Source organism: Polaribacter sp. HaHaR_3_91 (assembly GCF_019278525.1).
GTDB lineage: Bacteria > Bacteroidota > Bacteroidia > Flavobacteriales > Flavobacteriaceae > Polaribacter.
This window is the reverse complement of record NZ_CP058986.1, coordinates 807,399-1,038,084: the sequence shown is the minus strand read 5'-3', so window position 1 is coordinate 1,038,084 and position 230,686 is coordinate 807,399. Positions and strand designations below refer to the sequence as shown.

Annotated in this window: 181 protein-coding genes and 4 tRNA genes (2 of these 185 only partly in view); 73 read left to right on the top strand and 112 right to left on the bottom strand. The window is 31.0% G+C overall.

What is annotated here, in order from left to right; genetic code table 11:
- On the top strand, positions 1 to 1,173 hold the 3' portion of the coding sequence (locus H0I27_RS04210) for a voltage-gated chloride channel family protein (RefSeq protein ID WP_218732646.1). The gene continues 129 nt to the left of window position 1, outside the view; 1,173 of the gene's 1,302 nt are visible here — the last part of the coding sequence; its start codon lies off the left edge, out of view; it ends in the stop codon at positions 1,171 to 1,173.
- 21 nt (positions 1,174 to 1,194) lie between these two features.
- On the opposite strand, the gene H0I27_RS04205 is transcribed toward H0I27_RS04210, so the two are convergent.
- Both H0I27_RS04205 and H0I27_RS04200 read right to left on the bottom strand, forming a co-directional pair.
- Positions 1,195 to 2,157 (bottom strand): DoxX family protein, encoded by a 963-nt coding sequence (locus H0I27_RS04205; protein WP_218732645.1) that lies wholly within the window; start codon positions 2,155 to 2,157, stop codon positions 1,195 to 1,197.
- Between the two features lie 139 nt (positions 2,158 to 2,296).
- Positions 2,297 to 2,833, bottom strand: a complete 537-nt coding sequence (locus tag H0I27_RS04200; protein ID WP_218732644.1) for a DUF1599 domain-containing protein — start codon at positions 2,831 to 2,833, stop codon at positions 2,297 to 2,299.
- An 89-nt stretch (positions 2,834 to 2,922) separates the two neighbouring features.
- On the opposite strand from H0I27_RS04200, the gene H0I27_RS04195 reads away from it, so the two are divergent.
- The 4 genes from H0I27_RS04195 to cdaA all read left to right on the top strand — a co-directional run bounded on the left by H0I27_RS04195 (position 2,923) and on the right by cdaA (position 6,110).
- Complete coding sequence (locus tag H0I27_RS04195; protein ID WP_218732643.1) at positions 2,923 to 3,504, top strand: TIGR00730 family Rossman fold protein; 582 nt, start codon at positions 2,923 to 2,925, stop codon at positions 3,502 to 3,504.
- A gap of 1 nt (position 3,505) precedes the next feature.
- Positions 3,506 to 4,330 (top strand): dihydropteroate synthase, encoded by an 825-nt coding sequence (gene folP / locus H0I27_RS04190; protein ID WP_218732642.1) that lies wholly within the window; start codon positions 3,506 to 3,508, stop codon positions 4,328 to 4,330.
- Positions 4,331 to 4,675: 345 nt separating this feature from the next.
- Entirely contained in the window at positions 4,676 to 5,281 is a 606-nt protein-coding gene (locus H0I27_RS04185; protein WP_218732641.1) for a biopolymer transporter ExbD, read from the top strand.
- 52 nt (positions 5,282 to 5,333) lie between these two features.
- Positions 5,334 to 6,110 (top strand): diadenylate cyclase CdaA, encoded by a 777-nt coding sequence (gene cdaA / locus H0I27_RS04180; RefSeq protein ID WP_218732640.1) that lies wholly within the window; start codon positions 5,334 to 5,336, stop codon positions 6,108 to 6,110.
- Between the two features lie 79 nt (positions 6,111 to 6,189).
- Here cdaA and H0I27_RS04175 read toward each other — a convergent pair whose 3' ends face one another.
- The 3 genes from H0I27_RS04175 to truA are packed head-to-tail and all read right to left on the bottom strand — an operon-like array spanning position 6,190 to position 9,335.
- Entirely contained in the window at positions 6,190 to 6,789 is a 600-nt protein-coding gene (locus tag H0I27_RS04175) for a hypothetical protein (RefSeq protein WP_218732639.1), read from the bottom strand.
- Positions 6,790 to 6,839: 50 nt separating this feature from the next.
- Entirely contained in the window at positions 6,840 to 8,606 is a 1,767-nt protein-coding gene (locus H0I27_RS04170) for an ABC transporter ATP-binding protein (RefSeq protein ID WP_218732638.1), read from the bottom strand.
- Positions 8,607 to 8,609: 3 nt separating this feature from the next.
- Complete coding sequence (gene truA, locus H0I27_RS04165) at positions 8,610 to 9,335, bottom strand: tRNA pseudouridine(38-40) synthase TruA (RefSeq protein ID WP_218732637.1); 726 nt, start codon at positions 9,333 to 9,335, stop codon at positions 8,610 to 8,612.
- A 100-nt stretch (positions 9,336 to 9,435) separates the two neighbouring features.
- Here truA and H0I27_RS04160 point away from each other — a divergent pair, with 100 nt between their 5' ends.
- Entirely contained in the window at positions 9,436 to 9,933 is a 498-nt protein-coding gene (locus tag H0I27_RS04160) for a metallophosphoesterase (RefSeq protein WP_218732636.1), read from the top strand.
- Here the strand turns inward: H0I27_RS04160 and H0I27_RS04155 are convergent.
- The 4 genes from H0I27_RS04155 to H0I27_RS04140 all read right to left on the bottom strand — a co-directional run bounded on the left by H0I27_RS04155 (position 9,920) and on the right by H0I27_RS04140 (position 13,999).
- A complete protein-coding gene (locus H0I27_RS04155; RefSeq protein ID WP_218732635.1) occupies positions 9,920 to 11,743 on the bottom strand; it encodes a tetratricopeptide repeat-containing sensor histidine kinase in 1,824 nt (607 codons plus the stop codon). The genes H0I27_RS04160 and H0I27_RS04155 overlap by 14 nt on opposite strands.
- An 11-nt stretch (positions 11,744 to 11,754) precedes the next feature.
- A complete protein-coding gene (locus H0I27_RS04150) occupies positions 11,755 to 12,444 on the bottom strand; it encodes a hypothetical protein (RefSeq protein WP_218732634.1) in 690 nt (229 codons plus the stop codon).
- 168 nt (positions 12,445 to 12,612) lie between these two features.
- On the bottom strand, positions 12,613 to 13,278 hold the full coding sequence (locus H0I27_RS04145; protein ID WP_165733098.1) for a response regulator transcription factor: 666 nt from the start codon (positions 13,276 to 13,278) through the stop codon (positions 12,613 to 12,615).
- Between the two features lie 289 nt (positions 13,279 to 13,567).
- On the bottom strand, positions 13,568 to 13,999 hold the full coding sequence (locus H0I27_RS04140) for a DUF4293 domain-containing protein (protein WP_218732633.1): 432 nt from the start codon (positions 13,997 to 13,999) through the stop codon (positions 13,568 to 13,570).
- A gap of 196 nt (positions 14,000 to 14,195) precedes the next feature.
- Here H0I27_RS04140 and rho point away from each other — a divergent pair, with 196 nt between their 5' ends.
- Positions 14,196 to 15,905, top strand: coding sequence for a transcription termination factor Rho (gene rho, locus H0I27_RS04135; protein ID WP_218732632.1), 1,710 nt, complete (start codon positions 14,196 to 14,198; stop codon positions 15,903 to 15,905).
- A gap of 320 nt (positions 15,906 to 16,225) precedes the next feature.
- Here rho and H0I27_RS04130 read toward each other — a convergent pair whose 3' ends face one another.
- The 7 genes from H0I27_RS04130 to H0I27_RS04100 all read right to left on the bottom strand — a co-directional run bounded on the left by H0I27_RS04130 (position 16,226) and on the right by H0I27_RS04100 (position 23,842).
- Complete coding sequence (locus H0I27_RS04130) at positions 16,226 to 18,316, bottom strand: peptidylprolyl isomerase (protein WP_218732631.1); 2,091 nt, start codon at positions 18,314 to 18,316, stop codon at positions 16,226 to 16,228.
- A 122-nt stretch (positions 18,317 to 18,438) separates the two neighbouring features.
- On the bottom strand, positions 18,439 to 19,704 hold the full coding sequence (locus H0I27_RS04125) for a hemolysin family protein (RefSeq protein ID WP_218732630.1): 1,266 nt from the start codon (positions 19,702 to 19,704) through the stop codon (positions 18,439 to 18,441).
- A gap of 15 nt (positions 19,705 to 19,719) precedes the next feature.
- On the bottom strand, positions 19,720 to 19,917 hold the full coding sequence (locus H0I27_RS04120; protein WP_218732629.1) for a hypothetical protein: 198 nt from the start codon (positions 19,915 to 19,917) through the stop codon (positions 19,720 to 19,722).
- A gap of 1 nt (position 19,918) precedes the next feature.
- On the bottom strand, positions 19,919 to 20,482 hold the full coding sequence (gene lptC / locus H0I27_RS04115) for an LPS export ABC transporter periplasmic protein LptC (protein ID WP_218732628.1): 564 nt from the start codon (positions 20,480 to 20,482) through the stop codon (positions 19,919 to 19,921).
- A 4-nt stretch (positions 20,483 to 20,486) separates the two neighbouring features.
- Complete coding sequence (locus H0I27_RS04110) at positions 20,487 to 21,809, bottom strand: lipopolysaccharide assembly protein LapB (protein WP_218732627.1); 1,323 nt, start codon at positions 21,807 to 21,809, stop codon at positions 20,487 to 20,489.
- A gap of 15 nt (positions 21,810 to 21,824) precedes the next feature.
- A complete protein-coding gene (locus H0I27_RS04105; RefSeq protein WP_218732626.1) occupies positions 21,825 to 23,114 on the bottom strand; it encodes a hypothetical protein in 1,290 nt (429 codons plus the stop codon).
- Positions 23,111 to 23,842 carry a type III pantothenate kinase gene (locus H0I27_RS04100; RefSeq protein WP_368407324.1) on the bottom strand — a complete coding sequence of 244 codons (732 nt, stop codon included), beginning with the start codon at positions 23,840 to 23,842 and terminating at the stop codon, positions 23,111 to 23,113. The genes H0I27_RS04105 and H0I27_RS04100 overlap by 4 nt, the downstream gene beginning before the upstream one ends.
- A 122-nt stretch (positions 23,843 to 23,964) precedes the next feature.
- On the opposite strand from H0I27_RS04100, the gene H0I27_RS04095 reads away from it, so the two are divergent.
- Positions 23,965 to 24,037: transfer RNA gene (locus H0I27_RS04095), tRNA-Phe, on the top strand.
- A 160-nt stretch (positions 24,038 to 24,197) separates the two neighbouring features.
- Here the strand turns inward: H0I27_RS04095 and H0I27_RS04090 are convergent.
- From H0I27_RS04090 to pdxA, 10 genes are all read right to left on the bottom strand, one after another.
- Complete coding sequence (locus tag H0I27_RS04090; protein ID WP_218732625.1) at positions 24,198 to 24,905, bottom strand: LytTR family DNA-binding domain-containing protein; 708 nt, start codon at positions 24,903 to 24,905, stop codon at positions 24,198 to 24,200.
- A 14-nt stretch (positions 24,906 to 24,919) separates the two neighbouring features.
- A complete protein-coding gene (locus H0I27_RS04085; protein WP_218732624.1) occupies positions 24,920 to 25,237 on the bottom strand; it encodes an Hpt domain-containing protein in 318 nt (105 codons plus the stop codon).
- 15 nt (positions 25,238 to 25,252) lie between these two features.
- On the bottom strand, positions 25,253 to 25,663 hold the full coding sequence (locus H0I27_RS04080) for a response regulator (protein WP_218732623.1): 411 nt from the start codon (positions 25,661 to 25,663) through the stop codon (positions 25,253 to 25,255).
- Between the two features lie 123 nt (positions 25,664 to 25,786).
- A complete protein-coding gene (locus H0I27_RS04075; RefSeq protein ID WP_218732622.1) occupies positions 25,787 to 26,236 on the bottom strand; it encodes an Lrp/AsnC family transcriptional regulator in 450 nt (149 codons plus the stop codon).
- Positions 26,237 to 26,326: 90 nt separating this feature from the next.
- The gene (accC, locus tag H0I27_RS04070) at positions 26,327 to 27,664 is read right to left on the bottom strand and encodes an acetyl-CoA carboxylase biotin carboxylase subunit (RefSeq protein WP_218732621.1); all 1,338 of its coding nucleotides are present in this window, start codon (positions 27,662 to 27,664) and stop codon (positions 26,327 to 26,329) included.
- 81 nt (positions 27,665 to 27,745) lie between these two features.
- Positions 27,746 to 28,216 carry an acetyl-CoA carboxylase biotin carboxyl carrier protein gene (gene accB, locus H0I27_RS04065; protein ID WP_208890249.1) on the bottom strand — a complete coding sequence of 157 codons (471 nt, stop codon included), beginning with the start codon at positions 28,214 to 28,216 and terminating at the stop codon, positions 27,746 to 27,748.
- Positions 28,217 to 28,241: 25 nt separating this feature from the next.
- Complete coding sequence (locus tag H0I27_RS04060) at positions 28,242 to 29,237, bottom strand: beta-ketoacyl-ACP synthase III (protein ID WP_218732620.1); 996 nt, start codon at positions 29,235 to 29,237, stop codon at positions 28,242 to 28,244.
- Between the two features lie 154 nt (positions 29,238 to 29,391).
- Positions 29,392 to 29,589, bottom strand: a complete 198-nt coding sequence (gene rpmF, locus H0I27_RS04055; RefSeq protein WP_165733114.1) for a 50S ribosomal protein L32 — start codon at positions 29,587 to 29,589, stop codon at positions 29,392 to 29,394.
- Position 29,590: 1 nt separating this feature from the next.
- On the bottom strand, positions 29,591 to 30,127 hold the full coding sequence (locus H0I27_RS04050) for a DUF177 domain-containing protein (protein WP_218732619.1): 537 nt from the start codon (positions 30,125 to 30,127) through the stop codon (positions 29,591 to 29,593).
- Between the two features lie 71 nt (positions 30,128 to 30,198).
- Positions 30,199 to 31,233 (bottom strand): 4-hydroxythreonine-4-phosphate dehydrogenase PdxA, encoded by a 1,035-nt coding sequence (gene pdxA / locus H0I27_RS04045; RefSeq protein ID WP_218732618.1) that lies wholly within the window; start codon positions 31,231 to 31,233, stop codon positions 30,199 to 30,201.
- Between the two features lie 59 nt (positions 31,234 to 31,292).
- Here pdxA and H0I27_RS04040 point away from each other — a divergent pair, with 59 nt between their 5' ends.
- Positions 31,293 to 31,877: a riboflavin synthase gene (locus H0I27_RS04040; protein WP_218732617.1), complete on the top strand. Its 585-nt coding sequence runs from the start codon at positions 31,293 to 31,295 to the stop codon at positions 31,875 to 31,877.
- Here the strand turns inward: H0I27_RS04040 and H0I27_RS04035 are convergent.
- Complete coding sequence (locus H0I27_RS04035; protein ID WP_218732616.1) at positions 31,867 to 32,046, bottom strand: PID-CTERM protein-sorting domain-containing protein; 180 nt, start codon at positions 32,044 to 32,046, stop codon at positions 31,867 to 31,869. The genes H0I27_RS04040 and H0I27_RS04035 overlap by 11 nt on opposite strands.
- A gap of 1,032 nt (positions 32,047 to 33,078) precedes the next feature.
- On the opposite strand from H0I27_RS04035, the gene H0I27_RS04030 reads away from it, so the two are divergent.
- The 16 genes from H0I27_RS04030 to H0I27_RS03955 all read left to right on the top strand — a co-directional run bounded on the left by H0I27_RS04030 (position 33,079) and on the right by H0I27_RS03955 (position 49,791).
- The gene (locus H0I27_RS04030) at positions 33,079 to 34,377 is read left to right on the top strand and encodes a phage integrase SAM-like domain-containing protein (RefSeq protein ID WP_218732615.1); all 1,299 of its coding nucleotides are present in this window, start codon (positions 33,079 to 33,081) and stop codon (positions 34,375 to 34,377) included.
- A gap of 5 nt (positions 34,378 to 34,382) precedes the next feature.
- Complete coding sequence (locus H0I27_RS04025) at positions 34,383 to 35,648, top strand: hypothetical protein (RefSeq protein WP_218732614.1); 1,266 nt, start codon at positions 34,383 to 34,385, stop codon at positions 35,646 to 35,648.
- Between the two features lie 80 nt (positions 35,649 to 35,728).
- Positions 35,729 to 36,019 carry a hypothetical protein gene (locus tag H0I27_RS04020; RefSeq protein WP_218732613.1) on the top strand — a complete coding sequence of 97 codons (291 nt, stop codon included), beginning with the start codon at positions 35,729 to 35,731 and terminating at the stop codon, positions 36,017 to 36,019.
- A gap of 96 nt (positions 36,020 to 36,115) precedes the next feature.
- Positions 36,116 to 37,321, top strand: a complete 1,206-nt coding sequence (locus H0I27_RS04015) for a primase-helicase family protein (RefSeq protein WP_218732612.1) — start codon at positions 36,116 to 36,118, stop codon at positions 37,319 to 37,321.
- 222 nt (positions 37,322 to 37,543) lie between these two features.
- Positions 37,544 to 38,383, top strand: a complete 840-nt coding sequence (locus H0I27_RS04010; RefSeq protein WP_218732611.1) for a toprim domain-containing protein — start codon at positions 37,544 to 37,546, stop codon at positions 38,381 to 38,383.
- 117 nt (positions 38,384 to 38,500) lie between these two features.
- Positions 38,501 to 38,839 (top strand): plasmid mobilization relaxosome protein MobC, encoded by a 339-nt coding sequence (gene mobC, locus H0I27_RS04005; RefSeq protein ID WP_092852172.1) that lies wholly within the window; start codon positions 38,501 to 38,503, stop codon positions 38,837 to 38,839.
- 1 nt (position 38,840) lies between these two features.
- Entirely contained in the window at positions 38,841 to 39,455 is a 615-nt protein-coding gene (locus H0I27_RS04000) for a hypothetical protein (protein WP_218732610.1), read from the top strand.
- Entirely contained in the window at positions 39,452 to 40,201 is a 750-nt protein-coding gene (locus H0I27_RS03995) for a hypothetical protein (protein WP_218732609.1), read from the top strand. The genes H0I27_RS04000 and H0I27_RS03995 overlap by 4 nt, the downstream gene beginning before the upstream one ends.
- 431 nt (positions 40,202 to 40,632) lie before the next feature.
- Positions 40,633 to 41,202 carry a restriction endonuclease subunit S gene (locus tag H0I27_RS03990; RefSeq protein WP_218732608.1) on the top strand — a complete coding sequence of 190 codons (570 nt, stop codon included), beginning with the start codon at positions 40,633 to 40,635 and terminating at the stop codon, positions 41,200 to 41,202.
- Between the two features lie 210 nt (positions 41,203 to 41,412).
- Entirely contained in the window at positions 41,413 to 41,637 is a 225-nt protein-coding gene (locus H0I27_RS03985; protein WP_218732607.1) for a DUF2188 domain-containing protein, read from the top strand.
- Positions 41,638 to 41,688: 51 nt separating this feature from the next.
- On the top strand, positions 41,689 to 43,173 hold the full coding sequence (locus tag H0I27_RS03980) for a type I restriction-modification system subunit M (RefSeq protein ID WP_218732606.1): 1,485 nt from the start codon (positions 41,689 to 41,691) through the stop codon (positions 43,171 to 43,173).
- A 1-nt stretch (position 43,174) separates the two neighbouring features.
- A complete protein-coding gene (locus H0I27_RS03975; protein WP_218732605.1) occupies positions 43,175 to 44,407 on the top strand; it encodes a restriction endonuclease subunit S in 1,233 nt (410 codons plus the stop codon).
- A 1-nt stretch (position 44,408) separates the two neighbouring features.
- Entirely contained in the window at positions 44,409 to 45,146 is a 738-nt protein-coding gene (locus H0I27_RS03970) for a DUF3800 domain-containing protein (protein WP_218732604.1), read from the top strand.
- Entirely contained in the window at positions 45,146 to 45,658 is a 513-nt protein-coding gene (locus H0I27_RS03965) for a hypothetical protein (protein WP_254713141.1), read from the top strand. The genes H0I27_RS03970 and H0I27_RS03965 overlap by 1 nt, the downstream gene beginning before the upstream one ends.
- Positions 45,659 to 45,825: 167 nt before the next feature.
- Positions 45,826 to 49,080 (top strand): type I restriction endonuclease subunit R, encoded by a 3,255-nt coding sequence (locus H0I27_RS03960; RefSeq protein ID WP_218732603.1) that lies wholly within the window; start codon positions 45,826 to 45,828, stop codon positions 49,078 to 49,080.
- Positions 49,081 to 49,083: 3 nt separating this feature from the next.
- Entirely contained in the window at positions 49,084 to 49,791 is a 708-nt protein-coding gene (locus tag H0I27_RS03955) for a M48 family metallopeptidase (protein ID WP_218732602.1), read from the top strand.
- Positions 49,792 to 50,030: 239 nt separating this feature from the next.
- Here H0I27_RS03955 and H0I27_RS03950 read toward each other — a convergent pair.
- Together H0I27_RS03950 and H0I27_RS03945 are read right to left on the bottom strand one after the other, a co-directional pair.
- Positions 50,031 to 50,104: transfer RNA gene (locus H0I27_RS03950), tRNA-Ile, on the bottom strand.
- Positions 50,105 to 50,168: 64 nt separating this feature from the next.
- Positions 50,169 to 51,140, bottom strand: a complete 972-nt coding sequence (locus H0I27_RS03945; RefSeq protein WP_218732601.1) for a polyprenyl synthetase family protein — start codon at positions 51,138 to 51,140, stop codon at positions 50,169 to 50,171.
- A gap of 128 nt (positions 51,141 to 51,268) precedes the next feature.
- Here H0I27_RS03945 and H0I27_RS03940 point away from each other — a divergent pair, with 128 nt between their 5' ends.
- From H0I27_RS03940 to H0I27_RS03920, 5 genes are all read left to right on the top strand, one after another.
- Positions 51,269 to 51,868: a TetR/AcrR family transcriptional regulator gene (locus H0I27_RS03940; RefSeq protein ID WP_218732600.1), complete on the top strand. Its 600-nt coding sequence runs from the start codon at positions 51,269 to 51,271 to the stop codon at positions 51,866 to 51,868.
- A 7-nt stretch (positions 51,869 to 51,875) separates the two neighbouring features.
- On the top strand, positions 51,876 to 53,210 hold the full coding sequence (locus H0I27_RS03935) for a TolC family protein (RefSeq protein WP_218732599.1): 1,335 nt from the start codon (positions 51,876 to 51,878) through the stop codon (positions 53,208 to 53,210).
- A gap of 6 nt (positions 53,211 to 53,216) precedes the next feature.
- The gene (locus H0I27_RS03930; RefSeq protein WP_218732598.1) at positions 53,217 to 54,389 is read left to right on the top strand and encodes an efflux RND transporter periplasmic adaptor subunit; all 1,173 of its coding nucleotides are present in this window, start codon (positions 53,217 to 53,219) and stop codon (positions 54,387 to 54,389) included.
- A gap of 11 nt (positions 54,390 to 54,400) precedes the next feature.
- Positions 54,401 to 57,934 carry an efflux RND transporter permease subunit gene (locus H0I27_RS03925; protein WP_218732597.1) on the top strand — a complete coding sequence of 1,178 codons (3,534 nt, stop codon included), beginning with the start codon at positions 54,401 to 54,403 and terminating at the stop codon, positions 57,932 to 57,934.
- A gap of 74 nt (positions 57,935 to 58,008) precedes the next feature.
- Positions 58,009 to 58,482 carry a regulatory protein RecX gene (locus tag H0I27_RS03920; protein WP_254713140.1) on the top strand — a complete coding sequence of 158 codons (474 nt, stop codon included), beginning with the start codon at positions 58,009 to 58,011 and terminating at the stop codon, positions 58,480 to 58,482.
- 167 nt (positions 58,483 to 58,649) lie between these two features.
- On the opposite strand, the gene H0I27_RS03915 is transcribed toward H0I27_RS03920, so the two are convergent.
- Entirely contained in the window at positions 58,650 to 59,171 is a 522-nt protein-coding gene (locus tag H0I27_RS03915; protein ID WP_218732596.1) for a nuclear transport factor 2 family protein, read from the bottom strand.
- Positions 59,172 to 59,174: 3 nt separating this feature from the next.
- Positions 59,175 to 59,843 (bottom strand): hypothetical protein, encoded by a 669-nt coding sequence (locus H0I27_RS03910; RefSeq protein WP_218732595.1) that lies wholly within the window; start codon positions 59,841 to 59,843, stop codon positions 59,175 to 59,177.
- A 215-nt stretch (positions 59,844 to 60,058) separates the two neighbouring features.
- On the opposite strand from H0I27_RS03910, the gene H0I27_RS03905 reads away from it, so the two are divergent.
- Together H0I27_RS03905 and H0I27_RS03900 are read left to right on the top strand one after the other, a co-directional pair.
- Entirely contained in the window at positions 60,059 to 60,670 is a 612-nt protein-coding gene (locus tag H0I27_RS03905; protein WP_218732594.1) for a thioredoxin family protein, read from the top strand.
- Between the two features lie 90 nt (positions 60,671 to 60,760).
- Positions 60,761 to 61,243, top strand: a complete 483-nt coding sequence (locus H0I27_RS03900; protein WP_218732593.1) for an ABC transporter ATPase — start codon at positions 60,761 to 60,763, stop codon at positions 61,241 to 61,243.
- 141 nt (positions 61,244 to 61,384) lie between these two features.
- Here the strand turns inward: H0I27_RS03900 and H0I27_RS03895 are convergent, their stop codons facing one another.
- Positions 61,385 to 61,768 carry a nucleoside triphosphate pyrophosphohydrolase family protein gene (locus tag H0I27_RS03895; RefSeq protein WP_218732592.1) on the bottom strand — a complete coding sequence of 128 codons (384 nt, stop codon included), beginning with the start codon at positions 61,766 to 61,768 and terminating at the stop codon, positions 61,385 to 61,387.
- 214 nt (positions 61,769 to 61,982) lie between these two features.
- On the opposite strand from H0I27_RS03895, the gene H0I27_RS03890 reads away from it, so the two are divergent.
- The 3 genes from H0I27_RS03890 (at position 61,983) to H0I27_RS03880 (ending at position 68,592) form a co-directional block, all read left to right on the top strand.
- Positions 61,983 to 62,189, top strand: coding sequence for a hypothetical protein (locus H0I27_RS03890; protein WP_218732591.1), 207 nt, complete (start codon positions 61,983 to 61,985; stop codon positions 62,187 to 62,189).
- Positions 62,190 to 62,929: 740 nt separating this feature from the next.
- Positions 62,930 to 67,639 carry a cadherin-like domain-containing protein gene (locus H0I27_RS03885; RefSeq protein ID WP_218732590.1) on the top strand — a complete coding sequence of 1,570 codons (4,710 nt, stop codon included), beginning with the start codon at positions 62,930 to 62,932 and terminating at the stop codon, positions 67,637 to 67,639.
- Positions 67,636 to 68,592: a type IX secretion system membrane protein PorP/SprF gene (locus tag H0I27_RS03880; protein ID WP_218732589.1), complete on the top strand. Its 957-nt coding sequence runs from the start codon at positions 67,636 to 67,638 to the stop codon at positions 68,590 to 68,592. Before H0I27_RS03885 ends, H0I27_RS03880 begins: the two co-directional genes overlap by 4 nt.
- A 151-nt stretch (positions 68,593 to 68,743) precedes the next feature.
- On the opposite strand, the gene H0I27_RS03875 is transcribed toward H0I27_RS03880, so the two are convergent.
- From H0I27_RS03875 to H0I27_RS03865, 3 genes are read right to left on the bottom strand one after another with little or no spacing between them, the layout of a single operon-like run.
- Complete coding sequence (locus tag H0I27_RS03875; RefSeq protein ID WP_218732588.1) at positions 68,744 to 70,783, bottom strand: dipeptidyl peptidase 3; 2,040 nt, start codon at positions 70,781 to 70,783, stop codon at positions 68,744 to 68,746.
- A 38-nt stretch (positions 70,784 to 70,821) separates the two neighbouring features.
- Positions 70,822 to 71,583, bottom strand: coding sequence for a hypothetical protein (locus H0I27_RS03870; protein WP_218732587.1), 762 nt, complete (start codon positions 71,581 to 71,583; stop codon positions 70,822 to 70,824).
- On the bottom strand, positions 71,580 to 72,140 hold the full coding sequence (locus H0I27_RS03865) for a DNA-3-methyladenine glycosylase I (protein ID WP_218732586.1): 561 nt from the start codon (positions 72,138 to 72,140) through the stop codon (positions 71,580 to 71,582). The genes H0I27_RS03870 and H0I27_RS03865 overlap by 4 nt, the downstream gene beginning before the upstream one ends.
- A 98-nt stretch (positions 72,141 to 72,238) precedes the next feature.
- Here H0I27_RS03865 and H0I27_RS03860 point away from each other — a divergent pair, with 98 nt between their 5' ends.
- Complete coding sequence (locus H0I27_RS03860; RefSeq protein WP_218732585.1) at positions 72,239 to 72,670, top strand: DUF6146 family protein; 432 nt, start codon at positions 72,239 to 72,241, stop codon at positions 72,668 to 72,670.
- Here the strand turns inward: H0I27_RS03860 and H0I27_RS03855 are convergent.
- Complete coding sequence (locus tag H0I27_RS03855; RefSeq protein WP_218732584.1) at positions 72,663 to 73,157, bottom strand: dihydrofolate reductase; 495 nt, start codon at positions 73,155 to 73,157, stop codon at positions 72,663 to 72,665. The two genes, H0I27_RS03860 and H0I27_RS03855, sit on opposite strands and share 8 nt — an antisense overlap.
- Positions 73,158 to 73,459: 302 nt before the next feature.
- Between H0I27_RS03855 and H0I27_RS03850 the strand changes: the two genes are divergently transcribed.
- Complete coding sequence (locus H0I27_RS03850) at positions 73,460 to 73,756, top strand: isoamylase early set domain-containing protein (protein WP_218733771.1); 297 nt, start codon at positions 73,460 to 73,462, stop codon at positions 73,754 to 73,756.
- 85 nt (positions 73,757 to 73,841) lie between these two features.
- On the opposite strand, the gene H0I27_RS03845 is transcribed toward H0I27_RS03850, so the two are convergent.
- From H0I27_RS03845 to H0I27_RS03825, 5 genes are all read right to left on the bottom strand, one after another.
- Positions 73,842 to 74,666: a thymidylate synthase gene (locus H0I27_RS03845; RefSeq protein ID WP_218732583.1), complete on the bottom strand. Its 825-nt coding sequence runs from the start codon at positions 74,664 to 74,666 to the stop codon at positions 73,842 to 73,844.
- A gap of 165 nt (positions 74,667 to 74,831) precedes the next feature.
- Positions 74,832 to 76,277 (bottom strand): NupC/NupG family nucleoside CNT transporter, encoded by a 1,446-nt coding sequence (locus H0I27_RS03840; RefSeq protein ID WP_218732582.1) that lies wholly within the window; start codon positions 76,275 to 76,277, stop codon positions 74,832 to 74,834.
- 17 nt (positions 76,278 to 76,294) lie between these two features.
- A complete protein-coding gene (locus H0I27_RS03835) occupies positions 76,295 to 76,906 on the bottom strand; it encodes a bifunctional nuclease family protein (protein ID WP_218732581.1) in 612 nt (203 codons plus the stop codon).
- Between the two features lie 389 nt (positions 76,907 to 77,295).
- Positions 77,296 to 78,252 carry an electron transfer flavoprotein subunit alpha/FixB family protein gene (locus H0I27_RS03830; RefSeq protein ID WP_218732580.1) on the bottom strand — a complete coding sequence of 319 codons (957 nt, stop codon included), beginning with the start codon at positions 78,250 to 78,252 and terminating at the stop codon, positions 77,296 to 77,298.
- A gap of 107 nt (positions 78,253 to 78,359) precedes the next feature.
- Positions 78,360 to 79,106 carry an electron transfer flavoprotein subunit beta/FixA family protein gene (locus H0I27_RS03825; protein WP_218732579.1) on the bottom strand — a complete coding sequence of 249 codons (747 nt, stop codon included), beginning with the start codon at positions 79,104 to 79,106 and terminating at the stop codon, positions 78,360 to 78,362.
- Between the two features lie 196 nt (positions 79,107 to 79,302).
- Here H0I27_RS03825 and H0I27_RS17745 point away from each other — a divergent pair, with 196 nt between their 5' ends.
- The 6 genes from H0I27_RS17745 (at position 79,303) to H0I27_RS03800 (ending at position 87,473) form a co-directional block, all read left to right on the top strand.
- Positions 79,303 to 79,449 (top strand): acyltransferase family protein, encoded by a 147-nt coding sequence (locus H0I27_RS17745; RefSeq protein ID WP_368384475.1) that lies wholly within the window; start codon positions 79,303 to 79,305, stop codon positions 79,447 to 79,449.
- Complete coding sequence (locus H0I27_RS17740; protein ID WP_218733769.1) at positions 79,437 to 80,087, top strand: acyltransferase family protein; 651 nt, start codon at positions 79,437 to 79,439, stop codon at positions 80,085 to 80,087. The genes H0I27_RS17745 and H0I27_RS17740 overlap by 13 nt, the downstream gene beginning before the upstream one ends.
- Positions 80,088 to 80,435: 348 nt before the next feature.
- Positions 80,436 to 81,416: a pyruvate dehydrogenase complex E1 component subunit beta gene (locus H0I27_RS03815; protein ID WP_218732578.1), complete on the top strand. Its 981-nt coding sequence runs from the start codon at positions 80,436 to 80,438 to the stop codon at positions 81,414 to 81,416.
- Positions 81,417 to 81,666: 250 nt separating this feature from the next.
- Positions 81,667 to 84,177: a DUF5686 family protein gene (locus H0I27_RS03810; RefSeq protein WP_218732577.1), complete on the top strand. Its 2,511-nt coding sequence runs from the start codon at positions 81,667 to 81,669 to the stop codon at positions 84,175 to 84,177.
- Positions 84,178 to 84,306: 129 nt separating this feature from the next.
- The gene (locus tag H0I27_RS03805; RefSeq protein ID WP_068448985.1) at positions 84,307 to 84,840 is read left to right on the top strand and encodes an inorganic diphosphatase; all 534 of its coding nucleotides are present in this window, start codon (positions 84,307 to 84,309) and stop codon (positions 84,838 to 84,840) included.
- Between the two features lie 284 nt (positions 84,841 to 85,124).
- On the top strand, positions 85,125 to 87,473 hold the full coding sequence (locus H0I27_RS03800; protein ID WP_218732576.1) for a sodium-translocating pyrophosphatase: 2,349 nt from the start codon (positions 85,125 to 85,127) through the stop codon (positions 87,471 to 87,473).
- A gap of 122 nt (positions 87,474 to 87,595) precedes the next feature.
- On the opposite strand, the gene H0I27_RS03795 is transcribed toward H0I27_RS03800, so the two are convergent.
- Entirely contained in the window at positions 87,596 to 87,757 is a 162-nt protein-coding gene (locus H0I27_RS03795) for a DUF1328 domain-containing protein (RefSeq protein WP_165732137.1), read from the bottom strand.
- Between the two features lie 327 nt (positions 87,758 to 88,084).
- On the opposite strand from H0I27_RS03795, the gene H0I27_RS03790 reads away from it, so the two are divergent.
- Positions 88,085 to 89,110: an AraC family transcriptional regulator gene (locus H0I27_RS03790; protein ID WP_218732575.1), complete on the top strand. Its 1,026-nt coding sequence runs from the start codon at positions 88,085 to 88,087 to the stop codon at positions 89,108 to 89,110.
- Between the two features lie 19 nt (positions 89,111 to 89,129).
- Here H0I27_RS03790 and H0I27_RS03785 read toward each other — a convergent pair whose 3' ends face one another.
- From H0I27_RS03785 to H0I27_RS03765, 5 genes are all read right to left on the bottom strand, one after another.
- Positions 89,130 to 89,330, bottom strand: a complete 201-nt coding sequence (locus H0I27_RS03785; RefSeq protein ID WP_218732574.1) for a DUF6327 family protein — start codon at positions 89,328 to 89,330, stop codon at positions 89,130 to 89,132.
- A gap of 24 nt (positions 89,331 to 89,354) precedes the next feature.
- Positions 89,355 to 89,702: a hypothetical protein gene (locus tag H0I27_RS03780; protein ID WP_218732573.1), complete on the bottom strand. Its 348-nt coding sequence runs from the start codon at positions 89,700 to 89,702 to the stop codon at positions 89,355 to 89,357.
- Positions 89,703 to 89,705: 3 nt separating this feature from the next.
- Positions 89,706 to 90,038 carry a YtxH domain-containing protein gene (locus tag H0I27_RS03775; RefSeq protein ID WP_218732572.1) on the bottom strand — a complete coding sequence of 111 codons (333 nt, stop codon included), beginning with the start codon at positions 90,036 to 90,038 and terminating at the stop codon, positions 89,706 to 89,708.
- Positions 90,039 to 90,193: 155 nt separating this feature from the next.
- Positions 90,194 to 91,804 (bottom strand): phosphoenolpyruvate carboxykinase (ATP), encoded by a 1,611-nt coding sequence (gene pckA, locus H0I27_RS03770; protein WP_218732571.1) that lies wholly within the window; start codon positions 91,802 to 91,804, stop codon positions 90,194 to 90,196.
- A 90-nt stretch (positions 91,805 to 91,894) separates the two neighbouring features.
- Complete coding sequence (locus H0I27_RS03765) at positions 91,895 to 92,278, bottom strand: DUF423 domain-containing protein (protein WP_218732570.1); 384 nt, start codon at positions 92,276 to 92,278, stop codon at positions 91,895 to 91,897.
- Between the two features lie 70 nt (positions 92,279 to 92,348).
- Here H0I27_RS03765 and H0I27_RS03760 point away from each other — a divergent pair, with 70 nt between their 5' ends.
- Positions 92,349 to 93,716, top strand: a complete 1,368-nt coding sequence (locus H0I27_RS03760) for a saccharopine dehydrogenase family protein (protein ID WP_218732569.1) — start codon at positions 92,349 to 92,351, stop codon at positions 93,714 to 93,716.
- 77 nt (positions 93,717 to 93,793) lie between these two features.
- Here H0I27_RS03760 and H0I27_RS03755 read toward each other — a convergent pair whose 3' ends face one another.
- The 13 genes from H0I27_RS03755 to H0I27_RS03695 form a co-directional block, all read right to left on the bottom strand.
- The gene (locus H0I27_RS03755) at positions 93,794 to 94,513 is read right to left on the bottom strand and encodes a tRNA1(Val) (adenine(37)-N6)-methyltransferase (protein WP_218732568.1); all 720 of its coding nucleotides are present in this window, start codon (positions 94,511 to 94,513) and stop codon (positions 93,794 to 93,796) included.
- A gap of 141 nt (positions 94,514 to 94,654) precedes the next feature.
- Positions 94,655 to 95,605: an MBL fold metallo-hydrolase gene (locus H0I27_RS03750; RefSeq protein ID WP_218732567.1), complete on the bottom strand. Its 951-nt coding sequence runs from the start codon at positions 95,603 to 95,605 to the stop codon at positions 94,655 to 94,657.
- 16 nt (positions 95,606 to 95,621) lie between these two features.
- Positions 95,622 to 96,170, bottom strand: a complete 549-nt coding sequence (locus H0I27_RS03745) for a RidA family protein (RefSeq protein ID WP_218732566.1) — start codon at positions 96,168 to 96,170, stop codon at positions 95,622 to 95,624.
- A 51-nt stretch (positions 96,171 to 96,221) separates the two neighbouring features.
- Entirely contained in the window at positions 96,222 to 98,285 is a 2,064-nt protein-coding gene (locus tag H0I27_RS03740) for an amidohydrolase family protein (protein ID WP_218732565.1), read from the bottom strand.
- 42 nt (positions 98,286 to 98,327) lie between these two features.
- Complete coding sequence (locus tag H0I27_RS03735; protein ID WP_218732564.1) at positions 98,328 to 99,449, bottom strand: VCBS repeat-containing protein; 1,122 nt, start codon at positions 99,447 to 99,449, stop codon at positions 98,328 to 98,330.
- A 79-nt stretch (positions 99,450 to 99,528) separates the two neighbouring features.
- Positions 99,529 to 100,683 (bottom strand): dipeptidase, encoded by a 1,155-nt coding sequence (locus H0I27_RS03730; protein WP_218732563.1) that lies wholly within the window; start codon positions 100,681 to 100,683, stop codon positions 99,529 to 99,531.
- Positions 100,684 to 100,842: 159 nt separating this feature from the next.
- Positions 100,843 to 102,252 (bottom strand): RagB/SusD family nutrient uptake outer membrane protein, encoded by a 1,410-nt coding sequence (locus tag H0I27_RS03725; RefSeq protein ID WP_218732562.1) that lies wholly within the window; start codon positions 102,250 to 102,252, stop codon positions 100,843 to 100,845.
- 15 nt (positions 102,253 to 102,267) lie between these two features.
- The gene (locus tag H0I27_RS03720; protein WP_218732561.1) at positions 102,268 to 105,564 is read right to left on the bottom strand and encodes a TonB-dependent receptor; all 3,297 of its coding nucleotides are present in this window, start codon (positions 105,562 to 105,564) and stop codon (positions 102,268 to 102,270) included.
- A 167-nt stretch (positions 105,565 to 105,731) separates the two neighbouring features.
- Positions 105,732 to 106,796 carry a FecR family protein gene (locus H0I27_RS03715; protein ID WP_218732560.1) on the bottom strand — a complete coding sequence of 355 codons (1,065 nt, stop codon included), beginning with the start codon at positions 106,794 to 106,796 and terminating at the stop codon, positions 105,732 to 105,734.
- Positions 106,797 to 106,896: 100 nt separating this feature from the next.
- Complete coding sequence (locus H0I27_RS03710) at positions 106,897 to 107,592, bottom strand: RNA polymerase sigma factor (RefSeq protein ID WP_218732559.1); 696 nt, start codon at positions 107,590 to 107,592, stop codon at positions 106,897 to 106,899.
- 303 nt (positions 107,593 to 107,895) lie between these two features.
- Positions 107,896 to 107,982 (bottom strand) — tRNA-Ser (locus tag H0I27_RS03705).
- 5 nt (positions 107,983 to 107,987) lie between these two features.
- Entirely contained in the window at positions 107,988 to 108,515 is a 528-nt protein-coding gene (rimM, locus tag H0I27_RS03700; RefSeq protein ID WP_218732558.1) for a ribosome maturation factor RimM, read from the bottom strand.
- 19 nt (positions 108,516 to 108,534) lie between these two features.
- Positions 108,535 to 109,071 (bottom strand): 30S ribosomal protein S16, encoded by a 537-nt coding sequence (locus tag H0I27_RS03695; protein WP_218732557.1) that lies wholly within the window; start codon positions 109,069 to 109,071, stop codon positions 108,535 to 108,537.
- Positions 109,072 to 109,423: 352 nt separating this feature from the next.
- Here H0I27_RS03695 and H0I27_RS03690 point away from each other — a divergent pair, with 352 nt between their 5' ends.
- Positions 109,424 to 110,053: a Crp/Fnr family transcriptional regulator gene (locus H0I27_RS03690; protein WP_218732556.1), complete on the top strand. Its 630-nt coding sequence runs from the start codon at positions 109,424 to 109,426 to the stop codon at positions 110,051 to 110,053.
- A gap of 107 nt (positions 110,054 to 110,160) precedes the next feature.
- On the opposite strand, the gene H0I27_RS03685 is transcribed toward H0I27_RS03690, so the two are convergent.
- The 3 genes from H0I27_RS03685 to H0I27_RS03675 all read right to left on the bottom strand — a co-directional run bounded on the left by H0I27_RS03685 (position 110,161) and on the right by H0I27_RS03675 (position 115,458).
- The gene (locus tag H0I27_RS03685; protein WP_218732555.1) at positions 110,161 to 111,195 is read right to left on the bottom strand and encodes an alkaline phosphatase D family protein; all 1,035 of its coding nucleotides are present in this window, start codon (positions 111,193 to 111,195) and stop codon (positions 110,161 to 110,163) included.
- Between the two features lie 13 nt (positions 111,196 to 111,208).
- Positions 111,209 to 112,210, bottom strand: a complete 1,002-nt coding sequence (locus H0I27_RS03680) for an endonuclease/exonuclease/phosphatase family protein (RefSeq protein WP_254713139.1) — start codon at positions 112,208 to 112,210, stop codon at positions 111,209 to 111,211.
- A 74-nt stretch (positions 112,211 to 112,284) separates the two neighbouring features.
- Positions 112,285 to 115,458 (bottom strand): carboxypeptidase regulatory-like domain-containing protein, encoded by a 3,174-nt coding sequence (locus H0I27_RS03675; protein ID WP_218732554.1) that lies wholly within the window; start codon positions 115,456 to 115,458, stop codon positions 112,285 to 112,287.
- A gap of 355 nt (positions 115,459 to 115,813) precedes the next feature.
- Between H0I27_RS03675 and H0I27_RS03670 the strand changes: the two genes are divergently transcribed.
- From H0I27_RS03670 to H0I27_RS03650, 5 genes are all read left to right on the top strand, one after another.
- A complete protein-coding gene (locus tag H0I27_RS03670) occupies positions 115,814 to 116,260 on the top strand; it encodes a PA2169 family four-helix-bundle protein (protein WP_218732553.1) in 447 nt (148 codons plus the stop codon).
- A 613-nt stretch (positions 116,261 to 116,873) separates the two neighbouring features.
- On the top strand, positions 116,874 to 121,214 hold the full coding sequence (dnaE, locus tag H0I27_RS03665) for a DNA polymerase III subunit alpha (protein WP_218732552.1): 4,341 nt from the start codon (positions 116,874 to 116,876) through the stop codon (positions 121,212 to 121,214).
- Between the two features lies 1 nt (position 121,215).
- The gene (locus tag H0I27_RS03660; protein WP_218732551.1) at positions 121,216 to 121,695 is read left to right on the top strand and encodes a hypothetical protein; all 480 of its coding nucleotides are present in this window, start codon (positions 121,216 to 121,218) and stop codon (positions 121,693 to 121,695) included.
- A gap of 93 nt (positions 121,696 to 121,788) precedes the next feature.
- Positions 121,789 to 123,102, top strand: coding sequence for a D-arabinono-1,4-lactone oxidase (locus H0I27_RS03655; protein ID WP_218732550.1), 1,314 nt, complete (start codon positions 121,789 to 121,791; stop codon positions 123,100 to 123,102).
- Positions 123,102 to 123,752, top strand: coding sequence for an HAD family phosphatase (locus H0I27_RS03650; protein WP_254713138.1), 651 nt, complete (start codon positions 123,102 to 123,104; stop codon positions 123,750 to 123,752). The genes H0I27_RS03655 and H0I27_RS03650 overlap by 1 nt, the downstream gene beginning before the upstream one ends.
- 173 nt (positions 123,753 to 123,925) lie before the next feature.
- Here H0I27_RS03650 and gldA read toward each other — a convergent pair whose 3' ends face one another.
- The 5 genes from gldA to H0I27_RS03625 all read right to left on the bottom strand — a co-directional run bounded on the left by gldA (position 123,926) and on the right by H0I27_RS03625 (position 130,504).
- Complete coding sequence (gldA, locus tag H0I27_RS03645) at positions 123,926 to 124,819, bottom strand: gliding motility-associated ABC transporter ATP-binding subunit GldA (RefSeq protein ID WP_218732549.1); 894 nt, start codon at positions 124,817 to 124,819, stop codon at positions 123,926 to 123,928.
- A 48-nt stretch (positions 124,820 to 124,867) separates the two neighbouring features.
- Positions 124,868 to 125,638: a hypothetical protein gene (locus tag H0I27_RS03640; RefSeq protein WP_218732548.1), complete on the bottom strand. Its 771-nt coding sequence runs from the start codon at positions 125,636 to 125,638 to the stop codon at positions 124,868 to 124,870.
- A gap of 4 nt (positions 125,639 to 125,642) precedes the next feature.
- Positions 125,643 to 126,782, bottom strand: coding sequence for a geranylgeranyl reductase family protein (locus tag H0I27_RS03635; RefSeq protein ID WP_218732547.1), 1,140 nt, complete (start codon positions 126,780 to 126,782; stop codon positions 125,643 to 125,645).
- 101 nt (positions 126,783 to 126,883) lie between these two features.
- A complete protein-coding gene (locus tag H0I27_RS03630; RefSeq protein WP_218732546.1) occupies positions 126,884 to 129,616 on the bottom strand; it encodes an outer membrane beta-barrel protein in 2,733 nt (910 codons plus the stop codon).
- Between the two features lie 36 nt (positions 129,617 to 129,652).
- On the bottom strand, positions 129,653 to 130,504 hold the full coding sequence (locus H0I27_RS03625; protein WP_218732545.1) for a GLPGLI family protein: 852 nt from the start codon (positions 130,502 to 130,504) through the stop codon (positions 129,653 to 129,655).
- A gap of 228 nt (positions 130,505 to 130,732) precedes the next feature.
- On the opposite strand from H0I27_RS03625, the gene H0I27_RS03620 reads away from it, so the two are divergent.
- Positions 130,733 to 131,347: a deoxynucleoside kinase gene (locus H0I27_RS03620; RefSeq protein WP_165732055.1), complete on the top strand. Its 615-nt coding sequence runs from the start codon at positions 130,733 to 130,735 to the stop codon at positions 131,345 to 131,347.
- A gap of 175 nt (positions 131,348 to 131,522) precedes the next feature.
- Here the strand turns inward: H0I27_RS03620 and H0I27_RS03615 are convergent, their stop codons facing one another.
- Together H0I27_RS03615 and H0I27_RS03610 are read right to left on the bottom strand one after the other, a co-directional pair.
- A complete protein-coding gene (locus H0I27_RS03615) occupies positions 131,523 to 132,356 on the bottom strand; it encodes a small-conductance mechanosensitive channel (RefSeq protein WP_218732544.1) in 834 nt (277 codons plus the stop codon).
- Positions 132,357 to 132,549: 193 nt separating this feature from the next.
- Entirely contained in the window at positions 132,550 to 133,119 is a 570-nt protein-coding gene (locus tag H0I27_RS03610) for an RNA polymerase sigma factor (protein WP_165732051.1), read from the bottom strand.
- Between the two features lie 201 nt (positions 133,120 to 133,320).
- On the opposite strand from H0I27_RS03610, the gene H0I27_RS03605 reads away from it, so the two are divergent.
- The 3 genes from H0I27_RS03605 to H0I27_RS03595 all read left to right on the top strand — a co-directional run bounded on the left by H0I27_RS03605 (position 133,321) and on the right by H0I27_RS03595 (position 137,952).
- Positions 133,321 to 134,184: an RNA polymerase sigma factor RpoD/SigA gene (locus H0I27_RS03605; protein WP_015482077.1), complete on the top strand. Its 864-nt coding sequence runs from the start codon at positions 133,321 to 133,323 to the stop codon at positions 134,182 to 134,184.
- A 1,734-nt stretch (positions 134,185 to 135,918) separates the two neighbouring features.
- On the top strand, positions 135,919 to 136,575 hold the full coding sequence (gene rpe / locus H0I27_RS03600; RefSeq protein ID WP_218732543.1) for a ribulose-phosphate 3-epimerase: 657 nt from the start codon (positions 135,919 to 135,921) through the stop codon (positions 136,573 to 136,575).
- On the top strand, positions 136,576 to 137,952 hold the full coding sequence (locus H0I27_RS03595) for an exonuclease domain-containing protein (protein ID WP_218732542.1): 1,377 nt from the start codon (positions 136,576 to 136,578) through the stop codon (positions 137,950 to 137,952).
- Positions 137,953 to 138,000: 48 nt separating this feature from the next.
- Here H0I27_RS03595 and H0I27_RS03590 read toward each other — a convergent pair whose 3' ends face one another.
- Both H0I27_RS03590 and H0I27_RS03585 read right to left on the bottom strand, forming a co-directional pair.
- Positions 138,001 to 139,131, bottom strand: coding sequence for a PepSY domain-containing protein (locus H0I27_RS03590; RefSeq protein WP_218732541.1), 1,131 nt, complete (start codon positions 139,129 to 139,131; stop codon positions 138,001 to 138,003).
- A 225-nt stretch (positions 139,132 to 139,356) separates the two neighbouring features.
- Positions 139,357 to 139,773 (bottom strand): CBS domain-containing protein, encoded by a 417-nt coding sequence (locus tag H0I27_RS03585; protein WP_025562381.1) that lies wholly within the window; start codon positions 139,771 to 139,773, stop codon positions 139,357 to 139,359.
- 299 nt (positions 139,774 to 140,072) lie between these two features.
- On the opposite strand from H0I27_RS03585, the gene H0I27_RS03580 reads away from it, so the two are divergent.
- The 5 genes from H0I27_RS03580 to H0I27_RS03560 all read left to right on the top strand — a co-directional run bounded on the left by H0I27_RS03580 (position 140,073) and on the right by H0I27_RS03560 (position 170,596).
- Positions 140,073 to 153,377 carry an Ig-like domain-containing protein gene (locus H0I27_RS03580; protein WP_218732540.1) on the top strand — a complete coding sequence of 4,435 codons (13,305 nt, stop codon included), beginning with the start codon at positions 140,073 to 140,075 and terminating at the stop codon, positions 153,375 to 153,377.
- A 430-nt stretch (positions 153,378 to 153,807) separates the two neighbouring features.
- Positions 153,808 to 158,964, top strand: coding sequence for a PA14 domain-containing protein (locus H0I27_RS03575; protein WP_218732539.1), 5,157 nt, complete (start codon positions 153,808 to 153,810; stop codon positions 158,962 to 158,964).
- Positions 158,965 to 159,585: 621 nt separating this feature from the next.
- Positions 159,586 to 159,807 (top strand): hypothetical protein, encoded by a 222-nt coding sequence (locus H0I27_RS03570; RefSeq protein ID WP_218732538.1) that lies wholly within the window; start codon positions 159,586 to 159,588, stop codon positions 159,805 to 159,807.
- 180 nt (positions 159,808 to 159,987) lie between these two features.
- A complete protein-coding gene (locus H0I27_RS03565) occupies positions 159,988 to 169,185 on the top strand; it encodes a T9SS type A sorting domain-containing protein (protein ID WP_218732537.1) in 9,198 nt (3,065 codons plus the stop codon).
- A 451-nt stretch (positions 169,186 to 169,636) separates the two neighbouring features.
- The gene (locus tag H0I27_RS03560) at positions 169,637 to 170,596 is read left to right on the top strand and encodes a T9SS type A sorting domain-containing protein (RefSeq protein ID WP_218732536.1); all 960 of its coding nucleotides are present in this window, start codon (positions 169,637 to 169,639) and stop codon (positions 170,594 to 170,596) included.
- A 67-nt stretch (positions 170,597 to 170,663) separates the two neighbouring features.
- Here H0I27_RS03560 and H0I27_RS03555 read toward each other — a convergent pair.
- From H0I27_RS03555 to H0I27_RS03540, 4 genes are all read right to left on the bottom strand, one after another.
- Positions 170,664 to 170,737 (bottom strand) — tRNA-Arg (locus H0I27_RS03555).
- Positions 170,738 to 170,771: 34 nt separating this feature from the next.
- A complete protein-coding gene (locus H0I27_RS03550; RefSeq protein WP_218732535.1) occupies positions 170,772 to 171,221 on the bottom strand; it encodes a GatB/YqeY domain-containing protein in 450 nt (149 codons plus the stop codon).
- A 20-nt stretch (positions 171,222 to 171,241) separates the two neighbouring features.
- On the bottom strand, positions 171,242 to 171,691 hold the full coding sequence (locus tag H0I27_RS03545) for a retropepsin-like aspartic protease (protein ID WP_218732534.1): 450 nt from the start codon (positions 171,689 to 171,691) through the stop codon (positions 171,242 to 171,244).
- 52 nt (positions 171,692 to 171,743) lie between these two features.
- Positions 171,744 to 172,535: an alpha/beta hydrolase gene (locus H0I27_RS03540; RefSeq protein ID WP_218732533.1), complete on the bottom strand. Its 792-nt coding sequence runs from the start codon at positions 172,533 to 172,535 to the stop codon at positions 171,744 to 171,746.
- Between the two features lie 232 nt (positions 172,536 to 172,767).
- On the opposite strand from H0I27_RS03540, the gene H0I27_RS03535 reads away from it, so the two are divergent.
- Complete coding sequence (locus tag H0I27_RS03535) at positions 172,768 to 172,947, top strand: hypothetical protein (protein ID WP_218732532.1); 180 nt, start codon at positions 172,768 to 172,770, stop codon at positions 172,945 to 172,947.
- 299 nt (positions 172,948 to 173,246) lie between these two features.
- Here the strand turns inward: H0I27_RS03535 and H0I27_RS03530 are convergent, their stop codons facing one another.
- The 12 genes from H0I27_RS03530 to H0I27_RS03475 form a co-directional block, all read right to left on the bottom strand.
- A complete protein-coding gene (locus H0I27_RS03530; protein ID WP_218732531.1) occupies positions 173,247 to 173,993 on the bottom strand; it encodes a LytTR family DNA-binding domain-containing protein in 747 nt (248 codons plus the stop codon).
- On the bottom strand, positions 173,980 to 174,675 hold the full coding sequence (locus H0I27_RS03525; RefSeq protein WP_254713137.1) for a sensor histidine kinase: 696 nt from the start codon (positions 174,673 to 174,675) through the stop codon (positions 173,980 to 173,982). Before H0I27_RS03525 ends, H0I27_RS03530 begins: the two co-directional genes overlap by 14 nt.
- 83 nt (positions 174,676 to 174,758) lie before the next feature.
- Positions 174,759 to 175,421, bottom strand: coding sequence for a hypothetical protein (locus H0I27_RS03520; RefSeq protein WP_218732529.1), 663 nt, complete (start codon positions 175,419 to 175,421; stop codon positions 174,759 to 174,761).
- A gap of 34 nt (positions 175,422 to 175,455) precedes the next feature.
- On the bottom strand, positions 175,456 to 176,148 hold the full coding sequence (locus H0I27_RS03515; protein ID WP_218732528.1) for a hypothetical protein: 693 nt from the start codon (positions 176,146 to 176,148) through the stop codon (positions 175,456 to 175,458).
- 163 nt (positions 176,149 to 176,311) lie between these two features.
- Positions 176,312 to 177,166: a hypothetical protein gene (locus H0I27_RS03510; protein WP_218732527.1), complete on the bottom strand. Its 855-nt coding sequence runs from the start codon at positions 177,164 to 177,166 to the stop codon at positions 176,312 to 176,314.
- 89 nt (positions 177,167 to 177,255) lie between these two features.
- On the bottom strand, positions 177,256 to 178,980 hold the full coding sequence (locus tag H0I27_RS03505) for an OmpA family protein (protein ID WP_218732526.1): 1,725 nt from the start codon (positions 178,978 to 178,980) through the stop codon (positions 177,256 to 177,258).
- 241 nt (positions 178,981 to 179,221) lie between these two features.
- The gene (gene nqrF / locus H0I27_RS03500) at positions 179,222 to 180,532 is read right to left on the bottom strand and encodes an NADH:ubiquinone reductase (Na(+)-transporting) subunit F (protein WP_218732525.1); all 1,311 of its coding nucleotides are present in this window, start codon (positions 180,530 to 180,532) and stop codon (positions 179,222 to 179,224) included.
- 2 nt (positions 180,533 to 180,534) lie between these two features.
- A complete protein-coding gene (gene nqrE / locus H0I27_RS03495; RefSeq protein WP_218732524.1) occupies positions 180,535 to 181,263 on the bottom strand; it encodes an NADH:ubiquinone reductase (Na(+)-transporting) subunit E in 729 nt (242 codons plus the stop codon).
- 79 nt (positions 181,264 to 181,342) lie between these two features.
- Positions 181,343 to 181,990, bottom strand: coding sequence for an NADH:ubiquinone reductase (Na(+)-transporting) subunit D (locus H0I27_RS03490; protein WP_218732523.1), 648 nt, complete (start codon positions 181,988 to 181,990; stop codon positions 181,343 to 181,345).
- Between the two features lie 3 nt (positions 181,991 to 181,993).
- Complete coding sequence (locus H0I27_RS03485; protein WP_218732522.1) at positions 181,994 to 182,740, bottom strand: Na(+)-translocating NADH-quinone reductase subunit C; 747 nt, start codon at positions 182,738 to 182,740, stop codon at positions 181,994 to 181,996.
- A 2-nt stretch (positions 182,741 to 182,742) separates the two neighbouring features.
- The gene (locus H0I27_RS03480; protein WP_218732521.1) at positions 182,743 to 183,942 is read right to left on the bottom strand and encodes an NADH:ubiquinone reductase (Na(+)-transporting) subunit B; all 1,200 of its coding nucleotides are present in this window, start codon (positions 183,940 to 183,942) and stop codon (positions 182,743 to 182,745) included.
- A gap of 4 nt (positions 183,943 to 183,946) precedes the next feature.
- Positions 183,947 to 185,296, bottom strand: coding sequence for a Na(+)-translocating NADH-quinone reductase subunit A (locus tag H0I27_RS03475; RefSeq protein WP_218732520.1), 1,350 nt, complete (start codon positions 185,294 to 185,296; stop codon positions 183,947 to 183,949).
- Between the two features lie 204 nt (positions 185,297 to 185,500).
- Between H0I27_RS03475 and H0I27_RS03470 the strand changes: the two genes are divergently transcribed.
- The gene (locus tag H0I27_RS03470) at positions 185,501 to 186,718 is read left to right on the top strand and encodes a DUF5103 domain-containing protein (RefSeq protein WP_218732519.1); all 1,218 of its coding nucleotides are present in this window, start codon (positions 185,501 to 185,503) and stop codon (positions 186,716 to 186,718) included.
- Between the two features lie 65 nt (positions 186,719 to 186,783).
- Positions 186,784 to 189,213, top strand: coding sequence for an ATP-binding protein (locus H0I27_RS03465; protein WP_218732518.1), 2,430 nt, complete (start codon positions 186,784 to 186,786; stop codon positions 189,211 to 189,213).
- Here the strand turns inward: H0I27_RS03465 and H0I27_RS03460 are convergent.
- The 8 genes from H0I27_RS03460 to H0I27_RS03425 all read right to left on the bottom strand — a co-directional run bounded on the left by H0I27_RS03460 (position 189,206) and on the right by H0I27_RS03425 (position 193,571).
- Entirely contained in the window at positions 189,206 to 190,564 is a 1,359-nt protein-coding gene (locus tag H0I27_RS03460) for a sigma-54 dependent transcriptional regulator (protein WP_218732517.1), read from the bottom strand. The two genes, H0I27_RS03465 and H0I27_RS03460, sit on opposite strands and share 8 nt — an antisense overlap.
- A 125-nt stretch (positions 190,565 to 190,689) precedes the next feature.
- Positions 190,690 to 191,052 carry a hypothetical protein gene (locus H0I27_RS03455; RefSeq protein ID WP_165731914.1) on the bottom strand — a complete coding sequence of 121 codons (363 nt, stop codon included), beginning with the start codon at positions 191,050 to 191,052 and terminating at the stop codon, positions 190,690 to 190,692.
- Between the two features lie 96 nt (positions 191,053 to 191,148).
- Positions 191,149 to 191,478, bottom strand: coding sequence for a hypothetical protein (locus H0I27_RS03450; protein WP_218732516.1), 330 nt, complete (start codon positions 191,476 to 191,478; stop codon positions 191,149 to 191,151).
- A 104-nt stretch (positions 191,479 to 191,582) separates the two neighbouring features.
- Entirely contained in the window at positions 191,583 to 191,912 is a 330-nt protein-coding gene (locus H0I27_RS03445; RefSeq protein ID WP_218732515.1) for a hypothetical protein, read from the bottom strand.
- Between the two features lie 97 nt (positions 191,913 to 192,009).
- Complete coding sequence (locus H0I27_RS03440; RefSeq protein ID WP_218732514.1) at positions 192,010 to 192,339, bottom strand: hypothetical protein; 330 nt, start codon at positions 192,337 to 192,339, stop codon at positions 192,010 to 192,012.
- Positions 192,340 to 192,440: 101 nt separating this feature from the next.
- Entirely contained in the window at positions 192,441 to 192,770 is a 330-nt protein-coding gene (locus H0I27_RS03435) for a hypothetical protein (protein WP_218732513.1), read from the bottom strand.
- 90 nt (positions 192,771 to 192,860) lie between these two features.
- Positions 192,861 to 193,181: a hypothetical protein gene (locus tag H0I27_RS03430; protein ID WP_218732512.1), complete on the bottom strand. Its 321-nt coding sequence runs from the start codon at positions 193,179 to 193,181 to the stop codon at positions 192,861 to 192,863.
- A gap of 54 nt (positions 193,182 to 193,235) precedes the next feature.
- Complete coding sequence (locus tag H0I27_RS03425) at positions 193,236 to 193,571, bottom strand: hypothetical protein (RefSeq protein WP_218732511.1); 336 nt, start codon at positions 193,569 to 193,571, stop codon at positions 193,236 to 193,238.
- 402 nt (positions 193,572 to 193,973) lie between these two features.
- Between H0I27_RS03425 and apaG the strand changes: the two genes are divergently transcribed.
- From apaG to H0I27_RS03410, 3 genes are all read left to right on the top strand, one after another.
- Positions 193,974 to 194,360 (top strand): Co2+/Mg2+ efflux protein ApaG, encoded by a 387-nt coding sequence (gene apaG / locus H0I27_RS03420; protein WP_218732510.1) that lies wholly within the window; start codon positions 193,974 to 193,976, stop codon positions 194,358 to 194,360.
- 158 nt (positions 194,361 to 194,518) lie between these two features.
- The gene (locus tag H0I27_RS03415) at positions 194,519 to 195,424 is read left to right on the top strand and encodes a DUF3667 domain-containing protein (RefSeq protein ID WP_218732509.1); all 906 of its coding nucleotides are present in this window, start codon (positions 194,519 to 194,521) and stop codon (positions 195,422 to 195,424) included.
- 203 nt (positions 195,425 to 195,627) lie between these two features.
- Positions 195,628 to 198,288, top strand: coding sequence for a chondroitinase-B domain-containing protein (locus H0I27_RS03410; RefSeq protein WP_218732508.1), 2,661 nt, complete (start codon positions 195,628 to 195,630; stop codon positions 198,286 to 198,288).
- 64 nt (positions 198,289 to 198,352) lie between these two features.
- Here the strand turns inward: H0I27_RS03410 and H0I27_RS03405 are convergent, their stop codons facing one another.
- On the bottom strand, positions 198,353 to 199,054 hold the full coding sequence (locus H0I27_RS03405; RefSeq protein WP_218732507.1) for an NRDE family protein: 702 nt from the start codon (positions 199,052 to 199,054) through the stop codon (positions 198,353 to 198,355).
- Between the two features lie 153 nt (positions 199,055 to 199,207).
- Between H0I27_RS03405 and pruA the strand changes: the two genes are divergently transcribed.
- Together pruA and H0I27_RS03395 are read left to right on the top strand one after the other, a co-directional pair.
- On the top strand, positions 199,208 to 200,833 hold the full coding sequence (gene pruA / locus H0I27_RS03400; RefSeq protein WP_218732506.1) for an L-glutamate gamma-semialdehyde dehydrogenase: 1,626 nt from the start codon (positions 199,208 to 199,210) through the stop codon (positions 200,831 to 200,833).
- 76 nt (positions 200,834 to 200,909) lie between these two features.
- Entirely contained in the window at positions 200,910 to 201,296 is a 387-nt protein-coding gene (locus H0I27_RS03395) for a DUF2306 domain-containing protein (RefSeq protein ID WP_218732505.1), read from the top strand.
- 13 nt (positions 201,297 to 201,309) lie between these two features.
- On the opposite strand, the gene H0I27_RS03390 is transcribed toward H0I27_RS03395, so the two are convergent.
- Complete coding sequence (locus H0I27_RS03390) at positions 201,310 to 201,990, bottom strand: hypothetical protein (protein ID WP_218732504.1); 681 nt, start codon at positions 201,988 to 201,990, stop codon at positions 201,310 to 201,312.
- Positions 201,987 to 205,709: a reprolysin-like metallopeptidase gene (locus tag H0I27_RS03385; RefSeq protein WP_218732503.1), complete on the bottom strand. Its 3,723-nt coding sequence runs from the start codon at positions 205,707 to 205,709 to the stop codon at positions 201,987 to 201,989. Before H0I27_RS03385 ends, H0I27_RS03390 begins: the two co-directional genes overlap by 4 nt.
- 63 nt (positions 205,710 to 205,772) lie before the next feature.
- On the opposite strand from H0I27_RS03385, the gene lipB reads away from it, so the two are divergent.
- Complete coding sequence (gene lipB, locus H0I27_RS03380) at positions 205,773 to 206,477, top strand: lipoyl(octanoyl) transferase LipB (protein ID WP_218733764.1); 705 nt, start codon at positions 205,773 to 205,775, stop codon at positions 206,475 to 206,477.
- Positions 206,478 to 206,542: 65 nt separating this feature from the next.
- Here lipB and H0I27_RS03375 read toward each other — a convergent pair whose 3' ends face one another.
- Positions 206,543 to 207,595, bottom strand: coding sequence for a nucleoid-associated protein (locus H0I27_RS03375; RefSeq protein ID WP_218732502.1), 1,053 nt, complete (start codon positions 207,593 to 207,595; stop codon positions 206,543 to 206,545).
- Positions 207,596 to 207,813: 218 nt separating this feature from the next.
- Entirely contained in the window at positions 207,814 to 208,413 is a 600-nt protein-coding gene (locus H0I27_RS03370) for a ribonuclease HII (RefSeq protein ID WP_218732501.1), read from the bottom strand.
- A 175-nt stretch (positions 208,414 to 208,588) separates the two neighbouring features.
- Between H0I27_RS03370 and H0I27_RS03365 the strand changes: the two genes are divergently transcribed.
- Both H0I27_RS03365 and H0I27_RS03360 read left to right on the top strand, forming a co-directional pair.
- Entirely contained in the window at positions 208,589 to 210,559 is a 1,971-nt protein-coding gene (locus H0I27_RS03365; RefSeq protein ID WP_218732500.1) for a putative porin, read from the top strand.
- Positions 210,560 to 210,610: 51 nt separating this feature from the next.
- Positions 210,611 to 210,865 carry a hypothetical protein gene (locus H0I27_RS03360; RefSeq protein WP_218732499.1) on the top strand — a complete coding sequence of 85 codons (255 nt, stop codon included), beginning with the start codon at positions 210,611 to 210,613 and terminating at the stop codon, positions 210,863 to 210,865.
- Here the strand turns inward: H0I27_RS03360 and H0I27_RS03355 are convergent.
- The 7 genes from H0I27_RS03355 to rsgA all read right to left on the bottom strand — a co-directional run bounded on the left by H0I27_RS03355 (position 210,816) and on the right by rsgA (position 219,294).
- Entirely contained in the window at positions 210,816 to 211,268 is a 453-nt protein-coding gene (locus H0I27_RS03355) for a GNAT family N-acetyltransferase (protein ID WP_218732498.1), read from the bottom strand. The two genes, H0I27_RS03360 and H0I27_RS03355, sit on opposite strands and share 50 nt — an antisense overlap.
- A 1-nt stretch (position 211,269) precedes the next feature.
- Positions 211,270 to 212,754, bottom strand: a complete 1,485-nt coding sequence (nhaC, locus tag H0I27_RS03350) for a Na+/H+ antiporter NhaC (protein ID WP_218732497.1) — start codon at positions 212,752 to 212,754, stop codon at positions 211,270 to 211,272.
- Between the two features lie 327 nt (positions 212,755 to 213,081).
- Positions 213,082 to 215,100, bottom strand: a complete 2,019-nt coding sequence (locus H0I27_RS03345; protein WP_218732496.1) for a transglutaminase domain-containing protein — start codon at positions 215,098 to 215,100, stop codon at positions 213,082 to 213,084.
- Between the two features lie 5 nt (positions 215,101 to 215,105).
- The gene (locus tag H0I27_RS03340) at positions 215,106 to 216,935 is read right to left on the bottom strand and encodes a DUF3857 domain-containing protein (RefSeq protein WP_254713136.1); all 1,830 of its coding nucleotides are present in this window, start codon (positions 216,933 to 216,935) and stop codon (positions 215,106 to 215,108) included.
- 185 nt (positions 216,936 to 217,120) lie between these two features.
- Entirely contained in the window at positions 217,121 to 217,762 is a 642-nt protein-coding gene (locus H0I27_RS03335; RefSeq protein WP_218732494.1) for a YceI family protein, read from the bottom strand.
- Between the two features lie 104 nt (positions 217,763 to 217,866).
- Positions 217,867 to 218,319, bottom strand: coding sequence for a D-aminoacyl-tRNA deacylase (gene dtd, locus H0I27_RS03330; protein ID WP_218732493.1), 453 nt, complete (start codon positions 218,317 to 218,319; stop codon positions 217,867 to 217,869).
- A 6-nt stretch (positions 218,320 to 218,325) separates the two neighbouring features.
- The gene (rsgA, locus tag H0I27_RS03325; RefSeq protein ID WP_218732492.1) at positions 218,326 to 219,294 is read right to left on the bottom strand and encodes a ribosome small subunit-dependent GTPase A; all 969 of its coding nucleotides are present in this window, start codon (positions 219,292 to 219,294) and stop codon (positions 218,326 to 218,328) included.
- Between the two features lie 150 nt (positions 219,295 to 219,444).
- Here rsgA and H0I27_RS03320 point away from each other — a divergent pair, with 150 nt between their 5' ends.
- Positions 219,445 to 220,086, top strand: a complete 642-nt coding sequence (locus H0I27_RS03320) for a hypothetical protein (protein ID WP_218732491.1) — start codon at positions 219,445 to 219,447, stop codon at positions 220,084 to 220,086.
- Between the two features lie 427 nt (positions 220,087 to 220,513).
- Here H0I27_RS03320 and H0I27_RS03315 read toward each other — a convergent pair whose 3' ends face one another.
- The 4 genes from H0I27_RS03315 to H0I27_RS03300 form a co-directional block, all read right to left on the bottom strand.
- Entirely contained in the window at positions 220,514 to 221,596 is a 1,083-nt protein-coding gene (locus H0I27_RS03315) for a bifunctional 3-deoxy-7-phosphoheptulonate synthase/chorismate mutase type II (RefSeq protein ID WP_218732490.1), read from the bottom strand.
- Between the two features lie 21 nt (positions 221,597 to 221,617).
- Complete coding sequence (locus H0I27_RS03310; RefSeq protein WP_218732489.1) at positions 221,618 to 222,469, bottom strand: prephenate dehydrogenase; 852 nt, start codon at positions 222,467 to 222,469, stop codon at positions 221,618 to 221,620.
- 128 nt (positions 222,470 to 222,597) lie between these two features.
- Positions 222,598 to 223,746, bottom strand: coding sequence for a pyridoxal phosphate-dependent aminotransferase (locus tag H0I27_RS03305; RefSeq protein ID WP_218732488.1), 1,149 nt, complete (start codon positions 223,744 to 223,746; stop codon positions 222,598 to 222,600).
- Between the two features lie 7 nt (positions 223,747 to 223,753).
- Positions 223,754 to 224,578, bottom strand: coding sequence for a prephenate dehydratase (locus H0I27_RS03300; protein WP_218732487.1), 825 nt, complete (start codon positions 224,576 to 224,578; stop codon positions 223,754 to 223,756).
- Between the two features lie 772 nt (positions 224,579 to 225,350).
- Between H0I27_RS03300 and H0I27_RS03295 the strand changes: the two genes are divergently transcribed.
- Positions 225,351 to 230,686, top strand: partial view of a T9SS type A sorting domain-containing protein gene (locus H0I27_RS03295; RefSeq protein WP_218732486.1) — the 5' portion only. It continues 3,187 nt past the right edge of the window; 5,336 of the gene's 8,523 nt are visible here — the first part of the coding sequence; the start codon lies at positions 225,351 to 225,353; the stop codon falls past the right edge of the window.

The following is a 230,686-nucleotide window of genomic DNA, read 5'->3' as shown; positions in this document are numbered from 1 at the left end:
ACTTTAGAATGGGCTACAAATTATAGAGAAGCAAACCAATGGATTATTTGGCTGTTACCTGTGGCGGGTTTTGTAATTGGTTTATCCTATCATTATTATGGAGAGAGTGTTGTAAAAGGAAACAATTTATTATTAGAAGAGTTCCACAATCCTAAAAAAGTAATTCCTTTTAAAATGGCTCCTTTAGTCTTTTTAGGCACTATTCTTACGCATTTGTTTGGAGGTTCTGCAGGACGTGAGGGAACTGCTGTGCAAGTTGGTGGTGCTATTGCAGATCAGTTTACAAAACTTTTTAAATTAAATAACTTAGACAGAAAAATTATATTAATTGCAGGTATTAGCGCAGGTTTTGCTTCTGTTTTTGGAACACCTTTAGCTGGTGCAATTTTTGCTCTTGAAGTAATGGTAATCGGTAGAATTAAGTTTGATGCAATCATTCCGAGTTTTCTTGCGGCTGTTTTTGCAACCTACTTTTGCGATGTTTGGCAAATTTCTCATCACACACATTACACCATTTCTACCATTACAGCATTAACGCCAACGAGTATTTTATGGGCTTTGCTAGCAGGTATTATTTTTGGATTGGCAAGTATGCTATTTTCTAAATCTACACACTTTTGGGGTGTACTCTTTAAAAAACAAGTTAAATATGCGCCATTTCGACCTGTAATTGGTGGTATCGTTATAGCCGTAATTGTATATCTTATGGGAACGACAAAATACATAGGACTTGGTGTACCCACTATTGTAGATGCTTTTAATATCGATTTAAATTCTTATGATTTTATCTTAAAAATCTTATTCACTTCTTTTACTTTGGGAGCAGGATTTAAAGGAGGAGAAGTAACTCCTTTATTTTACATTGGTGCAACTTTGGGTAACGCCTTGGTGTGGTTTATTCCTTTGCCAATGGGTTTATTAGCAGGTATGGGATTTGTGGCTGTTTTTGCAGGAGCAACAAATACACCAATTGCTTGTACCATTATGGGAATTGAATTATTTGGTATTGAATCTGGTGTTTTTATTGCCTTGGCTTGTATTACTTCTTATTTATTTTCTGGGCATACTGGTATTTATACTGCTCAGGTTATTGGAAGTCCAAAACACTTATTTTCTAAAATTGAAAGAGGATTAACACTTACTGAAATTGATAATCAACACAGTAAAAGTTAATCCTTTGAATATTTAGTTATTCTATAATTCTATTTCATCAACATCTACCCAATTTTTCTTTTCTACAACAGTTCCTTTATCTAAAATAACAACACCCGGATTTCCTCTAATAATAGTTTTAAGGGTTGTTTCATCACAGAATAAAAAGTCGAAAGGCAAGTCATACTTTTCTTTTGCAAGAATTAAATCATCAGAAAAAGAAGCCGAAACTCCATAAACTGTATATCCTTTTGCTTTCGCTTTTGTTGCAATGTCTTTAATTGCCGGAAAACCGTTTTCATCAGCTTTGTCTAAGTTATAAACAATTACTAACATTACTTTTTCCTTCTTTAATAATTCTGGAGCTAAATCTGCTTGTTCATCCTCTAACATAAAATCATGTACTGGCGGAATACTACCATCTTTAGGATACACCATTCCTTCCGGAATATTCTTACCAATTGCATACGCTCTAAAATCTATAATAGGTAAATGTGTTAACACATGTTGCACAATAAATAAAAATGCTGCCAATGATAAAAACGTAATTACCTTCGGAATTTTACCTCCAAAAATAGGCTTCACATGTTTTACACCTAATACTAAAACTAACACTAGTGCTATTAAAATAACGTTTTTATAGAAAGTTCCCCAAGTAGATAATTTTACAGCATCTCCAAAACAACCGCAATCGGTTACTTTATCATAATATGCAGAATACCAAGTTAAAAACAAGAAAACAAGTGTTAGTAAAAACAAACTCCAAACAGTTAATTTAGATTTGTAACCAATCAAAACCATGACTCCCAGTAATATTTCTGCTACAATTAATACAATTGAAAAAGGCAATGCATACGGAATTAAAAACTCCATATTTAATACACTTTCCGAAAAATACTCTTCAAATTTATATTGAGAACCTATTGGGTCTACCAATTTTACAAAGCCAGAAAATATGAATAAGGCTCCTACTATAATTCTTGCTAATTGTACTAATATTTTCATTTATTCTATTTTTAACTTTTCTATAAAAATTATTTTATTTTTAATTTCTTGTTCCTACAAACAGATTGCTTCGTTCCTCGCAATGACGGAAACGCTGTTGCTTTCTGTCTTTGTAACTTCTAAAATTTGAAATTAAAACTTATTCCGCCAAATGAATCATTGCAAAAATGGCATAATTAATCATGTCTTGGTAATTGGCATCAATTCCTTCAGAAACCAATGTTTCCCCCTTATTATCTTCTATTTGCTTAACGCGTAATAATTTTTGTAAAATTAAATCTGTTAAACTAGAAACACGCATATCTCTCCAAGCTTCACCGTAATCATGATTTTTATTCATCATTAATTCTTTAGTAATTTTAGCATGTTTGTCATACAAAACAGTTGCTTGTTCAGTATTCAAATCTGGGTTTGCTACCACGCCATTTTCTAACTGAATTAACGCCATTATAGAATAATTGATGATTCCAATAAACTCAGACTTTTCTCCTTCATCCACTTTTCTAACGTCATTCTCTTGTAATTGACGAATTCTTTGTGCCTTAATAAATATTTGATCGGTTAACGATGGTAAACGTAAAATTCGCCATGCAGAACCATAATCACTCATTTTTTTTATAAATAAACTTCTGCATTCTTCAATTACAGCATCATATTGTTTAGATGTATCTTGCATTCTATCTTGTTAAAAAGTATTTGTTCAAAAATACTAAATACTAGATGCTTTTCATTTATTTTTACGAAAGAATTTTAAAACTCATAAAATTGAAAAAAGTTGTTGTTTTTTGTGGCTCAAGCTTAGGTTTTAATCCTATTTATAAAGAAGCTGCTGTAGCATTAGGAAATCATTTTGTAACTCACAAAATTGGTTTAGTTTATGGTGGTGGTAAAATAGGGATGATGGGCACTCTTGCCGATACAATTCTAGCACATAATGGCGAAGTTATTGGTGTAATTCCTCAATTATTAGAAAAAGAAGAAGTTGTACATGCTGGTGTAGAAGAAATGATTGTGTGTAAAACAATGAGCGAGCGTAAAGTAATTATGAGCCAATTAGTAGATGGTTATATTACACTTCCTGGAGGTTTTGGAACCTTAGATGAATTGTTTGAAGCACTTACTCTAGGTCAACTTTTTATTGAGCAAAAACCGGTAGGACTTTTAAATATTAACGGCTTTTTTGATGCTGTATTATTGCAATTAGACAAAATGATTGAAGAAGGTTTCTTAAAACAAACCAATAGAGATATGCTAATTGTTGGCACTTCTGTAGAAGATTTAATGCAAAAAATGAATGCCTACAAAGTTCCAAACATTACAGGCGTAATTAATAAAGTAGTAAGTTAGAATGACCATAAATTGCAAAGGTACTTTAGTCGATTTAGCATCACCAAAAGTGATGGGAATATTAAACATTACTCCCGATTCTTTTTTTGACGGCGGTAAATATAAAAATGAATCAGACATTCTTTCTCAAGTAGAAAAAATGCTTTTAGATGGCGCAACATTTATAGATGTTGGTGCTTATTCTTCCAGACCTGGTGCAAAACATATTTCAGAAGAAGAAGAGTTGCAAAGAATTGTGCCTGTTATCAATTTATTGGAGCAAAACTTCCCTGAAATTATTATTTCTGTAGATACTTTTAGAAGTAAAGTTGCGCAAGAAACTATCAATGCTGGAGCTGCAATTATAAACGATATTTCTGGCGGACAAATGGACAATAATATGTTTACAACCGTTGCCAACTTACAAGTTCCTTATATTTTAATGCATATGTTAGGTACTCCACAAAACATGCAGAAAAATCCCGTTTATACGGATGTAACTCAAGAAATTATTTCTTTTTTCGCTGCACAAATACACAAATTACATCAACTAAAGTTAAACGATATTATTATTGACGTTGGTTTTGGTTTTGGAAAAACCAATGTTCATAATTTTGAAATCTTAAAGAATTTATCACTTTTTAAAAGTTTAGACACACCTATTTTAGCCGGAATTTCCCGTAAATCCATGCTGTATAAAACCTTAGATATTTCTGCTCAAGAAGCTTTAAATGCTACTACTTCTGCAAACACAATTGCGCTGTTAAATGGCGCAAATATTTTACGTGTTCACGATGTTAAAGAAGCTGTAGAAGCTGTAAAAATTGTAAATCAAATCTCTTTTTAGAAGCTATTTCCTGCTTTCTGCTATATCTTTTTTACTTCTGTTCTCGATACATTTTTTCTTCCTACGTCAAAAAAACACTCGAACTGACAGTAAAAAAGGATGCCGCTTCAATCAGGGCTAAACTTGTTTGCAAAATTTTGCCATTTCGAAATGAGCGCTTTTTAGAGATTGAGAAATCTCAGATTGCTTCGTCATACTTCCTCGCAATGACAATACTAAAATATTTGGCATTCTTTTTGTTAAAGAAATGTTAACTTCAAATAACTACCTAGTCAAACTTTAAAATAGCTTCCGATTATTTTAATCGAGAAGAAATCATTTTATAAACTTTAAAAACTAGGAATTATGAGTAGAAAAGAGTCTCCAGAAATTAATGCTGGTTCGATGGCAGACATTGCATTTTTATTATTAATCTTTTTTTTGGTAACCACAACGATGAGTGTTGATGCCGGAATTTCCAAAAAAATCCCACAAAAACAAGAAAACCCCACAGATATTGACATCAATGAAAGAAATATCCTTGAGGTAAACATCAACAAAAACAATAAACTATTTGTAGATGGAAAAACGATTGAATTAAAGGAACTGAAACAGATTGCGATCAACTTTATAGACAATGGTGGTGGTTTAGACATTAACAAAAATAGTTGTAATTGGTGTAATGGAAGCAAAAACCCATCCTCTTCAGACCATCCCACAAAAGCAATTATAGCTATAAAAACAGATCGATTAACTACTTATGAAACCTATATTTCTACGTTAGATATTTTAAATTCTGCCTATACACATTTACGAAACAAACTGTCTGTAAAATTATACAATCAGAATTATGTGAGTTTGTTAGATACCTATAAAAATTCTAATAATAGCGATAAAAACATTCAAGAAAAAATAAAATTAATCCGAGAAAAATACCCATTATTAGTATCAGACATAGAATTTGATAATTGATATTGCTGTCAGCAAATTTATTAGTAATTTAGCCTAAAATCAGTCAATTTTCATGTTCGATTTTATTGAATTTTCTTTACTAGATGCTTTAGACATTGTATTAGTTGCCACACTACTCTATTACATTTACAAGCTATTAAAAGGTACAGTTGCTATTAATATTGTAATTGGAATTGCTTTTATTTTCTTAATTTGGAAAATAACACAAGCTCTAAAAATGGAAATGCTGAGTGGTATTTTGGGTTATCTACTTTCTGGTGGTGTTATTGCATTAATCATTGTTTTTCAGCAAGAAATAAGAAAATTCTTATTAATGATTGGTACGACAAATTTCACCAATAAACGAAGTTTTTTAAAACAGCTAAAATTTTTACATACAGAAATAGGTACTGAAATTGATACAGAAATAATTTTAGATGCATGTAAAAACATGGCTAAAACTAAAACTGGTGCTCTAATTGTTATTGAACGTACCAATGCTTTAGATTTTTTAATAAATACAGGAGATAGTATGAATGCTTTGGTAAATGTGGCTATTTTAGAAAGTGTATTCTATAAAAATAGTCCGTTACATGATGGTGCTTTAATTATTAGAGACAATTATATTGTGGCAACAAGAGTTATTTTACCTGTTTCCGACAGTACTAAAATCCCTTCTAGATTTGGATTAAGACATAGAGCAGCAATTGGTGTTTCAGAAAAAACAGATGCAGTTTGTTTATTAGTATCAGAAGAAACTGGGGAAATTTCTTACATTAAAGACGGTGGGTTCGAGTTGTATTCTGATTTTAACGAACTGGATGAAAAACTAAAAAAAGATTTAATGTAAACTCATTAAACATTAGAAAAATACATAAAAAAAGGTTCTCTAAATTGAGAACCTTTTTCCATTTATAATAATTATTTTTCTAGTTAGCTGCTGCCATTTTTGATTGAATAGAAGATAATACACTTTTGTATTTAGCTAATTCACTAGCATCTAATTTAGAAGCTAATTCTTTTCCTTTTGCTAATAAAGCAGCTCCTTTAGGTGCTAATGCAGAAATCTTTGTTAAACTACCATCAGCAGCAATATAATCTTTTGCATAAGCAGCATATTTAGTTAAATTTTCTGTTACAGCTTCATTAGAGAAACTAGGAATAGTAACTCCTGATAATGCAGAATCTTTTGCTCCAGAAACAGTTTCTTTAACTCCTTCTACAGCACTTTCAGCACCTTCAACAACAGCATTTGCAGCATCAGTTGCTCCTTCTACAACTGTAGTAGCAGCATCTTTTGCACCATCAACAACAGTGTTTGTTGCGTCAGTAGCTCCTTCTACAACAGCACCTGCTGCTTCTTTTGCCTCATTTGCTACTGTACCAGCAGCTTCTGTTGTAGCGTCTGCAGCTTTACCAGCTGTTTCTACTGTTGCATCCTTTAAATCTGATGCTCCTTTTTTTGCTTCTTTACAAGACGTTGCTAATAAAGAACCTGCAATTAATACAGATAATACGATTTTTTTCATTTTTTTGATTTGTTTGTTTGAACTACAAATGTAAATCAAAAAAAATGATTTTAAGAAGCTTTCTGTATGCTAAATTGCTTGTCATATAGGTTTTTATAATATCCTTTCTCCTTCTCTAACAGCTCATTATGAGTTCCTTCTTCCACAATTAACCCATTATCCATAACAATAATTTTATCCGCTTGCTTTATGGTTGCTAATCGATGTGCAATTACAATTGAAGTCCTACCTTTTGTGATGGTTTCAGTTGCATATTGAATCATTTGCTCTGCATGAGAATCAACAGAAGAAGTAGCTTCATCTAAAATTAAAATACTAGGCTTACTTACATAAGCACGTAAAAAAGCAATTAATTGTCGCTGACCTGAAGATAACATAGCACCACGTTCTTTTACATTGTATTGATAACCTCCTGGAAGTGTCATAATAAAATCATGAATTCCAATTTGTTTAGCCGCTTTTTCTACTTCTTCTAAGGTTATATTTTTATCTTTTAGAGTTATATTATTCATAATTGAATCTGAAAACAAGAATACATCTTGCAAAACGATAGCAACTTGATTTCTTAAACTGTCTAATGTATATTGATCTATAGAAACATCATCAACACAAATAGTACCACTATCTATTTCATAAAAACGGTTTATTAAGTTGATGATAGTAGATTTCCCTGCTCCTGTTGCTCCAACAATAGCTACTGTCTGTCCACTTTTCACATCCAAAGAAATTCCTTTTAATACTTCCTCTCCTTTTATATAACTGAATCTAACATCTTTTAAATTGATATTTCCTTTCAAGTTTCCAGCTGTAATTGTTCCGTTTTTAACAATACTACTATGGGTGTCTAAAACCTTAAAGACACGTTCTCCAGAAACAATTCCCATTTGTAACTGGTTAAATTTATCTGCAATTTGACGTAAAGGCCTAAATAACATTTGCGCCATTTGCACAAAAGCCATCACAGTACCAGGACCTGGCACAGCACCTCCAATAATTTGTTTACTTCCAAACCAAACAATTAAACCAATACCAATAGATGATAAAATTTCTGCAATAGGAAAGAAAATTGAAAAGTACCAAATAGTTTTTACGTATGCTTCTTTATGTTTATTATTGATATCATTAAAATTCTTATACTCAATTTTTTCTCTATTAAAGAGCTGCACAATCTTCATTCCGGTAACTCGCTCTTGCACAAATCCATTTAAATTTGCTACCTGATTTCTTACCTCTTGAAAAGTAGCTTTTATGGCTTTCTGAAAAACACTAGTAGCATAAATTAAAATGGGTAAAACAGCTAAAGCTATTAAAGCTAGTTTCCAATTAAAATAAAACATTAACGCAGCTACAGCAAACATTTGTAACACATCACTAACTATAGTAAAAACACCACTACTAAAAAAAGCGGCAATAGTCTCTATATCAGAAACGACTCTTGTAACCAATTTACCCACAGAATTCTTATCGAAATAAGACATTTTAAACTGTAAGATGTGTCTAAAAGTTTTTGCTCTAATATCTCTAATTATATGCTGACCAACCCAATTTGCAAAATAAATAAAAGTAAAACGCAGCAATACTTCTACAAGCACAACTACAAACATTAATATGATATTATTTATAAGGCCTTGTGCGTCTTTTTCTGTGATGTACTTGTCTACCGTTTCTTTTATTAAATATGGATTTAACAACGCAACAAACGACAATAAAATTGTAGAAAAAACGGCTATAAAAAAGTTTAATTTATAGCGTTTTGCAAAAGACATTAGCCTTAAAAAGATTTGTAAATCAAATGCATTTCCTGTTTTACCTGCCAAAACTTAGTATTTTATATTTGTTAAAAACAATCCTTTTGCAGGAACTGATAAACCTGCGTTGCTTCTATTTTTACTTTCAATGATTTTTCTAAATTCTTCTTTTGATATTTTTTCGAGACCAACATCAACCAAAGTACCTACAATGGCTCTCACCATATTTCTTAAAAAACGATTTGCTGTTATATAAAACACCAATTCTTTTCCGTTTTGTTTCCAAACAGCTTCTGTAACATCACAATTATAGGTATACACATCTGTTTTCACTTTAGAAAAAGTCTGAAAATCTGTATATTCTAACAATAGTTTTGCGGCATCATTCATCAAATCTAAATTTAAATCTTGTGAATGTATTTGCCACGAAAAATCTAATAAAAAAGGATTTCTACCCATCCATATTTTATATTCATAACTTCTGCTAAGTGCTCCAAAGCGCGCATGTTTTTCATCATCAACGGCAAACACATTATAAACTACAATATCCATAGGAAGTAATGAGTTTAACTTGTGTGGAATATCTCCTTTTAGTGTTTTTTCTATATCAAAATGAGCAAACATTTGCGAGGCATGCACTCCGGTATCTGTTCTACCTGCTCCTACTACTTCAATCTTTTCTTGAAATATAATACTAACTGCTTTGTTTAATTTTTCTTGTACAGAGATTACATCTGGCTGAATTTGCCAACCATGATAATTTTTTCCGTTATAAGAAAGTTCTATAAAATACCTCAAGAAAGTCCGTTTTTGTAGCCATCAAAATTACGGAATTTATTTTGTTATGATTACATTTGAAGCCAATAGAGACGTTAAACTTTTCTAACTATTTCTTTTTATGAAGAAAATCTTATTATTATCTGATACTCATAGTTTTATTGATGCACAAATATTAAAGTTTGTAAAACAGGCAGATGAAGTTTGGCATGCTGGAGATATCGGAAATTTGGAAGTTACCGATACTATAAAAAAATTAAAACCTTTACGAGCTGTTTTTGGTAATATTGATGGAGCTGATGCTAGATCTGAATTTCCTTTAGACACAAAGTTTGAAGTTGAAAATGTTTCTGTTTGGATTACACATATTGGAGGGTATCCTAATAGATATGACCAGAGAATTCGTGAAGAAATAAAAGTAAATCCTCCAAAAATTTTTATCTCAGGACATTCTCATATTTTAAAAGTACAATATGATAAAAAACTGAATTTATTGCATTTAAATCCAGGTGCTGCAGGAAATCATGGTTTTCATAAAGTAAGAACCATGTTGCGTTTTACCTTAGAAAAAGGAAACGTACAAGATCTGGAAATTATAGAATTAGCTAAACGAGGTTAATTTTCTTTTTTTCTAAAATTGGCAGAATAACTTTAATTACAGTACCATTCTTAGGCGCAGTATCTATATGGAATTCTCCTTGCATCATTTGTATTCTAGCATCAATTTGATTTAACCCGAGTCCTTCTTTTTTTATTATCTTCTTTTTATCAAATCCAACACCGTCATCAGAAATTCTTAAATACAATTTACCATCCGATTCATCTAACTTAATCATTGCCTTTTCAGCCTTACTATGCTTTAAAATATTATTAATAAATTCTTGAATAATATTATATACTTTTATTTCAAAATTTTGTTCATATCTCCTTGTTTCACCTACTCTTGTATCAATCTTAATTTGAGAATTAGAATATTTATCTGCCATATCTTTTAAGGCATATTTTAAACCAAATTTTAACAATACAGAAGAAACTAGGGTATGAGATAAATCTCTTATAGTTTGAGATGCCTCCTTAATAATGTGTTGGCTCTTATCTATTTCTATAGGAATATCTCCTTTAAACAAACCTCTTGCAGCTTGTAAATGAAGGTTTGCAGATGATAAAAGAGCACTTACACTATCGTGTAAAGTTTCTGCTATTTGTTTTCGCTCAGATTCTTTACCATCTATAGTCGCATTTAGAATTCTTACTTGAGCATCTGATTTTATCTTTTCTAAATTTTGATACTGAACTAACTGTGTTTGTGTTAACTCTAAGCGTAAATTTTTCTGGCGAAGTTTATAGAAATTTAATACATATAATAATGTAATAATTATTATTAAACCACCTATACCAAGCATCCAAAATGTTCTTTGATTTTTTAGGCGTTTATTTTCTTCTTCTTTTAAAACTAATTTTTTAACTGTATCAACGTCGTATTCTGCCTTAATTGTTTTTACAATTCCTCTAATTTCAGTATCCCTTAGTTCATCTTTTATACCGTAAGATATTTCTTGAAATTCATATGCTTTGTAATCTTTTAACTTATACATAGCCCAAGATAAATTAGCATACAAACTAGCTTTAAACCTTACGGCTTTCGCACTATTATCATTCTTAATTAACTCTAAACCCTCTAAATAGATTTTTTTAGCTAAGTTAAAGTCTTCTTTAATTAAATAAATACTTGCTAGGTTACCTAAAGCAGCAGCTTGATTTATTTTATTATTATTCAATTTATGAATTTCTATAGATTTATTAGCATATTTAGTAGCTAAATCATACAAAGAATCATTTATATAGAAAGCGGATAAATTACTATATGCTTTGGCTTTAGTATCTAAATATGTTTTATTCAGATCATTAAAATCTAAAACTTTATAATAATAAAATAAGGTGCTATCCCTATACTTATTTAACTTATCTGTACCTTCTAAATAATCTCTTTCTTTAAGTTTGTGATAAGAACTACCTAAACGAAGATAATTTTGAATTAATAATAATTTTGCCTCTAAAATTTTATCATTATTATCTAATAATAGAGAGTCTTTTAACATGCTATCTACATTAATTCTAAAATACTTAATACCATCTTTAAAACTTAGTGTTTCATAAAAAATATTACCTATTATAAAGTTTGTTTTGTAAAATATACTGTTATTCCTATACTTAGAGCTATCTAATAAGATAAATGCGTTTTTTAAAGCTAAATCAAATTTTTTATCTTTATATAACTGATCTACACTTTTAAAACTTTTTATTAAGGTACTATCATTTAACTGCATAGAAAAAGAAGCTGTACTACTTACAGCTTCTTTTTCTATGGGTAATGCTTTAAAAACAACTCCAAAAAACAAAAATAAAAATACTTTATTTAAACCTTTCAATTATTATATATTTAATCTATAATTACTTCTGGTCTTCTTTCTTTAAAATAGGTATACCCAGCTTCACTTGATGATTTAGCCGAAGTATTATCTTCACGAATATGATTTACAAAATCAATCTTTAAAGCTTCACCTTCTATTTTTTCAAAAACCTTAGAAAAAACTGATTCATCAGACTTTCCTTCTTCTAAATGAACTTCATAAATATTTAATTCTTCATTAAAAACAAAATCTACTTTTACCTTATTCTTTACACTAAAATTTAAAGTATATGTTCCATTTTCGTTTCCAGAAATGCTATACTCAGATAACATGTCTTCGCTTTCAGTTTTAAAAAACTTAGCATCTTCATCTTTAATAGTAATTTGAGATTTCTTACTAGAATTAGTATCTACAAAACCTATCTTAAGCTGATTACCATCAATGGTAAAATCTTGAGTAACCTTACTGCTAAGTTTATTCTCTGATGGATATAAATAAATATAATTTGTATTCGTAGACTCATCTATAACATTTTCAATTGCTGCATTTGCATTTAAACTATAATCTAAAGAATATGTTCCATCAACATCTCTTTTAATTGTATGTGTTTTTAATAAATCTGTAGATTGTTCTTCCGGCAATACTGTTTCATTGAATGAGCAAGAAGTAAAAACTAATGTTAGCAAAACTAATACTGCAAATAAGTTAAAGTTTTTCATAAGGGAGATAATTAATATTATATTTAATTAGGGTTAACTATTCATATTTTTTGTAAGCTAGAATGTATGCAACAATTAGTGTTCTTTGAATTAGCTATTAAACTTTTTAGGGGAACGATTTATAAATAAATCAAAGTCTAATAGTTATTTATTTTAGGGGCATAAGAACTATACTATATTGTTTTTAACTGCATACATTGCCAAGCCTACTGCATTTTTTACTTTTAATTTTTTTAATAAACTTTTTCTATATGTTTCAATGGTGTTCCTACTAAGGTGCATTAAATCTGCCATCTCAATAGTACTATACTCTTTTGTGATTAATTTTAAAACATCTAATTCTCTCTCCGTTAGACTTTCTAACAAATATTTGTCTGGCACTTCTCCTTTAGGAACCATTTGACCGGATAAAGATTGTAATAACATTTTCTGAATATCATCACTAAAATATTGCTCGCCTTTTGCAACTGCTTTTATAGCATTTACAATATGTTCTCCAGCATTATTTTTAGAGATATACCCATTAGAACCAAGAGATAAAACTTCTTGAACAATTTTAAGATCATCATAACTAGATAAAATAATAACTTTTTGGTCTATTTTTCTTTTTCTAAAGTGCTTTAAAACTTCAAAACCATCTAGAACTGGCATTGTAATATCTAATATTAAAACATCTGCCGAGTTTTCTTTTTGATCAAACCAATCAATTACTTCTTGTCCTGTTAAAGAATATCCTTTAATTTCAATCTCTTTATCAGTATTTATTACAGCGATGATGCCCTCAATTAAAATTTTGTGATCATCTGCTACGTGAACGTATATCTTTTCTTTCATTATTATATTACAAATTTAGAGTACAGTTTATAAACTTACAATACCCATTTTTGGTGAAATTTCAATCTCACTGTTTTCAGTGAACCCTCTCACTGAAAACAGTGAGACTACTACACTACATATCTAACTTACAACACATTAACCCCTCACAGGATAATGTTATTTAAGTTAATAAAAATACAAATTAAATATTCAAATTAGATTTAAACTCTAGAAAGATCTAGAAAACAAAAAACCGAGAAATAAATTCTCGGTTTTTTTTCGCACTAAATATACTAATATGATAGGTTTATCGCAATCTATCTACAGATTTCACAAGATCTTCATCCTTTTTAATAGCTTTATTTGCCAAAACAATAAGCAAAATAACTAAAATTGGTAAGAACATCCCAATACCCTTCTCCGAAATCGAAACTTCTCCAGGTAAAGTTAGAGATACATAAATCAATAATCCTAATAAAAAAAGATTGATCAAAATTACTAAACGCCCTACAACAAATTGTAACTTCCTATTTTTAAACAAAAAAATAGTTCCAAAAGATACGATTGCAGAAAGCAAATATAATAAAGGAATTACTTTTAAAAGCATAGAATCTCTAAAAAATAAATCCAAAGCAAAAATTTCTTCTTTAATAGTACTCCAAATATCAAATACAAATATCAAGCCTCCAGAAACGGCGGTTGCTAACAATAAATAGATACTCTGTATTCGTTGAATCATATTAAAAAATAGAAATACAAAAGTAGAACTTTCTTTTTTAAAAAGAAAACCTAAAACTTAAAAAATTTGCATATATTTGTAATATAGTAACCACCCATTAAATATTGTATAGTACTATATACAATACATAAACTCTAAAAAAATTATAATTAATCTTATCTAAATAAGGTTTACAATTTAACTTAACATATAACGAATGTTCGAAATCTCAGAACTAAAAGCAAAAACACTTGCTGATTTACAAGTAATTGCAAAATCTATTGGTCTATCTAAGACGAGTCAACTTAAAAAATTAGATTTAGTGTATCAAATATTAGATACACAAGCTGCAAACCCTGTAGATACTTCATCAACTCCTGTAACTGAAGTAAAACAAAAAACAGAAAAACCTAAAAGAAAAAGAGTTTCTAAAGCTACTGATTCTGTAAAAGCACCAAGCGAAGCAGAAACTGGACAACCTACTTTAGATACACCAGAAACAAAGGTAAAACAAGAAAAAACAATTCAACGTAAACCTAACCCTAGGAAAACAGTACAGAAAGAAACTGTACAAAAAGATGCTGAAGCAGAGACAGAAATTAAACCAAAGGCTACCAAAGAAAGAGTTGTTAAAAAAGTAGATAAACAGGAACCAAAACCTGCAAATACTCAAAACAAGACACAACCAAACAAGCCTCAACCAAAAACGAACGCACCAAAGAAAAACCCTAACCAAACTAGAGACAAAAACAACTCTAACAGAAGTAATGGTAATAAATCTGGAAACCGTTATAAAGATCCCGATTTCGAATTTGATGGAATTATTGAAAGTGAAGGTGTCTTAGAAATGATGCCAGATGGCTATGGTTTCTTACGTTCTTCTGACTATAACTACCTATCATCTCCAGATGATATTTATGTTTCTCAATCTCAAATTAAATTATTTGGATTAAAAACAGGAGACACCGTTAGAGGTAATGTTCGTCCACCAAAAGAAGGTGAAAAATATTTTCCATTAATTAGAGTATCAAAAATAAACGGATTAAATCCTAATTTAGTTAGAGACAGAGTATCTTTTGAGCACTTAACTCCGTTATTTCCTCAAGAAAAATTCAATTTAGCAGAAAAAGGAAGTTCTTTATCAACAAGAATTATCGATTTATTTTCTCCTTTAGGAAAAGGGCAAAGAGGTATGATTGTAGCACAACCTAAAACTGGTAAAACCATGTTATTAAAGGATGTGGCAAACGCAATTGCTGCAAATCACCCAGAAGTTTATCAGATAGTATTATTGATTGATGAGCGTCCGGAAGAGGTTACAGACATGAAACGTAATGTACGTGGAGAAGTTGTTGCTTCTACTTTTGATGAACCTGCAGACAAACACGTAAAAGTGGCCAATATTGTTTTAGAAAAAGCAAAACGTTTGGTAGAATGTGGGCATGATGTTGTTATTCTTTTAGATTCAATTACGCGTTTGGCAAGAGCTTACAATACCGTTGCACCAGCATCTGGTAAAATACTTTCTGGTGGTATCGATGCAAATGCATTACACAAACCAAAACGTTTCTTTGGAGCTGCTAGAAACATAGAAAATGGTGGTTCTTTAACCATTATTGCTACAGCACTTACAGAAACTGGTTCTAAAATGGACGAAGTAATTTTCGAAGAATTTAAAGGAACAGGTAACATGGAGCTTCAATTAGATAGAAATATATCTAACAGACGTATTTATCCTGCTATCGATTTAATTAAATCTTCTACAAGACGTGATGATTTATTATTAGACGCTAAAACTGTACAAAGAATGTGGGTTTTACGTAAATACCTTGCAGATATGAACCCTATTGAAGCAATGGAATTTATCAATGATAAAATTAAATTCTCTAAGAATAATGATGAGTTTTTAATCTCTATGAACGGTTAGAAATAACCTTTAGATAAAAATAAACTTTATAGAAAACCTTTTTGAGCAATCAAGAAGGTTTTTTTATTAGAAGCTATTTCTTGCTTGGAGTTTATCTTGAGAGCAGTCGAAAGGCACTCGCTTTTAATATTCCAAAAAGATAATAAAGAGCTCAAACAAATGCTTCAATCAGGGCTAAAACTACTTGCCTTTGTCACTACATAAACAAAGTAACAAGTTCACATCTATATAGATTTAAAAGCTCTATTGAGTTAAATCTAAAGCATAAAAAATCCGTTCAAAAAGTTGAACGGATTTTTATATTTTTAATAAAACTTATACTAGTTACTTCTGTATAAATCTGATCTGTAATCTTCTACATCAGCAGCATTTTTAATCGCCTCATAAATTGCAAAAGTTTTTGTTTTTCTAGACTCAGCAATACTCTTTCTAGTAGTTTCATAGTTTGGTAAAGCAGTTGGCAACTCTTTGTTTGTTACAGCAAAAGCATACACACCTCTATTACCTTCTATGTTTTTATAAACTTTATTAATTTCTGCGTTATACATAGCTCCTACAACCATAGGCTCTGAACCAGCACCAGACAACGTAGGACTTTTTAAATTAATACCACTTGCATTTCTAACATTGGTATTGTTCTCTTTAGCGATATCTGCTAACGTACTTCCATTAAATTTATCTGCAATTAATTTAGCTTTCTTTTGGTTTACTAAAATAGGCTTTACAGTATTTGTTGCTTTAGCAGCAGACATTAATCCTTTTTCAGTTTTAGCCGTTACAAAAGCAACCACATGACTACCTTCTAAATCGAAACGTTTAAAATCTCCAGGTTTAGTATCATTACTAAAAGCCCAAGAAATAATTTGTCTTTGGTTTCCTAAACCAGGTACATTTTCATCTAAAACTTTTAAACCAATAGCAGGTTTTGTAACATAGTTATTTTCTTTTGCTACTTCAAAAAACTTATTTTCTTTTGATGATGCTAAAGCAAATTGTTCTGATTTTTGAAAAATAGCATTTTCAGTAACTTCAGAAGCTATTATTTGTCTACTATAAGTAGCTAATTTTAAAGCTGTCTGATTGTTCTTTTGTCCATCAATCTTAATAATATGAAAACCAAATGGAGTTTCAACAACATCGATATCACCAGTACTTCCTTCAAAAACGAAGTCTCTAAATTCAGGTGTCATTCTGTTATAAGTAAACCAATCTAAATCTCCTCCTTTTGCACCAGAACCAAGATCCGATGACATTGTTTTAGCTAAGTCTTCAAATTTATTTTTGTTTCTTTTTACAACATTTAATATACTATCAGCTAAAACCTTAGCCTCATCTTGTGTTCTTGTTACATCTGCAGCAACTCTTTGAGCTCCTAAAAAAGGAATTAAAATATGACTTGCTCTAGCAGAGTCTGGCATACTAGTTACATCAGTAATTTTAGATATTTTAAAATATCCTTGTTCTTTATAAGGACCAAAAACATCTCCTTTAGCACCTTTAAAAATTTCCGAAGCTACTGTTGCATTAATCTCTTTTTGAAATTTAAAACTATCATCAATACTCGTATCAGAATCATTTTCGCTTAAAAATACACTTTCATTAGAAGTATTTTTAAAATCTTCAATTAATTCAGAAACACTAGCTTTAATAGCATTTTCATCTTCTGTTGTAGCAGCAACATTAAACTGTACATAAGAAATATCTCTAGACTCTTCTACTTTAAAATCGTTAGAGTTTGCTTTGATATAAGATTCTATTTCTCCTTTAGAAACAGAAACTAAACTATCTGCAATTGAAGTATAAGGTACAAATACAAATTGAGACGTTAATTTAGTATTATCTGCAAAATATTGAGACTCTCCCTCTTTTAAAGAAGCACCAAGACCTGCAGTAACTAGATTATTATATGTATTTCTCGATCCATTATCTCTAATTTGAGTCATGTAGTTAGACCAAGCTCCCCACATTTCTGGATTGTTTAATTTTGTATCGGCTAAAAATTGTTTGAATTTAACTTCATCAAAAAAGCCTACTTCATTTTGAAATTGAGGATTATCTTTTACTGAAGGAGCATTAATCACTTCATTCCAAACATCAGCTTCACCAACAGTAATTCCTGCTTCTGATAATTGATTTTGGTAGATTTTTTTTCTAACAATATTATCCCAAACATTTTTAGAGGCTTGCATTTCAGTAACACCGTTACCTACTTGTTGCTTATAGGCTTCTAATTCTCCTGTAAACTCTTGTAAAGAGATACTCTCTCCATTTATTTCACCTACTTGATTTACTTTACTTGAATCGAAAAAATCACCTAAAGTAGATGGGTCCAATACAAAAGCAAAAAGTGCTAAACCAATTATAATGATTAAGAACATTGAACGTTCTCTAATTTTTGATAAAATTGCCATACGAATTTATTTAATTTTCAGTTTGCGAATATACGATTTGGGATTTAATATTGCAATCGAATTTATACTTATTAGTAGTAATTAAATTGACTTATAATTAGTTCTAAAAACAAAGAGATTTATTAAGCATCTTCATCTACTATTTTTAAGCGTACTTCTTCTATTTTAGCACTACTCATTTTTAAGATTTTAATTTCAAAATCTTCAATATCAACCACTTCATTTTCTATAGGAATACTTTCTGTTTGCTCTATAATAAAGCCTCCTAAAGTTTCATAAGCTTCAGATTTTGGTATATTTAAACTATACTCTTCATTCAAATAATCTACCTCTAATCTTGCTGAAAAATTAAATTCTGTTTCAGATATTTTTTTTTCTAAAAATTCTTGAGTATCGTGCTCATCTTCAATTTCACCAAATAATTCTTCTACAATATCCTCTACGGTTATCATACCAGAAGTACCCCCATATTCATCAACAACAACAGCAACACTTTTACGTTTTTTCATTAAACTGTTTAAAATGTTGTTTATCATCATAGACTCGGGTACAATCTCTACTGGCAATAAAATAGATTTAATAGTTTTTGGTTTCTTAAATAATTCAAAAGCATTTACATACCCTATCACGTCATCTAAAGATGATTTATAAACTAACACTTTAGACAACCCCGAATCTATAAATATATTTTTTAAGTTCGCTACTTTTTCATGTAATTCAACTGCAACAATTTCGGTTCTAGGAACCATAACCTCTCTTGCTTTTACATTATGAAAGTCCAGTGCATTTTGAAAAATTTGTATTTCAGAATCTACTTCTTCATCATTATTACCTGTTTCTAATTGCTCAGTAATATAGTAACCTAACTCTTCTTTACTAAATTCCGTCTGTTGCTCTTCTGCATCTGTTTTAAAGAATACACGCAGAAAAAAATCTGAAATAAAAGAAATAATTTCAGAAAAAAAATGAAATAAAACGTAAAAAAAATAGGCAGGTACAGCAAATAATTTTAAAACCTCATTTGCATAGATTCTAAAAATAGCTTTTGGTAAAAACTCTGCAGTAATTAGTATTATTATGGTAGATATAATTGTTTGTAAAAGAAGCGTAGTAAACTCATTATAGGTATTTAAGGGAAGAATTCTAATTAAGAATCCGCCCATATAATAACTGTAAATTACCAAAGAAATATTATTACCAACTAACATGGTAGTAATAAATTTTGATGATTTTTGAGTAATTTTATTAAGAACACTAGGTATAAAGCCTTCTCTTTTTTTCTCTAATTCTATATGCAGCTTATTAGCAGAAACAAATGCTATTTCCATTCCCGAAAAGAAAGCGGAAAGAATAATAGAGGTCAATATTATGATAATTTCAATTTCCATTAAGAAATTTATAATCTATTTTTGGTTATTTCTAGTTTCTACTTTTTTTCTAAAATGTCTTTTAAAGAAAAAAACTAAGATAATAAAAATAGAAGCACCAAAAAACATATAAGATTTCTGCCTATCTGCTCCCCAACTAAGAAAACCTTCTACCAAACATATTAAAGCGACTACTAAATAGCCATATTGAAAAAATTTCCAAACTGTATTCATATTATTCTCCTTCTGATGTTAGTAATCTTCCTGTTGTTTTCTTTGCTAAATGCTTACTTAAATCTTCTTTACACTCAAACCCAACACCATATATAGTATCTTTTAAAGTGGTTAAAGTAAATGCTTTTTCTGAAAAAAAGTACTTAGTATTTTGATCCCAAAATAATTGTTCTGTTTCTAATTTAGAATTTTCTTTAGGATTTACAACTACCACATTTCCTTTTATTTCAGAAATCTGAGTGTTTGTATATGATAATGCATAATTTCCTGAAATAGTAACAGAGTCCATTCCATCAAAATTTATAATTTCAATACCTTCTGGAAATTCGTTATAAGGATGTTGTTTTCTATTACTAAAATCATACAATAACGGCGTAATTAGTTTTGATGTAATTCTACCAGAGTCCTTATATACATGGAGTGCATCTTTAGCAATTCCGATAGGCAAATTCTTAGACACCAAAAAATCCCTCACTTCCTTCGTATTGTTAGAGCAAGAAAAAAGCATTACTGTAACAAATAATACAGTAATGCTTTTATATAATATTTTTTCTGTGTTTTTCAAAAAATTAATTTGAAGGTACTCTTACTGTTTCACCAATCCAACATTTTAGAGTATAGCTACTACCAGGAGTAACACCTGCAGTAAAAACAACTTTAGAACTTGGTACATTAGCTCTATAACTTCTAATATATGAACCTGCAGTAGACGAAATACTAGGATCTACAGATGCAGCTCTTTGTGCTTGATTTAAAGCAGCAACATATACCATTCTTTTTTCAAATTCATTATCACCACAATTATTTACACTAGACTGGTATAATCTTGCAATAAATAAATATGCTTTACCATAGTTAGGGTTAAAACGTAAAGCTTCTCTTGCTAAACCTCTAGCTTTACTTAATTGACCTCTAGACTTAGCTGATTGAGCGAATTTTAATTTATACTTTGCTTTCTTTAAAGGATCTGTTTCTAAATCGAAAGATTTTTCTCTCATTTCATTAGCCCCAGCTGTATCTCCATTATCTTCTAAAACACTAGCCAAAAATGAATATGCTTCAGGAGAAGGAGATGCTTCGGCATAAGCTCTAACTAATTCTTGGTACAAAGGATCTTCTTGACAGTCTTTGTTAAACATTCTAGAAACTGATCTTTTTAACCAAACAGCATTAGATTTATTTTCTTCAAAATCTCTTTTGTAAATAGGTATTAATCTTTCGCAAGTTGCTATTTCTGAAATAATATTATCTAAACCTCCTTCTACAGTACCCAATGCTCTTGAGTTTGTCGAATATGCATGTATTAATTTTTTGTTAGCTACAGAATCTTTAGAAAGTTCTTTTAGTCTAGCCGCATATCCTTCCAATTTTGTACCTACAGATTCTAAAACATCATCATAAGTATCAAATACTTTTTGAGGATCTGTGTCTTTATTTCTATCTGTAACTCCTTGAAAATAGATATACAAGTTTTTTACTCCCATTTTAGCAGGATCGATATTATATCCTTTTTCTAAAATAGCAAAGACTTCATCATCAGATGCTAATTTGTTATCTAACAAATAAGTTGCATAATCACTATGTAATTTTGCTGGATTGTCTTTAGGAAAATACTGTAATCTTTGCTCATAAACTCTTTTTGCTAAAACAGGGTCTTTTCTAACATCTTCTGCTAAAGTAGAACCTAACTTGTAAATATTTACAGATAAATCTTTACAATTATCCATTAAATAAATCCAGTTTGTATAAGCTTCTTCATACTTTTTAGATTGGAAATCTCCTTTAAAAAGATTATACTTAATAGTACATTCTCTTTTTGCATCGTCTTGCGCATTTGTTTTTGCTGATGCCAATAACAACATTGCAGCTAGTAAAAACGTAATTTTCTTCATTTTGTTAGTTTTTTGTTAATCTATTTTTCTTTTCTGAAACCAATTAGTATCTGTCAAAGATAAACTTAATCTAAAATTAAAATAATTTTCTTTAATTAAATTATTAGCAGTTGTACCTCTTTGACCAAATTCAAATCCCATATTTACTGAGGATAATTGTTTCAGTGGTAAACCTAAACCAAAAGATATGCCAAAGTCGTCTACAGCGGTAAAATTTGTATATGGAGTTGTTCCATCTACTAATAACCCTGTCTTTTCTAAACGAACACCTGCTCTATAAGTAACTCTTTCCCAGTAATTTGAAATTGAATTAATTTTAGGAATATAAAATCCACCTAAAGAAATTCTATTTGACTCACCATACGTGTAAGCATTGTTAGAAGTAGCTAAAAAGCCTGTATTTTCTATAGCATCTTGTTGTTCGTACTCTAAACCAACGTACCATTGATCATCTTTTCCTACTCCTGCACCTAAAGTTGCTTTTAATGGTAATTTATAATTTCCACTAATTTCTGATTGCGAAATGGTATCTCTTCCAAATTCTCCTCCAGTATTAGTTATAGTAAGAGAGTATAAATAATCATCTCCGGTAACTTCTAAATCATTACCCATTTTAAGAGTAGCTCCACCGCTTATAATCAGTTTATTTTTAAGTGCTTTTTTATATTGTGCTCCTAGTGTAACCGATCCACCTCTAACAATAGTAGCTTCCTTATATTTTGTAGCTAAAGCAACTCCTAACCTTTCATTAAGAATACTATTATCTATACTTCCAAATTTATAATCTAATTCTACCCCTAAAGATAATTCTTTATACACTTTTATACCAAAACTAGTGTAAATTCTACTTACACCGCCATCACCAGTAAAACGAGTTCTCTCTAAAATATTTTCTTCGTCATCTAAAATAGAATTAGATAAAGAATAACCCACAGAAGATACGGGTTGTAATCCAAAAGACATACCTGCTTTCTTACCGATAGGAAAAGCCAAAGCAAAATAACTTAAACTAGTAGAGTTTGAAGACTGTTTAACACCGTCGTTCTCTACTGATAATTTATTATTTAACAAACCAAAAGAATATGTTGTATATCTTAAGTTAGCATACGCTGCAGGATTTGTAAAGTTTAAATATTTGTAGTGGTTAAAAGCAACTCCAATACCACCCATTGCACTTTGTTCTACTGTAACAGGGTTAAATTCATCTCCTATACCAAAAAAAGAGTATGGTGATGAACTTGTTCTTTGAGCTGTTAAAGCTGAAGAGGTTATTAGTATAAAAACTAATAATATGTTTCTAATCATTTGTCTATATTAAATATCAATATTCTATTTAATCCTTGAAGAAGAAAATTTTTCTTGGCAAATATGCTACTTTTTAATTGCTTTGACAAGAATTTTGTGTCTCCTCCTGTTAAAACGACTGTTAAATCCATATATTTCTTTTTATATTGATTAATTACACCATCAATTTCTTGAACCACTCCATTTACAACACCAGAATTCATACTTTCTTTGGTGTCACGACCAATAAAACTATTCACTTCATCTTTTTGCAGCAATGGTAAATTTGCGGTAAAATGATTTAAAGAATCAAACCTCATTTTTATTCCCGGAGAAATTGCACCACCTAAGTATTCTGACTTACTATTCACAAAATCGAAAGTAATACAAGTACCAGCATCTATAATTAATGTGTTTTTTTCAGGAAACTCATTTACGCCCCCCACAACCAATGCAATTCTATCTACTCCTAAAGTTGTTGGTGTTTTATACAAATTAACAAAAGGAACATTCGTCGAAGAGGACAAAATCGTCAATTGCATTAAATATTGAAGCTTATTCAACGTTTTTTCTGATATAAAACTAACCGAAGACAAGATTCCTTGACTAATTTTATATTTTTTTAAAATTTTTTTTATTTCTGATAAAATTTTTTTCTGGTCAATAAAAACCACTTCTAAAATGGTATCACCCTCAAACACAGCAGCCTTAACTCTTGTATTACCTGCATCAATTATTAAATTCATCATTACTATATTTATAAAAATCAAAAATACAATACATTTTTTTAAAAAGATGCTTGCACATCTTAAAAAAGGTTGTATATTTGCCACCGCTAAGGGAAAGATATTAATCTAACTTCTAAAGTAATGGTACCTTAGCTCAGTTGGTAGAGCAAAGGACTGAAAATCCTTGTGTCCCTGGTTCGATTCCTGGAGGTACCACTTAAAACCCTATAAACAATATGTTTATAGGGTTTTTACTTTTTAGGATACTAAATAAAAAAGGTGTTATCTAAAATTTAGAAACACCTCAATACTATAAACAAACCATAGTAAATCCTAGATTATTTAATTAAAACGAAATTTAATATTTAAAAGAATGTTAAAGTAAATTCAACCTTCTCATCAATTCACTTTTATTAGATCTACTAATTGGTATTACACTTTTTTGAATAAGTACGCTGTTATCCTCAATATCTACAATCTCAGAAATATTAATAATAAAAGACCTATGTATTCTAAGAAATAAAGAAGAAGGTAGTTTATCTTCTATTTTTTTTAATGTTGAATGTACTATATAGCTCTTACTATCTGTTCTAATGCTAATATAATCTCCTTTTGCCTCTACAAAACAAATACTAGGAATATTAATTTTAACAAGCCTTCTCTCTACACTTACATAAATAAAATCAGAACCTTCCTTTGAAGAATTAGTTACGCTCTTGGAACTGCCTGCTTTTTCTAAACTAGCTAATTTTTGCAAAGACTTATTAAACCTTGTTTTAGCAATAGGCTTTACAAGATAATCTACTACACAGTCATATTCAAATGCCTGAAGCGCGAAATTTTTATCTGATGTTGTTAAAATTATTTTTGGTGGAGATTTTAAAGTTTGAATAAAGTCGAAACCAGAAAATGTAGGCATGTGAATATCTAAAAATATTAAATCTACTTCATTTGAGTTAAGGTATTTTATAGCCTCTATAGCAGAACCAAACTCCTCTAAAACAGCAACCTCCTTAAAATCGGCACATAGCTTTTTAATAATCAGTCTTGCTGTTGCATCATCATCAATTACTATACAATTCATACTATTTTTAAAAATTATTCGACTTTTAAATATACATGAATTTTGTTTAAAACATTTATAAAATCGGTATATAATTTGGTATCATTATTTTTTAAATCTTTTTCAAATTTAGAAGCTAATTCAGTACCTTTTTTTAATCCTAAAATACTAATTTTATGTTTTATCTTATGTACTTTGTCTGCAGCTTCTGAGTACTCTTTATTATTATAATGTTTATTAAAAAGTAAACATTCTTCTGGAAATTCATTTTTTAAAACAATTAAAATACTCTCTTCAAATTCTTTATCTCCTCCAGAAAGATCTTTTATATAACTTAAATTAGGTTCTTCCATCTTTGTTCATATTATTTATTCTTTAATAAGTTTATTCTCTTTCCAATAATTTAATAGTGATACTACTTTTTTAGAATAATCAGAAAATTGTAACGGCTTTGTAAAAAAGCCCGAAACTCCAAAATCATAACATCTTTTTAATTCTGTATCATCTTCAGAATTAGACATAACTATTATAGGGATATTTCTAAATTTAACATTAGATTTTAAATTACTTAAAAAATCTAACCCATTCATTTCCGGCATATGCAAATCCATAATAATAATATTAAAAGAATGTTCTGCTTTATTTAAAATACGTAATGCTTGTTTACCATCTTTTGCTTCTACTACTTTAGAGCGGCAATTATTATAATTACACACCTTTTTAAACTTCATTCTTTCTATTTCATCATCATCAACAAGTAATATGGAGAGAAAGTTCATATTTTCTTACATTTTATTTTAAGATGATGTAAAAATGAACTAATAAAATTAAAAAAAAATATTTGTTAGCTTATTTGAAGTAAAAACTCGTTAAGTGGTAAAGATTTAATGTTTAATATAATGCTATACATAAACCTGTCTATCAATTTTATGATTGAGAGAAATGAATGTTTCAAACTTAGTAACACCATTAATCACTTTTATTTTAGTATCTAACAAACACATTAAGTCTTCATTATCTTTACATAATACTTTTATAAAAATTGTAAAATTACCCGTTGTATAATGGCATTCTACAACTTCTCTAACTTCTTTAAGCCTCTTTATAATTGATGATAACACTGCGGTAGTTTCTAAATAAACACCTACAAAAGCAATTGTAGTATACCCCAAAGCTTCTGGATTTATCTTCATTTGGTAACCATCGATTAATTTAGATTTCTCTAATTTTCTTAACCTTTGATGAATTGCTGCTCCAGATATACCAATATCTCTTGCAATACTTAAAATAGGTACTCTTGCATCTTTTACTAAACTTCTTATAATTTTTTTATCAATACCGTCTATCTTCATCTTTATATCTTAGACCATAAAGGTAAAAAAAATAGAGAACACAAATTGTGTTCTCTATTTTAATATCAATTTAAACTTAAATCTTATGTATTATTTCATTTCGAAATCTTCCATAAATTTAGTTGTATAGTTTCCTGCAACATAATCTGGATGATCCATTAATTGTCTATGGAAAGGAATTGTTGTTTTAACACCTTCTATTACAAACTCATCTAATGCGCGTTTCATTTTATTAATAGCTTCTTCTCTTGTTTGAGCAGTAGTTATTAATTTCGCAATCATAGAGTCGTAATTTGGTGGAATCATATACCCTGCATACACATGAGTATCTACTCTTACTCCATGTCCTCCTGGAGAGTGAAAAGTTGCAATCTTTCCTGGAGCTGGCCTAAAGTTGTTATACGGATCTTCTGCGTTAATTCTACATTCTATAGAGTGCATTTGAGGAAAATAATTTTTTCCAGAAATTGGTACACCTGCAGCTACCAAAATTTGCTCTCTAATTAAATCGTAATTTACTACTTCTTCCGTAATAGGGTGCTCTACTTGTATACGAGTATTCATCTCCATAAAGAAGAAGTTTCTATGCTTATCTACTAAAAATTCTACAGTTCCAGCACCTTCATACTTTATAAACTCTGCTGCTTTTACAGCTGCAGTACCCATTTTCTTTCTTAAAGCATCTGTCATAAAAGGAGAAGGAGTTTCCTCTGTTAACTTTTGATGACGACGTTGCACAGAACAGTCTCTTTCTGATAAATGACAAGCTTTCCCGTAAGAATCTCCAACAATTTGAATCTCTATATGTCTAGGCTCTTCAATAAGCTTCTCCATATACATATCATCATTACCAAAAGCTGCTTTACTTTCATGTCTTGCAGAATCCCAAGCATCTTTTAAATCTTCTGGCTTCCAAACAGCACGCATTCCTTTACCCCCACCTCCTGCAGAAGCTTTTAACATTACTGGATAACCAGTTTCTATAGCTGTTTTTTCACAACTTTCAAAGTCTTCAATAACACCTTCACTTCCTGGTACACAAGGTACACCTGCAGCAATCATGGTAGATTTAGCATTCGCTTTATCTCCCATTTGATCAATCATATCACCTGTTGCTCCAATAAATTTTATATTATGCTCTTCACATAATCTAGCAAACTTAGCATTTTCAGATAAAAATCCGTAACCAGGGTGAATAGCATCTGCATTTGTAATTTCTGCAGCTGCAATAATATTAGACATTTTTAAGTAAGACTCAGAACTTGGTGCTGGACCAATACAAACTGCTTCATCTGCAAATCTTACGTGCAAACTTTCTGCATCCGCAGTAGAATATACTGCTACAGTTTTAATGCCCATTTCTTTACAGGTTCTAATAACACGAAGTGCTATCTCCCCTCTATTGGCAATTAATATTTTTTTAAACATAATTTAAGAGTTATAAGTTATAAGTTATAAGATTTTGAGTTAGAACATCTATTCTATAATCAAAAATCTAAACTCTTTCTATTACGATGGGTCTACTAAGAATAATGGCTGATCAAATTCTACAGGAGAAGAATCATCCACTAATATTTTAACGATCTTACCTGAAACTTCAGATTCTATTTCATTAAATAATTTCATTGCTTCAATAACACAAACAGTATCTCCTACAGAAATATCTGTTCCTACTTCTACAAAATTAGGCTTATCTGGTGATGGTTTTCTATAAAAAGTTCCAATAATAGGAGACTTTACAGTAATATATTTAGAATCACCACTTTCCGCTACTACTGTATCTGCTGTAACAGGAGCTGCTGCAACAGGTTGTGCAACTTGAGGCATACCAGCCATCGGAGCTGCTTGTAAAATTGTTGTTTCTGTTTTACCAGAACCAGTTCTAATTGTAATCTTTACATCTTCCATTTCTAACTTTACCTCGCTAGCGCCAGATTTAGCTACAAATTTTATAAGATTTTGAATCTCTTTAATATCCATACTCATAATTGTTTAATTGTTGTGTTTATGAATTATACGCCCATTTTACGTAAGCTGCTCCCCATGTGAAACCGCCACCAAATGCCGCAAAAATTAAATTATCTCCTTTTTTTAATTGACTTTCATAATCTGCTAGTAAAAGTGGTAAAGTTGCAGATGTAGTATTTCCGTATTTTTGAATGTTCATCATAACTTTTTCTGATGGCACCCCTACTCTTTTAGCAATTGCTTCAATAATTCGTTTATTAGCTTGGTGTGCTACTAACCATTGAATATTTTTTTCTGTAAGATTATTTCTTTCTAATACTTTTCCGGCAACATCTGCCATATTAGAAACTGCATATTTAAAAACAGTTTTTCCTTCTTGATATACAAAGTGTTTATCTGACGCAACAGTTTCTTTAGTTGTTGGCATTAAAGAACCACCTGCCTCTATTCTCAAGAAGTCTCGTCCTATACCATCACTTCTTAAGTACTCGTCTTGCAGACCTAAGCCTTCATAATTTGGTTCAAACAAAGCAGCTCCCGCTCCATCACCAAAAATAATACAAGTAGCTCTATCTTTATAGTCTATTATAGAAGACATTTTATCTGCTCCTATTAACAATACTTTTTTATATCTACCAGACTCTATATAACTAGCTGCTGTAGACATACCATATAAAAAACTAGAACATGCTGCTTGCAAATCATAACCAAAAGCATTTACTGCTCCTATTTCTGATGCCACATAAGCCGCTGTAGATGCTATAGGTAAATCTGGAGTTGCAGTACCAATAATAATTAAATCTATTTCTGCAGGATCTACGTTTGACTTTTGTAATAATTCTTCCGCAGCTTTTATTGCCATGTATGAAGTACCTAAACCTTCTCCTTTTAAAATCCTTCTTTCTTTAATCCCTGTTCTACTGGTAATCCATTCATCATTAGTGTCTACCATGGTCTCTAACTCTTTATTAGTTAGAACATATTCAGGAACATACTTCCCTACTGCTGTAATTGCTGCAGTGATTTTTGTCATAATTTTAGTTGTTTTCCATGTGGTTAGGAAAATCAAAAGTAGTGAAATTTATTTCACTTTTTAAAGTAAAAATTATCAAAAGAATTAATTTCAACTTTAAAAACGCAAAAAAACCCTCAATTAATGAGGGTTTTAAAAAAAACTTTTGATTCTTTTATGCTTCTATTGCAGATGCCGATTCTAATACGATCTGTCCTCTATAGTATAATTTACCTTCATGCCAGTGAGCTCTATGATATAAGTGAGATTCTCCTGTTGTAGGGTCTGTAGCAATCTGCTGATAAGATGCCTTATAATGAGTTCTCCTTTTGTCTCTTCTAGTTTTGGATATTTTTCTCTTAGGATGTGCCATTTTATGTCTTTTTTTCTGTTATTAAATTCTTTAATTTATCCCACCTTGGGTCTGTCTCTTCAACAGTCTTTACTTCTTTTATTTCTAATTCTCTTAACTTATTTAATGCTTCAGAGTCCATTGTTCCATCTAAAACTTTTGGATGAACTCTTTTATTAGGAACTGATAATACAATCATTTCATAAATAAACTGAGCTACATTAAACTCATACGCCTCATGAGGTAATATTAAAATCTCCTCATTTTCATCATTAAATTCTGGTCCAAAGTTTACCACTAAAGGTAAAACTGCTTGAACATCTTGTTTATAAAGTTCGTTAGAAACATCACATGGTACTTCTACAAAACCATTGGCGGTAAAAGTTAATTCTAGTAACGTACTCTTCTTTATAAAATTTAATGATATTTTAATTGATGAACTTTCAAATTCATCAAAATTAAAAACATTAAAGAACGTATTGTTAATTTCATATTCAAACAAATGAATTCCTTCCTTTAATCCTACAAATTGTATGTCGAACTCCTTTAAGTCTTTCATTTCCAAATATCAATTAAGCGTGCAAAGATATAAAATTTTATTATTCTACACTCTTTTCTATTAAAAGTTTTTTATTTTACTAAAAGAGGACTTTTTGTGAGCTCTTTATATTCTTTTCTTGTCTTATAAATTTCGATAGCAGTAAATAATGCTTCTTTAAAAGAAGATGGGTTTGCTATGTTTTTCCCAGCTATATCAAAGCCTGTACCATGGTCTGGAGATGTTCTAATCTCACTTAAACCTGCCGTATAATTTACTCCACTACCAAAAGACAATGCTTTAAATGGCGCCAACCCTTGGTCATGATACGTTGCTAAAACACCATCAAATTGCTTATATGTTTCCGAACCAAAGAAACCATCTGCTGCATAAGGCCCAAAAACTAGCTTACCAGATTCTTTTATTTCATCTATAGTTGGCTTTATAATTTCATCATCTTCTACACCAATAACCCCCTTATCTCCACAATGTGGATTTAAAGATAAAACTGCTATTTTTGGTTTATTAATACCAAAATCTTGCACCAAAGAAGTATACATAGTACCTACTTTCTCTTTAATTAATGCTGGAGTTATGGATTCTGCAACTTTAGATATAGGAATATGACCGGTTATCAATCCTATTCTTAATGCATCCGTCATTAAAATCATTAAGCTCTTTCCTTCTAACTTATCTTCTAAATACTCTGTATGCCCCGGAAAATTAAAAGTATCAGATTGTATTGTTTCTTTATTAATTGGTGCAGTAACTAAAACATCTATCTTCTGTTCTTTTAAATGAGTAGTAGCTATCTCTAATGATTTCGCCGCATATTCTCCAGATTCTTTAGTCGCCTCACCTAATGCTACAGCAACTTCTTCTTTCCAAATATTTAATACATTAACCTTATTATGATTAACCTGCTCTATAGAGGTAATTCCATGAACAGGAGTCTCTGCACGTAATGCTTTTTTATGATAAGTAACTACCTTTGTACTTCCAAAAATAACTGGCGTACAAAAATCTAACATTCTTTTATCTTGAAAGGTTTTTAGAATAACTTCTAAACCTATTCCATTTAAATCTCCTATTGAAATACCAACTATAATTTTATCAGATTTATCCATAGTAACTCTTCTATTATTCCTATTTTTGAATATCACAAAAGTAACTAAATTTTACAAATATGTTTACCGGAATTATAGAAACCCTTGGTACAATAACAAATATTACAAAAGAACAAGACAACATTCATTTAACTGTAAAGAGTAATTTTACAAATGAATTAAAGATAGATCAAAGCGTTGCTCATAATGGCGTATGCTTAACTGTAGTAAATATTAAAAAAGATGAGTATACCGTTACAGCTATCAAAGAAACTTTAAACAAAACAAATATTGGTAGTTTATCTAAAACTGATTCTGTAAATTTAGAAAGAGGAATGAAATTAGGAGACAGATTAGACGGTCATCTAGTACAAGGCCATGTAGACCAAACAGCAACTTGTATAAATATTAAAAATGAAAATGGAAGTACCTTTTATACTTTTAATTATGATGCTTCTAATAAAAACATAACAATAGAAAAAGGATCAATTACAGTAAATGGAGTAAGTTTAACAGTGGTAAACTCTAAAAAGAATGAATTTAGTGTTGCTATAATACCTTATACGGCAGAAAACACAACCTTTAAGTTTTTAAAACTAAATGATTGTGTAAATTTAGAATTTGATGTTATTGGAAAATATGTTAGTAGACTTACTAATCCTTAACCTTCTTAACTCCGTAAATAATTCCTGAAACTATTAAGAAAATTAGACCTCCATCTATCGCTAAACCAGGTGGTGGTGGTGGTCCTGCAGGTGGCGGCACGTTTTGTGCACTAATTACATAAGTAAATGCTAGCATTATTATAAATGCGAAATGTTTTTTTTTTATCATTTTTATCCCCCCAGATTAAAATTAATATTAATTAAACTTTATACAAACTATACCACTTGTTAGAACAAATGTATATTTCTTTATTAATAAGAAGAAAAAAGCAATCTCACTTGATATTACATCAAAAAAAAAAAAAACACTTTTTTTCAACTCTTATAAAAACAATAAACTATTTTGAGTATCAGAATAGTATCTAATTGTTTTATGGTGCAAATATATATACTTTTCTTAATTAATCACAATTTTTCTCTTAAGTTTTAAATATAATTTGATTCCTCTATCCTCAACCTTATCAAAGAATCAAGTAACACAATTATACCCCAAATTTCATCTTAAACACACCACATTAATCATGACACTAATTAGTAGACCTGAATACCTACCATTGTCTAGCACTTCTAACAGCATTTATTGTATTCTTAATTTTACTATCAAATAAATAACTAAATTCGTGTTTGTTTACAGAAACACTAAATAGCAATTAGTCTGCGCACTCTACACTCTTACGTAAATTGTACTCGGATTTTATTTTTAAGTTCGAAAGTTGCAACGTTTATCAATTAAAAAAAAAAGAAATGGAATAGTGTTATCAATCTAAACTAATAAGTTTCTCTTTTCTATATTTCTTAGATATTTGAAATAAATCAGAAACAGTGATAGACCTATACTGTCTTCAGCATGACACTTTAATATGCTTTAGAATAAGAAAGAATTTTTTATTCCTTCTCCATAAAACGTCCTCTACTGGGTTATATCATTTATTTCTATATACTAAATATTCTTTATAGATTCTTCAGAGAACAATTTGATAACTTACATTAGTTTTACATTTGTCGTACAAAGGAATATTATAATCAATGTGCAAACGACATGAAAAATTAAACAAAAAAAAGCCTCTACATTTCTGTAAAGGCTTGCTATTAATGGTGGTCCCACTTGGACAAAGTTAGTTTTTTAATATTTTTTAACATACATTTACTACTGTTAATCAGTTTGTTACGAATGTAGTTGAATAGTTTTTAATGTAGTTGAATGTGTTTTAATTCATTTTACCCCCCCTATTCAACCCCCCAATTAAAAGGGGTAAAAAAATATAAAAAAATGAATTATTACTTTGAATTAAGAAAAGATAAAATAGATAAAAACGGTTTTGTTCCTATTAGATTAATTGTATCTGATAAAACAATAAGAATTAGAAAAAGTATTGGTGCAAAAACAAGAGTTAATGATTGGGATAATAACAATTACTATATTAAAAACGTAAAAGAGCAAGAATTCTATACTAAGATTGAGAGCTACAATAAATCAATTGGCTCTATAAAAGAAAAAGTAGACAAAATTTTTAAGTTTTTTGAGTATAACGAAATTCCATTTTCAAAAAACACATTCTTAGAAAAGTTTGAAAAATCAGAAGTAAAAGTTACAATTGATTTTTTTGATGCGTTTAAAGAATATATTGAAATATCAAAACTTACCAAAACAAACTCAACTATTACAAAAATTAAATCTGTAAGAAACTTTGTTACCGCTTTTAAAGAAGAGTCTTCATTTAATTTAAGGTTAGATAATATAGATTTTCGGTTCGAAGAATCTTTTATGGATTATTGTTTTAACACGAGAAAAACACTAAATAATTATTACGCAAAAATAATTAAGACTTTAAAGGCTTTTTTAAATTGGTGTTATGAAAGAGGTTATCATAATTCTTTAGAATTCAAAAAAATAAAATGCAAAGAGGATGATATAGAAGTAATTTACCTTACAATGGACGAGCTGACAAAACTTTACAAACATAAGTTTAAAAATGCTTCAATGGATAGGGCACGAGATATGTTCTGCTTCCTAGCATTTACAGGTCAAAGGCATATAGATATATACAGGCTTAAAAATGCAAATGTTGAAGGCGAGTATTTAAACTTTACTGTTCAAAAAACTAAAACTGTAGACCATCACGTTTATTTAATTAAACAAGCTAAGGAGCTTATTGATAAATATAAAGATACTATGTATTTCCCCATTCCTAGAATTACTTCTCAAAAACTAAATGAAAAAATACAAGAATGCTGTGAAGAAATTGAATTAACACAAGAAATGATTTTAACTCGATATATAGGAGCAAGAGAAATTTCACAAAGCTTTAGAAAGTGCGATTTAATCACCTCACACGCTGGACGTAAAACATTTATAACCAATAGTTTAATTTTACGAATCCCAGAAAGAGTGGTAAGAAGCATATCAAATCATAAAGATGAAAAAAGTTTTAGAAAGTATATAAATATTTCTGAAATTCACAAACAAAAAGAATTAGAAAGATGGAATTCAGTTTTTTAAGAAAGATGAAAACAAATAATCAAAAAGTAAATGAACAACCTAAATGTATTGTACTAAACAACTACATTATACAAACTGTTGACTTTATCTTAAAAGAAGACAATATTGATTATAAAAATACATTAATTACAATATTGAAAGTTATCAAATATGAAGAGTTTGATGAAATTATAACAACCATTAAATACAGTGATAAAACTAAATATAAGGAGCTAATTAAAGCCTCTGAAAATTTATCTATTTATAATGATACTCTGAAAAATTATAGATACGGTTTTAAAACAAGAATAGAAGATGACTTTTTAAAACTTCATAATGATTCTAAAGATAGTTTAAGTACAGGTGATTTAGTTGCATTCTTATTAAATCAACATTCTTATTACAAAAAAATAAATTCAGAAATAATAGTCCCTGCTATTAATTTAATTTTGGATGAAATAATTATTTCTTTAAAACAGAATATCCCACTTTTAAAACAAGAAATAAACCATCAATCATACTTACCTATTTCTAAAGCAATTTATGTATTTCTTATTTCTCCTAAAAAAGAAGCTATCAATAAGTTTAAAAATATTATTCGAAAAGACCTAGATTATAAGAATAATTCAGATTTTCAATATGAGTACTTTGTTACTGTAGATCGGTTTTTTAACAGATTAGATCTTGATTATATTCCTTATATAGAGAACATACCTGAGAAGCATGATTTTAAATTAGGAAAAAAAAGTAATTCTATAACCAAACCTGATATATCTGCTATAATAGATAAAGATGATTTTTTCAATATAAATATCCCTCTAATAAACTACGATACTACCAAATTAATAAACCCAAATACTGATTTTGATAATATGGTAGATTTTACAAAAATCCTATCAGCTTTGTTTGAATATTTTTACTCTAAAAATTATAATCAAAAATTAAAATTTGATTTAGGTAAAGTATTTATTGAAAACATTACACAACCTTATTCTAAATATCCCGACGATATTTTAATAAGAACCAGAGAAATTCTTAAAAAAATGTTTGCAAATGATTCAGAATTTAAGAAGCTATTTTTTACTTTTCTATATGTAGAGAAAGAAGCAGATAGAATTAATGGGTGGGTAAATAAGTTCCCGAAACTCCTAAACCACTACCTAGGTGGTTTAGAAAATCTAAAAGAAGGAACAATTAAGAGGTATTTTTTCAATACCGAAAAAAATCCTGTTATTGGATTTCAAAAAGAAATTAATGATTTCATAGAAAAAGAACTAAACATAACGCACTGACAATCAACACTGGTTATACTTGGTCAAAGCATATTCTGTTTTATTAAAATAAATTGCAGCAAATTAAAAAACATAAAAATATGCCTAAATTTATTAAAGACGATTCGAAAGAATTAAAAGAAACAACAGTAGTAGAGAATACAGCTAAAACAGAAAAAGAAATTTTATCTCCTTTGTATTTCCCACCTCAAGACGACCAAATGCGTCAAAAAGATGTCGCAACAATGTTTGGAAAATCTATACAAACAATCTGCTCTTGGACAAAGCTAAACAAAATACCCTATTTTAGGTTAGGTGATTATCCTATATACTCTAGGAAACAACTAATCTTATTTGCTTCAAAAAACCACAAACTTATTTCTAACAAATAAAAAAAGCAACGAGGTACAAACTCATTGCTTTTTTATGTTTTTTCTATTACATTATTAATAACGTATAGTACAAATATACGTATAAACTCAATAAATATGTCAGATATACCATATTTAAGGATTGGTACATCCTATTATAAAATCGTTCAAGTACCAACAATAAACAATCAGTTCAATGAAGCTTTAATAAAATGGGATGTTTCTACAATCATACAAGACCATGGCAGGAAGTATTTAGATGATATTCCTAAATATCATGGTAAAATATGTTTCCCTGATCATTTTGATTTTTCTAAAGAATTTTATGGGTTTTACAATACCTATTCTCCGTTAAACCATACACCAAAAGAAGGTGGTGTTAAAAACACTATTAAGTTTTTTAATCACATTTTTGGTTCACAGTTTGAACTTGGGCTAGATTATTTTAAGCTTTTATATGAGGTTCCAACACAAATACTCCCTGTTCTATGTTTGGTTAGTAAAGAACGTTCTACAGGTAAAAGTTCATTTTTAAAATATTTAAAAGAAGTATTTGGACAGAATATGAGTTACTTGGATAGTCACTCCTTAAACAGCAATTTCAACTTGGATTGGGGAAACAAACTACTACTTGGTTTAGACGAAGCTTTTCTTCAAAAAGAGGAAATAACGGAAAAAATAAAATATCTCTCCACATCAAATAAAAATAAGATTGAGGCTAAGGGTAAAGAACGATTTGAAGTAGACTTTTTTGGTAAGTTTATTATGTGTAGCAACAAAGAAAATTCATTCATTAAAATTGATTCTGATGAGATTAGATTTTGGGTAATTAAAGTTCCTGTAATCAAACAAGAAGATGTTAATTTTCTAGATAAGTTAATTGATGAAATTCCAGCCTTTCTACATTTTATTAAAAATAGAAAATTTGCTAGTGAAAGAAAAACTAGAATGTGGTTTACTGCACAACAAATTTATACTCCTGCGCTTAAAAAACTAGTAAACAATAATAGAAATAGAGCGGAAAAAGAAATAGCACACCTTCTTTTAAGTGTTATGGAGAAATTTGAGTTAGAAGAAGTACACTTTAGTTTGATGGATTTATTAAATGCGCTTACAAAAACAAGAGTTAAAACGGATTTAACACAACTTCGTGCGTTATTAAAAAAAGAGTGGAAAATTGAGCGAAAAAACAACTCTTTTAACTATCAAAAATTTGTTATTCTTAGTGATGGAGAAATCATACTTGTAGACACAAAAGGAAGGTATTTCACCATCAAAAAAAGTTTTTTAGGTAAAAACTTTGATGATTTGATGACGGACTAGCCTATATATACTCTTAGATCAATAATAATAAGGGACTAAGCCGTCATCAAAACCGTCATCAAAGCGTCATCAATAAAAAAAATGATGACATGTTTAAAAAAAATCTGATGACCTGATGACAAGTTGATGACGCAACTTTCCCTTTACTGTAAAGAGATTCAAGAGTATCGTCATCAAATCATCAACTTTTAGATATTCTTCATACGCATAATACAAACAAAAATGAATTGTAAAAAAGCAAAACAAATAGACCTAGTTTCTTACCTAAAAAAACAAGGATTTAGAACAGGCAAAACCAATACAAAAGATGTTTGGTTTTATTCTCCTTTTAAAGAAGAGAAAACACCATCTTTTAAAGTTAATACTACTAAGAACATATTCTTTGACCATAGTTCTGGTATTGGAGGAACCATCATTGATTTTGTAACAAATTACAATAATTGTTCAATCAGAGAAGCCTTAGTTATTTTATCCGAAGGTTCTTTTTCTTTTCACCAGCAAAAAAAACAAATTATCATTGAACCAGAACCAACCTACTCTATTAAAAAAGTAACCGAATTAACGAATCAAAATTTATTGGATTATTTAAGCAGCAGGAAAATCAATTTACAATTTGCAAAACAATTTTGTTTTCAAGTTCATTACTCTTTTTCTAATGGAAAAGAAAACTACGGAATTGGATTTATGAATAATGTTGGTGGATTAGAAATTAGAAATGAATTTTTTAAAGGTTGCTTAGGTAAAAAAGAAATTACAACCATAAATAATAATTCTAACGTTGTTTCAATATTTGAATCTTGGTCTGATCTGCTCTCATATTTTTCTATAAAAAATGAAATTCCGAAAGAAAACTTTATCATACTTAACTCTACTTCTTTAGTAAAGAAAACAATGGGTTTATTAAATAAATATTCTGTAATAAAATTATTTATGGATAACGATGAGGCAGGAAATAAAGCTACCGATTTTTTAATAGAAAATGCAAATGGTAAAATTATAGACAGCAGAATCCAATATAAAAATTACAATGACTTAAATCACTATTTAGTGAATCGAAATTAATGCGGTCAGTTATTTGCAAGGTGTGGCTAATGTTCACGAAAAGTGCACATTAACCAAACCTTGCTATTCGCATAAAAATGCTCATAGAAAAAAAACAAACTAAAAAAATATAAAATAATGAATAATCAAAATAAGACTAGAATGGTATTCTATTTAGATTTTAATGATAAAATTCTACTAAATAATCAATGTGAATTATTACAAGTGAAAGCCTCTTTCTACATCCGACAATGTGTACTTGAGAAACTAGGGAAACCAATTTTAGAAGTAAAACAAAAACAATTAGAAACCAAAAATTACATATTACAACTTTTTAAAATAGGTAATAATTTAAATCAAATCTCTCGTAAATTAAATTCTGGAATCAAGTTAAAATTAACAGATGAAGATTTAATAATAAGTGATATTGAAGAGTTAAAAAAACACATTATTGATATAAAATCGAAACTTAACTAACATGGAAGAAAGTAAAAAAGTATTGTATTTAATGCAAAACGTATGTGACAAATTAGATACTCTAGAAAGTAATATTAACACTATAAGAGAAGATAAAATTGACAACAAAATTTTTGGAGAATTCATAGAATCACAAAAACAAATACTTATGAAGCAACATAAGTTAAATATAAATCAAACAAGTGCATTTCTTAGTATCATAAAAATAGAAGAATCTATAAAATCATTAAGTAATGAACCAAACATAATTAATCAAAAAAAAGAATATTATCTGTTTGGTAAAGACTCTCCGTTTACATCTAAACTTTTGCTTTCAATTATCACTTTTATTTTAATAGCTTTTTCTGGGTTTAAGTACATACCAAGTTATCTAAATGAAAACAGTGAACTTAAAACCGAAAGAGACGAATATAAGTTGTTCTACGAGTATTTTTTTTTAGATGCTTATTCTAAAAATAATAAAACATCTAAAAACATTGCTTCAATACTAAATGATATTCAGCAAAAAGACACGGTATTATTACGGTATGTGCATAAACTAAGTAAACAATACAATACTCAACTAAAAAAAGAAGCTTTAGAAAAACAATTAGAGAACTTAGAAAAAGGAAGATGATAACAAAGCTACAAAGTATTTCTTTTACCAAAAACGCTTTATTGTACTGTGAAAAAGGTGGAGAAGTTTTAACTACCAATAAATGTTTTGGTAATGCAAATGATATTTATAATCAAATGAAAGAAAAAGAAACACAGAATGATAGATGTACTAATAAAACGTTTCATATAAAAATTAGAGCAGCTCCAGAAGATAAAGGCAAGTTAAACAATCAAGATTGGATTGATATTGCCAATAGATATGCTTTAAAAATAGGTTTTCAAGACAATATGTTTGCAGTTTATCTACATGAAAAAAACACAGATAAAGAACATATTCATATAGTGAGTACAAGGATTGGGGATAATAATTTAGCGATCTCAAATAGCTATACACATTATAAAAGTCAAGATTTTTCTAGAGTAATAGAAAAAGAATATAACTTACGAAAAGTTGGTAGAAAGCTTGAAGCATTAAAAATGAATCAAGAGTTTATTCCTAATAACAAACATACTACAGACCTTAAGGAAGCTATTTTTTCTGCAATAGATATTTCAGATAGTATTGAAGATGTTGTTTTTATCCTTAAAAATAAAAATATACAAACTAAAATAGGTCGTGGTATTTCTTTTACAGATGCTAAAGGAGTAAGAAAAAAAGGCTCTGAAATAGATAGAAAACTATCTTTAAGAGGTATTGAGAAACTTTTATCTTACGAACAACAAGAAAAACGAATGAATAAAAAAAACAGGGGTTTTAAAATGTGAATTTTTGATTAAAACATAGAACAATGTATAAAGCTATAAATATCTATTTATAGCTTTATACTTTTGTAGTTTTATATACTTAGAACTTTCTTTTTTATATAAATGCACTTTTATACTTTTATATAAAAAGATAAACAGTACGTGACGCCTGCCGCTTAGGCTCATTTTAAAAATCAGTTGATTTTTGCTAGTTAAATTAAATAAAAATCAACTGATTTTTAAAACGGAAAAACTAATTCTCTAGATGTATCTAAAAGATAAATATTTTATTATTGAATTACACTAAAAAAAACACAACATAACTTGCTTAAAATCAGTGAATTATATTTTTTACATAAATTAGAAATCAATTACAAAGAAAAATACTTGTTTTTTAACTGTAAATATCACTATCTTTGTATCAAATTAGAAAACGATTACAAAGAAATTTTATGACAAACATTAATCAAATAGCAGAAGTTCAATTTGGACTTTATAAGAAAAAAAGCAAGGATGGAGATACCAAATATCTTACTACTGGCCATTTTGATAATTTCTTAAATCCAACGCTATTTGATGATAGTTTCATCAAAATTACAGGTAAAGATACAAAATTTTTACTACAACCTAATGATGTGATTCTTACTGGAAAAGGACAACGAATTTTTGCTTGGAGTTACAATGAGTCATTTGGCAAAGTTGTTCCTAGCTCATTATTTTACATTATTAGAGCAGATGCAACATTGATTGACAGTCGCTATTTGGCTGCTGTACTTAATTCTGAACGAAAAAGATACGAGTTAGAATTACTTGGTGTGGGATCTTCTATAACATCTATTGCCAAAAACGATGTTTTAGATTTTGAAATACCATTACCGAGTTTAGAAGAACAACAAAAAGTTATTGATGTACTAGATCTTCTTGAAGAAGAAATAGCATTAACAAATCAACTATTAGAAAAGAAAAAAGCGCTGAAAAAAGGAATTTTAAACGAATTAATAACAAATAAAATTAAACTGTAAGACATAAAAAAAGCCTTTAAAGCTGGTCGCCTTGAAGACTTTAGATTGGTATTGTTTGCACTCAGTGGCTTGTCACCGAACTGATAAAAACAATGTTCTTGGAAAAACAAAAATATACCAATCTTATGACATATCCTAATTACGATGTGCACAGACTCGGATTCACACACTCTACGCCGAGATATTGAGTGTATTTAAAATTAAAGTAAAATGAGTAACACTAGACACGTAGTTCCAAATCCAGATGGTGGTTGGGACTCTAAAAAAGGAGGTTCTGAAAGAGCTTCAAAACATTTTGATAAGAAACAAGATGCAGTAGATTATAGTAGAGAATTGTCTAAAAAACAAAAAACAGAATTAGTCATTCATAAAAAGGATGGTAAAATTCAAAGAAAAGATTCTCACGGAAATGACAAATTTCCGCCAAAAGGATAATTAACTAAACAGGAGCGATACTAAGTTATCGCTCCTTTAAAAAAATAAAAAATGAGTAAACTAACACAAAGTGATATAAATAATAAAGTATGGAAAGCCTGCGATACCTTTAGAGGTACAGTAGATGCAGGGCAATATAAAGACTACATACTTACAATGCTTTTTATTAAATACATAAGCGATGTAAATAAAGAGAAGAAAGCCGAATACGAGAAAAAGTATAATGGAGATAAAATGCGTATAGAAAGAGCTTTAAAACACGAACGTTTTTCGTTGCCTGAAAAGTCGTCTTTTGATTATCTATATGAAAAACGTAACGAAAGCAATTTAGGTGACATTATTAATATTGGACTAGAAGCCTTAGAAGAAGCCAATAGAAGCAAACTGGAAAAGGTATTTAGAAACATCGATTATAATAGTGAAGCTAATCTTGGAGAAACAACAGATAGAAACAGACGTTTACAGCATCTTCTAAATGATTTTAAAGCTTTAGACTTAAGACCTTCTAATCTAAATAATAACGATGTTATTGGTGATGCTTACGAGTATTTAATAGGGAACTTTGCTGCTGGCGCAGGTAAAAAGGCTGGTGAATTCTATACAGCTTCACAAGTATCGCAATTATTGGCAAAATTAGTAGAACCAAAAGCAGGAGATCGTATTTGCGACCCAACCTGTGGTTCTGGCTCGTTATTACTTAAAGTAGCCAAAGAAGTGGGCAGTAATAATGTATCTTTAAATGGACAAGAAGTAAATGGTTCTACCTATGCATTGGCACGTATGAATATGTTCTTACACGAAATGGACAATGCTACTATTGAATGGGGAGATACACTAAACTCTCCTAAATTGGTAGATAATGATGCTTTAATGAAATTTGATATTGTCGTAGCCAATCCACCGTTTTCTTTAGATAAATGGGGAGCAGAAGATGCACCGTCAGATAGATACAGTCGTTTTCATAGAGGTGTTCCACCTAAAAGCAAAGGCGATTATGCATTTATTACGCATATGATAGAAACCTTAAACGAACACGGAAAAGCGGGCGTTATTTTACCTCACGGAGTTCTTTTTCGTGGTAGTAGCGAAGGTAAAATACGTAAGCAACTTATTGATGAAAATTTATTAAAAGCTGTGGTTGGTTTGCCCGCAAATTTATTTTATGGTACAGGTATTCCTGCCTCTATTTTAATTTTTGACAAAAATAAAGGAGACAATACAGAGATACTTTTTATTGATGCCAGTAATGAGTTTGAGAATGGTAAAAACCAAAACCGATTACGTGATGAAGATGTTGACAAAATTTACAACACCTTTTCTCAATGGAAAACAGTTGATAAATACAGTCATATTGCCAAATTAGAAGAAATACAAGAGAACGATTACAACCTTAATATCCCTAGATATGTTGATACGTTTGTAGAAGAAGAGCCTGTTGATATTGTAGAAACTCAAAAAGAGATAGTTGAGCTGAAAGCGAAATTAATCGAGGTGGAATCTCAGATGGAGGTTTATCTTAAAGAAATGGGTTATTAAGATGGACAATATTAATTCTACTATTCCAGATACTTGGGAACTAATAAAACTTGGTGAGATAACAACCTACACCAAAGGGTATGCTTTTAAATCAATTAATTATATAAGTGAAGGCACAAGAGTAATTAGAATTTCAGATACAAATGCACATTCGATAAAAGAAGAAAATCCTATTTTCATTAGCAATGAAGATGGACAATATGATAAGTGGAAATTAATAGAGAATGACCTTGTTTTCACCACTGTTGGGTCTAAGCCACCTATGTACGATTCTATGGTAGGAAAAGTTATAAAAGTGCATAAGAAACAAGAGGGAGCTTTATTGAATCAAAATGCGGTCATCCTAAGAGGACTGAAATCCAAAGTAAATCAACACTATTTATACCATAATTTTAAGTTAAAGAAATATTTAAACTTTATTGAAACAATAGTTAGGGGAAATGCTAATCAGGTTAGTATTACGTTAAAAGAGTTATTTAATTACGTAATACCATTACCACCACTAAAAGAGCAAAAAAAAATAGCCGAAATCCTCTCACAATGGGATGAAGCCATAGAAACCACACAAAACCTTATTGAAAAATTACAAGTACGTAAAAAAGGTTTAATGCAAGAGTTGTTATCTGGTAAAAAACGTTTACCTGGATTTAGTGAGGAGTGGGAATTAACAGAACTAAAAACTCACTTAATTAAACATTCAGAAGTTAGTACAGAATCAAGTCAATACCCCGTTTTAACTTCTTCCAGAAGAGGTATATTTTTTCAAACAGATTATTATACAAGAGAGGTTGCAAGTAAAGACAATACTGGTTACAACGTCGTGCCTCGTGGTTATTTTACATATCGACATATGAGTGATGATCTGATTTTTAAGTTCAACATCAACACATTATGCGATAAAGGAATAGTAAGTACACTTTATCCTGTATTTACAACTAAGGAAACTTTAGAAAAAGAGTACCTATTAAATGTATTGAATGAAGGTGAAGAGTTCAAAAGGTACGCCTTGAAACAAAAGCAAGGTGGTTCTAGAACTTATATGTATTTCGGTAAACTCGAAAAGTTGAGGATTCCTCTACCAAAAATAGAAGAGCAAAGAGCTATAATTAATTTCATCAATACTTTACAGAGTGAGATAGATGAGTATAATAATTTGTTGAGAACACAAGAAGAACAGAAAAAAGGTTTAATGCAGCAATTATTAACGGGTAAAAAGCGTGTAACAATAGATTAATATGGCAGAAATATACCAGCATAATATTTATATAGATGAAAGTTGCCATTTAGAAAACGACATACACCCATTAATGTGTATTGGTTATACAAAAATAGCAGCTAAAGATTATGAGCTGTATAAAAATGAGTTAAAAAAAATCAAGCTTACACATAAAACACCTACAGAACTAAAGTGGAATAAGCTTTCTAATAACCGCTTGCCCTTTTACAAAGCCATTATAGATTTCTTTTTTGATAGCAATATTGAATTTAGAGCCATTTTAGTCAAAAACAAAGCCCAGTTAGACCATACTAAGTTTAACAGAGGAGATCATAATTCTTTTTATTATACACTGGTATTTTTATTACTTAGAAACCCTTGGGTAAATTATCTAGAAAATCCACATAAAGTTATTTTGGACATTAAAGATACACGTGGTAAGGAGCGTTTAACCAAATTAGATACTCGTTTAAATGAAGAATACAAGCAAAAATACAATAGAGATTCTCCTTTTAATTTTTTTCAACACATCCGTTCAGACGAGAGTGAGTTTTTACAACTAGCAGATTTTTTTATAGGTGCTATTACTTACAAAGCAAGAGGTCTGCATTTGCTAGAAAAATCATCGCAAGTTAAAAAAGAAGTGGTAGCCTATTTAGAACAAAAATCAGGCTATCAATTAGATGACGGCACTGCACCTTTTGAAGAAAAGTTTAATATTTTCGATTTTCAAATTCAAACTCAAAACAAGCAATAATGAATTATTTTGAGGAAGAACACGAATTAGATATTGTAGACGATCTGTTTGAATATTTAGATTTAGACGGTCCAGATAAAGAACAAATGTATCAGCTTTACGGTGTATTTAAAAAAGATATGATTGATGAGCCTATTTTCATCAATAACGTACAAGTGGTCTATGATAAAAAAAAATCTAGACATTACCTATTTAAAGGAAAACCTGTAGGTTTTGAACATATCTGCACACGGGAAAGTAAGCATTCCAAAAAACGATATTTTGACCCTGAGAGAACTAATAAAATTCACTGGATAAAGCCTGTAGTTCATTTTAAAGAAGATACGAGAGTTCGTTATTTTGAACGTGAACATCACAATGGTAAAAACCAACAATATTATTGGTTACACGAAAAAGATTATGTGGTAATTATTAGAGAGGTAACCGAAAAATTGCAATTAGTTACAGCGTTTAAAGTAGATAATTTAGAAAAACCTAGGTTTAACAATTGGTATAATGATTACCAAAAATAAAGGCAAAAAAAAACCTCACTTCGTAAGCGAGGTACGTATCTTAAGGCAATACGACTGATGCAACAAGTGCTAAGCCAAGTCCTTTACCCTTTGGGTAATGACATTGCAAAATTACACAAATTTGCATTATAAACAAAGTTATTAACAATTATATTAAAAAACACACTATGAGTACACCATCATATTTAGAAGACAATGTATCTCAAATACCTGCGTTGCAATTGCTCATCAATATGGGCTATACCTATGTAAGTCCTAAAAAAGCAGAACAATGGAGAGGCGGGAAATCGCAAGTATTGTTTACAGAAATATTACGTACTCAGCTAGCTAAAATTAACACTATTCATCGTCGTGGTAAGGAGTATGCTTTTTCAGATGCTAATATAAATTCGGCTGTTATAGCCGCAAAAGACTTACCTATACAAGATGGTTTTATAAATGCAAACAAAGCATTTTATGATTTAATTACGCTAGGTAAAGCCTTTGAACAAAGTATTGATGGCGATAAAAAAAGTCATACTATAAAGTACATAGATTGGGTAAACCCTAAAAATAACGTATATCACGTTACAGAAGAATTTCCTGTACTTAGAACAGGCAGAACAGATACTTATAGACCAGATTTGGTATTATTCGTAAACGGTATCCCAACGGTAATTATAGAATGCAAAAGTCCCTCATTAAACGGCACAAAACCACCAGTAACTCTAGCTATAGAACAACATACAAGAAATTTTAGTAAAGATGGAATCAGGTCATTATATGTCTATTCTAATTTACTCTTAAGTATAGCTACTAATAAAGGTAGTTATGCAACTACTGGAACAAGTAAAGAGTTTTGGGCAAAATGGACAGAGCAATTTGCCTCAAGCGAAACAGAAAAAAAGTATTGGACAGCACTCAATAAACTCAAAAATAAAAGGTTAGAAGAAGACCAAAAAAATATGGTTTTTGAAGAAAGAGCGGAGTATGTGCGTAAAAACTTTGATGGCATTGATACTGAAGATAGATTACTTACAGAGCAAGACAAATTACTATATAACTTGTGTCGTCCAGAACGATTACTGGACTTGATTTTAAACTTCACTCTTTATGATGATGGTATAAAGAAGATAGCGAGATATCAACAATATTTTGCGGTTAACAACACTATTAATCGTGTCACTAAATTTGACAATACAGGAAAGCGTAAAGGAGGTGTTATTTGGCATACACAAGGAAGTGGTAAATCATTAACTATGGTGATGCTTGCACAAATGTTGGCGTCTAATCCACATATTTCAAATCCAAAAATAATTTTAGTTACAGACCGTGTAGACCTTGACGACCAAATTTCAGACACCTTTAAAAAGTGTAAAAAAGAAGTTCGTCAAGCTAAAACAGGTTCGCATCTCACGGAACTACTCGAAGATAATAGTGATGCTATTATAACAACCATTATTAACAAGTTTGAAGCAGCTGTAAAAAACAACAAGAAACCGTTTACTTCATCAGATATTTTTGTGTTAATAGATGAAGGTCACAGAACGCAATACGGAACATTTAATGTAAGTATGCAGCGTGTATTTCCTAATGCTTGTTTTCTAGCCTTTACAGGAACACCTTTAATGAAAAAGGAAAAAAGTACTGCTAGTAAATTTGGTGGTTATATTGGTAAAGCATACACTGTAAAAGATGCTGTTGAAGATGGTGCTGTAGTACCATTATTATATGAAGGAAGGCATACACATATAATGTTAAATGAAGCTCCTTTAAACACCTACTTTGAAAAACTAGTAGAGCGTAATAATCTTTCAGAACGTGGGCGTGCAAAGTTGAAACAAAAATTCAATACTGTAAATGAATTGAATAAAGCAGATGAAGTTATTATGTGCAGAGCATTAGACATTAGCGAGCATTATACAGCATTTTTTCAAACACATAATGACAATTATAAACCAAAAGCACAATTAGTAGCACCTACCATAAAAGCAGCTTTAAAATACAAAGAATTTTTAGATGAAATCGGAATGGTGGATTCTGAGGTTGTAGTAACGCAATCTGACCAAAGAGAAGGAACAGAAGATGGTTATTTTAATGAAAACGAAGACAAAAGAAGAGAAGACACCTATCTCAATGCGATGATAGATAAGTATGGTGATCTAAAGAAATACGAAAAAAGTATCATCAATCAGTTTAAAAAACGTGATAAACCAGAAATACTAATAGTTGTTGCAAAGCTTTTAACTGGTTTTGATGCACCAAACAATACCGTTTTATATTTATGCCGTTCGCTTAAAGAACACACATTATTGCAAGCCATAGCACGTGTAAATCGTGTTTATCCCGGTAAAGATTATGGTTATATTGTAGATTATTATGGTAATCTTGAAAATTTGGATACTGCTTTAAGTACCTATTCAAATTTAGATGGATTTGAAGAAGAAGACTTAGAAGGCACACTAACCAATATTAAAGATGAGATTGCCAAACTACCGCAAGCACACTCAGAATTGTGGGATATTTTTAAAACTTTAAAAGGAAAACATTTAGAAACAACTGCATATGAAGAACACTTGTCGCCTGAAGATGTGAGAAACAATTTTTACACTAAAGTGTCTCAGTTCGCAAGACTTTTAAAACTAGCACTTTCTTCGGTGGATTTTGTTACCAATACAGATATAAAGAAGATAGATAACTACAAGCAAGATGCAAAGTTCTTTCTAAAATTACGTGTAGATGTTACTAGACGTTACAATGATGATATTGCATATAAAGAGTTTGAACCACAAATTCAGAAACTTATTAATAAGCATATTACAACTGATGGCGAAATAATGAAAATTACTGAGTTAGTTGATATATTTAACAAAGAGGAACGTGATGCACAGGTAGAAAACATTAAGGGAAAAGCTGCTCAAGCAGACCATATCGCTAGCAGAACGGTTAAGGCTATTAATTTAAAAATGCAAGAAGATCCTATTTATTATAGAAAACTTGCAGACCTTATAAAAGAGACTATTGCAGCTTATCATCAAAAACGTATAGACGAAGCAGAATATTTAAAAAAAGCTAAGGAAAACGAAGATAAATTCTTTAATGGTCGCTCAAAAGATGCACCAGATGAGTTGGCAGACAATACAGTTGCATTAGCGTTTTACAACTTTAGTAGGTCAATATTTGAAAATGTGGAGTTATTAAATACACCATTTCATATTGAAGTAAGTTTAGCGATTGATAAAACTGTAAAGGAACATATTTACTTAAACGAGAAAAAGATTATTGATTGGCATAAAAATGAAGATATCACAGGGAAAATAAATATCGAATTAGGAGACGTAATTTATGATTTACATCAGAAATTTGACATTGACACAGACTGGGATAAAATAGATTACCTCATTAGTGAGTGCTTGAAAATTGCAATACTTAAATACAAGTAACTTATGGAGTTAAAGAGTATTCCATATGGTAATTCAAGAATTGATTTTTGTTTAAAGCGAAATGAAAGGAAGATGCTAGGTATTAAGGTATATCCTAACGGCTCTACGGTTGTAACAGCCCCTATAGAAACACCTTATGATAAAATAGCTGTGAAAGTAAAGTCTAAAGCGCAATGGATAAATAAGCAAAAAGACTTCTTTATGCTCTTTGAACCACGAACAAAAGAAAAGCTTTACGAAAGTGGTGAAAGCCATTTGTATCTGGGGAAAAATTATAGATTAAAAATTACAGAGTCAAATACAAATTCAGTCAAATTAAAAGGGGGCTATATATTAATTGATATAAAAGATAAGCATAATAAAAATGCTATTGAAAAGGAACTGAAAAAGTGGTACAAATCTAAAGCTATTATACATTTTCAAAATCTTTTTGAAAATAGATTAGGACTAGCTAAAGAACTATCAGAAAAAGATACTTCATTAAACTATAAATGGTTTAATAACCGATGGGGAAGTTGCTTTAAAGATGGAACTATTAGTTTAAATTTAGATTTAATTAAGTCTCCAAAAGAATGTATAGACTATGTAATCGTTCACGAGATATGTCATTTAGCGCATCATAACCATAGTAATAAATTTTACAGTCTTTTAACTAAAAAACTCCCTAAATGGAGAGATTCAAAAGAGAAATTGGAGAAACTTTTATCTTAGCTGGAATTAGACCTAAATTGACAGGCACAAGACAATCATATAAAGCTGTTAAAAAAAACTTTAATTTCGAAACAATTGGAAAATATTGGCTTTATCAGCAACCATGACTGGACTCAAACGAGCAACCTCTTGAGCCATATCCATGTGAAGTTTATTTTACAAGCTAAAATCACAGCCCCCTAACAAACCCCCTTTAAAAAATAAAAACCTCTTAATCAAAGGATTAAGAGGTTTCAGGGTGGTCCCACTTGGGCTCGAACCAAGGACCCTCTGATTATGAGTCAGATGCTCTAACCAGCTGAGCTATGGGACCAAATAATTGGCTGCAAATGTAATACTTTTTATTACATTATTAAATAAAATATTAGTTTTTTTTTCTAAACCGTTCTATTCATTAGCCAAAGTCCAAAATTCTTTAAACTTTTCTTGTTTTTTTCTGACACATCCATAGTGTTTAAAGTATCAAACGCCTTCTCTGTATAATTCTTAATCTGTTCTTTTACTAAAGCAGGGATATCATTTTTATCAAAAATCTGAGTTACTTCTTTAATTTTTAAAGAATTCTCTGTTAAATTTTGATTGTAAAAAACACTTAATTTATTTTTATCTTCCTGAGATGCAATCTCTAATGATTTTAAATATAAGAAAGTCTTCTTATTTTCTATAATGTCCCCTCCTATTTGTTTCCCAAATGTTTTAGGATCTCCAAAAGTATCTAAGTAATCATCTTGTAACTGAAAGGCCAAACCTAAATTTAAACCAAAGTCATATATTAAGTCTGCATTTTCTTCATTTGTTTCAACAACAATTGCCCCCATCTTTAATGCGGCTGCTACCAAAACAGATGTTTTTAACCGAATCATATTTATATATTCATCAATAGTTACATCATTTCTAGTTTCAAAATCGACATCTAATTGCTGTCCATCACAAACTTCTAAAGCAGTTTTACTAAATAATTTTGCTAATTTCTGAAAAACAACAGGCTCATAATTCTCAAAATACTGATAAGCTAATATTAGCATAGCATCTCCAGAAAGAATACCTGTATTCAAATCCCACTTTTCATGAACCGTAGCTTTCCCTCTTCTAAGAGGAGCATCATCCATTATATCATCATGAATTAAAGTAAAATTATGAAAAACTTCAACAGCCAATGCTGCTGGCATAGCTTTTTCATATCCTCCTGAAAAAATATCTGCAGCCATTAATGTTAAAATTGGGCGCATTCTTTTACCTCCTAATTTTAGGATATAATCTATAGGTTCATATAAATTCCTAGGTTCACTAACCCACTTTTTAGATTCTAAATAATTGATAAAATCTTTCTGATAATGTAAAATCTCCAAATCTGTTATTTTTTTGTAAAAATAACGTAAAGTAATTTCACTTCACAATTCCAATGTTAAAAAATAAACAAAACTTTGGAAACTTCTTTTGTTTCTATAGTTTCCATTCGTACATTTGCACCCGAATTATGAGAGATAAAATATTAGAAAAATCAAATGAACTCTTCTTAAACCTAGGCTTTAAGAGTGTTACTATGGACGAAATTGCCAGTGCTTTAGGCGTCTCTAAAAAGACGATCTATAAGTATTTTAAAAACAAAACAGAACTTATAAACGCTGTTACACACCATATGTTTAACGTTATCTGTTCTGGAATAAATGGTATATGTGAATTAAATCTAAACCCGATTGATGAACTTTTCTCGATAAAAAGAGTAGTTTTAAACAATTTAAAAGATGAAAAATCTTCACCTATATATCAACTTCAAAAATACTACCCTAAAATTTATGCTTCTTTAAAGCAAAAGCAATTTCATGTAATGCAAGATTGCGTTATTGCCAATTTAAAAAAAGGTATAGAAATTGGCTTATACAGAGAATCTATAAACTTAGAGTTTGTATCTAGAATATATTTTAACGGAATAATAGGCTTAAAGGATAAAGATTTATTTCCATTAACAGATTATTCTATGAACACTTTAATGAATTATTTTTTAGAATACCATTTACGAGGAATTTGTACAATTAAAGGAATACATCAATTAGAAAACCAATTAAAACAGAAATAAAAACCACATGAAAAAAATAATTCTGGTATGCATAAGTACCTGTTTTTTCTTTATTGCCAATGCACAAGAAAAAACAATGACCTTATCATTAAAAGATGCTATAGATTTTGCTATTGACAATAGTTACAATACAAAGGCTTCTAAAAATGATATTAAATCTGCAAATGAAAAAGTATGGGAAACAACCGCAACGGGTTTACCTCAAATTAGCGCCACAGTAGATTATCAAAATTGGATAAAACAACAAGTAAGTTTAATTGATATTGATGGAGACGGAACTGAGGATGAATTGGTTTTTGGAACAAAACAAAGTTTAACCGGTTTTGTAACTCTAAATCAATTAATTTTCGATGGTTCTTATTTAGTAGGGTTACAGGCCTCTAAGACCTATTTAAAAATTTCTAAACAAGCAAACGAAAAAACAGAACTTTTAACTAGAGAAACTGTTATAAATGCATACGGAAACGTATTAGTCGCAGAAAATAGTATTACAATTTTAGAAGGAAACATTAAAATTCTTGAAAAAAATTTAAGTGATGCAAAACAAATCTATGAAAACGGATTTAATGAAGAAGAAGACATAGAACAACTAGAAATTACTTTAGGAAACTTAAAAAGTCAACTAAACAGTGTTAAACGAATGAAAGTTATAGCTTATAAAATGCTAAACCTTTCTTTAGGAGCTCCAATTGAAACAGAACTTACGTTAACAGATTCTTTAGATTCATTAACTGAAAGCAACATTAACTTAAGTTTAGTTTCAGAAGATTTTAGCTTCTCTAATCATATCGATTTTAAAATAGCAGAGAACGATAGAGAATCTAAACGTTTATTAGTTCGCTTAGAACAAAGTAAAGCACTACCTAGCTTATCAGCTTTTGTAAACTACGGATATTCTGGTTACTCAAACAATTTTACTTTCTTTGATAATGATCAGAAATGGTTTGAATCTTCTCTTTTAGGAGTCAGCTTAAACATACCTATTTTTAGTAGTTTAGGAAGAAGTTCTAAAACAAAGCAAGCAAAAATTGCTTTAGAAACAGCAGATATTAAGCTAGAAGAAACCAAACAACGTTTAGAATTATTAGCTGAAAAAGCAAAAAGCGAGTATCAACTAAGTATTGAAAACTATAATACTGCTAAAAAGAATGTTGGTTTAGCAGAAAGAATAGAAAAGAAACAAAGAATTAAATTTTTTGAAGGAATTTCTACTAGTTTCGATTTACTACAAGCACAAAACCAACTATACTCACAACAACAATCGTACATACAATCTATGTTAGATGTAATTGCTAGTAAAGCAGCATTAGAAAACGCACTAAACACCCCAATTAAACAATAAATAGGCATGAGAAAAATATATACATTATTAGCATTTACACTTGTTTTAATATCTTGTGGAGAAAAAAAACCAACATCAGTTGCAGCCATCATTTCTGTTGGAGATTTAAAAGAATTAACCGCTAAAAAGAAAGAAATTACAGCAAATTTAGAAACTATAAATGCAGATTTAGAAGCTATAAATAATGCAATTGCTAAAAAAGACACGCTTAAGAAACTTCCTTTAATTACCACTTTTACAGCAAAAGAGGCCGTTTTTAAACATTATTTAGAAATACAAGGAAGTGTAAAGACCAAACAAAACATTTTAGTTTACCCAGAAATGCCTGGAATTCTACAAAAAGTTTATGTTAAAGAAGGTCAGAAAGTTTCTAAAGGACAATTATTAGCAACTATAGATGATGGTGGTATAGGCAATCAGGTTGCACAATTAGAAGCAACTACACAATTAGCAAAAACTACATTTGAACGTCAAAAACGTTTATGGGAACAAAAAATAGGGTCGGAAATTCAGTTTTTACAAACTAAAACGAATTATGAGTCTCAAAGAAACTCTTTAAAGCAGCTAAAAAGTCAACAAAACAAAGCATCTATTAGAGCGCCATTTTCTGGAGTTATAGATGATGTTATGAAAGAAGCTGGAACCGTAATTGCTCCTGGGCAAGGTTCAGAAATTTTTAGAATTGTAAACTTAGATAATATGTATGTAGAAGCAGAAGTGCCAGAAAGATACATAACAAGTATTCAAAAAAATAAAGAAGTAAAAATAGAATTCCCTGTACTTGGTGCAAGTGTAGACAGTAAAGTAAGACAAGTTGGTAGTTTTATCAACCCAAATAATAGGTCTTTTAGAATTGAAGTTCCTGTTGAAAATAAAAGCGGAAATGTAAAACCGAATTTAACAGCAAAACTTCAAGTTAATGATTATACAGATGAAAATGCTATTTTAATTCCGCAAAGTATTATTTCTGAAAACGCAAATGGAGAACAATTTATATATACCATTAAAAATAAAAAATCCAATAACGAAGCAACTGCAGAAAGAGTTATTATAAAAACAGGTAAAACACAAGGAAATTTCATCGAAGTTTTAGAAAACTTACCTGCAGGCACAGAAATTATTGATGAAGGTGCGAGAAGTGTAAATAATGGACAAGTAGTTAAAGTTATCAATAAATAAAAAAAATAACGATGACAAAACAAAAAAAACAAGTCGATAAAGAGTTTAAGTTATCCGCTTGGGCAATTCACAATAAAACTACTGTTTACGTGCTAATGGGAGTTTTATTTTTCTACGGTATTTCTGCTTACTTAAGTATGGCCCGAGAGAATTTCCCTGAAGTTAAAGAAACCAAGATATATATTAGTACTGCTTACCCTGGTAACACTGCAGAAGATATAGAGAAACTAATTACAGACCCGATAGAAGATAAAGTAAAAACCATTAGTAATGTGGTAGAAGTTACCTCAACCTCTCAAGAAGATTACTCTATGGTAATTGTTGAGTTTGATGAAAACATTACCGTAGAACTAGCTAAACAAAAGGTTAAAGACGAGCTTTCTACAGAAACATCTAGTGAAGATTGGCCTACTTTTAATGATGCTAAAGTAGAGCCTAATGTATTCAATTTAAGTATGTCTGAAGAAATAGCCATCTTAAATATTAATATTTCTGGAGACTACCCTGTTCATAAATTAAAAGAATTTGCAGAATATTTACAAGATGATATTGAGGATTTAGCTGAAATTAAAAAAGCTGATATTAGAGGTGCTCAAGAAAAAGAAGTAGAAGTTGCTGTAGATATATATAAAATGATGGCTGCAAAAGTTAGTTTTAACGACATAACTTCTGCAATTAGCAATGGAAACGTAACCATGTCTGCTGGTAATTTTATTACCTCTGGACAAAGAAGAACGGTAAGAATTATTGGTGAAATTGACGAACCAAATGATTTAGAGAATTTTGTAATAAAATCTGAATTCGACAATCCTATATATTTAAAAGACGTAGCAACCGTTTCTTTTAAAGACAAAGACAAAACAACATTTGCCAGAGAAAGAGGACAAGAGGTTGTAATGTTAGATGTTAAAAAACGTGCTGGAGAAAATATGGTTGCAGCTTCAGAGCAAATACAAGTAATTGTAAGCGATGCTATTGATAATTATTTCCCTCGTGATTTAAGTGTTACCATTACCAACGATCAATCTAATAAAACCATCGGTCAGGTAGACGATTTAGTAAACAACATTATTTTCGGGGTTATTTTAGTAGTGACTGTTTTAATGTTTTTCTTAGGATTTAAAAATGCAGTATTTGTTGGTTTTGCCATACCAATGTCTATGTTTATGTCTTTAATGATTTTAAACTTGTTAGGTTACACCATGAACACCATGATTCTTTTCGGATTAATTATGGGACTGGGAATGCTGGTAGATAACGGAATTGTCGTCGTCGAAAACGTATATCGTTTAATGGACGAAGAAGGCATGAATAGAATTGATGCGGCTAAAAAAGGAATTAGCGAAATTGCATTTCCTATTATCATTTCTACTGCAACAACCGTTGCCGCATTTATACCCTTAGGTCTTTGGCCTGGTGTAATGGGTGATTTTATGGTTTTATTACCAATTACATTATCTACCGTTTTAGGTTCATCATTATTAGTAGCAATATTCTTTAACTCTGTATTGGTCTCTCAATTTATGAGTGTTGAAGATGTAGACATGCCTATTAAAAAGATTGCAATCGTAACAGGTGTTATGGCAGTAATAGGTATCTTAATTTTAATTGCAGGCGGAACTTACAGTGCCATTGGTGCATTAATGATTTTTGTAGCAGTAATGCTTTGGGTGTATCGTTTATTCTTAAGAGGATGGGCTAATAGTTTTCAAACCAAAGTACTGCCAGTTTTAGAGAGATGGTACGAAAGTAGTTTGCGTTTTTCTTTAAGAGGTAAAACTCCTTACTTTTTAGTAATTGGTACCACTATTCTTTTATTTGCTTCATTTATTGCTTTTGGTTGGTCTTTAGGTACTCAAAGAACTAAGGTTGAATTTTTTCCTGACAATAAGCCAAATCAAATAATTGTTTATATAGAATATCCAGAAGGAACAGATATTCAAAAAACAAATGCTATTACAAAACAAATTGAAGAGAAGGTAGAAGGCGTTTTATATGCTGATGAGTATATGGATGGCGACTACAATTTTATGGTAGAAAGTTTAATTTCTCAAGTTGGTGAAGGTGCAGGAAACCCACAGACAGATGGTGGTTCTGCTGCAGAAATGCCTCACAAAGGAAAAGTAACCGCTTCTATGAGAGAATACAAATATAGAAGAGGCTTAGATAGTGAGTTAATGCGTCAGAAAGTACAAACTGCATTGGTTGGTATTTATCCTGGAGTTTTAATTTCTGTTGAAAAAGATGCTAACGGACCACCTGCAGGATCTCCAATTAATATTGAAATTGAAGGTGATGATTATGCAGAATTAATTCATGTAGCACAAAGAATGCGAGATTTTATCAACACAAAAAGTATTTCTGGTATAGATGAATTAAAGATTGATGTAAACCGAGACAAACCAGGAATGGAGGTTATCGTAGACCGTAAAAAAGCGGGTGAATTAGGTGTTTCTACAGGACAGGTTGGGCAACAATTAAGAGCTTCTATTTTTGGAAACAAAGCAGGTGTTTACAAAGAAGATGGAGACGATTATGATATCTACGTTCGTTTTAACAAAGAAGACAGATATAATAAGAGTGCTATTTTTAATCAGAATATTATCTTTAGAGATATGGCTTCTGGTAAAATAAAGGAGATTCCGGTTTCTACTGTAGCAACACAATCTAACAATTCTGGTTTTAGTGCTATTAAGCACAAAGATATAAAAAGACTTGTTACCGTTTATTCTGCATTGTCTCCTGGAGAAACTGATGCTGGAGCCGTGGTTGGTAAAATTAGAGAAGAAATGAAAAACTTTAAAGATTTACCTAAAGGAATAAAGATTGATTATACTGGTCAGTTAGAAGAACAAAACAAACAAATGTTATTCTTAGTGGGTGCTTTCTTTACTGGATTGGCTCTAATTTTCTTCATTTTAATTTTCCAATTCAACTCGGTTTCTAAACCAGGAATTATCATGTTGGCAATTTTCTTAAGCTTTATTGGAGTTTTTGGAGGAATCGTTATTTCTGGTAGTTCTTTTGTTATTATGATGACCATGATGGGAATTATCTCTTTAGCCGGTATTGTAGTAAACAATGGAGTTGTACTATTAGATTATGCACAATTGTTAATTGATAGAAAGAAAGGTGAATTAGAAATAGACCACGAAGATTATTTAGACAAACAAATGTTATTCGAAGCAATTGTAAATGCTGGTAGAGCGCGTTTAAGACCTGTTTTATTAACAGCAATTACCACCATTTTAGGATTAATTCCTTTAGCAATTGGATTAAATATAAACTTCTTTAGTTTGTTTACAGAATACAATCCACATATTTATATGGGTGGAGATAACGTTGTTTTCTGGGGACCTTTAGCTTGGACCGTTATTTATGGTTTATTAATAGCAACCTTTTTAACACTAATTGTGGTGCCTGTTTTATTCTACTTAGTAACCTTATTTAAAATGTGGATTAGAACCAAAACAACCTCAAACGAAATGGTTTCTCAAGAAGTGATTATTGAAAATAAAAGAATTGATGAAAAAAATCAAATCTAAATTTTAAACATATTTTTTTTATAAAAAAGAGATGAAATTCATATAATTTCATCTCTTTTTGTATTTTCGAACCAATGATAAAAAAGAAGTCTTTTACGGTTGATGAATTAAAACGTAAGTTAGAAAACTACTGCGTTTACCAAGATAGATGCCACAAAGAAGTAGAGCAAAAAATGCATGAATACAAGCTGATTCCTGAAGCTAGAGAAATGATCTTATTAAGTTTGATGAAAGATAACTTTTTAAATGAAGAACGTTTTGCTAAAAGTTTTGCACGCGGAAAATTCAAAATTAAATCTTGGGGAAAACAACGTATTGTTAGAGAATTAAAATTTAGAGATATTTCTACTTACAACATTAAAACAGCTTTAAAAGAAATTGATGAAAAAGAGTACGTACAAACTATTTATAGAATTACAGAAAACAGAAATGAAGTAATTTCTGAATCTGATATTTATAAACGAAAACAAAAATTAATTGGCTTTTTAATGCGAAAAGGTTTTGAAAGCGAGTTGATTTATAAAGTTGTTGCCGAAGTAGTTGCTTAGAGGTTTATATGCGCTACAGATAGAATAGCATTGTAAAGAATAAAACAGCACTGCAAAACCTATTAATAGCTAACTGCTTACAAACAATTTTAGCCCTGATTGAAACGGCATCCTTTTTGCTTTTTCGGCAAAAAGATATAGAGTAAAGCAGGAAATAGCTTCTAATACTACCTGTTAATTGTACTTAAAAAGATAGAATCACTTTTTTTCTTTGCTAAAATAACGGCTTGTATATCGTTATTTGGTATTTCTACAGACAATACATAGTGTTTAATTTTCCAAACGTTTTGCCTCTTCTCTAAGACTCCAGAACCTCTACAAGTTCCCATCCAAGTAGTTAATAACTCATCGAACCAAACAAAATCTTTAGCTTCGTTTACATAAACATTTCTTTCTAAAGGTTTAAAAGACCACGCTTTGCCTTTATCAAAAAAAGGTTTGCTAAATTTTTGAAATTGTGTTTTACTCCAGTTTTCAGTTGCATCTGTGCCAATAAAAACCGAAAGACTGTCCATCTTAGCAAAATAACCTTCATAATTTGCTTCTGAAGCCGCTTGGTGCCACTCATCTAGCAAAGTATTCGCATTGGTTTTTATCGATACAATTGTAGGAGTATTTTCAATATCTTTTTTAACGTTACAATTAAAAAATGAAATAACTACCACTAAGATTAAAAAAACATTTTTCATTGCCTATTCTTTCTTTAAAAAAACTTGATTTTCTGGAGAAATCTCGTTAAATTCTTTTCTTTGTACTGCATTCCTTTCTTTACTTATTGAATCTTGTTCCAATTTTTTTAAATTAATAGATTTCTTAGAAATACTATCCATTTGGGTAGAATCTATACCTATGAAATCGAAGTCGATATTTATTTCTTCTTCAAAACGCTTTTTAGCAAGTATGCTATTTATCTTAGAGTTTACAGTAGAAAAAGCGGCTATTGTTTTATCTACCTGCAAATTAACTTCTTCGGAGGTAATTGCGGGTATAAAAGTAAGATCTGCCAAACGCAATACCTCATTGTGCAAAACGTTAATTCTTGTTTCAAAAGGAGGAGTGTCGAAAATTTCTGGCTTTACACTGTCTTTTAAACTGATAACCAAATCTCTTAATTCTAACGCATTACTTAAAGCTTCGTTTGGCGATACTTTTTCAAATTTCTTTAGAAAAGAATTTACCGTTTTTAGTTCTTGCCAATTTTCTATTTCTGGCTCATAAATAGCTTTAACACCTTCTACAGAAATATGCTTTACGGGAGTACTTAATTTTGGTGTTTCTTGAAGCGCACTAACAGTTTCTTTCTTATTATTACCACAAGAAAATAAAATAACAGACAGCAATAAGTAAATAATTTGTTTCACGATTTTTTATAATAAGTGGTAAAAATAAGCATTTTAAAAACATCTCTTATTTATTTAAGGAAATTGTAACAAAAGTCTTTTTTTTTAACCATAAAATTAAAATGTAAGCTATCCATTTTATTTCGTCTACACTATTAATAAAAAACAAGAAGTTTGTAACAAAGGTTACATTTTTTTTTAATCATTAAAAATACCTTTGTATAAAATATTAGGAGATGAAAAAAATTATTGAAAAAAGTTTACAAGACACATTATCTTATAAAGAATATAGAGATTTAGTAAGTAGTTTATTAGCTGAAGGAAAAGCGACAGGAACTCAACAATCTGAAGATTTAACAAATTACAGTATGTTAAACGACAGAAGAATGAAGCGTTTAGATAAAACCATAAAAATTTCTGAAGCTACCATTACAAAAATGCAAGAAATTACTGAACCTCAAACTTGGCTGCTTATTACAGAAGGTTGGTGTGGAGATGCTGCTCAAAACTTACCTGTTATAAATAAAATTGCAGCAACAAATAGTCTTATTAATCTTAAATTAGTTTTAAGAGATGAGCATGAAGATTTAATGAACCTATTTTTAACAAATGGAGGAAAATCAATCCCTAAATTAGTTGCTCTAGATAAAGACAATAATGTAATTAACACTTGGGGACCTAGACCTAGTGAAGCTACAAAAATGGTTGCAGATTATAAAGCCAAACATGGTGTAATAGATGCACAATTTAAAGAAAATTTACAGGTTTGGTATAACAAAAACAAGGGACAAAACATACAAGACGATTTTATACAACTTTTTACAAATACACTTGCAAAAGAAGTATAAATAAAATAAAAAATAAATTTAAAACCGTAAATTAATAAATTGATTTACGGTTTTTCTTTTCTGTATATTTGCACCGAAAATTATATATAAATGTTTGTAGATTATTCCACAATTACCGAAGAAGCAAAAGTTTGGGTGTACCCTTCTAGTAGAAAATTTTACCCGAATGAAATTGAAGGAATTGAAAGTAAAGTAAAAGACTTTCTAGAAAACTGGAAATCTGACGATGAAAACTTTAAAGCTTCCTACCAATTTTTATACAATCGTTTTATTGTGCTATTTGCAGATGATGAAAATTCAACGTTAACAAACTCAGACATAGATACTTCTGTTTCTTTTATCTTAGGACTACAACAAGAATATGAAGTAGAATTGTTAGACAAAATGAATGCTTGTTTTAAACAAGGAGAGTATGTACAATATAAAGATTTAAAAGACTTTAAAAAACTACTTAAAAATAAAGCTGTAACAGCAAAAAGCATCATTTTTGATAATTTAATAACTACAAAAGTGGACTTTGATAACAATTGGGAAATTCCTCTTGAAGAAAGCTGGTACAATAGATATTTATAGCAATTTATCTTGTCTACATTATAGAGTTTAAATCACTCTTATAATGCGATACAAGTTCTTTTTATTAAAAACTTGTATCGAGAACAAATTAAGAAACTACCATTGGTTCTCGATACAAATTTCACTTATTATAATTGCCTATTAATCTAAAATATCGCCAATATTTGGTTTAAAGTAATTAGGTCCTTTTAAAACTTTACCATCTTCTCTGTAAATAGGTTTACCGTCTGCTCCTAATTTACTCATATTACTACGCTGAATTTCATTAAAAACCTCTTCAATTTTATCTTGCATTCCGTGTTCTATAATTGTGCCACATAAAATATACAGCATATCACCTAAAGCATCTGCAACCTCAACCAAATCATTATTTTCTGCTGCCTCTAAATATTCTTCATTTTCTTCTTTCATTAAATTAAAACGAAGTGTGTTTCTATCTTTACCAATATTTGCAATTGGCTTTTGATTCATATTTAATTTAAAAGCGGTGTGGAATTCAGTTACTGCTGCTATTTTATTTTTCATTATATATTCTGTTTTATTTAAATTATTGTTTTTTTATTTAGTTAATAAGATTCAATTTTAGAAGTTATACCAAAAACGAGGACATTCTTCATTTAATTTGTAATTTTGCAGAATAGAATTTTATTAATTTTAGTTAGACAATATATATAAACTTTCTGATAAAATAAAAGCTTCTTGTTTACCATTAATCCACAACTTTTAAAGAATACAAATTATGTTTTTAAGTGCTTATTTTACAACAGGAAGAATTATTTTTATGACTTTATTTTTCATTTCTTTTGTAGCTCTAATGATTTACAGTTATAGAAAAGACATAAAAAACCACGAACGTTATTATAAAGGAACGGGTAAAAAAGTACTTATTTACGGCGCAATTGTTATTGCTGTTTTTGTAGCCATCAGAATACTATGGGGTCAATAAGCTAATTTACAAGCGCTTAACTATCTTTTAAATCAAAATTAAAGGTTGTTATTCATAATAATTTTATAATTTTGCAAAATTAAAAATTAAAAGTAGCTTGTGTTTAAAATATTTTTAGCTACATTTATCAATATATTATTAGAAATACATAATCATTTAATCCCCCAAAAAAATGATACCCTTAAATACAAACAAATACAAGCTACTTGTATTCCTCATGTTTCCTTATCAGTTTGCTACTGCAACTTCTGTAGGCACAGCAGTTAATTACGTCATTAAAACAATCGCTACATTAAAAATTAACAAGCTAGACATCCTTATTAATCACATAGGTCCAAATGAAAATCCTCAATTGTTTACTAGTTTTTATTCGAGTTACCCTATTTGTTATAATCCAACAAACACTTATACTAATAATTAATAGAAATATTATAATCATTTAATTCCCCCAAAAATGATATCTACTAAAAAAAACAAATACAGTACATTTATATTATATGTAGTATCCCTTTTACTACTATTTATATTATTTTATTTCTTATTCAATCAGTTTGCTCTAGCAGGCCCTGAATCAAATAAGGATAATACTTCTGCCCAAAATAATACTACCTTAAAGATAAAATCTTTGAGCTTATATGTTAATATAACAGATTTAGGTATAAATTATTCCTCACTCAAAACCGCATAACTATCTAACAATATTTAAACTTTTTTATTAAAATCATTTAATCCCCCAAAAAATGATACCCCCTAAATACAATACGTATAAAATACTTATATTCTTTTTATTCTTCTATCAATTTACTTCTGCACAAACAGCACCTGTAGCAAAAGATGATAGTTATACCACTACATCTAATACAGAATTAAGGATTGATACTCCCGGTTTATTAAGTAACGACACTGATATAGATGACGATGATCTAGAGGTTACGTCGTTTACATTAGATAGTATCACATATGCTGCAGGAGACACAGCTAACTTAACCGATGGAGCAATTACTATAAATGCAAATGGTAGTTTTCTTTTTACACCTACTACTAATTATAATGATATTACTCTTGCTATTAACTATGTAATTTCTGATGGCACGTATACTGCTTCTGCTAACCTGAGCATTAAAGTTAACAATCTATATGCGCCCGACCCTAAAAATGACAATTACTCAACAGAAACAAACGCAACTCTTAATATTGATGCGCCTGGTATATTAAGTAATGACACAGATAAAGACGACAGTTTTTTATCCATTACAGAATTTAAAATAGATACTATAAGTTATAATGCAGGTGAAAAAGCAAATTTTACTGAAGGATCTATTACCATAAATGAAGATGGTAGTTTTTCTTTTATACCTGCCGCTAATTATAACAACAAAATTCCTACAATTAGCTATACCGTTTCAGACGGAGGTTTTACAAGTACCGCTAACTTAACTGTAAAAATTATTAACTTATACCCGCCAGATGCTAAGGATGATTATGATACAGCAAACATAAACACTACTTTAAATGTAGATACTCCTGGTGTACTCATAAATGACAGTGATCAAGATAACAACTCATTATCGATTATCAATTTTATCATAAACGGAACAACTTACACCACAGATCAAAAAGCTATTTTTGCAGGTGGTAGTATCTCTTTTAAACCAAATGGTAGCTATACTTTTACCCCCACTAAAAACTATACAGGGAATATTCCTGTAATTAAATATATTATTTCTGACGGAACTTTTACAGATTCAGCTAATTTATATTTAACAGTAGAACACATAACCGACTTATTAGAAATAAGCTCTATATCTAGCTGTAACCAAGGCTACACCGTAGATGGAGTATATAAGATAAAATATAGTTTAACGCTTAAAAATAAAAGTACTGCAAGAGATTACCATGCAGAAAACCTTATAAAAAACATAGATTTAACAAATGACTTAAACTCTATTTATGGCAATGGATGTGTAGAACAAATAGAAGGTGTTACGGTTAATACTACTGCTGTTCAAGATTTTGTAGACAACCCGTACCCTACCGAATTTAATACAGATGCTGTAAATAATGATTTTTTAAACGCTACATCAAACTCTCTTTTTAACAAAGATGCTATAGATAATTTTATTTTATACCCAAGGCAATCTATAAATATTGAATTTTGCGTAACGGTAAATCCTTTTTGTGGTGGTAGACCTACCCCTACTCCTTCTGGTTCTGGAATCGATTTTAATCATGTAGCAGAGGTAACTTCTACAATAGGAAACGACGCTAACAGTATTTTACTTGAAGATTTTCATACTACAGAAGCTATTTTGGCTGGAGGATTATATGTACCAGATTCAAGACCTAATGTAAATCCAGACGGAACTTTTGATTATAATAACAGAGTTATCTTAACAAATGAAGGTACTGCTACAGCTAATAATATTAACTATAACATGGGTTTAGGCGATTTCTTAAGCAATGGTATTGCTTTTAGAGAGCTTAAAGTTACTCAAGTTTCAGGGCCTAATGTAACTGTTAACAATTCTTATAACGGAGGAACAAACACAAAATTACTAATGCCAAATAATTCTCTTGAACCTGGAGAAACTGTAATTTTAGAAGTTTATTATTTAACAGAACCTTTCTCCTCCACTGGAATTAACAATTTTTATCAATTAAACCTTTCACAAACCCAAGGAGATTTAGACGGACTAGATGAGTCTACTTCATCTAACAACAAAAAATTCTCTTTTGTTAATTGGTCTGATGGCTTAGGAAATCATTTAGATAGATATTACCCAACAAATTCGTCTACAGCACCAGTAACATCTGCAATGCAATGCAGTTGCGCTTCTTCTAATATGGTATTATTATTTAGATCTGCCAATAATAATGAGAAAGCAATTTCAGAAGTTAATAAAATTCCTAATGGTATTTTAGAACATGATGAGGTTACCTTTCAACTTACCATCAAAAACAATAGTAACATTGTACAGTTAGAAAACTTAAATCTACAAGACGACTTAAATAAAATTTGTTCTGGTAACATTGTTTCTGTGACAACTCCTTTTATAGAGAACTCAACAGCAACAAAAGACCCAATTTTAAACCCTAATTACAACGGTACTTCAGATATTAATTTTTTTGATGGTACTTCTGGTATATTAATGCGAGGAGAAACAATTACTGTTCAGTTTACAGTGGTTTTTTATGAAGACTGTATTGGCAATAACACTTCTAAATTTACCGCAACAGATCCATTAAATAAAATTATAAGCTCATCTGATTTTGTAGCTGTTAATGCCACGACAGATTCTGATAATGATGGTATTTCTAACGCTGTTGATATTGATGATGATAACGACACCATCCTAGATGTTGATGAATACAATGGATTAAATCCTTTAGATGACCATGACAAAGATTTTATACCTAATTACAGAGATACCGATTTTGGTGCTGATGCGAATAACGATGGTATTGTCGATCTTTTTGATTTTGATAATGATGGGGCTCCTAATCACTTAGATTTAGATAGTGATAATGATGGAATTTTAGATATTGTAGAAGCAGGAAATAAGTCTGTAGATACAAACCGTAATGGTCGTACCAATAAACCAGTCGGTAAAAATGGACTTGATAACACTAAAGAAAATAATGATAATAGCAATGCCTCAATTAATTACACTATTCCGAATACAGACACCAATGGCAATCAAGACTTTATAGATATTGATGCTGATGGAGATGGTATTGTAGATAATATTGAAGGACAAACTACTGCTAATTACAAAGCACCAAATGGTGTTATTAATGCTTTAGGTATAGATACTGCATATCCAAACGGAATTACTCCAACAGACACAGATCTTGATGGTAAACCTGATTATATTGATTTAAATTCTGATAATGACATTCGTGATGATACTATTGAAGCTTGGGATTTAGATAATGATGGAATTGCAGAAACTACTCTACTAAATATAGACAGTGATAATGATGGTTTAGATGATGCTTATGACAATAATACTGCATTGGTAAACCCAACAAATAGTCAAGTTCCTACCGATTTCCCAAACAACGATGATCCTGACACATCAGAAAGAGACTGGAGAGAGATTATAGCCATTGTTGTACTTGTTGATAATGTATCTGTATTAGAAGGAGAAGATTTAGAATTCACAATCTTGTTAGTTAAAAAGACGGATCACTCAAAATTAATTCAAAGTGCATCACCGATTAACATTAGCTTTTCAACAATAGATGGTACCGAAACTACAGACACATACAATATAGCAATTGCTCCTTATGATTATAAACAAGTAAACTCTAAAACTTTAACAATAGATCCTTTTATAGATACAAATACGTTTACCGTAAATTCTTTTGATGACAATATTGATGAGCTAGATGAATTATTTACTTTAAAAGGTAACATAACTTCTAACAACACCATTAATACAGAAATAAATGGGATTGGTACTCTTTTAGATGATGAAGATGCACCGTCTATTACCATGAATAACTCTATAAGTAATGAAGGAGATGATTTAGAACATAAAGTTATTTTAAGCCGTCCATCTTCACGACCAATTTACATAGACATTCATACAACAGACGACACTGCAATTAGCCCAGAAGATTACCAAAGTTTTTATAAATCTTTAACCATTAATGGAACCACAGACCCTAATAATGCAAATACAGAAAGTTCTTTTAACATTCCTACTTTTATAGACAATATAAACGAATCAGATGAATTTATAAACGTTTTTGGTGTTGTAGCTTCTGCTCATATTGGCGCTCAAGATTTAACTAAAACAGGTACTATTTTAGACATAAACCCAGATCCTAAAGTTATAATAGATAATGTTACTGTTATTGAAGGGCGTACTTTAACTTTTACAGTCTCATTGGTAAATCCAGATACGGATGAACCAATGCAGAATTATTTACCGATCAACTTCAATTTAGAAACGGTTAATGAAACAGCAAGTGATTTAGAAGACTATAATCCGGAATTTACCATCGCTTATATACCTGCATTTGAAACATCTATTACTCAAGATGTAAAAACCATAGATGATACTATAAACGAAGATACAGAAACAATGCTATTAGAGGTAGAAATTACAACTACAGGTGTTTCTAACTACTCTTCAACAATTTATGGTGTTGGAACCATAAAGGACAATGATTACCCAAACCTTTTTTCGCCAAATGATGATGGAAAAAGTGATGTATTTGAAATCTCTGGAATTGAAGAGTATCCAAACTTTAGAATAACGATACTTGACCGTTGGGGAGGTCAAGTATTTGATTATAAAAACAACGGTAATGCAAATCCACTTTGGTGGGACGGTACCAACAACGGAAAACCAGTTACAGAAGGCATTTATTATTACTCTTTAGATTATAACGATGGTGTTACAAAACCTAAGAAAAGCTTTATCCAATTAATAAGATGATACAAAAAAGCCCCCAAAACAATTTAAAAATCACAGATAAAACGCTTTTTACATGTGTCTTAATTTTTCTTTTCTTTAGCACATTTAATTACGCACAACAGACACCACATTATACACAATACATGTATAATATGCAGGTAATAAATCCTGCGTTTGTTGGTTCTAGAGCAGATTTAAGCATCTCGTTATTATCCCGCCAGCAATGGGTTGGTGTAGAAGGAGCACCAGAAACCAAAACGTTTTCCATAAACGGAAGAACAGCAGCTGGTTTAGGTTTTGGTGCAACGGTTATAAACGATAAGTTAGGTTTAGCAAATAGTACTAATATAAATTTAGATGTCTCTTATACATTGCCTATATCTCGCTACGAAAGACTCTCTTTTGGTTTAAAAGGTGGCGTTACTTTTTTTAATAATAACTATGCAGGAGGTGTAACACCAGATAATGAAATATATGCTTCTACAGACGGAAGTTACCCCAATATTGGTTTTGGTGGATTGTATTATACTGAAGATTTTTTTATAGGATTATCCATTCCAAATATTTTAAAATCTAGACAATTTAAAACCTTAGAAAACCTTGATGAAAGCTTTGGAATAAGCAATCACAACTTCTTTTTAGCATCAGGATATATCTATGAGATGTCTGAAGAATTAAAATTTAAACCTTCAATGATTATAAAATACACGCCTAGTCTACCTGTTTCTATAGATCTAAATGCTAATTTTATTTATAAAGAAATAATTGAAGCAGGTTTATCTTACCGTTATAAAGAATCTATGAGTGCTCTGTTTGCTATAGTTATCAATAAAAAGTATAGAGTTGGGTACTCTTATGATAATAGACTTGCTAATTATGGAGAAAATCTAAGCTCTCATGAAATTATAATTAGTTTTGATTTAGATTTAAAAAGAAATACACGCTGGTTATTTCATAACCGTTGCTACTTTTAAAATATTCCTTTTAATTTTAGTCTGTTTATTATTTACCTAGAAATAATAAAATCAGTTCACAATTTGATAATCATAAAAAAACCGACTCTAAACAGAGTCGGTTTTTACATAAATTAATTTTAAAGATATTCCTTATCAGGAATAATTAATTTTAATTTTCCGTTTCTAAGAAGTTGTAATTTTTAGAGTAAAATAACATTTGCTCTTCAAAATCCTTAGGGTGTGTAACTTGTACATCTACAACCTTTCCACTTTCATCTACATCCGGAACCAAAACAGGGTTTACAAAACCATTATAAGGTGCAGATTTAAATTGCTCGTTTCTTTTTAAAACTTCTGCATGTAATTGTTGATCCACTTTAACACCATAGCGTTCTACCAAAGCTTTAGCAGCTTCAAAATCACCTTCAGATTTTATACGTTGTGCCTCTTTTAATAAACTTCCAAATATTTCTCTTAACTTATCGTAATCATTTATATTGAAGTACGTTTTACCATCTCTTACAACTTTCTCTATTACATTGTCCTTTTTACCTTGCTCAAAAGCCCAAGCTGAAACCCATTGCCTGTTTACCATATGGTCTTCTTCAATATCATCTCCTAAATTAATTCTCACCAATTGTGTCATTAATCCATTTCTAATATATCCATCATAAGCAGCCATCCCTAACTCCTTGTAATTATCTGTCAACCCTAATTCTTGCAATTTAACATCCATTAAGTAATACAAACCAACTAAATCTGCACGTCCTTCTTCCATTGTAGAAGCATAATTTTGAAGTGTTTCTTTTGGTTGCCCTATTCCTTCATTAATAACACCAGAGGCATGCCCAACAACTTCATGTAAAGAAGTATGTAGTTTATCTGCAATCTGACCGTATTTTTCTTCCAAACGAACTTCCTCTTCATCATTAGCAAATTCTTTTAAACGATCAGTTCCGCCTACATTGTTATACGCTCCAATAATGTTTCCTAAAGAAACAGATTTAGAACCATGTTGTTCACGAATCCAGTTGTTATTCGGTAAGTTTACACCAATTGGCGTACTTGGAGATGCATCTCCAGCCTCACCAGCAACATTTACCGTTTTATAAGAAACCCCAACTACATTTTCTTTTTTATGAGAAGGAGCTAAAGGAGCATTATCTTCAAACCACTGCGCATTATCAGATAAAACTTTCATTTTACGAGACATGTCAAAATCCTTAATCTGAACAATAGTTTCATAAGAACCTCTATATCCTTTTGGATCGTTATATACTTCTATAAAACCATTTATCCAATCGATATTTCCTTCTGTTGAAGTTGACCAAGCAACACAATACTGATCCCAAACATCTAAACTTCCTGTTTTGTAATATTCTATTAATAACTCTAACGTATGCGCTTGTTTATCGTTTTCTGCAACTCCTTTTGCTTTTTCTAACCAACCAATAACATTGTCTAATGCAGCACCATACATGCCTCCAGATTTCCAAACTTTTTCTACTAACTTACCATTTTCTCTTACTAGTTTAGAATTTAACCCCGCCTCAATTGGTTGCTCTTTAGATCCTTTATAAGCTGTTTTATAGAATTCAGCAACATCTTTGTCTGTAATATCTGGTCCATAAAAATTAATTGCTGATGACAAGATATTGTCAACTCCAGATTTCTTATTTACTTTTTTATTATCAGCATCATTAAACAAAATTTCAATTATTTCTGATGACAATTCTGTGTTTGAGTTTTTTAATAAATCCTCTGTAAAATATTCTTTTGTAAATGCTGGTTTTAATTTATCATTAGAATAATGATGATGAATTCCATTAGAAAACCAAACTCTTTTTAAGAAGGTTTTAAACGATTTAAAATTATCATTTTCTCTATCTCCCGTATAATTTTGGTTGATATTTTCTAACGCTTTTCTAATACTTAAATTATAGCGATAGTTTTGATCCCACATAATATCTCTACCAGACAAACCTGCTTGGGTTAAGTAGTAAACAAGTTCTTTTTCTTTTAAAGTAAGTTCTTCAAATCCTGGAATTTTATAACGCAATACTTTAATATCTCCAAATTGCTCTACAAAATGGTTAAATTCAGTAGCTACTTTTTCACTTTCTTTTTCGGTTTCTTTTTTTGGTTCCGAAGTACAAGAAGCCAATAATAAGGCAACTGAACAACCAAAAATCATCTGTTTTATATTCATTTTATTAAATTTATAATTGATGTATAAAGGTACAAATTTTAAGCGCGTATACTTCGTATATTTTTAAGTCTACTCCAAGTTATATTATGTCTTTGAGTATAAATTACAAAGCAACCAATATCTAATAAAAAGTAAAATAAACTAATACCACTTGGGGGATTATTACTTGGTAAAAACTCAAAAACCTCAAACCCAATACTTGGCCATCTCCAGCATCCAAACGCAGTACCACCAATTTCTAGAATTGCTACTAAAATATACATCGCATAGAAAAACAACCTATCCTTAGGCCTTTTCCAAAGTAATAGAAAAACACCTATTGTCATTACAAAACCAAAAACATCTGAAAAGAAAACAAGATATGTGGTTGCAAAAATGGCAATTACAATTGCAAAAAATTGCTCTATAGCTTTATTGTATTTTTTTACAACTGATGCCTTACTAAACATTAAAATTCTACCATACAAAGCGGCATGACCAATAGGTACATAAAACGGTACATTCTCTAACCTATAAGTATACATACTTAATGCTCTAGAAAAAAGATATTCTCCTGCAAAACCTAAAATTACAGCATAAATCATTAGTTCTTTTACTCTTGGAGTAGATCTAAAGTACATTTTAAAAAAACCAGCTAGCATTAAGATATTAATTAATAGCTGCGAGCTTGTTACGTTTTCTGCAAAATAAATACTATCAAAAAACAAGACGAAAACAAAAAAAATAAAGCGACCAATTTCTCTGTTAAAAGTAGAAATGATTTTTTTTAAATCATCTTTAGGTATTTCAAATACATTCATTCTTTTAAATATTTAAAACAATCTGTGGTGTGGTCATTTACCATACCAATAGCTTGCATATACGCATACACTACAGTAGATCCTACAAATTTAAAACCTCTCTTTTTTAAGTCTTTAGAAATTTTATCTGATAGTGCTGTTGTTGCCGGAACTTCCTCTCTTTTATCGAACTTATTAATAATTGACTTGTTATTAACGTAAGACCAAATAAATTTAGAAAAAGAACCAAATTCTTGTTGAATTTCTATAAATAATTGCGCATTTGTAATGGCACTTTTAATTTTTAGTTTATTTCTAATAATACCTGAATCTTTTAGCAAAGATTCATATTTACTTTCAGAGTAGGTTGCTATTTTTTTATAATCGAATTGATCAAAAGCAAGTCTAAAATTTTCTCTTTTATTTAAAATTGTAATCCAACTTAAACCCGCTTGAAAAGTTTCTAAGATTAGAAATTCAAATAAAATACGATCATCATAGACGGGTGTTCCCCACTCTTCATCATGATATTTTTTATACAAGTCACTGTCTGTTACCCAAAAGCATCTTTGTCTCATTCCTTTTTATTAAGGTTGAAAATTAATGTTAAATCAATTAAAAACCAATCTATTTTAGAATATTTTTCGGAACTTTACTATAAATAAAACAATTGATTATGAAACTATTAAAACAACTTCTTATCCTTTTTTCTTTTGGATTATTTGTGTACGCTTGTGGTTCATCACCAATAAAAAAAAATACAACTACAGAAGAAAAACCTGTTATTATTGCCAATGATAGTTTAGAGTATGAAGTAATTATTATAGACCCTGGTTTTAATGCATTTTTAGCTTCCGTAGCGAAACCAGAAGGTTATTATTCTCAAAACTACCTAGAGGCTAGAAATAAAACTTGGGTTTTAGAATGGAATAATAGAGCTAGAAACCCTATACAATTCAACGCTAATATCTATGAAAATATCGTTGACTACCAATCTACTACAGATTACGGTTACGACGTAAACTACAAATTATTTAATTACTTTTTATTTGCTCAACAAAAGTATAAAATGAATTTAGGGGGAGGTTTTTCTAGTAGAATTAGATAGTTTTCTTTGAGTATCTTACAAAACTAAAATCAAATTTATTTTTTTCGTCTGCTAAAAAATCTTCTCTTGCTGTTTCTTTCCAAATTTTTAAATCTATCTCCGGAAAAAAAACATCTGCTTCAAATTCATGATGCACCTGAGTAATATCTAACCTATCTACCAAGTCTTTCTCTATGCATTCTTTATAAATTTGTGCACCACCAATTATAAAAATATCATCTTTATTTTCTACCATTTCTATGGCTTCTTCAATACTATTGGCTATTAAACACCCTTCTTTAAAATAATTTTTATTTCGGGTAATTATAATAGTTGTTCTATTAGGTAAAGGTTTACCTATAGACTCAAAAGTATTTCTACCCATTAAAATGTGATGTCCGGTTGTAACCTTTTTAAACCGTTTTAAATCTGCCGGTAAATGCCAAATTAAATCATTATCCTTTCCTAAAGCATTATTTTTTGCAATTGCTGCTATAACTGTAATCATAGAATCCTAAAATTTTAACAAAATTAGAATATTTCTACCAAGATTTGACGTTTTAAGGGCACTTTAAATCAATATAGCATACTTACGAATACGTTTTCGAACTGAAAACACTGAAAATCAAGCAGAAACAAACATGCTTTATTTTATATAAACAATAATTTTAATTCCCTTTAATTTTGAATTATTAATAATTTATATAGCCATTTTACATAACTGATAATTCTTTTATTTTCTTACTAAATAATGATGTTTATAACCAAGTAGTTACATATTTTTACTTAAAATTTTTGAATAGAATAATTATGGCAATTAAAAAACAATTTTTGAAAAGCAAACCAGTTTGTAAAGTAACTTTTACTGTGCCTGCTGAGGAAGCTAAAAAAGTAGTGGTAGTAGGATGCTTTAATGAGTGGAATGAAAAATCGGCTCCTTTAAAGAAATTGAAAAATGGTTCTTTTAAAGGTACTTTAGATTTAGAATCGGGAAAATCTTATGAGTTTAAATACTTAATAGATGGTACATATACAAACGAACAAGAAGCAGATGGACTTGCTTGGAACGACTTTGCAGGAACAGAAAACAGCGTATTAAATTTATAATAAAAACGTTATTGATATAAAAAAAAAGAGCTTCCAATTAATTTTGAAAGCTCTTTTCTGTTTTATGATCAAGTAAGTTTAATTTCTAAACTGCAACTTTTCCTTTAATATGTGGGTGAGGATTATAATCTAACAGCTCAAAATCTTTGAAAGTAAAATCTTCAATATTTTTTATTGTTGGGTTTATTTTCATTTTTGGTAAAGGTCTAATATCTCTAGCCAACTGAACTTCAAATTGTTCTTTATGATTATTATAGATATGAGCATCTCCAAAAGTATGAATAAACTCGCCTGCCTCATAACCACAAACTTGTGCAATCATCATTGTAAATAATGCATAAGATGCAATATTAAAAGGTACTCCTAAAAAGATGTCTGCACTTCTTTGATATAGCTGACAAGATAACTTACCATCTGCTACATAAAATTGAAAAAAAGCATGGCAAGGAGGTAACGCTGCTTTGCCATTGGCTACATTTTCTGAAAAAGACACAGAAGTATCTGGTAATACAGAAGGATTCCAAGCAGAAACCAACATTCTTCTTGAGTTTGGATTGGTCTTTATAGACGTTATAACATCTTTTAACTGATCTACCTCATCACTATTCCAATTACGCCATTGATGTCCGTAAACAGGACCTAAATCTCCATTTTCATCAGCCCAATCATTCCAGATTCTTACGCCGTTTTCTTGTAAATATTTAATATTTGTATCGCCTTTTATAAACCAAAGCAATTCATAAATAATAGATTTTAAATGTAGTTTCTTAGTAGTAACCATTGGAAAACCTTCACTTAAATCAAAACGCATTTGGTATCCAAAGACACTTTTTGTTCCAGTACCTGTTCTATCTCCTTTTTCGTTTCCGTTTTCTAAAACGTGTTTTACTAAGTCGTGATATTGTTTCATTATAATGTGTAAGCGTTTAATTGTTTATTTGTGTAAACGTCAATAATAAACTTCTGTAAAAATAGAAAAAGCATCAATAATTTTTCTTGATGCTTTTTAAATATTGTATAAAAGTTATTAACGGATTGAAGATAACATTTTATGATTATCTGTGGCGATTCGCCACTATCCTATAATCATACCTGCAATTGTTGCAGACATTAAAGATGCAATAGTACCTCCTATTAAAGCTTTCATTCCAAACTCTGACAATACTTTACGTTGCCCAGGAGCTAAAGAACCAATACCTCCTATTTGTATTCCTATAGAAGCAAAGTTAGCAAAACCACATAACATATAAGTCGCCATAATTATAGACTTGTTAAAAGTTAAATGTGTAGCGCTTGTTGCATTTTTTAAATCTGCCAATTGTATATAACCAACAAACTCACTTGCGGCTAATTTAATACCTAATAACTGCCCCATTAACGCCATATCTTCCTGAGCAACACCAATAAGCCACATTAAAGGAGCAAATATATATCCTAAAATAAACTCTAAAGAAAGACCATCATAAAGAGTGTTTTGTGCTATAATATCGTTTAGAGAAGTAATTCTCCATTCTAGACTTAGATATTCAATTGTAAAACCATCAAAAGATGCAACAGCTCCTAAAATACCATTTAACATCGCAATGATAGCTACAAAAACTAGAAGCATTGCTCCTACATTTACTGCTAAACGAAGCCCTTCTGTGGTTCCATTAGCAATAGCGTCTAATATATTAGCACCTATTTTTTCTTGAGAAACAGAAACGTCAGAATTTACTTCTTCTGTTTGTGGATATAATATTTTTGAGATTACAATAGCACCCGGAGCCGCCATTACAGAAGCTGCTAATAAATGTTTAGCAAACACCAATTCTAACTCTTTATCTCCACCACCTAAAAAACCAATGTAAGCAGCCAACACAGCACCTGCAACAGTTGCCATACCACCAATCATTACCAATAGCATTTCCGACTTATTCATTTTCTCTAAATAAGCTTTTATTAAAAGTGGTGCTTCTGTTTGTCCTAAGAAGATATTACCCGCTACAGAAAGACTTTCCATACCAGAAATACCTAAAAACTTAGATAAAACAATAGCTAAAACTTTTACTACTTTTTGAATGATTCCTAAATAGAATAATAGAGATGTTAAGGCAGAAAAGAATATAATTGTTGGCAATACCTGAAAAGCAAATATGTAACCAAACTTATTCATATCGCCTACAATACCAGCAAATAAAAACTCACTTCCTGCTTTTGTATAAGCTAATATTTCTATAAAAATCCCTCCAACAAATTCGAAAATAGATTGAATAAATTCTACTTTTAAAACTCCAATAGCAATTATTAATTGTAAGAATAAACCAATACCTACTTTTTTCCAATCAATTGCTTTTTTGTTTGCACTAAACAAGAAAGCTATTATAATTAAAGAACACATACCTAAAACACCTCTCCATAAACTCTGAAAGGAAAAACCTTGACTAGGTACAATTTCTGTAATAGCAGAAACAGTTTCTGTACTTTGAGAGAAAACAGAAATTGACAACAAACAGAAAACAGCAATAAATATTTTTTTCATAATGTGTACGTATAATATTAAGAGCGTTTACTTATTTCGTCTCTAATTTTTGCAGCCAACTCATAGTTTTCATCGGAAACTGCATTATTTAATTGATCGTGAAGATCTTTTAAAGATACATCTGAAAAAGGTTCTTCTTTTTGAACAACTAAGTCTTCTAATTCTAACGAAATTTCGTCTGATTCTGAAGTATCTTCGATACCAAATTCTTCTTCTATTTTTAAAAAAATACCTGCTTTTTCTAAAATATTTTCATAAGTATATATTGGTGCTTGAAAACGAACTGCTATGGCAATTGCGTCTGAAGTTCTTGCGTCTATTATTTCTTCTACACCGTCTTTTTCGCAAACTAAGCTAGAAAAAAATACACCATCTACTAATTTATGGATAATTACCTCTTTTACTGTGACAGAAAAGCGGTCTGAAAATGTTTTAAAGAGATCATGTGTAAGTGGTCTTGGAGGTTTAATTTCTGTCTCTAAAGCTATGGCAATAGATTGTGCTTCGAAGGCTCCAATAATAATAGGTAAAGTTCTCGTTCCTTCCATCTCACTCAAAACCAATGCATAAGCACCACTCTGAGTTTGACTGTAAGAAATACCCTTTATAGTTAATTGTATTAAACTCATAAATTTATTTACGTAAAACTAAAAATATTTGTATTTTTTTTTGAGGTCATTTTCACAAACTTTTTAGAGGGCACAATTTAATAAAAATAATAGCTTAAAGCTGATATTTCTTAAAAAAGTGATATTTACTCTTGCGTGAAAGATTGTAGCAGTTGTTTGAGCTCTTTTTATTTTTCTTTTAAAAATAAAAAAGCGAGTGCGGAAAGCCTGACAAAATTATTTGGTTCTGGTAAATGTTTATAAAAAAAACTTATCAAAATTTTACTTCTGATAAGTTTCTAATAATACATTTTAAATAATTTTGGCACGCCCAAAAAGAATAAATTCTTTAATTAGATTCCTATTTTAAAAGAAACTCCCAAGCAATGCTTTCATTAACTTTTTAATAATTAAGATGCTTTAAAAGCTTTTAATTTTTCGATTAATTTTGGTACAACTTCAAAAGCATCACCAACAATACCATAATCTGCTGCTTTAAAAAACGGCGCTTCTGGGTCTGTGTTTATAACTACCTTTACTTTTGACGCGTTGATACCTGCTAAATGTTGGATTGCTCCAGAAATACCAATGGCAATATATAAATTAGATGCAACTGGCTTACCTGTTTGCCCTACATGTTCTGCATGTGGACGCCATCCTAAATCTGAAACTGGTTTAGAACATGCGGTTGCAGCTCCTAAAACTTCTGCCAACTCTTCTACCATGCCCCAGTTTTCTGGTCCTTTTAATCCTCTACCTGCAGAGACAACAATTTCTGCATCTGCAATAGTTACTTTACCAGTAACTCTTTCTATTTTTTCTGATTTAACTCCTGATTCTACTATTGTAGCTTCAAAAGTTTCTGTGCTTCCTGCAACTTCATTTTCATGAACGCCATAAGAATTTTTGGCAACTCCTATAACTTTATGCTCTGTAGAAATTACAGTATTTGAAAATGCTTTGTTAGAAAATGTTTTTCTTTTTACCGTAAACGGACTCTTACTTGATGGTACATCTACTACGTTAGAAACGCAACCTGCTTCTAAGTTTACTGCAACAATTGGCGCTAGATACAAACCATCTGTACTAGAATCTACAACTACAACAGTTGCACTTTGTGCTTTTGCAACTTCTGTAATTACAGCTGCATATTGTTTTGCATTAAAAGTTTGTAAAGCATCATTAGAAACTGAAACTACTTTCTCTGCTCCGTACGTATATAATTCTGATGAATCGCTTGCATTTATTGTGATTGCAACAACATTAGTACCTAATTGTTCTGCAACTTTTTTTCCATATGAAACTACTTCTAAAGCAGTTTTCTTAAATTTTCCTTCCGATGAATCGGCAAAAACTAAAACAGACATATATTTATTTTTTTAAATTGTGTAAAATGTGTAATTATTTAACTGTGTAATTGTTGGGTAATCGTTATAACAATTACACGATTCAACAATTCACCAATTACACCTCTTTATATTACTTTTGCTTCGTTATGCAATAAGCTAATTAACTCATCTACATTATCTGCATCTACTAATTTTACAGCTCCTTTTGCTGGTAGTTTTTCAAAAGATTGAATACTTGTTGATGCTTCATTACTAACTGGCTCTACCACTTCTAATGGTTTTTTACGTGCCATCATAATTCCACGCATGTTTGGTATGCGTAAATCTTTTTCTTCAACCACTCCTTTTTGTCCACCAATTACTAAAGGCAAGCTTGTTGATAAGGTTTCATTTCCTCCATCTATTTCTCTAGTTGCAGTAACAGAAGTACCGTCTACTTCTATACCAACACAACCATTTATAAAGTTAAAATCGGTTAAAGTAGCTAACATTCCAGGAACCATTTGACCATTATAGTCTGCAGATTCTTTTCCTGCCAATACTAAATCATATTCGCCATTTTTAACTACTGCGGCTAATTCTTTTGCTACTTGAAATCCGTCTGTTGGGTTTACATTTACACGTATTGCATTATCGGCTCCAATTGCTAAAGCTTTACGTAATGTAGGTTCTGTTTCTGGACCACCAACATTTACAATTGTAACAGAAGCACCTTGTTTTTCTTTAAACCACATGGCTCTTGTTAAACAAAATTCATCGTAAGGGTTAATAACAAACTGTACACCATTTGTATCAAATTTTGTATCGTTTTCTGTAAAATTAATCTTAGATGTGGTATCTGGAACATGACTAATACAAACCAATATTTTCATAAAATTCTATTTTTATACTTTTTATCTGCAACGAAAATACGTAATTTTTTAAAAAAATACTATGCATGCATAGTATTTTTTTAAATTATTTAACTTTTTCTCATTAAGAAGATACATTTATTTAATAAAATGTAAAAAAAGTATGCTCTTTACAGTTAAAACAAAATTAATAGTAAAATAAAATTTCAAAAAAAATATCAGCGCTCTAGTTTCAAATCAAAAAAGAATAAATTGGATTGACCAAATTAAAGGTTTTGGTATCATTCTAGTTGTTATCGGACATAATTTCCCTTTAATCGAGAATTATATTTATAGTTTTCATATGCCTTTATTTTTTTTTTAATTGCGAGCGTTTTTCATCCTAAGAAATCTTATTTCGAGATCGTTAAAAAAAGGGTTCAACAACTTTTAATCCCATATTTTCTATGGAGTTTTATGTTTTTTCTCTTTTGGTTATTTTTAGGCAGAAAATATGGAGAATCAGCAGCTTTAGAACTTTCTCCAGTTAAAAATTTTATGAGTGTTTTTTATGCTCAAGGAGACGTAGAATATATGAATTGGGGAATTCCAATGTGGTTTTTACCCTCCATTTTTTTAACTTTTCTTATTTTTTGGTTGATAAAAAAAATCATCCAAAACAAAAAAGTTAAATTCCTAATCATAATTATTAGTGTATTTATGGGTTTTTTAATTCCTAGATTCACAAACATAAAGCTCTTTTGGAGTTTAGACGTTTCTTTAATTTTTTACACCTTTGGTTACTACACTAAAAACTATTTGTTTTTTAATAATTGGAAAGGAGAGAAAATATCTCTTTTTATTTTAGGTATACTTCATTTAATTTTTTCTTTATTCCTTCTGCAAGAAGTAGACATGTATAGATTTAAATATGGAAATGAGTTTTTATTTATTATAAATGCACTTGTAGGAGTTCTCTTTTGGTGTAACTTTTATAAAGTTTTACCCATTTTTAAATTCTAATCCTTTTTCGGAAAAAACACCATACCAATTTTAGCAATGCAAGTAAGATCTTTGACTTTTATAAAACTAGTACTCTTTTTAACTATAGGACCTCGTGCTTTTAATTTTACCGAACTAGAAAAAATAATCTTAGTCCCTTTTAAACTATTATTAATGTATCCTCATACCCTTTTAGATTTATCTAATATAAAAGGTTTTGATTACACAAAAAGTCTTAGTATTTTTAATTAAAAAATAAATATTGATAAATGAAATTAATTCATATTATTATTTATTTATTTTTGACTAATTTTATTCTCATAAATGATTACTTTTGCAATAGAAATTACTAATTACAATTAATACTAGATGAAAACAGTTCAATTCAGAGAGGCTATATGTGAAGCCATGAGTGAAGAAATGCGCAGAGATGAAAGCATTTACTTAATGGGTGAAGAAGTAGCCGAATATAATGGTGCATACAAAGCATCTAAAGGTATGTTAGATGAGTTTGGTGCTAAACGTGTTATAGATACACCTATTGCAGAACTTGGTTTTGCCGGTGTTGCTGTTGGTTCTGCAATGAATGGTCTTAGACCAATTGTAGAATATATGACTTTTAACTTCTCTTTAGTTGGAATTGATCAAATTATAAATAACGCTGCCAAAATTAGACAAATGTCTGGTGGACAATTCAATTGTCCAATTGTTTTTAGAGGTCCAACAGGTTCTGCTGGTCAATTAGGAGCAACACACTCACAAGCATTTGAAAACTGGTTTGCAAATACACCTGGTTTAAAGGTTATAGTACCTTCTAATCCTTATGATGCAAAGGGTTTATTAAAAGCAGCTATTAGAGATGACGATCCGGTTATTTTTATGGAGTCTGAACAAATGTATGGTGATAAAATGGAAATCCCAGAAGGAGAATACATTATCCCTATTGGAGTTGCAGACATTAAAAGAGCAGGAACAGATGTAACAATCGTTTCTTTTGGAAAAATTATTAAAGAAGCTTATAAAGCTGCTGACGAATTAGCAAAAGAAAATATTTCTTGTGAAATTATTGATTTAAGAACAGTACGTCCAATGGATCATGCTGCTATTTTAACATCAGTAAAAAAGACAAATAGATTAGTTATTTTAGAAGAATCTTGGCCATTTGCTAGTATTTCTACAGAAATAACTTATAGAATACAAGATGAAGCGTTTGATTATTTAGATGCTCCTATTAAAAGAATTACTACTGCAGATACTCCTGCTCCTTATTCTCCTGTTTTATTTGAGAAATGGATACCAAATTATAACGATGTTATAAAAGCGGTAAAAGAAGTGATGTATAAAAAATAAAAAGAACTTCAATAAATTCTTAAAAAAGGCTAATAAATATATATTTTATTAGTCTTTTTTTTATTTGGATTAATTCAAAAAAACAACACTTCTACACTATCTAAAACTCACGTATTTTCTACTTTTAAATACGACCTCAATCAAAATATCTTTTTTTTAGTAAGGACGTAAATAACACACCGACTAGGAAATAATTAATTGACGATTACGTTATCTAATTCACAAAAAACAACAAGAATTATTCTTACTAATGAAAATAAAACTCGCTTTAATTTATACTCTATTATTTTCTATCTCTTTATTAGCTCAAACAAAAGTAAAGGGAATTATAACAGACGCAGACAACACACCTCTTCCTTATTGTAGTATACAATTTAAGGGCTCTATAGAAGGAACTACGAGTGATGAAAATGGTGGTTTTTATTTTGAATCTAAGGAAACTTGGAAAGAAATAGAAATATCTTTCATTGGCTATAAAACACTAATAGTACCTTTAGAAAACCGAATTAGCTATAACTTAAAAATTATACTTGAAGAAGAAACAGATGCTTTAGATGAAATTATAATAGCAACAGGAAAACAACCCAAAAAGAACAATCCTGCAATAGACATTCTTAGAAAAATTTGGGCTCAAAAACGTAAAAATGGTTTAAGTCACTTTAATCAATATACCTATAAAAAATACCAAAAGGTAGAATTTGATTTAAATACTATTGATGAAAAATTAAAAGAGAAAAAAATATTTAAAGGATTAGAATTTGTTTTTAAAGATGTAGACACCTCTAGCATAACCGGAAAAACTTTTTTACCTGTTTTTTTAAATGAAAACCTTACGCACGTATATGGAGACAATACTTTAAATAAAGAAAAAGAAGTTTTAATTGCAAACCAAAACTCTGGTTTTAGCAAAGACCAACAACTTATCGATTATGTAGATGACCTATATGCTGAATATGATATTTATGATAATTATTTAAAAATCTTCGATAAAAGCTTTGTAAGTCCATTGTCTAAAACAGGAATCAACAACTATAATTATGTTTTAGCAGACAGTTCTTTTATAGGTAAAAAATGGTGTTATAATATTATTTACTATCCTAGAAGACAAAACGAACTTACTTTTAAAGGTAATTTTTGGGTAAATGATTCCACATTTGCTGTTAAAGAAATTAATTTACAAGTAGTAAAAAATGCGAATATAAACTGGGTTAAAGATGTGTATATAGAGCAAGAGTTTGAATTGTTAAACGATTCTATTTTTGTTTTAAAAAGAGACTATTTATTATCTGATTTTGCACTTAGTAAAAAAGATAAATCAAGAGGAATCTATGGTAAAAAAACAACCATATATAAAGATTATGTTTTCAATAAACCACTAAAGGATGAACACTTTTATGATAAAAAAGTTTTTACGCCAAACACCGATTCCATATATAGTAAATCTAGAGAGTTTTGGGACAATAATAGATTAGAAGAACTCAACAAAAATGAAAAAGGTATTTACAAATTAATAGATACCTTAAAAACGGTTAAAAAGTTTAAGAATATAAACAAAGCTGTTCAGACTTCGTATTCTGGATACTTTGAAATTGAATCCTTAAACATAGATTATGGCCCTATTTTTTCTACTTTTGGTTATAATGATGTAGAAGGATTACGAGTAAGAGTTGGGGCAAGAACTTATAAATCTTCTAATGACTTATTTAGACTAGAAGCCTATACTGCTTATGGCTTAAAAGATGAAAATTTAAAATATGGATTTCAAGCAAAATGGCTTCTAAACAAAAAAAATAGATTTATAATTACGGGTGGAAAGAAAAATGATATAGAACAAATTGGAGCTACTTTAACTGCAAATACAGATGTTTTAGGTAGAAGCGATGGTTCTTCATCATTAATAAGCACTGGTACAAATGATAAACTAACAAACGTTAATATTACTACGCTAACAGGAGAAATAGAACCAGCACCAAATTTAATATTAAAGCTTTCTGCAAATTATAAAACATTAAGTTCAGCTTCAGATAGTTTTAGTTTAGATTATAATGATGTTAACGCTTCAGGTGGCATATCTTCTAATATAAGGCAATTAGAAACCGTATTTTCTATGGGCTATTATCCTAAACGAAAAATGTCTGGTTTTGGAGTACAGCGAGAGCCTGCAAATACAAACTACACAAAATACTTTACCCAAATAACAAGAGGAACTAAAGATATTTTTGGTAGTGATTTTGATTATACTAAAGTACAGCTTTCTGTATTTAAATTATGGGAAATTGGCGGTCTAGGAAGGTTAAAAACTTCCTTAGAAATGGGACAAACTTTCGGAGAAGTCCCTTTAGGCTTATTAAGTGTTGCTCCAGGAAATCAAACTTATTTTATGTTTAACAATACCTTTAACCTATTAAATTTCTACGAATTTGTAACAGATAAATATGCTTCTTTTCATTTAGAGCATAATTTTAATGGTAGAATTTTTTCTAGAATTCCGTTGTTAAAAAAGACAAAATTAAGAACTGTAATAGGTTTTAAAACCTTTTTAGGAGATATCTCTGACAAAAATGTTGCACTGAACACAACCGGCAATAGTTTTGAGATCCCCTTAACTGCTCCTTCTCAAGATCCGTATTATGAATACAGTGTTGGTGTTGCTAATATTTTTAAGGTATTACGAGTAGATTTTAACTTTAGAGGAAACTACTTTGATAATTCAGAAGCAAGAAAATTTGGAGTGACAGCAGGATTGATATTTAATTTTTAAAACAAGAAATTGAAGCATTTTAAGAACCAAATCGAAATCCTTTGCGTAAATTTATGCCCTCAAAACTAAAATAAAATTTAATTTATAACTATTTTTGTGTAAAACCAAAAAATGAAAGAACCGAAAGCAATGAGTAAAGAACCAAAAAGACAAGTAACTTTTGACGTACTTATAGAAATACCTAAAGGAAGTAGAAATAAATACGAATATGATTTTACATTACACAAAATCAGATTCGATAGAATGCTTTTTTCATCTATGATGTACCCTGGTGATTACGGGTTTATTCCAGAAACTTTAGCATTAGATGCAGATCCATTAGATGTATTAGTTTTAGGACACCAACCAACCTACCCAATGGTTGTTATGGAAGTTAGACCAATTGGAGTTTTCTACATGACTGACGAAAAAGGTCCTGATGAAAAAATAATTTGTGTTCCTGTTTCTGATCCTATTTGGAGTAATAAAGAAGATATCGCAGATTTAAATCCTCACAGATTAAAAGAAATTGAACACTTCTTTCAAGTTTATAAAGACTTAGAAAAGAAAAAAGTTGATACAGGTGGATGGGGAGACGCAGCAGCTGCAATTAAAATTTATGATGAATGTGTTAAACGTTATGATGATAGCGAACACAAGAAAAAAAGAACATTTACTATATAAGTAGATAACAAATTACAGAAGTATAAAACACCTTAAATTTTAAGGTGTTTTTTTTTGTTTTCAATTTAAACCTCTTATATCGATTATAATTATCAAAACAAACATAATAATATTAAAATTCAATTGGAATTATTCATAAATCTGACATATGTCATAGTATAAATAATATAAAATAAACCGTAATTAAATATAGAATCTTTAATTTATGTATACTTTTTTTATTAATTTAATTTAACTATTTTTAACATAATTAAAAAAAATATGAATTAAATTAACTAAATAACATGGAAATAATAGTAAATTTTTTACCACTATTTGGTGTGGTAGCATTAATCTTCGTTTTTCTAAAAAGTGGTTGGGTATCCAAACAAGCAGTTGGTGACGAAAAAATGTCTCGAATAGCAAAAAACATTGCAGATGGAGCAATGGCATTCTTAAAAGCTGAATATAAAGTTTTAGCAATTTTTGTAATTGCTGTAGCCATCTTACTTTTCTTTAAAGGAAATACAGAAGTAGGTTCTAACGGAATGGTTGCTGTCTCTTTTATTATTGGAGCAATTTGTTCTGCTTTGGCAGGTTTTATTGGAATGAAAGTAGCAACAAAAGCAAATGTTAGAACAACACAAGCAGCAAAAACTTCATTAGGTAGAGCATTAGAAGTAGCTTTTGCGGGAGGTGCAGTAATGGGCTTAGGAGTTGTAGGTTTAGGTATCTTAGGACTTAGTAGCTTATTTATGTTTTACCAAACAATGTGGCCTGGAGCAGAGAACTTAACATTAGTATTAAACGTATTATCTGGTTTTTCATTAGGTGCATCTTCAATTGCATTATTTGCACGTGTTGGTGGTGGTATATATACAAAAGCAGCAGATGTTGGTGCAGATTTAGTTGGTAAGGTAGAAGCTGGTATTCCAGAAGATCATCCTTTAAACCCTGCAACTATTGCAGATAATGTAGGTGATAATGTAGGTGATGTTGCTGGTATGGGAGCCGATTTATTTGAATCTTATGTTGGTTCTATTATTGGTACAATGGTATTAGGTGCTTTTATTTTAACACCTAATTTTGATGGTCTAGGAGCAGTTTATTTACCATTAGTTCTTGGGGCTGTAGGTATTTTGATGTCTATATTAGGTACATTTTTTGTAAAAGTAAGAGATGGTGGAAATCCACAAACAGCTTTAAATATTGGAGAATTTGGTTCTGCTGGTTTAATGGTTGTAGCTTCTTACTTTATAATAACAGCTTTAATTCCTGAATCTATAGAAGGTTTACCATTTGGAGCAATGGGTGTTTTTAAAGCAACAATAGCTGGTTTAGTAGCTGGTTTAGGTGTGGGTAAAATAACAGAATATTATACTGCTACAGGTAAAAAACCTGTAATGTCTATTGTAGCACAATCGGAAACTGGAGCAGCAACAAACATTATTGCTGGTTTAGGTGTGGGAATGATGTCTACCATGATCCCTATTCTTTTAATTGCTGCTGCAATTATAGTATCTCACTATTATGCAGGTTTATATGGTATTGCTATTGCAGCAGTAGGTATGTTAGCCAATACAGGAATTCAATTAGCTGTAGATGCATACGGACCAATTTGTGATAATGCAGGTGGTATTGCTGAAATGGCAGAATTACCACATGAAGTAAGAGAGCGCACAGATAAATTAGATGCGGTTGGTAACACAACTGCTGCGGTTGGTAAAGGGTTTGCAATTGCTTCTGCAGCCTTAACTGCTTTGGCTTTATTTGCTGCCTTTATGAAAACAGCCAATGTTATTGCTATTGATGTTTCTCAACCTCAAATTATGGCAGGTTTACTTGTTGGAGGAATGTTACCTTTTGTATTTTCAGCTTTATCTATGAATGCAGTGGGTAGAGCAGCAATGGCTATGATTGAAGAGGTTCGTCGTCAGTTTAGAGATATTCCAAAATTAAAAGCAGCTTTAGAAGTGATGCGTAAATACGATTCTGATATGACAAAAGCATCTAAAGAAGATAGAGCTATTTTTGATGCTGCAGATGGTGTAGCAGATTATGGAAAATGTATTGATATATCTACAAAAGCATCCATTAGAGAAATGGTATTACCAGGCTTATTAGCAATAGTTGTTCCTGTAGCTGTTGGTTTTATTGGTGGTGCAGAAATGCTAGGTGGTTTATTAGCAGGCGTTACAACTTGTGGTGTTTTAATGGCAATCTTTCAATCTAATGCTGGTGGTGCTTGGGATAACGCTAAAAAAACAATTGAAGAACAAGGTAAAAAAGGAACAGATGCTCACAAAGCAGCGGTTGTAGGAGATACTGTTGGAGATCCTTTTAAAGATACTTCTGGACCTTCTTTAAACATACTATTAAAACTAATGTCTGTTGTAGCTTTAGTTATTGCTCCTAGTATTGCTTTAAATAGTGCAGATCTTTCTGATTATAATAAGAGTATAAAAGAAGTAAAAATAGAAACTACTCAAACTTCTACAGATTTATCTAGCACAATAACTTCTATAACTATTGATGAAACGAATACTCAAGAAATTATAAAAGAAGAAACTAAAATTGGAAAGAAAGCAAAAGAGGCAGGAAAAGTAGCATCTGTAAATATTGTAAAAAACGAAAAAGAGGTTACGATTCAATAATAATTAAGAATTTACACATCAAATCATAAAAAAAAGCATCCATTCGAAATTTTCGAAAATGGATGCTTTTTACTTTTAACAAGTATTATATGCCCATATTTAATTGGGATTAAAAATAATAATTATACTTTTTTTCTTCCTGTAATTAAAGATATTAAGAAAAGAATAATGAAGATTACAAAAATAATTTTAGCGATTCCTGCTGCAGTTCCAGCAATTCCTCCAAATCCTAAAACACCTGCTATTAATGCGATTATTATAAAAGTGATTGTCCAACGTAACATAATTTTAATATTTTAAATGAACGTTTGTTTAATTTAATGATGCCAAACGATGTACATCTATCTATTTTTTTTTCAACTAACTAACTAACTAACTAACTAACTGTTATACAAATATATTTCAATTAAACTTTGATTGTGATTGCATATACTCTAAATCTTAACTCATTTAATTTTTTCTTCTTTACTAAAAATTACCATTGAAAATTTAACGAGAATAAAAAAACTTGAAATATTGATAAAAAAGTCAACTTTGTTATTAAAATTTAAACTATTTTTATTTTTTGTACTGAACATTAAATAATTGTTCCTTTAAAATACTTTGCTACAATGATTGAGATTGAAATAATTGCTGATAGTGACAAAGATTTACTAGAGCAAATTGCCATAAAAATAGGAGGTTCTGTTACAAGTAACTGGAGCGAAAATATACTCACAATTAATAATGAGAACGCTATTGGAACAATTAAATTTATACCTTTTGATTGGGGTGTAAACTTGTTAGATTTTGATATAAAACTGCACAAAGAGTTTATTTTTAAAATTCAAGCAGTTTCTGAATTTAATCCTCTTCGATTTATGTACCCTTCATTTGGTTCTTTTAAACATCGATTTGGTATTGATAATAAAGAAAGCAAAATAGAACAATTTCAATCCTTAATTTTTACAAATAAAACAGATGGTTATAATTATATCCATTTACCTAAGAATGAAAAAGTAGAAATTAATCTTATAGAAATTGTCAGAAAGAAATTTTTAAAAAAAAGAACTACAAACGTTTCTACATTAAATGAAAAATTATATGAAGTTTTCGTAGACACAGATCATGATCATAGATTTATAAATTACGGTACGCTTAATTTAAAAATGGCCGATATAATTGCCCAAATAAAAAATGTAAAAGGGAAAGGAATGTTGCGTATTCTTAAAATTGAAGCCAGAGTTTATGAAATATTATCTTTACACATACAACAACACAATAGACTTCTAGAAGGTGTCCCTTTACCTAAGTCCATTGCCAAGGATGAGTTAAAAATTGTTCGTAAACTAGGTAAAACAATTGTAAAAAATCCTGCTAAAAACTATACATTAGAAGATCTTTCTTTAACTTCTGGTTTAACACAAGCAAAACTTCAAGATGGTTTTAAGTTTTTATACAACAGAACTGTTACAGAATATATAAGACATATTCGCCTAGAATCTTCAAGAGACCTTTTAAAGAATACAGATTTAAATATATCTCAAATTGTTTATAGTATTGGATTTAGTAGTAGAAGTTACTTTTCTAAAATTTTTAGAGAAAAGTATGGAATTACTCCAAACGGATTTAAGAAAAAATTATTATCCGTTGTGTAACTCCTTTATAAATCAACTACTATTTAAATATTTTCTTTATAAACATTAAGGTCCCGAACTTACCCAATGCAGTAACAACGTTACTTATTAGGGTCATAGGTTTTATACTTTCTTCAAAATCACTTTTCACCAATTTAAGTTCTTCTAAAGCAATTTGTTTTTCTAATGATAACTGCCTTAAATCAGTATTTATTTCTTCGAAACTTTGATATATTTTCATTTTCGTTTTTTTAGGCATTAATGATTAGTCATAAAATATTCTAGATACTTTAGATATTACTTTTTTCTCAAAAGATTTTCTCGAAAGATAAATAATTATAGAAATAACAAAGAAAAATAATCCCACAAATAAATATCCTAAAGCCGCGTTTTCGAGAAGTTCTCCCAAAGCAATGGCACTAGAGATTGCCAAAAATATAAACCCTAAGACAGATAAACTTCCTATTACAAAAAGTTTAACAATCATACTTAGGGTTAAAGCTGTTACTTGAAATGCCTTTAACTTTGAATACTCTATAGTTTTGGAGACATATTCTTTACTTGCTTCAGTTCCTTTATCTGCGGAATTTTTTATATTGTCGAATATGCTCATCGATTAGGCAGATTTTTGTAATTTTTTATTTTGTTCTTTCAACTCTTTCAATTTTTTCTCTAAAGTTGAAATTACATCTTCTGCTTTATGACTAACGTTAGATACTACATTTTCTAATTGCGTGTCTAAACTTTCTTTTTGACCTGCTACTGAAGATGATACTTTTTCCGTTAAATCACTTGCCGTATCTACTATCTTATCTTTTGCTGCTAAGGCTTCATCAGAAATTCTTTGTCTAGTTTTTGCTCCTTTATCTGGTGCAAATAAAATACCTAAGGTTGCTCCTATTACTGTTCCTGCTAATAATCCTACTACTGTATTGCTACTATTGCTCATAATTTTATTTTTTTTGATTAATATATAATTTAGTGTGTTTCACTTACACAAAGATACAGTATTAACAACCTCGTTATTAACTCTATAAATTTAAATCTTAGCTCAAACAAAAAAGCACCTCAAATTGAGGTGCTTTACTAAAAAAAACAAAACTACTAAAAAGCATATCGCTGAGGTCCACCTCTACGTATATCTTCACTTGCAACCTCTTCAAACTGCGTAAAGTTATTTCTGAATGCATTAGAGAGTTTAAATGCCGTCTTATAATAAGCTTCATCATTATTCCAAGTAGACCTCGGACTCAATAATTCTGTAGGCACTCCAGGACATGATCTTGGTTGTGCAACTCCGAAAACAGAATGTATATGATAATCTTCATATTTATAACTTCCTAAATCGCCATTTAAAACAGCCGTAATCATTGCTCTTGTATATTTTAAGGGCATTCTTCTACCTACTCCATATTGTCCACCAGACCAACCTGTATTGATCAACCAAACATTTACATCAGCATCTTTCATTTTCTTACTTAGCATTTCAGCGTATCTAGTTGGATGTAATGGCATAAAAGGCGCACCAAAACAAGCAGAAAAACTTGGTGTTGGCTCCGTAACTCCTGCTTCTGTACCTGCTACTTTTGCTGTATAACCAGAAATAAAATGATACGCAGCCTGATTAGGTGTTAATTTAGAAATTGGAGGTAAAACGCCAAATGCATCCGCAGTTAAAAAGAAAATATTCTTCGGATTTTTTCCTATGGATGGTACTTGTATATTCTCTATATGGTGAATTGGATAACTAACTCTTGTATTTTGGGTAATAGAAGTATCTCCAAAATCGACAACTCCTTTATCATCCATAACTACGTTTTCTAAAATTGCACCTTTTTTAATAGCTGAAAAAATTTCTGGTTCTTGTTCTGCTGATAAATTAATCACTTTTGCGTAACAACCACCTTCAAAATTAAACACCGAATTTTCTGCCGTCCAACCATGTTCATCATCACCAATTAGACTCCTATCTGGATCTGTAGATAAGGTTGTTTTTCCGGTTCCTGATAATCCGAAAAAAATAGCAGTATCACCTTCTTTACCAACATTTGCAGAACAATGCATTGGTAACGTATTTTTAAAAACCGGCAGAATAAAGTTTAAAGCAGAAAAGATTCCTTTTTTAATTTCACCTGTATAACCCGTTCCTCCTATTAAAGCTATTTTTTTACTGAAGTTTAAAATAGCAAAATTGTGTTGTCTCGTTCCATCTACCTCTGCGTCTGCCATAAAACCAGGCGCATTTATAATAGTCCATTCTGGAGAAAAAGTTTCTAGTTCCTTTTCTGTTGGACGCAAAAACATATTGTAAGCAAACATATTGCTCCAAGGTTGTTCATTTACGACTCTAATATTTAATTTATATTTTTCATCGGCACAAGCATAACTATCTCTTACAAAAATTTCCTTACCTGATAAATAATCAACAACTTTAGTATATAGTGCATCAAATTTACCCGACTCAAAAGGAATATTCACATCACTCCACCAAACCTCATCTTTAGTTACTTCATCTTTTACAATAAAGCGATCTTTTGGTGAACGACCTGTAAATTCTCCTGTATTAACCGAAATAGCACCTAAAGAAGACACTTTTCCTTGTCCTTTTTTTAAAGTTTCACTATGTAGCTCGTCTGAAGTTAACTGATAACGAACTGTTGCGTTTTTGATTCCTAGACTATTTAACGAAATCGATTTCGTACCTGTATCTACCATATCAATATATTTAATTATTTATAGATTAATTACTGACAAAATTACACTTTAATTCCAAACAGTAACATATCTTACATTAAAATTATCAATTTATTTACTATTACGGTATTTCTTTAAGAATATCATAATCATTAAAAACCAACCACTTATCAATGTTAATCCTCCTAAAGGCGTAACAAACCAAATAGATTTTGCTGTAATTGATGTTAGATGAATCGCATAAATAGAACCAGAAAAAAGTAAAATCCCCAAGAAAAAAAGATAGCTAATCCTGTTTTTTTGTAAAGTAGTAAATCCGTCATAAATATTGATAAATAACAATACAATTACGTGATACATTTGATAACGGACCGCAGTTTCAAAACTCAACAACTCTGTAGCAGTTAAAACTTCTTTTAAAGCATGTGCTCCAAAAGCACCTAGAACAATGCCTAACATCCCTAAAACACACGTAATAATTAAATTTTTAAACATTTTTAATGGTTATTGTTAAATTTTAAACAAAATTACTATCTTCGTAAGACTACAAAAATAAGATATATTGATGAAAAATATTCTAATTATTGGCGCAGGAAAATCAAGTTCTTTTCTAATAAAGTATTTGTTAGAAAAATCTGATGAAGAAAACTTAAAAATAACAATTGGTGATATTTCTACTATAAACGCAGACAAGCTTATCAACAATCATAAAAACGCAAAAAGCGTCATTCTAGATGTTTTCAATACCGAGCAGCGTGAAAGAATCATTAAAAAAATAGACATTGTAATCTCCATGTTACCCGCAAGGTTTCATATTGAAGTAGCTAAAGATTGCATTCTCTTTAGCAAACACATGGTAACAGCTTCTTATGTTTCTGATGAAATGAAAGTATTAGATAAACAAGCTAAAGAAAAAGGTTTAATCCTGATGAATGAAATTGGGTTAGACCCAGGAATCGATCACATGAGTGCCATGCAAATACTTGATAAAATTAGAAATAAAGGTGCTAAGATGTTGTTATTCGAATCTTTTTGCGGAGGATTAGTAGCACCAGAAAGCGACAATAATTTATGGAAATACAAATTTACATGGAACCCAAGAAATGTGGTATTAGCAGGACAAGGAGGTGCTGCAATGTTTATTCAAGAAAGTACTTATAAATACATTCCGTATCACAAATTATTTAGAAGAACCGAATTTTTAAAAATCAATGACAGTAATTTTGAGGCATACGCCAATAGAGATTCACTAAAATACAGAAGTGTTTATGGCTTAGATGATATACCAACCATGTACCGAGGAACTATTAGAAGAGTAGGTTTTTCTAGAGCTTGGAATATATTTGTACAGTTAGGTATGACAGACGATTCTTACACTATAGAAGATTCTGAAAACATGAGTTACCGAGATTTTGTCAACTTATTTTTAGCCTATTCACCTTCAGATTCTGTAGAGTTAAAATTACGTTCTTACTTAAAAATAGATCAAGATGATGTTATGTGGGAAAAGCTAATTGAACTTGATATTTTTAATCCGAATAAAAAAATTGGACTTAAAAATGCGACTCCGGCTCAAATGCTTCAAACAATACTAGAAGACTCTTGGACTTTGCAAGAAGCCGATAAAGACATGATTGTAATGCAACATCTTTTCGGTTATGAATTGAATGGAGAAAAACATCAAATAGAAAGTAGTTTAACCGTAATTGGAGAAAACCAAACCTATACAGCCATGTCAAAAACGGTAGGTTTACCAGTTGCAATTACTGCTTTAAAAATTCTAAAAGGAGAAATTAAAACACCCGGAGTGCAACTACCAATTACAAAAGAAGTCTATGAACCAATTTTAAAAGAATTAGAAAATTACGGAATAAAGTTTATAGAAAAAGAAGTTTCTTATTTAGGGTATAATCCTAATTATGTGGTTGGATAGGATTGTTACACGGAGTTGCACAGAGGTTCACAGAGTAAAAACGCCCAACTTTTGCGACCTTAGCAGCGGTTAAAACACTACATCTTCAAATAAAAGTCCTTCGTTAAATTAATATAATCTTCGGTATATTGATGACGTACAATTTCTATAACCAAGTTTTCTTCTTGTAACTCAGACTCATTAAAAGAAAACTCTAATAAACACCTTTTAACTTCAGAAGTTTCATTTCCTTTAACCCTACAAATTCTATTCAAAAACAATTGATTTCCCCTTGCAAGATTGATGAAATTTTCTTCCTCCTTAAAAGGAATCACCACACAAAATTTCCCATTTTCAGATAATATTTTAGCCACTCCAATAATCAATTCTTCAAAAGAAAGAGAAGACGTAAAACGCGCTTTATTTCTAGCAGCATCTTCAGTTTCAAAATCATCCGTATAAAAGGGCGGATTAGTAACAATTAAATCATAGGTTTCCTCCTCTTCTGCAATTTCATCTGCAAATTCCGCAAAAGTAGCGTTGTAACAATACAAACGATCTCCCCAATCGGATTCTTCAAAATTAGATACGGTTTGCTCGTAGGCATTTTCATCTACCTCAACCGCATCAATGGTCATAGCGTCTGAACGTTGTGCAATCATCAACGCTATTACACCTGTTCCTGCCCCAATATCTAAAATAGTATCCGGATAATCAGCTACAGAACACCATGCACCTAATAAAACACCATCTGTACCAACTTTCATAGCCGTTTTATCTTGCTGAATGGTAAATTCTTTAAATTTGAATGGTTTCATGAGTGAAATTAAAATGGCTGTAAAAGTAGTTTTTTTATCAGAAGGAAAAGAGCTATTTCAATTTAATGTTTAGAATAAATAACTTTTCTATCACTTAATATTAAAAAACGAATGATGGAAAAGCTATCTTTAATATTCTCTTTATTTTATAATTATTGTTTCTAAATGTACAGGAACAATCACTTTAGATTTTGGTGATGCGAATTTTACTTCTTCTAGAAATGGATTGATTTTTTTTTCTAAAGCATCTTCTTGAGAAAATCCATAAGGCACTCTAAAATTATCCCAATGTGTTGGAATTACTATTTTAGGAAAGTTTGTTAACTGCATTAAACGCTCTGTATAATTATAAATTTCTAACCTAGAAAAATTAACTCCTGGTAAAATAATATCTGGTTTTAAACCTGCCACTTCTCTTTCTAAAAAGTTCATAGAACCCGCTGTTAATACTTTATGATTTTTAAAACGAATTAAAAACATTAACGATTTTCCTTCTATAAAATCTTCTAATTTTAACGGCAAGGCTAATTCCTCTTTATGTATTCTAGAATCGTAATAATGCTTATCACCTAAAGCCGAATGAATAGACGGAATTACCCTTACAGAAAACTCATAAAACTGATAGTCTTCTCCTCCTTTTACTCTAAGTAATTGTTTTTCTGGAACACCAGCTGCTTTTAAAATCATACAACTTGTTTCTGTTGCAATTACTGTTGCTCCTGTTTTTTTTGCGATGTAAGGAACGTCTGCCAAATGATCTAAATGTGAATGATGTACTAAAATATAATCTACTTTATTTGTAAGTACTTTGTTGATAGTTGCCGTATCTGATACATAAATATCTGTTGGATAATAATTTTTACGAGTATCATCTTTACTATTCGATGGGCTATCACCTAACTTTAATCTAGAAATATATGGATCGACTAAAATATTTAAATCGCCCTCTATCATTTCCCAACCTGCTCCTCCAAAATATTTTAATTTTAATTCTTGGGCTTTACTATTTTGAGTAAAACTTAAGATAAATATCAATAAGAAAAGTAACTTTACTATTGATTTTTGTTTTAATTTTCTGTAACTTATTTTCATATGTTGTTTTTTATAATTAATCATAAACTTCTACAATCAACTCAATTTCTACCGCTTGTGCACGTGGTAATGATGCCATACCAACGGCAGCTCTTGCATGTTTTCCTTTTTCTCCAAAAACATCTACCATTAAATCAGAAAAACCATTAATTACTTTTGGTTGTTCTACAAAATTAGGATCTGAATTTACCAAACCTAAAACCTTTACAATTCGTTTTACCTTATTTAAATCACCCAACATATGTTTTAAAACTGCTAGTTGATTTATTGCTGTTAATCTTGCTGCAGCATAACCTTGGTCAATTGTAATATCTTGTCCTAATTTCCCTGTAACTTCTGTTCCGTCTACATGTTTTGGACCTTTTCCTGCCAAGAAAATAAGATTCCCAGTTCTAACTCCGTTTACATAATTTGCAACAGGTTGTGGCGGACTTGGCAACACAATATTCAATTCTTTTAATTTTGCCTCTGGATTGTAATCTTTATCTGGCATTTCTTTTAGCTCTTGCTTAGCACAACCAATCATTAAAAGAGTAACAAAAAGTAACTTTATAATTTTACTCATAATTTTAATATTTAATTTCTTTTTTATTTTATAAAATTTTAAATCCTAAAATTATTCTGCCGGTTTAAAATCGGCTGCTTTCCATAACGGATTACTTTTATAATAATTTCCATTAGTAACTACTGCAGAAACAGTTCTTATGTTAGAAATATCTAACAAAGGGTTTTTGTCTAAAATAGCAATATCACCTTCTTTTCCTATTTCTAAAGTTCCTGTTTTATCCCCTAACCCCATTGCTGTTGCCGGTACAATTGTAGCTGTTTTTATAGCTTCTAACGGTGTCATTCCTCCGTATTTCTGATATGTTTCTAACTCTAAATACAAACCAAAAACGGGTACAATATTATCTGTCCCTGCAACAATTGGCACTCCTGCCTTATAAAATTGACCAAGAATTCCCATTGCTTTTATATAATCTGCTTTTGCAGTTTCTGCTCTTTTTGCAGATAAACCTGTTCTAAATCTTTTCCCTTCAAATAATTCATACGCTATCCTATCAGAAAATGGTTCTATGGCTTCTAAAACAGATCCTTTAGTCATTGCTCTTGCTACATCTAGAGCAATTGTTGGATCTAAAACTGTTTTATGCTTTAATAGATAAGCAATAGCTTCGTCTATTTGTTTCTGCGAAATATCATTTTCATTAATATAATAACTACCTAATTCCTTAACTGTTTTACCAGGAAATAATACCGTTAAAATTCTAGACCTATGACTTAACATATCCATTCCTGCATCAATAGCACCACGTGCGTTACCAATTTCTTTTGGCACATGACCTGTAATAGACATACCTCTTTTATGTCCTTCTTCTGCCAATACTTTTGTTAATTCTGAACTTACTGAAGAGTAAATTTTTATTTGTTTGTATCCGTTAGAAAAATATAAATCTGCTACTTTTTTTGCTTCTTCAACAGTTCTTGCTCTTACAACTCCGTTACCTTGTATTCCGGCTCCATCTGTCATACCTGCTAATAAAATATCTGGTCCAATTGCGCCTTCTTTTGCAATGGCATCTCTAAATGATGTTGCAAATTCTAGCTCATTTCCGTTATCACGAATTGTCGTAACACCACCTGCTAAATATGCTGGTGCCCAATCTACTTGATTAGAATGCGCATGCATATCCCACAAACCAGGAATTAATATTTTTCCTTTTACATCAATAACTTCTGCTCCTTCAGGAATTTCCACTTCAGAACGTTTTCCTATTTTAGAAATCGTTCCGTCTGTAATAATTAAAGTCATATCCTCTTTAGCAGTGTTGCTAAGTCCATCTACAATATTTCCACCAACAAATGCTTTTACTTTTGCTTGAGTACCTTTTAAATCTTTAGTGAATTTTGATAATGCAGCCATTTCTTCTTCTACATTTCCTTGTACAAAAAATGGTTTTGCTTCTTCGTAACCTTCTTTAATATATTCTCTAATTTGTGTATTTGCCTTAACAAGTGCCACTAAATTATTTACTTCATCTACCCAAATAGTTCTTCCTCCCCAATTAATACCTTCTACAACATATCTTTTTAAAGGTACTTTTTCACCTTTAATTTGTACGGTATCTTTTTGAATAAAATTCATGGTAATTTCTCCTCTTGGTAAAGTAGGAATACTTCCTGTACCGCCTTGTTTAAAATAATATTGATATAACATCATTTCTACACCTGCAGGAATATTACTATGAACTGGAAAAAAATCTCTATTTTCCTTTTTTACAAAATCTCTATTTTTTTCCCAAACAGAAATTCCATCAGCAGTTTTTTTAACTTCTAAATTAACAATTGTATCATTTTTTGTAATACGTCTATTTCTGTAAGAAGAAGGATTTAAATTTATATCTAAATGTAACTCTGCTTCTACTCCTGTAATTCTACCTCTTTCGTTTTCTCCTTGAAGTGATTTTACAATAATTGAATCTTTCGTTGATGTAATAGAATAGGTTTCTTTACCAATTAAAGATTGTCTTCTATATACCAAGAAAGCGCCTTTTTCGTTTATGTTTTCCCATTTTGATGGAGTACTTGTAGAACATCCTGTAACTAAAAGCAGCACACCTAATTTTAATAAGTAACCTGCCTGTTTCATTTTATGCTTTGATTTATTTTTATATATCATTTTATATTTTTTAAGAGTTATAAATATCAATCTTGATTAAAATCAAGGAAATTTTGGAGTGAATTTATTAAAGTAAAATTGATTTAATTCGCCTGAATTACTTTCTATAATATCTAGTTTTTTATCACCATTTAAATCAAACGTTAGAATATCATATGTACTAAATTTCTCGTCATTTAACTGAATTTTAGTCCAACTTGTGCCGTTATTAGAATTGATAAAAACATTATTTGGTGACCCTGTATTTCCTATAATAATATCTGTTTCTCCATCACCATTTAAATCGCCAATAGATAAAGAATATGATTTATCTGAACTTGCGTCAAAAACAATTTTACGATTATAAATCCCTGCTTTACTTCCAAAATAAATAACGTTAGGCTCACCAATATTTACAGTAATAATATCTTTGTAACCATCTTTATCAATATCTAAAACAGCTACAGATCTTGTAACATCATTACCTGTACCGTAAGCTATTTTTTTACTAAACTTTAAATTACCATCGTTTAGGTAGACGTAATTTGGTTGATCATCTCTATTTGCTAAAATCAAATCTAAATATCCATCACCATTCATATCAGCAACCTCAACATCTATGGTAGAATCTTTTTTGTTTCCGAAACCAATAACTTCTGTAAAAACACCTTTTCCGTTATTTAAACAAATTTCGTTTTCTCTACCTCTATTAGTAATCAATATATCTTTATCGCCATCGTTATCTAAATCTGCAACAACAATATTTCTAGTAGGTCTGTATTTACCTCCAAAAGATGCTCCTTTGATAAAATTTCCCTTTCCATCATTTATAAAAATAAAATTAGGAGCCATATCGTTACCAACAGCAATATCTAAATCTCCATCTCCATCAAAATCTGCAAGCTCTGTAGAATAACTCGTTTCTTGTTCTGTACCTAAGTTTTTAGAAACTGTAAAAATTCCGCGACCATTATTTATAAAGATTTTATTCTGTCCTGGCCAATGCCTACCATTAGCAATAACAACATCTAAATCGCCATCACTATCAATATCACCAATTCCCATAGAAGCTGTTCGTTCTTTATCAATTCCTAAAATGGTTCTACTATTATTTAAGAAATTTGATTTCTGAGCATGGATAGAAAGTACGCAACTAGAAAACGCTGCAAATAAAATATATTTCATAATTTTAGTTATAATTAATTAGAATCTATTACTATAAATAAGCAACTATCTCTATTTATATAGACACAATATTTGTTAATTACGATTTTAAAGTGTCTTTAAAGTACCTTAACCAATTAAGTCCTAATATTTTTTCGATATCTCCTGTACTGTAACCTCTTTTATCTAAAATTTTAGCTACTTGTAAATAACGATCTGGCTTATCTAATTCCGGGATCCAAGGTGGCCATTGTACTTTATACGAAGGTTTAAATTTTGTTAACCTTGGTACATACCAGTTTTCTTTTGTTGCTCCTGTTGCTTGTAAACCTTGTATTGCAAAATCTGCAGCAACACCAACATGATCTATTCCTGCAATTTTAACAACATGATCTATATGATCTACATAAGTTTCTAAGGTTGTTTTTGTACCTAATTCTGGTCCAATCATATACCCCAAACAAATTACTCCCATAATACCACCTTTATCTGCCATGGCTTTTATTTGCGCATCGGTTTTAGATCTTGGATGATTTTTATACAAAGACTCACACATCGTGTGATTAAAACATGCTCCGGTTTTACTAAATTTAATTCCGTCGTTGGTTGTCTCTTTTCCGCAATGCGATAAATCAATCATAATACCAAGTTCGTTCATACGTTCTATGGCTTCAATTCCAAAATCTGATAAACCACAATCTGTACGCTCTGTACTTCCATCACCTAACAAATTTCTTTGATTATAGGTTAATTGAATCCAGCGTGTACCAGCATCATATAAAGTATCGAGGTTTTTTATAGATTTCTCCATCATTGTGGCATTTTGAAATCCGTATAAAACAGCTGTTTTATTTTCTTTTTTAGCTCTGATAAAATCTGCTGCACTTGTTGCTTTTATTAATACATCCGAATTATTTTTAATACGATTATCCCATTCTGTTATATTTTTTAAAGCTGATTTTAAATTTCCAGAAAGTAAAGAGGTACCAAAACCAGAGTATCCCGTTTTTGCTAAAGCATCAAAAGAATCTTTATTCCAACCTTTCGGAATAATAAGTCCATCAATAACCATTGCTTTTTTATACAACTCTTCAATTTTAGTGTCTTGAAGGTTTTTTATCAAATTATTAGATATTTTTTGATTCGGATTAATATCAACAGATTCTAATATTGATGCAAAAGTACTTGCTATCTGAGTAGGAAAAATTGTACCAATTGATAATAGTTTTATTAAATTTCTACGATTTTTTTCCAAAATATTTTATTTTTTATAATTGAATTTACATGAACAGAAAGACACCCAAAACGCTAAGTATATAGAATTCTTGACTGTCATAAGTTAAAGACACACATTGAAAACAACTTTTACTTTTACCAATATGTGTCTTTAATATTTTGGGGGACAATCATATAATTAGTATCCTGGGTTTTGCTCTATATTAGGATTTACATCTGTTTCATCCTGTGGTATTGGCAATATATTGGTATCATCTGCATAAGAAATAAAACAAGCACTAGATGTACAATTTGTTCTTACAATATCTTTTTTTCTTCGCATTAAATCCCATAATCTTTGTCCTTCAAAACAAAGTTCTAATCTTCTTTCTAGAAAAATAGCGTCTATTAAATCATCTCCTGTACTCGTTGTACTTATTGCTGTAGGTAGCGCTCTCTTACGAATTACATCTAAATCTTCTTGAGCTCCAGTAATATCTGTACCTATTTGTGCTCTTGCTTCTGCTCTTATTAAATAAATTTCTGCAAGACGTACAACTTTTACATTATCATACCCCAAAACATGTGAGTATTTGTCTACTCTATAAGGCGCATAATCTCCTGCTAAATTTTCATCTATTACAAAATTCTCCATTCTTACATCGTCTGCGTCATATAAAGAAACAACGTCGTTAGATGGTAAATAATCTCCGTAACCACCTGCTGCTGCAGAAATGTATAAACCAGCAATACCGTTACCTCCTACGTTGTCTGATTCTGTCATAGAAATTTCAAAAATCGATTCAGAAGTATTATCGTTATCCCATAATGTTGCGTAATTGTCATTATCAACCAAACTATAACCTGTATTAATTACATCGGTAGCCATTGCTTCTGCATTTGCCCAATCTTCTTTATACAAATAAACTCTAGACAATAAAGCTTTGACTGATATCGCTGATAATGTACTAGAATTTGAGCTTCTAGAAGTATCACTCATTAAAGATAAAGCCGTTGTCATATCTAAAATCACCTGATTATAAACCTCTTCTACAGTATTTCTTGATGGTTCTAATGTTGGGTCAAACTCTAGGATTAAAGGTACTCCCGCATGACTTGCATCTGATGTAAATGTATAATGTTGCGCAAACAACTTTACCAAATCAAAATAGATTAAACCTCTTAAAGCGTGTGCTTCTCCTAAAATATGTTCTTTACTAGCTTGAGATGATGCTGTAACTTCTACATCAGAATTAATAATATTATTTAAGGCATTATTTGCAAAATACATTCCAGTCCATAAGGCATTTGCCTGACCATCAGATACGTTTTGAACGTGTTCTGCATAGTCTACAATTCTATTTGCTGATAAATTTTGCTTTACATCGTCAGACAAAACATCTGGAACCATAAACATGTATCTACCGTAATAATATGCTCCTTGAATTTCGTCATACACACCTGTAATAGAAGTTTCTAAATCCTCTAAATTTGTAATAGCATCTTCGTTTGCAACTGAAGATTGAGGTGTAAGTTCTAAAAATGATTCTGAACATGATAAGAAGAACCCTACCATAATCAATAGTAATATTTTATTATATTTTTTCATGAGTTTCTTTTTAAATTACAGTTTAATATCTAGTCCTACAGAAATAGTTTTCATCGCTGGCGTTAATCCATTATAGCTCCCGCTTATAGATTGTTCTGGATCTATGTATAAATCTTTATCTTTAGTAAACGTTAATAAGTTTGTACCTCTTGCGTATATTCTTGCAGAACTAAGGTGTAATAATGAAGCTACTTTTTCAGGAACATCATATGCTAGTGTTAAATCTTTTAAACGGATAAAACTACCATCGTACAACCATCTTGTAACATTACCTTGATTACTACCAGATTGTCCTCCCCATTGAAACTTAGGGAATAAAGCATCTGTTTTACCTTCTACCCACCTATTTTCGTAAACATATGTAGCAGTACTTCTTGGTGTTAATCTACCATCTCCTAAAGATCCTTTTGCTCTACTATCAAACAAATAATTACCAGAAGAATACATAAAACCAGCATTTAAGCTAAAGCCTTTGTAAGAAAAAGAAGTATTAAAACCACCGTAAAAATCTGGTGTTGCAGACTTACCTGATAAATAACGCTCTGCATCTCCAATATCATTTGTTATGGTAGTTTCACTAGCATCTGTAAAATATTGTACATCTCCGTTTGTTTGATCTACACCTGCCCAACCATACATATAAAAAGACTGAAAATCTTGTCCTACTTGTCTTCTAAAAGCTCCGCTTGTATAATCTTCATCTAAATCTGTAATTTCATTTTTAATAAAAGTTGTATTAAAACCAACACTCCATCTAAAATCTTTATTATTAATAATGTCTGCATTTAAAGTAATTTCTAAACCTTTATTAGACATAGATCCAAAGTTTTGTGTTAATTCTGTAAACCCTGTTGTTGGAGAAATAGGAACATCTAAAATAAGATCTGAAGATTGTCTATCAAAATACTCTACAGTACCACTAATTTTACCAAAAAGACCAAAATCTAACCCAATATTAAAATTCTCTTGAGTTTCCCATGTAAGTTCTGGATTTGCAAGTTGTTGAGGAGTACCTCCGGGAGAGCCGTCATAATCATCACCATAACCATATAATCCTAAGGAAGCAAAATTACCAATAGCTGCATTACCTGTTAAACCATAAGATGTTCTTAATTTAAGAACATCGATAAAAGAAATATTATTAATAAATTTTTCTTTAAACATATTCCAACTTGCACCTACAGAATAAAATGTTCCGTATCTATTATCTGCACCAAATCTTGAAGATCCATCACGCCTTACACTACCTGAAAGATAATATTTATGATCAAAATTATAGTTACCTCTTAAAAACATAGAGTTAAAAGTATACTCTGTTTTTGTACCAGAAACCGCATATTCTGCTGCTGCAGTACTTAGTGTTTTAACTACATCGTTAGGAAAATCTGAACCTGAAGCAGAAAATGATTCACGTATGGTTTGTTGCGCTTCATAACCTGCTAAAAAGTTAAAATTATGACTATCATTTAATGTTAAACTATAATCTAACGTTTGTGTACCTACCCATGTTTTGTTGGTAGTATTTGCTTCATAAGCATAACCATTTGTATCATATCCGGTTCCATAACGTCTGTTATAATAAGTAGATTCGTTAACGCTTAAAATATCAAAATTCCATTGAGATCTAAATATTAAATTCTTTATAGGAGTGACTGTAAGTACTAAATTATCAATAATTCTACTTGTTTTTGTTTCCCATAAATCGTCTCCACTCAAACTTCCTACAGGATTACTTCCTATTGGAAAATATGCTAAATGATCTGCATTGTATAAACCTTCCTCGTCATAAATAGGAATTAACGGAGATAGCTCTAAAGTACTCTTAAAGGGGTTGTTCCAAGAACCTGCATCTGGTGCAGTTGTAGATGTAATATTTGCAATTGATATGTTATTCGATATTGTTAAATATTTACTTGCTTTATATTCTAAATTAGTTCTACCACTAAATCTAGAAAAATCATATCCTATAATATAACTTCCTTGCTCCATAAAACCACCAGACATAAAGTATTTAACTTTATCGGTAGCTCCTCTTATACTTAAATCATAACTTTGTGTAACTCCAGTTCTTGTTATAGCGTCTAACCAGTTTGTATCTGTAGCTTCACCTGTTGAAGGATCGATTTGTTGTGTATAATAATTATCTAATTGTGTTTGAGCTTCTGCCTCTGTAAGTCCTAAATTTACATAACCTTCAATATATAATTCTTTATACTGAGCTGCATTTAAAGGTTTTAAAATATTTTTTGATGCTTGAGAATTAAACCCTGTTAATGTTTTTAATTCTATAGTTGCTTTACCTGTTTTTCCTTGTTTTGTAGTAATTAAAATAACACCATTTGCACCTCTAGATCCATAAATTGCTGTAGAAGCAGCATCTTTTAAGATACTAATACTCTCAATATCGTTTGGATTGATAGACGCCATTACATTAGAACTGGCTCCATCATTATCATTTGTAGACTGGCTACCTGCTTGAATAGGAATACCATCTATAACATATAAAGGCTCACTAGATGCATTAATAGATCCAATACCTCTAATTCTAATTTCTGTATTTGATCCTGGTGCTCCATCAAGAGCACTTGCTTGTATACCTGCTACTCCACCTCTTAGAGATTGCTCAAAAGAAGATGTTGGCGCCTGTTCTAATTCTGTTCCTTTCATTACTGCAACAGAACCCGTTAATTCTTCTTTTTTTAAAGAACCATAACCAACAATAACCACTTCTTCTAAAGAAGCAGTACTTTCTTCCATTTGAACATCTATAACCGTTTTATCTCCAACTGTTACAGTTTGTTTTATCATACCTATATAAGAAAACTCTAAAACAGCACCAGCTGGTACTTTAATAGAATATTTACCATCAAAATCTGTTTCAGTTCCTGTAGAGGTTCCTTTTACATGAACACTTACACCAGGCAAAGCAAAACCTTCAGATTCTACAACTAAACCATTAACCACCCTTTCTTGTTTTACTTGATTATTAGCTAAAGAAATAGTTGGTTTTTGTTTTGTTTTTTTGACAATAACTTGCTTTCCATCAACCCTATAACTTAAATTGGTTTTTGAAAAAGCTTTATCTAAAATCTTAATAATATTCGCTTCATTAAGTTTTATTGATACTTTTTTATTTGTGTTTAAAACATCATCCTTATAAAAGAACATGTAATCACTTGACCCTTGAATTTCTTCAAAAAATTCTTCTATTGATATTCCTTTTACATCAATATTTATTTTCGTTTGTCCCATCAGCGGATTCATATTACCTGCTGTGATTCCCAAACTAATTAATAATAGAAATAATCTCATAAGTATTAAAATTCCTTTGCGTGAGTTTTTTTTCATATTTTTGTTTTGATTATTAAATTTTGCTGTTCTCTACAGCAATGTGATTAAAATAAGCCAGAAGATGTTGGCGCATCTTCTGGCCTTTTACTAATTCAAATAATAGTAGTTTACTTCATATTTTTTTTTGTTTAATTAATTATTATTTTACCTTCTTCTAAGGTATATTTCATATTTGTACTTGCACTAATATTTTTAACCACTTTATCTATGCTTTCGTTTAAATCTAAATATCCAGAAAACTTTTCTTTAGCTAAATTTTTATTTTTAATATCTACTTTTAAATTATAGTATCTAGAAACTCTATTCATAACATAACTCAAATCATTGTTTTTAAAGATTAAAACGCCATCTCTCCATGAGAAATAATTATTTACGTTTACTTTTTCTGATACAATACCCTTAGTTTCTTTATTATACGTTGCTTTTGTACCAGGTGTAATTTTAATTTTATCTGAATAATGATTTAATTTTGGATCATTATGATAACTAATTTGCACACTTCCGCTTTTTAAAACCGTATTAATTTCTCCTTCTTCCGGATAACTTGTTACTCCAAAAACAGTTCCTAAAACTTTAACCTCCTGCTCTTTAGACATTACAATAAAAGGATGTTTTTTATCATGAGCAACATCAAAAATAGCCTCTCCTTCTAAATACAACTTTCTTCTATCTCCATTAAAAACTACCGGATATATTAATTTAGAACCAGAATTTAACCAAACAATCGTTCCGTCTGAAAGATTTATTTTAGATCGTTTACCATAAGGTATAATAAGTGTATTGTATGCTACTTTACTATTTTTAGAGGTTTCTTGTTCTATTTCGGTATCTTCTCCTATTGTTAATTTTTTTCCTGATTTAGAATAATTTATATTACTATCCTTTTTTTCTATTTTTAAATTTTCTCCATTTCCTAAAACCAATACAACTTCATCAGTTTTATTAAAATCTACCAATTTTGATGTATTTACAAAATCTGTAATTGAGCTATTAGGTTCATTTTGATAACACAAAACAATACCTATCAAAAAAACTAAAGAAAAAGCAAGACTCATTACTAAACCTTTATTTCTTCTATTTCTTTTTCCATAGCTAAGATTATCAATAGAATTAAAAATTTTATTCTTTAAAGCCGTTTTTTCCAATTCTGTAATTGGTAAAATCTTAACTTTATTAGATTCATTAACTTTCATGATCTTTTTATATTCTTTATTATTAGTTTAAAAACTTTATTTGACTGCTATATTATTAATAGCATATTTTCAGTTTTTTATAGACGTTAAAATGTGTTTTTTATAAAAAATAAAAAGATAACTGTAGTAATAAAACACTGAAATTTAATTTTCTTAATACTTTAATTGCTCTATAAACAGACGTTCTGGCAGATTCAATAGAAACCTCCATAATCATAGAAATTTCTTCGTAAGATTTTTCTTGCTCAAATTTTAAACTCAAAACTTTTCTTTGACTATCACTTAAAGTTTTCATTGCACTTCTTAACCTTGAGTTTCTTTCGGAAATACCTTCTTCGGTTATAATGTGTTTCTCACAAGAATCTGAATGCTTTTTATTCATAGCATCAATTTCATAATCAAAATCATCTAAAGAAACAGAAGTGTTTTTTTTATGATACTTTTTATTAATTTTCCTTTTTAAAGATTTAAAAAGATAATACTTAACATTATCTGTTTTAGAAAGCTTGTTTTTGTATTTATATAAGTCTACAAATAAATCGTGGATACAGTCCATAACATAACCTCTATCTTTTGAATGATACATACCATAAGAAAATAATATATTTACGTATCTATTATAAAGCTCTTCTAAAGCTGTTTTTTTACCACTCTTTAATTCCTTCCAAATTAATGCATCCGTTTTTTCTACAGGAAAAATATTACTTTCACTTGTTTCTATTACTTGATTTATCGCAGATGTATTAAGATTGTTTTTTGCTACCAAAGCCAATGCTAATTCTCCATATTCTTGCATAAATTTTACTTTATTTTTTTACTTTATTAAAGTTATTGTAACAACAACACAATATATTAAGCAAACTATTTATCTTTCATAGACCAAATTATCATATAAATATCAAAAAAGATGATATAAAGAAAATAATTAAACAAAAATACCATTTCATTAAAAAATACATATATAAATTATCAAATTGAAACTCATTTTTTTATTCCGCCTAAATTATAAGTAGGTATATTATCTCTTTATAAAAACAAAAAAAAGTTCCATGTACTTAAACATAGAACCTTTAAAACGTAAGCTATAAATACTTTTCAGTAGAGAGGAAGGGATTCGAACCCTCGGTACCGTTACCAGTACACTACCTTTCCAAGGTAGCTCTTTCGACCACTCAGACACCTCTCTTTATTTTAAGACAAATACAAATCAATCAACCCCTCTGGAGTATCTACTTGAATTGTTTTGTTCTCTCTATCTACTTTTTTGATAAAATCATCTACCATCGGAATAAAAATCTCTGTTCCATTCCTGTCAATTTCAAAAAGCGGTTGCGCTGCTTTGTCGTTTATATGAACAATTTGCCCAACTTCTCCAAAATTAGCATCAACAACTGTAAAACCAATTACTTCATGATAGTAAAATTTGTCACCCGTTAATTCTGGCAACATTGTATTTGGTAAATAAACACCACATTTTAAGATAGAATCTGCTTCTTCATCAGAATAAACATCTTCAAACTGAACACGTAACTGATTTCCTTTGTGTAATGAACTTTTATCAATAAAAAATGGAACCAAGTTTGTGCCGAATTCGACATAAACTGATTCCATTTCTGTATACAACTCAGGCTCGTCGGTATCTAATTTGATAACAACTTCACCTTTAAAACTATATTTTGTAACGATTTTGCCTAAATAAAAACAATCTTCTTTACGCATCTTCGTAATAATTTATAATTTATTCTGCTGCTTTTGCTGCTGCATCATCAATAGTTTCTGGAGCCTCTTCAGCCTCAGCAACAACCTCTTCTGCTACTTCTTCAACAACTGGTTTAGCTGCTTCAATTCTTGCTTCATTTACTGCTTTTTCTGCTGCCAATGCTGCTGCTTTCGCCTCAGATTGTGCTTTAGATAAACCAGCTTCTTTATCAGAAATCTTAGTAGCTTTTGCTTCTACCCACGCTGCAAATTTTGCATCTGCTTGCTCTTGAGTTAAAGCACCTTTTCTTACACCACCAGCTAAATGATTCTTTAACATAGCACCTTTGTAAGATAAAATGTTTTTTGCAGTATCAGTTGGTTGTGCACCATTTTGTAACCAAGTTACAGCTAAATCTACATCTAAATCAATAATTGCAGGGTTAGCGTTAGGATTGTAAGTACCTATTTTTTCTAAGTATTTACCATCTCTTTTTGCACGAGCATCAGCGGCAACGATCCAATAGAATGGTTTCCCTTTTTTACCGTGTCTTTGTAATCTAATCTTTACAGACATAATTTGTTAATTTGTTAAGGTTCTCGACCTTTATTATTAAAAATCTCACTATCTCGTAGTAAGTGGGCGCAAAAGTACAAAACCTTTTTTAAACTAAAACGCTAAATATCAATATTTTTTAGGCCGTTACTACAAGGGATGGGCTTTCACTACTCGCTTCCCATAAAAAAATGTGAGAGAGCTCAAACATAGAGCCTGTCTTGAGCGTAGTCGAAAGGCTCTATCCTTAAAGCAGTACTCTATATCATTTATTAAAATTTATATTTCCAGAAAAAACTTAACATGTTAAATAATGATTGCTTAACATTCCTATTTAATTAAACATGTATTTTTATTTATTAAACCCTTTTATATGCTTACCATTAATAGACCAAATAATAACGGTTATGAAAATTTCGACCTATTTTCTGAAATAAATAATTCAAACATTCAATTCCATAAAGAACATATACTTGAAATAAACGTAAAAAAAAATGGATATATATATTTGCCACCAAATAAAGAAAATTACATATACGAAGTTATCCAAGGTGCGGTAAAACTTGGTGGATACTCAGACAATGGAGAAAGTTTTGTTTATGAAGTTTTACCTCACACAGAGTTTTTTGGCAACTTTAAATACCTTAATGGTCAGTTTCAAGAATATGCTAAAGCAATCGTAGATTGTAAAATTAGAGTATACAATTTAGATTTTTTTAAAGCAACTGTATTAACAAACCCTTTTCTTTCTAACTGGTTTATTTCTTACCTAGTAAAACGATGGTGTTCTGCAGAAGTAAAATTAAAAAACATTAAAGAAAAACATGTTAAAGAAAGAATAGCTTCTCTTCAAAATCATTATAATGTTCCTATAGAGGATGTAAATGGTAAATCTTATATTTTATTTAACCTATTAACAAAACAGGATATGGGTGACCTTATCGGGGTCACCCGTCAAACTGTTGCTTCTATTATACAGAAAGAAAAGCAATTAATTTTTTAAAATTCCTAGAAACAAAGTAACATCATAGATTTCGTGTTCTACAAAAAAAGGCTAGTTATAAGGATTATATGCAAATAGCATATTACTTATAAGACCTTTATAAATTATTACAGAGGGTAAATTTGTTCTATTTTTTGTTGTAACGTGGCATCTCCACGCATTTCCATCTGAACCTTTTTTTCATCAAAATTAATTTTTAACACCCCAAAACTTTTTGTAGAAATAACTTTACCTACTCTTGCCGGATTGTATTCTTTTGTAAAATTCTCACTTGCATGTGTCATTCCACTAGATGTAAAATCAATTAAAGGGTAAGTTAATCCGCTAACTTCTTCTTTAGAAAACTCAGATATATGACGATCTCCAGACAATAGAATAACGTTATTAGCTTTTGAAGATACGATTACATCCAGTAGTTTTTTACGTTCTAACGGAAAGTTTGCCCACTTTTCATAGGGATGTTTTTCTGCAATTACCTGTACACTACTTAAAATAATATTAAATTCTGCAGATGAATTAACCAACTCACTTTCTAACCAAGCCCATTGCTGCTCACCTAAAATAGTACGACTCTCTTGATCACCGTTTACACTTTTTTTGCTAATACTTGTTCTAAAATAACGAGTATCTAATAAAATAACTTTTACAGACCCTTTAGCTGTTTCTATAACTTCAGAATGATACACTCCTTCTCTTTTTCTTCTAGGAGAATTTTTATCAACTTCTAAAAAATCCAATAATAGTTCCTGACTTTTTTCTTTTTTAGGATATTCTAAACCTGCATCATTAGCTCCAAAATCATGATCATCCCAAGTTCCCAAAACCTTAGTTTCTTTTAAAAGGTTTACATATCCTTTTTGCTTTTTTTGAAGATTATAATCTGCTTCCATTTTATCCATATTCTCTGTGTCTGCATAAATAATATCTCCTCCCCACAACCATACATCTGGATTTAATTCAGCAATATCATCCCACAACAGATTCGTTTGATCTGGTTTATTACAAGAGCCAAAAGTAAGTACAAAATCTGCTGCTTTTTCTTTTGTTGACTGCTTAAAATAAGTTTTATCTTCACTTGATTTAGAAGTTGTTTTACATGATAAAACTGTAAAAAAAGCAAGTACTATAATAATTTTTTTCATTTTTTAAACTTTTTTATTTAATTATAAATGTTGTGGTTACTGGTAAATGATCACTAATTTCTCTCATTTTTTTAGGTACAAAAAGTTGGGGGACTTCCGCTGAATTTTCTTTATATTCTTTATACATATTGGTATTCATCAATATATAGTCTAATCTTCGTTTAGGATCATCAGAAGTATGTGTCATTACTGTTTCGGGTAATGGGTCTATAAACTTCTCTCTCTTTACTTTTTCATTTAAAAAAAGATTAATTTCTTCGCTACCTTGTACACTATTAAAATCTCCTACTATTAAAATATTTTTGTTTTTGTCTTCTTTTAAGAATCGCTTATACTGCTGTTTCAGAAAATTAATCTGACCTTTTCTCATGGCTATATTTCGTTCTCCTCTACCTGCTTTTAAATGAACCCCGGTAAGTAAAAAATTATAATCTGAACTAGGATATACTTCTATAGACCACATTCTAGTATTTAAAGTGTTTTGTGTTTCTAATTGTCCTTCTTCATTTTTATATTCTAAAAGAGGTGTTGTTACATTTCCATAACCATAAATAATACCTAACGGAAATTTACTCATAACAACTACATTCATATACCAACCATGGCTAGGAACGTCTGCAAAATATACATACCCCATATTTTGCAAATTTTCATCAGCAATACTTCTTAAAAATTTTGCACTTTCAAATTCTTGTAATACAACTACATCTGCATCTATTTTTTTTAAAGCAGTTACTAAATTGGCTACTTTATTATTCATTAAAGAATCGGGGCTATTTTCTCTTTTAGAATCGATATAAGGATCATCAAAAGAGTCTACAAAATGCTCTACGTTCCAAGAAAGGACTTTAAAACTTTCTTTTTTAGGGAAAATGTAATCAGAAGGAATTACTTCTCCGCTTTCTTTTGCTACATAACTTTTCTCAGAAAAAGAAGCATCTTTTTCTATTAAATTCTTAGAACCTCCACAACTTATTAAAATTAAGAAGACTAAAATGTATATACTATTTTTCATAAATTATACTATTAAAAAAAAGGGTTTGATAGAGAAATATCAAACCCTAAAATAAAAACTAAACAAACTATTTTTTAATTAAACGAATATCTTACACCAAACTGCAATCTCCAAGGAGTTCCGTTTATTGGTTCTGTACCAGCACCTGTTTGTATATTGTATTCGTAGCTATTTGTTGATTGATCAAATCCATTAATATTCATAAAACTTCTGTTTCCAAAATTATGGCTGCGTCCCCACTCTTTATTTAATAAGTTCATAAAGTTAAAAACGTCTGCAGATATTTCTAAAGCATGCTTTGGGTTTAAAAAACTAAACTTTTTTACAAGACGAAGATCTACTGTTGCACTAAAAGGATTTTTTCCGCCGTTTCTTTCTGCAAAACTTCCATAACTTTCTTTTAAATAATCTTTAAATCCTTGAGAAGTTTCTGGATCGTTTAATACTTCATTATAACTATCTTTAATATATTGAGGCGTACTTGCATCATCTGGATTAAAAATATATGCAATTTCATTACTTAAATTAAAGTCTCCATTTGCACTTCTATTTCCACCTGCCTCTAAAGAATATCTTGTACCTCCTGTACCCACAATTGTTGCTCCTAAAGTAAATCCTTTCCAAGTTGGTGTTGCCCCGTTTACGACAATTTTAGTGTCAAAATGATTATCAGAATAACCATAATTTAAATCTCGAGGATCTCCTTTAACAGGAAGAAAAGTAGACGTATTAGCAACACAACAGTTGTATGAAGAATTGTCTTTAGAACGATTTACAGTAAAACTTGCATTTACATAACCATCTTTTCCTATTCTTGCAGAACCATCGACTACTAAAGCAAGATTATCTAAGATACCATCAGATGTTAATACTAAAGTTCTACCTACTAAATCTGATTCTCTAGACTCTGTCCAATCTGTACTTCCGTTTGCAGAAATTGTATTTGCAGGCACAAAAACCTCTCTGCCTTGTGGCGTTACAAAATAAGGTTCTGCTACTAAATTTGCTTCTTGGTATACATAGTTATTTTTAGTATGACTAAAAACAGCGTTTACTCCTAAACTATATCTATCTCCAAAAAAGTGCGTATAATTTACGTTTGCCTTATAAATGGTTGGTACTTCAAAATCTGGGCTTACCGCATTTATGGTAGAAAATGGAGTTACTCCTGCCGGAACACCAGGCACAGTACTTGGGTCATTTCTATACCCTTCAAAATCTGGTGTTGGTACATTTGCACCTGTAACATCAATAGCTCCTAATAAAGTTCCACTATTCTGAATATTATTAACTTGTGCATAATAATGCGGTTGAGAAGTAAAGACACCTCCACCAATTTTTAAAATATCAGTATCATTTCCTTCAATATTCCAAGTTAATTGAACTCTTGGTTGAATATTATCAAAATCCTCTGGTTTTACATCGGTACGAATTCCTAATTCTTGATCCACTAAAGGATTATATTCTGCATCATCTAAAAATGCTGTTGCATCATAACGGATACCTGCCGCAAGATTTAAATTAGGATTTACATCAAATTCTACCTGAGCAAAAAGTGATAAATCTAAAACAGTTTGTTTCACTAAAGAAGAGCCTTGTAAAGGCACTTCTCTTGCATATCTAGAAGCGTTTAAGTTTTCGAAATCATCTAAAGAATCAAAGAAAAAACGACCATTTTGCTCATTAGATAATTGCGTTTCTAAGTAGGTAATTAAGTTATCTGTACCAAACGTAAAGTTAAATTTACCTGCACTAAGATATGTTGTGTTTGAAATTTGAAGCTGATTTTCTAAATTAGTTTCTGGTGAATAACGTTGTCCTCCTAATTGTACAGTTCTATTACTGCTATTGCCATTTGGTAAAACAGATTCTACTTGCACAATTGCTCTTGGTATATTTTGTGACGGCAATTCTGAATTAGGTGCAAAAATACGTTCTGCATGTTGGTATTGAACTTTAAACTCATTCGTTACACTCGATGAAAAAGCAGAACGCAATGACAGAAACATGCTATTTTCTTTTGATTCAAAATCAGAATAAGACTCTGCAACTTCTATATTAGAATTATCACTTACACTTAAAGGATTGTCCCACTTATTATATAAGTTTCTAAAAGTTAATCTATGCTTATCGTTAATTTGCCAATCTAATCTAAAAAATAAATTATTAGCTTCTGTTACTCTATCAAATTGCCCAACTTGCTGAGAATCACTTAAACCATATTTATCTCTACCTATTTGTAAAAAACGATTTAAACTTTCTTCTGAAATTCTTAAATTATTTGCATCGTTATCACTTTGTATGTTTGCAATAAATTGAGGGTCTCCTGCATCTTGTCTTTCATAAACTAAGAAAAAATGCAACTTATCTTTAATTATTGGACCTCCTAAACTAAAACCAGATTGAGAGTTATAAAAATCTGCTTCTCTATCTTGTCCTTGTATTGTATATTGACTTTGAAGATTGTCTGCTCTGTGATAAAAGAAAGCACTCCCTTCAAACTCATTCGTACCAGATTTTGTTACAGAAGTAATAGAACCACCACCTTGGCGACCTTGACTTACATCATAATCATTTGTAGAAACCTCAAATTCTCTAATAGCTTCTTGAGAAATCGTATAAGGACCTTTACCAACCTCACCTGCTGTAAGTGTATTTCTAAAATTAACACCATCAATAGTTACATTTGTAGACGTTCTTCTTTGACCTCCTAAATTTAGACTTCCAGCTCCTTGCAAAGGAGACAAACTAGTTAGTCTTGTAAAATTTCTTCCTTCAGATGGTAAGTTTTTAATTTGAACTTCTCCAATTTTTGTTGAAGCTCCCATTTGCTGAATACGTTTTGCCAAACCATTAGAAGAAATAACAATTTCATCTAAAGAGGTAGCAGATTCTTGTAAAACAAAATCAACCGTTAAGGCATCATTTAAGTTTAATAAAAAACCTTTATGAACTACATCTGTAAAACCTAAATATTTTGCAGTTACAGAATAAGGACCTCCTAAAGGTAATTGCTGAATTTTGTAACTTCCAGTTTCACTTGTTGTAGCACCAGAACTAAATCCTGTAGAAGTATTTTTAACAATTACGGTAGCTCCCATTAAAGGCTCTCCACTTTTGTCTGTAATAACTCCTTTTACGGAAGCATTTGTTGCTTGCCCAAAAGAATGATGAATGTTAAAAAACAATACCCCAAAAGTAATCATCATACTAATGGTTAAACGATTTTTTACTACTGATAATTTCATAAGTTAAATTAGTTTTAATAAGCATCAAAACTATACTTGGCAAGACAATCATTAATGTTAAGTATTAACATTGATTTAGATTTAATATTAATTTAAACGTTTCTTAATATTGAAAAAAGTAATTATCGTCGTCCGATTTTAACCTAAGACACCTATAAAACCTACATAAAACAACAAGTCTTTATTAAATATTAGAAATGAAAATATTTTTTACTACTTATATAAATAGTATATGAGTTAAAATCAAAATCTTATGAACTCATAGCCCTCTCTAATATTTTATAGTTTTGTATCAGATGCTAAACAATACACATCTTAAAACAAGCTATTGGAATTTTAAAATGAAAATGACAACATGAAGTACACAGAAAAAATTTCGAACAAATTAAACGAATTATTAGAGAAAAATTATGATGCCGAAAAAGGATATCTAAACGCTGCAGAAAATGTAGAAAGTCCTAAACTAAAGATTTTCTTTAAAAATAGAGCCTCAGAAAGAAGTCAGTTTGCAAAAGAACTTAGAACAGAGATTCTTTTACACGGACAAATACCAGAAGATGATGGTTCTTTTAAAGGAACAATGCATCGAAATTGGATGACTCTAAAATCGCTATTTAGCTCAAATGATGAAGAGGCAATTTTAGAAGAATCTATTAGAGGTGAAAAAGCAAATTTAGAAGAGTATAAAGAAATATTACTAGATGATGTTTTTGCTCCTTCCACAAAAAAAATGCTAGAAGAACAGCAACAAAAAATTCAAGCAGCTATTAATTTGCTAATGGTGAAAGAAGAGTTAGCCTAATCAAAAAATATAAATAGGTTATAAATCTATTATTCATATTTTTATGAAACAGTTTAAAAAGCCAATCCTTAAATGGATTGGCTTTTTTGTGCTTAGACTTGTTACTTGCAAGCATTAGTAAATAAATCCATCTGCCTTCTTACTTTTTTTTACAATAGAAAATTAATCTGACAAACTTAATCTTAAAAAAAATAGTTGTAAAAATAAAACACACGCTAACATTTGTAACGAGTGAAACCAAAAACCTATTTCCCTAACAATATTGGTTACAAGCAAACTAATTCCGCGTGAAGGATAGCAGCGAAAAGCCCACAGTGAGGTACGAACGAGGACTTGCAGCGGATAGCCTGACCATTTTTAAGACAAAAAGTATATGCTACTAACTTGGTGTATTAAAAAATGGGCACGCCCAGAAAACAGACACATACTAACGTTCGTTTATAATTGGTGTAATCAAGTTCTAATTTCCGGTACGATACTCTTTACAAACGAGCACTAGCTTGAAAGAAATTTGTTGATAAACAAAATCAACTCATCCGTCATTTGTAAGAACAAATTTCTATTTTTACATGTTCTTTTAAACAGTTAAACGCTTCAACATTTACACAGATTTATGTACTTAATTTTTGATACAGAAACTACCGGTTTACCTAAAAGCTGGAATGCTCCTATTACAGATACGGACAACTGGCCTAGGTGTATTCAAATTGCATGGCAGCTCCATGATGAGATGGGAAATGTGTTAGAACACAACGATTTTCTAATACAACCAGACAACTTTAATATTCCGTACGATGCTGAAAGAATTCATGGAATTTCGACTGAATTGGCGGCAGAACAAGGTATTCCTTTAAGTGAAGGTTTGGTTTTATTTAATGAAGCGTTAGCTAAAACGAAGTTTATTGTTGGTCAGAATTTACAGTTCGACCTTAATATTATGGGATGTGAATTCCATAGATTGGGTGTAGAAAATAATTTAAACTCATTACCGATTCTCGATACTTGTACAGAGAAAACGGCAACAATGTGTCAGATTCCTGGGGGGCGTGGTGGTAAATTTAAACTACCAACTTTAACAGAATTACACAACCATTTATTTGGTGTTGGTTTTGGTGAGGCGCACAACGCAACTGCCGATGTTGAGGCTACAACTCGTTGTTTTTTAGAGTTAATTCGTTTAAGAGAATATACCAAAGAGCAGTTAGATGTAGATGATGATTATTTTAAAAATTTCTCGGAAGCGAACCCAAAACCGATTCAGGTAATTGGTTTAAAACACATCAACCTAAAAAAAGAGAGCGATATAATTCGCCAACGTTTAGAGAAATTAAAAGGTACTGCAACAACTAAATCTACATCAGATGGTTTAGCTGAGTTAGAAAACGTACAATTTTCTCATTTACACAACCATACACAATACTCTGTTTTACAATCTACCATGCAATTGGGTAATATTGTAAAAGCTGCAGCAAAAGACAATATGCCTGCAGTTGCCATGACGGATACGGCAAACATGATGGGTGCTTTCCATTTTGTAAATGCTGTTTTAAACCATAATAAATCTGCAGATACTCCAATGAAACCAATTATTGGTTGTGAGTTTAACATCTGTGAAGATCATAAAAACAAATCGCAAAAAGACAACGGTTATCAGGTTGTTTTGCTTGCTAAAAATAAAAAAGGGTATCACAATTTAGCAAAATTATCTTCTGCAGCCTTTGTAGATGGTTTTTACTATGTTCCTAGAATTGATAAAGCGCTTGTAGAACAATACAAAGAAGACATTATTGTTTTAACAGGTAACTTATATGGAGAAGTACCTAGTAAAATTCTGAATCTTGGAGAAAAACAAGCTGAAGATGCTTTAATTTGGTGGAAAGAACAATTTAACGACGATTTATATATTGAGTTGATGCGTCATGATCAGCAAGATGAAAAGATTGTAAATGAAACTTTATTAAAGTTTTCTAAAAAGCACGACGTTAAAATTATTGCCACCAACAATACGTTTTACTTAGAACAAAAAGATGCCAATGCACATGATATTTTATTATGTGTAAAAGATGGCGAAAAACAATCTACACCTATTGGTAAAGGGCGTGGTTATAGATACGGATTGCCTAATGACCAGTATTATTTTAAGTCTACGGACGAAATGAAAACGTTGTTTGCAGATATTCCTGAAGCAATTAGTAACATACAAGAAATTGTAGATAAAATTGAAATATTTACACTTGCAAGAGATGTTTTATTACCAGCCTTTAATATTGGTGATGAATTTAATGATCCGGCAGATGAAGTAGATGGAGGAAAACGTGGAGAAAATAACTTCTTAAAACATTTAACTTTTGAAGGTGCAAAAAAACGTTATGGAGAAATTACAGAACTTATTAAAGAACGGTTAGATTTCGAATTAGAGGTTATTGAAAAAACAGGATATCCTGGTTATTTCTTAATTGTAGAAGATTTTATTAGAGCAGCAAGAAGAATGGATGTTGCCGTAGGTCCTGGTAGGGGTTCTGCTGCCGGTTCTGTAGTTGCTTATTGCCTTTGGATTACAAATATAGATCCTATTAAATACGATTTACTTTTTGAGCGTTTCTTAAATCCAGAACGTGTATCGATGCCCGATATTGATATTGATTTTGATGACGAAGGTCGTGGACGTGTAATGGATTATGTAATTGATAAATATGGTGCAAACCAAGTTGCTCAGATTATTACCTACGGAACCATGGCTGCAAAATCTTCTATTAGAGATACTGCCAGAGTTTTAGATTTACCGCTTTTTGAAGCCGATAGAATTGCAAAATTAATTCCGGGTATTAAACTTAAAAATATTTTTGGTGATGATGCTAAAAGTAAAGGTAAAGTTGATGGTTTACGTGCCGAAGAAAAAGTCCTAATAGAAGAATTAAAACAAATGTCTTACGGAAACGACTTAGTTTCCGAAACAATAAACAAAGCCACTATTTTAGAAGGCTCTGTTAGAAATACCGGTATTCATGCCTGTGGTGTAATTATTACGCCTGGGGATATTACCAATTATGTTCCGGTTGCTTTGGCAAAAGATTCCGATATGTATGTTACCCAATTTGATAACTCTGTAGTAGAAGACGCAGGTTTATTAAAAATGGATTTCTTGGGATTAAAAACGCTGACTTTAATTAAAGACACCGTTAAAATTGTAAAAGCAAGACATAATATTCTATTAGACCCAGAAACGTTTCCTTTAGATGATGTAAAAACATACGAATTGTTCCAAAGAGGAGAAACCGTAGGTATTTTTCAATATGAATCTCCAGGAATGCAGAAACACATGCGTTCTTTAAAACCAACTGTTTTTGCCGATTTAATTGCCATGAATGCCTTGTACAGACCAGGTCCAATGGAATATATTCCGTCTTTTATTAATAGAAAACATGGTACTGAAGATATAGAATACGATTTACCTGCCATGGAAGAGTATTTGGCAGAAACATACGGAATTACAGTTTACCAAGAGCAAGTAATGCTTTTATCACAAAAACTGGCAGACTTTACCAAAGGTGAAGCCGATGTTTTGCGTAAGGCAATGGGTAAAAAACAAATTGCGGTACTAGACAAAATGAAACCAAAGTTTGTAGAACAAGCTGCTGCAAAAGGGCATGATCCTGTAAAATTAGAGAAAATATGGAAGGATTGGGAAGCCTTTGCAAGTTATGCCTTTAACAAATCTCACTCTACTTGTTATGCGTGGATCGCCTATCAAACTGCGTATTTAAAAGCACATTATCCTGCAGAATATATGGCTTCTGTACTTTCTAATAATATGAAAGATATTAAAGCTGTTTCTTTCTTTATGGAAGAATGTAAACGAATGGAATTGCAAGTTTTTGGTCCAGATTTAAATGAATCATTTTTAAAATTCTCTGTAAATAATGAAGGTGCTGTCCGTTTTGGAATGGCAGCCGTAAAAGGTGTTGGAGCCGGAGCAGTTAGAGCCATCATTAAAGAAAGAGAAGAAAACGGAAACTACAATTCAATTTTTGATTTATCTAAACGGGTAGATTTAAGAGCTGCCAATAAAAAATCTTTTGATAGTTTGATAAAAGCTGGTGCTTTCGATTCTTTTACAGATACTCACAGAGCACAATATTTTGCTACTGACGAAAAAGGAATGACCTTTTTAGAACGTGCCATGAAATTTGGACATAAATATCAAGAAAACGAAAACTCTGCTCAGGTTTCTATGTTTGGAGAAGCTTCTACAGTTCAGTTTCCAGAACCAGATATTCCAGAATGTGAAACTTGGGGAACTATGGAATTATTACAACAGGAAAAGGAAGTTATTGGTATATATATTTCTGCGCATCCTTTAGATGATTTTAAAAACGAAATAAAATTCTGCAACGCTTCTTTGAAATATTTTAAAGCAGATCTTGCAAAGTTTGTAAATATGAATTTAGCTTTTGCTGGTATTGTTACCGATGTACAACACCGAGTTTCTAAAGCAGGTAAAGGTTGGGCTATGTTTACCGTAGAAGATTATGGTGATAGTAATGAGTTTAGAATTTTTGGAGAAGATTACCTAAGGATGCAACACTTTTTAGTGCCTAATCAGTTCTTATTTATACGCACCACCGTGCAACCTGGATGGACCAATAAAGAAACAGGAGTTGTTGGTGAACCTAGATTAAAGTTTTTAGAAATGAAATTGTTACATGATATTATGGATGAACTCTGTAAAAAAGTAACCATTCAACTTCCTTTAAGTGAAATTAAAGAAGATTCTATTTTAAATTTAGAATCCATCTTAAAAAAGACACCGGGTAAACAAAATTTAAATTTCACTATTTGGGATGAGAAAGAAAAATTAGAAATTAGTTTACCTAGTAGAAATACGAAGGTTCACATAACCAATGAGTTGTTAGCCAATTTAGACCAACAACAAATTACCTATAAATTAAACTAAAATGAATTCTATAACCCTTGCAAGAGTTATTCATGTACTGGCGGTTGTTTTATGGATTGGAGGAGTAGCAATGGTTACAACTGTAATAATTCCTGCTGTAAAAAAAATGAAGTCTAAAAAAGACAAACTAACTACTTTTGAAAATATTGAAGGTAGATTTGCAATACAAGCAAAAATTACAACTTTAATTACTGCAATTTCTGGTTTTTATATGATGTATGAATTAAATGCCTGGGAACGTTATTTAGATTATCGTTTTTGGTGGATTCATGCAATGACAATTGTTTGGATCATTTTTACACTAGTTTTATATATTTTAGAACCCTTGGTTTTACACAAACTTTTCAAAAAATATGCAAATGAAAACCCTGAAAAAACCTTTAACATACTTCACAAAGCACATTGGATATTATTAATTATTAGTTTAATTACAATTCTAGGAGCAGTTGCAGGAAGTCATGGATTGTTTTTTATTACATAAACTTTTAATTCATTCTTAATGATTGAATAAAACAAAAATAAGCATGATAAAAACATATTAATGCTTACTTTTGTTTAATATTTTACAAAATAGATGAAACAAAATAAAAACGGAGTTTGGACAAGTTGGAACGAGAATCTAACCTACAATTACGAATCTCTTTATAAAATTACTTCAGAAGAAGAGTTGCAAGAAGTTGTCAAAAATTCAGAAAAAATTCGTGTTTTTGGTAATAAACAATCTTCTGCTGATATTGCTTCTGGAGCCGCAACCTTAATTGACATTAGAACTTATAACAAAATTATTTCTTCTAATGATGCTGAACTTACAATTACAGTGCAATCTGGTGTAATTTTAGGAGATTTACTAGAAGCTGTAGAAGCAAAAGGTTGGTGTATTCCTTGCTTGCCAGATATTAATACCATTACAATTGGTGGCGCTTTAGCAACAGGAACTCATGGTACAAGTGGTAAACTTCTTTCTGAGTACATGACCAAGTGTAGTATTGTTCTTGCAGATGGTTCTATTAAAATTATTACAGACAAAGATGATTTAATTGATGCTATAAGAGTTTCTTTGGGTGTTTTTGGTGTGTTTTCTGAAATTACTTTTAAGTGCGAACCTATTTACACTTTACACGTAAAAGAAGGTCCGGAAGATGATAGTGTTTGGTTGCCTAAAATTAATGAACGTTTAAAAAAACATGATTTTCTAAGAATCTTATGGCTTCCCCATACTGATAAAGGATATGTTATTACAGGTGATAAAATAGACCCAAATACAGAAATCACAGAAGATTTAGGTCCTAAATATTTAAAACATAGAAGAACAGCATCTAAAATATTGTATAAATATTCACACGTTTTTCCTTGGATTACAGCCGTTGCAAACAAACTTTTATATAGAGGTTTTTTTAGCTCTACAAAAGAACACAAAGGCTCGCTATACCAAGCTACCGTTACAAAATCTAGAGGATCTACTTTAGAATTAGCAGAATGGACCATTGGTTTAGATGTTTTTCCTACAGTTTTTGAAGAATTAAAAACAGAAATAAATAAATGGAGCAACAAATCGTTTATTCATATTCCTATGGATGTTCGTTTTGTGTACAAAGACAAATCTTGGTTAAGCTATGCTTACGAAAAAGACACTGTTACTATGGGGTGTGTTTCTAGAAATGCAGCAACTGCAGATACCTATGAAGCTTTTAAAAGTATTGAAAAAATATTTTTAAAACACGGAGGAAAACCACATTGGGCAAAACGTTTTTCCGCTAAAGATGCAGAACTTTCTAAAGTGTATACAAAATGGGAAGATTTTAAACTTTTAAGAAGAGAATTAGATCCAACTAACAAATTTTTAAATCCGTATTTAACGGAAATATTCAACGAAAAAACAAATAACTAATGATATTACCTAAAGGATTTTTATTTGATTTTGATGGCGTAATTGTAGATAGTTTTGAAAGCCATTATTCTGCATGGACTTCCTCTTTTAAAGAGTTATTTGATAAAGATATTACTCCGTTTCCTAAAACTCATGCAGGGAAATCCCCAATGATTATTGCTGAATATTTCTGCTCTGTTATTGGTGAGGAAAAACGTACCAAAGAATTATTCCTTTTAAAGGACGAACATATAAAAACACACTTTAAAGTACCTAAGTTATTACCTGGAGTTAGAGAGTTTACAAGCCTTTTGTCCGAAGAAAAAATACCTTACGGAATTGCAAGTAACGCCACAAAACTGTTTTTAAAAAACAGCATCCATCATTTAAACCTAAACTTTACTACCGTTTTTGGGGTACAAGATTATGTAAAACCAAAACCTGCACCAGAAGCCTATATTTTATTGGCAGAAACGCTAGGCTTTAAAGATATTGATTTTAAAGATATTTGGGTTTTTGAAGATAGTTTAACAGGAACAAAAGCGGCTAAAGCAGCAGGAATGGTTGCTATTGGAATTACAACGCAATATTCTGAAGAAGAGTTAAAAGAAGCTGGAAGTGTTTTAGTTTTTCCAACTTTATTGGAAGCTTATGAGTATTTGACTAAATAATATTTCGAATTAAGTAACTTTCACAACAAGTAACAAGTTTGAAGGTTTTACGTACAGTTTATCATTTCGATTAGAGAGATAAATATCATAAAACACAAAGTTTTGTGTTCTCAATGTTATGCGACTTCTCATAACTTCGAAGTGACAAACTTTATAATTTATCGCTTAAAAACTTAAGCGGTAACCTCTCTAAAAAGCGTTTCTAAATTCTTATTTTGGGTATTTAAGCTAAGAATCTTTAAACCGTTTTCTTGTGCAAAATCAAAAATAACAGGTCGCATATCTTCTTCACTTTCAAAAGTGATAAACCAAGTATTGTCGTAATTATTTTTATAAGAAACCACGTTTGGTAATCTGTTTATGAATTGCTCTTCTATCTTATAATCAAACGTAACTTCTATTACTTGCTGATTATTCTCTTTGAGCTCTGCTAGTTTTTTATCGATTAAAAGTTCTCCTTTTTTAATGATGATTACACGATCGCAAACCGCTTCTACTTCTTGCATAATATGGGTAGAAAAAAGTACCGTTTTATCTTTTCCTAATTCTTTAATCAATGCTCTAATTTCTACCAGTTGATTCGGATCTAAACCAGTTGTTGGCTCATCTAAAATTAAGACTTTTGGGTTGTGTAAAATTGCTGCCGCCAAACCAACTCTTTGCTGATATCCTTTAGATAATTGATGTATTTTTTTATGTGCTTCTGCAGTTAAACCAACTTTTTCAATGCAAATTTCTATTTGGCTTTTATCAACCTTAAAAATAGTTGCTTGAAACTGTAAGTATTCACGCACATACATATCAGTATACAAAGGATTGTGCTCTGGCAAATACCCAATAGATTTTTGTGCATCTAATGGATTTTGTAACACATCAATTTCATCAACAAAAACTTCGCCTTCATTCGGTTTTATAAAACCTGTTAAGATTTTCATCATTGTAGATTTCCCTGCACCATTTGGCCCTAGAAAGCCAATTATTTGGCCTTTATCCGCAGAAAAAGAAACATTATTTAATGCTTTTTGAGTTTTATAAACTTTTGAAACCGATGTTACTTTTATAGACATTTAGTAAGAAAATTAGTGATCATTTAAATTAACGATATAAAAATACTTTTAGTTTGTGGCTTTAGAAAGGTTTAATCTAATTTTTCTAATATTCTTCATTCTTAACCAAGCAGCTTTATGTCGTTTTTTATAAAACCATAAAGTTCCTAAATCTAGTAAAAAGTAAAAAAAACTAATTCCTGTTGGTGGATTATGACTTGGTAAAAAATCAAAGATTCCCCAAGCCGTAGTTGGCCACCACCAACATTCGTATGTTGTACCCACTATTTCTAAAAAAGCAACGGCTAAATACATGGTCAGATAAAAAAGCCTTTCTCGGGGTTTCTTTATCAAAATCAAAAGCGTTCCTGCAGTCATTACAAAACCAAAAACATCGTTCCTAAAAATAAGAAATAAGGTAGCATATAGTATAATGATGACTGTTAGTATTTTCTCTAATTTTTGATGATTATTTTTAGTAAAAGCTGTTTTCATAAAAAACAAAACCCCTGCATATACTAAGGCATGTCCCATAGGGATGTAATGAGGTACATTTTCTAATCTATACGTATACATACCCATTGCTACAGAAAACAAATATTCTCCAAAAAAGCCTAATAAAACAGCATAAAACAGCTGCTCTCTAATTCTTGATGAAACTTTAAAACAGGTTACCGTAAAAACAATTACCATAACTATGTTTGCAATCCATTGACACTCTCCATAATTTTCGGTTACATAAACACTGTCTATAAAAAGACCAATAAGTATGTAGAAAAAAAGGATGCCTAATGTTTTTATAAAGGCAGGAAAAAAGGTTTTACTTGTTGATACGCTCATACCGTTATGAAAAAATAGCTTTTTTGAGTTTTCTTTTTATCGTTTTCATAATATCTGTTGGGTAGGTACTTTCTCCCATCATAATCTGAATCATCTTTTCACAGATTCTTTCTCCATATTTTTTAATCAAAAGATTTCTCATTGTTTCGTTTTCATAAAACAACTTAGACAATTTAAAAGCAGATCTTAGTGCAGGTAAAAGGTGTTCTTCTAACTTTTCGTTGTATAATTTTTCTGCTAATTCGCCATTCAATTTACTTTCAATAATTGATTCTGCAGCCATATTACCTGAAAGAATAGCATTTGTAATTCCTTCTGCAGATAACGGATCTGCAAAACCTGCAGCATCACCTACCAAAAAAACATTCTTTCTTACAAAACCATCTTTTCTTAAAGAAACTGGTACTTGAAAACCATGCATTTCCTCACTAATAATTTCCGTAACTTTTAATGTATTCTCTAAATAATCTCTGTAACACTTTTTAAAGTCTACTTTTACTTTTCGTAAAGCTCCAACACCAATAGATAAGTGATTTTTCTTTGGAAAACACCAACCATATCCCATAGGAATTGCATCAAAATCTAAACGAACGGTTTTTGATAATCTTTTAAAATCTTCATCATTTACCTCAACCTCATATTCTAATGCAGGTATTAATAAACGTGTTTCTTCCCATCCTGCAAATTTAGCAGTCTTACCTAACGCTCCATCAGCAGCAATTACAAACTTGGTTTTTATCTCTCCTTTAGAAGTATGTAAAGTGATATCTTCCTTAAAAGTAATATCTGTAAGTTTATGATCTTCAAGTAAAGTAACACCTAATTCTTGTGCTTTTTTAACAATAAAATTATCGAAATCTGCACGCATCACCATAGTAATGATGGGCTCATCTTTTTGAATAGAAAACTTTTTATCAATTTTATCAAAAAAGACATCAATATGAAAACATTCTTTTTCTACAACTTCAGTAATATCAAAAGGCATTATTTTTCTTCCGGCCAAACCAAAAGCACCTCCACAAGTTTTATACCTTGGTAAAGTTTCTTTTTCTATTATAACGGTTGATATTCCTTTTTCTGCTAATTTAAAAGCTGCAGAAGCCCCTGCTGGCCCCGAACCTATTATAGCTACGTCAAAAATCATAGAATGTTATTTTTTACAAATATATTGTTTCTTATTTTAAATTTATAGCATAAAAAAAGACTCAATAAATTGAGCCTTTTTTATTTAAAATTCTACTTAAATTACAATTGATATTTTACTCTAAGACTAATAAATCTTGGTAAAACAAAGGTTTCATTTATTGTAAAAGCGATATTACTTGTATTTACAGAAGCTCTAGAACCAGAAGCTAAAAGATTACTTCCTACTAACTCATACTCCCATTTTGCATCTTTATCTTTTCTGTAGGAAAAAGAAGCATCTAAACTCTGAAAAGTATTTGCAACCACTCCATCTTGTTTTACTTCATTATAAGAAAAATCTGAACGAATCGTTAACGATTTCCAAACATAAGCGTCAAAACTAATAGAAGGTGCATTAGTAACTCCTTTTATAATTGCATCTCTAGAACTGTTATCTTGGTCAGACAAACTTAATCGATATCCTAAAGATACATTTGGTGCTTTGTTAAAGTTGGTACTTACACTTGCAGAGTAACTTTGAGAAAATAATTTATTAGTATTAAACTCATCATTTAAAGACTGAAATGTTTTACTGTAACCATAATTAGCTCCTAAAGATGTTTTAATCTTGTTAAAAGTTTTACCTAATCTTGCAGAACCCGTAAAGCTCTCATTATCGAAAGGTGAATTTAATGATGTACTCCTTGAAACAACAGAACCTGGTTCAAAAATTGTATTTGAGTTAATTTGATCTATTGTTTTCTTATAATTAAGCCTAGCAAATACGTTTGTGTAATTAAATAAATTAAAGCTAGAATAATTTAAGTTCACATTATGTAAATGTGCATTGTCTAACTCGTGATTACCATAATAAAAAGAATTATAGCTATTGGCAACAATACCTCTTGCAAGTTGATTAACATCTGTAAAATTAACTTCTTGTTTATAAGAAAATTGCAAAGACTCACTTTGTTTAAACTGTGCTATTATTGACAATTCTGGAAAGAATTTTTGAAATTGATCTTCAAAAATATCTGTTTCGTATTGTGTATTTTTAACATTATAAGCGTGTACTGTAAAACCCGGAGTAAAGGTAAAAATACCTGCTTTTAAACGATATCTTAACCCTGCATAAATATCAGAAAAACCATATTCTGTATCATTTGTAAATGATCTAGCATCATCTTCCGGAATAGTTCCTGTTGGAGTAAACTCGCTTCCATCATCTAAAATTTGAAAAAACTTAGAATCAAAATTTTGCTTACTTTGTATGGTACCAACTACAAAGTTTAAATTACTCTTATCATTTAAAATATTATAGTAATCTAACTTTACATCTAATTGATTCGATTTTACACGTCTGTCTTGTTCTAAAGTATACATTAAATTACTTGAACCTGTTTCTTCATTTAAACCTAACTTATCTGCTTCATCAACAAAGTTATCTTTATCTAAAGAAGCCACATAAAAAGGATCTTCATCTTGTAGTAAATGCTTTGCTTCTAATGCAAAGATATTTTTTTCGTTTGCTGTGTAAAAATAACTAAAGTTCTGGTTAATTGTATAAGGTGTTGCTTTTTCATCTTCTGTAATATCACCTAAAACATTAGACTCAACATCATCTTTTCTAAATTCGTTTGTAAAACGACCAATTAAATCATAATTAAATTGCTTTCTTGCATTTTGCTTATATCCAGCGCTCAATTTAATCAACCCTGTATTACTTGTTTGATCTGTTCTGCTCTCTGTATATTCATCTGGAGTCTCAGCATCTATATAATCTGTATCTACATTATTTTGTTGTCCGTTGCTATTACTAGAAAATATTAAGAATCCGCTTAAATCTAGTTTTGTAGTTGGAGAATAACTAAAATTCATAGCCGTTAATTTTGTTTCAATTCTATTCGCATTTCTAGCATTTGCAGTTAGAAAACCAATACCAGCACTTGCTAAACTTAAATTTGTTCCGTTAGACGGACTTTGGCTCCTAAAACCACCACTAAAACTTCTAATATCTCCTCTATCTAAAACAACTTCTCCCATATTATTAACATCACCAATAACATTAATAGTATATTTTGGCGAGTAATAAAATAATTTTGGTTGTAATAAATACAAAGTTTCATCTGGTGCATTTCCTACTCCAGCAGTTATATCTCCAAACCAGAAATTCTTTTTTCCTTCTTTAAGTTTAATGTTTATAGCAACTCTATCTTCATTATTTTGTACCCCACTAAGCTGACTTACATCTGCGTAATTTCTTAAAACCTCTATTTTATCTAAGGCATTAGAAGGAATATTTTTGGTAGCTAGCTTTGTATCTCCATCAAAGAAATCCTTACCATCAATCATTATTTTTTCTACCGTTTTCCCTTCAACTTCAATTTCTCCATCATCATTAATTTCTACACCAGGTAATTTTTTTAGTACATCTTCTAGTTTTCTTTCGGTACCATTTTGAAAAGAATCTGCATTGTAAACAATCGTATCTCCTTTTACCGTAACAGGCATTTTAGAAACAATATTTATTCCATCTAAAGCATTGTCAAAAGCCAACATTACATTGGTAACAATAGCATCGGACTTTGTTTCTATTGTATAGTCTGCAGACTTCATACCTACATAACTTATCTTTAATAAAACAGTGGTATTTTTTTCTACGTTTAATTTATAAAAACCTTTTTCATCTGTAAAACCGTAGGATGCTATTTTATTAGTTACCTTATCTATAGCCAAAACATTTGCCATCTCTAAAGGCTCACCAATACTATCTTTAACAACACCTGTTAGTTTTACTTGGGCGTTTGTAAAAAGTGTAACCATAAAAATGGCTAAGAATATTATTTTTTTCATTACTTAAAATTGAGTTCTAATTATTTTAGTTTTTTTTTAAGAACGTCCGCCCCCACGATTACCACCTCTACCTCTATTTTGAAAGTTTTGTCTTAACTCTTCCATCTTTTTAGTTACAGTTTCTGTGTATTTTTCTCTAGTTATTTTTTTTCCTTTTGATGGTGCTTCAATAGCTTCTTTTTCTGAAGGATTCAAAACAATCTCTGTACATAAAATAGTAGTTGTTCCTTCATTTATTTCTAAGATCAAACCAGGTAAACCCCAGTATTCTCCAGGACCATTACTAACTGGCACTTGTGGCGTATACCATGCAGTTACCAATACTTGTTTTACTTCTTTTGCTTCTTCTTTTTTTTCTGTTTCCTCTCCTCCTCTTGGTCTTCTAAAATTAGAAAAATCTAAAGGATTTGCATCTTTAAGTAATGTTGCTTTATAACAAAGATAATTACCAATCTGCTTGGTTTCTGCCCCTAATTCCCATTGAGGTTGCTCCATTTCATCAGAAACTAAAAACTTTTTTCCAAAAAATTCTGTAGCTTCTAATGACACTTTATCTTTGGTGTTTTTATACTTAGTTCCTCCGCTAGAAAAACCTCCAAACCTTGGTCCTCTTCCACTTCCACCTGTTGTTGGTGCTGCCAATTTTTCATCTTCTTTATATAGAGATGAACTTTTATCAAAGTTTAAAATAAATGTTTTTTCTAATTGAGATTTCATTCTTTCTTGAATCTGTTTTTTTCTTGCTTCAGAAAGCTGTTCTCCGCCTCGAGCAAAATTGTCTAAGTCTACCGAAGTTTTAGACATATAGGTAGCTTTCCCTTGAAAATCTTGTTGCCCAAAAGTAATAATTGATACAAGTGTAAAAATGAATGTAAATAATGATTTCATGTGTTTGAGTTTAATGATCTATAAAATAAATAGAATTACATTTATTAAGACTCAAAAGAAACCTGAAAGTTTAATTGAAAAATTTAAAATAGCTTTATTTCTTAAAGTTTGATGATTTTTTAAATGATAAGCACTATAAATTTTAGTTATAAATTAACCTGTTCGCCTTTTCTGTTTATTATTTTACCTATTTTTGCGACTCTGTTTAATCTTATTAGAATTTAATTTATGCACGTTGCAATTGCAGGAAATATAGGCGCAGGTAAAACCACGCTAACCAAATTATTAGCCAAACATTACAAATGGAAACCTCATTTTGAGTCTGTTGATGAAAATCCGTATTTAGACGATTTTTATACAGAAATGGAGCGTTGGTCTTTTAATTTACAAGTTTATTTTTTAAATAGTCGTTTTCGTCAGATTTTAGAATTAAGAGAATCTGGTGAAAATATCATTCAGGATAGAACTATTTATGAAGACGCACATATTTTTGCACCTAATTTACATGCAATGGGTCTAATGACTAATAGAGACTATAATAATTATAGTTCTTTGTTTGAGTTGATGGAAAATTTGGTTACACCTCCAGATTTATTAATTTATTTACGTGCAGACATTTCTACTTTAGTAGGACAAATTCATAAACGTGGTAGAGATTATGAAAACACTATTAGTATCGATTATTTAAGTAGGTTAAACGAGCGTTATGAAGCTTGGATATCTACCTATACAAAAGGGAAATTACTAATAATTGATGTAGATAACTTAGATTTTGTAGACAACCAAGAAGACTTAGGCTATATAATAGACAGAATAGACGCTCAAATAAATGGGCTTTTTTAGAACAAGATATTAAATTTCCTTTTTACGGAAATTACAATTCGAGAACCTACAAGGCAAAGTCTTGTGAGATTTTTATAAAAGTAAAAGAGACCGTGAAAACGGTCTCTTTCTTTTTGTGATATTTCACAAATTTGGTAGTTTGTCCCCCAACATCCTACCAATTATTTAAAAGTAATCAATTAAATATTTCTATTTGATTATCTACTATTTCTTTTATTGGAATAATTACTTTTCCTTTTTCAGTAATTAACACCACACAAATATTATCTATCATACCAACAACACCTTCTATGCCATTAACACTTACTTTATCTCCTTCTTGTATGTTTTTTCTGGTATAATAACCAAATAACAATCTTTTTATTACATCTCTAGAACCTAATCCAAAAGCAATGGTAAAGGAAGCTAAAATTGCTCCGAGAATTATAGATAAGTTACTTGTTATTAAATCTGTATTAACTCCCGCTTGGTTTAACGCAGTAACAGTAACTATTATTGCTAATAAATAAAAAGCAATATTACCTACTAAATTACCTCCTGTTAATTCTAAAGACTTAAACATCGCAAACAACGTTTTCTTTAGTATGTTTGCAATATAAATACCTATTGCAAAAATAACTAAGGCACTAATTAACCTCGGTAAATACCCAATTAAATTACTTAATTGTTCAGAAACCATTCTTAAGCCTAAAAGCTCTGCTCCTACAATTATAAAAACTAAAATTAAAACCCATTTAATAGCAGTAATAATTATTTTAGTTGGTTGAATTTTTAAAGATGATTCTCCAAAAATTTCATCTACATGAAGTTTTTCTGGTAAGCTATCTAATTTGGTAAAACCCAATGCTTTTTTTATAATGTAAAGCAATAACTTTATTAAAAGCCATCCAATTATTAAAAACATAATTCCTTTTAATAACTGCGGCAAAAAGTCCGTAAAGTTATCCCAAAGTTTTTGTAGAAAACTAAAATCTATATTAGCATTTATTGCTAGTATTTTGTTGGTCATTATTTTCAATTTTTTCGATTAGCCTTACTATCATTACTCAAAAAATCGCCAATTGTATTTGGATATTTCACTAAAAATAAATCAGCAATATCTAAAGTAAATTTAATCATCCCAATATCGCTTAGTACTTTTTCTTTGAGAACCTTAGGCACACTATGGTGGTGTATAATTTTCTTAAAAGGATTGCTCATAACTATAACTCTTCATACGTTCTTACAACTTTTTGTTTCGCTCTTTTAATTCTCATCTTAACAGCGCTTTCACCAATGTTTAAAAAATCTTTAATTTCTTTAATTGACATATCATCTTGATATTTCATTAAAAGAATCATCTTTTCTGTTGGATCAATTAAAGACAATGCTTTTGCTAATTTTTCTGATTTTAACTCAAATAAAGTTAAATCATCAATTTCTTGCGAAAGATCATCGTCTTGTATATTATCTGTAACAACCGTAACTTTTTCTTTCTTCTTAAAATCATTCCTTTGTACATAATTTACACAGAAATTATACGTAAAAGAATATAACCAAGTAGAAAACTTAGAGTTACCTTTAAAGGTTTTTAATTTTACAAATAACCTGATAAAAACATCATGTGTTAAATCTTCTGCTTCTTCCTTATTTTTAGAAAAACCATAACATTTGTTATAAACAACTTTAGAAAATCGATCATACAAAACAGCAAACAATTGTGTGTTGTTTGTTGCTACTATTTTAAAGATTAATTCCTCGTCGCTTAAAGCTTTAACGTCTATTGTTTTCAATTCAGTTATTATTTTGACACAAAGAAATCAAAGAAGTCACTATTAAATAAAAAAAAAAGTTAACAGGTAATTTTATGTCGTTGAATGGTAAAAAACATACTTTAAAAAAAATAATGAAACTTTTTGTAACATTTTCTTAAATACCAACGTATAATAGATTGTAGCAATACATTAATCCTTTAAAAAGTCATAGAGAATTAGATGAGACAACTTAAAATTACCAAGCAGGTTACTAATAGAGAAACCGCATCGTTAGATAAATATTTACAAGAAATAGGAAAAGTAGACTTAATTACTGCAGATGAAGAAGTAGAATTGGCACAGCTTATTAAGGCAGGAGACCAAAGAGCTTTAGAGAAATTAACGAAAGCCAATTTAAGATTTGTGGTATCTGTTGCAAAACAATATCAAAATCAAGGATTAACTTTACCCGATTTAATTAACGAAGGAAACTTAGGTTTAATTAAAGCTGCTAAACGTTTCGATGAAACGCGTGGTTTTAAATTTATATCGTATGCCGTTTGGTGGATTCGTCAATCTATCTTACAAGCATTAGCAGAGCAATCTAGAATTGTACGTTTACCGTTAAATAAAATTGGTTCTATCAATAAAATTAACAAAATGTATGCTTTCTTAGAGCAAGAAAATGAAAGACCTCCAAGTCCGGAAGAAATTGCTAAGAAACTAGACATGACAGTGAATGACGTTAAAGAATCTATGAAAAATTCTGGACGTCACGTATCTATGGATGCACCATTAATTGAAGGTGAAGATTCTAACTTATACGACGTTTTAAACTCTGGTGAGTCTCCAAACCCAGATAGAGTTTTATTACACGAATCTTTAAGAATAGAAATTAACAGAGCCTTAGAAACATTAACTCCACGTGAGGCAGATGTTGTAAAATTATACTTCGGTTTAGGTGAGCACCAACCAATGACTTTAGAAGAAATTGGTGAAACTTTCGATTTAACTCGTGAGCGTGTTCGTCAAATTAAAGAAAAAGCAATTAGAAGATTAAAACACACTTCTAGATCTAAAATTTTAATGACTTACTTAGGTTAATCATTAATTTTTATAAAACTTAAAAACTCTCGAATTTATTTTCGAGAGTTTTTTTTTATACACCTCACTGCAAGACACAACCTTGTCATTTCCACAAAGGAGGAATCACATAAAGCTATATTTTTTTTGAAGCTATTTCCCGCTTTCCGTTATATCTTTTTTCTTCTGTTCTCAATACAAATTTTTCATACTTCAAAATTCACTCGAACTGACAGAAAAAAGGATGCCACTTCAATCGGGGCTAAACTTGTTTAAAACTATTATCATAAATAAACATCTAACTTCATACTACTAACCTACTTTTATTTTTTTTTCTAGAAATTCAAATTGTAAGGAACGGCAAGCATCCAAAGAACGCAGTGGTCTGGATGCGATAGTGGAATACCCAATGCTGGTGCGAGCGCCTCGCTCGTACCTCTTAAATCAGTTATAAAAGGCAACAATTGGCGGCAGTGCACTAGCAGCACTCTCGCCCTAGCGGATAATCACTTTAATTAGACATTTTACATTTTCGGGAACTTCTACCAAACTTAAAAAATTAACCACATAGACACATAGAAAGCATAGTATTTGCAATGCAGGTAAGAGCGTCTCACTCGTACCGTTTAAATTAGTTGTAAAAGATAAAATAATATGATCGGTGGTTTTGGCACGAGCGAGACGCTCGCGCTAGCGGATATTTTATTACTCCGATTAACACCTACAAATCATCTATTAAAAAAATATATAACTTCATGTTATCGACCTACTTTTATTTTTTTTTCTAGAAATTACAAATTGTAAGGAACGGCAAGCATCCAAAGAACGTAGTGGTCTAGAGGCCCAATGCTGGTGAGAGCGTCTCACTCGTAACTCATAAATCAGTTATAAAAGGCAACAATTGGTGGCAGTGCACTAGCGGCACGCTCCCCCTAGCGGATAAACACTTTAATTAGACATTTTACATTTTCGGGAACTTCTACCGAACTTAAAAAATTAACCACATAGACACATAGAAAGCATAGTATTTGCAATGCAGGTAAGAGCGTCTCACTCGTACCGTTTAAATTAGTTGTAAAAGATAAAATAATATGATCGGTGGTTTTGGCACGAGCGAGACGCTCGCGCTAGCGGATATTTTATTACTCCGATTAACACCTACAAATCATCTATTAAAAAAACATATAACTTCATGTTATCGACCTACTTTTATTTTTTTTTGTAGAAATTCAAATTGCAAGAAATGGCAAGCATCCAAAGATTACCCAATGCTGGTGCGAGCGTCTCGCTCGTACCGTTTAAGTTGTAAAAGATAAAATAATATGATCGGTGGTTTTGGCACGAGCGAGACGCTCGCGCTAGCGGATATTTATTACTCCGATTAACACCTACAAATCATCTATTAAAAAAACATATAACTTCATGTTATCGACCTACTTTTATTTTTTTTTATAGAAATTCAAATTGTAAGGAACGGCAAGCATCCAAAGAACGCAGTGGTCTGGATGCGATAGTGGAATACAAAGTAGAATTCTATAAAATTAAAAATCAGTCTAGATTTTTGTTGAAGTTTGTGCTGAACTTCATTCAGTATTCATCAATGGAAAAGAAACAGAGATAAAACAAACATACAGATTATGCAGCCCTCTAACTAACACCTGCAAATCACCTATTAAAAAATTACTTTCTTATTCTTTCATCAACTAATCAATTAAGTACCTTTGCAAAATAAAATCACAACACAACAACAAAACAATGAGTAATTTAATTGCACCTTCAATTTTAGCAGCAGATTTTGCTAACTTACAAAGAGACGTAGAAATGGTAAACAATAGTGAAGCAGATTGGTTTCATATTGATATTATGGACGGCGTTTTTGTACCAAACATTTCTTTTGGAATGCCAGTTTTAAAAGCAATTGCAAAACACGCTACCAAAACAATAGATGTACATTTAATGATTGTAAATCCAGATCAGTACATACAAACATTTGCAGATTTAGGTGCAGACATTTTAACTGTACATTACGAAGCTTGTACACATTTACACAGAACGGTACAAGCTATAAAAGCTGCAGGAATGAAAGCCGGAGTTGCTTTAAATCCGCACACACCAATTGCCGTTTTAGAAGACATTATAGAAGATTTAGATGTAGTTTGTATAATGAGTGTAAATCCTGGTTTTGGCGGACAATCATTTATAGAAAACACGTATAAAAAAGTAAGTCAATTAAAACACTTAATCGATTTTACAGAATCTGAATGTCAAATAGAAATAGACGGAGGCGTTACTTCTTATAACGCAAATGCATTAATAGAAGCTGGAGCAAATGTTTTAGTAGCTGGTAGTTTTGTTTTTGGTTCTGAAAACCCAACACAAACTATTGCCGACTTAAAAAAGACAATCGAATAATTGTTATACACAGTCGTTGACATAGAAACAACAGGAAATGGATACAAAGGTTCTAAAATAACTGAAATATCCATTTTTGTTTTTGACGGTAAAAAAGTCATAGACGAGTTTACTTCTTTGGTAAACCCAGAGCAAAATATTCCCGCATTTATTACCAATCTAACAGGTATTACAAATGCTATGGTTAGAAATGCACCTAAGTTTTACGAAATTGCAAAAAAAGTTACAGAAATTACGCAAGACACTATTTTTGTGGCTCATAATGTCAACTTCGATTATAATATTATTCAGGAGGAATTCAAAAATTTAGGCTTTGATTTTAAACGAAAAAAACTCTGTACCGTTCGGTTAACTAGAAAAATAATGCCTGGTTTAAGTTCTTACAGTTTAGGGAATATTTGTACTCATGAAAACATTCCTATAATTGGCAGACACCGCGCAAAAGGAGATGCGGAAGCTACTACCGAATTGTTTAGAAGATTGATAGAAAGAGACGATAATTTTACCATCAATTCTTTTTTAAATCCAAAATCTAGACAAGCAACCTTACCTCCGCTTTTAAACAAAAAAGTTGTCGATAATTTACCCGAAACTTTTGGCGTTTATTACTTTAAAAACATAGAGAAAGAAATTATTTATGTTGGTAAAGCAAATAATATAAAGCAACGTGTGATCAGTCATTTTTATGATAAAAAGAAAAAAGAGCAAACCATGTGTATGGAAACTGCCGACATTTCTTTTACAAAAACAGGAAGTGAATTATTAGCACTGTTGCATGAATCTGCAGAAATAAAACACCGATACCCAAAATTTAACAGAGCACAAAGAAGAGCTGGTGAAGCTATTGGTTTATTTTCTTATGAAGACCAAAAAGGAATCATCCATTTAGCCTATAATCGGTTAAAATTGACTCCAAACCCTATAATGAAATATTATACTGTTGCAGAATGTAGAAATCATTTAGAAACACTTTGCAAAGAATTTGAATTGTGCCCTAAATATTGTCACTTACAAACCAATGTTGCCAGTTGTTTTCATTATCAACTAAAAGAATGTAAAGGTGTTTGTTGTAACAAAGAATCGGTAGAAGATTATAATAAACGTGTAAAAGAAGCAATTAAATCGGTAGGTATTGGCGCAGAAAACTTAGTCATAAAAGAAACAGGTAGAACGGAAAACGAAGTAGGTTTTGCTTTAATTTTAGACGGAATTTATAAAGGTTTTGGTTATGTAGATACCCATCAGGCTGAACAATTAGAAAACCCAGAAGACTACCAGTTTTTTGTAGAACCTAAAAAAGATAATAGAGATATTCAGCGTATTATTGCTGCTTATTTAAAAAAACAAAATACTGATAATAATGAAACAACTTTATAGGTTCCATTCATATTAACAGTATTCCTTTCAATTTTAAAAGACAAGTTATTACTTAACCTTTTTAGTTTTCTTTAATTTATTGATCCAAATAATAGTTCCCGTAACGGGTAAACTTGTAGCAATTAAACACACTAAAAAATAAATTATTTTAGAAAACAATCCATAAATATCTCCGGTATGAATCGGTTTTATTAAAGATGCAAATTGTACGTTTAAAGGTTTGTCTTTAAAATAATCTACTGCTAAAACTTCTCCTGAAGACGCAACATACAATCTATCTGATGTTACTGGAGAAAAGTTAGCTTCATTGGTTTTTCTAAAGCTATAGTAGTTACTCTTTTTACTAGGAAAAGTTACAGATAACTCTCCTTTATAATCAAGAGCTCTATTAGCTATTAAAATTGCTTCATCAACAGAAATCACTTTATTTCCGGGGTTCTTTTCCAAATCAAATTTTGGGCTAGAACGGTTAAAAATTTTAGCACCTATTAAATTTCCTAAACCGTCTTTATAACCTTCAAAAGACCAACACAAACCTGTAATTCCCATAATTATAAGAAAAACACATGCGTAAAAACCCAATGTATTATGTAAATCGTGATTGATGCGTTTCCAATTTGCTTTAGTTTTAATCTTAAAACCTTGTTTTATATTTCGCCATTTTAATTTTTTTGGAAACCATAAATAAATACCAGAAATAGAGATTATTAAAAAGATAATAGTAGCAATTCCCACAATTGGCCTTCCTATTTTTATATCTAATAATAACCATCTGTGTAATTTAAACATCGACATTAAAAAAGCATCTGCACTTGTTTTTTGTACCGTTTTTATTTCACTAGAAAAAGGATTGACTAACACTTTAGAACCACGACGCTCTTTTAAGTCTTTTTTTACATTAAAAACATACGGTTCTTCTTCATCTGCTGCAATAGTTACTCCTGTTATAAACCCCATTTCAGCAACTTTTAAGTTTGTTACCAAAGTACTTACCAATTCTTTATTTTCCGTTTTTTCAACGATAAAATCATCAGCAAAAAAATCTTTTATCTCATGCTCAAAGGTTAAAATTGTTCCGCTTAAACACACTAAAAATAAAATAATTCCACTAGCCAAACCCAACCATAAATGAATATCGTTTATTAGCTTTCTAAAAGAATAAGAAGTTGTTTTTTTCATCAGTAAAAATTATGGAGCAAAATGAGTTCTTTTTAAGAAAAACGCAAATATAAAACTCAAACTGACATCTTCAAAATTTATTTAGATTAAATATGAATAATTAACAATATAACCTCTTTTTTTTTATGAAAAACCTTAAAAACAACACATACTTATTAGTTTTATAACAAAAAAAGAGGCCTTATAAAAGCCTCTTTCTTACTAACTAACCAATATAAAAAACCACTATAATTTTGCTACCAAATATTTTACTAAATCTCTAGTAGTTACAATACCTACTAGTTCAGAATCTTCAACTACTGGTAAAGCATGAAATCCTTTTGTTGTTAACAATTCTGCTGCATCCTTTATAGATGTATATGGCGGAATTGCAGTAATACTTTTGTCCATAACTTGTGCTATAGAAAAATTGTTATTTATATAACTATCTACAGATGTTTGGTCTTCATTTAAAACAGCAGAACTTACTGTTTGAATATCATAATAACTTAACATCCCTATAATTTCTTTATCACGAACTACCGGAATATGTTTTATTTTGTGTTCTATAAATAACTTTTCTGCAGTAACTAAATCATCAGTAACACATAAGGTAACTAAATTTGTTGCCATTATTGTAGATATAGGCTCATCTCTTCTCATAATTTAATCTTTTAATTATACCCACAAATTTCTGAATAAAACCAAGTTTAAAAGATGATTTTTATCAGTTTTGAAAAAAAATAAGAAAACTTTAAAGATTTCACCTAAAGTTAAGAAATCATTATATATTAAAAGAAGTTAAAAAAAACGACAAAGGGGCACCTAATCTTGTATTACTTAATTCCATAAAATTTAACACTTTTTACACAATAAAGTGACTTTACTGATTACTAGGTGTCTAATAGTTATTGTTAAATATATATTAAAATTGTATTTTTGTAACTTATAAAAAAATTAACATGATTAAAAATCTAAAAAGATCGAGCCTGCTTGGGGAAATAGCTCGTTTCAATTTAGTTCCCCCAACAAGAAAAGCAACTGCTTTAAAATTTAATAAAGCTTCATTCTTTATTTTACCAATCCTTTTTCTGTTTGCCTTTCAAAGTGTTGTGGGGCAATCTACAGTTACACTTGAAGTAAATTGGCCCGCTTCTTCTAATGGTAATCGTATTGCTAATTCAACTGGAGGTACTCTGATGTGTGACAATAATGACTGTTTTTCTAATATTGTAGACCCTAATTCTAGCTACACAGGAACTCGAGTTTTCACAAATCTACCAGATAATACTTACTCTATTACCTTAGAAAGTAGACTTGTAACTGGTTGGGCTAATTCTGGAACTGAAGCTTCTTACCTTAAAATATATGATGATGGCCTTTTTATTGGTAGATATGATTTAAAAGGCGCTAATAGTTTGACTATCAGTTTTGACGTAACAACACCTGTAGACCCATGTAATGCTGCCGAATCTGGTAATTTAGATACCGACGGAGATGGTATCTCAGACCAATGTGATGAAGATGATGATAATGATGGAATTTTAGACATAGATGAACGCAACACAATAAACTGCAACACGCTACCTACTCCTTCATTTGCTTCTGCAAATGGTCCTTTTAGCTACAATGGTTCAAATCCAGCTATACCAGGAGTTGGAGACCAATTTATATATAATGATGTTTATACAGGTGTAGATGCTATTGTTACCATCGTTTCTTCTACAGATACAAGTATTAATGTATTAGATGTACCAGGCATTGGTGTAGACGCACTAGGAATAGATACTAATTTTCAACCACGTATTCAACATGCTAACTCAACTAGTTTTACAGAATTTAGAATTGACTTTGTTGTTGCTGATAGTGAGATTACTGCACCACCAGCCACCTATATTCTAACCACGATAGATAATGATGTAAATGAGTTTGTAACATATATAGATGGCACAACTGGTGACTTATTTGTAGACACCCCAAACAATTTAGAACTTTATAATAATCTACCAGCTAACGTAGATGGCTTTAGCCAAGGTTATATTAGTGATGGTAATGTAATAGATGGAATTGGTACTTCTGGTACAGAAGCTCAAGTAACAGCAGTATATTCTATTATATCATCTGTAAGTTTTAGATTTGGAGACTCTTCTAGTAATCTATCTTACCATTCAATAGGCTTTGAACCATGTATTACGGATAATTGGAATAATAATGCAATCATATTATACGAAAATATAGATACAGATGGAGACAGTATACCTAACCATTTAGATTCAGACTCAGACAACGATGGTTGTAGTGATGCTGATGAAGCATATTATACAGGTCTTACAAATCCAGATGCAGATGCAGATGATAACGGATATTATGGTACAGGAACACCAACAAACCCTACAGAAGTAAGTAATAATGGTAGAGTAATTGCAGCAGGTTACACAACACCAAACGCATATTACTTAGATGCAAGTGTAAATACTTGTAATGATAATGATAATGACGGTGTACCAGACGGAGCAGACTTAGATGATGATAATGATGGTATTTTAGATACTGTAGAAATAAATCTTAACTGTCCATCTACAGATTATATAGATTTAGGTGCAACATTTACAAATACAACTACAGGTACAAATGGAGGGAATTCTTCCGGTACTACATCTAACCTTTACACATTTGAAGGAGTAGAAAGTACCTTTAGTTTTGAAACAACAAACTCTGTAACTTGGGCAGGTGGAGTTGCTAGTGCAGGTCCAACAGGCGGTGTAGACGGAAACTACATCAACGTACAACCAAATAACACTAAATTTCCTTTAGGTTCTTACTATCCAGCAGATGCAGCAAACATAGATGTAGCTGTTTATAAATTAACATTTACAAAACCTGTTCACAACTTAGAGTTTAAATGGGGAGGATTAGATAATGATGACAGAGTAGACTTTACAGCAAATTTAAATGGAACAAATGTGCCTTTAACAATTACTAACAACACATTACCAAGTAATAATTATACAATTATAGGTCAATCTGTTATTAGTACTAATGGCGGCTCTAATGCACCAGACAACAGTGTTATTGTTTCTCTAACGGGTCCAGTAACAGAAATTGTTTTCGTTGCTGGTAAAAATAATTCAACTAATACTGCTTCTAATGTAACAATGCAGTTATTTGAATTAAAATACTGCCTAGCTGCAGACACAGATGGTGATGGTATCCCAAATTATTTAGATAACGATTCAGATAACGATGGTTGCCCTGATGCAATAGAAGCAGCAGGAACTTATACTTATGCTGATATTGATGCTCGTTATACTTATTTAACTGCAACTGTAGATGCACAAGGTATTCCTAATGGAACATCTCAAGGAGCAGGAACTTCTGCTGATGCATCGATACAATCAGATATTTGTAGTCCTTGTGACCCTGCAAACCCTAAATTCCAAGATTTTGATGGAGATGGCATCGGAAACATTTGTGATAATGATGATGACAACGATGGTATACCTGATGGTGGAAAAATATTTGAATATGAAAAAACAACTATCGTTCCTGGTGAATGTACAGAAACGCAAGTAGAATGGTTACATAATAATGAAGGTTCCGCTCCTTATGACAATCAATCTGATTATGCAACTTTTGACAATACAGGAAGTTGGAGACCTCACCCATACTCTCAGCTTACAAACCCTAATTTTACAAATGCAGATAACATTGCGTTTGGGTCTGGAGTAGATGAAGCTAGCTATAATGAAGCTTCAACTTATATTATTGGAGGTGTAGACAAAACTACTTTCGAAGATGCAAAAGCCGATAATGATTATGTACAAGTGGCCTACACACCTGCTGTTAACATGAATTTAGGTTTGGTACGTCTTGGTTTTTCAACTCCAGACAATGGTAATTCTTTATTAAACTTAGGAAAGTTCTTTGTTACTTTAGAAATGTCTACAGATGCTAATTTTGCCACTTCTACTGTTTTGTATTATGATGGTTATGTAGATGAAATAGAACTAGATCAATACCTAATGTTAGGTCATACATATGATATCGATTTAACCGCAGGTACAAAATACTATTATCGTTTTTACATCTATAACGAAAACAACACCTATCAAGACAATAACGTTGTTCGTTTCGATGATGTAATATTTCAACACCGTATTAGCTGTCAGTCAGATAACGATAACATGCCAAGTTACCGTGATGTAGATTCAGACAACGATGGTTGTCCGGATGCTTTAGAAGGAAGCGGAACTTATAGTCATACAGATATTGATACAGATCCAAGCAGCCCAACTTTTGGAATGCTTACTGCTGCTGTAGACAATGATAAAACAAGCGCTACTTACGGAGTTCCAGGTGGAATAACACAAACAATTGGTACTTCTCAAGATGCAGACATCCAAAGTCCTGCATGTTATATAGCAGCTTATAATGATATCAATCAAACGCCACAAGACGTTCCTGTTAATGGAGCCCTATTAACAAATGATGAAAATATAGCAAGTGTAACAACTGTTACTATAAACGGTACTGATTATACAGTTCCTCCAGAAACAGGTGGAACTCCAGGAAGTGTAACTATTACAGATATACCTGGTGTAGATAAAGACAATAATCCTGTTACAAATGCTGGTACAATTATTATTAGATCAGACGGAACGTACACCTTTACACCTACTGCAGGTTTTACAGGAACTATTAATCCGATTACCTATGCAGGAGAAGGAACAGATGGTGCTACAGATACTGCATCTTTAACTATAAAAGTAATTCCGAATGTTCAGCCAGGTAATAATCCGCCAACGGCGCAAAACGATGTAAGTACAACAGAGGTAAATACAACTATAGACTCTACAATACTTACAAATGATTCTGACCCAGATGGTGATGCTTTAACAGTTAGTTCTTCAGATGTAACCATAGGAACTGCTACTACAGTCCCTGGTAAAGATAAAGATGGTAATACTGTAAGTAATGCAGGACAACTTACTTTAGAAGATGATGGTACTTATACATTTGTTCCTTCAACAGATTTTACAGGAACTATTGACGATATAACCTACACTACCACAGATCCTGACGGAGCAACAGATACTGCTATTCTTAGTATAGATGTTATTAACAACTACGGTACCAGTACCAATGATGTTAATACTACAGAAAAGGACACTACTTTAAGCTCTTCAGTAACTCTTAGTTCAGATCCTGATGAAATTACAGAAGCATCTATTGGTGGTAGTTCTTTTACTTTAGGAACTCCTAAACAAGTTTCTGGTACAGACAAAGATGGTAATGCCGTTACAAATGCGGGTACCGTTACAATAAATGAAGATGGAACTTATGTTTTTGTTCCTGAACCAACTTTTGTTGGTACAATAGATGACATTACGTATACCTATTCAGATCCAGCTTTTGACAATCCAGGTAACATTAATTATGACCCAGATGTAAATGCTACTCTTAGCTTAAAAGTTATAGACAAGGTTGGTAACAATACATTTGCTACTGATGATGCCAATGCTGCTCCGCAAGGAACATCTATGGCAGGAAACATCATCACCAATGATTTTGATCCAGAATTAGATACTCAAACATTTTCTTCTGCTTCGGTTTCTATTATAATTGATGGTACACCAACAACAATTACAATTAATCCTGGTACCTCAACAACCATTGCAGGTGTAGGAGAACTGACAATAAACGCTGATGGATCTTATACTTTTGATCCATTATCTAGCTTTGTAGGAACAGTTCCTGTTACGTACATAATTAATGATGACGGAACAACAAGTGCTAGTGACCAAGCTACTTTATATTTAACGTCTATTCCTGCTGATGTTACTGCAGAAAATGATATCAATCAAACACCGCAAGACACTTCTGTTGATGGTTCTTTAATTACAAACGACCAAGGAATAACAAGCGTTACAGCTACTGGATTTACTTTAGGAACCCCTAAAACAGTTGCTGGTGTAGATGAAAACGGAATTGTAGTTGCAAACGCTGGTTCATTAACCATCAACGGAGACGGAACCTACACTTTTGTACCTACTACAGGTTTTACTGGAACTATTGCCCCTATTACCTACACAGGAACTGGTGATGATGGAGCTACAGACACAGCCTCTTTATCTATTGAAGTATTACCAAATATTCAGCCTGCTGGTAACAATCCGCCAACGGCGCAAAATGATGTAAATACTACAGAAATAAATACAACGGTAAACTCTACAATACTCTCTAATGATTCTGATCCTGATGGTGATGCTTTAACAGTATCTTCTACTGATGTTACTATTGGAACAGCTACAACAGTTGCGGGTATTGATGAAAATGGAGTTGCGGTTACAAATGCAGGTACAGTGGAATTAAATAGCGACGGAACATATGAATTTATTCCTGCTACTAATTTTACAGGAACTATAAACGATATTACCTACACTGTTTCTGATGGAAATGGTGGTACAGATACTGCTGTTTTAAACTTAAATGTTGTTGATAACTTTGGTAACAATACGTTTGCTAATGATGATGCTAATTCTGCTCCGCAAGGAACTACAATGAATGGTGATGTTGTTGCAAATGACTTTGATCCAGAAGGAAATACAAAAACAGTTACTACTGCTTCTGCTACTTTTAACGGTACAACAACAGCAATTACTGTTGGAACACCAACAACGATTACGGGAGTAGGTACTTTAACTTTAAACGCAATTGGAACTTATACATTTGTACCTGATGCTGATTTTGTGGGAACAATTCCTGTAACATACAGCGAGTGTGATAATGGAACTCCACAAGCATGTGATGAAGCTACTTTATATTTAACGTCTATTCCTGCTGATGTTACAGCAGAAAATGATATCAATCAAACACCGCAAGATACTCCTGTTGATGGTTCTTTAATTACAAACGACCAAGGAATAACAAGCGTTACAGCTACTGGATTTACTTTAGGAACCCCTAAAACAGTTGCTGGTGTAGATGAAAACGGAATTGTAGTTGCAAACGCTGGTTCATTAACCATCAACGGAGACGGAACCTACACTTTTGTACCTGCTGCAAGGTTTACAGGAACTATTGATCCTGTTACTTACACAGGAACTGGTGATGGTGGAGCTACAGACACAGCCTCTTTATCTATTGAAGTATTGCCAAATATTCAGCCTGCTGGTAACAATCCGCCAACGGCACAGAATGATGTAAATACTACAGAAATTAACACAACTATAAATTCTAATGTAATTTCTAATGATAGTGATCCTGACGGTGATGCTTTAACGGTATCTTCTGCTGATGTAACTATTGGTACTGCTACAACAGTTACGGGTATTGATGAAAATGGAGTTGCGGTTGCAGATGCAGGTACAGTGGAATTAAATAGCGACGGAACATATGAATTTATTCCTGCTACTAATTTTACAGGAACTATAAACGATATTACCTACACTGTTTCTGATGGAAATGGTGGTACAGATACTGCTGTTTTAAACTTAAATATTGTTGACAACTTTGGTAACAATACGTTTGCCAATGATGATGCTAATTCTGCTCCGCAAGGAACTACAATGAATGGTAATGTTGTTGTAAATGACTTTGATCCAGAAAATGATGATCAAACGGTTACGGATGCAACTGCAAATGGAACGTCTATTACAATTGGAACAAAAACAACGATTCCAAATGTTGGAGATTTAACATTAAACGCTGATGGGTCTTATACTTTTGAACCATTATCTAGTTTTGTAGGAACAGTTCCTGTTACCTACATAATTAATGATGACGGAACTACAGCAGCTAGCGATCAAGCTACTTTGTATTTGACTTCTATTCCTGCTGATGTTACTGCAGAAAATGATATCAATCAAACACCGCAGGACACTTCTGTTGATGGTTCTTTAATTACAAACGACCAAGGAATAACAAGCGTTACCGCTACTGGATTTACTTTAGGAACTGCTAAAACAGTTTCGGGTGTTGATAACAACGGAAACATGCTTACTAATGCTGGTTCTTTAACTATTAACGGAAACGGAACGTACACTTTTGTACCTGCTGCAGGGTTTACAGGAACTATTGATCCTGTTACTTACACAGGAACTGGTGATGATGGAGCTACAGACACAGCCACTTTATCTATTGAAGTAATACCAAACATTCAGCCTGCTGGTAACAATCCGCCAACGGCACAGAATGATGTAAATACTACAGAAATTAACACAACTATAAATTCTAATGTAATTTCTAATGATAGTGATCCTGACGGTGATGCTTTAACGGTATCTTCTGCTGATGTAACTATTGGTACTGCTACAACAGTTACGGGTATTGATGAAAATGGAGTTGCGGTTGCAGATGCAGGTACAGTGGAATTAAATAGCGACGGAACATATGAATTTATTCCTGCTACTAATTTTACAGGAACTATAAACGATATTACCTACACTGTTTCTGATGGAAATGGTGGTACAGATACTGCTGTTTTAAACTTAAATATTGTTGACAACTTTGGTAACAATACGTTTGCCAATGATGATGCTAATTCTGCTCCGCAAGGAACTACAATGAATGGTAATGTTGTTGTAAATGACTTTGATCCAGAAAATGATGATCAAACGGTTACGGATGCAACTGCAAATGGAACGTCTATTACAATTGGAACAAAAACAACGATTCCAAATGTTGGAGATTTAACATTAAACGCTGATGGGTCTTATACTTTTGAACCATTATCTAGTTTTGTAGGAACAGTTCCTGTTACCTACATAATTAATGATGACGGAACTACAGCAGCTAGCGATCAAGCTACTTTGTATTTGACTTCTATTCCTGCTGATGTTACTGCAGAAAATGATATCAATCAAACACCGCAGGACACTTCTGTTGATGGTTCTTTAATTACAAACGACCAAGGAATAACAAGCGTTACCGCTACTGGATTTACTTTAGGAACTGCTAAAACAGTTTCGGGTGTTGATAACAACGGAAACATGCTTACTAATGCTGGTTCTTTAACTATTAACGGAAACGGAACGTACACTTTTGTACCTGCTGCAGGGTTTACAGGAACTATTGATCCTGTTACTTACACAGGAACTGGTGATGATGGAGCTACAGACACAGCCACTTTATCTATTGAAGTAATACCAAACATTCAGCCTGCTGGTAACAATCCGCCAACGGCACAGAATGATGTAAATACTACAGAAATTAACACAACTATAAATTCTAATGTAATTTCTAATGATAGTGATCCTGACGGTGATGCTTTAACGGTATCTTCTGCTGATGTAACTATTGGTACTGCTACAACAGTTACGGGTATTGATGAAAATGGAGTTGCGGTTGCAGATGCAGGTACAGTGGAATTAAATAGCGACGGAACATATGAATTTATTCCTGCTACTAATTTTACAGGAACTATAAACGATATTACCTACACTGTTTCTGATGGAAATGGTGGTACAGATACTGCTGTTTTAAACTTAAATATTGTTGACAACTTTGGTAACAATACGTTTGCCAATGATGATGCTAATTCTGCTCCGCAAGGAACTACAATGAATGGTAATGTTGTTGTAAATGACTTTGATCCAGAAAATGATGATCAAACGGTTACGGATGCAACTGCAAATGGAACGTCTATTACAATTGGAACAAAAACAACGATTCCAAATGTTGGAGATTTAACATTAAACGCTGATGGGTCTTATACTTTTGAACCATTATCTAGTTTTGTAGGAACAGTTCCTGTTACCTACATAATTAATGATGACGGAACTACAGCAGCTAGCGATCAAGCTACTTTGTATTTGACTTCTATTCCTGCTGATGTTACTGCAGAAAATGATATCAATCAAACACCGCAGGACACTTCTGTTGATGGTTCTTTAATTACAAACGACCAAGGAATAACAAGCGTTACCGCTACTGGATTTACTTTAGGAACTGCTAAAACAGTTTCGGGTGTTGATAACAACGGAAACATGCTTACTAATGCTGGTTCTTTAACTATTAACGGAAACGGAACGTACACTTTTGTACCTGCTGCAGGGTTTACAGGAACTATTGATCCTGTTACTTACACAGGAACTGGTGATGATGGAGCTACAGACACAGCCACTTTATCTATTGAAGTAATACCAAACATTCAGCCTGCTGGTAACAATCCGCCAACGGCACAGAATGATGTAAATACTACAGAAATTAACACAACTATAAATTCTAATGTAATTTCTAATGATAGTGATCCTGACGGTGATGCTTTAACGGTATCTTCTGCTGATGTAACTATTGGTACTGCTACAACAGTTACGGGTATTGATGAAAATGGAGTTGCGGTTGCAGATGCAGGTACAGTGGAATTAAATAGCGACGGAACATATGAATTTATTCCTGCTACTAATTTTACAGGAACTATAAACGATATTATCTACACTATTTCTGATGGAAATGGTGGTACAGATACTGCTGTTTTAAACTTAAATATTGTTGACAACTTTGGTAACAATACGTTTGCCAATGATGATGCTAATTCTGCTCCGCAAGGAACTACAATGAATGGTAATGTTGTTGTAAATGACTTTGATCCAGAAAATGATGATCAAACGGTTACGGATGCAACTGCAAATGGAACGTCTATTACAATTGGAACAAAAACAACGATTCCAAATGTTGGAGATTTAACATTAAACGCTGATGGGTCTTATACTTTTGAACCATTATCTAGTTTTGTGGGAACAGTACCTGTTACGTACATAATTAATGATGACGGAACAACAAGTGCTAGTGACCAAGCTACTTTATATTTAACGTCTATTCCTGCTGATGTTACTGCAGAAAATGATATCAATCAAACACCGCAGGACACTTCTGTTGATGGTTCTTTAATTACAAACGACCAAGGAATAACAAGCGTTACCGCTACTGGATTTACTTTAGGAACTGCTAAAACAGTTTCGGGTATTGATAACAACGGAAACACGGTTACTAATGCTGGTTCTTTAACTATTAACGGAAACGGAACGTACACTTTTGTACCTGCTGCAGGGTTTACAGGAACTATTGATCCTGTTACTTACACAGGAACTAGTGATGATGGAGCTACAGACACAGCTACTTTATCTATTGAAGTAATACCAAACGTTCAACCGAATAGTAATCCGCCAACGGCGCAAAATGATGTAAATACTACAGAAGTAAATACACCAGTAAATTCAAACTTACTTAATAATGACAATGACACAGATGGTGATATTATTACTGTAACTTCTGCAACAAGAATAGTATCTGGTAATCCTGTAGATATAGCTATGGGCTCTGCTATTGCAGTTTTTGGAATTAATGAAAGCGGTAATTCAGTTCCTGCTGGTAATATTACAATAATGCCTAATGGTGATTATACGTATTCTCCTATTATTGGTTCTACTAGTTTTGTTGGTACTGTAGAACCTATTACATACACCATTTCTGATGGCAATGGAGGTACTGATACTGCTATTCTAAACATAGATGTAATTGATAATTTTGGAAACAATACATTTGCTAATGATGATGCTAATTCTGCTCCGCAAGGAACAGATATGGACGGTAATGTTGTTACAAATGACTTTGATCCAGAAAATGATAACCAAACAGTTACGGGTGCAACTGCAAATGGAACGCCTATTACAATTGGAACAAATACAACGATTCCAAATGTTGGAGATTTAACATTAAACGCTGATGGATCTTATACTTTTGAACCATTATCTAGTTTTGTGGGAACAGTACCTGTTACGTACATAATTAATGATGACGGAACAACAGCAGCTATTGATCAAGCTACTTTGTATTTAACTTCTATTCCTAAAGTTCTTGAAGCAGACGCAATGATTACGCAAGTATATCAAGTAGGTGCAGAAAAATGGATAGAAATTACCAACATAGGTACAACAGATATTCCTGCAAATACTATTCTAGTACAATTGTATAAGGATAAATCAGGAGATCAAACTGGTGTAGAACCAGATGTTAATGCTATTGTTACATCTGTATTAGAAATTGGTAAATCTGTTTTATTTAACAACAGTGCAACTACTTCTATTACAAATCTAGGAACGACCACTATTCAAACAAACACTAATTTAACAGATTTGGATGATGCTACTAATGATATTATCACCTTATCAACTGCCAGCGGATTAAATTCATGGGCAAATAGATATGATGTAGCTTCTAATATAACAAACCAAACTTCTGTTGTAAGGATAGATGAGGCACTAACAACTAATAAAAACTATACCGCAGATGAGTGGGTAGTATTTATTGATGATGCAATAACTCCTTACCAACCAATTGGTGATACTGAAGTTTCAGGAACTAAAAGACATCCTCAAGATCCATTAATTTCTGAAATATTAAATTCAGATACAGAAGCGAATACGTTGTTAGGCTTACATAGAATTAACATTACTACTTCAACTACAAGTAGTAATGTATATACTAATGGTTTTCCAGATAGATCTCGTTCTGTAGTAATTGATCAAGATTTTAAACATACTGATAATAGATTAAGTGCAAGAAAACTAAAAGTTGAATCAGGTAATACATTAACAGTAACAGATCAACTATTAGTTGTTACTAATGATATTACTTTAGATGGAGATATTCGTTTAGCAGGTACGTTAGCACAATTAGTACAAACGCATACTGGTACTAGTACAATTACAAGTACAGGTGTAATGGGGAATCTTTTAGTAGATCAAAATTCTACAATACCAAGTTTATACAGATATGGTTATATGAGTTCTCCTGTAAATTCAGGAACCAACATCTACACAATAGAAGATGTATTAAAAGATGGTACAGACCCTAGTAATCCAAAGGATATCAAATTTGTTTCTGGATATGATGGATCTTTTGATGAAACAAATACACTTGCCATTTCACTTGCACCTTACTGGATATACACCTATTCACCAGAATCTAATGGTAGAGCTAATTGGGCACACCAATATGAAGATGGTGAAATAAATAGTGGAGATGGATTTATTTTTAAAGGACCTGGAAAATTACTAGGACAAAATTATACATTTGTTGGTACTCCTAATGATGGTGAATTCAATACCCATAACACTTTAGGTGCAGGAGAAGATTACTTAATAGGTAACCCTTTCCCTTCTGCTATGAATGCTAAGAAGTTTATACAAGACAACTTAGATCAGACAACAGGAACACTTTACTTCTGGGAACATAAAGAAAGTGCTATTGGTGAAGGACAAGGTATTGACGGACATATATTTGGTGGTTATATTGGAGGGTATGCAACATTAAACCTAAGTGGTGGTGTTGCGGCAGATGTACCTGCAAATACTAGTAATGATAACAATGGAACTTCTGGCACAGAAAGTGAAACTGATTATACAACACCTCTTCCATACATTGCAATCGGACAAGGATTCTTTATTGAAGGAGATGTTGGTGGAACAATAGAGTTTAATAACAGCCAAAGAGCTTATGTTACAGAAGGTACTGAATCTGTTTTCTTTAAAACAAGTGAACAAGCTAGTAAATCTAAAACTACTTCTGATGCATTACCTTTTATTAAATTAGGTTTTGAATATAACAATGAAGATAATTTATTCTTACACCATCAAATAGGAATCTCTTTCCAAGCAACAAATTCTTTTGCTTTTAATAAAGGATACGACTCGGAAGCATATGAAACTGGTAAAACAGACATGTATTGGAAATTCCCTAATGATGATAAAAATTATGTGATTGCTGGTGTTCAAGAAATCTCTAACGAGTTAGAAGTTCCTTTAGAAGTAATTGTTGATTATTCTGGACAAGTGAATATAATGGTAGATGAAACTGAAAATGTAACTAGAGATATTTATATTACAGATAAACTTACTGGAACCTCTTATGATGTTACAAATGATGAAATCACTTTAACTTTAGATAAAGGAATTTATACAGATCGTTTTGTACTTGCTTTTACTCCAAGTAGTACTTTAAACCTAGAAGATGAAATATTAGATGCATACACCAATATTTATGCAGACAATGAAAACCACCAAATTGTAATTTCTAAAAATAATGAAGTAGAAATTAATAAGGTAGAGTTGTTTGACATTATAGGTAAAAAAGTAAGTCTTTGGAATATTAAAGAACAAAAAGATACGTATCAATTAGAAATTAAACAACAAATACCAACGGGTATTTACATTGTAAAAATGAATACCAACAAAGGTACTGTTAACAAAAAAGTGGTTATTGAGTAAAAGGCTCCTCCTCTTTTTTATTAAAGAATAATTAAATATTAAAATGAGTAACAGAAGTAAATTTCTGTTACTCATTTTTTTTATAACAGTTTCAACAAAAATATTAGTAAAAATATATCATCAAAATAAAAAAGTACATAAACTAGAGATAATACAAACACTATATCTAACAATTTTGACCTAATTAAATAAAAAAAATAATGAAAGTACATTAATATTAATTCTATAAAAAATAGGTTTATAATTAACTAATCAACAAAAAAAACCACAAAAAAATAGTCATCTAAAAATAATAAAGAAATATAAAAACCAAATAGGTATTTAATGCGTATTTATTATAACTTAAATAGTCTTTAAATTATTAGTCCACACTAAATAACACCTTTCTTCATAAATAATCTACTACTTTTGTAATAAAAAATATCCCCTCATGATTAACCTCCTAACCAAAAAGAAATTGTTTCGTTTAAACAAAACACACGTCTTATGGGTTCTTTTTCTAATATCAATAAATAGTTTCTCACAGTTTTTAAATAGTAGTTTTGAAGACAATACTACTAACATTGCATTTACAACTCCTAACACGAATAATTCAATTTGGAGTGATCAAAATTTAACAGAAATTATTTCTAATAATAAAAAGAACAATGTTCCTTTTATTGATCAACCTAATGTATCAAATAGATTAAACGAAACAGGTTTACCTTATTTAGCAAAAAGTATCAATTCTGAAAAAACATCAAAATATAGAATTACTAATATCGCTATGGTAGATACAGACAATGATGGTGTAGATGATGTTACAGATATTGATGATGATAACGATGGTATTTTAGATGTTAATGAAGTTGATACTTCTTGTGTAACCGCTATTGATGGTCGTTTAAATTATGAATTTTACGATAGCGTTCCATCTAATTCTACTGTAGACAACATTCCAACAACAGGAGCAGCAGGAACAGGCACCGTTACAGAATTTAATGTAGATGCCTTATTTGCAATAGTTACTCCTGGAGATGGAAATACATTTAGTGTACGATATACTGGTTTTATAAATATTGAAACCTCAGAAACATACACTTTCTATACAAACTCAGATGATGGTTCTAAATTATTTATAGATGATACACAAATTGTAAATAATGACGGAGATCATGGTTCCAGAGAAAGAAATGGTAACATTTCTTTATTACCAGGCTTACATAGTATCACTGTACTCTTTTACGAAGATGGTGGTGGAGAATCTCTTACCGTTCAATACTCAACCAACACAATACCTAAGGCTAGCATCCCTTTTTCTAAACTATCTTCAGCTCCTATTTGTAACAATGACTTAGATGGAGATACTGTTCCTAATTCGCTAGATTTAGATTCAGATAACGATGGTATTCCAGATAATATTGAAGCCCAAACAACTACAGGTTATATAGCACCTTCAGGAATCGATTCAGACAATGATGGTTTAGATAATGCTTATGATGCAACCCCTAACGGTAATTCAGACGGATCAGGTTCTTTAGGATTAACTGCTATTAACACAGATAAAAATGCTACTTCTGGTGCAGATCTAGACTCAGATTTTTTAGACTTAGACTCTGATGGAGATGGTTTATTTGACGTAGTAGAATCTGGCAGTAATTTACCCAACGATAGTGCAGGTAAAGTTACAGAAACCGTTGGTACAAATGGACTTGTAGATACCATTGAAACAGGAAATACAGATAATTTATACACAGATGTAAACGGAGGATATGATGATACACAAACAGATAACTTTACAGATACAGACGGAGATGTTAACTCTTCTATAGGTGATGTAGATTATAGAGATATAACCGTAAATACAGATATAGACAATGATGGAATACCAGATTCTATAGACGCAGATAGCGACAATGACGGTATTTTAGATAGTATCGAAGATGGAAATTGTGACATTTCTGAAAAAGAAGAAGTAATTGTAATTTCTAGTGAAGATTTTGGAACAAGCTCTACAAGAACAACAAATAATAATGTAGAAAACCATTCTTACAGTAGTACTGGTGCTATACCAGATGGCTCTTACGCAGTAGTTTCATCACTTACTACAGGTCTTCAAACCTACAATCGTACAGATGCTAACGGAAATATAGACGCAAATATAGATCAGTTTACGGGACCTGCTGGTGGCTCTACAAACGGAAGGTATTTAGCTATAAATATGATTAATCAAGGTAATACCGAGTTTTATCGTCAGTCTTTAACCAATTTAATTATTGGAACAGACTATAGGTTTAGACTAGATTTAGCGGGTTTATGTAACGGATGTAGTGACAAGCCAATTTTTAGATTGGAAGTACAAGATGCTTCAGGAGCAACAACACAAACTATATCATCACCAGCTGCGGGAGAACCTAATGACGATATTTGGAGAAGAGTCTCTTTAAACTTTACTGCAACAAAAACCAATTTAGATATCGTAATTTTTAACGACCAACCTAATGGTTCTGCAGGTAATGATGTTGGTGTAGATAATATTGTTTTTGCTACTTTAAAATGCCCTGCTAGCTTTGTTGATCCAGATGGAGATGGCTTTCCTAACTCATTAGATTTAGATTCAGATAATGATGGTATTCCAGATGTTATAGAGTCTGGAGGTACAGATGTAAATAGAGATGGAAAAGCAGATGGTACCCCTAATGCCAGTAATGGAATTCCAAGTTCTGCCGGTACAGGTAATACTCCAACGAATACAGATGGAGATACTGCTGCAGATTACTTAGATTTAGACGCAGATAATGATGGTATACCAGACAATATAGAAGCGCAAACAACTAAAGACTACGTAACACCAAGTGGTTCTGGTGCAGGAATAGCAGATCTAAATAACAACGGTGTAGATGATCTTTATGAATCTGGAGCTATTATTGGTCTAAACCCAACAAACACAGACACAGATACTATACCAGATTATTTAGATTTAGACGCTGATGGTGATGGAATATTTGATGTTATAGAATCTGGTACAGGTTTACCAAATGATGGTAACGGAGTATCTACAGGTACTTTTGGTATTAATGGTTTAAATGACCTTGCAGAAACGGGTAACACAGATTTAGGTTATACCGATGTAAATGGTATTTTTGACAATACACAAATGGATAATTTTACAGATATTGATGAAGATGTATTAACGTTTGGAGATGTAGATTACAGAGATATTTCTGATGATGGAATTGCCATGATAACACAAGTATATCAATTTGATAATGAAAGATGGATCGAAGTAACAAACATTAACAAAACCAAAAGTATTGCTGCTAACCTTATTCAAATTCAACTATATGTAGATAGAACAGGGACTCAAACAACTGCACCAAATGCTTTTTATACATTTCCAAATATATTAGCTGCTGGTAAATCTATATTATTAAAAAGCACAAATAATACAATTACTAATTTTGATAACTCAGCCCCAAGGGTTATTACTAACGATGTAATAACCAACTTTGTTGGCGCTAATGATATGATTACCTTATCATCAGCTAACGATGATTCTTCTTACCAAAATAGATATGATGTTATAGAAGCATTTGCAGATAAGACATCGCATGTAAGAATAGATGAAACATTAACCTATAATAAAGACTACGACGCTGCGGAATGGGTAGTATTTATAGATGATGCTATTTTACCTTATCAAACGGTTGGTAACACTGCAATTACGGGAGTTAAAAGACATCCTCAAGATCCTTTAATATCAGAAATAACAACATCTAATACAGCAGCAAACACTTTATTGGGTTTACATAACATAGATATTACCACATCTAATTCTGCTAGTAATACTTGGACTAATGGTTATCCAGATAGATCTCGTTCTGTTATAATTGATCAAGATTTTGAACAGACCAATAATAGATTAAGTGCAAGAAAACTAAAAGTAGATGCAACTAAAAAACTAACAGTAACAGATCAATTATTAGTAGTTACTAATGATATTACTTTAGACGGAAACATTCGTCTAGCAGGTACATCACAATTAGTACAAACACATACAACTGGCACTAAAATATCTGGTAATGGAAGCCTTTTAGTAGATCAAAACTCAGAAATACCAAGTTTATACAGATATGGTTATATGAGCTCTCCGGTAAACTCATCTGGTACTACTTATACAGTAGAAGATGTATTAAAAGATGGTACAGACCCTACAACCCCAAAAGACATTACGTTTGTTTCTGGTTTTGATGGTTCTTTTACTTCAACAGGTATTTCATTAGCTGATTATTGGATATATACCTACGCTCCTGCTTCTAACGGTAGAGCTAATTGGGTACAACAATTTAAAAATGGTGTTATTAATAGAGCTGACGGTTATATTTTTAAAGGTCCAGGAAGAGCTCAAAACTACACTTTTATAGGTACACCAAATGATGGTGGTTTTGACACGGCACTTCCTATAGGCGCAGGAGATGATTACTTAGTTGGTAACCCTTTCCCTTCTGCAATGAATGCCAGAAAATTTATAGAAGATAATTTAGCCACAACCACCGGAACACTTTATTTATGGGAACATAAAGAAAGTGCTAACGGAGAAGGAAACGGAATTGACGGACATGTATTTGGAGGATATGTAGGAGGATACGCAACTATAAACCTTGGTGGTACAGCGGCTGCAAGCAGTAATGTTCCAGATAATAATGATAATGGTACTTCTGGCACTGGTGATGCTTCTTATTCTTATACTTCTCCCCTACCATATATAGCAATAGGGCAAGGTTTCTTTATAGAAGGAGACGAAACTACAGGCGGAATCGTTAACTTTAACAATAGCCAAAGAGCCTATGTTACCGAAGGGCCAGAATCTGTATTTTTTAAAGCAAACAAAAAAACAAATACAACTACTACAGATTTATTACCATTAATAAAATTAGGGTTTGAATATAAAAATACTGATGAACTAAATATCCACCATCAAATTACAGTTACTTTTCAAGAAACAAATTCTTTTGCTTTTAACAAAGGATATGACTCGGAAGTATATGAAACTGGTAAAACAGATATGTATTGGAAATTCCCTAATGATGATAAAAACTATGTAATTGCTGGTGTTCAAGAAATCTCTAACGAGTTAGAAGTTCCTTTAGAAGTAATTGTTGATTATTCTGGACAAGTGAATATAATGGTAGATGAAACTGAAAATGTAACTAGAGATATTTACATTACAGATAAACTTACCGGAACTTCTTATAATGTTACAGATAACAAAATCACTTTAACTTTAAATAAAGGAATTTATACAGATCGTTTTGTACTTGCTTTTTCAGAGAGTAACGTATTAGGTTTAGATGATGATGTTTTATCTGCCTTTACAAATATTTATGCAGACAATGAAAACCATAAAATTGTAATTTCTAAAAATAATGAAGTAGAAATTAATAAGGTAGAGTTGTTTGATATTCTTGGTAAAAAAGTAAATACCTGGAAAATTAAAGAACAAAAAGATACGTATCAATTAGAAATCAAAAAACAAATACCAACGGGTATTTACATTGTAAAAATGAATACAGATAAAGGTATTATTAACAAAAAGATTATGATATAAAATACAACTATATAAACTAAAAAAAATGATGCTACTAACTCAAGTACCTCCAGTAAACTCACCACCTCCTCCACCAGGTCTAGAGATTGATAATGGAATTTTAATACTAGGAATCACAGCTATATTGTATGCTGTTTTTATCATCCTAAATATTAAAAAATTAAAATACAAATAATTACCTAGCAGAAAATTGGAGTAACAGATATGTATTAAAAATTCTCTAATAATGATAGAAAATATGTAATTACTAGAATACAAACTATATCTGGTAAACTAGAAGTTCCTTTAGAAATAAAAATGGGCTATTCTGGTAAATTAGCCTTGTTTCATATTCTTGATAAAAAAAATAAGTCTTTCTAACATAAAAGAGCAAATCTTAAATTTAAACCAGTGAAAAATATTTCACTGGTTTTTTGTTCTACAAATTCAAAGAAATAGTAAAACTTAACATTCTGAACTTATTTCAGCATTAAAATTCGCGAAAATTGAATCATCATAATCACCTAAAAACAGTAATTATTTTTTTTAAAAAAATAAATGTGACTTATTGAAAATAATAGTGTCAAATAATAGGTGTTTGGTTAATAATGACTACTTTAGCGCTTTTAAAAAATTTTCTTAATGATTAAATATCTAAAAGAAACGAAACTATTTGGGGAAATAGCTCGTTTTAGATTAGACAACCCTTCAAAAAAAGTACTGCTTTTAAAGTATAAAAAGATTTCTTTCTTTTTATTTCCAAACTTTTCTATTTTCAATCTTTTAAATAGACCAATCCATGCTATAGAGCATGAGATAGCAATTGGACAAGAATTCGCTATAAAAAACATATCCTCCGTATAAAACATTAATTCATTTTTAACCTTTAGAGATAAAAGTGACTTTTACTTTTAAACAAAACCTATTGTGGGTTCTTGTAAAGAGTAATTGTTCCCACTTTTAAATTTCTTGTGTGGCTAAATATAGCAGTCTGCAATAAAATGTGCTGCAAATTTAAAATTCATACTTATCAAAGTAAAATATATGAAAAACAAATACTTATTTGTAAAAGGATTAATTATATGTAATTTCCTTTTCTTTTTTACCACTAATATTCAAGCACAAATAGCACCTTCAAATGCATCGAGTATTAAAACAGGTGCAACTTTTAAATGGGCAAGTGATCAAACTTCAACAACAGATCCAATAAATTTAGAAAGTATTTCTATAGATGGTGCAGAGTACAATCTATTCGCAGTTCCTTCTGGTTATCAATTAACTAAATTAGGTACAGCTGGTCAGAACCAAAATTCCATTAGAGAAAATGGTAGTGTAACTATATCAGGTAGTGGATCAAACTCTAACCCTGCAACAAATGGTTACGGAAGTGCTGATTGGAACATAAAAGCATTGGCTGCTTTTCAAGATAAAAACTTAAACCATTATTTTACCGCATACGGCAATGGGGCAGCAATTTGTAATAATTTTAACGCTGAAGAAACTACCGGAGCACAAAGACAATCATTATTATATAGCCCTGCAATCCCTTCAAATCAAGGAGCAATTGTAGCTATTACAGAAAGAAATGGTAATAACTGTTTTCATATAGAGGTTTTTGGTACACCTGCATCTGGCGGTACAGAACAATCTTTAGGAGAAACTTTTGTTGTTACAAATAATGGAGCTAAATGGGGCTATGGTGGTACCGGTTCTGGTACTGGTAATAATGCTAAATTAGGTGATGAGGGAGCTATTACTACTCCTAGTACAAATTCTGATTATTGGTTAACAGATCGTGTTTTAGATAATAACGGAACCTTAGGTATTGCATTGTTTTATTTAAATGAAATAGCGCCTACTGGTTCTAAAATTACTAGAGTTCAAATGACTGCAGCTTCTAGTGATCATGGTGATGGTAAGTTTTTTATCGTACAATCTTATGCTACCGACTCTCAAGAAGAAATTATTTGGAACCAAGCTTTTTTAAACGGTGACGTTACAACTAACAATCAAGTACCAGATGGTTCAACTTACAGTAATATTGGTTCAGGCCCAAGTAATGGTACTTTAGAATTTAATGCAGACGGTACTTATAAATATACACCAAATGAAAATTTTGTTGGAGTAGACACTTTTGAATACCAAGTATGTTTACCTGCACCAAATACTACAACTTGTGATACTGCAACAGTTACAATTACTGTTAGACGTGATTCTGATGGTGATGGCGTACCTGATTATTTAGATTTAGATTCTGATAATGATGGTATTTTAGATACTATAGAAAGTGGTGGAAATGATCCTTTTGGAGATGAAGATAATGATGGTGTATTTAATTACCAAGATAATGAAGACAATGGAAATGGTGGACCAGGCGGTACTACTGACTATACAGACACAAATAATGATGGTATACCTGATGTTTATGATTTTGACGAAGACGGAATACCTAACCATTTAGACTTAGATTCTGATAATGATGGTATAACTGATGTTATAGAAGCTGGTGGTACAGATTCAAACAACGATGGTTTAGCCGATGGTAATGTCAATGAAGATGGCATACCAAGTTCAGCAGGATCAGGGTTAACTCCTATTAATTCAGATTCAGATAATCTTCCAAATTTCTTAGATTTAGATTCTGATAATGATGGTATCTATGATCTTTTAGAAGCAGGTGGAACGGATGCAGATAACAACGGAATTGCAGATGACTTAACTGACTCAGACAATGATGGTTTAGCAGATATTTATGATGGTACTTGTCAAATAGCAGCTATTCCAGGTGGTACAACATATTATGCTACCTCAGTAGCAACCTCTACCAAAGTTACAAATACAAACAATGCTCTTGGAGTTCCTGGAACGACTTATGCAACGGCTGCAACCACTTATCCTACTGGGTTTCTTGTTGTAGGTTTTGCACAAACAATTCCAGCTAACACTCAAGTAACAGTATATTTAGGAAGCTCTTCAGGCTCTCCAAAGGGTCAAATATATTCTAGTGATTCTAATGGTACTCAGTTGGATTATCACCGAGAATATACCGTTAACTCAGTAGGTCCAACAGCTTATACTTTTACTACAGATATTAGTGCCGACTATATTAGAATTACCCAATACGACACTAATGTACTTATATATGGGGTAGAATATACTATGTCAAATATTGATGTAACAGACTGTTCAGGAAAAGCGTTAATACCTGCAAATACAGACCCTACAACAGTTACAAACTATATAAATAAAGATTCAGACGGAGATGGATGTTCTGATGTTAAAGAAGCTGGTTTTACAGACGCAGATAATGATGGTGAAATAGATGGTACAGGTATTTCTACCTCAGGTACAGTTCTTGATAGCGATGGTTATACAGGTACAACTTCTGCTGTAACAGATAGTTCTGATAGCGCTACTTGTTTAGATACAGATGGTGATGGCGTACCTGATTATTTAGATTTAGATTCTGATAATGATGGTATTCCAGATTCAGTAGAATACAGCGATTCTGCAAATTGTTTTGAAGGCTCGGTTTCTGGTATAAATGAAATAGCATTAGCCCCTTACGCTACAGCTACAAATTTAGAATCACAACTACCTTTACAAGGTCTTTCAAACGGAGCTTTTGATGTAAATGTTACTTTTAATGGTCAAGCAAAATTTAGTAGTAATGGTATTCAAATAAATACAAATAATGCCATTGGTGAACATATCTATTTTCAACCTATTCAAACATCGAGTATATCAACCGAAAATTATGCAACGATAACAATAACATTTCCTAAACCAGTCTCGGGGTTATCTTTTGATGTAGCAGGGTTAAATAATCATGATTATTATGAGATGAATGCTTCTTATAATGGTTCACCTATAACTGTAGATAATTCTAATTTCAGTAATTTTAATCCAACCAATTTTAACAATAGTAATGGTTGGCAATTTGTAAAATCAAACCAAATTGTAGGTCGACAAAGTGGTGGTGGAACAGCAGTTACAGAAAATACTTTCACTTTTTCAGTAGATGGTTTAGTAGATACGATTACAATAAGAACAGGTAAAGATCAAACTTATCAAAATAGTCAAAATAGTAATGTAACTTCTGCAATAACCTCAATGAATTTTTGTCCACTTACAGATACGGATGGAGATGGTATTCCAGATTACTTAGACTTAGATTCAGATAATGATGGTATTCCAGATATCGTAGAAGCAGGTGGTATAGATACTAACGGTGATGGATTAATAGACTACCCAACTGCAGGAGACCCTGCAAGTATGGTAGATTTAGACGGAGACGGTTTAGCAGATATGTATGATGATACAGACACTGCTGGAGGTACTCCAAATTGGGTTGCAGGTACACCTATTTCTAATCCAGATTCAGATGGAGATGGTATTAAAGATTATTTAGATTTAGATTCAGATAACGATGGTATTCCAGACCTTGTAGAAGCAGGTGGTATAGATACTAACGGTGATGGTCGTGTAGATGATGCAACTGATATAGATCAAGATGGTTTAGCAGATATTTACGATGAAAATGCTTCTAACGGACCTGGTGATTCTGGTACAGATGGTACTCCTCTTGTTAAAACCGATGCAGCAGGTAACATGATAGGTGGTGATGGAGAATCTATTGATACTGATAGTGACGGAATCCCTGATTATTTAGACTTAGATGCAGATAACGATGGTATTACAGATTTAATGGAAGCTGGCGGTACAGATACTAATGGAGACGGACGTATAGACAATAATTTAGATGCAGACAAAGATGGTCTTGCAGATATTTATGATGAAAATGCTTCTGATGGACCAAGATTAGATGGTACAAACGGTACTGCACTTGTAGAAACAGATGCAGATGGTAATATGGTAAGTGGTGATGGTAGCTCTATTGATACAGATAGCGACGGAATTCCTGATCATTTAGACTTAGATGCAGACAACGACGGTATTCCAGATTTAATAGAAGCTGGTGGTATTGACGCAAATGGAGACGGACATGTAGACACAAATTTAGATGCAGACAAAGATGGTTTAGCAGATATTTATGATGAAAATGCTTCAGACGGACCAGGTACAGACGGTACAGACGGTATTGCTCTTATTAAAACAGGTTTAGATGGTAATACTATAGGTAGAAACGGAGAATCTATTGACACAGATAGCGACGGAATTCCTGATCATTTAGATTTAGACTCAGATAATGATGGTATTCCTGATATTGTAGAAGCTGGTGGTGTAGATACTAATGGTGACGGTAAAGTAGATGATATAGATCCAACAACAAGCCAACTTTTAAATGACTTAGACAGAGATGGTTTAGATGATCTTTATGATGTTAATAGCGGTACAAATACCAATGCAATTACATACCCAGATTCAGACAATGATGGCATTCCAGATACAAAAGATTTAGATTCAGACAACGATGGAATAACAGATGTTATAGAAGCTGGTGGTTTAGATACTAATAGAGACGGTATTGCTGATAGTTTTGTAGACACAGATAACGATGGTTTTAACGACCTAATTGATGGAGATGTTGGTCAAGATGGTACATCAGAAAATATAAATAATGTCTTAATTATTACAGGTATAGACACAAATGCAGATGGTAAACCAAACTCGTATCCAAGTAAAGATTACGATGGTGATGGTAAATTAAATCATATAGATATCGATGCAGATAATGATGGTATACCAGATAATATAGAAGCACAAACAACTAGTGGTTATATAGCACCTAGCAACCCTAACGGAGCAATGTTAGACGCTAATAAAAATGGTGTAGATGATAATTACGAAGTTAGTGGTATTGGTCTTATCCCAGTAAACACAGACAATAAAGATAATCAAGATTATTTAGATTTAGATTCAGACAATGATGGTATTCCTGATATTTCAGAAAACGGAGACACTGCAAATAATGCAATTATAGACATAAATGCAGATGAAGATGGTGATGGATTAAATGATATTTTTGATGACAATAATGATGCTGAAAACTCAAGGACTATTGTAAATGATGGTTCTAGTACACTTAAAGAAGTAACTACTTCAAGTGATTTAGATACTGCTTTTGGAGATGAAGATAATGACTTCCCTGGAAATGGAAATCTAGACTATAGAGACATTAAAGATACTGATAATGACGGTGTTCCTGATTTTTATGATTTAGATGATGATAACGATGGTATTTTAGATACTGATGAAGGTTGTGGTAACTTAATTATAAACGGAGATTTTGAACTTCAAGATTTTTCAAGTACAACTGAATTTCCTAATGGAGGAACAGGACCCTACGGTACATTTATAGGAAAAACTTTAAATACAAACACGTTAACAGGTTGGAATTATAGCCAGAACCTAGACGGATGGGTTGGAGGACAATCTCCAAGTTGGATAACTAGTAATTTTGCAGCAGCTTATAGCGGAAACCAATATGTAGATGTTCTTGGTAATAACGATAAAAGTGATGGAGGTGTAAGTAATATTCTTTCACAAACTATTTCTACAGTACCAGGTAATACATATACACTTTCTTTTTATTGGGGAGAAGATATTGGTCATGAAACAGGTCAAGATGTTACTTTAAATGTAAAAGTAAAAGACGCCTCTAGTTCTAATATTCTAGATAAAACATTAACTGCAATAGCTGAAGGTGCTGTAAACGGAGTTGTGGGGCCTAAAAAATGGTATCGTTTTACTACAGTATTTGTAGCTACTACAACAGAAACATCATTAGAGTTTCAAGCATCTCCTCCTGTACCTGGTTCTATAGGAATTGGAGCTGCTCTAGATTTAGTAAGCATTTTCTCAAATAATTGCGAAGACACAGATAATGACGGAATACCTAATTCTTTAGATTTAGATTCAGATAATGACGGTATACCAGACTTAATTGAAGCTGGCGGAGAAGATACTGATGGAAACGGACTAGTAGATGATATTAATGCTGATAATACTCTTATAAACGATGCGAACAATAATGGTTTAGATGATCGTTATGATACTGATATTACTGGAGGTAATAATTTAGAAAACTTAGATACAGATGGAGATGGCATACCAAATAGCATAGATTTAGACTCTGACAACGATGGTATTGTAGATATTATTGAAGCGGGAGGAACTGATGCTAATAGAGATGGTAAAGTAGATACTATTAATGCTGATGGGACACTTACAACAGATACAAACAATAATGGTTTTGATGATGCTGTTGATGGATCTATAGATGTAAATACACCTTTAGTAATAACAGGTGAAGATACAGACGGAAATGGAAAACCAAATACATACACAAAAGGTGATGAAGATAATGACAGCATACCTAACTTTTTAGATATAGATGCAGATAATGATGGTATTCCTGATAATGTAGAAGCACAGACAACAAATGAATATAATGCTCCGTCTGGCATAGCTACAGGAATAACAGACACAAACAATAATGGTGTAGATGATACATACGAAGATGGTAATAATATTGGTTTGATTCCAGAAAATACAGATGGTACAGATAATCCTGACTATTTAGATTTAGATTCAGACAATGACAATATTCCTGATATATCAGAAAACGGACACCCATTAGATGTTGCTTCTGGTAATGATGATGATAATGACGGTTTAGATAATGCTTTTGACGATAATGATGACTCTGCCATTGCAGGATCTACAGTAAATGATGGGTTAGGTGATGGTAATAAAGTAACCAACATAGGTACCTCAGACACTTCTTTAGAAGATGCATTTGGTGATGAAGACAATGATGTTAATACTGGTGGAAATTTAGATTATAGAGATATTCCAGAAGCTGCTAATGTTATGATAACTCAAGTATATCATCTTGGATCTGAAAAATGGATAGAAATTACCAACATAGGTACTTCTACTATACTTCCAAATAGTGTGAAAATTCATTTATTTAAAGATAAAACGGGAGATCAAACAAATATTGATCCTAATGCATCTTACATTTTAACAACACCTTTACTTGCTGGGAAATCAGTATTATTTAGAAACTCGAATAATACATTTACTCCAGAATCTGAATCAGTAACAGGTAGAACAATTGTAGATAATGATGCATTAACTGATTTAGATGATACTATTAACGATATCATTATATTATCTGCATCTAATGGAGTTTATGCATGGGATCATAGATATGATGTTGTTTCTAATGTTACCAACAATACTTCTGTTGTTAGAATAGACGAAAGTTTAACAACAAACAAAGATTATAATGCAGAAGAATGGGTTGTATTTATAGATGATGCAATTTCTACATACGAAGCAGTTGGAGAACTAGTATCTGATGATGTAAAGAGACACCCTCAAGACCCACTAATTTCTGAAATAACAACATCTAATTCAGAAGCGAATACTTTATTAGGACTACATAGAATTAACATTACTACTTCAACAACTGGTAATAATGTGTATACAAATGGTTATCCAGATAGATCTCGTTCTGTAGTAATAGATCAAAATTTCGAACATACCGAGAGTAGATTAAGTGCTAGAAAGTTGAAAGTAAACCCGACTGTAAAGTTAACCGTAACAGATCAACTATTAGTAGTTACTAATGACATTACTTTAGATGGTGATATTCGTTTAGCAGGTACGTTAGCACAATTAGTACAAACGCATACTGGTACTAGCACAATTACAAGTACTGTTACTGGTGTTATAGGAAATCTATTAGTAGATCAAAACTCAGAAATACCAAGTTTATACAGATATGGTTATATGAGTTCTCCTGTAAACTCACTAGGTACTACTTATACAGTACAAGATGTATTAAAAGATGGTACAGACCCAGCAAATCCAAAAGACATTACTTTTGTTTCTGGCTATGATGGTTCTTTTACTTCTACAGGTATTTCATTAGCAGATTATTGGATATACACCTACGCTCCTGCTTCTAACGGTAGAGCTAACTGGGCACATAAATATAAAGACGGAGTTATAAACAGAGGAGATGGATTTATTTTTAAAGGTCCTGGTAAAACTCAAAACTACACTTTTGAAGGTACGCCTAATGATGGAGACTTTAATACAGCGCTTCCTGTAAGTGCAGGCGATGATTATTTAATTGGTAATCCTTTTCCATCTGCAATGAATGCTCGTAAATTTATGATGGACAATTATGATCATACTACAGTAACACTTTATTTCTGGGAACATCATGAAAGTGAACTTGGAGAAGGAAGTGGAATTGATGGTCACGTATTTGGTGGATATATTGGTGGGTATGCAACTCTAAATTTAACTACAGCAGTATCTGCAGATCGAGTAGCAAATAATAGCAGTAATGGTACTGGAGGTGTTGGAATTATTGGAGGTGATAATATTTACAAAGAACCACTTCCTTATGTTGCAATAGGACAAGGTTTCTTTATTGAAGCAGATCCAATAACAGGTGGAGCTATTAACTTTAACAACAGCCAAAGAGCTTATGTTACAGAAGGTGATCAATCTGTTTTCTTTAAAACAAGTGAAGAGAAAAGTAAAACAGTAAGTACTTCTAATTTATTACCTATTATTAAATTAGGGTTTGAGTATCAAAATACTGATGAGGTATTACTGCACCATCAAATAGCAATTTCTTTTGATGCAGCAAACTCTTTTGATTTTGATAAAGGATATGATTCTGAAGTATACGAAACTGGTAACACAGATATGTATTGGAAATTCCCTAATGACGATAAAAATTATGTAATTGCTGGTGTACAAGCTATCTCTACTGAGTTAGAAGTTCCATTAGAATTAGTAATTGATTATTCTGGTCAAGTAAACTTAATGGTAGATGAAATTCAAAATGTTTCTAGAGACATCTATATTACAGATAAACTTACAGGAATTTCTTATGATGTTAAAAACGAAAAAATAACTTTAACTTTAGAAAAAGGAGTTTATCCAGATCGTTTTGTACTTGCATTTTCTCCGAACACTGCTTTAAATGTAGAAGATGAAATTTTAGCTTCAAACACTAATATTTATGCAGACAATGAAAACAAGCAAATTGTTATTTCTATTAGTAATGAAGTCGAAATTAATAAAGTTGAGTTGTTTGATATTCTTGGTAAGAAAGTGAGTGTTTGGAACATTAAAGAACAAAAAAATACGTATCAATTAGATATCAAAAAACAAATACCAACGGGTATTTACATTGTAAAAATGAATACTAGTAAAGGTGAAACAAACAAAAAGGTTATTATTGAATAAACACTAAAAATAACTATATTAATTAAAGCTGAATAATGAAATCATTATTCAGCTTTTTTTTTATTCTTTTTTTATAAGTATAATAATTAAGAAGTATCGTGACAACCACCTAAAAAACAACTGAATCCTCAACAAAAACCTTGTTTTATTAGATAATAATACAGTAATTAACAATTATTTAATCATTTATAGGAAAAAAATTAGCAAACCCAATATTATTTAGTTACTTTTAAAACAGTATTTATTTAATATAATCCCCCAAAAAATGAATAACACTAAAATACCAAGAAAATATTTTTTTAAATATTCTACTTTTCTAAAAAACACCATTAAAAAGAACTTGTCTTTTTTTATAGTGTTTACTTCTATCCATTTCTTTAACACTAAAACTTTTGCCTATACCCAGTAATTCTATTTAACACAATGTTTATTTAATATAATCCCCCAAAAAATGAATAACACAAAAAACACTCAGAAATTATTTTTAAAAAACTTCAATTTTTCTAAAAACCAACACCTTAAAGAAAAGAAAACTTATACTAAAGGAATTATCTATTTAATAGTATTTCTATCCGTTTTCTTAAATATTAAAACTTTTGCCAATATAATTCCAAATAGAGGGTCATCATCAGAATTATGTAAAAACCCAATACCTAAAGAAGCTTCTTATAATAAAACTTTTGAAGATCAAAGAAGTAACAAAACTGAATTATTACCAATCATTAAATTAGGGTTTGAATATACAAATACAGAAAACTTAAGGTTACATCATCAAATAGCAATCTCTTTTCAGGCAACAAATTCATTTGACTATGAAAAAGGTTACGATTCTGAGTCATTTATCGACAATGAAACTGACATCTATTGGAAATTTAAGGATGATCATAGAAAATATGTAATTACTGGTGTGCAAGAAATATCTGATGATTTAGAAGTTCCTTTAGAAATTACAATGGGGTATTCTGGACAAGTAGATTTAATGGTAGATAAAATTCAAAATATTTCTAGAGAAATTTACATAAAGGATAAACTTACAGGAGATTCATACAACATAAAAGATGGAAAAATCAATTTAACCTTAGATAAAGGTGTCTGTTCTAATCGTTTTGTTTTAGCTTTTAAAGAATCTACATCAAACACACTTAAACTAGAAAACAATACACTAATTACAGAAACTAGTATTTATGCTGATAATCAAAATAAAAATATTCTAATTTCTAAAAATGAAGAAATAACAATACAGAAAATAGAACTTTTTAATATACTCGGTAAAAAAACAAGCTTATGGAACATTACAGAACAGAAAAACAGCTATAAGTTAGCCATAAAAAATCAAATACCAACCGGACTATACATTGTAAAAATGTATAGCAACAAAGGTACAATAAGCAAAAAAGTTGTTATTGAATAATTAGATTAATCTAAATTAACTAAAAAAGGCTAAGAATTACAAAATGTAATTCTTAGCCTTTTTTTTGTGACTGCGAAGGGATTCGAACCCCCAACCCTCAGAGCCGAAATCTGATATTCTATCCAGTTGAACTACGCAGCCATTTTGTTTTCTATAAAGAGAACAAAAATATTTTTTACATTAATTTTTTTTTTACTAAAGTAGAAATGGTTTTACCATCTGCTTTACCTGCTAATTCAGCAGAAACAATTCCCATAACTTTCCCCATATCTTTCATTCCGGATGCTCCTACTTTGCTAATCGTAGCAACAACCACACTTTCAATTTCTTCTTCTGATAAGGCTTCTGGCAAAAACTGTTCTAAAACAGCTAATTCAGCTAATTCTGGATCAGCTAAATCTTGTCTACCTTGTTCTATAAAGATAGCTGCACTGTCTCTTCTTTGTTTAACTTGCTTCTGAATAATTTTAATTTCTTGCTCTTCTGTAATTTCTGCTTGAACACCTGTTTCCGTTTTCGCTAATAAAAAGGCAGATTTAACCGCTCTTAAAGCTTGTAAAGCAACCGTATCTTTTGCTTTCATTGCTTCTTTCATTTTATCCATTACTTGTTTTTGCAAACTCATTGTATTTTATTTTAAATTAATTATTTTTTTGTTTTCTTTAAGTATAAAACTTTTTTATGATAATCTATAAATGCTTTACCCTTTTGTAACACATCTGCACCAATAATTCCATGTACTTCTTTTGCTTTGTGCTGCGTTAAAGCTGTATTAACATGAGATAAATTAAACAACACTAAATGACATTTATTTGTTTTCCAGCTTCCTATTTTTAAAGAATTATTATCAGATTGCAACGTTTCCATATCGGTTGCTCCTGCCCCAGCTGCTTTGGTTTCACTTTCTTGAGCTTCCAAATTAAAATGAGTAATCATATCTAATCCTACACAAGAGTTAGAAGCACCTGTATCTAGAATAAATCGCCCTTTTACACCATTGATTGTTGCTTTTAACTCCAAGTGATTGGTCGCAATTTTCTTTAGCTTTATTTTGACGAACTTCTTCTTCTTTAAAATTTTCTTAATACTACTCATTTTATTATTCTTTGAAGTGATCAAAAATACGATTTATAAATTTTAAGAAGTACTATCGCTCTAAGATTTCTTTTAAATTCTCTTTATAAATGGCAAATTCTCTAATATTATGATGTGTTCCTCCATCAATCTCTATATACTTATTTTTAGTTGATGAATTTAGTGCTAACAACCTTTTAGATTGCTTATAAGAAGTGGTAGTGTCTTTATTACCATGAAACAGTGTAATAGGACATCTTACTTTAGAAATGTCTTTATCAGACCTAAATTGGTATTTTAACAAAAAAGTTGGAACAAACTTAAACTTATAAGTCGCTGCTTTTTTAAATTTGTAAAAAGGAGCTTCTATAATTAATTCTTTCGGGCTATTTAGAGAAGCTATTTTGGTGGCAAAAGTTCCGCCTAAAGAAAACCCATAAACCACAATATTCTCTTCTTTGAAATTATTTTTTAGGTGATTATAAACAACCAAACCATCATTGTACATGGCTACTTCATTATATATACCCGTACTTTTTCCGTAATTCCTATAATCGAAAACAAAGACTTCATAATTATAGTCTAAAAAGTAAGCAACTCTATCTCCCCACTTAGTTAAATTCCCTTTATTTCCATGACAAAATAAAACAACTCCTTTTGGATTTGGTAATTGAAAGTGAAGTGCATTAACTACATTATCTCCATCAGTTTTTACAAAGACTTCTTCAAACTTGTTTGTAAAGTTATATTGATAATTTTTATCTACTTTATCACCATTCAAAAAAATAAATTCCTCTTGAAATAAATAAAGTCCAATAAAAACAATCCCTATTATTAGTAGTAAAGAATATACTAAGTAAATCATTTAAAAATTTGAACAACGAAATTAATCATTTTTAAAGATTTTAAATACAAATTATAATGCTAAAAAATATGGGTTTGTAGATGTAGAACTTATTTAAATAAAGTAAACAAATTAGCCACAACACTTTAAAATAGCTAAAGCTAAAAAAGAGCACTTAAAAATAATTCGTCCTTTTTTTTTCAATAATGAAAAAAATTATCTTTATTTTACTATGAATTAAAAACATAAAAAAATGAAGAAATTATTATTTGTACTTGTATGTTTATCAATATCATTTACCGCTTGTAGAGAAGATAAAAAATCAGAAAAAAAGACGGAAGTTAAAACTGAAAATAATGTAAATATTGAAACTCCACAAGGAAGTGTAAAAACTGATGGAGACGGAAATATTGATATTGAAATTAAAGAATAAAACTTAACATAAATTTTCCTTTTTATTAAGAGAGCAAAATTTATTTGTATAAAAAACCGATTCAGAAATGAATCGGTTTCAATACTAAATTTTATGTTGATGACAAATACAGAAACAAGTTCAGCAAAACAGTACTTGTCATACAAAGTCATTGAATTATTATGCCATTAGACTACATAACAAATGTAATGGATTTCTCTAAAATCATTGAGAAAGAAAATAAAGAGCCGTTTTACTCTATAAAAGCTTCTTTGACGAAACATTAAATGAACTAACTACCTTTTAAAAACACTTAAAAACTAACCTTTTAGATTATTTAAAAAATCTTGTCGTCTATTTCTAGAGACAGGCACTTTATGATTCTCACTTAATAATACATAACCTTCATTTAAATATTTTTTTATATGCTCTAGATTTATCAAATGAGATTTATGGACTAAGTAAAAATCTTGCTGCTGTAATAATTTATTAAAATGACCTATGCTTTGTGAGCTTAAAATGGGTTTTTGATTACTAAAATGAATCTTAGTATATCCATCTACACCTTCGCAATGTATAATTGCATCTATTTTTACAAACTCTAATCCATCTGCAGATGGAATGACTATTTTTTTCTTCTGAAAATTTTGTATGCCTAAGTTCTCTATCAGTAATTTATTTTTTTCTAAGGCAGATTTATCAGCAATATTTTTAGAAGCCTTTATTACGGTTGTTATTAAAGTTTCATTATCCACTGGCTTCAATAAGTAACCAATAGCACTATAATTAATAGCATCTATTGCATATTGGTCAAAAGCGGTTACAAAAATAATTTCAAAATTAGGCTTCTTTACATTTGCTAAAACATCAAACCCATTCATTACAGGCATTGCAATATCTATAAATACCAGTTGAGGTTGCAATTTATCTATAAGTTCTAAACCTTTTTCTGGACTCTGAGTTTCTGCAATAATATCTAAGTCTGGACAGTATCTTTCAATTTTATTTTTTAAAATAGATAATGCTTTCCGCTCATCATCAATAAGTATCGTTTTAATTTTTGTCATAATAATTTTGATTAAATTCTAAAACAATTTCTGTACCTGTTTTACCAATTTCTATAGAACGATCTATCATTTTATGGCACACATTCCAAGAACCACTTTCATTTAAAAAATGAATTCGCTCAGTTAATACTTCTGAGGAATGTGAAGCATTTTGACTTTTTATAGAAGTATTTAGTTCTTTCGTTTTTTTTAAACCAACACCATTATCTATTACACTAACTTTAAAGCAATTTGCATTTATAAAATTGAATATTACAGTTACTTTTCCGTTCCCTTTTTTGTGAAATAAACCATGGTTTATAGCATTTTCCACCAACGGTTGTATAAGCATAGAAGGTATCTGTTCTTCTTCAATATCTAATTCTGGATCTACTTTTATTTCGTACTCTATTTTTTCTTCGAAACGTAATTTTTCTATTTGAAGGTAGTTATCTAGCAAGCTAATTTCTTCACTTAAACTAACACTTTTCCGTCTTGAATAATCAAAAAACTGACGCATCAATTTCGAGAATTTTGCTAAATAATTTTCTGATGTTTCAACATCATTCTGTTGAATATAATATTGAATAGCATTTAAAGAATTATGTACAAAGTGTGGATTCATTTGACTTCGCAAAGCCTTTAATTCTAAATCGTGTTGGCGTTTTTGGTTTTGTATGGTTGTTTCAAAATTATCACGCACTAATTTGTTTTTCCGATTTATAAACACAAAAAAAAGCAATACTAGTAATACCCCTAAAAAAACGAGTATTAATATTGAATAACCTATGATTGAACCTTCTGGTGAGTGCATATAAAACCGATACTTAAAATGATACTTTTTAAACTTGTAATTGTAATTAATAAACTAAACAAATGATGAAACTGTTTAAAATTTGCAAAATAATTTTGACCTACTTTAAAAGGTATAAAGCCTAAATAGTAGATAAAATGTGCAATAGCAATCCATAGTAATAAATTTGAATATACATTTTCTTGCTTACTAGATGTTAATAACATCATTAAATAATAAGCTACAAAAATTAAAATACTAAATCCACCAATTATGTAAGACTCTAAAAAACTCTGACTAGTGTAATCTATTTGTTTAATCAGTAATTCATACGCAACAACTGTAAAATATAGAACTCCAAAAAATATAATTATTTTCTTAAATATTTTACTATTGAATTTAGAAAAGAATAACCAAAATAGATAACTAAAGTAAATGACATTATATATATTATAAAAAACTGCATTTTTTTGTATTACAATATATCTACCATAGTATAAAGCAAAAATTTCATTAAACACCCCATACCAAAGCAATAGTACAAAATATCGATATTTAACATCTAGTTTCTTAATATAAAATAAACCAATAATTGCAGGAATAATCTGCAAATATAAATGATAGTAAACTACAGAATCATATATTACTTCTAACAAAATTATTTATTTTTTAGTTGCTATTTTATAGAAGTTATTGCCTTGGTGGCATAATATTAAACTCATCTGCATTTAAACTTGAGTTTCTTTCTAAAGATCTTGTAGCACTTTCAGTTTTCTTATTTCTTAGGTAAGGCAATAAATATTTATAAGTCCCTTTATATTTATTATTTTGGTCTGTATATTCAATAAAAAAAGGAATATGTCTTTGAAACTCATTTGTAAATATTGAATCTTTATGGTTTTCTCTAAAGGTTGGAGCTAAAAAAACTGTTTCTCTATGTCTCATGTCTCCAACTAACCTATCATTTTTCTCATTCATCTCTTCAAAACTCTTAATATTATGATTAAATTTAGGCATAGAACTAAGTGTTTTCGTTTTGTCATGAGCTCCTAAAAATATTGCAATTCCAGTTACTTTGTTGTTCTCATTACCTTTATTCGTTTTTTCTACTTCCTTTAAAAATCGAATGTAATTTTCTAATTGTTGTATGCTAATCAATACATATTCAGTCCCTTCATATCCTTCTCTTTGCAGAATAGAATTTTGAGTTTTTTCAATAATAGGTTTTAGGTTTTCATTGTAATTTTCATATAAAATGTGGCTTTGCTTCATGGTAATAGCGTGCCCTGATTTTTCATATATTTCAATTGGGCTTGCACAAGAATAAAACATTAAAGCAGTAATAGTTGCGTAAAAAAGCTGTTTGATTTTTAAATTTTTCATATTTTTTTCTTGAAAGTTAATGTTAATTAATGAAATGTTAAAAAAATGTTTGATATCAAAAAAAATTACATCTGTATTCGTTTTGAAGATAATGTTTAAAAAAGCAACTTTGATACAATCTCCATTGCCTTTTCATGAATGATTATTAGTAATATTAGTTTAATTATTTTTCATTATTAACACAAATATCTTCAATTAGCTTAATAATATCTGTACCTACATTGTTCAAGTTTGCATTCATAAGTTTTAAACCTCCGTTATTGATATCTACTAAACTTATTTCATAATTTGATGTAGCTAATGATGAAACTAAAATTACCTGAATACCATCTAGGTTTGCTTTTGCTGCAAGAGATGCCAAATACGTGTCATCGATTCCATTAGCAATATCATCATCTCCACCTGCAACAGCATCAGTTATAATTATAGCTAGTTTAGTAATATTAGTTGTTCTCCAATTTCCTGCAAAACTATTATTTATCAGTTCATTAAATAATAAGCCTCCAGGTTCTGGTGACCCAACTCCAGAACCTAAACTTAATGCTCCATTTAGTTTTGCTAATTGATTACTAAATGAGGTTTTATTATTTGTTCCAAATTTTTCCATCATAGTTAAATACTGATCCCTTGTTGCAAATGTAGAATTTACTACTTTTTGCCCTGCAGGCAAACTTACATAATCCGTTTGGGCAGCATAAGCTGGTAAATTACCTTCTGGTTGTTCATCAAAAATTGATAAAGAGAGTCTGTAATCTCCCCCAGACTCAGTAACGATTGTATTTGCAATTGCAGCAACAGAACTTTTAATACCATCTATTGCTCCTCCCATACTTCCAGTATAATCAATTAAAAAAGCCACATCCATACCTTCACTACACGCAAAAGGAAATCCGTCATCTTCCACGTCATAATCACAACTTTCATCATTACTACAACTCACAAAATTCATCAACACGAACAAGCTAAAGAGTATACTTACATATTTTAAAATTCTTCTATTTTTATATCTCGTTTTCATATTTTCTAGGTTTTTAAATGTAAGTCAAGACAGCATTTTACTGCCTTGACTTGGTTTACTAATTATTAATTAACTCAAACAAATTCTTATTAAAAGCAAACTACTTTAAACTCAGTTCTTCGGTTTATTCTATGTTCGTCATCTGTACATGGTACGTTATTAGCACATTTGGTATTCTTTAATTCACTCTCTCCTGCTCCACGGCCAACTAGCCTGCTTCTTGAAATGCCTTTACCAACAATATAATTTACCGTAGCATCTGCTCTTCTTTGAGATAAACTTAGATTATAATCATCACCTCCTTGGCTATCTGTGTGAGAAGACATTTCTACAGTAATACTTGGGTTGTCTTGCATTAACTTCACCACATAATCTAAATCTGGTTTTGCAGCTGGTAAAATAATTGCTTTGTCTAAATCGAAGTTTATATTGTCTAATTTAATGGCAACTCCACATGGATCTATACACATTTCAAAATCAATAAATAAAGTGCTTTCTCTATTGTAAGAATTGGTAGCCACTTCTACTTCATTAGAGAAATAACCATCTTTTTTACCATTTAAGCCATACCTTGAAGCTTGTTTTAAATGAAAGATAAAATCTCCTTCTGCATCAGATAGTGTGTTTTTTTGCCCTGCTTTAAGCTTATCTTTTAAGATAATATCTACGCCTTGTATTCCGTTAGGAGAATTACATTCTACCACATTTCCTTTTAAGATGAAATTTTCATCAGCATATACAATCACTTTTTGTATACCTGCACTTTCCTTTTTACAGTTTTTAAAATCTTCTTTTGTAATGCTTCCTTCTTCTAATGTAACATTGTATAGTTTTCCTCTAATTACGTAATTATCTTCTGGTACTTCTGTAAAAACAACAACTCCATAAGAATTTGTAGTAGCAGTTTGTACAATATTACCATTTAGATCAGTTAATACAACATCTGTATTAGGTAACGTTTCTCCTGTAAATTTATCTTTGGCTGTTACCGTTACATTACAACCACAAGTTGCACAACAATAAGGTGTGTGATTTTCACCACAAACTGGACAAGATTTTTCCTTTTTACTGAACTTGAAAGTAACCCCTGCAAATAAACCAACTGATGAAATATCGCAATCGCACGGTTCACTTCTTACCATCGGATTTCCTTGATCAATATAAAATTCTCCAGCATCCTCCGTAAAGGGTTGGTAACTTGCAGAAAGTCCACCTTCATTTAACTCCGTAACACCGAAGTGTCGTATATAATAGGCTCCTGCATTAATTCCAAAATTTTCGGATAAGAAATAAGTAAAACGAACCTGACCTTTAAATGTAAATACACTTGATGCATTATAGCCAGCATGAAAATTTAATATGTTTGCTGCTGTTGGACCTGCTAAAAGTGTTCTACCACCTTTTATGGATGCTAATCCAAAACGTGTATTAAATTCAGTTTTAAATTTACCAGAATTACTTCTTAGTTGCACATTTGGGCCAATTCCATAAAACATACGTGTAATTTTAGCTTCGGATAAGGTTGTAGGTAAAGTACTTGCAATAATTGGATACGTACTTTCTGGCTTGTTTTTGATGTAATCAAAATCTGCACCTAGCCCAAACCATGTCCAGTAATAATCTAAGGAAATTCCTAAATCTAAACCACCTTTATAATCGATATAGGGTGTATTGTTATTATAGGTCGGAAAATCGTATCCAACTCTTGGACTTAATTGCAAATAATTTTTGTCTAAAGGCTGTTGTTGCCCCATTGATAAAAATGCATTTGCAAATACAAATAGCATTAATATTACTTTTAATAAATTTTTCATAATAGAGTTTGTTTTACAAAAAAGCATTTCTTCTTTATTGCTTCTTATCTGATTAATACAGAACAAATATTCTATTAAATTTCAATCTTTTATAGAGTGATTATATAAACTGACGTTTTCAATCTATAAATGGTAATGATGAGGTTATATTGAAGGATATCTGTATATTTTAGAAAGTTAACCCCACAAAAAAAACCGATTCATTTCTGAATCGGTTTGTAATATTATAGTTGATTGAAGTCTATCCTCCAAAATCATCAAAACGAATATTTTCGTCTGCAAGACCAAAATCTTCACCCATTTTCTGAACTGCATTGTTCATTAATGGAGGTCCACAGAAATACAATTCTAAATCTTCTGGTGAGTCATGTTTAGATAAATAATTATCAATTACACAATTGTGAATAAACCCAACAAAACCATCTCCAGCTTCATCATGAATATCTGTTTTCTTTGTCCAGTTATCTGCCTCAGTTGGGTCAGATAAAGCAATATAGAATTTAAAGTTTGGAAAATCTTTTTCCAATGCTCTAAAGTGTTCGATATAAAATAATTCTGCTTTAGAACGACCTCCATACCAATATGTTACTTTTCTACCCGTTTTTAAGGTTCTGAATAAATGATATAAGTGAGAACGCATTGGTGCCATACCTGCTCCACCACCTACATATAACATTTCTGCTTCAGACTCATTAATAAAGAACTCTCCATAAGGTCCAGAAATAACACATTTATCTCCTTTTTTAAGGTTGAAAATATATGAAGATGCAATACCAGGATTAACATCCATCCAGCCACCTTTTACTCTATCAAAAGGAGGTGTTGCAATACGTACATTTAACATAATTTCTCTTCCCTCTGCTGGGTAAGAAGCCATAGAATATGCTCTTTCTATAGTTTCTGTATTTTTCATTACTAATGGACGTAAGTTAAACTTATCCCACTCACCTTCAAACTTATCTGGTGTATCGTGCTCTTCTGGGTGTGCGGTAATATCCATATCAGAATATTTTACCTCACAAGCTGGAATTTCAATTTGAATATATCCACCTGCTTTATATCCCATATCTTCCGGAATTTCAACAACAAACTCCTTAATAAAAGTCGCTACGTTGTAATTTCTAACAACAACGGCATCAAATTTCTTAATTCCAAAAATTTCTTCTGGAATAGAAATATCCATATCTTGTTTTACTTTTACTTGACAAGCTAAACGAATTCCTTCTTTTAATTCTTTACGAGTAAAGTTAGGTATTTCTGTTGGCAAAGCTTCACCTCCACCAGAATTTACGTGACACTCACATTGAATACAAGTTCCACCACCTCCACATGCAGATGGTAAAAATATCTTTTCGTTTCCTAAAGTTGATAGAAGAGAACTTCCTGAACCAACTTCTATTTTACGCTCACCATTAATAGTAATTGTTACTGGACCAGATGGCGATAGTTTTTGTTTTACAAATAATAATAATGCTACCAATACCAGTGTTAATACTAAAAAAGCTGCTACTGTTGCAATTATGGTTCCTGTTGTACCTGCTGCTAATATCATATCTACTCTTGGTTTGTATTTGTGTTTACAGCTACAATTTCTTTCGTAGCTGGTTTTACTTCTTCTTTCTTAATGCTAGCTTCTGTAGCTGGCTTTTCTTCTTCTTCATCACCACCACCAGTTAACATTCCTCCAAAGCTCATAAATCCAATAGCCATTAATCCTGTAATGATAAACGTAATTCCTAAACCTCTTAAAGCAGGTGGAACGTTAGAGTATCTAATTTTTTCACGAATTGCAGCAATTGCTACAATAGCTAAAAACCATCCAATTCCAGAACCAACTCCGTAAGTTAAAGCTAAACCTAAGGTAGGAATCTCACGAGATTGCATAAATAAACTTCCACCTAAAATAGCACAGTTTACTGCAATTAACGGTAAGAAAATACCTAATGAATTGTATAATGAAGGTGAGAATTTTTCAACAATAATCTCTACCAATTGTACCATGGTTGCAATCGTTGCAATAAACATGATGAATGATAAGAAACTTAAGTCGTATTCTGCATACTCTGCACCCAACCATTTTAATGCGCCTGGTTGCAAGATATATTGATCTAATAACCAGTTTAATGGTACCGTTACTGCTAATACAAAAATTACAGCAGCTCCTAAACCAACGGCAGTAGTTACTTTTTTAGATACGGCAAGGTAAGAACACATTCCTAAGAATACTGAAAATACCATGTTATCTATAAATATCGATTTGAAAAATAATTCTATATGTTCCATATTTTTAGTTTTCAGTTTTTAGTATCAGTATTTAGTGAGCATTTTACTGCAAACTATAACTGCTTACTACAAACTCATTTTAATTTTCTTCTATTAATGATGTATTTTTACTACGCTGTATCCAAATAATAATACCAACTACAATTAATGCCATTGGAGGCATAATCATAAATCCATTATTCTCGTAACCAAATGCATACAAACCTGTTTTAGTAATAGGATCTCCTAAAACTTTAAATCCTAATAAAGTACCAGAACCTAATAATTCTCTAAAGAAACCTACAATAACTAAAATTAAACCATAACCTGCAGCATTACCAATTCCATCTAAGAAAGATTTCCAAGGTCCGTTTGCTAAAGCAAAAGCTTCAAAACGCCCCATAATAATACAGTTTGTAATAATTAACCCAACAAAAACAGAAAGTGTTTTACTCAGTTCGTAAGCAAAAGCTTTTAAAACTAAATCTACCACAATTACTAAAGCAGCAACTACAACTAGTTGTACAATAATTCTAATTTTAGATGGTATAATATTACGCATTAATGAAATAACCACGTTTCCTACGGCCAATACTGCCATTACTGAAAACGCCATAATAATAGATGCTTTTAATTCAGCTGTAATAGCTAAAGCAGAACAAATACCTAATACCTGTATAGTAATAGGGTTGTCATCTAATAAAGGATCTGTAATTAATGCTGCGTCTTTTTTTGATAAAAGTCCCATAAATTATTTTTTTAAAGTTTTAAAATAAGGAATGTAAAGCTTTAACTCATCTTTAATCATTGCAGACACTCCGTTACCTGTAATTGTTGCTCCAGCGATGGCATCTACCTCATTATCCGTTTTGTCTACGTTCATAGGGTCGTTATTACCTTTTGCTACATCAACTCCTTTAAAGTTTCCATTGCTAGATAATAAGTGTTCTCCAATAAAATCATCCATAAAAAAACGTTGTTTTATGTTTGCACCTAAACCAGCAGTTTCTCCTTTATGATCAAAGTAAGCACCTTGTATAACCATGTCCTTATCTATAGAAATATAAGCCCAAATTGCATCCCAAAGTCCTTTTCCTCTAATTGGTGCAATATAAAAAGTAACACCATCTTTCTCACCTATAAACAAAGGTAAGCGACGTTCGTTTCCTTCTTTTGCGCTTGTTTGTTCTTTCTTAATATCAATTAAAAACGCTTTATCATCCTCAGTAACTTTATCACCTTGAATAACTAATTGTTTTTTAATGTATTTTTTAAATTCCTCTTGAGCAATATCTGTAGAAACAAAGTTTGCACTTGTTTCGTCATTATCATTTACGCCCATAGCGTACAAGATATTTTGCTGTTTTTCTATACGTTGATTCGCTGTTATGGTTGGTCTTAAAGACGAAGCCGTAAAAGCCAACATAGTACCAACAACTAATACCATTGCTACGGCAAAAATCATTGTATATGAATTACTATCTGTTCTCTTACTCATAATTAGGCAGTTTTAACTTTAGTACGTTTTAATCTTTTCTTTACATTTCCTTGTACCACATAATGATCTATTGTTGGAGCAAAAACATTCATTAATAAGATTGCTAAAAATACTCCTTCTGGGTACGCAGGGTTAAATACACGAATCATAATTGACATAAAACCAATTAAGAAACCGTAAATCCATTTCCCTTTATTTGTTTGTGATGCTGTTACAGGATCTGTAGCCATAAAAACAGCTCCAAATGCTAAACCACCAATCATTAAGTGTTCCCACCAAACCGTATTCATTAATCCGTAAAACGAACTAGATTCTGTAATAATATCTGCTGCTACAATTTGATTAAAGATTAATCCCATAACGGCTGCCCCTAAAAATGTAGAAACAATAATTCTCCAACTTCCAATCTTAGTAAAGATTAAGAAAGCAGCTCCTAAAAGGATTAATAATGTAGATGTTTCTCCAACAGAACCAGGAATGAATCCCATGAACTTATCAAAATTAGAATAAATCACCTCACTGTTTTGAGCATAACTACCTAAAATAGTTTCACCAGAAATTGCATCTGCAGTTCCTGCTCTATTTACAGCATCATGTACCCAAACTTTATCTCCAGACATCCATGTTGGATATGCGAAAAATAAGAAAGCTCTAATGGTTAAAGCAGGATTTAAGATGTTCATTCCTGTACCACCAAAAACTTCTTTACCGATTACTACACCAAAAACAACGGCAACAGCCAACATCCATAACGGTGTATCAACTGGTACAATTAATGGCACTAACATACCTGTTACTAAGTATCCTTCTTCTACTTCATGACCTTTAATGATCGCAAAAATGAATTCTACTCCAAGACCAACTCCGTAAGAAACAATTACTAGTGGTAATACTTTTAAGATTCCAATCCAAAGATTATCTAACGTAAAAAAGTTAGCTAATACATCTGCTCTTAAAGAACCATCTATTGCTGCATAGTGTTGATAACCTGCATTAAACATTCCAAAAAGCAAACAAGGAACTAAAGCCATAATTACCGTATTCATGGTACGCTTTAAATCGTCTGCTGCTTTTATATGAGTTCCTCCGTGAGTAACATCATTTGGTAAATATAAAAAGGTATGGATTGCATTAAATGCAGGTGCCATTTTGGTTCCTTTATATTTCTCTTTTAAATTATGTAAATTTTGTTTTAAGCCCATAATCTTATCCTAATTCTTCTCTCATTAAATCTAAACCTTCACGTATTATTTTCTGGTGAGGTTGTTTAGATACACAAATAAATTCTGTTAGTGCAAAATCTTCCGGAGCTACTTCGTAACCTCCTAAAGCTTCCATTTCATCTAAATCTTTATACATACATGCTTTTAACAATTGCATTGGATAAATATCTAAAGGAAAAACATTTTCGTAAGAACCTGTTACAACAAATGCTCTATGCTCTCCGTTTGTGTTTGTATTTAAATCGTATTTTTTCTTTGGCGTTAACCAAGAAAAAGTTAATGCTCTAGATGTAGATACTTTATTAAAAACTGGTTTGTTCCAACCAAATAATTCATAATCATCTCCTTCTGGAATTGCAGTAATCTGATTGTCATAATACCCTAAAGAATCCGCTTCTTTTACTTGCTTTCCAGAAAGTACGTTTCCACTAATGATTCTTGTATTATCATTTACTAAATTTCCATCAGTAACATCTGCAATAGTTGCTCCTGCAATAGCAGTAACATATTGTGGATTGCTAAATTTAGAACCTGTTAAAGCTACTGTTCTAGTTGCATTATACTTACCTGTTAAAAGTAATTCTCCAATAACAATTAAGTCTTGTGGTGTAACTACCCAAACAACTTCTCCTTTGTTAATAGGATCTATATTTGCAATTAAAGTACTCACATTCCCAGAAGGATGCGGACCAGAAACCTTGTGCAATTCTATTCCTTTTATGTTAGCTAAAGGTGAGTTAGAATTGGCTCCTACAGAAACATGCACTTTACCTTCAGTTAGTTTAGAAACCGCTGTAATTGCTGCTTGCAATTCGGCTTCTTTACCTGCTAAAGTAAAATCTAAGTCTGCTGCTAAAGGTGCACTTGCATACCCAGAAACAAAAATAGCTTTAGGTGCTTGGTTTGGATTTGCAACAACATCAAAAGGACGTTGTTTTACAAATGGCCAACAACCAGAAGCAAATAAATGATTCTTAACTTCTTCTGCAGACATTTTAGCTGCATCTTTAGCCCCGAAATCTTTATATTCTTGTGTTGTGTCTGCAGAAATTTTAACTGCTAATACTTTTCTTCTTGCTCCACGTATAACCTCTACTACTTTACCAGAAACAGGACTAGGAAATAAAATGCGTTCGTCACTTTTTGAATAAAAAAGTACTTCTCCTGCTTTTACTTCTGCTCCTTCTTTGGCTACAAGTTTAGGTGTAATTCCGTGAAAGTCTTCTGGCTTAACCGCATAAATACTACTTAAAGAAACCTCTTTAGTCGTTTTTTCTGCAGCGCCAATAAGCTTAATATCTAAGCCTTTTTTAATACGAATGTCTTTTGACATAGTAAATTGGAATTGTTAGTTATCTTAAAAAATCAAGCAAATTTAGGCTTTTTGCTATGTATGAGTGAAACATTTTAACTTTTATCTTAGTTAAATATTCTTATTTATAATTAATCTAAATAATACGAATAAATGAAAACGTTTAAGTTATAAATTTTGGCTTAAATATTGATAATTAAAACAAATGAACACTATTTTTGTAACATGTATAAAAAGCTTCTAATCACTGTTTCAATCCTATTTTGCCTAAACTCTTTTTCGCAAAACATAAAATCTATTCAGTTAAGACCACTGCAAGAAAACAACTTTTCTGCCATTGTTCCTTTAGGCACTGTATTAGAATTATCTTTTGATGATTTAGATGCAGATAGTAAAGATTATCAATACAAAATAGCACATATGACGCATGATTGGGAACCTAGCAGATTGTCATCTAGCCAATACATTAATGGTTTTGATCAAAATACCATTATAGAAGTAACCAATTCTTTTAACACATTACAAAGTTACTCCCATTATTCTGTTCAAATACCGAATGTAAATACCGTAATTACCAAAAGTGGAAACTACCTTTTATCTGTTTTAAATAGTTATGATGAGCTTATGTTTACAAGGCGTTTTGTTTTGTTCGAAAATGCGACTACCGTTGGTGTATCCGTAGAAAGAAGTAGAAATACAAAAACATTAAACACACAACAAACGGTTCAGTTTTCTATAACGCATCCAAACATACAGATAAACAACCCTAGTCAAGAAATAAATGTTGTTATCTTAAAAAATAATAATTGGAACGAAAAAATAACAGACCTACAACCTACCTTTTTTAAACCCAATCAATTATTATATACGTACACCAACAAAACTAATTTTTGGGGAGGAAACGAGTACTTGTATTTCGATAATAAGATTATTAGAAATAATAGTTTAAACGTAGTAAAAGTAATTAAGGAAGATGTTTTTCATCATTATTTATATCCTTATACGTTTAATCAATTTAACGAATACAAATACAACCCAGATATTAACGGACAATTTGTGGTTAGAACTATAGAAGCAGATGATTCTAGAACGGAAGCAGATTATGCAATGATGCACTTTTCTGTTTTAGCTGATGAACCTATTGCTAATAAAGATCTTTATGTTTACGGTGCTTTTAATGATTTTAATATTACGGAAGAAAACAGAATGGAGTTTAATTCTAAGGAAAAATACTATGCTGCAAATATGCTTTTAAAACAAGGTTTTTATAATTACACTTTTGTTACTTTAGATGCTAATGGAAATGTAAATACAAATGATATACTTGGTACATTTTATGAAACCGAAAACGAGTACACTGTAATTGTATATTACAAACCTTTTGGTAGTTTTTATGAACGTGTAATCGGTATTGGAACAGGTTATTTCAATCAGAATAGGTAAACAAAATATTGCTTTTTTATTATAAAATTAGCATGCTTTAAAAAATATTACACACATACTACTTTATGAAATCATTAAAAAAGAATATTACTTTTAAAGTTATAATAGGCTACATCATACTTGGTCTTTTAGCAACTATTGCTGGTTTTTTAGTGCTTTCTGAACTAAAAACATTTACACAATTACAAAAACAAGATATCTCCGATAGAAATGTGATTGTTAGAACCGGAACTTTAATAGCCCACATATACAAAAATGAAAGCATCGCTAGAGCTGCACTACAGTTAAATTCTCCAACAAAATTTAATGAATACCTAGAAGAAAACAAAAAATTAGTATCAAAAATAGACTCACTGAGCCTTATTGTTACTAACAATTCTCAAGAGTTTATTTTAGATAGTATAAAATTAATTATTGATAAAAAATTGAAAAATATTATAGATTTAAAAGATCTAAATACCAACTACGATTCTAACAAACCTATAACTGAAGCTATAAATAAATTAGGCTCTATAGACTCTTTACTTTTAAAAATTACAATAAATGATTTTATTAAAAATCCTTTATATTTTGATAACGGAACGAGTTCTAAGTTAGAAAATTTTGCACTAGCTCTAAACCAATACGTACCCAAAGATTCTATCAATAATATTGAACAAAAGCAAATAGACTCGTTAGTTTCTATTTCTAGAAAAATGCTAAAAGAGGCTCAAAATAAAAACAACAGCCAGCGCTTCTACCTTAGAAAAAAGCAAAATGAACTTATAAATAATGATTTAACCATTTCTAGAAAACTACAAGAATTGTTAGAAAATCTTGAAAAAGACATCCTTTTCTACACTAGTAATATGGACAAGCAACGAGAAGCAACATTAAACCAGAGTAGAAAAATTATCTTATTTGCAGCCGGAATTAGTTTTATCATCATTATTATTTTTTCTATAATAATTTTAAGTGATTTCTGGAAAACCCAGCGCTATCGTTTACAGTTAGAAAAGGCGAATAGCACAACACAGTCACTTTTAAAAAGTAGAGAACAGTTAATTTCTATGGTAAGCCATGATTTAAGAACTCCGCTAAGTACTATTTCTGGTTTTAGTGAACTACTCCAAAAATCGACAGAAAACACAAAAGACAAAAATTATTTAGACCATATACGAAGCGCATCTACATATATGGGGCAGTTGGTAAATGATCTTTTAGAATTCTCTAAACTAGAAAATGGTCATATTGCTATAGAATCTATTCCTTTTAACCTAGAGAATTATATTAATGAGATTATTCTAAATTCGAAAAATATCATTCAAGACAAACCTGTACGCTTTGTTGTTAAACAGGACGATTCCATTAACAGTCTTATTATTAGTGATCCTTTTCGAATTAAACAGATTCTATATAATTTAATTGTAAATGCGTGTAAATTTACAAACAAGGGCACTATTACTATTCAAAGTTCTATAAAGCAACAAGACCACAAAAGCACTTTAGAAATTTTAATTATAGATACTGGAATCGGGATTAGTAAAGACAAAAAAGCAACTATTTTTAATGCTTTTAATCAAGCAGAAAATGCAAGCGACAACAATTTAAAAGGTTTTGGTTTGGGCTTAACCATCTCTAAAAAATTAGTAGAACTTTTAGGAGGAAAACTAACTCTAGATAGCAAACTAAATGTAGGAAGTACTTTTACCTTAAAAATACCGGTAAAATTATCTGATAAACCAATTATAAAAACTGAAGAAACTAAAAAGACAACTACCGCTTTTAACTTAACCGCTGTTGTTGTAGAAGACGATGCTTCTGTTCGCCTACTTTTAAATGATTTTTTAAAACAATTTAATATTAAAGTATACACATTTGAGAATGCACAAAATGCTATTAATGCTATAGATAAAATTTCGTATGATTTTGTAATAACAGATATTCAACTTCCAAAGATGAATGGTATCCATTTTATGGAAATCCTTAAAAATCATAAACTTTATAAAAATCAACCGATTATTGCAATGACCGGACGTGCAAATATTTCTAGAGAAGAGTATTTAAAAATTGGCTTTGCAGAAGTATTGATAAAACCTTTTAACTCTAACCAACTTCAAGATGTTTTACATCGCTTTTTTAAGTCGAGTAGCATACCACTTAAAACCAAAGTAGTAGAAGGTGCTGAAAAAGCAACTGTAGGTTTTAGTATAAAATCTTTACAATCTTTTTTAGGTAATGATATTGCTTCCATAAAAAACACCTTACATATTTTTTTAGAAGACACTAAAAAGAATAGCTTAACACTGATAAAAGCCAAAGAAGAGACTGATATTAAGAAGCTAAATGAAATAAGCCACAAGATGCTTAGTATGTTTAAGCAGCTGGAGGTAAAAGCCGTAATTCCTTATTTAGAAGTATTTGAAACTACGACAACTATTAATAAATCCGAATTTATTGATTTTGAGAAACAATTAAATATTTTTATAACAACTTTAGAAGAGTACCTTAATTAAGGTCATACTCTTTCATTTTATTATAAAGTGTTTTTCTAGTAACATTTAATAATTTTGCTGCTTGAGTCTTATTATTTCCTGCTTCTTCTAGCGCACTAATAATGAGTACTTTTTCGTTTTCTTTTGTAGAAAATTTGTTTGATGAAACAGTGTTTTCTTTTACTTTAGTTAATTCACTTGGTAAAACATCTACGTCAATAACTTCTGTTTTTGTTAATAAAGTAGCTCTTTTAATCACATTAGACAATTCCCTTAAGTTACCAGGCCACTGATAATTCTGAAAAATAGTTAATACTTTTTTAGAAAAACCAATTACAGATTTATTCAACTGTTGGTTTGCCTTGTTTAAAAAGAAATCTGCATATAAGATTAAATCGTCTTTTCTGTCTTTTAAATTAGGGACTTTTATAGAGAATTCATTCAAACGATGGTACAAATCTTCTCTAAAATCGCCTTTTTCAACTGCCAAAAGCAAATCTTCATTTGTTGCGGTGATTAAACGAATATCAACATTAATTTCTTTACTACTTCCAACCGGTTTAATTCTTCTTTCTTGCAAAGCACGTAACAGTTGTATTTGATTTTCATAAGACAAATTACCAACTTCATCTAAAAAAAGAGTTCCTCCATTTGCAGACTCAAAATGCCCAATCTTATCCTCATTAGCGCCTGTAAAAGATCCTTTTTTATGTCCGAAAAATTCACTTGAAGCTATTTCTCTAGGTATTGCACCGCAATCTACCGCTATAAATGGTTTGTTATGCCTAGGACTTTGTAAGTGAATTGTTTTTGCAACAACCTCTTTCCCAGTACCACTTTCACCCGTAACCAGCACAGACATATTAATAGGAGCTACAAGAGCAATATATTCATCAAGAACTTTAGAAGAACTGCTAATACCTTTTACAAAACCAGTATCTGCTTTACTTCTTTCTTTTTCTTGCTGTGCCTCTTTTTGTTGTTTTTGTTGATGTTCGGCAACATCATCTGCCTTTTCCTCTAAAGCATTGCTAATAACTTCTAAGACCTCAGTTGGGTTAAAAGGTTTCGAAATATAATCAAAAGCCCCTTGTTTCATTGCTTGTACAGCTGTAGAAACTTCTGCGTAACTAGTCATTAAAACTACTGGAGTAGCCTTTTTACTAAGTTTTATTTGCTTTAACAAGGCAATCCCATCACCATCTGGAAGACGTAAATCTGTAAAAACTAAATCGTAATTCTTCTTTTCTAACTGTTGCAAAGCATTTTTTATATTATAACTCACCTCCACAACATATTTATGTCGTTTAAGAAACTGCTTCAACATTTCTGAAAATGCTACATCATCTTCAACTAATAAAATCTCCTTCATAAAGCTTATACATTTGTTACAAAAATATCAAGATAAATTGATTGTAATCAAAAAAAAGACATTTTAATTAAAAAATGTCTTTCTCTTCTGAAAAATTGAGTTTAAAAAATTTTTGAAACTTTTTACTACTCAGTTTTTTCTTCACTAAAATCCCCTTCTTCTTTTGCTGTTATAATGTCTGTACCTTTTAACCAGTTACCTTCTTTATCTAAATAAACTACACCTTTTGTTCCATCTGCAGTAAGTTCAATCTTGTATTGCTCACTATCATTTAGATATGCTTTAACAACAGTGGCTGTAGAAAAATCTCTTGAAATTGAGGTAGAAACTGCTTCTGGTAATTCCTTTATTTCAATTTCTTTAAAATCGTCATTGGTTGCTACCATCACAATTTCGTCTACATTATTGGTATTAATATCGTTCGCTGCAAATACTGTTGCTCCACTTGTTAAAACTGCTACAGTTAATGTTAAAACTAATTTTCTCATGATTTTATATTTTTTTGATTATTTTATAATTGAATTTGTGATAATTAAAGATCCCTTAGACCTATAATTGTGTTACTTGTTTTTATGAACCAGACTTTACTCTATTACTACAACATCAGATTCTTCTAACCAATTTCCATCTTTATCAGCGTAAACTACACTTTCAGTTCCATCAGTAGTCAATTCTATTTTATACTGCTCACTGCCATTTACATAAGCTTTTACAACAGTAGCTGTTGGAAAATCTTTTAAAACTGCGTTAGAAACTGCTTCTGGTAATTCTTCTAATGTAATTTCTTTAAAATCGTCATTACTTACTACAACTACAATTTCGTCTACATTGTTAGTATTGATATCGTTTGCTGCAAATACTGTTGCTCCACTTGTTAAGACTGCTACGGTTAATGTTAAAACTAATTTTCTCATGATTTTATATTTTTATATTATTAAATTATTTTATGATTGAATGTGTGATAATTAAAGGCCCCTTAGACCTATAATTGTGTTACTTATTTTTTATGAACCGGACTTTACTCCATTACTACAACATCAGATTCTTCTAACCAATTCCCATCTTTATCAGCATAAACTACACTTTCAGTTCCATCAGTAGTCAATTCTATTTTATACTGCTCACTGCCATTTACATAAGCTTTTACAACAGTAGCTGTTGGAAAATCTTTTAAAACTGCGTTAGAAACTGCTTCTGGTAATTCTTCTAATGTAATTTCTTTAAAATCGTCATTACTTACTACAACTACAATTTCGTCTACATTATTTGTATTGATATCGTTTGCTGCAAATACTGTTGCTCCACTTGTTAAGACTGCTACGGTTAATGTTAAAACTAATTTTCTCATGATTTTATATTTTTATATTATTTTATGATTGAATACTTTTAAATTAAAGACTTTTAAACCTATAATTACTTTATTTTTCTTGACTGATATAGACCTATTATTCAGCTGTTACAACATCGGCTTCTTCTAACCAATTCCCTTGTTTATCTGCATAAACTACCTTTTCTTCTCCATCTAAAGTAAGTTCAAATTTATATTGCTCACTTCCGTTTACATATGCTTTAATAGCTGTTGCTGTTCCAAAATCTTTTACAATTGCGCTAGAAACCGCTGCTGGTAATTCTTTTACGCTAATTTCTTTAAAATCGTCATTGGTTACTACAACTACAATTTCATCTGCATTGTTTGTATTGATATTGTTCGCTGCAAATACTGATACTCCACTTGTTAAAAGTGCTACGGTTACTGTTAAAACTAATTTTCTCATGGTTTTGTATTTTTTAAATTATTAATTACTTTAAGATTGAATATTTATAAACTGATGATCCTAAGACCTACAACTACTTTACTATATAGACTATTATAACTTTACTCCTTCACTACAACATCACCTTCTTCTATCCAATTCCCCTCTTTGTCTGCATAAACTACAGCGTCAGTTTCATCAATAGTAAGATCAATTTTATATTGTTCACTACCATTTACATATAGTTTGTTAACTGTAGCTGATGGAAAGTTTTTTATAATTGCATTAGAAACTGCTTCTGGTAATTCCTTTGCTGAAATTTCTTTAAAATCATCATTAGTTACTACAACAACAATTTCATCTGCATTGTTTGTATTGATATTGTTTGCTGCAAATACTGATACTCCACTTGTTAAAAGTGCTACGGTTACTGTTAAAATTAATTTTCTCATGATTGTATGTTTTTAATTATTAATTATTTTTTGTGATTAGGTATTTTGAAATTTATAATTATAGATCCCTAGCCTATAACTACAACACTTTTATGCTCTTACCTCTTTATCTTTTAACCAATGCCCTTTTTTATCTGCAAAAACAACAAATTTTGTTTCATCATCTATAGTAAGTGCAATCTTGTATTGCTTACTCTCATTCACATAAACTTTAGTAACAAAGGCAGCTATAAAGTCTTTTACAATTGCAGTTTTAACAGCTACCGGAACTTCTTTTAAAGTAATTTCTTTAAAATCTTTACGCATTACCTCAACATATTCGTTAGAATTAATATTGTTGTTTGCTAAAGCAGAACTTGAAATTCCACTTGTTAAGATTGCTACAGTTATAGTTAAAATTATTTTTCTCATAATTAAGGACTTAATTGGTATTCAGAATTGAGTTAAAAGTTATTGGTTTAAAAATTACGCTCCTTGTTTAGCAATAACATCTTCTTCTTTTAACCAATTACCTTCTTTGTCTGCGTAAACTACACTTTCAGTTTCATCAATAGTAAGTTCAATTTTATATTGCTCACTTTCGTTTACGTATGCTTTACCAATAATAGCCGTTGCATAATCTTTTAAAATTGCATTACTTACTGCTTCTGGCAAATCTTCTAAAGCAACTTCTTTAAATTCTTCATTTACTGTCATCACAATTACTTCATCAGAATGATTACTATTGTTGATGTTTGCTGCTGAGATTGAAACTCCACTTGATAAAATTGCTACTGCTACTGTAAAAATTAATTTTTTCATGATATAAGTTTTTAAGGTTGTTATTATTTCTGATTAGTATATAGAAATAAATATGCCATGTAGAATTACTTCGCAACAATCATCAGTAAACACTTTAAAAACAAGAACTTAGAACTCCGTCGCTTTTATACCACTTTAATTAACCCGTGTAAAACATGTGTAATTAATTGTGTAAATGAGTAAACTTTACACAATCTAAGATAGAAGAGCGTCCATAATAAGAAAATGTATTACACAAAAAACTAAAAAGAATAACAGAGTAGCCCCTATCTATGAATATTTAGATCTTGTAAAAGTTGTTTATGAGAAAACCAATCATATATGTACTATAATTTAAAAAAAACATAAATCAGATTAAAAATCATTTGTAATTTAAAATCAAAAAAACTACATTTACTATCAATGATAAACCAAATTACAAAAGGCATAAAAATTTCTGTTGATACTAAATACAAAGGCACAAATTATAGAAACAACAGACTGCACCACATTTTTGGGTATATAATTACTATTGAAAATAAATCTACCGAAACTGTAAAACTAACAGATCGATTTTGGACAATTTTTGATACACTTAATAACACAGAAATTGTAAGTGGAGAAGGTGTTGTAGGACAAACACCAATTTTAAAACCAAACGACATATATAAGTATGGTTCTGGTTGTTTTTTAGAATCTAACATTGGCGCCATGAAAGGGTTTTACACCATGATAAACCTAGAAACTTTTGAACAATTTAAAGTAATTATACCAACCTTTCAACTAACCACCTTATCAACATTAAACTAACCAAATCTAAAAAGAAAACAATTATCATAAAAGATCCTGCATGTTTAAATTGTGGGCATCCTTTTAGTGGACATGAAAAATTTTGTCCAGATTGTGGCCAAGAGAATAAAGGAAATAGAATTACTTTTTACAGCTTTATTCATCATTTATTTAATGGGTTGTTTAATTTTGATGCTAAATTTTGGAAAACATTAATTCCACTTTTAATAAGACCCGGAGAGGTTTCTAAAAATTACATTGCAGGGAAAAGACAGCGTTATTCTAACCCATTTAAATTCTACTTAACTGTTTCTGTTATCTTCTTTTTAATTATTGGTATTACAGATAGCTATAACGATTTTAATAATTTTAGAAATGGGAAAAATCCGAACAATACGGATATTTTTAATGCTATAAATCTCAATTTAAAAGAAGATCAAAAAAAGGATTCTATCTTAAATTTAAAAGAAACAGATTCCACATTAACTGCTATTAAAGATACTATTTCTAAAATGCCATTCCTTAAAGTTGGTGGCAAAGAAATAAAAATAGTTAAAATGTTGAAGTTTCAAAAACAGCACCCTAACCTTTATGTAGATGACGCTTTAGATAGTCTAAAAATACATAAAAGTTTTTCTAATAAATTTTGGTATTCTAGGTCTCAGTTAATCAATACTATTTATACAGATAGCACAGTTTCCAAAAAGTTAAAAAAGCAATTTCTTTCCTACTCTTCAATTGCGTTATTTATACTACTACCCTTATTTACACTCTTTTTAAAATTTATTTACATCCGAAGTAAGTTTACCTATGTAGAACATTTAATATTTGTTTTCCATACGCAAACCCTCTTTTTCTTGCTGCTTTCAATTTTTTATATTCTAAACATCTTTATAAAAACAGACAGTTATGCAGGTTTATTTTTATTGCTTTTTTTATTATATTTATTTCTAGCAATGAAAAACTTTTACGAACAAAGCTTTATTAAAACATTATTTAAATACTTATTTGCAAATGTTTTATTTATGATTTTCACTTCATTAGGTGTTGTTTTTATTTCCTTTATTGCTTTTGCATTGTTTTAGATCTAAATGTTACATTTTCTATAAAAATCCTTTAAGCTTTATACTTTTTTACAAAGTGTTTTAGCAAAATCTCCTTTCTTTTTAACATTTAATCATTAATACCTTCACAGAAAATAAACATCTTGTTTTCAGTTGTTTAATTCCCTATATTTGGTTTACCAAACTGGTTTACCAAATATTATTAATATTAAACAACAATTAACATGAACAAAAAGTATTTTTTAGCAGCATTACTTTTATTAATCACACAAATTTCTACCTCCCAGACAACGTATAATATTGACGATCCGGAAGACGTAAGAAATGTACTCTACGAACCTGGAGATGTCATTATCTTAAAAAATGGAACTTATGATACAGACGAAAGAATAAGGTTTCTGGGATCTGGTACTGCAGAAAACCCTGTTACCTTAAGAGCAGAAACTCCTGGTGGTGTAATTTTTACCGGAGGACCTAGATTAACTATCGGAGGTGAAACAGAAGACGGTGTAAAAGTTGCTACTGGTGAATATCTAGTAGTAGATGGTTTTCATTGGAAAGGCGGTTATGGTGCCAGTAACTTTATAGAGTTTAGAAACGGTTACGACCTTGCGCACCATAGTACAATTCAGAACTGTGTAATTGATGGTTTAAAAATAGAACCAGATGATCTTGCCGATGATTTAGAAGATGGATCGATTACAAAACATAGATGGATCGTTTTATTTGGAACTTATAATACCGTAATTAATTGTTCTTTTTTAAATAAATCTAGTGCAGGTGCAATTGTATTGGCAGAGTACGCCTATAATGCTTGGGCACCTCCTTATGATGAACCAGAAGACGGTGAACCAGATAATGGATTTGAAACCGTAAATACTCGTTGTGATTTAGTAGGACATACGATTATGAATAATTATTTCTATAATTTTGAAAAAATGGATGCCAGCAAAAGTAATGCTGGAGATAGTGAAACCATACGTATCGGTACAAGTGAATATCAAAATATAAATAGTGGAGCCGTTGTTAGTAATAATTATTTTGTACAAGCCGATGGTGAAAATGAAATTATTACAAATAAAAGTAAAAACAATACGTACACAAACAATACATTTAGAAGATCTAGAGGCTCGTTAGTACTTAGACATGGTTCTAATGCAACTGTAGATGGTAATTACTTTTTAGGAGAAGGAGTTGATGGTACAGGTGGAATTAGAATAACAGATAGCGACCATACAATTACCAACAACTATATTCAAGATTGCGTTACAGTTCTTGACCAAGCAAAATGGAATAATGGTATCACATTTATAGGAGGATCTGATAATAACTCTGTTGATTGTACTTCTACAAGTGTATCTAATGGATATCAAAAAACTGAAAATATTATTGTTTCTAATAATTCAATTGTAAACACAAATGCTCCTTTATTTTATAACACAGATAAAGGATCAACAGACCCTACAGGAACAGTTTCAAATAACTTAATTTATTTCACGGCTAATAATCCAAATATAACAAATCTTATTTCTGGCGATACTGAAACTTCTTACACAAATTTAGGTACAAAATTAACTTATACAGGAAACGTATATACAGGTACAAGTTTAGGCGAAACAAATGAAGGTTTTTCTGAAAAAACAGCAATTACAGCTACAGCAGATGGCGAGATTTTAACGTTTTCAGGAACAGGATCTATTGGTAAAGGAGCTGATATGGGAACTTATAGACCAGCAACAGATGATATGGTTGGACATGGAATTGGAGCTTGTTTTGCTGATAATTTAGGAAATAGCATTCTTGATGGTGATTGTTCAATTGAAGTAATTGAATCTTTAACAGTAAGCAGCATGCCTTCACTTACTGCAGCCGCAGGAAGCAATGATGTTTCTGTAAATGCAAACGTTAGCTGGACAGCAGTATCTAATAATGATTGGATTTCTATTGATATTAATTCTGGAACTGGTAATGCAACTATCTCTGTTACAGTAACAAAAAATACAGAAACTACAAACAGAACCGGTACAGTAACTTTTACACAAGATGCTGGAGGAGATAATATTGTAAGAACTTTAAATATTACGCAAGAGGGTGCAGATTTAACCGATTTATATACGTTAATTAATACAGGAACCGGATTAGCTACAGATAAAGTAACCGTTCATTCTTTCTCTAAAGAAAACAGCTCTAAAAGTGAGTTTGCTACTAATTCCTTAGACAAAGATTTAGATACAGAATGGACCGCAGACGACGGTACTATTATCTCTGGAGATTACAAAGGTGATGGTGAATACGTTATTTACGATTTAGGAAGTTCACAAACTTTAAATTTAATTCAGTTTAACACCACTAATAAATCAGACGCATTCGGATTTCAAATCTACGTCTCTAACACAGGAACAGAAGATGATAATTTCTCTATGATATTACCTACTTCTGGTGATTTACTATTAACAGCTATAAGCACTACAGAATTTAATCAATATCAAGTAAATACAGAAGCACGTTATGTTAAATTATTAGGTTTTGGACGATTTAATAGTACTGCAGATAAAAGAGAAAGTGCTTGGACAGCCATTACGGAAATAGAGTTTTATGGTTCTTCTAATTTAGGATTAGATGAATTTTCTTCAGCAGAAGAGTTAGGTTTAGAGTTTTATCCAAACCCTATTACTAATAATATGTTATACATCAACAGAACTTCAACAGATTTTAACACAGTTAAAGTATACTCTATTTTAGGAACTAAAATTTTAGAAACTAAATTAGAAAACAACAATGCTATAGGTAAGGTAGATGTATCTTCTTTAAATGCAGGTTTGTATTTTGTTGAAGTAAATAACGGAAAACAAAAAGCAGTTAAGAAAATACTAATTGCAAAATAATTAAAAGCAATATTTTAATGAACAGAACAGCTATCTAAGTTAGATAGCTGTTTTATTTTATAAATTATAATATTTTGCTTTTCAGAGGATTTAAAACATCCAAATAAGTAATATTAACCTTACTTTTTTCTTTTTTTACAGAAGTAACACTTACGGTTTCTACAGTATTTCTTTTCATTTTAGGAGAAGTCTCAGTATTTCCTAAATTTTCATTCTGATGAAAACCTAATATTTTTTCTTGATGAAATTCATCATTTTCTAACAACCAATTAGAAAACCAAACTTGCCTCATTTCTTTCATTTTTTCTGTGTACAAAGTAGAAGAAGACCAAATTTTAGGTTCTTGTGTTAATTTATTAAAATGTTTTATATTTCCATCCCAAACCAATTCGTAGGTATCTAATTGATTTTTCCAATCCACTAAAATTAAAGTAAAAGGTTCTATTTCTGTAAAGTCAAAATTATTTATATAAGCCACTCCATCATCAGCAGATAAAATATTTTTTACAATAATACCTCTACTTATTTTATAAGAACTCTTTCTTGTATGTATTTTAAAACCACCGTTTAAAAGGCAAACCAATCGACTTTTATCACTCAAACCAATCCAAGTTCCGCCAGCTAATTCGTCTTTTGGATACGTTAACTGAACACCATTTTCTATATAATTTTGAGGTGGAATTGTATTTCTTAGTGGAGTCTCGTCTCTATTAGAAGTTAAGATAAAATCATTATTCCCTAAAGGCAAATAACTTACTGTACACATACTTTTTATAATTAATTATGATAAACTTTACGTTTAGACGATATCTTTATACATTCCTTAACAAAGGACATAAAAATTCAGTTAAAATTATTGAAACAAAAATTGTAACTTTGAAACTCAAAATTAGTCGATTAAAACTTAAAATACACACAAATGTCAAGAGGATTTTATAATGTTCCGAAAGCAGTAAACGAACCTGTAAAAGGGTACGCTCCGGGCTCTCCTGAAAAGGAAGAATTATTAGCTACTTATAAAGCTATGTATAACAGCAATATTGATGTGCCAATGCACATTAATGGTGAAGAAGTTAGAACAGGAAATACTAAAAATATTACTCCTCCTCATGATCATAAACATGTGGTTGGGCAATATCACACAGCAGATAAAACGCATGTAGACACTGCTATTTCTACAGCTTTAGCTGCTAGAGAGGCTTGGTCTAGCGTAAGTTGGATGGAACGTGCTGCAATTTTCTTAAAGGCTGCAGAATTACTAGCAGGACCTTATAGAGCAAGAATGAATGCAGCAACTATGATTGCGCAATCTAAAAACGTGTATCAAGCAGAAATTGATGCTGCTTGTGAAATGATTGACTTCTTCCGTTTTAACGTAGAATACATGACGGATATTTTTAAAGATCAACCAACATCTTCCCCTGGAGTTTGGAACAGAGTTGAATACAGACCTTTAGAAGGATTTATCTACGCTATTTCTCCTTTTAACTTTACATCTATTGCTGCAAATTTACCTGCATCAGCTGCATTAATGGGTAATGTTGTTGTTTGGAAACCTTCTGATCATCAAGCATATTCTGCACAAGTAATTGTAGATTTATTTAAAGAAGCTGGTTTGCCAGATGGTGTAATAAACGTTGTTTACGGAGATCCAGTTATGATCTCTGATACTGTATTAAGTTCTCCAGATTTCTCTGGATTACACTTTACAGGTTCTACACATGTTTTTAAAGAATTATGGAAGCAAATTGGTACTAATATCCATACATATAAAACGTATCCAAGAATTGTTGGAGAAACTGGTGGAAAAGATTTTATCTGGGTTCACAACTCTTCTAATCCTTTACAAGTTGCAACTGCAATGACAAGAGGTGCTTTTGAATACCAAGGTCAAAAATGTTCTGCTGCTTCTCGTTCTTACATTCCTGCGTCACTTTGGCCAGAGGTTAAGAAACATTTAATTGCACAAGTAAGTGAGTTAAAAATGGGATCTCCAGAAGATACTTCAAACTTTATAAACGCAGTGATTCACGAAGGTTCTTTTGATAAAATTACAAGTTATATCGAAGCTGCTAAAAAAGATAAAGACGCTGAAATAATTATTGGTGGAAACCATGATAAATCTGTTGGTTACTTTATTGAGCCTACTGTAATTGTTAGTCAATCTCCAAAATACGCAACCATGACAACTGAGTTATTTGGCCCAGTAATGACGGTTTATGTATACGAAGATGCAGATTGGGAAGCTTCTTTAAAATTAGTAGATGAATCTACAGAATACGGATTAACAGGTGCTATCTTCTCTACTGATAGATATATTGTAGAAAAAGCTTCTAAAGCATTAGAAAATGCTGCAGGAAACTTTTATATTAACGATAAGCCATCTGGAGCTGTTGTTGGTCAGCAACCATTTGGAGGAGCAAGAGCTTCTGGAACAAATGATAAAGCTGGTTCTGCACAAAACTTATTACGTTGGACTTCTGTTAGATTGATAAAAGAAACATTGGTTTCTCCTACAGATTATAAATACCCTTTCTTAGGATAGGAAAAAATAATATTTAGTAAAAAACCGTATCAAATTTGATACGGTTTTTTTATTTCCCTATTTTAGTAAAAAAACTATGGAATATAAATATTTAATATATGCACATTTAATAACGGTTGTTCCGTGTGTCTTTATTGGTGCTTATCTTTTAGCTGTAAAAAAAGGAACTCCTTTTCATAGAAACTTAGGCAAAACCTATATGCTGTTAATGATGATTACAGCAGTTATTACCATTTTTATGCCTGCTTATGTTGGCCCACAGTTTTTAAATCATTTTGGGCTTATTCATTTATTTAGCATTCTAACATTATACAGCGTTCCTACTGCTATAATTGCGGTAAAAAAAGGACAAATTAAAAAACATAAACTGAAAATGATCTTTCTCTATGTTGGTGCTATTGTTATTGCTGGAGGTTTTACATTTACTCCTGGTAGATATTTACACACTCTTTTTTTTAGATAATAAGAATACTTTATTAATCTACCGTAAATGTAAAAACTTGCCCAATAGATTTTGCACCAACATTATCGGTTACATTTACTTGCCAAGAATATGTTTTTCCTGATAACACAGAAACCGAATATGACTTTACAGTAAGAGTATTATCCACAGAAGTTAAAGTAGCATCTTCACCAAAAAACAATTCATATGTTAGTGTATCTGCTGTATTTATATCTGATGCTTCCCAAACTAAATCTACAGTTCCTTCAGTAACGTTTCCATTGTTTTCTGGCGTTTGTAAATCAGCCATAAAAGGTGCATAATTTGTAACTCCATCTCCTTTTGTATAAAAAGAAAACACATCAGAATTACTTTCTTGGTTATTATCTACATCTATTGCATTTACTTGCCAATAATACGCTGTAGACTTCTCTAAAGTTACAGTTAACTCACTTTCGCTAACAGTTCTGTTTTCTACAACATCTGTTAACTGCCTGTCTTTGGCTATGATAATAGTATACTCGATAACATCATTTTCTAAGTCTGTTGCATCACTCCAATTAAAGGAAATTGTATTATCTATACACAACAGATCTTGTGTAGGAAACTCTAATTGAACAATACTCGGAGCTTTATTTTCATCATCCTTAGAAGAACAGCTTAGAGCTAAAAAGCAAATACTATATAAATTTAAAATAATTATCGCCTTTCTCATTTCTTTAATATTTTAATAGGTTTGGCAGCAATTGGTAATTTTAAAATATAAATACCGTTTGCAAATTGTTGAAACGGAATGGACATTGAATTACCTTGAACATTTACCATTTGTTTAAAGACTAATTTACCATTTATATCATAAATTAGTGTTTCTATACGATCACTTTCAACTCCTAAAGGAAGTAATAATTCAATAGAATTTGCTACTGGATTTTGAAGTAGTATAACAGCATCTATTGTTGTTTTAAACACACCCTCACAGTCTTTAGCTGTTTTTACCTCTAACAAGCCTCCTTCATTTAACTCAATATCAAAACTCTTTTCGCTAGAAGTTCTTAATAGCTTATTATTTAAAAACACACTAAAAGGAGCTGTCCCCTCATCAATAGCAAAAGAATATATTTTTGATGTTTTACTTGCACTAGCTTTTAATGATATTGATTGAGACTCTACAATTTCAACTTCATAACATTGTGTAAAGTCTTGTTGAACTGTTTCTACACAAACCTCATAAATACCCGGACTTAAATCTGAAAATATTTTACTAGAACCAACTATCGGAGAAGTAGAAGTACCTTCAGAACTTGATAATATTACATTATAATCTAAAGAAGTCTGCGATACGTCTACCGTAATAATACCATCATTTTCATTTACACAAGTTTCTGATGTTGTTTGCACAGAAACATTATTTACATCTATAACAACAATTGTATAATCTTCGGTTTCTCCCCATTCAGTTAAATGATCTGCATTACAAGGGCCATCTCCATAACCTCCTGTAGAATCATCATATTCTATAACAACTCTCATTGTTGTGCTTCCAAATTTAGCATCACCTGGCACTGTAATCGTAAATGTTTTAGTTCCTATATCTGCAGACTCTGTTCCTAAATCATACCTTTCCGTTGTTTTATCAAAAATAAAATCTTGATTCCAATCTATAAATACATATACATGATCTTGAAACCCTCCTGTATCTAGCGTTACAGAAACTTGATGATCCTCTCCGTTTTTCACTTTCGTTTCTATAGCAGTAAAATCTTCATATCCATTTACAGCAGCATTGCCAGAATTATTAGTAATGGTATTAAATGTTACATTAGTTATAAATTCTTTCCCTATAACATCATCTGTAAAATTAGAAGTACAATAAACAGGAGTTAATGTTTTAAATTCAAATACATTTGAATAACTACCTTCTGCACAACTATTTTCAGCTTTTACTCTCCAAAAATAAGTGGTGTTTACAGAAAGTTCTGATAAGGAATATTCATTTAAAGTTACATTTTCATTTACAACCAAGTGTGTAAAACCAGTATCTGTTGCTACTTGTACATTGTAATTACTTGCATTGGTATCTGCATCCCAACTTAAGGTTGTACTCAAATCTACTTCAACAGCATCATTAGCAGGAGAAATTAGCGTTAAAGCATCAAAGCTAGAAGTCGTTATATTTAATTGAACATCTATATTATTAGAAATACTTGTAGAACTCCCTACTACATTAATCGTGTAAGGTTGTTCAGTAACAGCATTTAAACCAGTTACAGTCATATTCACATTTCCATCTACACCTATGGTTGATGGATTAAAACTAACTATTGATCCCTCTGGTTGACCTGTAGCCGAAAGAGCTACATTTTCTGAAAATCCGTTTATAAAATCGAAATTTAAAATATAATTTACAGACTGATTTCCGGTATTACAAACAGACTGATCTCCACTTGTATTTGTCATTACAAATGTTGGAGTTGATGAATTTATTTTAAAATTTGTTGCATTTACATTGTAAAAAATATTATCTGCCGCTTCTACCATAATTCTAGCAGATGTAGTTGGGTTTTCTGGTATTACAATATTTTCAGAACCATCATTAGGCGTATTTTCTTTTAAAATAATAGGAAACGTAATTCCACCATCTACAGATAATTTAATCGTTACATTTTGGCAATTTATTGGGGCAATATCTGTTGTACCTTTATTCCATGTTATATTTTGTGTCGTGTCTGCATACCAAGAGACAGCTGTACTTGGAGCTGAAACCGTAAAAGCTTCTGCATCTTCTACCGTTACTGTCATATTATCTCTTGCAGTACTTCCCCCCCCTGAATGATTATCTCTCACTAGAAAAGAAAAATTTAAATCTCTTGCTACAGATGGCACAACTTCCCAAGTTGATGCCGTACTACCGGCTACCACCGTTGCCAATTCAGGCATATACCTTTCTGAATTGGTTGCAGATGGTAACGATCTAAACATTGGTCCTCCAGAATTGGTTGCAACCGGAGGCATTGTTGCAGATTCATTATCTGTTTGCTCCCAATTATAAGTTAAACTAGCAGTTCCGTCTGCATCTGCTCCAACTCCTTTTAATAAAAAGGGGGTCGATTTTGGAATGCTATAATCTAAACCTGCATTTGCTGTTGGTGCACTATTATTTGTATCTGTCAACACAGCACAATTAGCAGAAGAACTGATAATATTCCACATTTCTGCAATACTAACTGCATGAAAATAATCATCGCTTTTAGACTGTATGTTTGGCGCACAAATACCTGCATACCCCATTATTGTAGAAGCACTTCCAGGTTCTACTGCTGTGCTACTAAATCTATTACAACTGCTATTACTTTGTGTGTGATTTGCTCCAAATTGATGCCCCATTTCATGTGCCACAAAATCAATATCATACGCATCACCAATTGGTTGACTTCTTCCTGTAACTCCCTTAGCTTTCTGGCCTGTAATACAAACTACGCCTCCACCGGCTAATCCATCTCCCCCAATACTAAAAATATGTCCAATATCATAATTAGCAGATCCTATTTCAGTATCACAAATAGTCTGTACCTCATTAATCATTTTATCAGGATCTCCATCTGTAATATTATCTGTGGCTGCATCTAAAAAGATAACTTTATCATTATCTCCAACAATAGTCATTCTTACAGATAAGTCTCTCTCAAAAATACCATTAACCCTTGTCATGGTCGTATTCATTGCAGAAAGTACGGCAGCTTTTTTAACTTCGTCTGAAGCAGCTGCAGATATATTCTGATTTGTTAAATGAAATTGCGCATATTCTCCACTACAAACTAAGGCCAAACGAAAAGTTCTTAGTTTTCCATCTTGCGCATTTTTTAAACTAGTAATTTCAGCAACACTTCTACGTGCAGCCTCTTCTACATGACAGTTAAAACTATCGTTATCTGTATCTAAATCACTTCTTTTGTAAACAATTAAAGATTTTTTATCCTTAGAATAAGGGTCTATATATAATGTTTTTTCTAAACCAGAATACACAACTGCATGAAAACCGTCTGTACCAATACTAATTTTTGCTACTGCGGTAGGATCATCTACTCCTTGAGCAGAATACGACTTTATCATGGAGTATTTTTCTGATAATTTGGTTTCAAAATTTGAAGTCTCATTGATAATAAAATTAGAAAAACCTCCCTCAGTATTCGGTAATTGTATAATTTTCTGTTCCGATTTAGAACTAAATTTTGATTTTAATACAGTATTAAAGTTATTTATATCTATAGAAACTAGATTGTATGCTTTTGGAAAATTTTTCTTAGAATAAATTTGATCTTCTTGAATTGAATAATTGTCTTTATCAATCTTCTTCAAAAAAGTCTGAGCATTTATCACCTCGATAGAAGAAAAGAAGCCAACAAAAATAAATAACAGCAATAATCTTGTTTTCATAAACAGTATTTATATAAAATCGTTATCAAATATAATGAAATAATTATCTTTGTAGTCGCAATGATGAACAGAAACATACTATTAAAAGACTTATCTGTCAAAGATTACAAGGAGACTTGGGATTATCAAACTGAATTATTACAAGAAATTGTAGCCATTAAGATTGATAACCGTAGAAACGAGAATACAAACCCAACAAAAAATTACTTTTTATTTGTAGAGCATCCACATGTTTACACTTTAGGTAAAAGTGGAGACCTAAGTAATTTGTTACTGAATGAAAGTCAGTTAGCAGAAAAAGGAGCTACTTTTTATAAAATAAATCGTGGTGGAGATATTACCTACCATGGTCCCGGGCAAATTGTTGGCTACCCAATTCTAGATTTAGAAAATTTTTTTACAGACATACATAAATATTTACGGTTTTTAGAAGAAGCAATTATTTTAACCATCGCAGAATATGGTATAAAATCAGAAAGAAGTCCTGGGGAAACTGGGGTTTGGCTAGATGTAGGAACACCATTTGCACGTAAAATTTGTGCTATGGGAATCCGTTCTTCTCGCTGGGTTACCATGCATGGATTTGCTCTAAATGCCAATGCTAATTTGGGTTATTTTGATAATATTATTCCGTGTGGAATTAAAGGAAAAGCAGTAACCTCTATGGAAGCTGAATTGAACCGAAAAGTAGATATAGAAGAAGTAAAAGCTAAAATTTTAAAACACTTTAAAGTACTTTTTGAAGTTGAAGAGTTTATTGAATCTTAAAAAAAATCCCGTTTACGTTTTTGATAAACATAAGCGGGATTTTTTTTTAAAATTGAAAGAGATAATTACTTCTCTTCGTTAAAATACACTTTATAGTATTTCATTTTCTTTTCTTCATCATATCCTCTTTCTAAATATTCTGATGCCGCTTCTGGTGCATCTACATCTAGTTTTATATTGATGTTAGTATCTAACTTAATTTCTGTTTTTAACTTGTTTTTCTCTTTCTTTAAAACAACTCCAGAAACATCAAAGTTATTTCTGATTAACACATCATTTAACTTTTCGAAGTGGTTCTTATATTCGTCAAATTTTTCTTTGTGCTTCTCATCTTCAAAAACTTCATCTTTAAAAGTAGCGTAATCTACAGCTTCATTTTCTTTAAAGTAATCTACAGTATTTGCTAAAAAGTTTCCTTTTTCGTGCATCCCTAATTCTGGTTGAATTACCTCTTCAGAAAATTCTTTACACATTTCTAAATAATTCTGTGTATGAGAATTATAATCGTCTGCTAATTTTACAGATAAGAAGTTTTTAACCCAATATTGTGCATCGTAATTGTTATTATCTACAGAAAAAACAACGGTACCTTCTTCATCAGAAGTATTTAAAACCAAACACCCTTTATCTATTCTTTTTGTAGAGATTCCTTTTTGTACAACAATATCAAAACTTTCATTATCGTCTAAATACGTTTGAAAGAAATCTACTTTATTTTCAATTTTAAAAACTCCGATTGCTTCTGTTAAGACATCTTTATATTCGATACCTTCTATATAAACAACCAAGACATCTCCGGTTTTTATTTGTGCTGAATTAGATTGTTCAAATAAATGATTTACAATACTTTTAGAGTATTCTACAAAACTTTCTTCGTCATTAAAAACTTCTGAAGCAAATTTATTCACCTCGTTTAAACGTACATCTTCATGCTTGGTAAAACGATAACTCTGCGTTAAATTTCCGAACGGTTTTAGTAAAAAACCTTTCATTAAATCGTAACTTTCTTGATCGAAACGAATTAAGTCTTCAGAAAAAACATTTTGTCCGCTATTAAATTTATTGGCTACTTTATGTAAAATACATTTGGTAATTTCTGCTTTGGTTTTTCTAATCATTACTTAAAATTTTGGAGCGTAAAAATAGTTGAAGTTTTTTAATAAAAAGGAAATAATTGTATGAGATTTTCTAAAAGCTGACAAACAAGTCTAGCCCTGATTAACTCTGTTCTTATATTTTTTTGAATCGTTGAATGCTATGCTTTTGAAATGGTATCCTTTCTTCTTTTTTAGAAAAAAGATATAATTGAAAGCAGTAAATAGCTTCTAAAAACAATCTACAACTTTAACTTAATCTGTTCTGGTAGCAACTTAAACGTTTTTCTATGGTATTTTGTTGCTCCAAATTCACGAATTCCGTTTCTATGTTCTTTTGTTGGATACCCTTTATTTTTAGCCCAATTATACATAGGAAATTCTTTATGAATCTTTGCCATATACTCATCTCTATAGGTTTTTGCCAATACAGAAGCTGCTGCAATACTTAAATATTTTGCATCGCCTTTTACAATGGTTTCATGCGGAATATCGTTGTAGTCTCTAAACTTATTTCCGTCTACAATAATGTATTCTGGCTGTATTTTAAGCATCTCTATAGAACGATGCATGCCCGTAATAGAGGCTTGCAAAACATTTATAAGATCTACTTCTTCTTGCCAAACAAAGGAAACGCCATAAGCAATGGCATTTTTTTCTATAAACGGACGTAATTCATCTCTCTTTGCTTCCGATAACTGCTTAGAATCATTTAAAAAAGGGTGTGTAAAATCTTTTGGTAAAATTACTGCTGCTGCTACAACTGGCCCGCATAAACAACCTCTTCCCGCCTCATCTGTACCTGCTTCTAAAATAAAACCACTATAATTTGATGCTAACATTTTGCAAAGAAAAGAAAACTTTTTCTTTTAGGTTCTTGTTTCTATAGGAATGGCTCTTTTTTAAGGAAACTTAAAATAAAAGGTAAAAAATATAGTTTAATTAACAGATTTCATAATAATTATTAACGAATCTTTTCGTTAAATTATTTTACATTTGCCATTGCAGAAACAACCTATGAACAAATCGTTATTTTTCTTATCAATACTTGTTTTATTTATAACAAACACGCTATACTCTCAAACAGATTTTCAATTGGGAAGTGGAGGAAATGGTTTAGGAAGGAATCCTAATTCTCAGAATGATTCTATTAAAAATTCTGGTGAAATCTCTGTAACTTTATCTGGAAAGACAAAATATACGGATTATAAAATATTTTCTCACCAAAGAGATACTACTTATATAGACACCACTTTATCAATTCAGAAGGATTATAAGTTCAATTATTTGCGTACTGATAATTTTGAGTTATTGGGTTTTCATAATCAAGGGCAAACTTTTACTAATTTAGGATATGATTTTAGCAATCTAAAATTAATGCCAGATATTGGTTTTACTGCAAAACAGTTTAGTTATTTAGATATCGACGAAATAAAATATTACGAAGTACCTACACCAACTACAGAGATAACTTACAGAACTGGTTTACAACAGGGACAAGTTTTAGATGCTATTTTTACTGTAAATTTTTCTCGAAGACTTAATGTTTCTCTTTCATATAAAGGAATTCGTTCTTTGGGAGCTTACAGAAGATCTTTAGCGAGTCATGGAAATTTTAGAGGTGCTTTTCACTACAGAACAGAAGATAATCAATATGAAATTCGAGGACATTTAACGTCTCAAGACTTCTTTAATGAAGAAAGTGGAGGCTTACCACAAGCTGAAATTGATAAGTTTGAAAGCAACGATTCCGACTATAGTACCCGATCTTATTTAGATGTAAATTTAGATGATGCAGAAAATAATTTTGAAGGTAGGAGATTGTATTTAGAACATAGTTATAAATTATTGGCAAATAAAGACACCATCAATAAAACAGATTTTAGCAACTTAAAAATAGGACACGTATTTACTACAGAAACTAAAGAATATAGTTTTACACAACCTACAATAACAACAGATTTTTTTGGAGAATCTAATGCTTCTGGAGCAAGTAATAACCAAGCTAAAAATACCATTACAAATAATGAAATGAACTTAGAGTTTAATTCTAAATATGTCCTTGGTAAATTTAAAGCCAAAGTAAATCTTTCTAGTTATTCTTACGGATATGATTCAATTCTAAATTCTAATAGTAACATTTCTAAAGTTAAATTAGAAGGAAATGCTATTTCTGTGGGTGCAGATTGGAATGCTAGAATTAAAAACTTTCATTTAAACGCTACTGGTAATTTAGCCCCAGGGAGTGGTAGGTTGTCTGGGAGTTTTCTACAAGGTGAAGCTTTGTACAAAAAAGATAGTCTTTTTGCCGTAAAAGGTAGTTTATTAATTAGTTCTAAATCGCCAAACTTTAACACTTTATTACATCAAAGTAAATATGATGATTACAATTGGTATAATGATTTTAGCTCTGTTAACACAAGAGATTTAGGGTTTGATTTAAGTTCTAAATGGTTAAATGCTTCTCTAAATTTCACCAATATTGACAACTACACATATTTTGATGAAAACAACAAACCACAACAGTTTGATGGCCAGATTTCATATTTAAAGGTGAAAGCAAGTAAAGAGTTTAGAATAAAAAAGTTTGCTTTAGATAATACAATAATGTACCAGAATGTAAGTAGCGGAAGTTCTGTTTTTAGAGTACCAGAATTGGTTACTAGAAATACCTTATACTACCAAGATTATTGGTTTAAAGGAAAACCAATGTTGGTAAATATTGGTGCAACTTTTAACTACTTTACAAAGTATAAAATGAATGCTTATAATCCGTTATTAGCAGAGTTTACCTTACAAAATGACCAAGAGATAGGTTTCCCTTCTATAGATGTTTTCTTTAATGCACAAGTACGAAGAACTCGTTTGTTTTTAAAAATAGAAAATGTAACTTCTAGCTTTACAGAGAAAAATTATTACTCTGCGCCTAACTACCCTTATAGAGATTTTGTAATTCGTTTTGGATTGGTTTGGAACTGGTTTATATAGTCACAATATGACGGATAAAGTATTTTATCTTATTATATACTGATAAAAAAAATGATCAAACAACTTAAAGATAACTGGAAACTCTTTTTACTAGCAAGTTTAACATTAGGACTTGCCCCTTTTAATCCGCCACATATTTTAGGTAAAATTGAATGGCTTTTAGGTGGAAGTGCATTTTCTGGAACACGTGCAATGCAAGCTAAAGATTGGTTTGATGTTTTGCTCCACGGAAGTCCGTGGTTATTATTAATAATTTCTATTGCTTTAAATCTTTTTGCATTAAAGACAAAAAACGTCCCAAAATAGCACTCCCTATTTGCTCCTTTTCTACAAAACCTTGAGATTTATAAAAAGGAATAGCATTAGGATCTGCAACTAACTCTATTGTTTTTGCGTTAGAAACGATTGCTTTTTCTAAGGCATGTATTAGTAGTTTTTTACCGATACCTTTTCCTATAAATTTAGGTAAAACAAATAACATTTCTAATTTAACAAGCTCTTCCTTCGCATTGTTTAAAACATAGAAACCAACAGTAACGTCATCAACCATAATTTTATACACTTGGCAGGTTTGTATGGTTTTAGTAGTTACGGTTAGGTCTGCTCTCCAACCTTCTATCAAATCGTTAGAATACCCCCAAAAAGCTTTCGATTTTAAAGCAATTTGGGTGAGCTGTTCTGCTTCTAAAAAATCAGCGGGAACAATCATGTTATTTTTTAATTAATTGCTTAATTTTAATATTAAAAGCAGCAAAAATTAAAGTCATAATAGGACTTAACCAGTTAAAAATAGCAAAGAAAAAATATTCTGAAACACCTACTCCTAAAACTCCAGATTGATATGCTCCACAGGTATTCCATGGAATTAAAACAGAAGTTACCGTACCAGAATCTTCTAATGTTCTACTTAAATTTTCTGGTGCTAAGCCTTTATCTTCATACGCTTTTTTAAACATTTTTCCTGGTACAACAATGGCCAAATACTGGTCTGAAGCCGTTACGTTTAATGCCAAACAACTCGCAACAGTACTTGTAAACAAACCAAAAACAGAAGATGCCATACTTAATAAAGCTTTACTAATTCTTGCCAAAGCTCCAATTGCATCCATAATTCCACCAAAAACCATTGCACAAATTATCAACCAAATAGTCCCCAACATTCCATTCATTCCTCCGGCAGAAAATAAATCATTTAATTCCACACTTGTAGTTTCTACAGCAGAATCTACTGTAATTGCATTCATGACTCCTTTATATGCTGAATTAAAAGTTAAAGAATCTGCGCCGGCAACACTCACAACAATATCTGGTTGTGCAATTACAGCAACAATACCTGCAAATAAAATACCCACTAATAAAGCTACTAAAGGTTCTGTTTTTTTTATGATTAAAAATATCACCGTTATTGGTACAATAAATAACCAAGGAGAAATATTAAAAGCAGCATCTATAGCCGCTAATTTATCTGAAACATCTGGTGTACCTGTTGTTTCTATAGAAAAACCAATAATTACAAAAACCAATAATGTAATTATAATTGTTGGCACTGTAGTTAACGCCATATATTTAATATGTGTAAACAAATCTCCACCTGCCATTGTAGGTGCAAGATTTGTAGTATCTGATAAAGGTGACATTTTATCTCCAAAATAAGCACCAGACAATACTGCTCCTGCCGTCATACCTGCAGGAATACCTAATGTATTTCCAATCCCCACCAAAGCAATACCAACGGTTGCAGAAGTAGTCCAAGAACTACCGGTTGCAATAGAAATAATGGCACAAATTATTACCGAAGCGGCTAAAAATATTGTTGGGTTTAAGATTTGTAATCCATAATAAATCATAGAAGGAATGATACCACTTATTAACCAAGTTCCTGCCAAAGCACCAACCATTAATAAGATTAAAAGAGCGCTAGAAGTAGATTTTATATTTTCAGAGACTTCTTCCATCATTTGTTTGTAAGAAACCTTATTCTTAAAACCTACAATGGCAGCTACTGCTGCTCCCATTAACAAAATAAATTGATTACTACCACTTAAAGCATCATCACCATAAACAAAGAAAACATTGTAAAACAACATAGCAACCAATACAAAAACCGGTATTAGAGCCTCCCAAATATTAAGCTCTTGATTTTCTATAATATTTTCGTCTTCCAGGTTTGTTGGTCTAATATTTTGGCTCTCCATATGGTAAAAATTTCGTTTGGTAATGTTACGATTTTACTAAGTTTTACGCAAATTGAATTCAGTAACTTACATTTACCCTTATAGATTTGTGAACTCTATTTTTTTTAGTCTGTTTTTTTAAGAAAATATATTATAAGAATGGTAAAAAACGATAATCTGTATTTTTATGAAATTCTAAAAAAAAGATGCTACCAAACTTCCACCAAAGCTATACAAGATAACTTTATAGACTCTTATAACATCTAAAAAGAAAAACCCAAAACATGTGTTTTGGGTTTGTAAAATAAAGAAATTTCTCTAAAACAAGTCTAGAAGAATTTTTTAAAATTAAATTTTAATTAAAACAATTTTCTCTGATTGCTTTTCTACTAATTGACTATAAAAACCTTTTAATGCTGCATAATATTGAGGAGCAATAACAGCATTGTTAAATTGTAAAACAGATAAGGTTCTTATTTTATTTCCTTGTTGTGTTACTTGAAATTTAAATACACCCAAACTATCTGGCAACCCAATAGCCAATGGTTCTGGAAGCGTTTCTACTTTATACCCTTCTGGAACCTGAATAGAAACAGTATTACTTTCTTTCCATGGAGTTGCAAAATCTACAGGGAATTTTCTATCTTCTAATTTAAACGGATTTTGATGTTCTGATAAAAATAATAAAGGCTCTACATACAGTTTTCCGTTTACATTTTCCACTAAATTATCGCTACTAAACTGAAGAGTTCTAACAATAGGTTTGTCTAAGCCTTCTTTATTTACAACCCTATATCCATCTATTTCAAATCCATATTTTTCTTCTAAACTTTCTTTTAACTCTTCTTCTTTTATATGATTATTATTCTTTCTGTAATTTAAGGCGTTTAGGTTATCATAATTTGTTCTAATTAATCCTTTTACAAGCATGTCTTCAGAAATTTTAACCATAACATTATGATCTTCTAATGCATGTTTAGAAGATGTTAACTGAATCCAAGAAGAAGTTCCATCCTTAGCAACCTTTCTACCTTTCCAATTTAACGCTCTCGTTGGTAAGATATTTGGTACACTAAATTCTTCTGAAGCATCCAATAAAACTGTCTCTCCATTTTGAAGCGCTACGGTAGCAATTACATAATTAAAACCCTCTATTGTAGGAAAAAAAGGAACACCATTTACCCTTGTACTTAATAATACTGGGTTTGCATCTAAACCTGCAGATCGCAACATAGAAGTTAACAATAAATTGATATCTGCAATATTACCAACCCTTTCTTTAAACGCCTTTCTAACACCATAATCTGTGTAAATACCATTATAGTTATTCCATTTTACTTGATTTTTTACAAATTGAAAAATAGCATCAATCTTTTCTGATTCTGTTTTTGTAGTTTTTAAAATTTCTTCTAAATCGTCTTTGTAATAACTAGTTTTTTCTAATTCTGCACCAAAACTTTCCGATTTATAAATTTGCTCACTTACATCTTCCCAATTATTTGAATAGAATTTTAAGATAGAATTTGGAAACTTTGTAGAAGCTAATTCATATTTAACTCCTCCTCTATAATTTTTAACATCTGTTACATAAGGTTCGTTATTTTTTAAAGCTGGTATGTTTTCCGATTCATAAATATCGATATTAGTTTTAAGATTAACTTTAGAGGTAACCACTTGAGATGTTAAAGTTTCCCCCATACTTTTTTCTGACGTCCTTACTCTTTGAGACATTGTAATACTTCCGTTTTTTATACCTTCTTTAATATCTATAAAATAATATCCTTTCGTTTTTTTAGTAAAACTATAATACTCTGGTATTTCAATTTTATAATTTAATAATTTTACAGGAATATCAAATTGGTAATCTACGTCGTCAATAGAACGGTATGGAGAAATTATTTTATATTCTAAATCTAACACTGAACCAACTTTAACATTAGGAAACGTAATTTTTTTAATACTTCTATATCTAGATAATTTCTCATCAAAAATTGAAGATTTAGAAAGCTTTTCCTTTTTTACTTTACCAGATTCTAATGCAAAACTATACCCTTTAATAGAGGTTACCTTTTCATTATCTCCTTTTTCTGGTTTGTAATAAGTGATAGATTTTGTAGCTTTATCAAAACCTGACTTATTATAAATTTTAATACGTTCATGAATTTCAGTGATTACTTGAAAACCTTTATCTTGAACATAGGTAAAATAAGTTCTTCTACTTTTATATAAATAAGCAGCATCTGCAGAAGCATCAGAAGGGTAAAACTCCTCTTTTAATTCTTCTTTAGACACTTTACCAAACTTATAATCTTGAGCAACCAAAGAAATTTGACTTAATAATAGCAATACAATTGTAATTCTCTTCATTTTATTTATTTTGGGGTTATAGCAATTCTTAAATTTTCATATTTCACAATACTTCTTCTAAAGTTTCGATAATTATTATAGTCTTCTTTAGCATAAACTCCATACTTAATAACCATTGTTTTATGATAATTAAAAGTGGTATCATCTATTTTAGTAAAAGTAATTTTGTAGGTTCCAAATTTTGTAGATAGTACTTTTTCTGATGGTAAAGTACTCAAAACGTATCCTTCCGGAAGTTTAAATTTATATGTTGTATCATCTTTATAACCTCTAGAAATTTTTAAAGGCAATTTTCTACTTCTATATCTTTTAGGTACAAAACCATTTTTGTTAAAAACATTTACCCTAAATAAATATTCTTGTTCATTTACGGAAGCATAGCTTTTAATAGTCATTTTTAAATCTTCTTTAAAAACGACTTCTTCTTTATCATTTAATAAATCTACTGCTGTAATTTCTAAGTTATTATTATACTCCCAAACGTTAGATTTGTAATTCTTAATAAGTTCTTCTTCTGAAAGTTTTTCATAATATGATTTATCATCATATTGAATTCCATTAGAAACTCTTTTTAAACTAGCAGATAAATTTCCGTTTTTTTCTAGCTGAATATTTGCTTTTATTTCCTGAAGGTTTGTTTCGTCTTTATAAGCCGGTGTACGTTTAACAATACCACCCTCTGGCGTCATTACCAACACATTTCTGTCATCTGTAAAATCTCCTAAAAACCCAAACGGAATTGTCTGACTTGTACATTCTAACCAAATGTCATTACCATTATTTGGAATATTTAAAATAACATGATTTCCTTGCATTCCAAAAAAATCTTTTTCTACATCTCGCTGTTCTGCTCCTGCCCAAATTACTGCATAATGAGATTTTACGCCAACAGCGTCTAATAGTGTTTTGGTATAATTGGTTAATCCTTTACAATCTCCATAGCCCACTTTATCCACCTCATTAGCAGGTATTGGCATCCAACCTCCTACTCCTTCTTGCACACTTATATAACGTGTTTTATTTTGCATAAAAGCATAGACAATTTTAGCTTTTTCTATTGGGTCTGTTACACCTTCTACCAATATTCTAACCTTTGCTTTTATATCCTCAGACAGTTCGTCTTTTCCATTTTTTAAATAGTCATAACGCCACTTACCAAACTCACTCCAATTAGTAGCTTCTCCTACTATTTTTTTTAAGGAAAATTGATTTATCCCAACCATTAAATAAGGCATAATATCTATAGACAGAGGCGCATTATTTTCATACTTAACCACTTTTTGATTGCTTATTGCATAGTTTAGATTAAACTCAGTAGAGGTATTTTCTATAGAATAAGAATTAAAGTTTTTTTCTTTTGTTCTAACCGTAAATTTCTTTGGGTTTAAAAGTTTGTAGCTGCTTTTTTCTATGGATAAAAAATAACTTTCTACGGGAAACCAACTGGGAATAAAACCTGTGGATGATGTTTTATATTCAGATTCAAAAACGACCGTGTACGGATAAGAAACTGGCGTATGATCTATATATTTTACTCTAGAATCGGAGTACAAAGTTCCTCCACTTACTGCACTTACGTCTAAAAAATCTCTTTCTTTATACTTTTTAATCTCACGACCAAAAGCATCATAAATAGTAGCGGAAAGTTCCGTTATTTTTGTATCATCATCATAATGAGCAGACATGCTAACATAGTTGTCTCCTAATTTATTTAAAACTGTAATTACTTCTTTTTTAAACACCGTCATTTCATCTACTTCCTCAATAGTAATTTCTATAGAATTGTCTCTAATAACTGCATTTGCATCTTCTGTTAACGAACTGGGAATTAACAAGAAAGCGTAATTTTCTTTTTGACTAAAAGTAGAAGTTATTGAAAACAAGGAAATAAATAGGCACAGGGAAATAAACTTTTTCATACAATTATAGGGATAGCAGTCCAAAGTTAAAAAAATTAAAAAGAAAAGAGGCTAAAAACATACGTTTTTAGCCTCTAAAATTGAATTTGAATTAATCTAATTTACGCTTTCGTTTTTACAACAAAAGAGAAAGTCATAATATCATCTATAAATTTATCTTTTAATCCCTCAAAGAATTTTTTAGAACCATATTTTACATTAAAATCTGATCTATCTACATTAAAAGATTCACTTGTAAATACTGTAACTCCATTTTCTGTAGAGATAGTTGCAGGTATTGTTATACTTTTTGTTACATCTTTAATTTGTAAATTTCCCGTAACTGCTAATTTTCCTTCCACCTCTTCTACATTGGTAATAACAAATTTTGAAATAGGATAAGCATCTACTTCAAAAAAGTCTTCATTACTTAAATGCCCTACTAATTTTGCATTTCCTTCTTTATCTGCAGGAATATCTAAATTTACAATAGTAGTCATGTCAATTACAAACTCACCATTAATAAGTTTACCATCTTCTACTAATAAACCTCCACTTTTTAAAGCTACAGTTCCATTATGGGCTCCTCCTGGTTTTGTTCCTTTCCAATTTAAAACTGAAACAGAAGTATCAACATTATTTAGTTCAGCAACATTAACCTCAACTTTTACAGCTTCTTTAGCTTCTACTTTTTCTTTTTTTTCTCCTTTACATGCAGTTAAAACTGATGCTACTAATACTAATGATAAAATTATTCTTTTCATTTTTTTATTTTTTTGTTAATATGAATTCTATTGCAAATATATGTTATTTATTTCCCTTGGAAAATATTATTGTAGTTTTTATGATAAATTAACATTTTAAAAAACTACTCTTTATTTTTAGAATCTATAATAATTGTAACCGGACCATCGTTTATCAAAGCTACTTTCATATCTGCACCAAACTGACCTGTTTGTACTTTTTTACCGAGTTCGTTTTCTAAGGTTGCTACAAAATTCTCATACAACGGAATGGCTATTTCTGGTCTTGCTGCTTCAATATAACTGGGTCTATTTCCTTTTTTGGTGGATGCCTGTAGAGTAAACTGACTTACAACAATTACTTCACCATCAATGTGTATGAGTGATTTGTTCATCACCTGATTTTCATCATTAAAAACACGAAGATTGGCTGTTTTTCTAACCAAGAAATTAATATCTTCTTCTGTATCATCATCAACAATACCTAATAATACTAAAAGTCCCATTTTAATTTCTGCAACTTTAGCATTATCGATCGTTACACTAGCTTCCGATACTCTTTGAATTACAATTTTCATAAAAGTTTACTCCTCATTATCTTCTTCATTCCAAACATCTGTTCTAAAATGTTCTTTCTCTTCATCTCCACTTAAAATTTGAAGGTAACTTTTATAACGAGACCAAGAAACACGCTCTTCTTCTAACGCCTCTTTTACTGCACATTGTGGTTCTTTAGTGTGAATACAATTATTGAATTTACAATCTTGTTTTAAAGCAAAAAACTCAGGAAAATAATCTCCTAATTCGTATTTATCAATATCTACAACTCCAAATCCTTTAATACCGGGTGTATCTATAATTCTTGCATCGAAACTTAAATCGAACATTTCTGCAAAAGTAGTAGTGTGTTTCCCTTGATTATGTTGATCTGAAATTTCTTTTGTTTTTAGGTTTAAAGAAGGTTCAATAGCATTTACCAAAGTAGATTTACCAACACCAGAATGACCAACAAACATAGATGTTTTACCTGTCATTATTTCTTTAATGGTATCTACATTTTTATTTTGCGTAGATGAAACTTCTACACAACGATAACCAATAGCTTCGTAAATATCCTTTAAGTATAAAATTTCTGCTCGTTCCTCTAGTTGATAAGAGTCTATTTTATTAAAAACCAAAATAGTATCTATTCTATAAGCTCTGGTTGCTACTAAAAATCGATCTATAAATGTGGCAAATGTAGGCGGATTATTAATAGTAATCAATAAGAAAACTTGGTCTATATTAGAAGCAATAATGTGGGTCTGTTTAGAAAGATTTACAGATTTTCTAACAATAAAATTATCTCTATCTAAAATCTTTTTGATGACACCTGTTTCTTCATCATTCTTTTTCTCTAAATCGAACACAACTTTATCACCAACCGCAATTGGATTGGTGCTTTTGATGTCTTTTATTCTAAATTTTCCTTTAATTCTACATTTGTAAAATTCTCCGTTATCAGCTTTCACATGATACCAACTTCCAGTAGATTTATATACGATTCCTTTCATTACTACAAAGATGCTGAATTAATATTGAATTAAGAAAAATAGTAACAAATTCAATAGTTATTTCATTAATCAAGTTAAAAAATAAATTAAATCTTAAAATAATTGTTAAAGTTACCCCTATATTCGTTTTTTTTTAACCAAAACTTATTTATGAAAAAAATTATCTCACTATTTGCACTTGTAATTTGCATAACAACAACAAATGCTCAAACAAAATTATATGTACATGATGATGCTGAAACTTATGTAGAAAACACAAAAACAATAGCTATTCTACCTTTAAATGTTCAGGTTAAGTTAAGACCAAAACAATTAAAAGATTTTACTTCTGAACAAATAATTGAAATGGGAAAAAGTGAAGCTTTAGACATACAAAAAGCGATGTATTCTTGGTTTTTAACTAGAAAAAAAAGAGGAACTTTATTGGTTTCTGTTCAGAACCCAACAAGAACGAATGCTTTATTGAAAAAGAAAGGAATAGATATTCATTCTTATGATGAATATTTACCTAGTGAATTAGGCGAAATCTTAGGTGTAGAAGCAGTTATTTCTGGAACTTACGAAACTTCTAAACCAATGTCTAATGGAGCTGCAATTGGACTCGCTGTTTTAACAGGTGGAATGTTTGCAACCAATACCGCAACTATGAATATGGATTTCACAAGTACTATTGATGATGAATTAGTAGTTAATTATCATAAAAAAATTAAAGGATCTCTTGGTTCTGATGCTCAAGATCTAATTAATATTTTAATGAGAAAAGTATCTAGAAGAATTCCGTATACAAAATAATTGAATATCATTATTTATATGAAAGACCGCCAATTGGCGGTTTTTTTTTGTTAAACACATGCTGTTTTACCGAACTAAAGTAAGTTGTTTGCTATTTCGACCTTTTGGGAGAAATCACAAAAAGTTTGGTTGAGTTTGACTTATCAATGTTATAGGATTTCTCCTATCGTCGAAATGACAAATTTTTGATGACAAGTTTTCTGTAATATAATTATTGGACTTCTTATTGTTTTGAGATGTTTTTTGTCCTTCTTTGGGATTCACCATGCGTTAAGGATTGAGCAATTGTTTGAGCTCTTTTTTGTTTTTTCAACAAAAAAAGCGAGTGCGAAAGCCTGACCACACTTTTTTGTGTGGTAACGCCCAAAAAAAATACCTTCAAATTATAAAACTTGAAGGTATTTAAATAAATATTTATGCTTAAAGATTATCCGTTGATAATTTTTTCTTGGTGAACGATAGATTCTTGATGAATTGCTTTAAACATTTTTAAAACAAACTCTTCACTTAAACCTTTGCTACTACCTTCCATAACCATGTTTCCTAAAATCTCGTTCCAACGACGTGATTGTAAAACAGCTACGTTTTGATCTTTCTTTAATTGACCAATTTTATCGGCAACTTGCATTCTTTTACCTAATAAATCGATTAATTGATCATCTACCACGTTAATTTGAGCTCTTAAATTTTCTAAAGGTTCTCTGTAACTAACTGCAGTCTCAGTTTCTTTCTTCACTTTTAAGTCTACCATTATTTGCTTTAAAGCATCCGGCGTAACTTGTTGTGCAGCATCAGACCAAGCATTTTCTGGGTCGTAATGAGTCTCAATCATTAAACCATCAAAGTTTAAATCTAAAGCAGTCTGACAAACATCAAAAATCATGTCTCTCTTTCCTGTGATATGAGATGGATCGTTGATTAATGGTAAATCTGGAAACTTATTTTGAAACTCGATAGCTAATTGCCATTCTGGATTATTTCTATATTTAGATTTTTCATACGTTGAAAAACCTCTGTGAATTGCTCCTAAATTTTTGATTCCTGCAGTATATAATCTTTCGATACCACCTAACCATAAAGCTAAATCTGGATTTACTGGATTTTTAACCAATACAATTTTATCTGTACCTGCTAATGCATCTGCAATTTCTTGCATGATAAAAGGTGATACAGTAGAACGTGCACCAATCCATAATAAATCTACATCGTGTTCTAAAGCTAACTTTACGTGGGCTGCATTTGCAACTTCTGTACAGGTTTTCATACCTGTTTCTTCTTTTACTTTTTTTAACCAGTGTAAACCAATTTCTCCAACACCTTCAAACATTCCTGGTCTTGTTCTTGGTTTCCATATTCCTGCTCTAAAATAGCTTACATCAGAATCTTTTAGTTCGTGTGCAATCTTTAAAACCTGTTCTTCGGTTTCTGCACTACAAGGCCCTGCTATTACTAGTGGATGATTTAATTTCATATCGTCCAACCATGTTCTCAATTCTTTTGTATTCTCCATTTTTCTACTTGTTTTGGCTTATTATTTTATGCCGTTTAAAATTTGTTTTATGTGATTTGTATTCTCCATTTCGTTAAAAATTTCAGAGAACCTATCTTTTTGCATCAACTCTTTAAAATGTTGTAAATTATTGATGTACTCTTCTAATGTTTCTATTACGTTTTCTTTATTTTGTTCAAAAATTGGAGTCCACATTGCTGGCGAACTTTTTGCCAAACGTACTGTAGATCTAAATCCTGAACCTGCCATATCAAAAATATCGCGTTCATTTCTTTCTTTATCAATGACCGTTTTACCTAACATAAATGCGCTTATGTGAGATAAGTGCGAAACATACGCAATATGCTTGTCATGAGAAACTGGGTCCATGTACCGAATACGCATTCCAATGTCTATAAAAAGCTTTAAAGCTTTTTCTTGAAGCTTAAAAGTTGTCTTTTCTACTTCGCAGATAATATTTGTTTTTCCAACGTATAAGCCGGATACAGCTGCTTTTGGCCCAGAATTTTCTGTTCCTGCAATTGGATGCGCTGCTAAATAATTTCTTCTTTTAGGATGATGTTCAACCACTTTACAAATTGCTTCTTTTGTAGACCCTGCATCTACAACCAAACCATCATCAGAAATTTTATCTAATATTGTCGGCAATAATTTTGCAGTTGCATCTACTGGAATTGATATAATTACCAAGTCTGCATTTTCTATATCGTCTAAAGTTGCTTTCTTTTGAATTACACCTAATTTTAGCGCTTCATCTAAATGGCTTTCATTCGTATCGATTCCGTGAATTACAACATCCGGATTGTTATTTTTAATATCGATAGCAAAACTACCGCCTATTAAACCAATACCAATCATGTATATATTTTTCATTTTGTTTTCTCTTTAAGTGAGATTCGTCTTTGTTCCTCATTCGGAATGACACACTTTAATTTTTAATTCGATAAAGTCTCTTTTTAGTAAACAAACTAACTGCAAACTGCTACTAAAAAACTACAAACTTATTTATCAAACCTGCTAATTGCTTCTTTAATTATATCTGTTGTTACACATAATGAAAAACGAATATATCCCTCTCCTTGAGAGCCAAAAATGGTTCCTGGAGTAATAAAAATATCATGATCATATAAAACTGCATCTGTAACTTCTTCAGATTTTTTTCCTTCAGGTATTTTTGCCCAAACAAACAATCCTGTTGAATTTTTACTATAAACTGCATCTAACTTATCTGCTAATTGCCAAATTAAACTTCTACGTTCTTCGTAAATTTTATTTTGTGCTAAAAACCAATCATCAGATAATTGTAAGGCTTCTATAGCTCCTTTTTGAATTCCGTAAAACATACCAGAATCCATATTCGATTTCACTTTTAAAACTTCGTTGATGTACGTTGCGTTTCCTAACAACATACCAACGCGCCAACCTGCCATGTTAAAAGTCTTACTTAAAGAGTTTAACTCTAAAGCAATGTCTTTTGCGCCTTCTACTTGTAAAATACTGATAGGATTATCGTTTAAAATAAAACTATATGGATTGTCATTAATGATTAAAATACGGTGCTTTTTACCAAAAGCTACTAGTTTTTCAAACGTTTCTAATGTTGCATTTGTTCCTGTTGGCATGTGCGGATAATTGACCCACATAATTTTTACATCACTTAAATCTTGTGCTTCTAAAGCTTCAAAATCTGGTTGCCAATTAGTAGCATCACTTAAATTATAAAACAAAGGTTCTGCTCCTACTAACTTAGTTACAGAAGTATAAGTTGGATATCCAGGATTCGGAATTAATACTTTATCGCCTTCGTTTAAAAAAGCCATAGAAATATGCATAATTCCTTCTTTACTTCCCATCAATGGTAAAATCTCGTTTTCTGGATTTAAATCTACCGAAAACTTGTTTTTATAAAAAGTTGAAATTGCATTTCTTAATTCCGGTAAGCCCTGATAGGATTGATACTTATGTGCACTTGCATCACCTAGGCTATTTTGAATTGCTTCTAAAACTTCTGTTGGTGGTTGCAAATCTGGAGATCCAATTCCCATATTGATAATTGGTTTTCCTGCAGCTGCTAAACCTCTAACTTCTCTTAATTTTTTAGAGAAGTAGTATTCTTGCACTGTATCTAATCTTTTAGCTGGTTGTATCATAACTATACTATTTTCTACCGTTTTTATAAACTCCTAAAATTTTGAATTCTTCTGCCATTATTTCTATAATCGCTTTTGCTTTTTCATACTCACTATATTCTTCAAAAGTAACATCTACAAAAAATGAATATTTCCATGGAGTTTCTATTACTGGTAAAGACTGTATTTTGGTTAAGTTCATTTTGCAATCACTCAATACATTTAAAATTGCTGCAAGACTTCCTCTTTTATGGTTTAGCTGAAATTTTAAAGAAGCTTTATTAACTTCTTTATTAACTTCTGGTTTAGTAGTTTTTACAATTACAAAACGTGTAGAATTATCTTTTATGGTTTGAAGTTCATCTTCAAGAATTTCTAAACTAAATATTTCTGCAGCAATTTTTGGAGCAATTGCAGCAATACCTACTAAATTTTCTTTCGAAATTCTTTTGGCAACCTCAGCAGTGTCAACATCTTCCACTAGCTTTATATGTGGATATTTTTTAAAAAACTCCTTACATTGTAACAATGCCATTGGATGCGACCAAACTTCTTTAATATCTTCTATTCCCTGACCTTTTAGAGCCATTAAATGATGATGAATATTCAAATATTCTTCATCTATTATGTGTAAATTATTATTATCAATTAATGCATAATTAGGAATTATAGACCCCGCAATGGTGTTCTCTAAAGCCATAATACCCAAATCTGCGGTATTGTCTAGCAAACTGGCTACCAACTCATCAAAAGACATGCATTCTTTTAATTGTATAGTGGTTCCATAAAAGTTGCGTGCAACTTTATGATGGTTTGAGCCTTCAGCTCCTTGTATGGCAATAATTTTATTCATTTTATTACAAATAATGTCAAAAAAAAAGCCTCGAATGGAATTCGAGACTTTATATGATATGAATGTTACTTAAAAACATGATACAAAGTCTCCTCTCTTACTAAAAAAGTAAAAGTAAAAATAGAAACGAGTAAAATAATTATTTAACATTTGTATTCTCTTTGTTTATACTGACAAATCTAAAGATAAATTTGAAACAAACAAACTAAATAGCATTTTTTATAAAAAAAATGATTAATCATTAAAAATTACATAAAATATAAAGCAATCATTATGAATTTCTTCAACTAAAAAGAGATTATAAACAGTATTCTAAATGTTAAGCTATTCTTCTACTATGTATTTCAATTGAAGCTTCTCTTTTTGGACAAAAAAACTCCTACCTAGCTCATTCATATACTCTTTAAAACCATTCTTCACTATTTTCTCAACAATTTTTAGATACTTACTAATAAAACCGAATTGTTGTCTAGTTATTTATTCCACATTGTAACAACGATTATTATATGAATATCTAAAGTAGCTAAAACCTTATTTGTAGACATATAATAGCTCTTCTCTACATATTACGTTCATGTAATTCTAAAATATAAAAAGAGAGAATTAGTGTTGTACATTTTAAATAATTCTTTCGATTTATTTGTACATATGTGAACTTAGTATTAATTTTGCTCTCCCCTTAACTGCGCCCCTAAGCAGATTTTATAGTATTCCCCCAACGTATTTTAAGATTTTAACAACTCCCCCAAAGAACAATTAAATCAAAAACACCATGAAAAAAACTACTTTTCAGGTATGTGAGTTTGGGGAAATTCAATACCTATTAAAGAACAGCTTAAAAAGCTTAACAGTACTAACGCTATTATTATTTTACACTTCCTTTTCTGTAAGTGCGCAAGGCCCCGGTGCCGACACCAATGATAACATTAGTTTTTACAAGAAATACTCTGGTGCAAACCTTACCTATAAACAAATAGGTAATAGTGAAATTAAATATAATAGAAATAGTGGTGTAACATCTCAATGTTCTAAAAGTGATGGTGCCCCTACAAGCGCTAACTTAGTTTTACCAGCAGATGCTGTAATACAAGCAGTATACGTACAATGGTTTGCACTTGTAAAACACGATAAAACTGGTATAACAAATTATGCTCCTTTAAAAACATCTATTCCTATTACTTTTCCTAATGGTACTACAAAAACCATCAATAAAGATAAAGGATATAGAGAAACGGTTCCTTTTAGTACCTATAACCCAAAGTACGAAGGATATTTAGCAGATATCACAGCAGAGGTCTTAGCACAACCAAACCCTGCCGGAACCTATACCGCAGATGTACAATTAACAAATGACTATAGAGCCCTAAGAGAAGCCTGTGCTTATTCTCAAGAAAATGTAAGAGCATGGCAAATGTTGGTGGTTTATAAATCGCCAACAGACGAGAGTGGTATCAATCAGGTATATGTATACGATGGTTTAAAAGGTTTTGTTGGTCTTAGAAATGATATTCAAGAAATAAAAATACCTGTTTCTGAGTATAAAGTTTACTCTGGTAACGTAGCCGGTAGCATCTCTGTAGCATCTTTGCAAGGAGACGGAGCTATTGATGGAGAATACCTAAAAGTTTCTGATAATTCATTTAATGATTTCCCTTCAGATTGGGCAAATTCAGCAGGTTTATCTAACCCTGCTCCAGGTAATAATGCAACAAATGGCAGTCCTTATGGAGCTTGGGATATTGATGTTGTAAATAGTAACTTCACTCCTAATTCAACCAGCTTAGAGTTAACTGCTGGTTCAAACGGAGACCTAATATTATTCGATTTAATTGTATTAAAAATACCAACAGGAGGTCTAGTTGTAACTAAAAAAACAACCACTCCTAATGTTAATATTGGTGAAAACGGTACCTACGAAATAACTTTAACAAATGCGACTAATGTAGATTTAAAAGGCATAAAAGCTAAAGATATTCTACCCACAGGTTTTACCTATGTATCTGGAGCCAATGTTGTGTTAAACAATGCTAGACAAACTGCTACAACAAAACCACAAGTAGGAGACACTACACTAAATTGGGGTACTTTTGATATTGATGGTAAAGGAAGTGTAACCATTACCTTTGATATAGCAGTACCTGAAAACCAAAATTTAGGAACCTATCAAAACGGAGTAACAGCTACTGTTACAAGTCCAAATGATACAGTTATTACAAATTATGATTCTGGAGACTCTACAAATGATGATATAACCGTAGGGAATCGTTGTGATGCAGCTTCTTCTGGTAACTTAGATACAGATGGAGATGGTATTAGTGATATTTGTGATTTAGATGACGATAACGATGGTATTTTAGATGTTGATGAAGACACTTGTGATATCTATGGAACTCCTTTACTTAATGAAGATTTTGGAATAGGAAACAATATAAGTACTCGTTTATCTGGAGGAGCGTCTACAAATTATAACTATTTAGAATTAAGAAATCCACGTGGTAATAATACTAGTCGTGATTTACAGGATGACCTTTACGCAGTATTTAATAACATCCCTAACTCTGCAAGTTGGGCAGATGATAAATGGCAAACTGTAGGTGATCACACAAGTGGTAGCTTAACACCTACAAACGACAATATGTTAATGGTAAATGCAGGTAAAACACTTGATGTTATTTATCAGAAAACAATTTCAGGTATTACAGCTGGTGCACTTTTAGATGTATCTTTTTGGGTCTTAAATTTAGATGTTGATAATACCATTAATAATGATCCTCTTAGAGTTTTACCTAACATACAAATAGAACTTTGGCAAAACGGAGTACTTTTAGGTCCTCCTGTAAATACAGGAAACATTGTTAGAGAAGAAGCAGGCAGTAAAGATGCATGGAAATATTATGGTACAAAAGCACCTTTAACTACATTAAATAACAGCAATATAACCGTTGTTATTAGAAACAACACGAAAGCAGAATATGGAAACGATTTAGCTATTGATGATATTCTAGTAAGACAATTATGTAATACAGATTCAGATGGAGATGGGATCCCTAATCGTTTAGATTTAGACTCAGATAACGATGGTATTCCAGATGTTATAGAAGCTGGTGGTAAAGATGACAACAATGATGGAATGGCAGATGGAGTAGTTGGTACAACACCATCAACTAACGGAATTCCACAAAGTGCAGATACAGGTAATACACCAACATCTACAGACGGAGATGGCATACCAGATTATCTAGACATAGATGCAGACAATGATGGTATTCCAGATAATATAGAAGTACAAACTACTGCAGATTATATCACTCCAAGTGGAGTTGGCACTAGTATGACAGATAGTAATAACAATGGTATTGATGATAATTATGAAGTTGGTGGTAACGTTTTTATCCCAGTAGATACTGATGGCGATAAAATACCAGATTACTTAGACCCAGATTCAGACAATGATGCCATTCTTGATATTGCAGAAAATGGAGACCCACAAAATGTTCTTACAGGAAAAGATACTGATGGTGATGGTTTAGATGATGCTTTTGATGACAACACAGACAACCCTAATACTGGATTTACAGTAAATGATGGTGTAAGCCCAAACAACAAAGTAACAAACTTAACTACCCTAGAAAACTCTTTTGGAGATGAAGATAATGACTTCAACCCTAATAACCCAAATACAGGTAATTTAGATTATAGAGATATTAAGGATAATGATAATGATGGTATTCCAGACAGCATCGATTTAGATGATGATAACGACGGTATACCAGATACTATTGAAAATGGAGGAAACTTAGCCGAAGGTGATGAAGATGGAGATGGTATTCCTAATTATTTAGACAACCATGATGACGGTAATGGAGGAGACGGAAGTACTACAGATTACACAGACTCTAATAATGATGGTATACCAGATGTATATGATAACGACGGAGATGGTATTCCTAATCACTTCGATTTAGATTCAGACAACGATGGTATTCCAGATATCGTAGAAGCTGGTGGTATTGACACAGATGGAAATGGAAAAGTAGATGATATTAATACTGATGGAACTCTTGTAAACGATATAGACAAAGACGGTTTAGATGATCGTTATGACGCTAATGTTACAGGTGGAGCTAATGGAAATAATATTTTAAACCCAGATTCAGACGGAGATGGTATTTCTGATACACGAGATTTAGACTCAGACAACGATGGTATTCCAGATATCGTAGAAGCTGGTGGTACAGACATTAATGGAGACGGTAAAGTAGACAATATTAATGCAGATGGTACGCTAAAAAATGATGTAGATAATGATGGTTTTGATGATCTAGTTGATGGTGATGTTGGCCAACTTGGTACACCTAACAATAAAGACAATGCACTAGTTATTACCGGAAGTGATACTAATAATGACGGAAAACCCGATTCTTATACAACAGGAGATACAGACCGAGATGGTATACCTAATCACTTAGATTTAGATTCAGATAACGACGGAATTACTGATATTACAGAAGCTGGAGGTATTGATGCCGACGGAGATGGAAAAATAGATAACATTAGAAGTAATGGTACGCTAATAAATGATGTAGATAACGATGGTTTTGACGATGCTGTAGATGGTAATGTAAATGGTACAGATAATAAAAACAATGCATTAATTGTTACAGGAGTAGACACAGATGGTAATGGTAAACCTAATAGTTACCCTAATGGAGATACAGACAAAGACGGTGTATTAGATTTTCTAGACTTAGACTCTGATAATGATGGTATCCCAGATATCGTAGAAGCTGGTGGTATTGATGGTGACGGAAACGGAAAAGTAGATGACATTAACTCAAACGGTACTTTAATAAACGATGCAGATAGTGATGGTTTAGATGATCGTTACGACGCTAATGTAACAGGTGGTACAGATGGTAATGCTATTACAAACCCAGATACAGATGGTGATGGTATTAAAGACACACAAGATTTAGATTCAGATAACGATGGTATTCCAGATGTTGTAGAAGCTGGTGGTACAGATGCCAATGGAGATGGTATTGCAGACAACTTTAACGATACAGACAATGATGGTTTTAATGACTATGTAGATGGTGATGTAAACGGTGCTATCAACAGTAATAACGCTTTAATACTTACAGCTAGCACAGACGCAAACAACGATGGTAAGCCAGATACATATGATACTGGTGATACAGATAACGATGGTATTCCTAACTACTTAGATTTAGATTCTGATAACGACGGAATTCCAGATTTAGTAGAAGCAGGCGGAATAGATACTGATGGTAATGGATTAGTAGATACTATTAACTCTGATGGTTCTTTAAGAAATGACGTTGATAACGATGGTTTTGATGATGCTGTAGATGGAAGTGTTAACGGAACTAATAATGTTGCAAAAGCATTAATAGTTACCGGAGCAGATTCAAATAACAATGGTAAACCTAATAGTTACCCTAACGGAGATACAGACCAAGATGGTATATTAGACATGTTAGACTTAGATGCCGATAATGATGGAATTCCAGATTTAATAGAAGCTGGCGGAGTAGATGAAGACGGAAACGGTTTAGTAGACAACATCAACAGTAATGGAACATTAATTAACGATACTGATAACGATGGTTTTGATGATGCTGTAGATGGAAAAGTTGGTACTATCAATAATAGCAACAATGCCTTAGTAGTTACAGGAGCAGATAATAATAACGATGGTAAACCAGACTCTTATATTACAGGAGATTCTGATAAGGATGGTATCCCAAATCATATAGACCTAGATTCAGACAACGATGGTATTGTAGATATTATTGAAGCTGGTGGTACAGATGCTAACAGAGATGGTAAAGTAGATAACATTAACAACAACGGTAAATTAACAACTGATACTAATAACGATGGTTTTGATGATAATGTTCAAACCGATCCGTTGATAATTACCGGACCAGATACAGATGCAACAAATACAACAGCAGATGGGAAACCAAACTCTTACCTAAAAGGAGATGCAGATACAGATGGTAAACCAAACTTTATAGATATTGATGCTGATGATGATGGTATTCCGGATAATATTGAAGGACAATCTACAAGTGGTTATAA

Excerpts from the sequence above, each read along its gene's own strand:
- H0I27_RS03550 (WP_218732535.1), bottom strand. The coding sequence starts at position 171,221 with ATGAGTTTGCAAAAACAAGTAATGGATAAAATGAAAGAAGCAATGAAA.
- H0I27_RS04125 (WP_218732630.1), bottom strand. The coding sequence starts at position 19,704 with ATGGAAATTGAAATTATCATAATATTGACCTCTATTATTCTTTCCGCT.
- H0I27_RS03355 (WP_218732498.1), bottom strand. The coding sequence starts at position 211,268 with ATGATTGTTCCCGCTGATTTTTTAGAAGCAGAACAGCTCACCCAAATT.
- H0I27_RS03980 (WP_218732606.1), top strand. The coding sequence starts at position 41,689 with ATGAGTAAACTAACACAAAGTGATATAAATAATAAAGTATGGAAAGCC.
- folP (WP_218732642.1), top strand. The coding sequence starts at position 3,506 with ATGACCATAAATTGCAAAGGTACTTTAGTCGATTTAGCATCACCAAAA.
- H0I27_RS03985 (WP_218732607.1), top strand. The coding sequence starts at position 41,413 with ATGAGTAACACTAGACACGTAGTTCCAAATCCAGATGGTGGTTGGGAC.
- nqrE (WP_218732524.1), bottom strand. The coding sequence starts at position 181,263 with ATGGAACATATAGAATTATTTTTCAAATCGATATTTATAGATAACATG.
- H0I27_RS03865 (WP_218732586.1), bottom strand. The coding sequence starts at position 72,140 with ATGAGACAAAGATGCTTTTGGGTAACAGACAGTGACTTGTATAAAAAA.
- H0I27_RS04030 (WP_218732615.1), top strand. The coding sequence starts at position 33,079 with ATGTGTTTTAATTCATTTTACCCCCCCTATTCAACCCCCCAATTAAAA.
- H0I27_RS03470 (WP_218732519.1), top strand. The coding sequence starts at position 185,501 with ATGTATAAAAAGCTTCTAATCACTGTTTCAATCCTATTTTGCCTAAAC.
- rho (WP_218732632.1), top strand. The coding sequence starts at position 14,196 with ATGTTCGAAATCTCAGAACTAAAAGCAAAAACACTTGCTGATTTACAA.
- H0I27_RS03480 (WP_218732521.1), bottom strand. The coding sequence starts at position 183,942 with ATGGGCTTAAAACAAAATTTACATAATTTAAAAGAGAAATATAAAGGA.
- H0I27_RS04090 (WP_218732625.1), bottom strand. The coding sequence starts at position 24,905 with ATGAATTGTATAGTAATTGATGATGATGCAACAGCAAGACTGATTATT.
- H0I27_RS03920 (WP_254713140.1), top strand. The coding sequence starts at position 58,009 with ATGATAAAAAAGAAGTCTTTTACGGTTGATGAATTAAAACGTAAGTTA.
- H0I27_RS03785 (WP_218732574.1), bottom strand. The coding sequence starts at position 89,330 with ATGAAAATATATCAAAGTTTCGAAGAAATAAATACTGATTTAAGGCAG.
- H0I27_RS03905 (WP_218732594.1), top strand. The coding sequence starts at position 60,059 with ATGAAAAAAATTATTGAAAAAAGTTTACAAGACACATTATCTTATAAA.
- H0I27_RS03530 (WP_218732531.1), bottom strand. The coding sequence starts at position 173,993 with ATGACAAAAATTAAAACGATACTTATTGATGATGAGCGGAAAGCATTA.
- H0I27_RS03510 (WP_218732527.1), bottom strand. The coding sequence starts at position 177,166 with ATGAAAACGAGATATAAAAATAGAAGAATTTTAAAATATGTAAGTATA.
- H0I27_RS04105 (WP_218732626.1), bottom strand. The coding sequence starts at position 23,114 with ATGATTAGAAACATATTATTAGTTTTTATACTAATAACCTCTTCAGCT.
- rpe (WP_218732543.1), top strand. The coding sequence starts at position 135,919 with ATGAGTAATTTAATTGCACCTTCAATTTTAGCAGCAGATTTTGCTAAC.
- H0I27_RS04015 (WP_218732612.1), top strand. The coding sequence starts at position 36,116 with ATGTCAGATATACCATATTTAAGGATTGGTACATCCTATTATAAAATC.
- gldA (WP_218732549.1), bottom strand. The coding sequence starts at position 124,819 with ATGTCTATAAAAGTAACATCGGTTTCAAAAGTTTATAAAACTCAAAAA.
- H0I27_RS03425 (WP_218732511.1), bottom strand. The coding sequence starts at position 193,571 with ATGAAAAAATTAATTTTTACAGTAGCAGTAGCAATTTTATCAAGTGGA.
- H0I27_RS03455 (WP_165731914.1), bottom strand. The coding sequence starts at position 191,052 with ATGAGAAAATTAGTTTTAACATTAACTGTAGCAGTTTTAACAAGTGGA.
- H0I27_RS03585 (WP_025562381.1), bottom strand. The coding sequence starts at position 139,773 with ATGAGAAGAGATGAGCCTATATCTACAATAATGGCAACAAATTTAGTT.
- H0I27_RS03765 (WP_218732570.1), bottom strand. The coding sequence starts at position 92,278 with ATGTTTAAAAATTTAATTATTACGTGTGTTTTAGGGATGTTAGGCATT.
- H0I27_RS03305 (WP_218732488.1), bottom strand. The coding sequence starts at position 223,746 with ATGATACAACCAGCTAAAAGATTAGATACAGTGCAAGAATACTACTTC.
- H0I27_RS03805 (WP_068448985.1), top strand. The coding sequence starts at position 84,307 with ATGAGTAAAGAACCAAAAAGACAAGTAACTTTTGACGTACTTATAGAA.
- H0I27_RS03940 (WP_218732600.1), top strand. The coding sequence starts at position 51,269 with ATGAGAGATAAAATATTAGAAAAATCAAATGAACTCTTCTTAAACCTA.
- H0I27_RS03605 (WP_015482077.1), top strand. The coding sequence starts at position 133,321 with ATGAGACAACTTAAAATTACCAAGCAGGTTACTAATAGAGAAACCGCA.
- cdaA (WP_218732640.1), top strand. The coding sequence starts at position 5,334 with ATGTTCGATTTTATTGAATTTTCTTTACTAGATGCTTTAGACATTGTA.
- H0I27_RS03900 (WP_218732593.1), top strand. The coding sequence starts at position 60,761 with ATGTTTGTAGATTATTCCACAATTACCGAAGAAGCAAAAGTTTGGGTG.
- H0I27_RS03620 (WP_165732055.1), top strand. The coding sequence starts at position 130,733 with ATGCACGTTGCAATTGCAGGAAATATAGGCGCAGGTAAAACCACGCTA.
- H0I27_RS03435 (WP_218732513.1), bottom strand. The coding sequence starts at position 192,770 with ATGAGAAAATTAATTTTAACAGTAACCGTAGCACTTTTAACAAGTGGA.
- H0I27_RS03535 (WP_218732532.1), top strand. The coding sequence starts at position 172,768 with ATGAAGAAATTATTATTTGTACTTGTATGTTTATCAATATCATTTACC.
- dnaE (WP_218732552.1), top strand. The coding sequence starts at position 116,874 with ATGTACTTAATTTTTGATACAGAAACTACCGGTTTACCTAAAAGCTGG.
- H0I27_RS03860 (WP_218732585.1), top strand. The coding sequence starts at position 72,239 with ATGAAACTATTAAAACAACTTCTTATCCTTTTTTCTTTTGGATTATTT.
- H0I27_RS03775 (WP_218732572.1), bottom strand. The coding sequence starts at position 90,038 with ATGAGCAATAGTAGCAATACAGTAGTAGGATTATTAGCAGGAACAGTA.
- H0I27_RS03725 (WP_218732562.1), bottom strand. The coding sequence starts at position 102,252 with ATGAAAAAATATAATAAAATATTACTATTGATTATGGTAGGGTTCTTC.
- H0I27_RS03995 (WP_218732609.1), top strand. The coding sequence starts at position 39,452 with ATGATAACAAAGCTACAAAGTATTTCTTTTACCAAAAACGCTTTATTG.
- H0I27_RS04040 (WP_218732617.1), top strand. The coding sequence starts at position 31,293 with ATGTTTACCGGAATTATAGAAACCCTTGGTACAATAACAAATATTACA.
- H0I27_RS03660 (WP_218732551.1), top strand. The coding sequence starts at position 121,216 with ATGAATTCTATAACCCTTGCAAGAGTTATTCATGTACTGGCGGTTGTT.
- H0I27_RS03955 (WP_218732602.1), top strand. The coding sequence starts at position 49,084 with ATGGAGTTAAAGAGTATTCCATATGGTAATTCAAGAATTGATTTTTGT.
- H0I27_RS03715 (WP_218732560.1), bottom strand. The coding sequence starts at position 106,796 with ATGAAAGTTAATGAATCTAATAAAGTTAAGATTTTACCAATTACAGAA.
- H0I27_RS03680 (WP_254713139.1), bottom strand. The coding sequence starts at position 112,210 with ATGAAAAATAGTATATACATTTTAGTCTTCTTAATTTTAATAAGTTGT.
- H0I27_RS03925 (WP_218732597.1), top strand. The coding sequence starts at position 54,401 with ATGACAAAACAAAAAAAACAAGTCGATAAAGAGTTTAAGTTATCCGCT.
- H0I27_RS03370 (WP_218732501.1), bottom strand. The coding sequence starts at position 208,413 with ATGTTAGCATCAAATTATAGTGGTTTTATTTTAGAAGCAGGTACAGAT.
- H0I27_RS04145 (WP_165733098.1), bottom strand. The coding sequence starts at position 13,278 with ATGAAAGAAAAGATATACGTTCACGTAGCAGATGATCACAAAATTTTA.
- H0I27_RS03635 (WP_218732547.1), bottom strand. The coding sequence starts at position 126,782 with ATGATTTTTGACGTAGCTATAATAGGTTCGGGGCCAGCAGGGGCTTCT.
- H0I27_RS03915 (WP_218732596.1), bottom strand. The coding sequence starts at position 59,171 with ATGAAAAATGTTTTTTTAATCTTAGTGGTAGTTATTTCATTTTTTAAT.
- H0I27_RS03840 (WP_218732582.1), bottom strand. The coding sequence starts at position 76,277 with ATGAAAAAAATATTTATTGCTGTTTTCTGTTTGTTGTCAATTTCTGTT.
- dtd (WP_218732493.1), bottom strand. The coding sequence starts at position 218,319 with ATGAAAATTGTAATTCAAAGAGTATCGGAAGCTAGTGTAACGATCGAT.
- H0I27_RS03755 (WP_218732568.1), bottom strand. The coding sequence starts at position 94,513 with ATGAAACCATTCAAATTTAAAGAATTTACCATTCAGCAAGATAAAACG.
- H0I27_RS03690 (WP_218732556.1), top strand. The coding sequence starts at position 109,424 with ATGCTTACCATTAATAGACCAAATAATAACGGTTATGAAAATTTCGAC.
- H0I27_RS03815 (WP_218732578.1), top strand. The coding sequence starts at position 80,436 with ATGAAAACAGTTCAATTCAGAGAGGCTATATGTGAAGCCATGAGTGAA.
- H0I27_RS04025 (WP_218732614.1), top strand. The coding sequence starts at position 34,383 with ATGAAAACAAATAATCAAAAAGTAAATGAACAACCTAAATGTATTGTA.
- H0I27_RS04000 (WP_218732610.1), top strand. The coding sequence starts at position 38,841 with ATGGAAGAAAGTAAAAAAGTATTGTATTTAATGCAAAACGTATGTGAC.
- H0I27_RS03850 (WP_218733771.1), top strand. The coding sequence starts at position 73,460 with ATGGCAATTAAAAAACAATTTTTGAAAAGCAAACCAGTTTGTAAAGTA.
- H0I27_RS03615 (WP_218732544.1), bottom strand. The coding sequence starts at position 132,356 with ATGACCAACAAAATACTAGCAATAAATGCTAATATAGATTTTAGTTTT.
- H0I27_RS03880 (WP_218732589.1), top strand. The coding sequence starts at position 67,636 with ATGATACAAAAAAGCCCCCAAAACAATTTAAAAATCACAGATAAAACG.
- H0I27_RS04060 (WP_218732620.1), bottom strand. The coding sequence starts at position 29,237 with ATGACAAAAATCACTGCAGCAATTACAGCAGTAGGGAAGTATGTTCCT.
- H0I27_RS04205 (WP_218732645.1), bottom strand. The coding sequence starts at position 2,157 with ATGAAAATATTAGTACAATTAGCAAGAATTATAGTAGGAGCCTTATTC.
- H0I27_RS03360 (WP_218732499.1), top strand. The coding sequence starts at position 210,611 with ATGATCAAACAACTTAAAGATAACTGGAAACTCTTTTTACTAGCAAGT.
- H0I27_RS03345 (WP_218732496.1), bottom strand. The coding sequence starts at position 215,100 with ATGAAGAGAATTACAATTGTATTGCTATTATTAAGTCAAATTTCTTTG.
- H0I27_RS03895 (WP_218732592.1), bottom strand. The coding sequence starts at position 61,768 with ATGAAAAATAAAATAGCAGCAGTAACTGAATTCCACACCGCTTTTAAA.
- H0I27_RS03960 (WP_218732603.1), top strand. The coding sequence starts at position 45,826 with ATGAGTACACCATCATATTTAGAAGACAATGTATCTCAAATACCTGCG.
- H0I27_RS04050 (WP_218732619.1), bottom strand. The coding sequence starts at position 30,127 with ATGAAAGACTTAAAGGAGTTCGACATACAATTTGTAGGATTAAAGGAA.
- pruA (WP_218732506.1), top strand. The coding sequence starts at position 199,208 with ATGTCAAGAGGATTTTATAATGTTCCGAAAGCAGTAAACGAACCTGTA.
- pckA (WP_218732571.1), bottom strand. The coding sequence starts at position 91,804 with ATGGTAGATACAGGTACGAAATCGATTTCGTTAAATAGTCTAGGAATC.
- H0I27_RS04110 (WP_218732627.1), bottom strand. The coding sequence starts at position 21,809 with ATGAAGAAAATTACGTTTTTACTAGCTGCAATGTTGTTATTGGCATCA.
- H0I27_RS03560 (WP_218732536.1), top strand. The coding sequence starts at position 169,637 with ATGAATAACACAAAAAACACTCAGAAATTATTTTTAAAAAACTTCAAT.
- H0I27_RS03810 (WP_218732577.1), top strand. The coding sequence starts at position 81,667 with ATGAAAATAAAACTCGCTTTAATTTATACTCTATTATTTTCTATCTCT.
- H0I27_RS03845 (WP_218732583.1), bottom strand. The coding sequence starts at position 74,666 with ATGAAACAATATCACGACTTAGTAAAACACGTTTTAGAAAACGGAAAC.
- H0I27_RS03710 (WP_218732559.1), bottom strand. The coding sequence starts at position 107,592 with ATGCAAGAATATGGAGAATTAGCATTGGCTTTGGTAGCAAAAAACAAT.
- H0I27_RS04120 (WP_218732629.1), bottom strand. The coding sequence starts at position 19,917 with ATGAATACAGTTTGGAAATTTTTTCAATATGGCTATTTAGTAGTCGCT.
- H0I27_RS03430 (WP_218732512.1), bottom strand. The coding sequence starts at position 193,181 with ATGAGAAAAATAATTTTAACTATAACTGTAGCAATCTTAACAAGTGGA.
- H0I27_RS03625 (WP_218732545.1), bottom strand. The coding sequence starts at position 130,504 with ATGAAATCATTATTTACATTCATTTTTACACTTGTATCAATTATTACT.
- H0I27_RS04100 (WP_368407324.1), bottom strand. The coding sequence starts at position 23,842 with ATGATGAATTTAATAATTGATGCAGGTAATACAAGAGTTAAGGCTGCT.
- H0I27_RS04080 (WP_218732623.1), bottom strand. The coding sequence starts at position 25,663 with ATGAACTTTCTCTCCATATTACTTGTTGATGATGATGAAATAGAAAGA.
- H0I27_RS04150 (WP_218732634.1), bottom strand. The coding sequence starts at position 12,444 with ATGAAAAACTTTAACTTATTTGCAGTATTAGTTTTGCTAACATTAGTT.
- H0I27_RS04200 (WP_218732644.1), bottom strand. The coding sequence starts at position 2,833 with ATGCAAGATACATCTAAACAATATGATGCTGTAATTGAAGAATGCAGA.
- H0I27_RS03440 (WP_218732514.1), bottom strand. The coding sequence starts at position 192,339 with ATGAGAAAATTAGTTTTAACAGTAACCGTAGCACTTTTAACAAGTGGA.
- H0I27_RS03670 (WP_218732553.1), top strand. The coding sequence starts at position 115,814 with ATGAAGTACACAGAAAAAATTTCGAACAAATTAAACGAATTATTAGAG.
- H0I27_RS03375 (WP_218732502.1), bottom strand. The coding sequence starts at position 207,595 with ATGATTAGAAAAACCAAAGCAGAAATTACCAAATGTATTTTACATAAA.
- H0I27_RS03570 (WP_218732538.1), top strand. The coding sequence starts at position 159,586 with ATGATTAAATATCTAAAAGAAACGAAACTATTTGGGGAAATAGCTCGT.
- H0I27_RS04175 (WP_218732639.1), bottom strand. The coding sequence starts at position 6,789 with ATGAAAAAAATCGTATTATCTGTATTAATTGCAGGTTCTTTATTAGCA.
- H0I27_RS03485 (WP_218732522.1), bottom strand. The coding sequence starts at position 182,740 with ATGAGTAAGAGAACAGATAGTAATTCATATACAATGATTTTTGCCGTA.
- H0I27_RS03930 (WP_218732598.1), top strand. The coding sequence starts at position 53,217 with ATGAGAAAAATATATACATTATTAGCATTTACACTTGTTTTAATATCT.
- H0I27_RS03740 (WP_218732565.1), bottom strand. The coding sequence starts at position 98,285 with ATGATATATAAAAATAAATCAAAGCATAAAATGAAACAGGCAGGTTAC.
- H0I27_RS03410 (WP_218732508.1), top strand. The coding sequence starts at position 195,628 with ATGAACAAAAAGTATTTTTTAGCAGCATTACTTTTATTAATCACACAA.
- H0I27_RS03875 (WP_218732588.1), bottom strand. The coding sequence starts at position 70,783 with ATGAATATAAAACAGATGATTTTTGGTTGTTCAGTTGCCTTATTATTG.
- H0I27_RS03310 (WP_218732489.1), bottom strand. The coding sequence starts at position 222,469 with ATGAAAAATATATACATGATTGGTATTGGTTTAATAGGCGGTAGTTTT.
- H0I27_RS03750 (WP_218732567.1), bottom strand. The coding sequence starts at position 95,605 with ATGAAAATAAGTTACAGAAAATTAAAACAAAAATCAATAGTAAAGTTA.
- mobC (WP_092852172.1), top strand. The coding sequence starts at position 38,501 with ATGAATAATCAAAATAAGACTAGAATGGTATTCTATTTAGATTTTAAT.
- rsgA (WP_218732492.1), bottom strand. The coding sequence starts at position 219,294 with ATGAAAGGAATCGTATATAAATCTACTGGAAGTTGGTATCATGTGAAA.
- H0I27_RS03745 (WP_218732566.1), bottom strand. The coding sequence starts at position 96,170 with ATGAGTAAAATTATAAAGTTACTTTTTGTTACTCTTTTAATGATTGGT.
- rpmF (WP_165733114.1), bottom strand. The coding sequence starts at position 29,589 with ATGGCACATCCTAAGAGAAAAATATCCAAAACTAGAAGAGACAAAAGG.
- H0I27_RS03580 (WP_218732540.1), top strand. The coding sequence starts at position 140,073 with ATGATTAAAAATCTAAAAAGATCGAGCCTGCTTGGGGAAATAGCTCGT.
- H0I27_RS04010 (WP_218732611.1), top strand. The coding sequence starts at position 37,544 with ATGAATTGTAAAAAAGCAAAACAAATAGACCTAGTTTCTTACCTAAAA.
- H0I27_RS04130 (WP_218732631.1), bottom strand. The coding sequence starts at position 18,316 with ATGGCAATTTTATCAAAAATTAGAGAACGTTCAATGTTCTTAATCATT.
- pdxA (WP_218732618.1), bottom strand. The coding sequence starts at position 31,233 with ATGGATAAATCTGATAAAATTATAGTTGGTATTTCAATAGGAGATTTA.
- H0I27_RS03385 (WP_218732503.1), bottom strand. The coding sequence starts at position 205,709 with ATGAAAACAAGATTATTGCTGTTATTTATTTTTGTTGGCTTCTTTTCT.
- H0I27_RS04020 (WP_218732613.1), top strand. The coding sequence starts at position 35,729 with ATGCCTAAATTTATTAAAGACGATTCGAAAGAATTAAAAGAAACAACA.
- lipB (WP_218733764.1), top strand. The coding sequence starts at position 205,773 with ATGAACAGAAACATACTATTAAAAGACTTATCTGTCAAAGATTACAAG.
- H0I27_RS03575 (WP_218732539.1), top strand. The coding sequence starts at position 153,808 with ATGATTAACCTCCTAACCAAAAAGAAATTGTTTCGTTTAAACAAAACA.
- H0I27_RS03855 (WP_218732584.1), bottom strand. The coding sequence starts at position 73,157 with ATGATTACAGTTATAGCAGCAATTGCAAAAAATAATGCTTTAGGAAAG.
- H0I27_RS04140 (WP_218732633.1), bottom strand. The coding sequence starts at position 13,999 with ATGATTCAACGAATACAGAGTATCTATTTATTGTTAGCAACCGCCGTT.
- H0I27_RS03565 (WP_218732537.1), top strand. The coding sequence starts at position 159,988 with ATGAAAAACAAATACTTATTTGTAAAAGGATTAATTATATGTAATTTC.
- apaG (WP_218732510.1), top strand. The coding sequence starts at position 193,974 with ATGATAAACCAAATTACAAAAGGCATAAAAATTTCTGTTGATACTAAA.
- rimM (WP_218732558.1), bottom strand. The coding sequence starts at position 108,515 with ATGCGTAAAGAAGATTGTTTTTATTTAGGCAAAATCGTTACAAAATAT.
- H0I27_RS03975 (WP_218732605.1), top strand. The coding sequence starts at position 43,175 with ATGGACAATATTAATTCTACTATTCCAGATACTTGGGAACTAATAAAA.
- accB (WP_208890249.1), bottom strand. The coding sequence starts at position 28,216 with ATGGATATTAAAGAGATTCAAAATCTTATAAAATTTGTAGCTAAATCT.
- H0I27_RS04185 (WP_218732641.1), top strand. The coding sequence starts at position 4,676 with ATGAGTAGAAAAGAGTCTCCAGAAATTAATGCTGGTTCGATGGCAGAC.
- H0I27_RS03395 (WP_218732505.1), top strand. The coding sequence starts at position 200,910 with ATGGAATATAAATATTTAATATATGCACATTTAATAACGGTTGTTCCG.
- H0I27_RS03650 (WP_254713138.1), top strand. The coding sequence starts at position 123,102 with ATGATATTACCTAAAGGATTTTTATTTGATTTTGATGGCGTAATTGTA.
- H0I27_RS03365 (WP_218732500.1), top strand. The coding sequence starts at position 208,589 with ATGAACAAATCGTTATTTTTCTTATCAATACTTGTTTTATTTATAACA.
- H0I27_RS03475 (WP_218732520.1), bottom strand. The coding sequence starts at position 185,296 with ATGTCAAAAGACATTCGTATTAAAAAAGGCTTAGATATTAAGCTTATT.
- H0I27_RS03405 (WP_218732507.1), bottom strand. The coding sequence starts at position 199,054 with ATGTGTACAGTAAGTTATTTGCCTTTAGGGAATAATGATTTTATCTTA.
- nqrF (WP_218732525.1), bottom strand. The coding sequence starts at position 180,532 with ATGATATTAGCAGCAGGTACAACAGGAACCATAATTGCAACAGTAGCA.
- H0I27_RS03445 (WP_218732515.1), bottom strand. The coding sequence starts at position 191,912 with ATGAGAAAATTAGTTTTAACATTAACCGTAGCAGTCTTAACAAGTGGA.
- H0I27_RS03760 (WP_218732569.1), top strand. The coding sequence starts at position 92,349 with ATGAAAAATATTCTAATTATTGGCGCAGGAAAATCAAGTTCTTTTCTA.
- H0I27_RS03990 (WP_218732608.1), top strand. The coding sequence starts at position 40,633 with ATGACAAACATTAATCAAATAGCAGAAGTTCAATTTGGACTTTATAAG.
- H0I27_RS04085 (WP_218732624.1), bottom strand. The coding sequence starts at position 25,237 with ATGGAAGAACCTAATTTAAGTTATATAAAAGATCTTTCTGGAGGAGAT.
- H0I27_RS03390 (WP_218732504.1), bottom strand. The coding sequence starts at position 201,990 with ATGAGAAAGGCGATAATTATTTTAAATTTATATAGTATTTGCTTTTTA.
- H0I27_RS03450 (WP_218732516.1), bottom strand. The coding sequence starts at position 191,478 with ATGAGAAAATTAGTTTTAACATTAACCGTAGCAGTCTTAACAAGTGGA.
- H0I27_RS03335 (WP_218732494.1), bottom strand. The coding sequence starts at position 217,762 with ATGAAAAGAATAATTTTATCATTAGTATTAGTAGCATCAGTTTTAACT.
- H0I27_RS04035 (WP_218732616.1), bottom strand. The coding sequence starts at position 32,046 with ATGATAAAAAAAAAACATTTCGCATTTATAATAATGCTAGCATTTACT.
- H0I27_RS03630 (WP_218732546.1), bottom strand. The coding sequence starts at position 129,616 with ATGAAAAAAATAATATTCTTAGCCATTTTTATGGTTACACTTTTTACA.
- H0I27_RS04160 (WP_218732636.1), top strand. The coding sequence starts at position 9,436 with ATGAAGAAAATCTTATTATTATCTGATACTCATAGTTTTATTGATGCA.
- H0I27_RS03640 (WP_218732548.1), bottom strand. The coding sequence starts at position 125,638 with ATGAGCGTATCAACAAGTAAAACCTTTTTTCCTGCCTTTATAAAAACA.
- H0I27_RS03320 (WP_218732491.1), top strand. The coding sequence starts at position 219,445 with ATGAAAAAAATTATCTCACTATTTGCACTTGTAATTTGCATAACAACA.
- H0I27_RS03800 (WP_218732576.1), top strand. The coding sequence starts at position 85,125 with ATGGAAATAATAGTAAATTTTTTACCACTATTTGGTGTGGTAGCATTA.
- H0I27_RS03780 (WP_218732573.1), bottom strand. The coding sequence starts at position 89,702 with ATGAGCATATTCGACAATATAAAAAATTCCGCAGATAAAGGAACTGAA.
- H0I27_RS03465 (WP_218732518.1), top strand. The coding sequence starts at position 186,784 with ATGAAATCATTAAAAAAGAATATTACTTTTAAAGTTATAATAGGCTAC.
- H0I27_RS03830 (WP_218732580.1), bottom strand. The coding sequence starts at position 78,252 with ATGTCTGTTTTAGTTTTTGCCGATTCATCGGAAGGAAAATTTAAGAAA.
- H0I27_RS03825 (WP_218732579.1), bottom strand. The coding sequence starts at position 79,106 with ATGAAAATATTGGTTTGTATTAGTCATGTTCCAGATACCACATCTAAG.
- H0I27_RS03685 (WP_218732555.1), bottom strand. The coding sequence starts at position 111,195 with ATGAAAAAAATTATTATAGTACTTGCTTTTTTTACAGTTTTATCATGT.
- H0I27_RS03315 (WP_218732490.1), bottom strand. The coding sequence starts at position 221,596 with ATGGAGAATACAAAAGAATTGAGAACATGGTTGGACGATATGAAATTA.
- H0I27_RS03695 (WP_218732557.1), bottom strand. The coding sequence starts at position 109,071 with ATGTCTGTAAAGATTAGATTACAAAGACACGGTAAAAAAGGGAAACCA.
- H0I27_RS03735 (WP_218732564.1), bottom strand. The coding sequence starts at position 99,449 with ATGAAATATATTTTATTTGCAGCGTTTTCTAGTTGCGTACTTTCTATC.
- H0I27_RS03720 (WP_218732561.1), bottom strand. The coding sequence starts at position 105,564 with ATGAGATTATTTCTATTATTAATTAGTTTGGGAATCACAGCAGGTAAT.
- H0I27_RS03885 (WP_218732590.1), top strand. The coding sequence starts at position 62,930 with ATGATACCCCCTAAATACAATACGTATAAAATACTTATATTCTTTTTA.
- H0I27_RS03515 (WP_218732528.1), bottom strand. The coding sequence starts at position 176,148 with ATGAAAAATTTAAAAATCAAACAGCTTTTTTACGCAACTATTACTGCT.
- H0I27_RS03970 (WP_218732604.1), top strand. The coding sequence starts at position 44,409 with ATGGCAGAAATATACCAGCATAATATTTATATAGATGAAAGTTGCCAT.
- H0I27_RS03835 (WP_218732581.1), bottom strand. The coding sequence starts at position 76,906 with ATGAGTTTAATACAATTAACTATAAAGGGTATTTCTTACAGTCAAACT.
- nhaC (WP_218732497.1), bottom strand. The coding sequence starts at position 212,754 with ATGGAGAGCCAAAATATTAGACCAACAAACCTGGAAGACGAAAATATT.
- H0I27_RS03890 (WP_218732591.1), top strand. The coding sequence starts at position 61,983 with ATGTTTTTAAGTGCTTATTTTACAACAGGAAGAATTATTTTTATGACT.
- H0I27_RS03795 (WP_165732137.1), bottom strand. The coding sequence starts at position 87,757 with ATGTTACGTTGGACAATCACTTTTATAATAATCGCATTAATAGCAGGT.
- H0I27_RS03490 (WP_218732523.1), bottom strand. The coding sequence starts at position 181,990 with ATGGGACTTTTATCAAAAAAAGACGCAGCATTAATTACAGATCCTTTA.
- H0I27_RS03505 (WP_218732526.1), bottom strand. The coding sequence starts at position 178,980 with ATGAAAAATTTATTAAAAGTAATATTAATGCTATTTGTATTTGCAAAT.
- H0I27_RS03790 (WP_218732575.1), top strand. The coding sequence starts at position 88,085 with ATGATTGAGATTGAAATAATTGCTGATAGTGACAAAGATTTACTAGAG.
- accC (WP_218732621.1), bottom strand. The coding sequence starts at position 27,664 with ATGTTTAAAAAAATATTAATTGCCAATAGAGGGGAGATAGCACTTCGT.
- H0I27_RS03590 (WP_218732541.1), bottom strand. The coding sequence starts at position 139,131 with ATGAAAAAAACAACTTCTTATTCTTTTAGAAAGCTAATAAACGATATT.
- H0I27_RS03675 (WP_218732554.1), bottom strand. The coding sequence starts at position 115,458 with ATGAAATTATCAGTAGTAAAAAATCGTTTAACCATTAGTATGATGATT.
- H0I27_RS03870 (WP_218732587.1), bottom strand. The coding sequence starts at position 71,583 with ATGAATGTATTTGAAATACCTAAAGATGATTTAAAAAAAATCATTTCT.
- H0I27_RS03300 (WP_218732487.1), bottom strand. The coding sequence starts at position 224,578 with ATGAATAAAATTATTGCCATACAAGGAGCTGAAGGCTCAAACCATCAT.
- H0I27_RS03965 (WP_254713141.1), top strand. The coding sequence starts at position 45,146 with ATGAATTATTTTGAGGAAGAACACGAATTAGATATTGTAGACGATCTG.
- H0I27_RS03460 (WP_218732517.1), bottom strand. The coding sequence starts at position 190,564 with ATGAAGGAGATTTTATTAGTTGAAGATGATGTAGCATTTTCAGAAATG.
- H0I27_RS03935 (WP_218732599.1), top strand. The coding sequence starts at position 51,876 with ATGAAAAAAATAATTCTGGTATGCATAAGTACCTGTTTTTTCTTTATT.
- H0I27_RS04075 (WP_218732622.1), bottom strand. The coding sequence starts at position 26,236 with ATGAAGATAGACGGTATTGATAAAAAAATTATAAGAAGTTTAGTAAAA.
- H0I27_RS03540 (WP_218732533.1), bottom strand. The coding sequence starts at position 172,535 with ATGATTTACTTAGTATATTCTTTACTACTAATAATAGGGATTGTTTTT.
- H0I27_RS03545 (WP_218732534.1), bottom strand. The coding sequence starts at position 171,691 with ATGAGTAGTATTAAGAAAATTTTAAAGAAGAAGAAGTTCGTCAAAATA.
- H0I27_RS03655 (WP_218732550.1), top strand. The coding sequence starts at position 121,789 with ATGAAACAAAATAAAAACGGAGTTTGGACAAGTTGGAACGAGAATCTA.